The sequence below is a fragment of the Betaproteobacteria bacterium genome (assembly GCA_016720065.1).
Lineage (GTDB): Bacteria > Pseudomonadota > Gammaproteobacteria > Burkholderiales > Rhodocyclaceae > SSSZ01.
Genome location: JADJXY010000002.1, coordinates 642623 through 870118 on the forward strand (window position 1 = coordinate 642623; position 227496 = coordinate 870118).

The 227496-nt window shown below is 65.5% G+C and carries 207 protein-coding genes, 11 tRNA genes, 12 pseudogenes and 2 riboswitches (2 of these 232 only partly in view); of the genes and pseudogenes, 137 read left to right on the forward strand and 93 right to left on the reverse strand.

Annotation, left to right across the window (positions count from 1 at the left end; genetic code table 11):
- The 7 genes from IPM73_06185 to IPM73_06215 all read left to right on the forward strand — a co-directional run.
- Window positions 1–1067, forward strand: partial view of a hypothetical protein gene (locus tag IPM73_06185; protein MBK8917641.1) — the 3' portion only. It extends 28 nt beyond the left edge of the window; only the last 1067 of its 1095 coding nucleotides appear in the window; its start codon lies off the left edge, out of view; it ends in the stop codon at window positions 1065–1067.
- 94 nt (window positions 1068–1161) lie between these two features.
- A complete protein-coding gene (locus IPM73_06190) occupies window positions 1162–3099 on the forward strand; it encodes a CBS domain-containing protein (GenBank protein MBK8917642.1) in 1938 nt (645 codons plus the stop codon).
- Between the two features lie 113 nt (window positions 3100–3212).
- Window positions 3213–3872, forward strand: coding sequence for a hypothetical protein (locus IPM73_06195; protein ID MBK8917643.1), 660 nt, complete (start codon window positions 3213–3215; stop codon window positions 3870–3872).
- 5 nt (window positions 3873–3877) lie between these two features.
- The gene (locus IPM73_06200; GenBank protein ID MBK8917644.1) at window positions 3878–5941 is read left to right on the forward strand and encodes a cation acetate symporter; all 2064 of its coding nucleotides are present in this window, start codon (window positions 3878–3880) and stop codon (window positions 5939–5941) included.
- Window positions 5938–6201, forward strand: a complete 264-nt coding sequence (locus IPM73_06205) for a DUF4212 domain-containing protein (protein MBK8917645.1) — start codon at window positions 5938–5940, stop codon at window positions 6199–6201. The genes IPM73_06200 and IPM73_06205 overlap by 4 nt, the downstream gene beginning before the upstream one ends.
- A 329-nt stretch (window positions 6202–6530) precedes the next feature.
- Window positions 6531–6794: a DUF4212 domain-containing protein gene (locus IPM73_06210; protein MBK8917646.1), complete on the forward strand. Its 264-nt coding sequence runs from the start codon at window positions 6531–6533 to the stop codon at window positions 6792–6794.
- 11 nt (window positions 6795–6805) lie between these two features.
- Window positions 6806–8884, forward strand: a complete 2079-nt coding sequence (locus tag IPM73_06215) for a cation acetate symporter (GenBank protein MBK8917647.1) — start codon at window positions 6806–6808, stop codon at window positions 8882–8884.
- A gap of 47 nt (window positions 8885–8931) precedes the next feature.
- On the opposite strand, the gene IPM73_06220 is transcribed toward IPM73_06215, so the two are convergent.
- Window positions 8932–9519 carry a tetratricopeptide repeat protein gene (locus tag IPM73_06220; protein MBK8917648.1) on the reverse strand — a complete coding sequence of 196 codons (588 nt, stop codon included), beginning with the start codon at window positions 9517–9519 and terminating at the stop codon, window positions 8932–8934.
- Window positions 9520–9580: 61 nt separating this feature from the next.
- Between IPM73_06220 and IPM73_06225 the strand changes: the two genes are divergently transcribed.
- The 5 genes and pseudogenes from IPM73_06225 (at window position 9581) to IPM73_06245 (ending at window position 12113) form a co-directional block, all read left to right on the forward strand.
- Window positions 9581–9886, forward strand: a complete 306-nt coding sequence (locus IPM73_06225; GenBank protein MBK8917649.1) for a hypothetical protein — start codon at window positions 9581–9583, stop codon at window positions 9884–9886.
- 78 nt (window positions 9887–9964) lie between these two features.
- Window positions 9965–10055: transfer RNA gene (locus tag IPM73_06230), tRNA-Ser, on the forward strand.
- A 74-nt stretch (window positions 10056–10129) separates the two neighbouring features.
- Window positions 10130–11227, forward strand: a pseudogene (locus IPM73_06235) (IS110 family transposase).
- A gap of 186 nt (window positions 11228–11413) precedes the next feature.
- Window positions 11414–11704: a type II toxin-antitoxin system Phd/YefM family antitoxin gene (locus tag IPM73_06240; GenBank protein ID MBK8917650.1), complete on the forward strand. Its 291-nt coding sequence runs from the start codon at window positions 11414–11416 to the stop codon at window positions 11702–11704.
- 19 nt (window positions 11705–11723) lie between these two features.
- Window positions 11724–12113 (forward strand): type II toxin-antitoxin system RelE/ParE family toxin, encoded by a 390-nt coding sequence (locus IPM73_06245; GenBank protein MBK8917651.1) that lies wholly within the window; start codon window positions 11724–11726, stop codon window positions 12111–12113.
- A 149-nt stretch (window positions 12114–12262) separates the two neighbouring features.
- Here the strand turns inward: IPM73_06245 and IPM73_06250 are convergent, their stop codons facing one another.
- Genes IPM73_06250 through IPM73_06270 form a run of 5 tightly spaced genes read right to left on the reverse strand, consistent with a single transcriptional unit; the run spans window position 12263 to window position 15698 of the window.
- Window positions 12263–12832: a YceI family protein gene (locus IPM73_06250; protein ID MBK8917652.1), complete on the reverse strand. Its 570-nt coding sequence runs from the start codon at window positions 12830–12832 to the stop codon at window positions 12263–12265.
- Window positions 12833–12879: 47 nt separating this feature from the next.
- On the reverse strand, window positions 12880–13440 hold the full coding sequence (locus IPM73_06255) for a YceI family protein (GenBank protein ID MBK8917653.1): 561 nt from the start codon (window positions 13438–13440) through the stop codon (window positions 12880–12882).
- Window positions 13441–13453: 13 nt separating this feature from the next.
- The gene (locus IPM73_06260) at window positions 13454–13999 is read right to left on the reverse strand and encodes a cytochrome b (GenBank protein ID MBK8917654.1); all 546 of its coding nucleotides are present in this window, start codon (window positions 13997–13999) and stop codon (window positions 13454–13456) included.
- A gap of 7 nt (window positions 14000–14006) precedes the next feature.
- Window positions 14007–14819 carry a dioxygenase gene (locus IPM73_06265; protein MBK8917655.1) on the reverse strand — a complete coding sequence of 271 codons (813 nt, stop codon included), beginning with the start codon at window positions 14817–14819 and terminating at the stop codon, window positions 14007–14009.
- Window positions 14820–14831: 12 nt separating this feature from the next.
- Window positions 14832–15698, reverse strand: a complete 867-nt coding sequence (locus tag IPM73_06270) for an NAD(P)H-binding protein (protein MBK8917656.1) — start codon at window positions 15696–15698, stop codon at window positions 14832–14834.
- A 104-nt stretch (window positions 15699–15802) separates the two neighbouring features.
- Between IPM73_06270 and IPM73_06275 the strand changes: the two genes are divergently transcribed.
- A complete protein-coding gene (locus tag IPM73_06275; protein ID MBK8917657.1) occupies window positions 15803–16771 on the forward strand; it encodes a LysR family transcriptional regulator in 969 nt (322 codons plus the stop codon).
- Here IPM73_06275 and gstA read toward each other — a convergent pair.
- Window positions 16764–17372 (reverse strand): glutathione transferase GstA, encoded by a 609-nt coding sequence (gstA, locus tag IPM73_06280; GenBank protein MBK8917658.1) that lies wholly within the window; start codon window positions 17370–17372, stop codon window positions 16764–16766. The genes IPM73_06275 and gstA overlap by 8 nt on opposite strands.
- Before the next feature lie 213 nt (window positions 17373–17585).
- Here gstA and IPM73_06285 point away from each other — a divergent pair, with 213 nt between their 5' ends.
- Window positions 17586–18719: a sorbosone dehydrogenase family protein gene (locus IPM73_06285; GenBank protein ID MBK8917659.1), complete on the forward strand. Its 1134-nt coding sequence runs from the start codon at window positions 17586–17588 to the stop codon at window positions 18717–18719.
- Window positions 18716–19405, forward strand: coding sequence for a UPF0149 family protein (locus IPM73_06290; GenBank protein ID MBK8917660.1), 690 nt, complete (start codon window positions 18716–18718; stop codon window positions 19403–19405). The genes IPM73_06285 and IPM73_06290 overlap by 4 nt, the downstream gene beginning before the upstream one ends.
- A 156-nt stretch (window positions 19406–19561) precedes the next feature.
- Here the strand turns inward: IPM73_06290 and IPM73_06295 are convergent, their stop codons facing one another.
- The 4 genes from IPM73_06295 to IPM73_06310 form a co-directional block, all read right to left on the reverse strand.
- Entirely contained in the window at window positions 19562–20110 is a 549-nt protein-coding gene (locus tag IPM73_06295) for a phasin family protein (GenBank protein MBK8917661.1), read from the reverse strand.
- Between the two features lie 204 nt (window positions 20111–20314).
- Window positions 20315–20677, reverse strand: coding sequence for a cupin domain-containing protein (locus IPM73_06300; protein ID MBK8917662.1), 363 nt, complete (start codon window positions 20675–20677; stop codon window positions 20315–20317).
- Entirely contained in the window at window positions 20674–21162 is a 489-nt protein-coding gene (locus tag IPM73_06305) for a CreA family protein (protein ID MBK8917663.1), read from the reverse strand. The genes IPM73_06300 and IPM73_06305 overlap by 4 nt, the downstream gene beginning before the upstream one ends.
- On the reverse strand, window positions 21159–22541 hold the full coding sequence (locus IPM73_06310) for a 3'-5' exoribonuclease (protein MBK8917664.1): 1383 nt from the start codon (window positions 22539–22541) through the stop codon (window positions 21159–21161). Before IPM73_06310 ends, IPM73_06305 begins: the two co-directional genes overlap by 4 nt.
- A gap of 179 nt (window positions 22542–22720) precedes the next feature.
- Between IPM73_06310 and purL the strand changes: the two genes are divergently transcribed.
- Window positions 22721–26680 (forward strand): phosphoribosylformylglycinamidine synthase, encoded by a 3960-nt coding sequence (gene purL / locus IPM73_06315; protein MBK8917665.1) that lies wholly within the window; start codon window positions 22721–22723, stop codon window positions 26678–26680.
- A gap of 92 nt (window positions 26681–26772) precedes the next feature.
- Here the strand turns inward: purL and IPM73_06320 are convergent, their stop codons facing one another.
- The 7 genes and pseudogenes from IPM73_06320 to IPM73_06350 all read right to left on the reverse strand — a co-directional run bounded on the left by IPM73_06320 (window position 26773) and on the right by IPM73_06350 (window position 33536).
- A complete protein-coding gene (locus IPM73_06320; protein ID MBK8917666.1) occupies window positions 26773–27051 on the reverse strand; it encodes a type II toxin-antitoxin system HicA family toxin in 279 nt (92 codons plus the stop codon).
- Between the two features lie 110 nt (window positions 27052–27161).
- Window positions 27162–27374 carry a PEP-CTERM sorting domain-containing protein gene (locus IPM73_06325; protein ID MBK8917667.1) on the reverse strand — a complete coding sequence of 71 codons (213 nt, stop codon included), beginning with the start codon at window positions 27372–27374 and terminating at the stop codon, window positions 27162–27164.
- A gap of 598 nt (window positions 27375–27972) precedes the next feature.
- On the reverse strand, window positions 27973–28872 hold the full coding sequence (gene prmB / locus IPM73_06330; GenBank protein MBK8917668.1) for a 50S ribosomal protein L3 N(5)-glutamine methyltransferase: 900 nt from the start codon (window positions 28870–28872) through the stop codon (window positions 27973–27975).
- The gene (dapE, locus tag IPM73_06335; GenBank protein ID MBK8917669.1) at window positions 28869–30005 is read right to left on the reverse strand and encodes a succinyl-diaminopimelate desuccinylase; all 1137 of its coding nucleotides are present in this window, start codon (window positions 30003–30005) and stop codon (window positions 28869–28871) included. Before dapE ends, prmB begins: the two co-directional genes overlap by 4 nt.
- Complete coding sequence (locus tag IPM73_06340) at window positions 30002–31189, reverse strand: PilT/PilU family type 4a pilus ATPase (GenBank protein MBK8917670.1); 1188 nt, start codon at window positions 31187–31189, stop codon at window positions 30002–30004. The genes dapE and IPM73_06340 overlap by 4 nt, the downstream gene beginning before the upstream one ends.
- A gap of 184 nt (window positions 31190–31373) precedes the next feature.
- Window positions 31374–32192: a 2,3,4,5-tetrahydropyridine-2,6-dicarboxylate N-succinyltransferase gene (dapD, locus tag IPM73_06345; GenBank protein MBK8917671.1), complete on the reverse strand. Its 819-nt coding sequence runs from the start codon at window positions 32190–32192 to the stop codon at window positions 31374–31376.
- 13 nt (window positions 32193–32205) lie between these two features.
- Window positions 32206–33536: pseudogene (locus tag IPM73_06350) on the reverse strand (succinyldiaminopimelate transaminase).
- Between IPM73_06350 and IPM73_06355 the strand changes: the two are divergent.
- From IPM73_06355 to IPM73_06365, 3 genes and pseudogenes are all read left to right on the forward strand, one after another.
- Window positions 33528–35766: pseudogene (locus IPM73_06355) on the forward strand (ABC transporter substrate-binding protein). The pseudogenes IPM73_06350 and IPM73_06355 sit on opposite strands and share 9 nt — an antisense overlap.
- Window positions 35655–36428: pseudogene (locus IPM73_06360) on the forward strand (methyltransferase). The pseudogenes IPM73_06355 and IPM73_06360 overlap by 112 nt, the downstream one beginning before the upstream one ends.
- A 239-nt stretch (window positions 36429–36667) precedes the next feature.
- Window positions 36668–36931 (forward strand): hypothetical protein, encoded by a 264-nt coding sequence (locus tag IPM73_06365; GenBank protein MBK8917672.1) that lies wholly within the window; start codon window positions 36668–36670, stop codon window positions 36929–36931.
- A gap of 13 nt (window positions 36932–36944) precedes the next feature.
- On the opposite strand, the pseudogene IPM73_06370 reads toward IPM73_06365, so the two are convergent.
- Window positions 36945–37509, reverse strand: a pseudogene (locus tag IPM73_06370) (hypothetical protein).
- Between the two features lie 119 nt (window positions 37510–37628).
- Between IPM73_06370 and IPM73_06375 the strand changes: the two are divergent.
- Window positions 37629–38645 (forward strand): DUF4339 domain-containing protein, encoded by a 1017-nt coding sequence (locus IPM73_06375; protein ID MBK8917673.1) that lies wholly within the window; start codon window positions 37629–37631, stop codon window positions 38643–38645.
- A gap of 168 nt (window positions 38646–38813) precedes the next feature.
- Here the strand turns inward: IPM73_06375 and IPM73_06380 are convergent, their stop codons facing one another.
- Window positions 38814–39347, reverse strand: coding sequence for a hypothetical protein (locus IPM73_06380; protein ID MBK8917674.1), 534 nt, complete (start codon window positions 39345–39347; stop codon window positions 38814–38816).
- Window positions 39348–39402: 55 nt separating this feature from the next.
- Here IPM73_06380 and IPM73_06385 point away from each other — a divergent pair, with 55 nt between their 5' ends.
- On the forward strand, window positions 39403–39702 hold the full coding sequence (locus IPM73_06385; GenBank protein ID MBK8917675.1) for a hypothetical protein: 300 nt from the start codon (window positions 39403–39405) through the stop codon (window positions 39700–39702).
- A gap of 15 nt (window positions 39703–39717) precedes the next feature.
- Here IPM73_06385 and IPM73_06390 read toward each other — a convergent pair whose 3' ends face one another.
- The 6 genes and pseudogenes from IPM73_06390 to IPM73_06415 form a co-directional block, all read right to left on the reverse strand.
- Window positions 39718–40053 (reverse strand): hypothetical protein, encoded by a 336-nt coding sequence (locus IPM73_06390; protein ID MBK8917676.1) that lies wholly within the window; start codon window positions 40051–40053, stop codon window positions 39718–39720.
- Window positions 40054–40062: 9 nt separating this feature from the next.
- Window positions 40063–41959: pseudogene (locus IPM73_06395) on the reverse strand (DEAD/DEAH box helicase).
- A gap of 335 nt (window positions 41960–42294) precedes the next feature.
- A complete protein-coding gene (locus tag IPM73_06400; GenBank protein MBK8917677.1) occupies window positions 42295–42573 on the reverse strand; it encodes a hypothetical protein in 279 nt (92 codons plus the stop codon).
- 155 nt (window positions 42574–42728) lie between these two features.
- Window positions 42729–43573: pseudogene (locus IPM73_06405) on the reverse strand (transporter substrate-binding domain-containing protein).
- On the reverse strand, window positions 43563–44417 hold the full coding sequence (locus IPM73_06410; protein MBK8917678.1) for an ABC transporter substrate-binding protein: 855 nt from the start codon (window positions 44415–44417) through the stop codon (window positions 43563–43565). The pseudogene IPM73_06405 and the gene IPM73_06410 overlap by 11 nt, the downstream one beginning before the upstream one ends.
- Window positions 44395–44886 (reverse strand): ABC transporter substrate-binding protein, encoded by a 492-nt coding sequence (locus IPM73_06415; protein MBK8917679.1) that lies wholly within the window; start codon window positions 44884–44886, stop codon window positions 44395–44397. The genes IPM73_06410 and IPM73_06415 overlap by 23 nt, the downstream gene beginning before the upstream one ends.
- 282 nt (window positions 44887–45168) lie before the next feature.
- Between IPM73_06415 and IPM73_06420 the strand changes: the two are divergent.
- A pseudogene (locus IPM73_06420) lies at window positions 45169–45551 on the forward strand (c-type cytochrome).
- A gap of 30 nt (window positions 45552–45581) precedes the next feature.
- On the opposite strand, the gene IPM73_06425 reads toward IPM73_06420, so the two are convergent.
- From IPM73_06425 to IPM73_06445, 5 genes are all read right to left on the reverse strand, one after another.
- Window positions 45582–46043, reverse strand: coding sequence for a hypothetical protein (locus IPM73_06425; protein ID MBK8917680.1), 462 nt, complete (start codon window positions 46041–46043; stop codon window positions 45582–45584).
- Window positions 46044–46168: 125 nt separating this feature from the next.
- Entirely contained in the window at window positions 46169–46387 is a 219-nt protein-coding gene (locus IPM73_06430; GenBank protein ID MBK8917681.1) for a hypothetical protein, read from the reverse strand.
- Between the two features lie 356 nt (window positions 46388–46743).
- A complete protein-coding gene (locus tag IPM73_06435; GenBank protein ID MBK8917682.1) occupies window positions 46744–55665 on the reverse strand; it encodes a hypothetical protein in 8922 nt (2973 codons plus the stop codon).
- Between the two features lie 137 nt (window positions 55666–55802).
- On the reverse strand, window positions 55803–56804 hold the full coding sequence (locus IPM73_06440; protein MBK8917683.1) for a hypothetical protein: 1002 nt from the start codon (window positions 56802–56804) through the stop codon (window positions 55803–55805).
- 450 nt (window positions 56805–57254) lie between these two features.
- Window positions 57255–57626, reverse strand: a complete 372-nt coding sequence (locus tag IPM73_06445; protein MBK8917684.1) for a hypothetical protein — start codon at window positions 57624–57626, stop codon at window positions 57255–57257.
- A gap of 107 nt (window positions 57627–57733) precedes the next feature.
- Here IPM73_06445 and IPM73_06450 point away from each other — a divergent pair, with 107 nt between their 5' ends.
- Together IPM73_06450 and IPM73_06455 are read left to right on the forward strand one after the other, a co-directional pair.
- Window positions 57734–58177, forward strand: a complete 444-nt coding sequence (locus tag IPM73_06450) for a hypothetical protein (GenBank protein MBK8917685.1) — start codon at window positions 57734–57736, stop codon at window positions 58175–58177.
- Window positions 58178–58273: 96 nt separating this feature from the next.
- Window positions 58274–58537 (forward strand): annotated as a pseudogene (locus tag IPM73_06455) (integrase).
- Window positions 58538–58630: 93 nt separating this feature from the next.
- Here IPM73_06455 and IPM73_06460 read toward each other — a convergent pair.
- Both IPM73_06460 and IPM73_06465 read right to left on the reverse strand, forming a co-directional pair.
- Complete coding sequence (locus tag IPM73_06460) at window positions 58631–58966, reverse strand: XRE family transcriptional regulator (GenBank protein MBK8917686.1); 336 nt, start codon at window positions 58964–58966, stop codon at window positions 58631–58633.
- Window positions 58950–59326 (reverse strand): annotated as a pseudogene (locus IPM73_06465) (type II toxin-antitoxin system RelE/ParE family toxin). The gene IPM73_06460 and the pseudogene IPM73_06465 overlap by 17 nt, the downstream one beginning before the upstream one ends.
- Before the next feature lie 807 nt (window positions 59327–60133).
- Between IPM73_06465 and IPM73_06470 the strand changes: the two are divergent.
- From IPM73_06470 to IPM73_06485, 4 genes are all read left to right on the forward strand, one after another.
- Window positions 60134–61363 (forward strand): integrase arm-type DNA-binding domain-containing protein, encoded by a 1230-nt coding sequence (locus IPM73_06470; GenBank protein MBK8917687.1) that lies wholly within the window; start codon window positions 60134–60136, stop codon window positions 61361–61363.
- A 458-nt stretch (window positions 61364–61821) separates the two neighbouring features.
- Window positions 61822–62022 carry an AlpA family phage regulatory protein gene (locus IPM73_06475; GenBank protein MBK8917688.1) on the forward strand — a complete coding sequence of 67 codons (201 nt, stop codon included), beginning with the start codon at window positions 61822–61824 and terminating at the stop codon, window positions 62020–62022.
- A complete protein-coding gene (locus tag IPM73_06480) occupies window positions 62022–63122 on the forward strand; it encodes an AAA family ATPase (protein MBK8917689.1) in 1101 nt (366 codons plus the stop codon). The genes IPM73_06475 and IPM73_06480 overlap by 1 nt, the downstream gene beginning before the upstream one ends.
- Before the next feature lie 43 nt (window positions 63123–63165).
- Window positions 63166–63396, forward strand: a complete 231-nt coding sequence (locus IPM73_06485; GenBank protein ID MBK8917690.1) for a hypothetical protein — start codon at window positions 63166–63168, stop codon at window positions 63394–63396.
- Window positions 63397–63450: 54 nt separating this feature from the next.
- Here IPM73_06485 and IPM73_06490 read toward each other — a convergent pair whose 3' ends face one another.
- Window positions 63451–63939 (reverse strand): hypothetical protein, encoded by a 489-nt coding sequence (locus IPM73_06490; protein ID MBK8917691.1) that lies wholly within the window; start codon window positions 63937–63939, stop codon window positions 63451–63453.
- Window positions 63940–64143: 204 nt separating this feature from the next.
- Between IPM73_06490 and IPM73_06495 the strand changes: the two genes are divergently transcribed.
- Window positions 64144–64407: a helix-turn-helix transcriptional regulator gene (locus IPM73_06495; GenBank protein MBK8917692.1), complete on the forward strand. Its 264-nt coding sequence runs from the start codon at window positions 64144–64146 to the stop codon at window positions 64405–64407.
- Between the two features lie 91 nt (window positions 64408–64498).
- The gene (locus IPM73_06500) at window positions 64499–64783 is read left to right on the forward strand and encodes a hypothetical protein (protein ID MBK8917693.1); all 285 of its coding nucleotides are present in this window, start codon (window positions 64499–64501) and stop codon (window positions 64781–64783) included.
- Window positions 64784–65293: 510 nt separating this feature from the next.
- On the opposite strand, the gene IPM73_06505 is transcribed toward IPM73_06500, so the two are convergent.
- The 5 genes from IPM73_06505 to IPM73_06525 all read right to left on the reverse strand — a co-directional run bounded on the left by IPM73_06505 (window position 65294) and on the right by IPM73_06525 (window position 70221).
- Window positions 65294–66070 carry an ATP-binding protein gene (locus IPM73_06505; GenBank protein ID MBK8917694.1) on the reverse strand — a complete coding sequence of 259 codons (777 nt, stop codon included), beginning with the start codon at window positions 66068–66070 and terminating at the stop codon, window positions 65294–65296.
- Window positions 66060–67580 carry an IS21 family transposase gene (locus IPM73_06510; GenBank protein ID MBK8917695.1) on the reverse strand — a complete coding sequence of 507 codons (1521 nt, stop codon included), beginning with the start codon at window positions 67578–67580 and terminating at the stop codon, window positions 66060–66062. The genes IPM73_06505 and IPM73_06510 overlap by 11 nt, the downstream gene beginning before the upstream one ends.
- Window positions 67581–67828: 248 nt before the next feature.
- Window positions 67829–67921: transfer RNA gene (locus IPM73_06515), tRNA-Ser, on the reverse strand.
- Between the two features lie 64 nt (window positions 67922–67985).
- Window positions 67986–69206: an aspartate kinase gene (locus tag IPM73_06520; GenBank protein MBK8917696.1), complete on the reverse strand. Its 1221-nt coding sequence runs from the start codon at window positions 69204–69206 to the stop codon at window positions 67986–67988.
- 88 nt (window positions 69207–69294) lie between these two features.
- Window positions 69295–70221, reverse strand: coding sequence for a histone deacetylase family protein (locus IPM73_06525; GenBank protein MBK8917697.1), 927 nt, complete (start codon window positions 70219–70221; stop codon window positions 69295–69297).
- A gap of 214 nt (window positions 70222–70435) precedes the next feature.
- On the opposite strand from IPM73_06525, the gene IPM73_06530 reads away from it, so the two are divergent.
- The 8 genes and pseudogenes from IPM73_06530 (at window position 70436) to IPM73_06565 (ending at window position 76292) form a co-directional block, all read left to right on the forward strand.
- Window positions 70436–72067 carry a CTP synthase gene (locus tag IPM73_06530; protein ID MBK8917698.1) on the forward strand — a complete coding sequence of 544 codons (1632 nt, stop codon included), beginning with the start codon at window positions 70436–70438 and terminating at the stop codon, window positions 72065–72067.
- Window positions 72068–72094: 27 nt separating this feature from the next.
- Window positions 72095–72327, forward strand: a pseudogene (locus IPM73_06535) (DUF4160 domain-containing protein).
- Complete coding sequence (locus IPM73_06540; GenBank protein MBK8917699.1) at window positions 72324–72620, forward strand: DUF2442 domain-containing protein; 297 nt, start codon at window positions 72324–72326, stop codon at window positions 72618–72620. The pseudogene IPM73_06535 and the gene IPM73_06540 overlap by 4 nt, the downstream one beginning before the upstream one ends.
- Window positions 72617–73453, forward strand: coding sequence for a 3-deoxy-8-phosphooctulonate synthase (gene kdsA / locus IPM73_06545; protein ID MBK8917700.1), 837 nt, complete (start codon window positions 72617–72619; stop codon window positions 73451–73453). Before IPM73_06540 ends, kdsA begins: the two co-directional genes overlap by 4 nt.
- 64 nt (window positions 73454–73517) lie before the next feature.
- Entirely contained in the window at window positions 73518–74801 is a 1284-nt protein-coding gene (gene eno / locus IPM73_06550) for a phosphopyruvate hydratase (GenBank protein MBK8917701.1), read from the forward strand.
- Between the two features lie 117 nt (window positions 74802–74918).
- Window positions 74919–75203 carry a cell division protein FtsB gene (gene ftsB, locus IPM73_06555; protein MBK8917702.1) on the forward strand — a complete coding sequence of 95 codons (285 nt, stop codon included), beginning with the start codon at window positions 74919–74921 and terminating at the stop codon, window positions 75201–75203.
- A gap of 124 nt (window positions 75204–75327) precedes the next feature.
- Window positions 75328–75798 (forward strand): peroxiredoxin, encoded by a 471-nt coding sequence (locus IPM73_06560; protein ID MBK8917703.1) that lies wholly within the window; start codon window positions 75328–75330, stop codon window positions 75796–75798.
- Window positions 75795–76292 carry a peptidylprolyl isomerase gene (locus IPM73_06565; protein ID MBK8917704.1) on the forward strand — a complete coding sequence of 166 codons (498 nt, stop codon included), beginning with the start codon at window positions 75795–75797 and terminating at the stop codon, window positions 76290–76292. Before IPM73_06560 ends, IPM73_06565 begins: the two co-directional genes overlap by 4 nt.
- A 37-nt stretch (window positions 76293–76329) precedes the next feature.
- On the opposite strand, the gene IPM73_06570 is transcribed toward IPM73_06565, so the two are convergent.
- Both IPM73_06570 and mutS read right to left on the reverse strand, forming a co-directional pair.
- Window positions 76330–76785, reverse strand: coding sequence for a hypothetical protein (locus IPM73_06570; protein ID MBK8917705.1), 456 nt, complete (start codon window positions 76783–76785; stop codon window positions 76330–76332).
- Window positions 76786–77278: 493 nt separating this feature from the next.
- Window positions 77279–79825: a DNA mismatch repair protein MutS gene (gene mutS / locus IPM73_06575; GenBank protein MBK8917706.1), complete on the reverse strand. Its 2547-nt coding sequence runs from the start codon at window positions 79823–79825 to the stop codon at window positions 77279–77281.
- A gap of 221 nt (window positions 79826–80046) precedes the next feature.
- On the opposite strand from mutS, the pseudogene IPM73_06580 reads away from it, so the two are divergent.
- Window positions 80047–81509, forward strand: a pseudogene (locus IPM73_06580) (YdiU family protein).
- 173 nt (window positions 81510–81682) lie between these two features.
- On the opposite strand, the gene IPM73_06585 reads toward IPM73_06580, so the two are convergent.
- A tRNA-Asn gene (locus IPM73_06585) sits at window positions 81683–81758 on the reverse strand.
- A gap of 78 nt (window positions 81759–81836) precedes the next feature.
- On the opposite strand from IPM73_06585, the gene IPM73_06590 reads away from it, so the two are divergent.
- Complete coding sequence (locus IPM73_06590) at window positions 81837–82535, forward strand: hypothetical protein (GenBank protein MBK8917707.1); 699 nt, start codon at window positions 81837–81839, stop codon at window positions 82533–82535.
- A gap of 20 nt (window positions 82536–82555) precedes the next feature.
- Here IPM73_06590 and IPM73_06595 read toward each other — a convergent pair whose 3' ends face one another.
- The gene (locus IPM73_06595) at window positions 82556–82735 is read right to left on the reverse strand and encodes a hypothetical protein (protein ID MBK8917708.1); all 180 of its coding nucleotides are present in this window, start codon (window positions 82733–82735) and stop codon (window positions 82556–82558) included.
- Here IPM73_06595 and IPM73_06600 point away from each other — a divergent pair.
- Entirely contained in the window at window positions 82734–83537 is an 804-nt protein-coding gene (locus IPM73_06600; GenBank protein MBK8917709.1) for an AsmA family protein, read from the forward strand. The genes IPM73_06595 and IPM73_06600 overlap by 2 nt on opposite strands.
- 53 nt (window positions 83538–83590) lie before the next feature.
- Here the strand turns inward: IPM73_06600 and IPM73_06605 are convergent, their stop codons facing one another.
- On the reverse strand, window positions 83591–84799 hold the full coding sequence (locus IPM73_06605) for an aspartate/tyrosine/aromatic aminotransferase (GenBank protein ID MBK8917710.1): 1209 nt from the start codon (window positions 84797–84799) through the stop codon (window positions 83591–83593).
- Between the two features lie 79 nt (window positions 84800–84878).
- Here IPM73_06605 and uvrB point away from each other — a divergent pair, with 79 nt between their 5' ends.
- The gene (uvrB, locus tag IPM73_06610) at window positions 84879–86951 is read left to right on the forward strand and encodes an excinuclease ABC subunit UvrB (GenBank protein MBK8917711.1); all 2073 of its coding nucleotides are present in this window, start codon (window positions 84879–84881) and stop codon (window positions 86949–86951) included.
- A 17-nt stretch (window positions 86952–86968) separates the two neighbouring features.
- Entirely contained in the window at window positions 86969–87433 is a 465-nt protein-coding gene (locus tag IPM73_06615) for a low molecular weight phosphotyrosine protein phosphatase (GenBank protein ID MBK8917712.1), read from the forward strand.
- Window positions 87434–87546: 113 nt separating this feature from the next.
- Here the strand turns inward: IPM73_06615 and IPM73_06620 are convergent, their stop codons facing one another.
- Window positions 87547–90285, reverse strand: coding sequence for an Rne/Rng family ribonuclease (locus IPM73_06620; GenBank protein MBK8917713.1), 2739 nt, complete (start codon window positions 90283–90285; stop codon window positions 87547–87549).
- A 415-nt stretch (window positions 90286–90700) separates the two neighbouring features.
- Here IPM73_06620 and IPM73_06625 point away from each other — a divergent pair, with 415 nt between their 5' ends.
- The 4 genes from IPM73_06625 to IPM73_06640 are packed head-to-tail and all read left to right on the forward strand — an operon-like array spanning window position 90701 to window position 93661.
- The gene (locus IPM73_06625) at window positions 90701–91711 is read left to right on the forward strand and encodes an RluA family pseudouridine synthase (GenBank protein ID MBK8917714.1); all 1011 of its coding nucleotides are present in this window, start codon (window positions 90701–90703) and stop codon (window positions 91709–91711) included.
- Window positions 91712–91717: 6 nt separating this feature from the next.
- Window positions 91718–92371, forward strand: a complete 654-nt coding sequence (locus tag IPM73_06630) for an HAD-IA family hydrolase (protein ID MBK8917715.1) — start codon at window positions 91718–91720, stop codon at window positions 92369–92371.
- Window positions 92350–92709: a Rieske 2Fe-2S domain-containing protein gene (locus IPM73_06635; protein ID MBK8917716.1), complete on the forward strand. Its 360-nt coding sequence runs from the start codon at window positions 92350–92352 to the stop codon at window positions 92707–92709. The genes IPM73_06630 and IPM73_06635 overlap by 22 nt, the downstream gene beginning before the upstream one ends.
- On the forward strand, window positions 92702–93661 hold the full coding sequence (locus IPM73_06640) for a S49 family peptidase (GenBank protein MBK8917717.1): 960 nt from the start codon (window positions 92702–92704) through the stop codon (window positions 93659–93661). Before IPM73_06635 ends, IPM73_06640 begins: the two co-directional genes overlap by 8 nt.
- A 185-nt stretch (window positions 93662–93846) precedes the next feature.
- On the opposite strand, the gene IPM73_06645 is transcribed toward IPM73_06640, so the two are convergent.
- The gene (locus IPM73_06645; protein MBK8917718.1) at window positions 93847–94554 is read right to left on the reverse strand and encodes an SAM-dependent methyltransferase; all 708 of its coding nucleotides are present in this window, start codon (window positions 94552–94554) and stop codon (window positions 93847–93849) included.
- Window positions 94555–94674: 120 nt separating this feature from the next.
- The gene (gene maf / locus IPM73_06650; GenBank protein MBK8917719.1) at window positions 94675–95256 is read right to left on the reverse strand and encodes a septum formation inhibitor Maf; all 582 of its coding nucleotides are present in this window, start codon (window positions 95254–95256) and stop codon (window positions 94675–94677) included.
- Window positions 95257–95354: 98 nt separating this feature from the next.
- Between maf and IPM73_06655 the strand changes: the two genes are divergently transcribed.
- The 9 genes from IPM73_06655 to IPM73_06695 all read left to right on the forward strand — a co-directional run bounded on the left by IPM73_06655 (window position 95355) and on the right by IPM73_06695 (window position 101911).
- Window positions 95355–95849 carry a DUF177 domain-containing protein gene (locus IPM73_06655; protein MBK8917720.1) on the forward strand — a complete coding sequence of 165 codons (495 nt, stop codon included), beginning with the start codon at window positions 95355–95357 and terminating at the stop codon, window positions 95847–95849.
- 18 nt (window positions 95850–95867) lie between these two features.
- Entirely contained in the window at window positions 95868–96047 is a 180-nt protein-coding gene (gene rpmF / locus IPM73_06660; protein ID MBK8917721.1) for a 50S ribosomal protein L32, read from the forward strand.
- 54 nt (window positions 96048–96101) lie between these two features.
- On the forward strand, window positions 96102–97127 hold the full coding sequence (gene plsX / locus IPM73_06665) for a phosphate acyltransferase PlsX (protein ID MBK8917722.1): 1026 nt from the start codon (window positions 96102–96104) through the stop codon (window positions 97125–97127).
- A complete protein-coding gene (locus IPM73_06670; GenBank protein ID MBK8917723.1) occupies window positions 97124–98086 on the forward strand; it encodes a ketoacyl-ACP synthase III in 963 nt (320 codons plus the stop codon). Before plsX ends, IPM73_06670 begins: the two co-directional genes overlap by 4 nt.
- 71 nt (window positions 98087–98157) lie before the next feature.
- A complete protein-coding gene (gene fabD / locus IPM73_06675) occupies window positions 98158–99081 on the forward strand; it encodes an ACP S-malonyltransferase (GenBank protein ID MBK8917724.1) in 924 nt (307 codons plus the stop codon).
- Window positions 99081–99827 carry a 3-oxoacyl-ACP reductase FabG gene (gene fabG, locus IPM73_06680; GenBank protein ID MBK8917725.1) on the forward strand — a complete coding sequence of 249 codons (747 nt, stop codon included), beginning with the start codon at window positions 99081–99083 and terminating at the stop codon, window positions 99825–99827. The genes fabD and fabG overlap by 1 nt, the downstream gene beginning before the upstream one ends.
- Before the next feature lie 70 nt (window positions 99828–99897).
- Window positions 99898–100134, forward strand: coding sequence for an acyl carrier protein (gene acpP / locus IPM73_06685; GenBank protein MBK8917726.1), 237 nt, complete (start codon window positions 99898–99900; stop codon window positions 100132–100134).
- Window positions 100135–100206: 72 nt separating this feature from the next.
- Window positions 100207–101445: a beta-ketoacyl-ACP synthase II gene (fabF, locus tag IPM73_06690; GenBank protein MBK8917727.1), complete on the forward strand. Its 1239-nt coding sequence runs from the start codon at window positions 100207–100209 to the stop codon at window positions 101443–101445.
- Window positions 101446–101464: 19 nt separating this feature from the next.
- Window positions 101465–101911, forward strand: a complete 447-nt coding sequence (locus IPM73_06695; GenBank protein MBK8917728.1) for a hypothetical protein — start codon at window positions 101465–101467, stop codon at window positions 101909–101911.
- 64 nt (window positions 101912–101975) lie between these two features.
- Here the strand turns inward: IPM73_06695 and nadB are convergent, their stop codons facing one another.
- The gene (gene nadB, locus IPM73_06700) at window positions 101976–103550 is read right to left on the reverse strand and encodes an L-aspartate oxidase (protein ID MBK8917729.1); all 1575 of its coding nucleotides are present in this window, start codon (window positions 103548–103550) and stop codon (window positions 101976–101978) included.
- A gap of 159 nt (window positions 103551–103709) precedes the next feature.
- Between nadB and rpoE the strand changes: the two genes are divergently transcribed.
- The 13 genes from rpoE (at window position 103710) to nagZ (ending at window position 114319) form a co-directional block, all read left to right on the forward strand.
- A complete protein-coding gene (gene rpoE / locus IPM73_06705) occupies window positions 103710–104309 on the forward strand; it encodes an RNA polymerase sigma factor RpoE (GenBank protein MBK8917730.1) in 600 nt (199 codons plus the stop codon).
- Window positions 104309–104731, forward strand: a complete 423-nt coding sequence (locus tag IPM73_06710) for a SoxR reducing system RseC family protein (protein ID MBK8917731.1) — start codon at window positions 104309–104311, stop codon at window positions 104729–104731. Before rpoE ends, IPM73_06710 begins: the two co-directional genes overlap by 1 nt.
- A 113-nt stretch (window positions 104732–104844) precedes the next feature.
- On the forward strand, window positions 104845–106293 hold the full coding sequence (locus IPM73_06715; protein ID MBK8917732.1) for a DegQ family serine endoprotease: 1449 nt from the start codon (window positions 104845–104847) through the stop codon (window positions 106291–106293).
- A gap of 55 nt (window positions 106294–106348) precedes the next feature.
- A complete protein-coding gene (locus IPM73_06720; GenBank protein ID MBK8917733.1) occupies window positions 106349–106540 on the forward strand; it encodes a glutaredoxin family protein in 192 nt (63 codons plus the stop codon).
- A gap of 59 nt (window positions 106541–106599) precedes the next feature.
- Window positions 106600–108390, forward strand: coding sequence for an elongation factor 4 (gene lepA / locus IPM73_06725; GenBank protein MBK8917734.1), 1791 nt, complete (start codon window positions 106600–106602; stop codon window positions 108388–108390).
- A gap of 12 nt (window positions 108391–108402) precedes the next feature.
- Window positions 108403–109215 (forward strand): signal peptidase I, encoded by an 813-nt coding sequence (lepB, locus tag IPM73_06730; GenBank protein MBK8917735.1) that lies wholly within the window; start codon window positions 108403–108405, stop codon window positions 109213–109215.
- A 12-nt stretch (window positions 109216–109227) separates the two neighbouring features.
- The gene (locus tag IPM73_06735) at window positions 109228–109593 is read left to right on the forward strand and encodes a DUF4845 domain-containing protein (protein MBK8917736.1); all 366 of its coding nucleotides are present in this window, start codon (window positions 109228–109230) and stop codon (window positions 109591–109593) included.
- A gap of 65 nt (window positions 109594–109658) precedes the next feature.
- On the forward strand, window positions 109659–110327 hold the full coding sequence (gene rnc / locus IPM73_06740) for a ribonuclease III (protein MBK8917737.1): 669 nt from the start codon (window positions 109659–109661) through the stop codon (window positions 110325–110327).
- Window positions 110324–111208: a GTPase Era gene (gene era / locus IPM73_06745; protein MBK8917738.1), complete on the forward strand. Its 885-nt coding sequence runs from the start codon at window positions 110324–110326 to the stop codon at window positions 111206–111208. Before rnc ends, era begins: the two co-directional genes overlap by 4 nt.
- 4 nt (window positions 111209–111212) lie before the next feature.
- Window positions 111213–111938 carry a DNA repair protein RecO gene (gene recO, locus IPM73_06750; GenBank protein MBK8917739.1) on the forward strand — a complete coding sequence of 242 codons (726 nt, stop codon included), beginning with the start codon at window positions 111213–111215 and terminating at the stop codon, window positions 111936–111938.
- The gene (locus IPM73_06755) at window positions 111935–112690 is read left to right on the forward strand and encodes a pyridoxine 5'-phosphate synthase (protein MBK8917740.1); all 756 of its coding nucleotides are present in this window, start codon (window positions 111935–111937) and stop codon (window positions 112688–112690) included. Before recO ends, IPM73_06755 begins: the two co-directional genes overlap by 4 nt.
- Window positions 112691–112925: 235 nt before the next feature.
- Window positions 112926–113303: a holo-ACP synthase gene (locus tag IPM73_06760; protein MBK8917741.1), complete on the forward strand. Its 378-nt coding sequence runs from the start codon at window positions 112926–112928 to the stop codon at window positions 113301–113303.
- On the forward strand, window positions 113300–114319 hold the full coding sequence (gene nagZ, locus IPM73_06765) for a beta-N-acetylhexosaminidase (protein MBK8917742.1): 1020 nt from the start codon (window positions 113300–113302) through the stop codon (window positions 114317–114319). The genes IPM73_06760 and nagZ overlap by 4 nt, the downstream gene beginning before the upstream one ends.
- Window positions 114320–114478: 159 nt before the next feature.
- Here nagZ and efp read toward each other — a convergent pair whose 3' ends face one another.
- Window positions 114479–115036 carry an elongation factor P gene (gene efp, locus IPM73_06770; protein ID MBK8917743.1) on the reverse strand — a complete coding sequence of 186 codons (558 nt, stop codon included), beginning with the start codon at window positions 115034–115036 and terminating at the stop codon, window positions 114479–114481.
- Window positions 115037–115083: 47 nt separating this feature from the next.
- A complete protein-coding gene (gene earP / locus IPM73_06775; GenBank protein MBK8917744.1) occupies window positions 115084–116166 on the reverse strand; it encodes an elongation factor P maturation arginine rhamnosyltransferase EarP in 1083 nt (360 codons plus the stop codon).
- A 24-nt stretch (window positions 116167–116190) separates the two neighbouring features.
- On the opposite strand from earP, the gene IPM73_06780 reads away from it, so the two are divergent.
- The 9 genes from IPM73_06780 (at window position 116191) to IPM73_06820 (ending at window position 121311) form a co-directional block, all read left to right on the forward strand.
- The gene (locus IPM73_06780; protein MBK8917745.1) at window positions 116191–116841 is read left to right on the forward strand and encodes a uracil-DNA glycosylase; all 651 of its coding nucleotides are present in this window, start codon (window positions 116191–116193) and stop codon (window positions 116839–116841) included.
- Complete coding sequence (gene uvrC / locus IPM73_06785) at window positions 116838–118670, forward strand: excinuclease ABC subunit UvrC (GenBank protein MBK8917746.1); 1833 nt, start codon at window positions 116838–116840, stop codon at window positions 118668–118670. The genes IPM73_06780 and uvrC overlap by 4 nt, the downstream gene beginning before the upstream one ends.
- A 3-nt stretch (window positions 118671–118673) precedes the next feature.
- Window positions 118674–119255: a CDP-diacylglycerol--glycerol-3-phosphate 3-phosphatidyltransferase gene (gene pgsA / locus IPM73_06790; protein ID MBK8917747.1), complete on the forward strand. Its 582-nt coding sequence runs from the start codon at window positions 118674–118676 to the stop codon at window positions 119253–119255.
- Window positions 119256–119295: 40 nt separating this feature from the next.
- Window positions 119296–119371 (forward strand) — tRNA-Gly (locus IPM73_06795).
- Window positions 119372–119432: 61 nt separating this feature from the next.
- Window positions 119433–119506: transfer RNA gene (locus tag IPM73_06800), tRNA-Cys, on the forward strand.
- A 7-nt stretch (window positions 119507–119513) separates the two neighbouring features.
- Window positions 119514–119589: transfer RNA gene (locus IPM73_06805), tRNA-Gly, on the forward strand.
- Window positions 119590–119653: 64 nt separating this feature from the next.
- A tRNA-Leu gene (locus IPM73_06810) sits at window positions 119654–119738 on the forward strand.
- 12 nt (window positions 119739–119750) lie between these two features.
- Complete coding sequence (locus IPM73_06815) at window positions 119751–120188, forward strand: DUF1178 family protein (protein MBK8917748.1); 438 nt, start codon at window positions 119751–119753, stop codon at window positions 120186–120188.
- Window positions 120189–120270: 82 nt separating this feature from the next.
- Window positions 120271–121311, forward strand: a complete 1041-nt coding sequence (locus IPM73_06820; GenBank protein MBK8917749.1) for a DnaJ domain-containing protein — start codon at window positions 120271–120273, stop codon at window positions 121309–121311.
- On the opposite strand, the gene IPM73_06825 is transcribed toward IPM73_06820, so the two are convergent.
- The 8 genes from IPM73_06825 to gcvT all read right to left on the reverse strand — a co-directional run bounded on the left by IPM73_06825 (window position 121276) and on the right by gcvT (window position 128414).
- Complete coding sequence (locus IPM73_06825) at window positions 121276–121665, reverse strand: hypothetical protein (GenBank protein MBK8917750.1); 390 nt, start codon at window positions 121663–121665, stop codon at window positions 121276–121278. The two genes, IPM73_06820 and IPM73_06825, sit on opposite strands and share 36 nt — an antisense overlap.
- Before the next feature lie 23 nt (window positions 121666–121688).
- The gene (locus tag IPM73_06830; GenBank protein ID MBK8917751.1) at window positions 121689–121886 is read right to left on the reverse strand and encodes a hypothetical protein; all 198 of its coding nucleotides are present in this window, start codon (window positions 121884–121886) and stop codon (window positions 121689–121691) included.
- A 65-nt stretch (window positions 121887–121951) separates the two neighbouring features.
- Entirely contained in the window at window positions 121952–123034 is a 1083-nt protein-coding gene (locus IPM73_06835; GenBank protein MBK8917752.1) for a hypothetical protein, read from the reverse strand.
- Window positions 123035–123254: 220 nt separating this feature from the next.
- Window positions 123255–126134, reverse strand: a complete 2880-nt coding sequence (gcvP, locus tag IPM73_06840; GenBank protein ID MBK8917753.1) for an aminomethyl-transferring glycine dehydrogenase — start codon at window positions 126132–126134, stop codon at window positions 123255–123257.
- Between the two features lie 13 nt (window positions 126135–126147).
- Complete coding sequence (gcvH, locus tag IPM73_06845; GenBank protein MBK8917754.1) at window positions 126148–126534, reverse strand: glycine cleavage system protein GcvH; 387 nt, start codon at window positions 126532–126534, stop codon at window positions 126148–126150.
- Window positions 126535–126554: 20 nt separating this feature from the next.
- On the reverse strand, window positions 126555–126950 hold the full coding sequence (locus tag IPM73_06850; GenBank protein MBK8917755.1) for a type II toxin-antitoxin system VapC family toxin: 396 nt from the start codon (window positions 126948–126950) through the stop codon (window positions 126555–126557).
- Window positions 126950–127291, reverse strand: a complete 342-nt coding sequence (locus IPM73_06855) for a type II toxin-antitoxin system Phd/YefM family antitoxin (GenBank protein ID MBK8917756.1) — start codon at window positions 127289–127291, stop codon at window positions 126950–126952. Before IPM73_06855 ends, IPM73_06850 begins: the two co-directional genes overlap by 1 nt.
- A gap of 43 nt (window positions 127292–127334) precedes the next feature.
- Window positions 127335–128414, reverse strand: coding sequence for a glycine cleavage system aminomethyltransferase GcvT (gcvT, locus tag IPM73_06860; protein MBK8917757.1), 1080 nt, complete (start codon window positions 128412–128414; stop codon window positions 127335–127337).
- 67 nt (window positions 128415–128481) lie between these two features.
- A riboswitch (glycine riboswitch) is annotated at window positions 128482–128568 on the reverse strand.
- 19 nt (window positions 128569–128587) lie between these two features.
- Window positions 128588–128675, reverse strand: a riboswitch (glycine riboswitch).
- Between the two features lie 126 nt (window positions 128676–128801).
- Here gcvT and IPM73_06865 point away from each other — a divergent pair.
- Genes IPM73_06865 through IPM73_06895 form a run of 7 tightly spaced genes read left to right on the forward strand, consistent with a single transcriptional unit; the run spans window position 128802 to window position 134840 of the window.
- A complete protein-coding gene (locus IPM73_06865; protein MBK8917758.1) occupies window positions 128802–129641 on the forward strand; it encodes a PHP domain-containing protein in 840 nt (279 codons plus the stop codon).
- A gap of 10 nt (window positions 129642–129651) precedes the next feature.
- Window positions 129652–130281 carry a threonylcarbamoyl-AMP synthase gene (locus tag IPM73_06870; protein MBK8917759.1) on the forward strand — a complete coding sequence of 210 codons (630 nt, stop codon included), beginning with the start codon at window positions 129652–129654 and terminating at the stop codon, window positions 130279–130281.
- Window positions 130281–130931 (forward strand): site-2 protease family protein, encoded by a 651-nt coding sequence (locus IPM73_06875; protein MBK8917760.1) that lies wholly within the window; start codon window positions 130281–130283, stop codon window positions 130929–130931. The genes IPM73_06870 and IPM73_06875 overlap by 1 nt, the downstream gene beginning before the upstream one ends.
- Before the next feature lie 6 nt (window positions 130932–130937).
- Window positions 130938–132140, forward strand: a complete 1203-nt coding sequence (locus tag IPM73_06880; GenBank protein MBK8917761.1) for a tryptophan--tRNA ligase — start codon at window positions 130938–130940, stop codon at window positions 132138–132140.
- A 55-nt stretch (window positions 132141–132195) separates the two neighbouring features.
- On the forward strand, window positions 132196–133041 hold the full coding sequence (locus IPM73_06885; protein ID MBK8917762.1) for a segregation/condensation protein A: 846 nt from the start codon (window positions 132196–132198) through the stop codon (window positions 133039–133041).
- Window positions 133010–133552: an SMC-Scp complex subunit ScpB gene (gene scpB / locus IPM73_06890; GenBank protein MBK8917763.1), complete on the forward strand. Its 543-nt coding sequence runs from the start codon at window positions 133010–133012 to the stop codon at window positions 133550–133552. Before IPM73_06885 ends, scpB begins: the two co-directional genes overlap by 32 nt.
- A complete protein-coding gene (locus IPM73_06895) occupies window positions 133542–134840 on the forward strand; it encodes a pseudouridine synthase (protein MBK8917764.1) in 1299 nt (432 codons plus the stop codon). The genes scpB and IPM73_06895 overlap by 11 nt, the downstream gene beginning before the upstream one ends.
- Before the next feature lie 243 nt (window positions 134841–135083).
- Here the strand turns inward: IPM73_06895 and pbpC are convergent, their stop codons facing one another.
- Window positions 135084–137276 carry a penicillin-binding protein 1C gene (gene pbpC, locus IPM73_06900; protein ID MBK8917765.1) on the reverse strand — a complete coding sequence of 731 codons (2193 nt, stop codon included), beginning with the start codon at window positions 137274–137276 and terminating at the stop codon, window positions 135084–135086.
- A gap of 152 nt (window positions 137277–137428) precedes the next feature.
- Entirely contained in the window at window positions 137429–137842 is a 414-nt protein-coding gene (locus IPM73_06905; GenBank protein MBK8917766.1) for a DUF3592 domain-containing protein, read from the reverse strand.
- Between the two features lie 139 nt (window positions 137843–137981).
- Between IPM73_06905 and IPM73_06910 the strand changes: the two genes are divergently transcribed.
- From IPM73_06910 to IPM73_06920, 3 genes are all read left to right on the forward strand, one after another.
- Window positions 137982–138959 (forward strand): ABC transporter permease, encoded by a 978-nt coding sequence (locus IPM73_06910; GenBank protein MBK8917767.1) that lies wholly within the window; start codon window positions 137982–137984, stop codon window positions 138957–138959.
- Between the two features lie 190 nt (window positions 138960–139149).
- Complete coding sequence (locus IPM73_06915; protein ID MBK8917768.1) at window positions 139150–140553, forward strand: ABC transporter permease; 1404 nt, start codon at window positions 139150–139152, stop codon at window positions 140551–140553.
- Window positions 140550–142562, forward strand: coding sequence for an ABC transporter ATP-binding protein (locus tag IPM73_06920; GenBank protein ID MBK8917769.1), 2013 nt, complete (start codon window positions 140550–140552; stop codon window positions 142560–142562). The genes IPM73_06915 and IPM73_06920 overlap by 4 nt, the downstream gene beginning before the upstream one ends.
- A 74-nt stretch (window positions 142563–142636) precedes the next feature.
- Here IPM73_06920 and IPM73_06925 read toward each other — a convergent pair whose 3' ends face one another.
- Entirely contained in the window at window positions 142637–144172 is a 1536-nt protein-coding gene (locus tag IPM73_06925) for a transglycosylase SLT domain-containing protein (protein MBK8917770.1), read from the reverse strand.
- A 201-nt stretch (window positions 144173–144373) separates the two neighbouring features.
- Between IPM73_06925 and IPM73_06930 the strand changes: the two genes are divergently transcribed.
- Window positions 144374–146734, forward strand: coding sequence for a diguanylate cyclase (locus IPM73_06930; GenBank protein ID MBK8917771.1), 2361 nt, complete (start codon window positions 144374–144376; stop codon window positions 146732–146734).
- 73 nt (window positions 146735–146807) lie between these two features.
- Here the strand turns inward: IPM73_06930 and IPM73_06935 are convergent, their stop codons facing one another.
- Complete coding sequence (locus tag IPM73_06935) at window positions 146808–147425, reverse strand: hypothetical protein (GenBank protein MBK8917772.1); 618 nt, start codon at window positions 147423–147425, stop codon at window positions 146808–146810.
- A 122-nt stretch (window positions 147426–147547) separates the two neighbouring features.
- Between IPM73_06935 and IPM73_06940 the strand changes: the two genes are divergently transcribed.
- Window positions 147548–148405: a CHASE domain-containing protein gene (locus tag IPM73_06940; GenBank protein ID MBK8917773.1), complete on the forward strand. Its 858-nt coding sequence runs from the start codon at window positions 147548–147550 to the stop codon at window positions 148403–148405.
- A 28-nt stretch (window positions 148406–148433) separates the two neighbouring features.
- Here the strand turns inward: IPM73_06940 and IPM73_06945 are convergent, their stop codons facing one another.
- The 3 genes from IPM73_06945 to IPM73_06955 form a co-directional block, all read right to left on the reverse strand.
- Complete coding sequence (locus IPM73_06945; GenBank protein ID MBK8917774.1) at window positions 148434–152378, reverse strand: EAL domain-containing protein; 3945 nt, start codon at window positions 152376–152378, stop codon at window positions 148434–148436.
- A gap of 203 nt (window positions 152379–152581) precedes the next feature.
- A complete protein-coding gene (locus IPM73_06950) occupies window positions 152582–153532 on the reverse strand; it encodes a cytochrome c (protein ID MBK8917775.1) in 951 nt (316 codons plus the stop codon).
- Window positions 153533–153723: 191 nt separating this feature from the next.
- On the reverse strand, window positions 153724–154767 hold the full coding sequence (locus IPM73_06955) for a c-type cytochrome (protein ID MBK8917776.1): 1044 nt from the start codon (window positions 154765–154767) through the stop codon (window positions 153724–153726).
- A gap of 184 nt (window positions 154768–154951) precedes the next feature.
- Here IPM73_06955 and IPM73_06960 point away from each other — a divergent pair, with 184 nt between their 5' ends.
- From IPM73_06960 to IPM73_07070, 23 genes are all read left to right on the forward strand, one after another.
- Complete coding sequence (locus tag IPM73_06960) at window positions 154952–155299, forward strand: cytochrome c (GenBank protein MBK8917777.1); 348 nt, start codon at window positions 154952–154954, stop codon at window positions 155297–155299.
- Between the two features lie 140 nt (window positions 155300–155439).
- Window positions 155440–156174, forward strand: a complete 735-nt coding sequence (locus IPM73_06965) for a cytochrome c3 family protein (protein ID MBK8917778.1) — start codon at window positions 155440–155442, stop codon at window positions 156172–156174.
- A gap of 24 nt (window positions 156175–156198) precedes the next feature.
- Complete coding sequence (locus IPM73_06970; GenBank protein ID MBK8917779.1) at window positions 156199–157320, forward strand: 6-bladed beta-propeller; 1122 nt, start codon at window positions 156199–156201, stop codon at window positions 157318–157320.
- A gap of 204 nt (window positions 157321–157524) precedes the next feature.
- Window positions 157525–158403: a cytochrome c3 family protein gene (locus tag IPM73_06975; GenBank protein MBK8917780.1), complete on the forward strand. Its 879-nt coding sequence runs from the start codon at window positions 157525–157527 to the stop codon at window positions 158401–158403.
- 78 nt (window positions 158404–158481) lie between these two features.
- Window positions 158482–159507: a peptidylprolyl isomerase gene (locus tag IPM73_06980; GenBank protein MBK8917781.1), complete on the forward strand. Its 1026-nt coding sequence runs from the start codon at window positions 158482–158484 to the stop codon at window positions 159505–159507.
- A 540-nt stretch (window positions 159508–160047) separates the two neighbouring features.
- Complete coding sequence (locus IPM73_06985) at window positions 160048–161688, forward strand: hypothetical protein (GenBank protein MBK8917782.1); 1641 nt, start codon at window positions 160048–160050, stop codon at window positions 161686–161688.
- Window positions 161689–161737: 49 nt separating this feature from the next.
- Window positions 161738–162157 carry a hypothetical protein gene (locus IPM73_06990; protein ID MBK8917783.1) on the forward strand — a complete coding sequence of 140 codons (420 nt, stop codon included), beginning with the start codon at window positions 161738–161740 and terminating at the stop codon, window positions 162155–162157.
- Between the two features lie 9 nt (window positions 162158–162166).
- Window positions 162167–163201: a c-type cytochrome gene (locus tag IPM73_06995; GenBank protein ID MBK8917784.1), complete on the forward strand. Its 1035-nt coding sequence runs from the start codon at window positions 162167–162169 to the stop codon at window positions 163199–163201.
- 44 nt (window positions 163202–163245) lie between these two features.
- Window positions 163246–164163: a hypothetical protein gene (locus IPM73_07000; GenBank protein ID MBK8917785.1), complete on the forward strand. Its 918-nt coding sequence runs from the start codon at window positions 163246–163248 to the stop codon at window positions 164161–164163.
- On the forward strand, window positions 164138–164776 hold the full coding sequence (locus tag IPM73_07005) for a hypothetical protein (GenBank protein ID MBK8917786.1): 639 nt from the start codon (window positions 164138–164140) through the stop codon (window positions 164774–164776). The genes IPM73_07000 and IPM73_07005 overlap by 26 nt, the downstream gene beginning before the upstream one ends.
- Window positions 164773–165162 (forward strand): hypothetical protein, encoded by a 390-nt coding sequence (locus tag IPM73_07010; GenBank protein ID MBK8917787.1) that lies wholly within the window; start codon window positions 164773–164775, stop codon window positions 165160–165162. Before IPM73_07005 ends, IPM73_07010 begins: the two co-directional genes overlap by 4 nt.
- Window positions 165128–166081, forward strand: a complete 954-nt coding sequence (locus tag IPM73_07015; GenBank protein MBK8917788.1) for a hypothetical protein — start codon at window positions 165128–165130, stop codon at window positions 166079–166081. The genes IPM73_07010 and IPM73_07015 overlap by 35 nt, the downstream gene beginning before the upstream one ends.
- Window positions 166078–167166, forward strand: coding sequence for a 6-bladed beta-propeller (locus IPM73_07020; protein MBK8917789.1), 1089 nt, complete (start codon window positions 166078–166080; stop codon window positions 167164–167166). The genes IPM73_07015 and IPM73_07020 overlap by 4 nt, the downstream gene beginning before the upstream one ends.
- Window positions 167159–169822, forward strand: a complete 2664-nt coding sequence (locus IPM73_07025) for a hypothetical protein (protein MBK8917790.1) — start codon at window positions 167159–167161, stop codon at window positions 169820–169822. Before IPM73_07020 ends, IPM73_07025 begins: the two co-directional genes overlap by 8 nt.
- Entirely contained in the window at window positions 169797–170816 is a 1020-nt protein-coding gene (locus IPM73_07030) for a cytochrome c biogenesis protein ResB (GenBank protein ID MBK8917791.1), read from the forward strand. The genes IPM73_07025 and IPM73_07030 overlap by 26 nt, the downstream gene beginning before the upstream one ends.
- 12 nt (window positions 170817–170828) lie before the next feature.
- Window positions 170829–171638 (forward strand): cytochrome c biogenesis protein CcsA, encoded by an 810-nt coding sequence (ccsA, locus tag IPM73_07035; GenBank protein MBK8917792.1) that lies wholly within the window; start codon window positions 170829–170831, stop codon window positions 171636–171638.
- On the forward strand, window positions 171635–173455 hold the full coding sequence (locus IPM73_07040) for a hypothetical protein (GenBank protein MBK8917793.1): 1821 nt from the start codon (window positions 171635–171637) through the stop codon (window positions 173453–173455). The genes ccsA and IPM73_07040 overlap by 4 nt, the downstream gene beginning before the upstream one ends.
- Before the next feature lie 210 nt (window positions 173456–173665).
- Window positions 173666–175630 (forward strand): heme lyase CcmF/NrfE family subunit, encoded by a 1965-nt coding sequence (locus IPM73_07045; GenBank protein ID MBK8917794.1) that lies wholly within the window; start codon window positions 173666–173668, stop codon window positions 175628–175630.
- A 6-nt stretch (window positions 175631–175636) separates the two neighbouring features.
- The gene (locus IPM73_07050; GenBank protein ID MBK8917795.1) at window positions 175637–176164 is read left to right on the forward strand and encodes a DsbE family thiol:disulfide interchange protein; all 528 of its coding nucleotides are present in this window, start codon (window positions 175637–175639) and stop codon (window positions 176162–176164) included.
- Window positions 176157–176618, forward strand: a complete 462-nt coding sequence (locus tag IPM73_07055) for a cytochrome c-type biogenesis protein CcmH (GenBank protein ID MBK8917796.1) — start codon at window positions 176157–176159, stop codon at window positions 176616–176618. Before IPM73_07050 ends, IPM73_07055 begins: the two co-directional genes overlap by 8 nt.
- Entirely contained in the window at window positions 176615–177838 is a 1224-nt protein-coding gene (gene ccmI / locus IPM73_07060) for a c-type cytochrome biogenesis protein CcmI (GenBank protein ID MBK8917797.1), read from the forward strand. The genes IPM73_07055 and ccmI overlap by 4 nt, the downstream gene beginning before the upstream one ends.
- A gap of 166 nt (window positions 177839–178004) precedes the next feature.
- Complete coding sequence (locus tag IPM73_07065) at window positions 178005–178619, forward strand: DUF3365 domain-containing protein (protein ID MBK8917798.1); 615 nt, start codon at window positions 178005–178007, stop codon at window positions 178617–178619.
- A gap of 22 nt (window positions 178620–178641) precedes the next feature.
- Complete coding sequence (locus IPM73_07070) at window positions 178642–179142, forward strand: TlpA family protein disulfide reductase (protein MBK8917799.1); 501 nt, start codon at window positions 178642–178644, stop codon at window positions 179140–179142.
- Window positions 179143–179169: 27 nt separating this feature from the next.
- Here IPM73_07070 and IPM73_07075 read toward each other — a convergent pair whose 3' ends face one another.
- Entirely contained in the window at window positions 179170–179700 is a 531-nt protein-coding gene (locus tag IPM73_07075) for a sel1 repeat family protein (protein MBK8917800.1), read from the reverse strand.
- Window positions 179701–179866: 166 nt separating this feature from the next.
- Here IPM73_07075 and IPM73_07080 point away from each other — a divergent pair, with 166 nt between their 5' ends.
- The 6 genes from IPM73_07080 to IPM73_07105 all read left to right on the forward strand — a co-directional run bounded on the left by IPM73_07080 (window position 179867) and on the right by IPM73_07105 (window position 186276).
- The gene (locus IPM73_07080) at window positions 179867–181408 is read left to right on the forward strand and encodes a two-component sensor histidine kinase (protein MBK8917801.1); all 1542 of its coding nucleotides are present in this window, start codon (window positions 179867–179869) and stop codon (window positions 181406–181408) included.
- A gap of 3 nt (window positions 181409–181411) precedes the next feature.
- Entirely contained in the window at window positions 181412–182785 is a 1374-nt protein-coding gene (locus tag IPM73_07085) for a sigma-54-dependent Fis family transcriptional regulator (GenBank protein ID MBK8917802.1), read from the forward strand.
- 246 nt (window positions 182786–183031) lie between these two features.
- Complete coding sequence (locus IPM73_07090) at window positions 183032–183700, forward strand: sel1 repeat family protein (protein MBK8917803.1); 669 nt, start codon at window positions 183032–183034, stop codon at window positions 183698–183700.
- The gene (locus IPM73_07095; GenBank protein MBK8917804.1) at window positions 183697–183999 is read left to right on the forward strand and encodes a cytochrome c; all 303 of its coding nucleotides are present in this window, start codon (window positions 183697–183699) and stop codon (window positions 183997–183999) included. Before IPM73_07090 ends, IPM73_07095 begins: the two co-directional genes overlap by 4 nt.
- Window positions 183996–185057 carry a regulator gene (locus IPM73_07100; protein ID MBK8917805.1) on the forward strand — a complete coding sequence of 354 codons (1062 nt, stop codon included), beginning with the start codon at window positions 183996–183998 and terminating at the stop codon, window positions 185055–185057. The genes IPM73_07095 and IPM73_07100 overlap by 4 nt, the downstream gene beginning before the upstream one ends.
- A gap of 22 nt (window positions 185058–185079) precedes the next feature.
- On the forward strand, window positions 185080–186276 hold the full coding sequence (locus tag IPM73_07105; protein MBK8917806.1) for a regulator: 1197 nt from the start codon (window positions 185080–185082) through the stop codon (window positions 186274–186276).
- A gap of 273 nt (window positions 186277–186549) precedes the next feature.
- Here IPM73_07105 and IPM73_07110 read toward each other — a convergent pair whose 3' ends face one another.
- From IPM73_07110 to gltX, 5 genes are all read right to left on the reverse strand, one after another.
- A complete protein-coding gene (locus tag IPM73_07110; GenBank protein ID MBK8917807.1) occupies window positions 186550–187971 on the reverse strand; it encodes an SPASM domain-containing protein in 1422 nt (473 codons plus the stop codon).
- Between the two features lie 417 nt (window positions 187972–188388).
- Window positions 188389–188465 (reverse strand) — tRNA-Asp (locus IPM73_07115).
- An 11-nt stretch (window positions 188466–188476) separates the two neighbouring features.
- Window positions 188477–188552 (reverse strand) — tRNA-Glu (locus IPM73_07120).
- Window positions 188553–188584: 32 nt separating this feature from the next.
- Window positions 188585–188660, reverse strand: a tRNA-Ala gene (locus tag IPM73_07125).
- 70 nt (window positions 188661–188730) lie between these two features.
- Entirely contained in the window at window positions 188731–190125 is a 1395-nt protein-coding gene (gene gltX, locus IPM73_07130; GenBank protein ID MBK8917808.1) for a glutamate--tRNA ligase, read from the reverse strand.
- Window positions 190126–190223: 98 nt separating this feature from the next.
- Between gltX and IPM73_07135 the strand changes: the two genes are divergently transcribed.
- The 7 genes from IPM73_07135 (at window position 190224) to moaE (ending at window position 196215) form a co-directional block, all read left to right on the forward strand.
- Window positions 190224–190298, forward strand: a tRNA-Val gene (locus tag IPM73_07135).
- A gap of 246 nt (window positions 190299–190544) precedes the next feature.
- On the forward strand, window positions 190545–192383 hold the full coding sequence (locus tag IPM73_07140; GenBank protein MBK8917809.1) for an ATP-dependent DNA helicase: 1839 nt from the start codon (window positions 190545–190547) through the stop codon (window positions 192381–192383).
- The gene (locus tag IPM73_07145; GenBank protein ID MBK8917810.1) at window positions 192380–193687 is read left to right on the forward strand and encodes a hypothetical protein; all 1308 of its coding nucleotides are present in this window, start codon (window positions 192380–192382) and stop codon (window positions 193685–193687) included. The genes IPM73_07140 and IPM73_07145 overlap by 4 nt, the downstream gene beginning before the upstream one ends.
- The gene (gene mobB / locus IPM73_07150) at window positions 193684–194175 is read left to right on the forward strand and encodes a molybdopterin-guanine dinucleotide biosynthesis protein B (protein MBK8917811.1); all 492 of its coding nucleotides are present in this window, start codon (window positions 193684–193686) and stop codon (window positions 194173–194175) included. The genes IPM73_07145 and mobB overlap by 4 nt, the downstream gene beginning before the upstream one ends.
- A gap of 132 nt (window positions 194176–194307) precedes the next feature.
- Window positions 194308–195510 (forward strand): molybdopterin molybdotransferase MoeA, encoded by a 1203-nt coding sequence (locus IPM73_07155; GenBank protein ID MBK8917812.1) that lies wholly within the window; start codon window positions 194308–194310, stop codon window positions 195508–195510.
- Window positions 195510–195758 carry a molybdopterin converting factor subunit 1 gene (gene moaD, locus IPM73_07160; GenBank protein MBK8917813.1) on the forward strand — a complete coding sequence of 83 codons (249 nt, stop codon included), beginning with the start codon at window positions 195510–195512 and terminating at the stop codon, window positions 195756–195758. Before IPM73_07155 ends, moaD begins: the two co-directional genes overlap by 1 nt.
- Window position 195759: 1 nt before the next feature.
- Complete coding sequence (gene moaE / locus IPM73_07165; GenBank protein MBK8917814.1) at window positions 195760–196215, forward strand: molybdopterin synthase catalytic subunit MoaE; 456 nt, start codon at window positions 195760–195762, stop codon at window positions 196213–196215.
- Window positions 196216–196282: 67 nt separating this feature from the next.
- On the opposite strand, the gene IPM73_07170 is transcribed toward moaE, so the two are convergent.
- Window positions 196283–198364 carry an AsmA family protein gene (locus IPM73_07170; protein ID MBK8917815.1) on the reverse strand — a complete coding sequence of 694 codons (2082 nt, stop codon included), beginning with the start codon at window positions 198362–198364 and terminating at the stop codon, window positions 196283–196285.
- A 127-nt stretch (window positions 198365–198491) separates the two neighbouring features.
- Between IPM73_07170 and clpB the strand changes: the two genes are divergently transcribed.
- Together clpB and IPM73_07180 are read left to right on the forward strand one after the other, a co-directional pair.
- Window positions 198492–201074 carry an ATP-dependent chaperone ClpB gene (gene clpB, locus IPM73_07175; protein ID MBK8917816.1) on the forward strand — a complete coding sequence of 861 codons (2583 nt, stop codon included), beginning with the start codon at window positions 198492–198494 and terminating at the stop codon, window positions 201072–201074.
- Between the two features lie 569 nt (window positions 201075–201643).
- The gene (locus IPM73_07180) at window positions 201644–202573 is read left to right on the forward strand and encodes a hypothetical protein (GenBank protein MBK8917817.1); all 930 of its coding nucleotides are present in this window, start codon (window positions 201644–201646) and stop codon (window positions 202571–202573) included.
- Between the two features lie 13 nt (window positions 202574–202586).
- Here the strand turns inward: IPM73_07180 and IPM73_07185 are convergent, their stop codons facing one another.
- From IPM73_07185 to mltG, 7 genes are read right to left on the reverse strand one after another with little or no spacing between them, the layout of a single operon-like run.
- Complete coding sequence (locus IPM73_07185; protein ID MBK8917818.1) at window positions 202587–203060, reverse strand: hemerythrin family protein; 474 nt, start codon at window positions 203058–203060, stop codon at window positions 202587–202589.
- A gap of 11 nt (window positions 203061–203071) precedes the next feature.
- Entirely contained in the window at window positions 203072–203734 is a 663-nt protein-coding gene (locus tag IPM73_07190) for an ankyrin repeat domain-containing protein (protein MBK8917819.1), read from the reverse strand.
- Window positions 203735–203750: 16 nt separating this feature from the next.
- Entirely contained in the window at window positions 203751–204521 is a 771-nt protein-coding gene (locus IPM73_07195) for a TatD family hydrolase (protein MBK8917820.1), read from the reverse strand.
- An 8-nt stretch (window positions 204522–204529) separates the two neighbouring features.
- Window positions 204530–204892: a PilZ domain-containing protein gene (locus IPM73_07200; GenBank protein MBK8917821.1), complete on the reverse strand. Its 363-nt coding sequence runs from the start codon at window positions 204890–204892 to the stop codon at window positions 204530–204532.
- On the reverse strand, window positions 204889–205926 hold the full coding sequence (holB, locus tag IPM73_07205; protein MBK8917822.1) for a DNA polymerase III subunit delta': 1038 nt from the start codon (window positions 205924–205926) through the stop codon (window positions 204889–204891). Before holB ends, IPM73_07200 begins: the two co-directional genes overlap by 4 nt.
- Window positions 205923–206537, reverse strand: coding sequence for a dTMP kinase (locus IPM73_07210; GenBank protein MBK8917823.1), 615 nt, complete (start codon window positions 206535–206537; stop codon window positions 205923–205925). The genes holB and IPM73_07210 overlap by 4 nt, the downstream gene beginning before the upstream one ends.
- The gene (mltG, locus tag IPM73_07215) at window positions 206534–207529 is read right to left on the reverse strand and encodes an endolytic transglycosylase MltG (GenBank protein MBK8917824.1); all 996 of its coding nucleotides are present in this window, start codon (window positions 207527–207529) and stop codon (window positions 206534–206536) included. Before mltG ends, IPM73_07210 begins: the two co-directional genes overlap by 4 nt.
- Before the next feature lie 83 nt (window positions 207530–207612).
- Between mltG and IPM73_07220 the strand changes: the two genes are divergently transcribed.
- Together IPM73_07220 and IPM73_07225 are read left to right on the forward strand one after the other, a co-directional pair.
- On the forward strand, window positions 207613–208629 hold the full coding sequence (locus tag IPM73_07220; GenBank protein ID MBK8917825.1) for a folate-binding protein YgfZ: 1017 nt from the start codon (window positions 207613–207615) through the stop codon (window positions 208627–208629).
- Window positions 208630–208647: 18 nt separating this feature from the next.
- Complete coding sequence (locus IPM73_07225; GenBank protein MBK8917826.1) at window positions 208648–209397, forward strand: NRDE family protein; 750 nt, start codon at window positions 208648–208650, stop codon at window positions 209395–209397.
- Here IPM73_07225 and IPM73_07230 read toward each other — a convergent pair.
- The 5 genes from IPM73_07230 to IPM73_07250 form a co-directional block, all read right to left on the reverse strand.
- Window positions 209367–209849 carry a L,D-transpeptidase gene (locus IPM73_07230; GenBank protein MBK8917827.1) on the reverse strand — a complete coding sequence of 161 codons (483 nt, stop codon included), beginning with the start codon at window positions 209847–209849 and terminating at the stop codon, window positions 209367–209369. The two genes, IPM73_07225 and IPM73_07230, sit on opposite strands and share 31 nt — an antisense overlap.
- Window positions 209846–210352, reverse strand: a complete 507-nt coding sequence (tadA, locus tag IPM73_07235) for a tRNA adenosine(34) deaminase TadA (GenBank protein MBK8917828.1) — start codon at window positions 210350–210352, stop codon at window positions 209846–209848. Before tadA ends, IPM73_07230 begins: the two co-directional genes overlap by 4 nt.
- Window positions 210353–210749: 397 nt before the next feature.
- Window positions 210750–211841 carry an AI-2E family transporter gene (locus IPM73_07240; protein MBK8917829.1) on the reverse strand — a complete coding sequence of 364 codons (1092 nt, stop codon included), beginning with the start codon at window positions 211839–211841 and terminating at the stop codon, window positions 210750–210752.
- A gap of 32 nt (window positions 211842–211873) precedes the next feature.
- Window positions 211874–212341: a cyclic nucleotide-binding domain-containing protein gene (locus IPM73_07245; protein ID MBK8917830.1), complete on the reverse strand. Its 468-nt coding sequence runs from the start codon at window positions 212339–212341 to the stop codon at window positions 211874–211876.
- A 251-nt stretch (window positions 212342–212592) separates the two neighbouring features.
- Window positions 212593–213111, reverse strand: a complete 519-nt coding sequence (locus tag IPM73_07250; GenBank protein MBK8917831.1) for a superoxide dismutase family protein — start codon at window positions 213109–213111, stop codon at window positions 212593–212595.
- 121 nt (window positions 213112–213232) lie between these two features.
- Between IPM73_07250 and moaA the strand changes: the two genes are divergently transcribed.
- Complete coding sequence (gene moaA / locus IPM73_07255; GenBank protein MBK8917832.1) at window positions 213233–214309, forward strand: GTP 3',8-cyclase MoaA; 1077 nt, start codon at window positions 213233–213235, stop codon at window positions 214307–214309.
- Between the two features lie 55 nt (window positions 214310–214364).
- Here moaA and IPM73_07260 read toward each other — a convergent pair whose 3' ends face one another.
- Both IPM73_07260 and typA read right to left on the reverse strand, forming a co-directional pair.
- Complete coding sequence (locus IPM73_07260) at window positions 214365–215204, reverse strand: hypothetical protein (GenBank protein ID MBK8917833.1); 840 nt, start codon at window positions 215202–215204, stop codon at window positions 214365–214367.
- Window positions 215205–215349: 145 nt separating this feature from the next.
- Window positions 215350–217194, reverse strand: a complete 1845-nt coding sequence (gene typA / locus IPM73_07265; protein MBK8917834.1) for a translational GTPase TypA — start codon at window positions 217192–217194, stop codon at window positions 215350–215352.
- Window positions 217195–217383: 189 nt separating this feature from the next.
- On the opposite strand from typA, the gene IPM73_07270 reads away from it, so the two are divergent.
- Window positions 217384–218196 carry an NYN domain-containing protein gene (locus IPM73_07270; protein ID MBK8917835.1) on the forward strand — a complete coding sequence of 271 codons (813 nt, stop codon included), beginning with the start codon at window positions 217384–217386 and terminating at the stop codon, window positions 218194–218196.
- Between the two features lie 12 nt (window positions 218197–218208).
- Here IPM73_07270 and IPM73_07275 read toward each other — a convergent pair whose 3' ends face one another.
- The 3 genes from IPM73_07275 to IPM73_07285 all read right to left on the reverse strand — a co-directional run bounded on the left by IPM73_07275 (window position 218209) and on the right by IPM73_07285 (window position 219340).
- A complete protein-coding gene (locus IPM73_07275) occupies window positions 218209–218616 on the reverse strand; it encodes a type II toxin-antitoxin system VapC family toxin (GenBank protein ID MBK8917836.1) in 408 nt (135 codons plus the stop codon).
- Window positions 218613–218867, reverse strand: a complete 255-nt coding sequence (locus tag IPM73_07280; protein ID MBK8917837.1) for an AbrB/MazE/SpoVT family DNA-binding domain-containing protein — start codon at window positions 218865–218867, stop codon at window positions 218613–218615. The genes IPM73_07275 and IPM73_07280 overlap by 4 nt, the downstream gene beginning before the upstream one ends.
- Before the next feature lie 80 nt (window positions 218868–218947).
- Window positions 218948–219340, reverse strand: a complete 393-nt coding sequence (locus tag IPM73_07285) for a group II truncated hemoglobin (protein ID MBK8917838.1) — start codon at window positions 219338–219340, stop codon at window positions 218948–218950.
- A 91-nt stretch (window positions 219341–219431) separates the two neighbouring features.
- Here IPM73_07285 and IPM73_07290 point away from each other — a divergent pair, with 91 nt between their 5' ends.
- A complete protein-coding gene (locus IPM73_07290) occupies window positions 219432–219815 on the forward strand; it encodes a hypothetical protein (protein ID MBK8917839.1) in 384 nt (127 codons plus the stop codon).
- Here IPM73_07290 and IPM73_07295 read toward each other — a convergent pair.
- Window positions 219770–221902 carry a YgiQ family radical SAM protein gene (locus IPM73_07295; GenBank protein ID MBK8917840.1) on the reverse strand — a complete coding sequence of 711 codons (2133 nt, stop codon included), beginning with the start codon at window positions 221900–221902 and terminating at the stop codon, window positions 219770–219772. The two genes, IPM73_07290 and IPM73_07295, sit on opposite strands and share 46 nt — an antisense overlap.
- A 161-nt stretch (window positions 221903–222063) precedes the next feature.
- On the opposite strand from IPM73_07295, the gene IPM73_07300 reads away from it, so the two are divergent.
- From IPM73_07300 to IPM73_07310, 3 genes are read left to right on the forward strand one after another with little or no spacing between them, the layout of a single operon-like run.
- Window positions 222064–222429 (forward strand): STAS domain-containing protein, encoded by a 366-nt coding sequence (locus IPM73_07300; protein ID MBK8917841.1) that lies wholly within the window; start codon window positions 222064–222066, stop codon window positions 222427–222429.
- Window positions 222429–223388 carry an MBL fold metallo-hydrolase gene (locus IPM73_07305; protein MBK8917842.1) on the forward strand — a complete coding sequence of 320 codons (960 nt, stop codon included), beginning with the start codon at window positions 222429–222431 and terminating at the stop codon, window positions 223386–223388. Before IPM73_07300 ends, IPM73_07305 begins: the two co-directional genes overlap by 1 nt.
- Window positions 223385–225502, forward strand: a complete 2118-nt coding sequence (locus IPM73_07310; GenBank protein ID MBK8917843.1) for a CHASE2 domain-containing protein — start codon at window positions 223385–223387, stop codon at window positions 225500–225502. Before IPM73_07305 ends, IPM73_07310 begins: the two co-directional genes overlap by 4 nt.
- On the opposite strand, the gene IPM73_07315 is transcribed toward IPM73_07310, so the two are convergent.
- Together IPM73_07315 and IPM73_07320 are read right to left on the reverse strand one after the other, a co-directional pair.
- Window positions 225496–226080, reverse strand: a complete 585-nt coding sequence (locus IPM73_07315) for an OmpA family protein (GenBank protein MBK8917844.1) — start codon at window positions 226078–226080, stop codon at window positions 225496–225498. The genes IPM73_07310 and IPM73_07315 overlap by 7 nt on opposite strands.
- The gene (locus IPM73_07320) at window positions 226077–226535 is read right to left on the reverse strand and encodes a FecR domain-containing protein (GenBank protein ID MBK8917845.1); all 459 of its coding nucleotides are present in this window, start codon (window positions 226533–226535) and stop codon (window positions 226077–226079) included. Before IPM73_07320 ends, IPM73_07315 begins: the two co-directional genes overlap by 4 nt.
- 25 nt (window positions 226536–226560) lie before the next feature.
- On the opposite strand from IPM73_07320, the gene IPM73_07325 reads away from it, so the two are divergent.
- Window positions 226561–226965, forward strand: a complete 405-nt coding sequence (locus IPM73_07325) for an ATP-binding protein (GenBank protein MBK8917846.1) — start codon at window positions 226561–226563, stop codon at window positions 226963–226965.
- A gap of 183 nt (window positions 226966–227148) precedes the next feature.
- On the opposite strand, the gene IPM73_07330 is transcribed toward IPM73_07325, so the two are convergent.
- On the reverse strand, window positions 227149–227496 hold the 3' portion of the coding sequence (locus tag IPM73_07330; protein ID MBK8917847.1) for a ferredoxin--NADP reductase. Its footprint extends 429 nt past the window's final position; only the last 348 of its 777 coding nucleotides appear in the window; its start codon lies beyond the right edge, outside the window; the stop codon is at window positions 227149–227151.

The following is a 227496-nucleotide window of genomic DNA, read 5'->3' on the forward strand; positions in this document are numbered from 1 at the left end:
GGGACGAAGCCTGGCCCGGTCTGCCCTGCAAGGCGCTTGATGTCCTCGCGCAGCGGTGTGCTGCGGCGGCCAGCACGGAGGATGTCGCCGCGGTCGTCGGCGAGGCGGGGCGTCTGGTGGCCGGGTATGCCGCAAGCGGGTTGGGCGGTCACCTCCTGGCCGGGCTGATTTCCGCGCTCAACGACCGGGCCGTGCGGCGGGTGATCGAGATCACCGTGCCGGAGCACCGCCTGCCTGCGGTTGCCTGGTGCTGGCTCGCCCTGGGCTCCGAGGGGCGTCACGAGCAGACCTTCGTCACCGACCAGGACAACGGGCTCATCTTCAGTGCCGCGGACGACGCCGAGGCGGCCGCCCTGCGGGAACTCTTCCTGCCCTTCGCCCGGGATGTCAATGAACGGCTGGATCGCTGCGGATTCAGTTTCTGCAAGGGGGAGGTCATGGCGGGAAATCCCCGCTGGTGCCTGTCCTTCGACGAATGGCGGCGTTGCTTCATCGACTGGGTGCGGCGTCCCGACCCTCTGGCCCTGATGCACGCCACCATATTTTTCGATCTGCGCCCCCTGTACGGCGACCTTGCCCTGGGGGAAGCCCTGCAGCGCTCGGTCCTGCACCTGACGGCGGATACGCCCGCCTTTCTGCACCTCATGGCGGCCAACGCCCTGCAGGCCCAACCCCCCCTGGGTCTCCTGGGCGACGTGGTCACGGAGGCCGGCGAACATGGCGAGGTCGTCGATCTGAAGAAATACGGCGCCCGGATCTTCGTCGACGCCGCCCGAATCTTCGCCCTGGCCAAGGGGGACGGGGCCGTCGCCACGCGGGACCGTCTTGCCCTGGCCGGGGCTGCCGCCGGAATGACCGAAGAGGAAGTCGCCGCGGGGCGGGATGCCTTGTCGCACCTGCTGCGCCTGCGGCTGGCACGGCAGGCGCAGGCGCTCGCGCGCGGGGAGACACCCCACCACGGTGTCGTCCCGGAGCAGTTGCACGGCGTCGATCGCGCCATCCTGCGCGAATGCCTGCGGGAAGCCAGGCGCGTGCAGCAGCGCCTCAAGCTGAACTATGCCCTTTGAGTTTGCCATTTCCCGGTTTCCCTGCCCCTATACTTTGCCGGCGCAAGGCGAGCGCCGCGCGATCCCCTGACAACCCCGCACCATGACAAGCACCATGCTCGAACACACCCAAGCCCAACTCCAGGAGGCAGGCGCCCGGCGTTTTGCCGGGGCCGCCGCGCTCTTCCTCGCCAAGCACGCCCCCTTCAACCGTATGGCCCGCGCATCGCTGGAGTGGGTCGCCGCGCGGGTCCAGGTCGCCTTCTACCCGGCGGGATCCTGCATCCTCGCGCCGGAGAGCGGCGTCGTGGCCTACTTCCACATCGTCGAATCGGGCAAGGTCCAGGCCCGCCAGACTGGAGAAGTCGCGGTGACCGAGTATTCCGTGCTCACCCTGGGTCCCGGTGAGAGCTTTCCCATCGGCGCCGTGACGGCCCGGCGCCCGTCCACCAACACTTACGTCGCTCTGGAGGACACCTTCTGCTATCGCGTGCCGGCGCAGGATTTTCTGGAGTTGATGACGGCAAGCCCCGAATTCAATCTGTTTTGCACCCAATACATCGCCAGCCTCCTCAATCAATCGCGGCAGCAACTGCAAATCCAGTTTTCCCAGCGCGCCAGCGAGCAGCAGACCCTCAATTCGCCCCTGGCTGCCGTGGGCAGCCGTTCCCCCGTCACCGTCACCCCGGAGGTGTCCTTGCGGGCGGCCCTGGAGACCATGTCCCGCGCCAAGGTCGGGTCACTGGTGGTGGTCGATGGCGGCAAGAAGCCGGTCGGCATCTTTACGCGCACCGATCTGCTCGACCGGGTCGTCCTGGCCGACCTCGCCCAGGACCAGCCCATCGCCCGGGCCATGTCCCCCGATCCCTTCCAGCTCGAAGAGCACGCCACGGCCTACGACGCCATGCTGGCCATGGCCACCCACGGCATTCGGCACGTCCTGGTGGTGGATGGGGAGGGATGCCTGACCGGCGTGGTTTCCGAGCGCGACCTCTTCGCCCTGCAGCGGGTGGGCCTGCGCCAGATCCGCCAGTCCATCGAATCGGCCCGGGGGGTCGAATCCCTGTGCCAGTCGGCCGCCGACGTGCGCCAACTGGCGTTCAACATGCTGGCCCAGGGCATAGGCGCCGAACAGCTCACCCAGTTCATCTCCGCCCTGAACGACGCGCTGACCCGGCGCATCATCGAACTCAACCTGGAACGCCACGATTTTGCCGGGATAGCCTGGTGCTGGCTGGCCTTCGGGTCGGAGGGCCGGGACGAGCAGACCTTCAGCACCGATCAGGATAACGGCATCGTCTACAGCTGCGACGACTTCCACGACCGGGAGGAGCTCAAGCTGCGCTTCCTGGCCTTTGCGCGGGAGGTCAACGCGGACCTGGATCGCTGCGGTTTCCCCCTCTGCAAGGGCAACATCATGGCGAGCAATCCCCAGTGGTGCCTCTCCCTGGGGGAGTGGAAGGACCAGTTCTCGCGCTGGATTCGCGAGCCCCAGCCCGAGGCGCTGCTCAATGCCACGATCTTCTTCGATTTCCGGGGCCTGTACGGCGAGGCCGTTCTGGCCGAACAGCTTCGCCGCCACCTCCTTGCCCTGACCACGTCCAATGCGCTCTTCCTGCGCGCCATGGCTCACAACGCCCTCGACGTCGGTCCGCCGCTGGGCACCTTCCGGGATTTCGTCACCGATCAGGACGCCGATCACCCCGGATGCATCGATCTGAAAAAATACGGTATCCGACTCTTCGTCGATGCCGGGCGCATTTACGCCCTGGCCACCGGGGTGCGCAACACCAATACAGTGCAGCGCCTGCGGCTTGCCGCCCAGCGCCTCAACGTCAAGCCGGAGGAGGTGGAGGCGACGGTGGAGGCCCTGCACTTCATCCAGTTGCTGCGTCTGCGCCACCAGCACCTGGAAGGCGAGCCCGGGCGCCAGGGCGACAATCACGTCAACCCCGAGCAGTTGAACGAACTGGACCGGCGTATCCTGAAGGAGTCCTTCCGCCAGGCGCGCAAGCTGCAAAACCGTCTGAAACTCGATTACCAGGTGGGGTAGAGCCCATGCATCACCCTGACTTGCCTGGGCCTGGCGTCCAATCCCCCAGCCCCCCGCCCGCCGGGCGGCAGAAACGCGCCGCCCGGGATGCGGAGCATCCATTCGTTTGAAGCATGTTCGATCTCAAGAAAATTCTCTTTCGGGGCGATAGCGCTCCCCTTGACCTCGACGCGGAGCTGCGGGCGTTTGTCGAAACCTGGCGGGGGGCCCCGGTCCCCGACCTGGAAGAAGTCCACTACCACTGCCGCTACGTCGTCGTCGATACGGTGACGGCCGGTTCGCCGGACGCGCGCGATACCCTGCTGGGCCTTGCCGCCGTCGGCGTGGTGCGCGGGGGCCTCGTGCTTCCCGACGACGTGCTGGCCCTGGATTTCACCGCCGAGCGCCCCCCCGGCGAGGTCGAGCGGTGCCTGGCAGCCTTTCTGGGTTTCGTCGGTCATGGTCCCCTCGTCGTGTTCGGGGCATCCCCCACCCAGACCTTGGTGCAGGGCCTCCTGCGCGAGCGCCTGGGCGTCGAATTCTTGCCCCTGTGGATCGATCTTGCGCTGCTTCTGCCGCAATACTGCGGGGCGCCCCCCGGGGGCGCGGCGCGCCGGGAGGACTGGTTGCGCAGCCTGGGTATCGATGCTCCGCCAGGGCGTGACGCGGTGGCCAACGCCCTGGGGCTGGCCCGTTTGCTCCAGGTGCTGCTGCCCCGGGCGACGGAACAGGGGGCCGACACGCCCCGCCGCCTCGCGGCGACGGGACGACGCTTCTTCCGGCCGGGAGGTTGAACGCCATGGCCCGCGGTTTTTCCCGCCTGTACCGCTACTACGGCATCTATACCGTGGGCTTCGTGCTCTTCGTGGCCCTCCTGTCCTTCCTGGAAGCGCAGGGCATGCCCGCGCGCTGGATCGGCTACGCCTTCCTCCTCTTTACCATCGTCACCTACGCGGTGATCGGCGTCTTCAGCCGTACCGCCGACGTGGCCGAATACTACGTCGCCGGGCGGCGGGTTCCCGCCATGCTCAACGGCATGGCCACCGGGGCCGACTGGATGAGCGCCGCCTCCTTCATCGGCATGGCCGGCAGCCTGTATCTTTCCGGTTTTCAGGGGCTGGCTTTCGTCGTCGGCTGGACCGGGGGCTTCGTTCTGGTCGCCCTCTACCTGGCGCCCTATTTACGGCGTTTCGGCGAATACACCATTCCGGATTTTCTTGGGGCGCGCTACGGGGGGATCGCCGTTCGCCTCCTGGCGGTGGCGGCGGCCATCCTCGCCTCCTTCGTCTATGTCGTCGCCCAGATCTACGGCGTGGGCGTCATCACCAGCCGTTTCGTCAATCTGCAATTCGAGATCGGTGTCTTCGTCGGTCTGGCCGGCATTCTGGTCTGCTCCTTTCTGGGCGGGATGCGCGCCGTCACCTGGACCCAGGTGGCCCAGTACGTCGTGGTCATCGTGGCCTATATCACCCCGGTGGCTTTGCTGGCCTACAAGGTCACCGGTATTCCCTTGCCTCAGGTGGTCTATGGTCAGGTGCTGCAAAAGGTGGGAATCCTGGAAGGGCAGATCTTCCAATTGCCGGCCGAAGTCGAGGCGCGCCAGCTCTTTCGTGAGCGGGCCGAGGGCTACGCGCAGAAAATCGCCCGCCTGCCCGATTCGCTCAGCGAGGAACGCCTGGCCCTGACCGAACGCATTGCCGAGTTGAAGGCCAGCGATGCCTCCATGCGCGACATCGTCCAGGCCGAGAAGCAGCGCCGGGATCTTCCCCAGACCGAGGAACAGGCGCGTCTGCGCTGGGAGGCCGCCATGGCGGCGGCGGAAGAAAGGGCGCGGCCCCCCATCCACCATGCCGAAGCCTTTCCCGAGGTGGCCGGCGGCCCGTCGGCCGCCGTGCAGAAGATCAACTTCCTGGCCCTCGTGTTCTGTCTCACCATCGGCACCGCCGCCTTGCCCCACGTGCTGATGCGCTACTACACCACGCCGTCGGTACGCGACGCGCGGGTTTCCGTCTTCTGGTCCATCGTGTTCATTTCTCTCCTCTACATGACGGCGCCCGCCTACGCGGTCCTGGCCAAATACGAGGTGCTGTCGCAACTGGCGGAAATTCCCATCGCCCGCCTGCCGGGTTGGGTCGCCGCATGGACCAAGGTGGGCCTGGTGGCTTTCGAGGACATCAATCGCGACGGCATCCTGCAACTCGCTGAACTGTCCTTCAACCCCGACGTGATCGTTCTGGCCACCCCGGAAATTGCGGGCATGCCCTTCGTGGTTTCGGGTCTGGTCGCCGCCGGAGGCCTGGCGGCGGCCCTCTCCACCGCCGACGGCCTGCTGCTCACCATCACCAGCGCCCTCTCCCACGATCTGTACTACCGCATATTCCGCCCCCGGGCCTCGACCCAGTTCCGCCTGGTCATCTCCAAGTCCCTGCTCCTGGTCGTGGCCGTCCTGGCTGCTTCGGTGGCGGCCCAGAAGCCGGGCACCATTCTTTATATGGTGGCCTGGGCCTTTTCCATCGCCGGTTCGGCCTTTTTCCCGGCCCTCGTCCTGGGGGTCTTCTGGAAGCGGGCCAACCGGGAAGGCGCCATCGCGGGGATGGGTGTGGGATTGTTCGTGTCCCTCTACTACATCCTGCGCGTCGAGGCGGCTCGTTTCCCGGCGCTGCCCCTGGGCGAGCCGATGGCCCCGTGGTTCGACATCCAGTCCATTTCCGCGGGGGTCTTCGGCGTGCCCCTCGGCTTCCTCGCCATGGTGACGGTCAGTCTCCTGACCCGTCCGCCTTCCCAGGAAACCCAGGATTTCGTGACCAGCGTGCGCTACCCCCATGCGGAGGGTGAGGCGGGGGAGCGGGAGCCTCGGCCATGAAGAGAATCGGGAACCGGCAAGACGAATACTGGCGGCGCAACGTGGGCCTGACCCTCGCCTTGCTGTTGCTCTGGCTCCTGGTCACCTTCGTTGCCCCCTTTTACGCCCGGGAACTCAACACCATGAGTTTTCTGGGATTTCCGCTGGGTTTCTACATGGCGGCCCAGGGGGCTGTCCTGGTGGATATCGTCATCATCGGGGTCTACGCCTGGCGCATGAACCGCCTTGACGACCAGTACGGGCGGGAGCGCGATGACTAGCCGGCCCGTAAGCCGGCCGTAAGTTTGTCGGGAAATATTTTTGCATCCGGGCCGGGGGCTGCGCGTGTTTAGAGCCTATAAACCGCCGTCCCACGGGCGTTTTTGCCAGACTTGCGGCGGAACGACTGATCCATTCGACCCTTGCGACAAGACGCCCGCTGTAAGCCTGGTGTCAGCTTCCTTAAGCTAAGCTTAAGCCCGCTACCCTCAGTCAATTAAAAATGGGGGAGCTTCCATGGCCCCGGGCGCCGCTTGAGCGGCCGAGGGGATTGGCCTCGGGTCCGGCAGTCCACGGGGCCGTGACGATTGACACCGAAGGAGGGTGCACCATGCAGTTATCCGAGAAACATCGGGAGTACTGGCACCGCAATCTCAAGATCACCGGACTCTTGCTGGGGATCTGGTTTGTGGTGACCTACGTGGCCGCGTTTTTCGCGCGGGATCTCAACGCCATCACCATTCTTGGCTTTCCCCTCGGCTTCTATATGGGAGCCCAGGGTTCCTTGATCATTTATGTGGCGATCATCTGGTATTACGCGCGCTACATGAACGACCTCGACAAGGAGTACGGCGTGCACGAGGGGGATGACTGATGAACACGACCATGAGTTCGAATCAGGCCTTCTTCAAGCAGCTTTCCCGCTACTACACCTTCTACACCGGCGGCTTCATCGCCTTCGTGATCGTGGTCGGAATACTGGAATTTGCCGGGGTGCCCAACAAGATCCTCGGTTATCTCTTCCTCTTTGCCACCATCCTGCTCTACGCCGGCATCGGCTTCATGTCCAAGACGGCGGACGTGGGGGAGTACTACGTGGCGGGGCGGCGCGTTCCGGCGCTGTTCAACGGCATGGCCACCGGCGCAGACTGGATGAGCGCAGCCTCCTTCATCGGCATGGCGGGCACCCTGTACCACTCCGGCTATGACGGCCTGGCCTTCATCATGGGCTGGACGGGGGGCTACTGCCTGGTGGCGCTCTTCCTGGCGCCCTACCTGCGCAAGTTCGGGCAATTCACCATTCCCGACTTTCTGGGGGCCCGTTACGGCGGCAACATCCCGCGCTTCATCGGCGTGGTCGCGGCCGTCACCTGCTCCTTTACCTACGTCATCGCCCAGATCTACGGCGTCGGCATCATCACCGCACGCTTCACTGGCCTGGAATTCCAGATCGGCGTCTTCGTCGGTCTCGCCGGCATCCTGGTCTGCTCCTTCCTGGGGGGCATGAAGGCGGTGACCTGGACCCAGGTGGCCCAGTACATCATCCTCATCGTCGCCTACATGATCCCGGTGGTCTGGCTTTCGGTGAAGCACACCAACGTGCCGGTTCCGCAGGTGGCTTACGGCTACGTCCTGCAGAAGGTCACCGAGCGCGAGAAGGTGCTCAACGACAAGACCAGCGAGGTGGGGGCCAAGGAAGAGAGCGTGCGCCAGATCTTCCGCGACCGCGCTGCCGCAGCGGAAGCCAAGCTGAAGGAACTGGAGGCCTCCGGGCCGACTTTCCTGGCGGCGGAAAAGGACAAGGCCGCGGCCAAGGTCGCCGAGCTCAAGGCCGCCAACGCCGACGCCAAGGCCATCGAGGCGGCCGAGAAGGCGGTCAAGGACTTCCCGGCTGACGTGGCCGCCGCCAAGGCACAGTGGAAGAAGGATGCCGACGGCGCCAAGGCCAAGGCCGCTCCGGTCAAGCCCCACGCCGAGGCCTTCCCGGCCAAGGATGACGCCGCCCGGGACGTGGCCAAGAAGAACTTCCTCGCCCTGGTGTTCTGCCTCATGGTGGGGACGGCCGCACTGCCGCACATCCTGATGCGCTTCTACACCACGCCTTCGGTACAGGAGGCGCGACGCTCGGTGTTCTGGTCGCTGTTCTTCATCTTCCTCCTCTACTTCACCGCCCCGGCGCTCGCTGTGCTGGTCAAGTACGAGGTCTACAGCAACCTGGTGGGAACCGCCTTCGCGCAATTGCCGGCGTGGGTCTCCAACTGGGCGGCGGTGGACAAGACGCTGATGGCGATCACCGACATCAACAAGGACGGCATCGTGCAACTGGCCGAAATCACCATCGGCGGCGACCTGGTGGTGCTGGCGACCCCCGAGATCGCAGGGCTGCCCTACGTGATCTCCGGCCTGGTGGCGGCGGGCGGCCTGGCCGCGGCGCTGTCCACCGCCGACGGTCTGCTGCTGACCATCGCCAACGCCCTGTCCCACGACGTGTATTACAAGATGATCGATCCCAATGCGCCGACCACCCGCCGTCTGGTGGTGTCCAAGGCGCTGCTCCTGGTGGTGGCGCTGCTTGCGGCCTATGTCACTTCCTTGAAGCCGGGGGACATCCTCTTCCTCGTCGGGGCGGCGTTCTCGCTGGCGGCATCGGCCTTCTTCCCGGCCCTCGTGTGCGGGGTGTTCTGGAAGCGGGCCAACAAGCTGGGGGCCATCCTCGGCATGCTGGCGGGTCTGGGGATCTGTGCCTACTACATGTACATCACCTACCCGTTCTTCGGCGTCAATGCCCCCAAGTGGTGGGACATCAACCCCATCTCCGCCGGCATCTTCGGCATCCCCGCCGGCTTCATCGGCATCATCGTCGGGACGCTCATCAGCCCGGCGCCGTCCAGGGAAGTCCAGGAACTGGTGGACCATGTCCGCTACCCGAACCTGGAAGGTGACCTCAATACCCAGGGCAGCTGATGCCGCTTGCCCATCAAGGTAAAAAGCCCGCTTCGGCGGGCTTTTTTTCAGAAGGGAAGGTCCTGCACCAGGTGGCGCAGATCGCTGCGCTCCGTGTCGCGGATCAACTGATTGCTGCGTCGCGGGTCGAAGGCGCGCAGGTGCTCGACGACGCCCTTGACCCGATCCGGATTGAGGGCGTGGTGCTGGGCCATGCCCAACTGGTACCAGACCTCGCCGGCCATGGGTTGCAGCCGGGCGGCCTCTTCAAGAGCGGCGGCGGCCTCGCCGTGGCGGCCCTGGGCGGCCCGGGCCATGCCGAGGCCGTACCAGGCGCGGTCCAGATTCGGGCGGATACGCACAGCCTCGGCGAAGGCCTCGGCCGCTCCGGCCGGGTCGCCGCCCTGATCGAGGGAAAAGCCCAGGTTGAAGCGGGTCTCCGCGTCGTCTGGCTGCAAACGAACCGCTTCCTGGAACCAGTGTATGCTCTCGCGCCAGCGTTTCGCCCGGGCGGCGAGGTAGCCCAGATTGCGGGCTGCCGAAGCATCCGGAGCGTGATGAAACGCCGCAACGTAGGCTTCAAAGGCCAGATCGGTCTGGCCCAGGAAGTGAAACAGCCAGCCGCGGGTGGTGTAACGCCAATGCTCGAAATTCATGGGGCGGGAAGGCTCCGGTCGAACAGGGTCGGCGGACCGACCCGGGATTGAGGAAAGCGTCATGGTATCCAGCCAGTTGTTCATTGTCAGCGTGTTGCGCGCCCTGGTCGAAGTGGCCGGGCTCTTTCTCCTCGGCCAGGGCCTCCTCTGGGTTCTGGCCGGCGCAGGGCGCGAGCGCAATGCGGTCTACCGTCTCTTCCAACTCCTCACCAGGCCGGTGGTCCGCGCGGTGCGGGCCCTTGCGCCCAAGGTCATCCTGGACCGCCACATTCCCGTGGTCGCCTTCTTCCTTCTCTTCTGGCTGTGGATATTTCTCGCCTACCTGCGCCGCCTCATCTGCGACGCCAACGGAATCGCCTGCGGCTGAAGGGCCGTGTGCCGTTGCCCGCAAGCCCAGGCGGCTGTTGGTGTTGCCAGGTAGTTCTGATAGAATGCGCCGCTTCGCGGAGAGGTGGATGAGCGGTTTAAGTCGCACGCCTGGAAAGCGTGTGTGGGTTAATAGCCCACCGCGGGTTCGAATCCCGCCCTCTCCGCCAGGATTATAAGAAAACCGCCTATCCAGGCGGTTTTTTTTCGCCTACACCTGCGTGTCTGCGCGGGTTGCTGCGGGTTCAAGCGGGATCGCCGGGAACTGGCCGAATGGGTCGCCTCGCTGCGACCCGACGAGGTCGTCATGGACAGCACCGGCATCTACTGGAAGAGTCCGTATGCGGCGCTGGAGGCGGTCGGCATTCGCGCGAAGGTGGTCAATGCGCGGCACGTCAAGAACGTCCCGGGGCGCAAGACGGATGTCGGGGACGCCCACTGGCTGGCAACGCTGGCGCGCGCGGGTCTGCTGCGCGGCTCGTTCGTGCCGCCGGCCAAACTGCGCAAACTGCGCCTGATTGCCCGGCAGCGGCAGAAGCTGGTCGGCCAGCTGGCCTCCGAGAAGAACCGGCTGCACAAGGTGCTCACCGACAGCGGCGTTCGCCTCGGCGTCGTGGTCAGTGATCTGCACGGCCAGTCGGCCCGGGCCATGGTCAAGGCGATCATTGCCGGGCAATCGCCTCAAGAAGTCCTCCGGTTCGCCAGCCGTCGGCTCAAGGCCAGTCGTGAGGAACTGTTCGACGCCTTGCAGGGCGAGCTGACCGCCAGTCACCGGTTTGTGCTCGATGAACTGATGGGCCATGTCGAGGAGATCGAGGCCCGCATCGCCCGCTTCGACGCCCGCCTGCTGGGCGAACTGGAAGCCGAGCGCAATACCCTGGCGCTGCTTCAAACCATCCCCGGCGTCGATCTGATCGGCGCGGCCATGCTACTCGTGGAAATCGGCACCGACATGAACGCCTTCGGCAGCCCTGACCGTCTGGCCTCTTGGGTGGGCATCTGCCCCGGTAACAACGAGTCTGCCTGCAAGCGAAAGTCCGGCCATGTTCGCAAGGGCAACCTCTACGTCCGTCGCCTGCTCTGCGAGTTTGCCCATGCCGCCAGCCGCACCACCTCGGTGTTCAAGTCGAAGTTCCAGGCGCTCGTCGTCCGCCGCGGCTACAAACGAGCCATCATCGCCATTGGCCACAAGATTCTGCGCACCCTCTACTTCATGCTCAAGCGGCGCGAACATTACCGGGATTCCGCCACCGACTATGAAGCGCTCTCCGTCCAACGTAATGCCCCGCGCTGGATCAAGGCCCTCACCAAGTTCGGCTTCATCGCCCCAGCCACCGCCTGATCGCTTCGCCGATTGCTGCGCCTCGCCTTTCCATGACCCTCATCGGTCAGCATTGCGCTCGCCCTCGGAGGCATCTCTTTCACGCTAAACATCACAACACACCGCGCAGGTTTCACTTTCGCCCCTGACTGCCAAAGCGTATGATGTACAGAATACTGCACATCTTGTGTGGTTCAGGAGGCCATCATGGGTATTTCCGCAAGCGACGTTATTCCCCTCTCGCACGCCAGAGCGAACTTCTCGGAGCTGGCCGAAGAGGTTAAAGCAGGTGCCGAGAAGATCATCACCAAGAACGGCGAGAGCTATATCGCCCTGATCGACGCCAGCCGTCTGGACTACTACCACCAACTGGAACGCGAGCGCATTCACCTGCTGTTGATCGACGATGCCTCCAAGGGGCTCGACGATGTGGCCGCTGGCAAGGTGAAGGATGCCCGTAGCGTGATCCAGTCCATCAAGCGCCGCCGTAGCGCCTGATTTGCGGCAGGGTCAGCTTGTGGCGAAAAAACCTGTCGTCAAATTCACTGCTAATTTCGAGCGCAACCTCGAAGGCATCGAACTTTTCCTGACCGAAGTGGAAGCACCGCAGGCCTTCGGCGGCTTGCTGGATGAACTGCTCGACACGGTGATCCCCAACCTTGAGCGCTTCCCGGGAATGGGTAGGCCATTTTTGGCCCGCCAAGCGCGCTCCGTCGAGACCACCAATGCCTTGGCGACGCTACGCGCAAAGTTGTTGGCGCTGACACCGGACGCGGATGCCTTGCGCGAATACGTCCTCAAGGATTACCTGCTGCTCTACGCACCGATTGGCGGCGCGATTTACCTGCTCGCCATCAGGCATCAGCGGCAACTTTCGTTCGACTTTGAAGGCCACTGGGGACGATAAACCAACGCCATAGTACTTGCTCCTGCTCCTGCCACTGCCACTGCTCAGCTTCAGGCAAGCCAGGGCGACCCCTCCCAGCAGGGGCGCGACCCGGCCCGCAGCAGCTTCGACTCCGGTCGCACGCGGCAGCCGGGCCGGTCGACTTGGACTTACTGCTTGATCGCTTCCAGGGAGATGTTCAGGGTGACCTCGTCGCTGACGTAGGGCACGCTCTTGCTGACGTTGAAATCGCTGCGCTTGATCTTGGTGACGGCGTTGGCGCCGATGGCGTCGCGCTTGACCATGGGGTGGGGCTGGGCGGCGAAGTGGGTGACGGCCAGGGTCACCGGCTTGGTGACGCCCTTGATGGTGAGGTTGCCGTCGATGGAGACCGGCTTGTCGCCTTCGAACTTCACCTGGGTGGATTTGAAGGTGATGGTCGGGTGATTGGCCGTATCGAAGAGTTCCGGCCCCTGGATGTGTTCGGCGAACAGGGCTGAGCCGGCATCGACGGACCTGGCATCGATGCTGATGTCTACCGATCCGCTGCGGGCGGCCTTATCCCAAACGATGGTTCCCGTGGTCTTCAGGAAGCGGTGGGTCTGGGTGCTGAAGCCCAGGTGGTTGTAGCTGAAGCTGGGGTAGGTGTGGGTGCCTTCGACGGCATAGGTTTCCGGTGCGGCAAGGGCGGGGAAGGCCAGGGTGGCGGTCAGGGCGGCGAGGGCGAGGCTTTTCTTCATGGGTTTCTCCTTGTGAGGATTGATTGCGGGGGATTACTTGCGGGGGATTACTTGCGGGGCGCCGCGACGATGCGGAACTTGATGTGAACTTCGTTGGCGACGGTGGAAACGTCGGACCAGACGCCGTCGCCGACGGCAAAATCGAGGCGCTTCAGGGTGAAGGCACCGTCGAACACGCCGTTGCCCGCTTCCTGGCGGAAGCTCATGGGCGCGACGATGTCCTGGGTCTTGCCCTTGATGGTGAGCTTGCCGGCGAGTTCGTAGCGTTCACCCCCCAGGGGCTTCACTGCCGTGGAGACGAAGCTTGCGCCGGGAAAGGCCTTGAGGTTGAACCAGGCCTTGCCTACCACTTCGTCGTTGGCGTCCCTGGATCCCGCATCCACGCTGGCCAGGTCGAGTTCGAAGCGGGCGCTGGCGGCGGCGGGTCTGGCCGGGTCGAAGCTCAGGCTGGCCGAGAATTTGCGGAAGCGCCCCTCCACGGGAACGCCCATCTGGCGCGAGACGAAGCCGAGGCTGCTCTTGTCGGCGAGGAATTCGCCGTATTCGACCGCGTGGGCGGCGGGGGCCGCCAGGGCGAGGGCGGTGGCGAGGGAAAGCAGGCGGGTCATGGGCTTCTCCGGATCAGGGTTGCTTGGCGAGAAAGGGCAGCATGCGGGCGAGGATGTCGTCCTTGTCGATCAGATGGTGCTTAAGGGCGGCGCCGATGTGGGCGAGGACGAGGAGGAAAAGGGTGCCGTTGAGCCCCATGTGGACGCCCTTGAGCATGTCCCCCAGGGCTTCGTCCTTGCCCAGCAGATCCGGCAGGGGCAGGACGCCGAACCACACGGTCTGGAAGCCCTTGGCCGAACTCATGAGCCAGCCGGATAGCGGAATCGCCAGCATCAGCAGGTACAGGAGGTGGTGCAGGCCATGGGCGGCGGTCTGCTGCCAGCGCGGCATGGCGGCGGGCAGGGGCGGCGGCCGGTGGCCGATACGCCAGGCAAGCCGGGCGAGAACGAGCAGAAAGGCGGTGACTCCGGCCCATTTGTGCCAGGAATAGACCTTGAGCTTCCAGGGCGAGAGGGGCAGGTCGTGCATGTAGGTCCCTACGGCGAAGAGGCCGAGCAGCAGGAAGGCCATGATCCAGTGCAGGGCGATGGCGGTGGAGGTGTAGCGCAGGGGGGGCATGGTGTTCTCAGGAGAGTCGGGCAGGGCGGAAGGCGTAAGCGTCCATGGCCAGGATGCCGTGGTCGACGCCGGCGTGAAAACGCTCGCGCCGGCTGTGCGGCCCGCCGGCGCCCAGGGCGACGAAGAGGGGTAGCAGGTGCTCCTCGCTGGGGTGGGCGCGCCGGGCGGCGGGCGCTCGCTGGCGGTAGTCGACGAGAGCGGCATCGTCGCCGCGCTCGACGCATTCGTGTATCCAGGCGGCAAATTCGTCCACGTAGGCCAGGGGCTCACCGCCGGTGGCTGCGCCCAGGCGGAAATCGGCCAGGTTGTGGGTCAGGTTGCCCGAGGCCAGGATCAGCACGCCCTGGTCGAGGAGTCCCCGCAGGGCCCGGCCCAGGGCCAAGTGCTCCCGCGCGCCCCGGCCGCCGAGCAGGGAGAGCGGAACGACGGGAATGTCGGCCTCCGGATACATGAGCATGAGCGGCGTCCAGGCGCCGTGGTCCAGCCCTCGGTCGGGTTCGCTGGCTGCTTGGAGGCCGGCTTCTTGCAGGGCGCGGAGGACGGCGGAGGTCACGGCCTGGTCACCCCGGGCGGGATAGCGCAGGCGGTAGAGTTCGGGCGGGAAGCCGTGGAAATCATGCAGGGTCTCCGGCGCTTCGGCGTACCCGACCGTGGGACGTTCGGCCTGCCAGTGGGCGCTGACGACGACTATGGCCCGGGGCCGCGGCAGGGTCGCGGCGAAACGGGTCAGGGCAGCGCCGGCCGCCCCGGGTTCCAAGGCCAGGGTGGGCGCGCCGTGGGGAACGAAGAGGGCGGGAAGCGGCTGTGAAGACGTGGGCATGATGCTTGGTGGCTAGCGCGCGCCAAAGAGTTCCTGCACCAGGCAGGGGAGCGGGCGGGGCGGACGGCCGACCAGGGCGGCGAAATCGTCGCTGACCCGGTCGAAGCGGCCCTGGGCCACGGCGCTGTACATATTGGCCACCGCCCGGGCCAGCCAGGAGGGCAAGCCGTGGGCGGCCAGGGCTGCGGCGCAGGCGTCCTCGCTCACCGGCTGGTAACGTAGCGGGCGGCCCGTCACCCGGGCCACGGCGGCGGCCACTTCGTGGTAGTCGTGGGTCGTCTGGCCGGTGAGTTCGTAGACCGGCTTGGCCAGGGCGGGGGCCAGGGTGGCGGCGGCGATGGCCTCGGCCAGTTCTGCGCGGCTGATGAAACTGGCTTTGCCCTCGCCGGCGGGCAGGTCGAAAACGCCGCTCTCGGCGGCGCCGGCCACGGCCATGGGCAGTAGCTCCGCGTAGAGCGGATTGCGCAGGGCGGTCCAGGCCAGGCCGGAAGCGGCCAGATCGGCCTCGGTGCAGCGATGGACGGCGGCGAACTCGGCGGGCGAATCCGCCGCCACGTCCAGGAAGCTGGTATAGACGATGCGCCCGACGCCGGCCGCACGGGCGGCGGCAATGGCCGCCCGGTGCTGGGCGATGCGCTGCTCCCGGGGGCCGTCGGTGGATACCAGCACCAGGGTGGCGGCACCAGCAAACGCGGCGGGCAGGGTTTCGGGCCGGTCGAAATCGCCGCTGCGCACGCTGAGTCCCCGGCTGGCGAGGTCCGCTGCCTTGCCGGGATCGCGAACGCTCGCTGCGAGGCCGACGGGGGTGCCCTGGCGGGCGATCAGGTGTTCCACGATGGAGCGGCCGAGTTGGCCGTTGGCGCCGCTGACGACGATCATGACGATTTCCTTGAACGATGCGATGGACGAACTGTAGGCCTGAAATTGGCTTTCAAATAGGAGACAATGTAAACATCACTGTTGCAAAGAATGGGGTAAATCAAATGGATCGTCTGGCGGCCATGGAGGTCTTCGTGCGGGTTGCCCAGCAGGGGAGTTTTGCCGCAGTCGCCCGCCAGAAGGACGTGCCCCGCTCGGCGGTCACCCGCCAGGTTGCCGCCCTGGAGGCACAACTCGGGGTACGGCTCATCGCCCGCAGCACCCGCAGTCTCAGCCTCACATCGGCCGGCGTCGCCTATCTGGAGCGCTGCCGCGAAATCCTCAACCTGGTCGAAGCGGCCGAGGGCAGTCTGGCCGGGGAGGGGGCGGAGCCCCGGGGGACGCTGCGGCTCAGCGTTCCGCTCAGCTTCGGCCTGCGCCACCTGGTGCCCCTGCTGCTCGATTTCGCGGTCACCTACCCGGAGATCGCCGTGGAGACGGATTTCACCGACCGGCGGGTCAAACTGATCGAGGAGGGCCTCGATCTGGCCATTCGTATCACCGCCCGCCTCGACCCCCTCGACGTGGCTCGTCGCATCGGCAGCACCCGTCTGTTGACGGTGGCCTCGCCCGAGTACCTGCGCCGCCACGGCGAACCCTTGCATCCCTCCGAACTGCTCGATCGGGAGTGCCTGATCTACCTGCCTGTGCAGCAGGCGGGCTGGTCCTACCTGGTGGAGGGGGAGATGCGCACCTACCTCGTGGGGGGAAGATTCCGCGCCAACAACGGCGATGCGCTTCTGGAGGCCAATCGGCGCGGCCTGGGCATTTCGGTCCAGCCCAGCTTTCTGGCCGCCACCGCCATCGAGGCGGGTTGGGTACGGCCCATCCTCACCGCCTATCCCATGCCGGAACTCGGCATCTACGCCCTCCTGCCCGGCAATCGCTACGTGCCCCGCCCGGTGCGGGTGCTGATCGACTATCTGGCGGAACGCATCGGCAGCCGGCCTTATTGGGAAGCCGGGCTGCCGCCCGCGGGGGCGGTACATCCGCCGGAAGCGACCAGTGCCGGGCGGGAGGGAGCGCCTATTTGAGTCCTTCTGCCGCCAGGGCGGCCTGGACGGCGGGGCGGGCGGCCATGCGCGCCTGGAAGGCCAGCAGCGCGGCAAAGGCGGAGGTCTCCACCGCCAAGGGCTTGGCCCAACGGCTCACCGTGTAGAGGTAGGCATCGGCCACCGTGAACGGGGCTCCCAGGAGATAGTCGCGGCCGGCCAGGGCGGCGTCGACGAAAGCCAGCCGGCGCGCGAGGTTGGCCCGGGCCGCCGCCTTCCAGTCGGCCGAGGCGTCGGGTTTGAAGAGGGGGCTGAAATTTTTGTGGATCTCGGTGCCGATGAAGGTCAGCCATTCCTGCACCCGGGCCCGTTCCAGGGTACCGGCGGGGGGCAGCAGCCCCGCCGCCGGCTTCTGGTCCGCCAGGTGCTGCACGATGGCAGGGCCTTCAGTGAGTATCTGGCCGTCGTCCAGTTCCAGGGCAGGAACGTAACCCTTGGGGTTGACGGCGTAGTAGTCGTCCCCATTGGAGACAAGGGTGTGGGTCTTGAGGTCGACCCGTTCCAGGTCATGGGGCAGGCCCAGTTCGCAGAGGACGATATGGGGCGAAAGGGAGCAGGTTCCGGGGCTGTAGTAGAGCTTCACGAGTGTTTCTCCTGGTGGGGGGCGCATCCGTCGGAGGATGGGAAGCGGCGCTGCTGCGGCGTTTAAGGGCCGCGTTCCTTGGTCGCTTGCCGAGCCGGATCGCGGCGCATTCTGGGCGTGGAACTCGGCGGGGCGCGGGACCGGCGGGCCTGGGTTCGACCGCGCAAGCCGACAAAGTTCTCTCCTCGGCCGGGATTGTGCTTGAATGCCAGTATGGATCGTCATCCCCGCTTCTCCCGCGCCTGGGCCGTTGTTGCCGCTTTTCTGGCCGCTCTCGCCTTCGGCCCGCCGGTCGCCGCCGCCCCTCCTGTCGAGCGCCTGCGTCTGCCCCCGGGGTTTGCGGTTGAAACGGTGGCCCGCGTTCCTGACGCCCGGGCCATGGCCCTGGGTGCAGGGCGAACGGTCTACGTCGGTTCCCGCGATGCGGGGCGGGTCTACGCCGTGCAGTTCGACGCGGGCTGGCGCAACGGACGGGTCAAGGTCATCGCTTCCGGCCTGGAAATGCCGGTGGGGGTGGCGTGGCGCCAGGGCCAGCTCTATATCTCTGCCGTGGATCGCATTCTGCGTATGGACGACATCGACCGGCGTCTCGACCAGCCCCCCCGTCCCCAGGTGGTTTTCGATCGTCTGCCGCGGGAAAGGAGCCACGGCTGGAAATTCATCGCCTTCGGACCCGATGGCAGCCTTTACCTGCCGGTGGGCGCCCCGTGCAACATCTGCGAGCCAGGGGAGAACTACGCGGGAATCTTTCGCCTGGGAACCGACGGCTCCAATCTGGAACCGGTGGCCCGGGGCGTGCGCAACAGCGTGGGGTTCGACTGGCATCCGGCCACCGGGGAGCTCTGGTTCACCGACAACGGCCGCGATGGGCTGGGGGACGATGCGCCCGCCGACGAACTCAATCGCCTGGAGCGGCCCGGGCAGCATTTCGGCTACCCCTACTGCCATGCCGGCACCCTACCCGACCTGGAATTCGGAGCCCAGCGTGCCTGTAGCGCCTTCGCGCCGCCGGCACAAAAGCTGGGCGCCCACGTCGCCCCCCTGGGCCTGCGCTTTTACCGCGGCAATGCCTTCCCGCCGGAGTATCGCGGCCAGATATTCATCGCCGAGCATGGTTCCTGGAACCGCAGCCGCAAGGCGGGCTACCGTGTCACCCGGGTCCGCCTGGAGGGAAGTCGTGCGGTGGAATATGAACCTTTCATCACCGGCTGGCTGGAGGGCGAACGGCCCTGGGGCCGGCCTGTGGACCTGCTCGAACTTCCCGACGGCTCTCTCCTGGTTTCCGACGACCTGGCGGGAGCCCTGTACCGTGTTACCCACACCCCTGGAAAAGTCCCCGCGCCATGACCCGAAACGCCCTCTCCACGGAGGACTTCGATCGTCTCGAAGCCCTGCTCGACAGCCCCATATTCACCGAAGGTACCCTGCGGCTGGATGAAATCCAGGCCTTCCTCTGCGCCGTGGTCAGCGCGCCGACGGCGGTGGCCCGGGAAGACTGGCTGGCGGAAATCCTTGGCCCGGGGGGCGAAGCCAGCCCGGAACGGGTGGAGCTGGAAGGCCTCCTGGGCCGCCTGCACGACGAGATCGGCGCCAGCCTCGCCCAGCGCGACGGCCTGGTGCTCATCCTCTACCCCCTCGACGAGACGAGCGATGAGGACGACTACGGCTCCTGGGCCGACGCCTATATCCATGGCTGCGGCCTCGCCGGCGACTGGTTCGAGCACGCCGGACGCCACGCCGACGACCTGGCCGAACTCCTGGAGCCCCTCTTTCTCCTCAACGGCGGCCTGCGGGAAGATGTCGAAGCCGCCGGTGAGCGCTGGTTCTCGCCCCAGGAAGAAGCCCGGGTGATGGGCGAGGCAGCCGACGACTTGCCCGACATCGTCCAGGCCCTCTACGACTTCTGGCAGAGCAAGGCGGGCTTTACCGCCGTGCGGCATGAAGCGCCCAAGGTGGGCCGCAACGATCCCTGCCCCTGCGGCAGCGGCAAAAAGTTCAAGCAGTGCTGCGGACGGCCCAATCGGCTGAATTGAGGGCCCGCTGCCGATCGGGATGAATGCGTCGATGCAGCCATCCTGAAGGCCTCACACGGTGCAGCACGGTGGGGAAGGGGCGCGCTGCGGGGCCGCACAAAAAACAAAAGCCGGAGCGGGGCTCCGGCTTTTCGGCTCTGTTGGGGTGTCGGCGACTTAGGCGGCCTTCTTGCCCTTGGGAGCGGAGACCTTGGCGGCCTTCAGGGTCGCTTCGGTGGCGGCGGCAACGCTGGCTTCGGCGGCTTCGACGGCTTGCTTGGAGGCCTTGGAAAGGTTCTCGTAGGCATCGTTGGCGGCGGCGACGGCAGACTTGACGACGGCGACGGCAGCTTCGGAACCGGCGGGGGCGTTGGCCAGGGCCTTCTCGACCAGACCGTTCACCTTGGCGCTGGCTTCAGCGACCTGGGCTTCGACTTCCTTGGCGATCTTTTCCTTGGCTTCGGTGGCGATGGCGTAGACACCGCGGGAGTACTCCAGACCCTTTTCCAGGGCGGGAGCGGCCAGGCTCTGTTGCAGAGCGACCAGGGACTGGACGTCCTTGGCGCCGAGGAGGGCGTTCACGTTGGCGAAGGAGGTTTCGACCAGGGAACGGGCGGCGTTCAGGTTGAGGGCGGCGAGGCGCTCGACGCTGTCCAGGGTGGTGTTGGCCAGCAGGACGGCGGAATCGATACCGGATTGGGCGAGTTCTTGGGGCTTGACGGACATGGTGATCTCCAGTGACTAAGGTTGAAAAAGAGGTTTAAAGTCTGCGGCGATATTGTTGCGCCGCACCATGGAGACAATTTTATTCACGGGAGGGCGCTTGTCAAGCACTTTTTGTGCATCGCACCAAAGTCTTGATCCAGGTCAATGGCAATGGGGGTAAGCCACGATTCCACAGGCCATTTGGCCAATTGAAGGGTCTTGATATCAGAGCAATTCGGTGTCGCTGTGGGTATAGGCTGGCGCACAGCAGCAAAGTATGGTCAGGGGCTCTTCGCCCAGGTTTTCGATGCAATGCGGCATGCCCGGCGGAATGAGGATCGTGTCCCCTGTCGCGACCGGGAAGGATTCTTCCCCGAGGACCATGCGGCCACGGCCGCGGGTGAGGTGGTAAATCTCTTCTGTCGTCCGGTGGCGATGGAGGCGGGTCGCGCCTCCCACGGGAACTGTCGCCTCGGCCAGGCTTTGCTGGCGCACGGGGTGGGCGTCGGGATGGAGCAGTTCGCGAATAGCGGAGCCATCCAGGGTGGTGTAGGAGGCGATGGCGTCGCGTCGGGTGAGCACGCTCATTTCCCGCCCCAGGGCTGGACCGGCACAGTCGAGATGGCGTTGGCCGGAGCGCCCTCGATGATCTTGCGGCTGATGGCCAGATAGACGAGGACATTGCGCCGGGTATCGACGAAGCGGGTGATCTTGGTTTCCTTGAACAGGATCGAGGTGTCGTCGGAGAACACGACCTCGTCCTTGGGCAGCCTGGGCGGCAGGGTGATGGGCCCGATCTGGCGGCAGGCCAGGGAGAACTGGGAGGGGTCTTCGGCGAGGCCGAAGGTGCCGGAGACGCCCCCCGTGCGGGCCTGGCTCACATGGCAGGTGACCCCCGGCACCTTGGGGTCGTCGAAGGCGTAAATGCACACGCGGTGATTGGCGCCGATGAGTTTCCAGGTGGTGGTGACGCAGCCCACCTCCTCGGCGCCGGCCGGTCCCGCGCAGGCGAGGGCGAGCAGGGGGGCGGCCAGGTGGCGCAGGGGGGCGGGGTGGCGCGCAGGAAGCTTCATGGGGCTCTCCGGAAAGGGGCGGACAGGGGAAGCAACTGCCCGGCGTGTTTGGCGAGAATGCGGTAGATGTCCCGGTCGAAGGCCGGCGGCGGGGCGGCGAGGAGGGCGTGGATGTCGTCCTCTTCCCGCACGCTGCCCAGGTGGCGCCAGGCGTCGATGACGTGGGCCGTTTCCCCCTCGCGCAGGAGGGCAGGGCCGGGATGGGGCCAGGAAACCAGTTTCAGGCCGGCCAGGGCGCTCACCAGGCGCACCGTATGGCGGGCGAGGGACTCCTTGCCCACACAGGCCCCCTTGCAGTGGCGCACTTGGTGGGCGAAGCAGGGTTTGTCAGGGGCGGCGGGCTCCAGACCGGTGAGCTTGAGGCAGAGCTGATGGGCATCGGCCAGGGCGCGCAGGGCTGCCTGGGCCTCCCGCGCGTGTTTGAACAGTCCGTAACAGGCCAGGGGATGACGGAAATCCAGGTCCGCCGCCGCGAGCAGGCGGGGGCGCAGCCAGCCTTCGCCCTCATCGTTCAGGGTCCAGGTGCAGACCTCCTCGTTCTTGCGCAACTGGCGGTTGTGGGAGGGGCGCAGGCGCTTGACCAGGCTGGCCTCCAACAGGAGAGCACCGATCTCCCCGGCGGTCTCGATGATCTCGATGCGCGTCACCTGGCGGGCCAGGGCCATCTCCCGGGCCGCGCTGTGGTCGGCGGCAAAGTGCGAGAGCACCCGGCGGCGCAGGTCCTTGGCCTTGCCCACGTAGAGCGGCAGATCGTTTTCGCCGTGGAAGAGATAGACGCCGGGCGTATTGGGCAGGTCGTCCACTGCGGTGGGGTCGAGTCCCGGCGGCAGGCTGGGGCGGGCATCGAGCTTCGCCACCACCGCGGCCAGGGCCTCGGGCCCCGGGCTGGCCTGGAGCTTCTGCCAGAACTGGTGGATCAGCCGGGCGTCGGCCAGGGCCCGGTGACGGCCGTTCACGACCAGACCATGGCGTTCGGCCACGCTGTCCAGGTTGTGCCGCTTGTGCTCCGGAAAGAGGCTGCGGGAAAGCTTGACCGTGCACAGCACCGGCGCCCGGAAGGGCAGGCCCAGGCGACGGAATTCGTTCTTGAGGAAGCCGTAGTCGAAGCGGGCGTTGTGGGCGATGAACAGCCGCCCGGCCAGGCGGCGCAGCACTTCCTCGGCCACCGCCGAGAAGGGTGGGGCATCGGCCACGAGGGCGTTGGAAATGCCGGTGAGCTGCTCGATGAAGGGGGGGATGCGGGTGCCGGGATTGACCAGTTGCTGCCACTCCTCGACGCGTCCGTCGGCGTCGACGGCGACGATGCCGATTTCGGTGATGCGGTCCTGGGTGGCGGTGGCGCCGGTGGTTTCCAGGTCGACGAAGGCGAGGGGCTGCATGGGGCGATTGTCGCATGGGCGGGGCGGACTTCGCCCGGGAGGCAGGACTGGTTAGGAGCGGTTGGAGCGCGCGCTCCGGTAGTTCCGCCCCCGCCCGGGCGGGGGTGCCGGCGCCCGGGAGAGGGGGTGCCCTGGGGTATAATGCCGCCCTTCCCCCCGATCCCCCCAAGCCGCATACCATGGCCGCCATCCTTTGCCTCAAGGGCGATTCCGCCTTTTCCGCCTTTCGCCTGCAACGCCTGCATGATCGTCTCCGGGCGGCGCTGCCCGGAGTCTCCCGGGTGGAAGCGGATTATTGGCATGTGGCAGCCCTCAGGCGGCCCCTGGACGACGACGAGAGGCAGCGTCTGGCGACCCTTCTGGAGGAGCGTCCGGCGGGGGGCGAGGACGGCGAACTCTTCCTGGTGGTGCCGCGCATCGGCACCATTTCGCCCTGGTCGTCCAAGGCCACCGACATCGCCTGGAACTGTGGCCTGGAGGCGGTGGAGCGCATCGAGCGCGGCATCGCCTTCCGGCTGGTGCCGGAAGGCGGCCGCGCCCTGGGCGGCGACGAGCGCCGCGCCGTGGCCGCCCTGCTGCACGATCGCATGACCGAGACGGTGCTGGACGCCTTCGCGGCGGCGGGCGAACTGTTCCGCCACTTCGAGCCGCGGCCCCTGGCGAGGGTCGATGTCCTGGGCGGCGGCCGGCCGGCCCTGGTGGAGGCCAACGGCAGCCTGGGACTCGCCCTTTCCGAGGACGAGCTCGATTATCTGCTCGAACTCTTCGTCGCCGCGGGGCGCAATCCCACGGACGTGGAACTGATGATGTTCGCCCAGGCCAATTCCGAACATTGCCGGCACAAGATCTTCAATGCTTCCTGGATCGTCGATGGCCAGACCAGGGACAAAACGCTCTTCGGCATGATCCGCGAGACCCACGCCGCCCATCCCCAGGGCACCGTGATGGCCTATGCGGACAACGCCTCGATCATCGAGGGGGCCGAGATTCCGCGCTTCTACCCCGGTCCCGACGGCACCTACGGCTACCGCCAGGAACTGACCCACATCCTGACCAAGGTGGAAACCCATAATCACCCGACGGCCATTTCGCCCTTCCCCGGCGCTTCCACCGGCTCCGGCGGCGAAATCCGCGACGAGGGGGCCACCGGCCGGGGCTCCAAGCCCAAGGCCGGCCTGTGTGGCTTTTCCGTTTCCAATCTCGATCTGCCCGAGGCTCCACGGCCCTGGGAGCAGCCCTACGGCCGGCCGGCCCGCATCGCCTCGGCCCTGGACATCATGCTCGAGGGGCCCATCGGCGCCGCTGCCTTCAACAACGAATTCGGCCGCCCCAACCTGGCCGGCTATTTCCGCACCTACGCGCAGGCGGTGGGCGACACGGTGCGGGGCTACCACAAGCCCATCATGATCGCCGGCGGCATCGGCAACATCGAAGCCGGGCAGTCCTTCAAGGCCGAGACCTTCCCGCCGGGCACCCTGTTCGTGCAACTGGGCGGGCCGGGCATGCTCATCGGCCTGGGGGGCGGCGCCGCTTCGTCCATGAGCGCCGGGGTCAATAGCGAGGATCTGGACTTTGCCTCGGTGCAGCGGGGCAATCCGGAAATCCAGCGCCGCGCCCAGGAAGTCATCGACCGTTGCTGGCAGATGGGCCTTCCCAAGGGCGACGGCCAGGCGCCGGGGGACGGCAATCCCATCCTCTCGATCCACGACGTGGGCGCCGGAGGGGTGTCCAACGCCCTGCCGGAACTGGCCCATTCCGGCGGCGTCGGTGCCCGCTTCGAGCTGCGCCGGGTGCCCATCGAGGAGCCGGGCATGTCGCCGGCGGAAATCTGGTCCAACGAATCCCAGGAGCGCTACGTCCTCGCCATTCCGCCGGGGCGCATCGGCGAATTCCAGGCCCTGTGCGCCCGGGAGCGCTGCCCCTTCGCGGTGGTCGGCGAGGCCACCGCCGACGGCCACCTGACGGTCAGCGACGCCCATTTCGGCGTCAATCCCGTCGATATGGAAATGGAAGCCCTGCTGGGCAAGCCGCCTCGCATGACCCGGGACGTGGCCAGCCTGCCGCCGTCCTTCGTCCCCTTCGACGCCGCCGCCCTGGAACTGAAGGACGCCGCCTACCGTGTCCTGCGCCTGCCTGCGGTGGCCGACAAGACCTTCCTGATTTCCATCGGCGACCGCTCGGTGGGCGGCATGACCGCCCGGGACCAGATGGTCGGCCCCTGGCAGGTGCCAGTGGCCGACGTGGCTGTCACGACCATGGCCTACCAGGGCTATCTGGGCGAAGCCTTCGCCCTGGGCGAGCGACCCCCGGTGGCGGTGCTGGACGCCCCGGCTTCGGGCCGCATGGCGGTGGGCGAAGCCATCACCAACCTGGCGGCTGCGGCGGTGGGCGAGTTGGGCCGGGTCAAACTCTCGGCCAACTGGATGGCCCCCTGCGGCGTTCCCGGCGAGGACGCCCGGCTCTACGCCACCGTGGAGGCCGTCTCTGCCCTGTGCAAGCGTCTCGGAGTCTCGATTCCGGTGGGCAAGGATTCCCTGTCCATGCGCACCGCCTGGGAAGAGGGCGGTGAGAAGAAGCAGGTGGTGTCGCCCCTTTCCCTCATCGTCACGGCCTTCGCGCCGGTGGACGACGTGCGCCGCACCCTGACGCCCCAGTTGCGTACCGATCAGGGCGAAAGCGAACTCATCCTCCTCGACCTGGGGGCCAATCGCCTGGGGGGATCGGCCCTGGCCCAGGTCTATGGCGCCACCGGCAGCGACGCGCCGGATCTCGACGACCCGGCCCGCCTCAAGGGCCTCTTCGACGCCGTCCAGCGCCTCAATGGCGAGGGGCTGCTGCTGGCCTACCACGACCGCTCCGACGGCGGCCTTTTTGCCGCCGCCTGCGAAATGGCTTTCGCCGGCCACTGCGGCGTGACCCTGGATCTGGACGGCCTGTGCTACGACCCGCTGCTCCACGACGTGGACGGCAACGAAAAGAAGCCCGACCTGCTGGGCGGCCGCTCCTTCGAACTCCTGGTGCGAGCCCTGTTCAACGAGGAACTCGGCGCCCTCATCCAGACCCGGCGCGCCGACCGGGAGAAGATCACCCCGGTGCTGCGGGCCTGCGGCGTGCCCTACCATTTTGTCGGCCACCCCAACGAGGGCGACGAAATCCGTATCGTGCGCAATGCCCGCAAGGTGTTGCGGGAATCCCGCGTCGAGCTGCAGCGGGCCTGGTCCGAGACCAGCTTCCACCTGCAGGCGCGGCGCGACAATCCGGCCTGTGCCCAGGAGGAATACGACCGCATCCTCGATGCCGGCGACCCCGGTCTCACACCGCGCCTGAGCTTCAACCCGGCGGAGGACATTTCGGCCGCCTACATTGCCATCGGCCACCGGCCGCCCCTGGCCATCCTGCGGGAACAGGGCGTGAACAGCCATTACGAAATGGCCGCCGCCTTCGACCGGGCCGGCTTCAAGGCGGTGGACGTCCATATGAGCGACCTCCTGGCCGGCCGTGTCAGTTTGAAGGATTTCAAGGGCCTGGTGGCCTGCGGCGGCTTTTCCTACGGTGACGTCCTGGGGGCCGGCCAGGGCTGGGCCAGGACCATCCTCATGCACGCCGGCTGCCGCGACGAATTCGCCGCCTTCTTCGCCCGTCGCGATACCTTCGCCCTGGGGGTGTGCAACGGCTGCCAGATGATGAGCGCCCTGAAGTCCCTGGTGCCCGGGGCCGAAGCCTGGCCCGCCTTCCGGCGCAACACGGTGGAACAGTTCGAGGCCCGCTTCGTGATGAGCGAAGTGCTCGATTCGCCCTCGCTCTTCTTTGCCGGGATGGCTGGCTCGCGCCTGCCCATCGTCGTTTCCCACGGCGAGGGCCGGGCCGTCTTCGACGCGGCGGCGGACGCCGGCAAGGTGCTCGGCGCCCTGCGCTACATCGACAACCGGGGCCAACCCAGCGAGGTCTATCCCTACAACCCCAACGGCTCCCCCGGCGGCCTCACGGCGGTGACCACGGCGGACGGGCGCTTCACCATCATGATGCCCCACCCCGAGCGGGTCTTCCGCAGCGTGCAGATGTCCTGGCATCCCGACGGCTGGGGCGAGGATTCCCCCTGGATGCGCATGTTCCGGAACGCCCGCCGCTGGTTGGGCTGAAGCCGTCGTCCGGGCTCAGGGCCGGCCTGCAGAAGCTCGCGTTGCGAAGGGATGCGCCCTTCAGTCCGTGCAGGGCGAAGGGCGGCACTTCCTCAGCCGCCGCCCTGCTCGTAGGCCGACAGGGTGACCCCGGCCCGGGCCAGGCATTCCCGCAGATGCTTGATGTCCTGCTTGGAGCAGGTGGTGCTGTTGTGGGGATGGTGCAGGAAGAACTCCTGGCGGTTGAGCAGCACCCGGAAACGCGCCCCGTGGCCGGATTCCACCGTGGCGCCCAGGTGGGTGAGGAGCGACTCGACTTCGCGCCAGTGGATGTTGGCGCTCACCGGATCGTGATAGATGGCCTGCAGGAGGTGGAGATACTTGTGGCTCATGGTGCGGCTCCCGAGAGATGCGGACCAGTATAGCAAGGGCCGCCCCGGACCGAGCGCCCAAAGAAAAAGCCCCCGCAGGGCGGGGGCTCTCGGGGCAGGACGGACCGCGATCAGGCCGTCTTGCGGCGACGGGCAGCGGCCAGACCGGCGAAGCCCAGGCCCAGAAGCGCCAGGGAACCGGGTTCGGGCACGTTGCCGCCACGGGTGGTGACGGTCAGGGTGGCGGAGAAATACTCCAGGGGGTCGGCACCGACGGTGTCCTGGATGAACAGGGTCCAGTCGCCGAAAGCGTCTTGGCCGTCGAAAGAGGCCAGGCTGCCCACGGGGCGGAAGCTGCCGCCGGTAACAGCGCCACCGCCAACGGTGCTGGCAGCCTCGTCGTCGAAGCTGATGGTGACGACGCCGGCGCTGGAGTGGCCGGGGTAGGTATCCTGGTTCACCAGGTTGACCACGGTGCCGCCAGGGCTGGTCAGGCGGAAGACGATTTCACGGTCGAAGGATCCGCCGGGATTGACGCAGGCCGTTCCGCCGCTGACGCCCGGGTCGTCGCACTTGGAGAAGGTGATGGCGATATTGACGTCGGCGATGGCGCCGGCGCCCAGGGTCAGGGTGCGGGAACCCGAGCTGCTATCAAAAATGCCGTAGGTGCTGTTGGTGGTGGACAGCACGGCGGCGTTGGCGGCGAAGCCGGAGGCCAGGAGGGCGGCGGCGAGAGCGGATTTGACGAGTTTTTTCATGGTGGGCTCCGAAAAACGGGTTCAAGTAAGTGACGGAGCCTATTAAGCACGTCCCGTGCCATGGATTGAATATTGCAATAAATCAAGCGCTTGGGGTTCGGTGCTGCTATGACCTTCGTCAGGGGTGTAAAACCCTCCGACAGTTTTTCCGCGTTTTCCGGCCTTGCCGCCGGCCCGCGGCTGGTCAGTCCGGCAGTTCCTCTTGCCGCAGCAGGAAGACGTACTGGTCGCCTCCCCGGGTGTCGAGCCAGGTGAAGGGCAGGGCGGGGTAGGCCGCTTCCAGGGCGTCCCGGTTGTGGCCGATTTCCACCACCAGGAGCCCGCCGGGGTTCAGGTGTTGGCGGGCCTCGGCCAGCAGGACGTGGGTGAAGTCGAGGCCATCCTCACCGGAGCCCAGGGCGATGGCGGGCTCGTGGCGGTATTCCGGCGGCAGGGCGGCCACCGAGGGGGCGTCCACGTAGGGGGGATTGGACACGATGAGGTCGTAGCGCCGGCCGGCCAGGGCGGCGAAGGCGTCCGAGCGCAAGGGTTCGATCCGGTCGGCCAGACCGTAGTCGGCGACGTTGCGCCGGGCCACTGCCAGGGCGTCGGGGGAAATGTCGGCGGCGTCCACCCGGGCGGCGGGAAAGGCCAGGGCGGCGAGGATGGCGAGGCAGCCGGAGCCGGTGCACAGGTCGAGAATCGCGCCCACGGCGTCGGGGTCCTCGACCCAGGGGGTGAGTTGCTCCTGCAGCAGTTCGGCGATGAAGGAGCGGGGGACGATGACCCGCTCGTCCACCGTAAAACGGTGGCCCGCCAGCCAGGCTTCGCCAGTGAGGTAGGCGGCGGGCAGGCGTTCGTCGATGCGGCGCTGGAGAATCTTGAGCAATTTGTATTTTTCGTCGTCCAGCAGGCGGGCGTCGAGAAAGGGCTCCAGCCGGTCCAGGGGCAGGTGCAGGGTGTGCAGGCAGAGATAGGCCGCCTCGTCCCAGGCGTTGTCGCTGCCGTGGCCGAAAAAGAGGCCGGCGGCGTTGAAGCGGCTCACGGCCAGGCGCAGGAAGTCCCGCAGGGTGTGCAGTTCGTGGCGGGCGGGGTCGGCGCTCATCGCGGCAGGAGCAGGCTTTCCAGGATGCGCCGGTAAAGGGCCGAAAGGCGGTGCAAGGCGGCGACCTCGACGTGCTCGTCGATCTTGTGGCTGGTCGCATTCACCGGGCCGATTTCCAGAAGCTGCGGGCAGATGTCGGCGATGAAGCGGCCGTCGGAGGTGCCGCCGGTGGTGGACAGTTCGGTCGCGATACCGCATTCGGCGCGGATGGCGGCCATGGCGGCCTCCGCCAGGGGGCCGCGGCCGGTGAGGAAGGGGCGGGCGCCCAGGGTCCAGGCCAGGTCGTAGGCGAGGCCGTGGCGGTCGAGGATGGCCGTGAGGCGCTCCTGCAGCGATTCCGGCGTGCTGGCGGTGGAAAAGCGGAAATTGAACTTGATTTCGACGTGGCCCGGGACCACGTTGGTGGCGCCGGTGCCGCCGTGGATGTTGGAGACCTGCCAGGTGGTGGGGGGGAAATATTCGTTGCCCCGGTCCCACTCGGTGGCGGCCAGTTCGGCCAGGACCGGCGCCGCCTCGTGGATGGGGTTGCGGCCCAGATGGGGGTAGGCGATGTGGCATTGGACGCCCTTGACCGTGAGGGTGCCGGAGAGGGAGCCGCGGCGCCCGTTCTTGACCATGTCCCCCAGGGTATTGACCGAAGTGGGCTCGCCGATGATGCAGTAGTCCAGAGTCTCGCCCCGGGCCTTCAGGGCCTCGACCACGGCGACGGTGCCGTCGACGGCGTCGCCTTCCTCGTCCGAGGTGAGCAGGAAGGCGATGGAGCCGGAGTGCTGCGGATGGGCGGCGACGAAGGCTTCCACCGCGGTGACCGAGGCGGCGAGGGAGGATTTCATGTCGGCGGCGCCGCGACCGTACAGCAGGCCGTCACGGATTTCCGGTGCGAAGGGGGGCGAGGTCCAGGCCTCCAGGGGGCCGGTGGGCACCACGTCGGTATGGCCGGCGAAGCAGAAGAGGGGCTTGGCGGTGCCGCGCCGCGCCCACAGATTGGTGACGCCGCCGCGCGCGATGAATTCGGTGCTGAAACCCAGGGGCGCGAGGCGTTCGGCGATGAGATCCATGCAGCCCCCGTCGGCGGGCGTGACGGAAGGCCTGGCGAGCAAGGCGGTCGCCAGGGCCAGAGTCGGGTCGCTCACGCCTGGTCTTCCTCGGGTTCGTCGAGGCTGAGGGTAAATTCCTTGAAGGAGGTGCCGCCTTCGTTGGTGGAATCGAATTCCAGGGCCACGTCGGGGCGTTTTTCCTCCTTCGGTCCGGGGCCGCCCATTTCGGAGTTGTTGATGAGCCAGGACAGGTTGGTCGGGGAGTCCGCATTGAGCAGGGCCTCGTCCAGGGTGATGACCCCGTCCCGATAGAGGCGGAAGAGATCCTGTTCGAAGGTTTGCGATCCGGGGGCGAGGCTCTGCTCCATGGCGTCCTTGATGGCCTGCACTTCGCCCTTCTCGATCAGTTCCTGCACGTGGCGGGTGTTGAGCAGCACTTCGGCGGTCGGCGCGCGCTTGCCGTCGGGCTTCTTGACCAGGCGCTGGGAAACGATGGCGCGCAGGCTCACCGAGAGGTCGAGGTAGAGCGCCGGGCGGTTTTCCAGGGGGAAGAAGCTGATGATGCGGTTCAGGGCGTGATAGCTGTTGTTGGCGTGCAGGGTGGCCAGGCAGAGGTGGCCGGTCTGGGCGTAGGAAATGGCCGCCTGCATGGTCTCCCGGTCGCGGATTTCGCCGATCAGGATGCAGTCCGGCGCCTGGCGCATGGCGTTCTTCAGGGCGGCGTGCCAGTCGGCGGTGTCCATGCCGATTTCGCGTTGGTTGATGATCGATTTCTTGTGTTTGAACAGGAACTCGATGGGGTCCTCGACGGTGAGGATGTGGCCGGAACGATTGGCGTTGCGGTAATCCAGCATCGAGGCGATGGTGGTGGATTTGCCCGATCCGGTGGCGCCGACGATGAGGATGAGGCCGCGCTTCTCCATGATGAGCTCGGAGAGAATCTCCGGCAGGCCCAGGGAGTCCAGGGCCGGAATGTTGCCCATGATGAAGCGCACCACCATGCCGATGGAGCCCCGCTGGCGGAAGACATTGACGCGGAAATTGCCGACCTGGGGGATGCCGAAGGAGAGGTTCATCTCCATGGTGGCCTCGAAGGTCTTGATCTGATCCGGCGACATGAGCTCGAAGGCGATCTTCTCGATCATGTCGGGCAGCATGACCTGCTGGTTCACCGGCACGGTGTTGCCCTGGATCTTGATATGGATCGGCGCACCGGCGGTGATGAAGATGTCCGAAGCCTGCTTTTCGGACATCAGTTGGAAGAGCTTGTCGAGGATCATGGGCCTCCCCCAAAGATTTTTTAGTAGTCAGTCAGACAGGTTTGCGTCGATGCCGAGCAGCGCCCCCGCGCCCTGGCCGCGCGAAGCGAACCGCAGCCATAGCCCAAGCTATGGCGAGGACGAGTGACAGAGCGAGCGGGGATGTGGGGCGTGCCGAACATGGCTGAACGTATCTGCCTGACTACTAGTCGCGCAGCAGTTCGTTGATGCTGGTCTTGGAGCGGGTCTGGGCGTCCACTTTCTTGACGATGATCGCCGCGTAGAGGCTGTAGGCGCCGCCGGCCTTGGGCAGGGAGCCGCTGATGACCACCGAACCGGGCGGGATGCGGCCGTAGCTCACCTGCCCCGTCTCGCGGTCGTAGATGGGGGTGCTCTGGCCGATATAGACGCCCATGGAGACCACGGAATTCTCGCCCACGATGACGCCCTCGACCACTTCGGAGCGGGCGCCGATGAAGCAGTTGTCCTCGATGATGGTGGGGTTGGCCTGAAGCGGTTCCAGGACGCCGCCGATGCCGACGCCGCCGGAGAGATGCACGTTCTTGCCGATCTGGGCGCAGGAGCCCACGGTGACCCAGGTGTCGACCATGGTGGCTTCATCGACGTAGCCGCCGATATTGACGAAGGAGGGCATGAGCACGGCGTTGCGGGCGACGAAGGCGCCCTTGCGCACGATGGTGCCCGGCACCACGCGGAAGCCGCCCTGGCGGAAACGTTCCTCGCTCCAGCCTTCGAACTTGGTGTCCACCTTGTCGAAATAGCGGATGTCACCGGCCTGCTGCACGCGGTTGTCGCGCACCCGGAAGGAGAGCAGCACGGCTTTCTTGATCCACTGGTGGGTGACCCAGTCGCCGTCGATCTTCTCGGCCACGCGCAGGGCGCCGCTGTCGAGCTGCTCGATGACCTGATTGATGGCGGCCACCTGGGCGGCGTCGGAGGCGGGGGTCAGCTCGGTGCGGCGTTCCCAGAGTTCGTCGATGGTGGATTGCAGGGGGTGGCTCATGGAGGGTTCTCTCTCAGCGTTGTTGTGCGAACTGGCAAAGGCGGTCGGCGGCATCCAGGCATTCGTCCAGGGAAGCGACCAGGGCGATGCGGACGAAGCCGGCGCCGGGATTGACACCCCGGGCCTCCCGGGCGAGGAAGCTGCCGGGCAAAACGATGACATTATAGGCGGCGAAAAGCGCGCGGGCGAAGTCCGTATCGGCCCCCGGGGTGCGGGCCCACAGGTAGAAGCCGGCATCCGGGCGGGCCGTGCCCAGGACCTCGGACACCCGGGGCGTGACGGCGGCGAATTTCTCCCGATACAGGCGGCGGTTCTCCAGAACGTGGGCCTCGTCGTCCCAGGCGGCGGCGGAGGCGGCCTGGACGGGGGGGGAGAGGGCACAGCCGTGGTAGGTGCGGTACAGGAGGAAGGCCTTCAGGAGTTTGGCGTCGCCGGCGACGAAGCCGGAGCGCATGCCCGGCACGTTGGAGCGCTTGGAGAGGCTGGAGAACATCACCAGGCGCTCCGAACCGCGGCCCAGGAGACGGGCTGCCTGGAGGCCGCCCAGGGGCGGGTTGGCCTCGTCGAAAAAGATTTCCGAATAGCACTCGTCGGAAGCGATGATGAAGCCGTAGCGATCGGCCAGGGCGAAGAGGCGCTTCCAGTCTTCCAGCCCCAGCACCTTGCCGGTGGGATTAGCGGGGGAGCAGACGTAGAAAAGCTGCACCCGGGACCATTCCTCGGCGCTGAGGGCGTCCAGGTCGAAGGCGTAGTCGTCGTCGGGCAGGGTGTTGAGGAAGCGTGGCTCGGCCCCGGCGAGGTAGGCGGCGCCTTCGTAGATTTGGTAGAAGGGGTTGGGGCTCACCACCAGGGGTGTGCCGCCGCGAGCGGGGCCGATGACGGTCTGGGCGAAGGAAAAAGCGCCTCGCGGGAGCCATTCACCGGCAGGATTTCGCTTTCCGCGTCGAGGTCCAGGTCGTAGCGGCGCTTGCACCAGCGGGCGATGGCCTGGCGCAGGGCCGGAGTGCCCTGGGTGGTGGGGTAATTGGCCAGGCCGGCGAGGCCGGCGGTGAGCGCCTCGCGGATGAAGGCCGGCGTCGCGTGCTGGGGCTCGCCGATGGACAGCTTGATTTCCCGGTAGGCCGCATTGGGGCTCACGCCCGCGAAAAGCTGGCGCAGTTTCTCGAAAGGGTAGGGCTGCAGGCGGGCGAGATGGGGGTTCACGGCGGAGGGGCAAAAACGCGAAAGCCGGATTATCCCCGAAAACGCTTCGGGGCGGCATGCCCGGGGCCGGGGCGCCCGGAAGCCGACCCGGGCCTCGTCTCCGCCCCGGGCCGGGGCTGCTACACTTCGCCCATGCTGCATTTCCCGACTGCCGCCCGGGCCTGGCGCCCCGGATTCCCACTCCCTTTCAGCCTTCTGGTGGGCCGAATTGCCGGTCGCCTCGCCGGCGCGCGCCGTCCCATTGTCGCCATCGCGGCCTTTGCTGCTTTTCTGGCCGGCTGCGGGCCGGTGTGGAACGACCCCTATCCCGTCGACGAGTCGGGCCGCAACATCCTCTACACCGCCTTCACCGACCGGCCCAAGCACCTGGACCCGGCCCAGTCCTACACCGAGGACGAAATCACCTTCACCGCCCAGATTTACGAACCGGCGCTGCAATACCACTACCTCAAACGGCCCTATACCCTCATCCCCACCACGGTGGAGGCGGTGCCCGTGCCGCGCTTCTACGATGGGAAGGGCAAGGAACTGGCCGCGACCGCCCCGGCAGAGGCCGTGGCCGAGAGCGTCTATGAACTGAAGCTGAAGCCCGGCATCCGCTTCCAGCCCCATCCCGCCTTTGCGCTGGACGAGGCCGGGGCGCCGGTCTACCTGGGGGCGGGGAGTGCCGACGGGCGGCGCGCCGTCGCCGATTTTCCCCGCACCGGCACGCGGGAGCTCACGGCCGACGACTACATCTACCAGATCAAGCGCCTTGCCCATCCCCGCCTGCATTCGCCCATCTTCGGCATGATGGCCGAGCGCATCGTCGGCCTGAAGGAACTGGGGGAATCCCTGCAACAGGCGGCCAAAAAGCAGCCGCCCGACGCCTGGATCGACCTGGACGCCTACCCCCTGAGCGGCGTCGAGCGGGTCGATGCCCACACCTGGCGCATCCGCATCCGCGGGAAATATCCCCAGTTCCTCTACTGGCTGGCCATGCCCTTCTTCGCGCCGGTGCCGCGGGAGGCGGACCGCTTCTTCGCCCAGCCCGGCATGGCGGCCAAAAACCTCACCCTGGACTGGTGGCCGGTAGGCACCGGGCCCTACGTCCTGGCCGAGAACGACCCCAACCGGCGCATGGTCCTGGCCCGCAACCCCAACTACCACGGCCAGACCTACCCCTGCGATGGCGAGCCCGCCGACGGTCCGGCAGGACTCCTGGAGGATTGCGGCCAGCCGCTGCCCTTCATCGACGCCGCCGTCTTCACGCGGGAAAAGGAAGCCATACCCTACTGGAACAAGTTCCTGCAGGGCTATTACGACGCCTCGGGCATTTCCTCCGACAGCTTCGACCAGGCGGTGCGGGTGAATGTGGGCGGAGACGTGGCGCTGAGCGACGAAATGCGCGAAAAGGGCATCCGCCTCCTGACTTCGGTCAAGGCCTCGACCTTCTACATGGGCTTCAACCTGCTCGACCCGGTGGTCGGCGGCCTGGGGGAACGGGGAACCCGGTTGCGCCAGGCGCTTTCCATCGCCATCGACCAGGAGGAATACATTTCCATTTTCCAGAACGGTCGCGGCGTCGCGGCGCAAAGCCCCTTGCCGCCGGGCATTTTTGGCTACGAGGCGGGGGAGGAAGGGCTTGATACCGTGGTCTATGACTGAGACGGCAAACCCCGGCGCAAACCCGTCGAAGCTGCCAAGAAACTCCTGGCTGAAGCGGGTTATCCCAATGGCCGCGACGCCGCGACCGGCGAACCCCTGGTCCTCAACCTGGATACCACCGGCGGCGGCGTGGGCGAAAAATCGCGCCTCGACTGGCTGACCCGCCAGTTCGCCAAGATCGACGTGCAGCTCGTGGTGCGCGCCACCGACTTCAACCGCTTCCAGGACAAGCTGAAAAAGGGTGCTGTCCAGCTGTACTACCTGGGCTGGAACGCGGACTACCCCGACCCGGAGAATTTCTTCTTTCTCTTGAACGGTGCCGAAGGCAAGGTGGCGGTGGGGGGAGAGAACGCCTCCAATTACAGGAACCCCGGAGTTCGACGCCCTGTTCGGCCGCATGAAGGCCATGGACAACACGCCGGAGCGCCTGGAAATCATCCGCCGCATGAACCGCATCCTGCAGCGGGACGCGCCCTGGGTCTTCGGCCTGCACCCCAAGAGCTACACCCTGAGCCACTCCTGGTTGAAGAACCGCAAGCCCAACGACGTGGGCAACAACACCCTCAAGTACCAGCGTATCGACGCCGGGCTGCGCGCCCGCCTGCGGCAGGAATGGAACCGGCCGGTGGCCGCTCCCCTGCTGGTCGTCGTCGCCGTCCTGCTGGCTGCCGCGGTTCCCGCCCTCCTGGCCTACCGGCGGCGGGAGCGCCGCGCCGCCCGATGAACTGGGCCCTGCGGCAGGGCACCCTGGGCGAGGCCCTGGCGGCCTGCCGGCCCCTGTGGCATGCCCAGCCCTTCCGCGAGATCCGGCCGGCCTGGAGCGAGGCTCATCCTGCCCTGGCCGCGGAACTGCTGGCCCTGGACGATGGCGCCGCCGAGCATCTCAATGGGGACGGCGCCGCCGCCCGGAGCCTGGTCGCCCGCCATCTGCCGCAGGTCGCGGCCTTCGACGCGCTGCTGACGCTGGTCTCCGCACCGCCGGCCCCGGCCCCGGACCCGGGCCGCTTCTGGGACTGGGAAATCCCCGGGCGCAAACGCAGCCAGATCGTCGCCTTCGCCGCCGCTGCGCGGCACAGCGGCCGTCCGCTCCTCGACTGGTGCGGCGGCAAGGGCCACCTGGGGCGGCTCCTGGCCTTGCACTGGCAGGTACCCGCCACCAGCCTGGATCGGGACGCCACCCTGTGCGCCGAAGGGGAAGCCCTGGCCCGGCGCTCCGGCGCGACGCAGCGCTTCGTCACCGCCGATGCCCTGCAGGCCGAGGACCGCCTGGGCCCCGATCAGCATGTGGTGGCCCTGCACGCCTGCGGCGACCTGCACCGCCATGCCCTGCGGGTCGGGTCGGACAAGGGGGTGGCCGCTTTCGACCTTGCCCCCTGCTGCTACCACCGTGGCGTGCTCGCCCATTACCGGCCCCTGGCTGCCGCCTCCGCACTGGCCCTGACCCGGGACGATGTGCGCCTGGCGGTGACCGAGACCGTCACCGCGTCGCCCCGTCTCGCCCGGCAGCGAGACCGCGCCATGGCCTGGAAGCTGGGCTTCGACGCCTGGCGCCGCGGCGTGGAAGGCGATACCTACCGCCCCTTCCGCTCGCTGCCCGCCACCTGGCTGCGCCTATCCTTTGCCGAATGTTGCGCCCATCTGTCGCGGCGCGAGGGCCTCCCGCCCCTGGCGCCGGGGATGCCGCTGCCTGCGAGGCCGCCGGCTGGCGGCGGCAGCGGGAAGTGCTGCGGCTCTCCATCCTGCGCCACGCCTTGCGCAGGGCCCTGGAGATCTGGCTGGTGGGAGACCTTGCCGCTGCGCTGGAGGAAAAGGGCTACCGCGTGGCGGTGCACGAATTCTGCCTCCGGGCCGTCACCCCGCGTAACCTGCTGCTCTCGGCACGGGCCTGAAGCGCGGCGGCGCCTATTCGATGGTCAGCTTCGAGAACCAACGGGTTTCGGGAACGATGTCGGTACGCTCCCCGGGGCCGTAGGGCGGAATCGAGGGGTCGGCGGGAGGGGCGCCGATGGCGTTGAGGTCCACCGCCTGGGGCGTGCCGACGATGCCCTTGTCGGTGATCTGCATGCGGTAGTAGAGACCGTTCCACAGCTTGGCGCCGAAATCCTTGGGCGATTTGTAGAGGAAGAGCAGCGCATGCTCCAGCCAGCGCAGGTCGCCGGTGCTGACCTTGCCCGCGTGGGGGTAGGGGTAGGGCACATGGCACTGGAGTTCGTTGTTGCCCTCCAGGCACTTGAATTCCTTCATGGAGAGGAAGTAATCCTTGAAGCGGGCGTGGTCCAGGTGGAGTTCGAACGCGGTCTCCTGGCCGGCGGGCGTGGAACTTGACCGTCCCCAGGGGGATGGCCTGCCCCTCCCGGGTGTGCAGCACGATCTGGCGGGTGCCGCTCAGGTCCCAGGCCAGGGCAGGCAGAGGGGCGGCGAGGGTGGCAATGAGGCTGGCTAAGACGGCGAGGGGGCGGCGGATCATGGGGGTCTCCTGGAAACGAGGGGTATTTTAGCGTTCCCTAAAACAGAGGGTGGCGACGCAAAATGGTTCCCGGCCGCCACGCGCTAAAATGGCGGCCTCCTCCCTTGGCGTTTCCCATCATGACTGCACGATTCTTTGTGGCCCGCGACGGCCAACAGACCGGCCCCCATACCCAGGACGAAATTCGCGCCATGCTGTCAGCGGGCCGTGTCGGTCCCGGCGACCTGGCCTGGCAGGACGGCATGGCCGAATGGCGGCCCCTGGCGGAGGTGCTCCCCGCCGGTGCCGGGGTGGCGGCGATGGCCCTGCCGGGCGCCGCGGCGGCGGCCGGTGGTGGAGCCCTCAAATGGGGCCTGGGCGCCGGGGCGGCGGTTTTGGTGCTTGCCCTGGGCGGTGTGGGGGCCTGGCAGTATCAGGAACGGGAACGGCAGGTGGCGGAGCAGCAGCGCATCGCCCTGGAGCAGCAGCGTCGTGCCGACGACGAGGCGAGGGAGAACGAGCGCCGCCTGCGGGAAGAAAAGCAGCGGGCCGAGGAAGAGGCCCGCCGACTCGCGGAAGAGAAGGCCCAGGCCGAGGCCCGCGAACGGGAATTGCAGACCCGGCTGGAAGACGAGCGCCGCCAGGCCGAAGAGGAGCGGCGGCAGGAACGCCAGCGGGCCCGGGAACGGGAGCGCGAGCGGGCTCAGGAGCAGGAAAGGCAGCGCCAGGAATCCTACGAGCGCCAGCAGGCGCAGCGCTATCAGCAAAACCCCGCCTATGGTTACGGCACGCCGCAGCCCATTCCGGGGTCGCCGCCGGGGCTGTGCCGCGAGTGCGGCATCGTGCAGGCCGTGCGCCAGGTGAGCCAGCAGGGAGAAGGTTCCGGTGTGGGTGCCGTGGCCGGCGGCGTGGTGGGCGGTGTTCTTGGCAATCAGGTGGGCAAGGGCCGGGGCAAGACCGCTGCCACGGTCATCGGCGTCCTGGGCGGTGCCGTGGCGGGCCACCAGATCGAAAAATCACAAAGGAGCCGCGTGGTCTACGAGACCACGGTGCGCTTCGAGGACGGCAACGTGCGGGTCTTCGCCCAGGAAGGCCAGCCCTACTGGCGCCAGGGCGACCGGGTGCGCTATCTGAACGGCACCCTCAACGTCTATTGAGGCCCCGCGGCGCCGCGAACGCCTGGAAATCGGGCCGTTCGCAGGCCACCGCCGCGTTTTGGCGGCCGGACTGCTCAGCGCGAGCAGACCATACATCCACGAAAATCCGCTCGTCCTGAGCCTGTCGAAGGATGTGCGGATTTGCGCGGTCCAGCGGGACTTTCAGGCTCAATCGTGCAGGCGCACCGGGACGCCGCTCCAGGCGGGCAGGGCGTCGAGCAGGGCGGCGTAGCGATCTGGCGGGCGCAGGGGGGCGTCCACTTCCAGCAGCAGGCGGCCCTGGCGATCGGTGATGCGCAGGGTGCGACGCTCGACGTAGCTCACCGTGCGGGAGCCGGTGGCCAGGGATTCCTTGCCCTTGCGCCAGGTGGTCAGGAGCAGCAGGCCACCCACCTGCTTCCAGGCGATGGACGTCTCGCGGCCGCAGCGGTGCAGGACGACGCCCTGCCCGGAAACCACCAGGCGGGCGCGCCAGGCGCAGAAGGCGGCGCGCACGAAGAGCGGCGTGGCCAGCGCCATCATCAGGGCGGCGGGCCAGGACAACCAGGCTGTCCACAGGGTCTCCGGATCGGTCGCCAGCAGCCACGCGCCCACGCCGAGTCCGATGGCCCACGAGGTGGGGTGCCACCCGGCGCGGTGGCCGAGACGCAGTTGCAACGGAGTGTCGGGGGGAGGCTTGCCCGAGGCGGGCAGGGCGTCCATGGCCGGCCCGGGGGGTGAGCGGGACGGTGCCCCGCTCCCGCCGCAGCTTCAGGACATGGTGCATGCCGACGGCGACGCCCAGCAGCACGACGGCGGCGATGGCGACCAGGAGGACGATGGCCGGGAGGAGTTCGAGAGCGGTCTGCACGAAGGGCCGGATGGGGCGCGCGGTCGAGACTGTCCAGGTCTAGTAGTCAGTCAGATAGGTTCAGCACTGTTCGGCACGCCCCGCATCCCCGCTCGCTTCGTCGCTCATCCTCGCCATAGCTTCGGCTATGGCTGCGGTTCGCTTCGTGCGATCGGGGCGCGGATGCGCGCCTCGGCATCGACGCAAACCTATCTGACTGACAACTAGGGCCCAGCGGCGGGTTCAGTCGCCTTCCATGCGGGTGGCGGTGGCCGCTACCCGACCCTTCTGGATGTCGATATGGCAGACGGCGGCGTTGAAGACCCAGCCCTGGAAGTAGACGTCTCGTCCTTCCGGTTCCCGGGTGGGGACCTGACGCAAGCCGGCGGCGTCGGCCCGGGCGATGGCCTCCGCGGCGGCGGAACCCACGGGGCTGAGGGCGCAGAAGTCCCGGGCGGCGTCTGCGGCCCGCTGGTTGGCGTAGAGACCCCAGCCGACCAGGGCGGCGACGCCGCCCAGCGCCAGGGCCGCGATCAAGGCCGCCATGCGCAGGCAGCGGGCCAGGGGACCAGGCGTCATCCTAAGGGATCACTCCGACTTGGGCCGGCGCGGCTTGGCGGCGGAGGCGCCCCGTTCGGCAAAGGGTTTGGCGGCCTTGTAGGACGGCCGGTTCCAGCCGCCCTCGCCGCCGTCTTCCCGCCCGCTGTCGGGCCGCAGATTGATGGGAACGCCCTTGATGCGGGTGCGCTTCAGGAGATTGGCAACCTCCTTGGGCATGCCGGCCGGCAGTTCCACGGTGCTGCTTTCCTCGTACAAGGCGATGCGGCCGATGAAGCGGCTCTCGATGCCGGCTTCGTTGGCGATGGCGCCGACGATGTCTCGGACCTGGGCGCCGTGCTCACGGCCGACGTCGATGCGGTAGCGCACCAGGGCGCTTTCCCCCTCCCGGGCCACGGGGCGGGGGCGAGGGGGGCGTTCATCGCGGAACGGTGGAGCGCCTTCCGCCGCCGGCCCCTGTGGACGCTCCCCGCGGGGGAAGGCGGGGCGGCGCTCTTCCCGCGCCGCGGGGCGGGGAGAGAATTCCCGCTCCTGGCGCGGCGGCCGCTCGTCCCCCCAGCGGTCGCTGCGGGGGCGCTCCTGGGGCACGGGACGGGCGGGCGGGTCTTCCCCCGCCACCTGCAGGGGGCGGCCCTCCTGCGCCAGACGGGCCAGGGCGGCGGCGACTTCATGGGGGCCGACGTTCTGCTCCTCCTCGATCTGGGCGACGATGTCGGCGAAAAAGGCGAGATCCTCGGCGCCGAGCACTTCGGCCACCTTCTCCTTGAAGGCGGCGACCCGGCGATTGGTCACGTCCTGCCGCGAAGGCAGGGTCAGCGGGGCGATGGGCTGCCGCGTGGCGCGCTCGATGGTGCGCAGCATGCGGATTTCCCGCGGGGCGACGAAGAGGATGGCGTTGCCCGTGCGGCCGGCGCGACCCGTGCGGCCAATGCGGTGCACGTAGGCCTCGGTATCGTAGGGGATGTCGTAATTGACGACGTGGCTGATGCGCGGCACGTCGATGCCCCGGGCCGCCACGTCGGTGGCGATGACGATGTCCAGCGCACCGGACTTCAGTTGTTCGATGACCCTTTCCCGCATCTGCTGGTTGAGGTCGCCGTTCAGGGCGGCGGCGGCGTAGCCGCGGGCGGCCAGCTTGTCGGCCAGTTCCACGGTGGCGGTCTTGGTGCGCACGAAGATGATGGCCGCGTCGAACGCTTCCTCCACCTCCAGGATGCGGGTCAGGGCATCGAGTTTGTGCAGGCCGCTGACCTGCCAATAGACCTGGCGAATGGCGGCCACGGTGGCGGTGGCGGTCTTGATCTTGATTTCCCGCGGATCGACCAGATACTTTTGCGCCACGCGACGGATGGGCTCCGGCATGGTGGCGGAGAAGAGGGCCGTCTGGTGCGCCTCGGGGGGTGTGGTCGAGGATCCATTCCACGTCATCGATGAAACCCATGCGCAACATTTCGTCGGCCTCGTCCAGCACCAGGGTCTTGAGGGCGCCGAGGTTGAGGGTCTTGCGTTCCAGATGGTCCATGATGCGGCCCGGCGTGCCGACGATGACCTGGGCGCCGCGGGAAAGCTGCTTCAACTGGATGGTGTAGCTCTGGCCGCCGTAGATGGGCAGCACATGGAAGCCCGGGATGTTGTGAGCGTAGCTCTGGAAGGCTTCCGCCACCTGGATGGCCAGTTCCCGGGTGGGGCACAGCACCAGGGCCTGGGGTTCGGCCCGCTTGACGTCGATGGATTCCAGGATGGGGAGGGCGAAGGCGGCGGTTTTGCCCGTGCCGGTCTGGGCCTGGCCCAGAAGGTCGTGACCATCCAGCAGCACCGGAATGCACTGGGCCTGGATGGGGGAAGGGGTCTCGTAACCGATGGCCGCCAGGGTTTCGAGAACGGGGGTGGAAAGGCCGAGATCGGCGAAACTGTCGGCGGTGGCCATGGAAATTCCTTTGCGAGGGCGCCGCCAGGGGAGGGCGGCAGATGCTGCGGGGCCCGCCGGCCCGTCGATGGGGCCGCGCCTCTGAGGGCGCTGGCGGGGGTGATGCGCGGTGGGGTTTGCGGCGGGCGGGTCGATGCGGGGCATCGATCGCGAAACCGGGCTGAGGCGCTTGCGGGCCGCACTATACCGCAAAACCGCCGCAGGCGCCCGTTGAATGTTCCAAGTTATTGATAAAGCGAGTATTTTACCCGGGATTCCGGGCTTTCAGGCCAGACTCCCGCGGGGCACGGCCGGAAGCCGCTCGTCCTGGGCCGGATTGACCCGGCGCGGAGCGTTCATGCCTGCCGCGGCAGGTTCGGCAGGGGATACTTGCGGGCGAAGTAGACGTAGGCCGCCCGCAGGGATTCGGCCCGGGCGGGCAGAAAATCGTCGGCCGCAGCGGCGATCTGGTCGAGAAACATGTGGTGCAGGATGGCCAGACCCTGCTCCGAAGCGAGCAACTGACGCGCGAGGAGGGTGGATTCCTCGGGGCTCAGCCCGGTGGCGCCGGTGACGATGAAAACCGTCTCCCGGTCGAGGTCGATGAAATCCTTGATGTCGGTGATCGAAAGCATGGCCAGTCCTGGAGCAGACCCGGCGCTGGAAGGCGCCGGAAACCTGGGGAAAGGCCATTTTACCAGCCCTCGTTCAATGGCAATGGCATTTAATGCCCTGGAGTCCGGGGGGTGCTCGCAAGGAGGGTCGGGGTAATCCCCGATTCCCGTTTGCTTCAGGGGGCCAGGTGGGTGGCCCCGAAGCGTTTGAAGATGGCGGCGATGGTGCCGTCCCGGACCAGTTCCGCCATGGCGCCTTCCAGGGCGGTGGCGAGGTCCGGGGCTTCGGCCTTGACTGCCATGCCCAGAGGCCAGCGCGAAATGGTCATTTCCGGCAGCGCCGCCAGATCCAGGGCAAAGCGGGTGTCGCCGGCCAGGGCACCTTCGAGCTCGGCCCGGTTGGCCAGGACCGCCGCCACGGCGCCATCCCCCAGGGCCTTGACGCCTTCCTTCACCGTCTTGAAATGCACGACGTTGTCCCGCAGGCGGCCGCGCAGCACGGTCATGAGAAAAGAGTCGGCCATGCTCTCGGTTTCGACCGCGATCTTTTCCCGGGTGAAGACTTCCAGGGCCACGGCGGCGGAGCCGGTCGGCACCGGAACCCGGGAAGCGACTCGGGCCATGGCCACGGTTTCCATGTGGTAGGGGCCGAAAATCTTCACCTTGTCGTTGGCGTCGGAGAGGCGCTTGTCCACCGGGACGTGCAGCATCAGGTCGGCCGGGTCTCCGCGCAGGTAGTGGCCCTTCCACACCATGTTGCGCAGGTCGTCGTTCATGTCCTCATCGGCGTTGAAGCCGACGATGGCGGGGGTCAGACCGAGCTTGGCGGCCAGGGCCTTGCCGATTTCCACGTCGATACCTTTCTCGGCATCGGAATAGGGGGCGAAATTGTTGTAGACGGCAACGGACAGGCGGCCGCGCTTGCGGATCGCATCGTACTGTTCGTCTGCCAGGGTCGGCAGGGGGCTGCGAGGACGAGGGCGGCAAGGGCGGTGAGGAAATGGCGGCGTTCAAGAAGCATGGGTGTCTCCGATTCTGGTGCGGGTGAGCCGTTGGGCGGCTTCGGGATTTTCCCCATTCCCGCTCGGGCGGGCAGGGGACAGGGAGAATTTTAGGCAATTGGGCGGCAAGGGGAAGGTCATGAGGGAAATCGGGGCAAATTGCCTGCGGGGGGACCGCCGCGCAACCGGGGCGCCCCGTTCAGCGGAGAACCTTGCCGTCCCGCCCGATGAAGGTGATGTCCTGAAGCGGGAGCCCACGCGCTTGTCGGCGGCAAAGCGCAGCTTGAAGCCGCCCAGGTCCGTGTCCAGGGCGGCGAGGGCCTTGTGCAGGGCGGCCGGGCCCGGATTGGGGCCGGCGTTGCGCAGGGCCTCGATGAGGGCGCGCGTCCCCACGTATTCCTCGAAGCTGGTGTAAGTGGGTGCCGTCCCCGGTGCGAAGCGCGCCAGGGCCCCCTGGTACTCCTTCACCACGCGCAGGTGGTCGTTGAAGGGGGACGGCATGACCTGGGTGATCCCCACCCCCCGGGCGCTGTCTCCGGCGACCTGGCTCAACTCGGCGGCACTGACTACCGAGAGGCTGAACATCTGGGTGCCCGGATAGCCCGCCAGATAGGCCTTGATGAAGGCGCCCACAGGCCGCACGATGCCGACCAGAATCACCGCCTGGGGCGCCCCCCGGGCGATGTGCGCGACGGCATCCGCCACGGCTTCGGTGTTCTTTTCGTAGCTGCCCTTGCTCACGATCTTGAGCTTGTGCTGGGCCAGGGCCTTTTCCACCCCGGCCAGACCCGCTTCGCCGAAGGCGTCGTTCTGGTGGAAGACGGCGATGCGCTGGATACCGCTATTCACCAGTTGTTCCACCATGGCCTCCGTCTCGTCGCCGTAGCCGGCCCGGATGTGATAGATCTACGGATTGAAGGGGTGCGCAGGGCTCGCCGCCGGTATAGGGCGCCACCAGGGGAACATTGCTGCGGGCGAGAATGCCGTTCTTCAGGAGTTCCGCGATATTGCCGGTCCCCGCGTAGCCCACCAGGGCCACCGCCTTGTCGCGCTCGACCAGTTCCTCGGTGAGGCGCAGGGTCTCCGCCGTGCGGTAGCCGTCGTCCTTCACCACATGTTTCAGGGGTCTGCCATTCACCCCCCCGGCGGCGTTGGCGGATTCGATGGCCAGGCGTACGCCCAGCACCATCTCCTTGCCAGTCCCGGCGAGGCTGCCGCTGAGCGGGGCGCACTGCCCGATGACGAGGGGTTCGGCAGGGCTTGCGCCGGCAAGGCCCAGGAAGGCCAGGCCAAAGAGGACCGCGAGGATTCGGCAAGGGCGGGGGAGATTCATCGAGGCTCCATAGGGATTCGGGGGGACGGCATTATGCAATATGGAATCATCGTGGGCAATCGCCCCGCCGGCCTGGCGGGCGCCGCATCGAAGGGACTAGTCCAACCGGAAGGGACGGGGTCCGACCGATGGCGGCCGCGTTAGCCGCTTCTGCCGATATGGTGGCGGGATTGGCTTTGCTATAACTCGCGTTGATCGGCTGGGGAACGTGCGCCCTTCCCGGCCAGGCGATATCGACGCCCCACATTCAACGCAAACCAACCCGGAAACAGGAGACAGCCCGTGACACATTCCCCTCTTCATGCCGCCGCGCTGGCGGTGCTTCTTGCCAGTTTTTCCGCCCAGGCCGCCGACGAAGTCCGCAAAGACCCCGCCATGCTCAAGCTCGCCAGCACGGCCGGCTGCCTGACCTGCCATTCCATCGAATCCGGCAAGCCCGGTCCCGACGGGCAAAACCCATCGGCCCCGCCTGGAGCGACGTCGCCGCCCAGTACCGCGGCAAGCCGGCGGCCTCCCAGTTCCTCACCCGTGTGGTCCTGGAAGGCTCCAACCCCTACAGCAGCCACTGGCGCGGCAAGGTGAGCGGCATTGCCATGCCGCCCAACGCCGTCGCCATCACGGAAGGCGAAACCCGCCTCCTGGTGAGCTGGATTCTGGCGCTGTAGTCCGGCGGCTGGGTCGCAAGCACCCGGGGATCACAGAAGTTCCGTGACCCGTGCCAGGACGGCGCGAATGTTTGCCTCCACCGACCAGTCCGCGTGGCGCGCCGCGAACGCCTGGGCGGCCCGCCGCAATTCGGGCATGGCCACCGCCTGACGCAGGGCGGCCGCAAGGCCCCGTGAGCCGGGGTTGCCGCGCAGGCTCACGGTGACCCCCAGAGCCTCCTGGCGCTGGGCCGCCATGGCCGCCTCCTGGTGGAAGGGCAGGGTCAGGGCGGGAATCCCCGCCAGCAGAAAACGCAGCGTCGTCGCCTCCGCACCGTAGCTGAACAACAGGTCTGCTTCGCCCAGCAGCGGCGCCAGATCGATCAGTCTGTCCACCCGGCGGACGCGGCCGGCGTCGCCTGCACCCAGCCCCGGGGCGTAGGCCAGCACGTTCAAGCCGCTCGCTGCCAGACCCGCGAGAATGGCGTCGACGCCAGGCAGCTCAGGCTGCACAACCGCGAATATCCGCGGCCCGGGGCCCGGCAGCCAGTCTGCCCGCGGACGGGGCGAGGGATCGAAGAGGGGGCCGAAATAAGGCGCGGTGCCGCGCGGACCGTAATGGTCCAGCTCGGCGAAGGTCAGCAGGACGCGGGGCCGGTGGCGAGCAATCCGCCGAGGCTTTGCGGCAGACCTGCGAGCCGCTGCCCAGCGGCCCCCCGCAGGGCCGCCAGGGCGCTGGCTTCTTCCTGCCGGGCGGCGTCGGGCGTCGCCCCGGGAAACGGCGGCAACGGCCAGGGCGGCAGTTCGAAGCCGTTGCCCAGGGAAAGAGTGGGCAGCCCCAGCAGACGCGCCGCCACGCCCGCGGTCGGCGCGTGGTCCAGGATGACGAGGTCGCAGTCGCAGGATCTGAAAACCCCCTGCCAGGCAGCGACGAGTGAACCCAGACAGGCGGGCTCATGCCAGCCCTGGGCAAGGAGAATGCCCGCGTACCCGGCTGCAGCGCGTGGTGCCGGCGCAGGGTGGGGGGCCCGGCGCTGCGGCGCAGGGGAGCGCGGCGGGAAAAGCGATATTCTCGAAGGCAGAGGGATCCCGGGCGGCGATGCGGACCTCATGCCCCGCCTGCGCGAGGGCCGCCGCCAGCGGGGCGATGCGGGCCGCATGCCCCCGGTTGAGCCCGAGTTCCCAGGCGAACAGGATGCGGCCCAAGGGGGCCTCAACGCAGGTAGGCCGCTTCGTTGGAGAAGGGCACCAGACCGCCGACGCCCTGGCCGGTAGAGAGGAATTCCGACCAGGAGACCACCGATTGCGCCGAGGCCATGCTGATGCCCCCGAAGTTTCCGTGCCGGCCGAAATGGAAGGCCAGCCCGCCGCCCAAGGCGTTTTCCGCGCTCCCTTCCGCCCCAGCTTCCAGCAGGGAGCGGGGGAAGCTCCAGGCCTGGAGGCCGGGGGATTCGAGCTGGGCCGCGTCGAAATGGTCGACCAGATTCTGGAAGTCGAAGCGGGTGACGGGCGCGGATTCGGGCCAGTTCGCCGCCGCCATGAGGGCCGGGGCGATGATCTGCAAGGAGGTGATGCCCCGGCGGCTGCCGGCGGCGTACCAGTCCTCGAAGGTGAGGCTGTCCTCTTCGCCGACGCCCAGGACCAGATCGTTGCCGGAGCGCGAGAACCAGAGGTCCGAATCGAAGGACACGCCGCCCAGGCTGACGCTGTCGCCGCCATCGCTGCCCAGGACGATCCGGTCGTGGCCGTCCCCGGTGTTGAAGGCCACCAGATCGTGGCCCGCCCCCAGGGAGAGGCGATCGTCGCCCCGGCCCCCGGCCAGGAAGTCGTTGCCGGCCCCGCCGGTCAGCGTGTCGGCTGCCGCGCTGCCGGTTTGGAGGCTGTTTCCCCCGGTGCGCAGGGTGGCGCGGCCGTCGGCGCTCACCGTGCCGGCCGCGATCTGTCGCCCCTCGCGGTCGCGCACGTCGTAGCCGGCTGAACCGTCCGCAAGCCGCCATCCGCTGCGGTTCGTTCGGTCAGCGCTGTAAGCGTTGCTGTAGGCGGTGGAGGAACCATTGGTGTAAGTGGTGGTGATCAGGGACGCCCCCTCACCCGCTCCGGAATCCGACTTGTCGTAACTCATGCGGGAATCCGAGCGGACCACGAACCCGGTGGAGTGAGTGGCCCCGCTGCGGGCGTCGAAGTCTTCGATCTGCTGGCTTCCGTCGCTGCCCTGCCGCACGCTGTGGTAGGAACCATCCGCCGTACGCATCTCCACCGACTCGTAGCGCACCGTCCCGGCGGAGTAGCTCAGGGTACGCTCGCGGCTGCCGTCCTCGAAGTAACGCTCCTGGCCCGCAGTGCCGTTGCTCCGGGTCCAGGCGTCTGCAAGGGGGCGGCCCTCGGCATCGAAACTTCGCCAATGGGTTTCGCCCAGCGCGCTACGGGAAAAGGTGGCGTAATTCCCGTCGCAGGTGTCGAAACTCCCGATGAGACAGGCGCCGCCGGCGATGCCCCCCTGGAAGTTGTGGACGATGGCCTGGTCGCCCTGGGTGCCGAATTCGAGCACCAGATCGTTCCCGCTGACCCGGGCATGGATGGAATCGAGGCTTACCCCGGCGCCGAAGCGGATCATGTCCGGGTCGGCCCGGGCCGAGGTGTACAGGTGGCTGGTGCCGCTGCCCAGCCCCAGATAGAAGGTCTGCCGCCCGCTGCCGGAGGCCAGGGTATTGTTGGCGCGGGCGACCAGGATGCCTTCCTCGCTGCCGCCCTGGACCCTTTCCCCCGCGGTCATCGCCCGGCGCACCACGCCCTCGTCCTCGCCGGCGAGGGCCAGTGACGTCCAGGCCCCCCAGCCGGCCCCGTCGTCGGCGCGAATCATCACCGTATCGGCTTCCCCCGCCACCATGGCCAGGAAGCGCACCCGCTCGAGGTCTTCCGCCGCCACGACGAAGCGGCTCTCGTCCGGGATGAGGCCATCGAGCAGCACCCGCCCTTCGCCGTCGCGCCGATCGAGAAACTCGAAGCGCTGAATGGCTGCGCCCACCGGAGACTGGGCGCTGAAATACCGGGCCAGCAGGACCGGGATGAAATTCGCCGCCGTTTCCTGCGCGGGGGCCAGCACCGTGGCGCCCGTGCGGGCGGCCAGCCGGCTGCTCGTCCAGTCGCTCCAGCGCCCCCCGTCGAAGGCCCGCAGTGAAAACCGGTTCTCGCTGCCCGCGCCGCCGCCGCGGTAGCTCAGGACGTTCAGGTCGGCGGCGGCGATGTCGAGAAGCGCACCGGCTTCCTGCACCACCCCGTCGAGGAGCAGGACGCCATCGCCAGACCCCTCCAGCCGGACCTGGAAGCGGGCCAGGCCGTCGCCATCCGCGTCGGCCGCCGTGAGCAGGCCGGCCACGGCAATGGTCTCGCCCGCCTGCACGTCGCGCCCGGCCAGCGCCACCGCGGGGGTGAAAGCGTTGGTGCGCGCGGTCGCGCGGGCGATCAGGGCGTCCCGCGAGAGCACCGTTCCGTCCGCAAAACGGAAGCGCTCCACCCCGATCCCCGCCTCGCTGCTCAGACCCGTCCAGCCTGGCGGCGGCGGAGGCGCGAAGGCCACCAGGATGTTGCCCTGTTGGTAGCGGATCTGCAGCAGTTGCAGGCCGGGGTTTTCCGGATCGTCGAACACTGCGACGCTCAAATCCTCGGGACGCACCCCATCGGGAAGCACCAGGGTGTCGAGGGGAAAGCCGCCGTACATCATGAAATCCGCGTTGGGGGCCGGGTCGCCCGAATCGTGGATGACGGTGAGGGACTCGCCGTCCAGGGGCGCGTAATAGGTGTCTGCCCCCCGGCCGCCATCCAGAAAGTCATGACCGCTGCCGGCGGCCAGCACGTCGTTGCCGTCGGTTCCCACGATGTGGTCGTTGCCGCCCCCGGCGCTGACGAAGGCGCCCATGCCCTGGGCGCGCAGGGCGGCGAAGGAGGGCATCCACCCCCCGCCCGAGAGCCAGTCCCCCGCCTCGGCGGCGCTGGACCCCAGGTTGACGTCGTCGTCGCCGGCTCCCAGGCGCAGGGTGCCGAAGAAGGGGCTTTCGGCGAGGACCGTGTGGTCGGCGTCGTCCCCCGTCAGGCGATGCAGGGTGATGTTCCGTTCCACCAGGGCCTGTTGCACCTCGACCGTCCGGGTGCCGGAAGAAGACGCGACCGTGAGGGTCTCCTGGCTGCCGGGGTAGCGGACCAGATAGCGGGAAGAGACCCCGGCGCCCCCCTGGAAACGCGGGTCGAGTTCCGGGTGATCGCCGGGCTGGAAATAGAGGGTCTGCCCGCCCGCGACCCCCACGTGGCCCAGGAAGCTCACCGTCGCCCCGGAGGCCACGGGCGGCAGCGAGCCCAGGGGGAGGGAGACGATCCTGGATTCGCCGGGGAGGGTTCTGCTCAACGTGTAGCCCGGGATGGGATAAGTCACCGTCTGGCGCACCGTGGTCACTGCGACGTCATCCTCCAGCGAAGGCGAGAGGCGCGTCTCGCCGGCGGCGAGGGCAGCGCTGTCCTGGGTAAGCCCGCCAAAGCGGTAGCTGCCCACGGGGACGGAATACCCCAGACTGGGAACCTCCACCCCCTCGCCGGCGTCGAGGCCCGCCAGACCGCCTACAGCCGTACCCCGGCGCCCCCGGGTCTGGAGATCGGCTGCCAGACCCGCCGCGAAGGCCGCCTCCGCCGCCGCCACGTCGGCTGCGTAATCGCCCGCCGCGAGTTCCGACCCCACCCAGTCATCCAGCAGGCGGGCGCTGCCGTCGCCGCCCAGCACGACCCAGCCGCGTTCTTCGGCCGGGGCGGAGAAGTACCCCGCCAGGGTGGCCAGGGTGTCCCCCGAGCGCGCCGCCAGCAGCAGATCGTTCCCCGCCCGGGTGACGGAGAAATCCGCCAGCGCCAAGGTTTCCGGCAGCCAGAGCGTCGCCGAACCGCCTCCGGCCCCCTGCAGGGTGGCGGAAGTCCCCGGGGTCAACACATAGCGCGTGTCCTGCCCCGCGGACCTCATCTCGACCACGCCCGGGCCGCTCACCAGGACGCAATCGTCGCCCCAGGCGGACAGGGTGTCGTGCCCGCTGCCCCCCACCAAAGTACTCCCCGCCCCATGGGCTTCCAGGAGGGCATCGCCACTCCCTCCCAGGAGGACGGCGCCCACCCCCCAGGCGGACAGGGTATCGTCGCCGCCGCTGGCGGACAGGGTATCCGCGGCCGTGGCGCTGAACACGAAGTTCCCCCCGCTGCGCACGAGGGTGGTGCGCTGGGCCGTCCCGCGCTGCAGGAGCTCGGTGAGGGAAATGTTCTGCCCGTCGGCGAAGGCAAACGTCCCGGCGGGGGCGGCGAAACCTCCCTCCAGCAGCACGCTGCCTTCCCCCACCTCGAGGAAGAGCGCCGGGCGCCCGTCGCTGCCGGAGGTCGCCCGGGCGGTGATCCCCTCGGGCCAGAGGCCTTCCCCGAAGACCATCCGGTCCCCGGCCATGAAATCCTGCACCGTGTCATCGCCCAGGCCGTCGATCACGAAACTGTCCTGCCCCGCCCCCCCGGCCAGGACATCGTCCCCGGCGCCGCCGATCAGGGTGTCGTCCCCCTCGCCGGCCAGGATCGTATCCCTGCCGCCGCCCCCCTCCAGACGGTCGGAAGCCGGCGTGCCCCACAGCACCTCATCAGCCTCCGTCCCGGCGTAGCCGTCCCCCAGCAGTTCCGCCAGGCCGAGGACCGAACCATCGGCAAACATAAAACGCTCGATGGGCGCCGCCAAAGGATTCTCGGGCGAGACCCCCTCGATCCACACCTCACCCCCCGCCCCGTCGTCCCCCAGGGCGACCACCAGCGCATTGCCTTCCAGTCGCACCCGCAGGTCGGCGGCGGCGATGCCCGCGCCGAAGCGCAGGGTATTGGGCAGGGCCGAACCGGCGGCATCGGTGCGGGGACTCGTGTCCACCAGACGATCCCGCCCGTCGCCCCATTCGAAGGCATAGGTGTTGTTGCCCCCATTGCCGACCAGCACGTCGTCCCCCCGCCCGCCCCGCAGGGTGCTCCCCCCGCCGCTGGCCACCAGGGTATCGTCCATTGCTCCGCCCACCAGATCGGCCCCGGCCTGGGGAGAAGTCTGGCTGGCGTCGAACTGACCAAAACGGGCGATCATCTCCCGGTAGCCCAGGCTGGAGCCGTCAGCGAAGCCGTAGGACGCCACCGCCCCCGCGAATCCCCCCAGCACCAGGACGCGATCCTGCCCCTGGCTGAGAAGGAGGGCCTCGCCCTCCCGGGTGATGAGCAAATCCCCGCTTCCGGTTCCCGATCCCGACCCCACCCCCTCCAGAACGACGCGGTTCCTCCCCAGGGCATCGTCCACCGTATCGGTCACCCCCAGGGCGTTGGGCCGGCTGTCGCCGCGCAGGAAGACATACACATCGTCCCCCGCCTCGCCCCGCAGCACATCGGCGCCGCTGCCGCCGCTCAAGGTATCGTTGCCTTCGCCCCCGAACAGGCGATCCTCCCCCGACCCCCCGGCGAGGACATCCTGACCCTCCCCCCCAAAAAGCCCATCGTCCCCCGCCCCGCCGTCGAGGACATCGTCCCCGGACTGCCCCGCAGGCGTCAGGGCGCCATCGCCCTCGAGCCTGTCGTTGCCGCCCCCCCCGAAGAGGGTGTCCGCCCCGCCGCAGCCCAGGAGGAGGTCGTTGCCCGTCCCGCCAATGAGGGAATCGTCCCCGCCGCGCCCGGCAGCGGCCAGATCCCCGGTGCCGCCATAGACCGTATCCGCCCCCGTCCCCCCAAAAACCGTCGTGCGGCCGGCACCGCCGATGACCAGATTGCTGCCGTTGCCGAGCAGGATCGTGTCCTGGCCGGTTCCGGCATAGATGACGTTGTGGCCGGAGCCGGGCACATGGATGCGCACCTCCCCGGCCGATCCCACCGCCTGCTGATAAGCCACATTCCCGTCGTAATTCTCGGAGAGGAGGGGACCGCGGCCATCGAGCATCACCCGGCCCCAGTCGATGGTGATGTCCAGAGGATTGACAGAGGAAGCCGTCACCGACCACCCCAGGGCCGTGACGTCATTGGGGACGAAGGCCTCCACCCCGGAGACGAGAAGGTTGTTGCCCGGCCCCAGGACCGCCACATGGTCGCCGTTGCCCAGCAACAGGAGATCGTTGCCGGGACTCCCGACCAGGGTGCTGTTGCCATTGCCGGTCAGAAACACGGAACCGGGCCGGCCGGTGGCAGAGGCGCTGCGGGCCTGCTCCAGGGCGGTGGCGAGATCGGCTTCCTCCCCGGCGTAAAGACGGCTGTTGCCGTCGAGGACGAAGAAGAGATCCTGCCCCCCATGGCCGATCAGGACGCTGTTGCCATGCCCGCTGCCCAGGATGTCGTTGCCCGTACTGCCGGAGATGAAGTTGTTGCCCGAGACCCCCTGCGGATTGCGCCAGGGATCGGTAAAGATGGGATCGGCACCGGCGCGGACCTCCTGGTTGCCCTCGGCCAGGATGTAGCCGGTATAGACCACATCGGGAATGCCGGTCAGGGTGCGGTGCACGGTTTCCTGCGGCACGGTATCGGGCAGCGGATCGACCAGGACCGGGGCGCCGGGGAGGGTGATGCCGAGGGCGCCGGAGGTCCATTGGGTGAGATAAGCGCCGATGCCCGCCGAACTCTGGAGGGTCAGGAAATCCCGTGTCGCCCCATTGGAATCCACGGCGGTGGAGAGGACGTAGTTGACGACCACGTTGCCGACGGTCTGGCGCCAGACGCGGGGCCCGACGTAGGCGATGGCCCCGGCGGCATCGCCGATCACGACATCGCCCAGACGGATGCGGCCCCCGCCGTCGGCATCTTCGATCCAGTCCATGCCATCGCCGGCGATGAGGGTGTAGGTGTCGTCCCCCAGACCGCCCGCCAGGGTGTCGCTGCCCCCGCCCCCCCTCAGGGTGTCATCGCCGGCGCCGCCCCGGAGCAGGTCTGCTTCGGAACCGCCTTCAAGGAGATCGTCCCCGGCACCGCCCAGGAGGGTGTCACGGCCTTCGCCGCCGAGCAGGGTGTCGGCACCGGATTGGCCTTCCAGCCAGTCGTTGCCCTGGGCACCGGAGAGGGTGTCGTCGCCGGAGGCGCCGTAGAGGTGGTCGGAATCCCCGCTCCCCTCAAGTTGATCGGCGGATACGGCGCCAAAAACAATCTGATGATCGTGGAGGCTCAGGCCGTTGCCGTCGATTTGCAGGGTTAATGGCGATCCCCCCGCGAGTCGGTGCGAGAGATCGATAAAATCCCAATTGCCTTCAACCGTATCGCTATCCCATGGGTCGGTGTACGGTTTGTCGCCCGCAGAGATCGGCAGGTCGTTGTCGTCGCGCTGACCGCTCGCGTACTTGAGTTTCCAGGTCAAAAACGCCGCTCGATCCTGAAGGTAGAGATCGCTCAGTTCACCCGTATCGCTTGCGTCGTCGTAGCGGCTCAGGGCCTCAGCGTCGTACAGCCCGTCTGCGCCTGTGATCACGAAGGGATTGGCCTCGACCAGCGCGTATCGGTAGGCGATGTCGGTCCGGGCCCGTTCAACCAGGGTATCTACCCCGATATCAACCAGGGACTCGATCCGCACACTGCCCATCGCTCCGCGATAGGTCGTGCTGTCCTGAATGGCCTTGATCGCATCGTGCAACGCGTCTCTCGCGCTCAGATCTGCGTAGCCGGTAGCGGAGATCACCGGGGCAAGATCGGGAGAGCTTCCGAGAAACAGTTTGGCCAGCGTGTTCGCCATGTTCTCGAGGGCGTCGGCATCGTAAAGATGATTTCCTGTCGCAGCCTGGGCTGTGATCCCTGAGGCAATCAGCGGGCCAGAACCCGGAATGCGGCTGGCGACAATGGCAGTGGCCGTGGTGCCAACCCAGTCGGCTGAGGAATAGGGCAGGCTGTCGTCCCGGTCCGCGCTGGCCTTCATGATCGCGGTAAAAGCCTGCAGGCCAAGCTGTGGGTCGAGGGCCTGCAGCAGGTTGGCCAGCGTGAGCGAATCGATGAGCGGTGTGATGCTGTGCGTTTCCCCGAAGTCGCCAAAGAACGCTCGAGCCGACGTGGGCACAGCCATCTCCATGATGCCGAGCCCTCGCGAAGCGGGCAGGTCTTCGACCCAAATCCTCGTCGGGGTGACGTGGTAGCCGCCATTGGCGACCATTTCCGGATCCCAGAATTCGCCGTGCCCGTAGAGTTGAGTCGTGTTGGCCAGGGCAAACTCGAAAAGGCTGCTGCTGAAGGCATTCGGATCCCGCCCCAGAGAACCGTTGCCCGTACTGGAAAGCCAGTTTGTGGTGGCATCGATCAGGCGCTGGGTGCCGATGCCTCGATATCCATCCTGGGCATCACCAACGCCGGCACCGAGGGTCAGGGTGCCGATGGCGGCCATGGCAGCTTTATGCTTGGGACGCTCGTACAGATTGGCGCCCAGCAAGCCGGTGGGGTTGGCCGATGCTTCGTCCCGCAATGTGTTGCGCACGCTCTCCGGCAACCCAAACCACCAGTCTGGCGTGCCTGTTCCGTCCCAGGCCATCATGTCTTCATAGAGGGCGATGAGGAATGCAATGTCGCCACCGGTCGGCGGTCTTCCACCGTCTGCATTGATGCCGCCCAGCCCGGCTGCGTTGTAGTGGTAGGTGTGAGCGATTTCAGGGCCGTGGAGCAGCGTGAACGCCGCCGAAAGCTGCGCGCCCAGGCTATAGCCGGTGACATTCAGGGTATGGGGTGCCTGGGCGAAATCAAGTACCGCGGCGCTGGTGCTGGTTTCGAATTGCCCGCTGGCGTTGTTGTAGGTGCGTCCGGCCTTCAGTTCGTTGTAGAAGGTTTCCATGCTGGACAACTGGGCCAGGGCGAAGCCGGCGCTGTTGACATCACCATCCGCCGCTCCCGCCCCGTCGCGTTCCCAGTCCCCCCCTTTGCTCCGGTCCTGGTATTCCGTACTGCGGAAGGAGAGGGTGTATTCGTCGGGATTGTTGCAGTTGCGGAAGAGCGTGGCGGAAAAGCCGCTGGCGTCGTTGGCGTAGTGGGTCACCAATTCGTAATTGGTCGTGAACCACTCAAATTGAGCGCTCGTCAGGCGGGTGGCGCCTTGGCCGTTGGGGTTGTGCTCCGGGTGATTCACACCGCTGCTGAGTATCGTCTTCAACGAATACACTGTGGATCCGGGGGCAGCCTGACTGCCAGGATCTCCAGCAGAGGCCCAGGCATCCCAACGATCGAGATAGCTTTCGCACACGGATTGCAGAATGGCATTGTCGAGCCACGCCTTGACTGTCGTTTCCATTATTTCCCCCACTTGGACAAGTCTTTGAATTCAACCGGCGGATTTGCCTGAAAGAAGCGTTCGTTGAGGTCCGGGACTGGCTGAAGGACCTCGCGTACCAAATATCGGTATTCCCATTCCTTGCCCTTGCACCAGCGGGCGTTTCCCCACCAGATTCGGGATGGGGTGTTCTCGTCCCGGCCGCTCAGTTTGAAGGCCCGCTTGACGGCGAGCACCTCGTGTGTCTCCAGATCGACGATCAGGTACTCGCCGGCGCCGATGGAATAGCGCCGGTCATGAGGCCGCTTGATCCCGCGCCAGGTGAAGCCGTAACGGGCGCGGCGCTGCTCGTGGTGCTCCTTGGCAACGATAAAGGGGAGGATGGCCATTTTTCCATTGCGATCACCGGCGTCGACACCGTTCTTATAGCCGTCGGGTGGGTGGTCGTTGCGACCGCGGAAGTAGCGGATGACGGATCCCGGGGGATCCGCAGGCTGCTCGAGATAGGCGTATTTCCCGGAGGGGGGTTGGACCAGCTCGGCCGGTGCCCTCCAGCCGAGGGTTCCGGTATCTCCGGAGCCAACGCCAGTTGGCTCCTCCAATCGGTAACGGTCGTAGTCGATTGGCGTGCCGTAGATGCTCCGCCGCGGCCGCATCTGAAGCACCCCCTCGACATTCTCGACGTGCCGAAAGACGAAATCCCCGGCCTCGGTTTGGCACAGGTGCTGGAAATACTGCTCCGAGACGTTTGGCTGGCCGGGGATCAGGGCGCGAAGGCGGGCTGTCCAGAAGCGGAAGGGAACGGGTTTGGGGACGTCGTCGGGGAGTTTCAGGGCATGGGCGTAGTCGTAGGCGGCCTTTTCCACCGGATCGCTGGGGATGTCCCAGCCCTGCTCCTCATAGAAGAATCCCGGAAGATCGAAGAAGGCGTGGAAGAGGACGAGGCCTGCGACGGCAAGGCCCAGGCCAGCAAAGGGCCGCCAGCTGCTCCGGCGGGGAACGGGTGGTGTCGCTTCGGTCATGGGGGAGGTCTCGCGCAGATTCCGATATTCCGAATTCTGGCCGAATCTAGCGTTTTGTCATCACGCTGTATATAGGCAGAACGTGATATATCAATATCGCGTTCGCATTCATCTCGGCGTTTCGCTGAGAATGTTGCGGAGCCCCGACTGAAGCCGCTTCCTTCAAGGCTTTTCGGGCGTTACCACGCAATATTTGGCGCGGCTCAATAGGCTGGATTACCATCTGACCCATGCCAGCCACATTAGATAACCAGCTCGTCGTCGCCCTCTCCGCTCGTGCCCTGTTCGATTTCGTGGAGTAGAGACCGGCAACAAATGCACTGAAAATGGATGCCACGAGGTACAGGCGCGGAGAGCGGGGGCGCCTGTGTCTACCGGTGGGCGTGGCATGTTGAAGTCCTTCTGCCTTGTCCAGATCACCCTTGTTGCCATTGGAGTTATTGTCAAGATTCATGCGCGCATCGTCATCTGCGCGCTGTGATCGCTTCCCTGATTGGCGGCTCTGGCCACCAACCAGACAGCATCGAAGCGCAAGGTATTGGGCAGGGGCGTTCCGGTGGCATCGCTCCTGGGACTCGTGTCCACCAGACGATCCCGCCCGTCGCCCCATTCGAAGGCATAGGTGTTGTTGCCCCCATTGCCGATCAGCACGTCGTCCCCCCGCCCGCCCCGCAGGGTGCTCCCCCCGCCGCTGGCCACCAGGGTATCGTCCATTGCTCCGCCCACCAGATCGGCCCCGGCTTGCGTGGACGTCTGGCTGGCGCCGAACTGACCAAAACGGGCGATCATCTCCCGGTAGCCCAGGCATCCCGTTATACACAACTCACTCCGCGTAGTCTGACTGCCCGATGGCAGCCATCCGAGTAGTTGACAATATTCGTCGGGTATACCCCTTGCTTGCCCATTGCCATTTTCACGAGGAGTGCGCAATGGCAAACTGGGCTGGAGACGAATTTGGCGGGGCGAACTTGGGAGATGGGCGGTTGAACGCAAGGCTGATCAAACTGGCGACACGCTTTTCTGAGCGGCCGATGGCGAGCATCCCGGGGGCCTGCGGGGATTGGGCGGAGACCCAGGCGGCGTACCGTTTCTTCGATCAGGCCAGTGCGGGCAAACGCGGATTGAACTGGCAATCGATTCTTCAGCCGCACATGGACTGCTGTACCGGGCGCATGGCGCAACACCCGGCCCTGGCGGTCTATCTGGTCGTTTCCTGGCGCTTGGCAAGATTGATCCGAATGGGACGCATCCACCCGGAGTGGTCGGCCGATGTGTTTTTCTCTGAAACGGAATGGGCCGGTGCCTTTATCCTCAACAAGAGGAAGCCTCCGCTGACATTGCCGAAATGTCCGCCAACCGCATGGAATACTTGATTGATCTTGACCGTGAGGGGCTCAGCGTCGGTAGCAAGGGGGGGGCTTCCAGTGAGGAGTTTTTCCAGAAGTTGGATGCCGCGCGAGGGCGATCTGGTGTTCCCCCGCGCCAAGGAAAATTCGGCGCTGTCGGACATGAGCCTGACCGCCGTCCGGCGGCGGATGAAGCGCAGCGACATCACCGTGCATGGTTTTCGCTCCACCTTCCGCGACTGGTGCGCGGAATCGAGCAACTTCCCGCGCGAGGTCTGCGAACACGCGCTGGCGCACAGCCTGCCCGACAAAGTAGAAGCCGCCTACCGGCGCGGCGACCTGCTGGAAAAGCGCATCCAACTGATGAAGGCATGGGCCGACTACTGCGCCAAGCCGGCGGACACCGCCAGCGTCACGCCCATCGGGAGCAAGCGCAAGGCGGGCAAGCCGGCTACGGCATAAAGATTCGCGCGGAAAAGATCAGGCCGCCACCAGCACCGACACCAAGCCAGTCACATGATTCGCCGCCTTCTGGCGAATCACGATCTCCACGTCCCGGTCGAGTTGGGTAATGAAGTGCAGCAGGCGCTCGGACGAAAACCGGCTGAGTTTGTAATGCCGCAGCTCGGAGACGTGCGGCTGCGGAACGCCGAAAATTCCGGCAGCGGCCGTCTGGGTGAGCTTGCGTTCCTTGATCAGATCGTTGAGGCGCATCGCCAGTTGCGTGCGCAGCTTGCGTTCGTCGGCATCGGCAAAACCGAGGTCCTTGAACACATCGCCCGTGCCCACATCCACCGGTTCAGTCTTCTTTGCCATAGCGCACCTCGTAGTCATTGCGAGCCACTTTCAATCGCTCGTGAATCATGTCGACATTCGTCCTCGCGGTGCGGATGCCGGAAGGCGATTTTTTCTGAAAACAGTGCAGCACATACACCGCCTTCGCGAACCGCACCGTGTAGGCCACCGGTATGTATCGCCCCGGTAATCCTCGACCAACTCGAACACCCCCGGCCCCTCGCCCTTCCAGGGCTTTGCTGCGGGCGGCTGGCCACCCAACTGAACGACGCCAAGGCCGTAGCCGAATTCATCAACCACGTCGCCGGGAAAATCCAGCAGATCTCGCTTGGCGGAACCGACCCAATGCAGTGGGCGCTCTTTTCGGGGAGAAGAACTCATGGCTGAAGTATACCGTATTGGGTATTACCTGGAAACCTTCGTGGAGAAAGCGCCTCGTCAGCTAAAGTTACCCCGCTTCCGGCCCAAGCCGGCCGTCGAACGGAGGCAACTCTGGCGACACAACCTGCCGGGTCAGAACATCGGCCGAGCAGCCCAGCGGCCACCTTTGAGTGGCCGTTGTCATTTGTGACGCCGCCGCGCCAGCGCCGACTTTCAGCCAACCCCCAGAATCCAGCCCTCGACCTCCGAAACAGCGCATTGCGGGGGTGATAACTCCGGTTTGAGCGCGACCTGCAAGCGACCTCAGGGTGGCGTGGGTAAAATGTGGGTAGGCGGAAACTAAAAACCCGCAAAGCCTGTAGCAGTGCGGGTTTCAGTGCCATTACTGGCGGAGACGAAGACCACTCAGATAGCCGATCACACTGTCTCACCTGATTTCAATTCAGGCCGGAGCTTATCACCCCCCAAAAATCCAAGCTATCAGCCCGACCCAAGCCATCTCAGAACGTCTCACTCCCAATGATGGGGGTGGCGATGGGTAGCCCATCTTAGGTCGGGTACACGCCACCTGCGGAAAGAAAATTTTCACAGCGAGGGCGTTGTAGAGGCCTCCTCATCCGTATTACTAGTATACGGGTGACCGAAATCCAATGCTCTCCAAGCACACGCAAGAGAGTGTAGCGATGACAAGAGCCCGTCGAGATTCCGTGGCGTGACAAGAACTCTCGCGGCTAGGTTTGCAGAGCGAGGCCGCCTTCGCCTCACCACGGAAAAATTTCAATCTCGTATTTCGTGGTGGGTGATTCGATGGGTAGCAATAGCAGAAAAGAACTTGGCGCTCTCGCCGTCTCGCAGATCAAGCGCAGGGGTATCAATTTTGTCGGGGGCGTCGCCGGCCTCGGCCTCAACGTCACGCAGACCGGCTCCCGTAGCTGGGTTTTGCGTTATCAGGTCGCCGGCATCCGCAAGGACATGGGACTTGGAGGGTATCCCGACGTAACCCTTGCCCAAGCAAAGGAATTGGCCCGGGCTGCCCGGATCAAGCTGTCTCAGGGCATCGACCCGATTGAGGAGAATCGTGCCGCACGCAGGAAGATGATTGCCGACCTTGCCGCCGCGATCAGCTTCAAGGAAGCAGCGAAACGCTACATCGACAGCCAAGAGCCAATCTGGAAGAACAGCAAGCACGTCCAGCAATGGCGAAACACCATCGACACCTACGCCGTCCCGAAAATCGGTGCTCTGGCGGTGGGGGACGTTGCCCTAACTGACGTTCTGGCCGTACTCGAACCGATCTGGCGTAGCAAAACCGAAACGGCCTCTCGCTTGCGTGGCCGGATTGAGTCAATTCTGGATTGGGCGGCGGCGCGAGGGTATCGGACTGGATCGAACCCTGCACGCTGGAAGGGATTGCTGGACAAGATTCTTCCCGCCCCCGGGAAAATCGCCAAGGTCGATCATCATCGCGCTTTGCCATATTCGGATTTGCCAGCCTTCATGCTGAAACTTGCGGAGCAGCAAGGCATGGGGGCTCGGGCATTGGAATTTGCCGTCCTGACCGCCTGTCGTTCCGGCGAGGTACGCGGTGCGACTTGGGACGAATTCGATCTGCAGAGTGCCACTTGGACAATTCCTGCCAATCGCATGAAAGCCAAGAAGGAACACCGGGTTCCGCTTTCGCCGAGAGCATTGCAGATCGTTACGGACTTGGAGAAGGTAGCCTTTTGCGAGTTTGTCTTCCCCAGTTCGCACCAGCCGAAAATGGGGAGCACCAAAGGTGCCTCTCTCTCCGATATGACCTTGGCCGCCGTCCTGCGCCGCATGGACGTTCCGGCTGTCCCGCATGGTTTCCGCTCTACCTTCCGGGATTGGTGCGCCGAACAGACCGACTACCCGAACGAGGTCGCCGAAATGGCATTGGCCCACGCGATCAGCAACAAGGTGGAAGCGGCCTATCGCCGTGGCGACCTATTCGAGAAGCGCAAGCAACTAATGCACGACTGGGAGCAGTATGCCTCGTCGCATCGTGGCTCATAGCGATACCGCTATTGAGCCGATAAAGATTTTCAACCCGTAAGGAAAATTGCCATGAGCAAGAAACGCAATCCGATCCAGAAATCCAAGCGCCATACGAGCAGTGGCTCCTCCACGAATTATAGGAGGCAGCAGCCTAAACTGACTGAGGAGGAGCTTGATGGTATCAGGGGAAAACTGTCCCCTTATACCCATAACCCCCTCATTCGGCGGCTGTACGCAGCTTTGATGCCGAATTAACCCGCCAAATTGCTACACCCCCGAGGCGCGGCAACAAACCAGCATCGGGGGCCGATCTTCATTGTCAATGTCATGCGCCGTAAGCCCACAGGCCCTCGCCGGGTGTTGCAATATCAGGCGTCATCGCTATAATCCGCCTTACTTTGCATGCGGCTCCGGCCTCGTAGCAATTTACTAAATACTCTCGTCCTTACCTTGCTTTTGCATCGAGGTGACATTCCATGTCCGAGAGTATTTCAGGTCAGCCCTACGGCTACATTCGTCAGAAAGACCTGCTGACGATCCTTCCCTTCTCCCCCGCAACGCTTTGGCGCAAAGTCAAAGCGGGTACGTTTGTCCAACCGGTGAAGCTTTCAGCCCGCATTACTGCGTGGAACAAGGCCGAAGTCTATGAATGGCTGAAGCAGCAGGAGGGTAAATAATGACTACCCGTGACCCGCTTCGCCTCAGTGTCGTCGCGAAGGAGAAGGAATTCCAGTTGTACCGCGCCAGCGATTTTCCCGATCTGCCCGAAATGCTGTGGTTGGTGGAAGACATTTTCCCCGAGCAGGGGCTGCTGTGCATGTATGGCTCCAGCGGTGTCGGCAAATCGTTCTTGTGCCTGGACTTGGCAGCCGCTGTCGCCGAAGGTGTCGATTGGTTTGGTCACCCCACTCAACAGGGCGACGTCGTGTATGTTGCGCTGGAAGGGCAAGCCGGTTTGCGCCTGCGTGTCAAAGCTTGGGAGACCTATCACGGTCGGCCTTTTCCCTCGGGGGTGCGCTTCGTATTCGATGATTTCTTTATCAACGAACTTCAGGAACCCCGGCAGCTTGGCCTCAAAATTCTGCATGGCAATGGATCGGGCGATTATTGTGATCCCGTTTTGGTGATCATTGACACCTTGAATCGTGCCGCCCCGGGCTCCGATGAAAATTCGTGCGCCGACATGAACGGCATTATTGCCGGCGCGACGATGCTCAAAATGACTACCGAGGCCGCTGTTCTGCTGATTCATCACCCCGGAAAAGATGCAACCCGGGGCCTCCGTGGCCATTCCAGTTTGCATGCCGCATTGGACACTGTTGTCGAAGTTGATGAGGACGGCGAAGTGATTCGCTGGCGGCTCGCGAAATCCAAGGATGGCGAAAACGGTATCAGCCATGGGTTCAAGCTGAAGACGGTCGAATTCGGTGTCAGCAGCAGCGGCAAACCTCGCAAATCCTGTGTGGTGGAATCGGTTGAGGGCTACGTTTCGACCAAACCCGCGTCGCGCCCGGCGGGCGCCCATCAGCAGGTAATCTTGGATGCTGCCCGTGAATTCTTGATCCAGCATCGCGTTGAGCGCTTCAACGTCGATTTTCCGGATGCCTCTTTCGTGGGGATGCCGTTTAATGATCTGCTGAACTTGGTCTGGGACAGGCTGCATAACGTCCCGCAGTCGCATCGGAAGGACCGCGCTCGGCAGGCCCTAAGGCGGCTGTGCGAGATGGGTTTCCTCGCTGTTGACGGCGACTACATCACGCTGCCGATGCCCGAATAATTCCATGTAACCGCTACCTCTTACAACATCTCAAGGAATCACCATGAAAGCTCTGAATTCCGCTGCATTGCAATTCGTGCAATCCAAAATCAATCGACTTCCGACTGGTCGCTACGAACTCTCGGATATTCTTGCTGATGACTGGTTGAGTATCGATTGCCCCTATGAATACGGCAAGCAGTTTCGGCGGGCAATTTCCGCTGGACGCCTGAAGGCCATTAAACCTGATGGACGTAAGTCGAACAATCATTTGGTATATCAAGTTCTGCATTAAACCCGGGTAATGCCGACATCGCTGATGATTCGATGTCGGCATTATCGAGTGACCTCATTTCATCTGATCAAGGACACGTTGCACCAATACGTCAATACGCCTTGATGTATTAGCCCGGCCAATCATTTTGGCCGAACGCTTATCTCCGCCAATCTTTGAATCGGCAACCGAGAGAATAGGTGCACCATCTATGTCATGCGTAATTTGGTTTACGCCTTGCATGCCGAGATGGGTGATTCGCACCGATCTTGCCCCTGCATGCAGAGTTACGCGCTCGGCAACTACGCCGGCCCTCTCCCCGCAAAATATGACTAGATCGGATATATCGGCGAGTTCGACGTTCAATCGGCTGATATTGTCGTCTTGCCTAACCTCCGCGACGCTTGCTTCAGTGCGCCCTGTGCTAGCTTTGTACTCGACCCCGGTAAAGGCATTGGTGACCGTAACATCGCTCCGGGCCAAATCGGCAATTCCGATCAGAGGCCCCAGTTTTGCCAGTAGCAAGTCGAGATTTTTACCTGTCGTACCTGACGCGGGCCTCATGCTTTTCTCCTCCCTGCTACCCGGGCAAGACAGAACAATAGCAACCTCCCTTTTTCGCCCTCGCTCAAAATGGTAAGAGCGGACTGAATTGGCCTCGATCTCATCTGCAACACTTGGCATAGCAACCTCGCATATATTGGAGCAGGCGATTCTGTACCATATATGCAGGTGCGTAAATGCGGCTAACCGGTCAAATTGCCCCGCATGCGCGGCGGGGACAAGACACTGATGAAAGCTTTCGGATTGGAGCTGAGTTCGCTCCGGAAAGCTGCGCGCCTATCGCAAGAGGAGCTGGCCTATAGGGCCAAGGTCAATCGAACCTACGTCGCCAAACTCGAACTTGGCGAAAACCAGCCCACCCTGACAAGCATGCAGCTTTTGGCAGAGGCATTGGGGAAGCCGCTACCGGAAATGATCGCGAACGCCCTTGAGCGCTACGACGCTTTGACCGAGATTGAGCAGACGTAGCCCTCGGGTTTGGGGGCGGCTATTTACCGTTGCTCCCGTTACCACTAGGGATTGGGGAGGACGGGAGGAGCCTGACTACAGGAGAAAATTCATGAGCAATACGAAGGCAAAATGCGAGCGTACCGGCAGGCTTATCCCGTTATCGGAGGGCGCCTATGTGGCAGCCCCGGGAACAGGGGAATGGGCATTTATCGCAGCAGACGCGCCAGAACAGTCGAGCGACTACTCGGTAGCAGTCGCCAGCCTCAGCAAGTCGCCAGAGGCGTTGGTGGATTGGGTGGCACACCTGAATGAGAAATCGTGGTTCGATCCGAAGAAGCTGGCCGATTTCTTCACCCGCTTCCGCAAGCAGAACAATCTGTTCCACGTCCTCTGACCCAAGTTCCCGCCGCCCCCGCTCCCCCTAGGGAGGGGGAGGCAACGGGAAGGGAGAAGGTCACTTCGGCTTGGGGGAGTGCCGATCTATCAAGCTCTGTACCTCCCTCCATGCCAACTCCTCAGCTTGGGGGCGGGGGTAGTTGGCTTCGTACTCAAGGATTCCGGCTCTCTCCTCGAAATACTCCCTCGCCCATTGGGGGAGACTCTCCACCAATTTCGCCAACTCCGGATTGGAGGGAGTGACATACGGGCTCACCCCACCTCCAGTCCCCGTCGCGCTTCCCCTTTAGGGGTAGCGGGAACAACGGGAAATCCGGTTACCAGATACCCCGTTCGCTCATTCCCCTTCCCGTTGCCATCCCACCCTAAGGGTGACGGGAGCGCCGGGAAACTGTATCGGCTCATTCCGGGAATACTGCAAACACTGAGCAGATGTGTTGAGTTGCACGCAAAACTGACCCGGGATTTGCACTGAAATCTGACCCACCCGAATGAGCCGAAGTATGGCTCAGGTCATTGCTGGATTTCTAGTCTTCACCTCCTTGCTAGCCTTGGTTGAACTGTTCTTGAAGCGGTAACTTTCGTTGCCGGTTTCGACGATATGGCAGTGATGGGTCAGCCGATCGAGTAGCGCAGTGGTCATCTTCGGGTCGCCGAATATGTTGGCCCATTCTGAGAAACTCAGGTTTGTCGTGATGATCAGGCTGGTCTTCTCGTAGAGTTTGCTCATCAGATGGAATAGCAGGGCGCCGCCGTTCTGACTGAAAGGCAGGTAGCCCAACTCATCAAGAATCACCAGATCAGCATGCACCAGTCGATGGGCAATCTGTCCTTGTTTGCCGGCCAGTTTCTCCTGTTCCAGCGCATTGACCAGATCGACTGTCGAGAAGAAGCGGACCCGCTGATGGGCATGCATGATGGCCTGCACACTGATGGCGGTGGCCAGATGGGTCTTGCCGGTGCCAGGCCCGCCGATCAGTACGACATTGTGGGCAGAGTCCATGAACTCTCCTCGATGCAGATGACGAACCAAAGCTTCATTGACGACGCTTTGCGTAAAATCGAATCCCGACAGATCACGGTAAGCCGGGAAGCGGGCAATCTTCATCTGGTAATTGACCGATCGAACTTCCCGTTCCGCCAGTTCGGCTTTGAGCAGACTATCCAGGATTGATTGCGCATTCAGATAGGCTGGCGAACTCTGGGCCGCCAGTTCCTCAATGGCTTGTGCCATGCCGAAGAGCTTCAACGACTTCAGCGTGGTGATCATGGCCTCAGGCAACATGACGTACCTCCCTCAGACTGTCGTAACGCGTGACGTTGGCCTGTGGCTCGATCCTTAGCACCAGCGCCTGCGGCGCATCGATTGGCGCCGGTGGCGGCAACTCCACCAATCGTCCGAGCAGATTGAGTACATGCTGTTTCGAGGCAGCCCCCGCATCAAGGGCCATCTCGACCGCTGTCAGTACGGCTTGCTCATCGTGATGGAGCACCAGGGCAAGTATATCGACCATTTCCCGATCACCCCCTGGCCGTTTCAGGAGGGCTGACTGGAGGCGCTTGAAGCCGTCGGGGAATTCGGCAAAGGGTGCGCCATTTCTTAATGCACCGGGCTTGCGTTGCAAGACAGAGAGGTAGTGCCGCCAGTCGTAGATTGTGCGACTGAAGTCATGTCGCCGATCGATGATGCGCGGGTGCTCGGCGATCACGTTGCCTTCGGCCGCCACCACGAGATGATCGGCATAGACCCGCAGGCTGACCGGCCGGTTGGCAAATGAAGCAGGAACGCTATAACGGTTACGTTCGAAGTTGATCAGACAGGTCGGCGAGACGCGTTTGGTATGTTCGACGAAACCATCGAAGGGGGCTGGCACGGCCATCAATTGGGCCTGCTCATCGATCCAGGCTTCAGCGACAGTGCCGGGCAATTCAGGGTGACGCAGTTCTTGCCACAGCGTCAGGCAGCGCTGTTCCAGCCAGGCATTGAGGGCATCCAGATTCTCGAAGGCGGGTGCACCTTGCCAGATGCGATGCCGGGAGTCCTGGACGTTCTTCTCGATCTGCCCCTTCTCCCAGCCGGAGGCCGGATTGCAGAACTCGGCTTCAAACAGGAAGTGGCTGACCATGGCCTTGAAACGGGTGTTGATGTCTCGGGCTTTGCCTTTCCGGATTCGATCCACCGCTGTCTTCATATTGTCGTAGATGCCGCGCCGGGGAACGCCACCCACGACCCGGAAAGCATGGTTGTGGGCATCGAACAGCATCTCATGGGTCTGCAACGGATAGGCCCGCAGGAAGAAGGCCCGGCTGTACGAGAGTTTGAGTTGGGCCACCTGTAGTTTGGTCTTCACGCCGGCAATGACCGCCCAGTCTTCGCTCCAGTCGAACTGGAAGGCTTCGCCTGGAGCAAAGGTCAGCGGAATGAAAGTGCCACGACCGGTCGTTCCGGCCGCTTCCTGCTGCGCTTGTCGCCAATTCCTGGCGAAGGCAGCGACCCGGTCATAGGAGCCTTCATAACCCAGAGAGGTAAGGTCGGCATAGATCTGCCGCAGATTTCGCCGCTGCTTGCGATTCTTCTTCGCTTCCGTCTTGAGCCATGCGGCCAACTTCGGCGCAAACAGATCAAGCTTGCTCGGGCTATGTCGATCAGGATATTTCGGCTCGACGATGCCGGTGCTCAGATACTTCCGGATCGTGTTTCGGGACAAGCCCGTTCTCCTGGCAATTTCACGGATGGCCATGCCATCCCGCAGGTGCCAGCGCCTGATTACGCTTAATAACGCCACGTCGATCACTCCTGATTCCCCCGCTCGTTCCCGAGCAGGTCAGTGTCTATACGTGGGTCAAAATTCGATGCAAATCTATGGGGCTAGTGGGTCAGTTTTGCGTGCAACTCAACAGAATAGGCAGTCCCGGCGGGATAGCATCACTCCGTCTCACTACGTACCATCCGAAACGATGGGTGGAACGATGGGTAGAAAACAAAACGGCACTCCGAGGAGTGCCGATTTGCTTATCGCTGCGAGCAGGATACCAACATAGTTGGCGGAGACGAAGGGATTCGAACCCTTGATGCAGGTTTTGCCCGCATGCTCCCTTAGCAGGGGAGTGCCTTCGACCTCTCGGCCACGTCTCCGTCGTTCAGGCAAACGAGGCGCGGATCATAGCGGCTCCACGCCCCGGGGTCAAACCAGGCGGCCTTATTGATCCAGTCCGAAGGTGCGGTGCAGGACGCGGACGGCGAGTTCCAGGTACTTTTCATCCAGGACGACGGAAATCTTGATCTCGGAGGTGGAGATCATCTGGATGTTGATGCCGTCATCGGCCAGAGCCTTGAACATCTGGCTGGCGACGCCTGGGTGGGAGCGCATGCCGACGCCGACGGCGGAGACCTTGCAGATCTTGTTGTCGCCGGTGACTTCGCGGGCGCTCAGCTTTTGCTTGACGCCTTCCAGGATGCCCATGGCCTTCTGGTATTCGCTGCGATTCACCGTGAAGGAGAGGTCGGTGGAGCCGTCGTGACCGACGTTCTGGATGATCATGTCCACGTCGATGTTGGCGTCGGCGATGGCGCCCAGCACCTGGTAGGCGATGCCGGGCTTGTCCGGGACGCCCAGGATGGTGAGCTTGGCTTCGTCGCGGTTGAAGGCGATACCGGAGATGATCGGTTGTTCCATTTGCTTGTCTTCCTCAACAGTGATCAGCGTGCCTTCCCCTTCGTCCTGGAAGCTGGACAGCACGCGCAGTTTGACCTTGTACTTGCCGGCGAACTCGACGGAGCGGATCTGCAGCACCTTTGACCCGAGGCTGGCCATTTCCAGCATTTCCTCGAACGTGATGGTGTCGAGTTTCTTCGCTTCCGGCACGACGCGGGGGTCGGTGGTGTAGACGCCATCGACATCGGTGTAGATCTGGCATTCGTCGGCCGTCAGTGCCGCGGCGAGGGCCACGCCGGAGGTGTCTGAACCGCCGCGGCCGAGGGTGGTGATGTTGCCGTTCTCATCGACACCCTGGAAGCCGGCGACAACGACGACCTTGCCGGCGTCGAGGTCCGCGCGCATGTTGGCTTCGTCGATGGAAAGGATGCGGGCCTTGGTGAAGGTGCTGTCGGTCAGCACCTTGACCTGGCCGCCGGTGTAGCTTCGGGCCGGGACGCCGATGTCCTTCAGGGCCATGGCCAGGAGGCCTATGGTGACCTGCTCGCCGGTGGAGCAGACCTGGTCCAGCTCGCGGGGGTCGGGATGGGTCTGGATTTCCTTGGCCAGGGCAATGAGGCGGTTGGTCTCGCCGCTCATGGCGGAAACCACGACCACCACCTGGTGCCCCTGGGCCTGGAACTTGGCAACACGCTGGGCGACGTTCTTGATGCGCTCGGGGTTGCCCACCGAGGTGCCGCCGTACTTCTGAACAATCAACGCCATGGAAGTATCCGGTTAACGTGGAGGGGAAAAGCAAGAGGGGCGGATTTTACTCCACCCCCCGGGGGATGTGTCCAAAGGGAAAACCCGCTCAAATTTCCGCGAGAACGCGCAAATGGGCCCCCACGCTGCGGGCCAGCGAGGTCATGACGTAGCCGCCTTCCAGCATGGAAACGATGCGCTTTTCGGCGAAGCGCGCGGCGACTTTCATGAGTTCGCCGGTGCACCAGGCGTAGTCCCGTTCCAGGAGTTTCAGGCCGCCCATGTCGTCCTCGTAGTGGGCATCGAAACCGGCCGAGATGACGATGAGCTGGGGCTTGAATTCGTTCAGGCGGGGAATCCAGACCTGGGTGACGGCATCGCGGAATTCTTCGCCCCCGGCGCCGGCGGCGAGGGGCACGTTGCACATGTTGGCGGCCGGCTTGTCGGTGCCGCTGTAGGGGTAGAAGGGGTGCTGGAAGATGCTGCACATGAGGATGCGGTCGTCGCCGGAGACGCAGTCCTCGGTGCCATTGCCGTGGTGGACGTCGAAGTCGATGATGGCGACACGCTCCAGGCCGTGGGCCGCCAGCGCGTGGCGCGCCGCGATGCTGGTATTGGCGAAGAAACAGAAGCCCATGGCATTGGCCCGCTCGGCGTGGTGGCCCGGGGGACGCACGGCGCAGAAGGCGTTTTCGACTTCGCCCTTCATGACCAGATCCACCGCCATGACGCCGGACCCGGCGGCGCGCAGGGCGGCCTGCCAGGTGTGGGGGTTCATGGCCGTATCCGGGTCCAGGTGCACGATGCCCATTTCCGGCGCGGCGCGCTTCAGCCGTTCCAGGTGGGCGGCGGGGTGCACCCGCAGGAGTTGCTCGAAGGTGGCCAGCGGCGCGTCGTAATAACTGAAGTAGGCGTCGATGCCCTGGGCGATGAGATGGTCGCTGATGGCGGTGAGGCGCTGGGGACACTCGGGATGATGGACGCCCATGTCGTGCAACTGGCAGTCCCGGTGGCTGATGATCGCGGTGGTGGTCACTGAACTCTCTCTGACGGGCGGCGTCCCTTTCGGCGCGCCGGATTGGCGTCATTATCGATCGATTTTCGCCGCGGCCACAACCGAAACGACACCCCGAATGGCAGGGCAGCAGGCCCCATCCCGGGTGAGTGTCCGGAAAGTCGCTTCCGGTGGGCGATTTGGGAATGAGCGGGCATATCGGCTATCATTCGGCTTTCCCGCAGCCTGTCTTTCCATGACCAAATACGTCTTCGTCACGGGCGGTGTCGTGTCCTCTCTGGGCAAAGGCATCGCCGCCGCGTCGCTGGGGGCCATACTGGAATCCCGCGGCATCAAGGTTACCCACCTCAAGCTCGACCCCTACATCAACGTCGACCCCGGCACGATGAGCCCCTTCCAGCACGGAGAGGTCTTCGTCACCGAGGATGGCGCCGAGACCGATTTGGACCTCGGCCATTACGAGCGCTTCACCAGCGCCAAGATGTCCAAGCGCAACAACTTCACCACCGGCCAGGTGTACGACTCGGTGCTGCGGAAGGAGCGGCGGGGCGAGTACCTGGGCAAGACGGTGCAGGTCATCCCCCACATCACCGACGAGATCAAGGGCAAGATCAAGGCCGGCGCCGCCGGGGCGGACGTCGCCATCGTCGAAGTCGGTGGCACGGTGGGCGACATCGAGTCCCTGCCGTTCCTCGAAGCCATCCGCCAGATGGGCATCGAGGAGGGCCGCAACAACGTCTGCTACATGCACCTGACGCTCCTGCCGTACATTCCCACGGCCGGCGAGCTGAAGACCAAGCCCACCCAACACTCCGTCAAGGAACTGCGCGAGATCGGCATCCAGCCGGACATCCTGCTCTGCCGTGCCGACCGCTCCATGCCCGCCGAGGAACGGCGCAAGATCGCGCTTTTCTGCAACGTCATGCCGGAAGCCGTCATCGAGTGCCTGGACGCCGATTCCATCTACAAGATCCCCGGCATGCTGCACGAGCAGATGATTGACGAGATCGTCTGCCACAAGCTGGGCATCCTGGCCAAGGCGGCCGATCTGTCGGTGTGGGAGAAGCTGATCTACGCCCAGGAACACCCGGAGCACAAGGTCGACATCGCCTTCGTCGGCAAGTACGTCGATCTGACCGAGTCCTACAAGTCGCTGATCGAGGCCATCAAGCACGCCGGCATCCAGACCCGCAGCGCCATCGAAATCCATTACATCGATTCCGAGAACATCGAGAAGGACGGCATCGGCGCCCTGCAGGCCATGGACGCCATCCTCGTCCCCGGCGGCTTCGGGCGGCGCGGCACGGAAGGCAAGATCGCCGCCATTCGCTACGCCCGCGAGAACAAGGTGCCTTACCTGGGCATCTGCCTCGGCATGCAGCTGGCCACCATCGAGTTCGCCCGCCACGTGGCCGGCCTGGAGGGGGCCAACAGCACCGAGTTCGATTCAGACACGCCGCACCCGGTGGTGGCGCTCATCACCGAGTGGCTGGACCGCGAAGGCAAGGTCGAGAAGCGCGACGCCGGTTCCGACCTGGGCGGCACCATGCGCCTGGGTGCCCAGGCCTGCCCGATCAAGGCTGGCACTCTGGCCGAGCAGATCTACGGCAAGAAGGTCACCGAGCGCCACCGTCACCGCTACGAAGTGAACAACATCTACGTGCCCAGGCTGGAAGCCGCCGGCATGGTCATCTCCGCCCGCACGCCCACCGAGGACCTGCCGGAGATGATGGAACTGCCGCAAGCCCTGCACCCCTGGTTCGTGGGCGTCCAGTACCACCCGGAATTCACCTCCAACCCCCGGACCGGGCACCCGCTGTTCACGGCCTACGTGAAGGCTGCGCTGGCTAGGAAGCAGGCGAACTGAGGTGCCGACGATCAGCGCTATTACGGCATTCTCATCCAGAGTTCTGGAACGAGCCTGCGCCTCTCCATTTCCATGCGGTTTATGGGGGGTTTGAAGCATTGATCGATATTCGGGCTTGGGACGTGCTTGAGGATAAGCTTCCCCGCCGGGCCTTGATGCTGGTGCTCGACCGGGCCGAGATGCATCAGGCCGAATTGCTCGAAGACGTGGATCTCAGCGAGCAACTGCGGCAGCCTGGAAAAATCAAACCCTTGGAATGAATATGGCCCCCTGGAGACTCGTCGAACTGAAGGCTCTGCCCAATTTCCGGCTGGACGTGAAATTTGCGGACGGGACGGCCGGTGTCGTCGATATGGCGGATTTTCTCGCCGGGGACCTGATGGGTACCGTCTTTGCGCCATTGAAGGATGCCGGCTTTTTCGCCCGGGCCGAGCTGGAAATGGGCGTTCCAACCTGGCCGGGAGAAATCGACCTGGCTCCCGATACGCTCCACCGTGAAATCAAGGCCTGCGGCAGCTATCGCATGCCCGCATGGTCAAGGAAATTGGCATGAAACTCTGTGGCTTTGAAGCCGGACTCGACCAGCCCCTGTTCCTCATCGGCGGTCCGTGCACGGCCGAGTCCCTGCAACTGTGTCTGGATGTCGCCGGCTCCATGAAGGAAGTCTGTAGCCGCCTGGGGGTGCCCTATATTTTCAAGGCTTCCTACGACAAGGCCAATCGCAGTTCCGGTACCTCCGTGCGTGGCCTGGGGCTGGACGAGGGGCTGCGTATTTTTGCCGAGGTGCAGCGCCAGATCGGCGTGCCGGTGCTGACCGACGTGCACGAAATCGATCAGATCGCCGAGGTGGCGGCGGTGGTCGACGTTCTGCAAACCCCGGCCTTCCTCTGCCGCCAGACCGATTTCATCCACGCCGTGGCCTCCTGCGGCAAGCCGGTCAATATCAAGAAGGGGCAGTTCCTGGCGCCGGGGGACATGAAGAACGTGGTCGCCAAGGCCCGGGAGGTCAACGGCGGCGCCGACAATCTCATGGTTTGCGAGCGCGGCGCCTCCTTCGGCTACAACAACCTGGTTTCCGACATGCGCAGCCTGGCCATCATGCGCGAGACGGGGTGCCCGGTGGTTTTCGACGCCACCCACTCGGTGCAGTTGCCCGGTGGCCAAGGCACCACCTCCGGCGGACAGCGGGAATTCGTCCCCGTGCTGGCCCGGGCGGCGGTGGCGGTGGGGATTTCCGGCCTCTTCATGGAAACCCACCCCTGTCCGGAAAAGGCCTGGTCCGACGGCCCCAACAGTTGGCCCCTGGAGCGCATGGAAAGTCTGCTCACAACCCTGGTGGCTCTGGACCGCGCGGTCAAGGCGGCCGGGTTCGAGGAAAATCGCTGATGGCATCCATGATGTTCATCATTTACTTTAATTTATATCTCTAAGTTATTGAAAAGGAAGAGACATGAGTTCTATCGTTGATGTTGTGGCCCGCGAAATTCTGGATTCCCGCGGTAACCCTACGGTCGAAGCGGACGTGCTGCTGGAAAGCGGCGTCATGGGCCGTGCCGCCGTGCCGTCGGGCGCCTCCACCGGCTCTCGCGAGGCCATCGAGCTGCGTGACGGTGACGCCAGCCGCTACCTGGGCAAGGGCGTCCTGCAGGCCGTGGAAAATATCAACACCGAGATTTCCGAAGCCATCATCGGGCTGGACGCCCAGGAGCAGGCCTTCATCGACCAGACCATGATCGACCTGGACGGCACCGACAACAAGTCGCGCCTGGGTGCCAATGCCATCCTGGCCGTCTCCATGGCCGTGGCCAAGGCCGCCGCCGAGGAATCCGGCCTGCCGCTCTACCGCTACTTCGGCGGTTCCGGCCCCATGCAGATGCCGGTGCCCATGATGAACATCATCAACGGCGGCGCCCACGCCAACAACAGCCTGGACATCCAGGAATTCATGATCATGCCGGTCAGTCAGACCACCTTCCGCGACGCCCTGCGCTGCGGCGCCGAGATTTTCCACGCCCTCAAGAAGCTGCTGGACAAGAAGGGCCTGCCCACCTCGGTCGGCGATGAAGGCGGTTTCGCCCCCAACCTGGGCAGCCACGCCGAGGCCCTGCAGGTCATCACCCAGGCCATCGAGGTCGCCGGCTACGTGCCCGGCCAGGACGTGCTGCTGGCCCTCGACTGTGCCGCCTCCGAGTTCCACAAGGATGGCAAGTACCACCTGGAAGGCGAGGGCCTGCAACTGACTTCCGCCCAGTTCACCGACTACCTGGCCAACCTGGCCGACCAGTTCCCCATCGTCTCCATCGAAGACGGCATGGCCGAAGGCGACTGGGATGGCTGGAAGCTCCTCACCGAGCGCCTGGGCGACCGAGTGCAGATCGTCGGCGACGACCTCTTCGTCACCAACACCAAGATCCTGAAGGAAGGCATCCAGAAGGGCATCGCCAACTCCATCCTGATCAAGATCAACCAGATCGGCACCCTGTCCGAGACCTTCGCCGCCATCGAAATGGCCAAGCGCGCCGGCTACACCGCGGTGATCTCCCACCGTTCCGGCGAGACCGAGGATTCCACCATTGCCGACATCGCCGTCGGCTTGAACGCCGGCCAGATCAAGACCGGTTCCCTTTCCCGTTCCGACCGCATCGCCAAGTACAACCAGCTCATCCGCATCGAGGAAGATCTGGGCGACACCGCGTCCTACCCGGGCCGCGAGACCTTCTACAATCTGCGTTGAGGCGCGGATTGCGTTGAGGGATGAGGAGGGAGGGGTGAGGCGTTACGGCACCGTTCCGGGCACGAGTCCGAGGGGCGCTTTCCCCCTTACCCTTCACCGCTCGGCCTTCACCATCCCATGCGTTGGCTGAGTCTGGGCCTGCTGGCCCTCATCGTCCTGCTGCAGTACCCGCTCTGGCTGGGGAAGGGGGGGTGGCTCAAGGTCTGGGAGGCCGAGGAGGAGTTGCGTCAGCAGAAGGAGGGCACCCGCAAGCTCGAAATCCGCAATGCGGGCCTCGACGCCGAAGTGCGTGACCTGAAGCAAGGCTATGACGCCATTGAAGAAAGAGCCCGCTTCGAACTGGGCATGATCCGGCAGGACGAAAACTTCGTCGCCATTCCTGAAAATCCGGCGCAAAAATAGTTTTCCGCAAGTTCGTTTCCGGCCGTAGTCAGCGGTCGGGAGCTTGGTTAGAATCCCCCGCAGGTAGGCCAATGCACAGGGCTATCAAGACCCAACAGAAACGAGCGCGCAAAAGGAGAACACAATGCAGCTCAAGGCCGGAGAACAGGCGCCGGGGTTTACCCTGCCCGATGCCGACATGGAGTCCGTTTCCCTGACGGACTATAGAGGCAAGCGGATCGTGCTGTTTTTTTACCCCAAGGATGGCACCCCGGGTTGTACGCTTGAAGCCACGGATTTTTCCGATCACGAACCCGACTTCGGCGAGCGCAATTGCGTGCTCTTCGGCATCAGCCGGGACGATTGCCTGAAACACGCCGAATTCCGTGACAAGGAGGGCATAGGGGTATCGCTGCTGGCTGATACGGAAGGCGAAGTCTGCACGCTGTACGGTGTTCTACAGGCCAAGGAGGTGGATGGCCAGGTTCGCCACTGCATCGCCCGTTCGACCTTCATCATCGATGGCGACGGCACCATCCGCCACGCCCTCTACAACGTCAATTTCAAGGGGCACGCCCTGGAAGTGCTCCGTCTCGTCAAGGAACTCGATTCATGAATGCCCTGGTCGCCCGCAATACCGTCGTCACCCTCGACTACCACGTTACCGACCCGGATGGTGCGGTGGTGGATGAGGGCAGGGAGCCCATCGTTTATCTCCACGGCGGCTACGACGACATTTTCCCCAAGATCGAAGAAGCCCTCCAGGGCAAGGGAATCGGTGAGTCCGTCCAGGTCAAACTGCAACCGGACGAGGCCTTCGGCGATTATGATGCCGACCTCGTCCAGGTGGAGCCCCGCAGCGATTTTCCCAAGGAGCTGCAAGTGGGCATGCAATTCGAAGGGGCGCCCGCCGGGTCCGACGACGAGGATTTCATCATCTACCGCGTGACCGAGATCGCCGACGGCAAGGTGGTGCTCGACGGCAACCACCCCCTGGCCGGCATGGCCCTGGTGTTTACCTGCACCGTGACCGCGGTCCGCGCGGCGAGCGAGGAAGAGGTCGGTCACGGGCATGTTCACGACCACGGGGAAGATTGCGAGCACGAGTGACTGAGTCGGCCCGGGGAGCCGCCCTCGGCCAGCCGCCTCAGCGCAGGCCGAGAAATCCCCCCAATGCCCAGCGCTGTGGGCTGGGCGACTCTTTCCAGGGCCGCGATTCGAAGCGAAATCCTCCAGCGGCGCCCGGGTCCACGGTGACCCGGACCCAACCCAGTTCCGGGTAGCCGTAGGTTTCCAGCCGGGTCAGCAGAGGCTTGCCTGCCGCGTTTTTCAAGGGCCGGTCGATGCGGTGGCGGTGCCCGTCGCCGTGGATCAGGAGGACGCTGCCTGCAAAGCCCGCGGTTTCCTCGCCCAGGGTACGCAGCAAGCCCGCGAACCCGCGCCGCGGAACGCCTCGGCTGAAGCTTCCCAGACCGGGGTCTGCCTGCATGAGGACGACGACGGCAGTCAAGCCATTCCGGCGGGCGAGGGCAAAGGACTGCCGCAGCCAGCGCCGGATCGCCTCCTCGCGGACCGAGAAATTCGCGGGCGGGAGCGGATGCACCCCGCGCTGATTGTCCCCCCGGCACGTTGAGGCTGACGAAGAGAACGTCCCCCTCGCGAAAGCGGCTGTGCTCAGGAAAATCAGGCACTTGCCGTTCCAGGCGACGCTTCGTTCTGCCCAGGCTGGAGTCGTCCTTCCAGAACAGGGTGCGCAGCTGGGCCAGGCGCTCTTCCGGAGCGTAGGCTCCGGCGGAAATGCGGGCGCAATCGGTCCATTCGTTGTCGCCGGGGGCCAGTACGAGGGGGATGGGGGAAGCCTGGAAGAGCGCCAGGCGGTCCGCGTAGACTGCGTCGTCGCAAGGATCTCGGCCCCGCTTGATGTCGCCCGCGTGCAGGATGAAGCGGGCACCGGATGCGGCAGCGGCAGCCAGGAGGGCGGGGAGTTCGCGTACCTCGTACTCGGAATAGGGGGTGTCGCCGATGACGGCGAAGGACCAGGGGTTCAGCCCGGGCCGTGAGCGCCCCGGCGAGGAGCAGCACGGCCAGGCCGGCTTTCACGGCAGAAGGGCCTTGAGCGCGTAGAGGGCGTCCAGGGCTTCACGAGGGCTCATGCGGTCCGGATCGATGTTCCCCAGCCGCTCCAGCGCGGGATGCGGCGGCGGGGGCTCTGCCGCTTCGGGAACGACGCCGGCGAAGAGGTCGGGTTGCAGCGGATCGATGGCGGCGCGCTGCTCGAATTCGCGCAGCTGCCTTCGGGCAGTCCGCAAGACGGGGGCCGGGATGCCGGCCAGGGCCGCAACCTGGATGCCGTAGCTCTGGTTGGCCGGGCCTTCCTCGACCGCGTGCAAAAAGACGATGCGCTCGCTGTGCTCTACGGCGCCCAGGTGGACGTTGGCCAGCTCGGCGTATTCGTGGCAGAGCCGCGTCAGTTCGAAATAGTGGGTGGCAAAGAGGGTCAGGCTGCGATTCTTCTCGATCAGATGACGCAGGATGGCGAAGGCCAGGGCCATGCCGTCGAAGGTCGAGGTGCCGCGGCCGATTTCGTCCATGAGGACCAGGCTGTTGGGGGTCGCGTGGTGCAGGATGGCCGCCGCCTCGGTCATTTCGACCATGAAGGTCGAGCGACCGGAGGCCAGGTCGTCGGAAGCGCCGATGCGCGTGAAGACGCGGTCCAGGGGGCCCAGCACCGCGCTCCTGGCGGGGACGAAGCTACCCATGTGGGCCAGCAGGGCGATGATGGCCGCCTGGCGCATGTAGGTGCTCTTGCCCCCCATGTTGGGGCCGGTGATGAGAAGCAGGCGGCGTTCCGGCGCCAAGGCGAGGTCGTTGGCGATGAAGGGCTCGGTGCGGCCCGCCAGTTCTCCTTCGACCACCGGGTGACGCCCGGCTTCGATCCTGACGAGGCTTTCGGCGACGAAGCGGGGGCAGGACCAGTCGTACTTGAGGGCGACGTCGGCAAAGGTGGCCAGCAGGTCGAGATGGGCCACGGCGCGGGCGATGGTCAGAAAGCGGGGGACGATGGGTTGCAGCTGGCCGAGAATCCCGTCGTAGAGCAGCTTTTCCCGCGCCAGGGCGCGCTCCTGGGCCGACAGGGCCTTGTCTTCGAATGTTTTCAGCTCGGGGGTGATGTAGCGCTCGGCGTTCTTGAGGGTCTGGCGGCGGCGGTAGTCGTCCGGCACCTTGCCCGCGTTGGCGTGGGTGACCTCGATGTAGAAGCCGTGCACCTTGTTGTATTCGACCTTGAGGTTCGCGATCCCCGTCCTTTCTCGTTCCCGGGCCTCCAGATCGAGAAGGTAGCTGCCGCAGTTGTCGTTCAGGGAGCGCAGCTCGTCCAGTTCGGCGTCGAAACCCGTGGCGATGACCCCGCCGTCGCGGATCTGGGCTGCCGGATCGGGCAGCAGCGCGGCGAGCAGCAGGGACAGGGCCTCCTCGGGCGTGCCGAGGTCCATGGCTAGGGTGTCCAGCAGGGGGGCTGCCGCGTCGGCCACGGGCGCCGCCAGGGCCGGCAGGCGGGTCAGGGATTCGCGCAGGCCGGAAAGATCCCGGGGACGGGCGTTACCCAGGGCGATACGGCCCGCGATGCGCTCCACATCGGCAAAGCCGCGCAACTCCCGGCGCAGCTCGCCGGCCCGGCGGCCATAGTCCTCCAGAAGGACTGCCACCGCCTGATGGCGCGCCGTCGGGACGCTTCTGTCCCGCAGGGGATGGTGCAGGGTATGGCGCAGGAGGCGGGATCCCATGCCGCTGACGCAGCGGTCGAGAAGCGAGAAAAGCGTCGGCGCGGGCTGGCCGCGCAGGGTTTCGGTGAGTTCCAGATTGCGCCGGGTGGCGGAATCCAGGCCCAGGTAGTCGCCCTCGAGTTCCACGCTCAGGGCGCGCACATGGGGCAGGGCGCCGGCCTGGGTGGCCCGGGCGTAGTGCAGAAGGGCCCCCGCGGCGGCCACCGCCGGCCGCAGACCGTCGGCGCCGAAACCGGCCAGGGACGCCACCTGAAAATGGCTGCACAGCTCGCGGCGGGCCGAGTCGGCGTCAAAATGCCAATCCGCCTGCCGGGTCAGGGCAACGCCTTCCGGCAGCAGGCGAAGGTCCAGACTCTCGGGCAGCAGGATTTCCGCCGGACGGATGCGCTCCAGGCTGGCAGTGAGCTGGTCGGCAGGGACTTCGGTGAGCAGGAAGTCGCCACTGGCCAGGTTGAGGCGGGCAAGCCCCATGGTCTGGCGCTGCTGGGTGAGCGCCAGCAGCCAGTTGTCCCGCTTGTCGTCCAGCAGCGCTGCTTCGGTCAGGGTTCCCGGAGTGACGATGCGCGAGACGGCCCGCTCCACGGGGCCCTTGCTGGTCGCGGGATCGCCGATCTGCTCGCAGATCACCGCCGATTCACCCAGGCGGACCAGTTTGGCGAGATAGGGTTCCAGGGCGTGGAAGGGGACGCCCGCCATCTTGATCGGCTGCCCGGCGCTCTGGCCGCGGGTGGTGAGGGTGATGTCGAGGAGCCGCGCGGCCTTCTCCGCATCGTCAAAAAACAGTTCGTAGAAATCCCCCATGCGGTAGAACAACAAGGTTCCGGGATGCTGCGCCTTGAGCGCCAGGTATTGGCGCATCATCGGGGTGTGCTGGGCGAAGGCGCTGTCGGCGGCGTCGGGAGGCGAGGGGGGCATGGCGGCTGGGAAGGGTTCGGCGCGCCAGGGGGGCGGCGGCAGGGCGAGGGCGCTATTGTCTTCGATTGCCGCCTGCGGTGGAACCATCGGCAGGGCGATGAAGTCGAACCGGCGCGCCAAAATGCGGGAACGCCGTGAATTCACCTCTTGCCCCTTCCTTGTCCGGGCTGTTCGCCTTCGACAACACCTACGCCCGGGATCTGCAGGGGTTTTACGCACCCTGGCAGCCGACGGCGGTGCCTGCACCGCATCTGCTCATCCTCAACGAGGCCCTGGCGCAGGAACTGGGGCTGGATCCCGCCTGGTTCGGGACGCCGGAAGGCCTGGCCATTCTGGCGGGGAACACCGTTCCGGCCGGTGCGGCGCCCCTGGCTCAGGCCTATGCGGGGCATCAATTCGGCCATTTTTCGCCCCAGTTGGGGGACGGTCGCGCGCTGCTCCTGGGGAAGTCCTGGATCGCCATGGCCAGCGCCGGGACATCGCGCTGAAAGGCTCGGGCCGCACGCCCTTTTCGCGCCGTGGCGATGGCAAGTGCGCCCTTGGGCCGGCCCTGCGCGAATATCTGGTCGGGCAGGCCATGGCCGTCCTCGGTATTCCTACGACGCAGACGCTCGCCGTGGTGGCTACCGGCGAGACTGTCCGGCGGGACAGGCCCCCTGCCGGGGCGGTTCTGACCCGGGTGGCCGCCAGCCACCTGCGAATCGGCACCTTCGAATTCTTCGCGGCCCATCGCGGCCCCGAGGCGGTGCGGCAACTGGCGGACTACGCCATCGCCCGTCACTATCCCGCCATCCGGGGCGGGGAATCGCCTTACGTCGCCTTCCTCGAAGGCGTCGCCCGTCGGCAGGCCGATCTGGTGGCGCGCTGGCTGGGGGTCGGCTTCATCCATGGCGTGATGAATACGGACAATATGAGCATATCCGGTGAGACCATCGACTACGGTCCCTGCGCTTTTATGGAGGCCTACCATCCGGATACCGTCTTCAGTTCCATCGACAGCGAGGGGCGCTATGCCTATGGTCGGCAGGGTGGTATCGCCCGCTGGAACCTGACCCGGCTGGCGGAGGCCCTGCTCCCGCTTCTCGATGCCGACGAGGATCGCGCGGTGGAGGCCGCCAATCGCATCCTGGAGGCTTTTCCGGGGTGGCTGGAGGAGCGGTGGCTGGCCGTCTTCCGCGCCAAGCTCGGCCTCGACCCTGCCGGGGATGTCGACGACGACCGCCGGCTGGTGCGGGATTTCCTCGATCTTCTCAAGGGGGCACGCTGCGACTTCACCCTGGGTTTCCGGGCGCTCTGCGAGGAGGTTCGCGGCGGGTCGGGCGCCCTCGAGGCCCGGCTTGGCCCGGCCGTCGCAGTCCAGGCCTGGAAACTTGGCTGGCAACGGCGGCGGGGCGGGCAAGGGGGGGCGTCCCTGGCGGAGATGCAGCGGGCGAACCCCTGCTACATCCCGCGCAATCAGCAGGTCGAGGAAGTGCTGGAGGCTGCCGTGGAGCGCGGCGATCTGAAACCGTTCCGGCGCCTGGAGGGCGTTCTCGCGCAGCCCTGGGAGGAACGGTGTGGGGACACGATCTATGCACAGCCCGCGCCCCAGGCATTTAACTCCACCTACCAGACTTTTTGCGGAACCTGAAGGGGGCTGAAGCCGGCCCCCGTGCTCTGGCCGGGAAGGGCTATTGTGTCGCTGGCGACACAATAGCAGGGGCTTCCGCGGCCCCCCTTGCACGGCGGGACGGGTAAATGCAGTTATAATCGGCCGAAAGCAAAAAAGCCCGTGAAGTTCACGGGCTAAGTGCTTGAAAAACTTGGCTCCCCGACCTGGGCTCGAACCAGGGACCTACGGATTAACAGTCCGGCGCTCTACCGACTGAGCTATCGGGGAATCGAGGCGCGCATAGTAGTCGCTGGGACCACGCCAGTCAAGCAAACACGAGAAAAAAGCAGGGTTTATAGGGACACGATGGATCAGAACCTCATTTACGCCAAGACCCCCAGTGGCGACGAAGCCGTTCGCCAGAGTACGCGGGTGGTGCAGCGCAATTTGCGCATGGTGCTCGTCCAGGTCGACGGCAAACTGACCGTGGGCGAGTTGGCCACCAAGATCGGCAATCCGAAGATGGTAGAGCAGTCCCTGAGCGAGTTGGAGGAGGGGGGGTTCATCGCTCCGGTGCTGGAAGCGGCTTCGGTGTGGGAAGAAGCCAAGCGCAAGATCGCCGAGCGGGCGGCGCTTGCGCCTGCTTCGCAGTTTTCCACCTTCGGCCCGCGCGAAGGGGCTGGCCCGCAGTCGCAGCCCCAGGCCAGCGACAGTGGCTCGATTCCCAGTGTCTTTTCCACATTCGGGCGTTCGGCCGTGCCTTCCGAGACTTCGGACGAAGATGAAGAAGAGCGCAGCCTGATCGCCAAACTGTCCGGTGCCCTGACCATCAGCGAAAGCGCGGTCGAACCTGCTCGCCCCCTCTTCGCATCAAGCCGGGCATGGTGGTGGCAGGCATTGTGGGGCTGCTGGTGGCCGCTTTCCTGGCGCTGTTCCTGTTTCCCTACAACAGCTATCGGCAGGATGTCGAAGCGGCGCTGGCTCGGGCTTTCGTCGCGCCCGTCAAGGTCGACAACATCGGCTTCAGCCTGTCGCCGTCCCCCGGACTCGCCATCCAGGGGGTGAGCGTGGGATCCCAGGGGGAATCACGCATCGCGGAAATCCGCCTGTCCTCGCCCTTCGCCCTTTTCGGCAGCGGCCCCAAGACCTTGGCCGGGGTCGAGATGGTCGGGCTGCGTTTTTCCGCCGATCAACTCGCCGCCTTGGTCGCGGCTCCTTCGGGTGCCGCTTCCGGTCTGATCCTCACCCACGCGACCCTCAAGCATGCGGCGCTGGTGGTCGCCGGAGGCGGCCTGGAAGGTTTGGGCGGCGAGGTGCTGCAAGCAGGGGGGGCTCGAAAAACTGAGCCTGCGCAGCGAGGATCGCAGCCTGACCGTCGAGGGGCTTCCATCGGCGCTCGGGTTGGCCCTTTCCGTCGAGGCCCATGGATGGAAGCCTCTGCCGGAGAAGCCCTACGTCTTCGAGTCCCTGCAGGCCAAGGGTTTGCTCCGGAAGGGCAAGCTCGTTCTGCAGGATGTCGACACGGCCTTCCTCGGTGGCCTGATGCGGGGCAACGTACTGCTGGACTGGTCCAGCGGCCTGGCGGTGGCGGCGGACCTTGCCCTCCAGCGTCTCAATGCAGGCCGTGCGGCGGAGCTTTTCGGGCCTCCTCTCAAGATCGCCGGTGATCTGGGGGGCAATGCGAAACTGCGCGGGGTGGCTCAGGATTGGGCCGGCCTGGGAGGCGTTCTGGAAGGGACGATGGACATCGAACTGAGCCGGGGCGCCCTGCAGGGCCTCGATCTGGGCGAGGCCGCCCGGCGTGGCGCCGGGCGTTCGACGCGCAGCGGCCAGACCAAGTTCGATACGCTGAAGGGTTTCCTGCGTTTCGGTGGCGGTCAGGTCAGCGGCAGCGACTTCAAGCTGACGGCGGGACTGATGTCTGCCGAGGGGCAATTTACCGTGGGCGCTGGCGGCAAGGTCACGGGGGCTACGACCGTGGCGATCCAGAGTACCGTGTCGACGGTTCGCGTGCCGGTGCGGATATCGGGGGAACTGCCCGATCTGACGGCTGCTGCGGGGCGCTGAACGGCGCCCACCAGGGGGGAAGGCCGGGGGCGTACCCCCGGCCCGGGAGGGCATCAGCCCTCGATGACAGTGGCGATGGCCTTGGCGACGTAATCCACGTTCTTGCTGTTCAGTGCGGCCAGGCAGATGCGGCCGGTGGATACGGCGTAGATGCCGAACTCCTCCCGCATGCGGTCGACCTGGGGAGCCGTCAGCCCGGTATAGGAGAACATGCCGCGCTGCTTGACCACGAAGGAGAAGTCCTGTGCGACGCCCTGGGCCTTGATGGCGTCGACCAGGCCGGTACGCATGGCGCGGATGCGGTCACGCATGCCCGCCAGTTCGGCTTCCCACTGGGCGCGCAGCTCGGCGGACCCGAGCACGGCCGCCACCAGGGCGCCGCCATGGATGGGCGGGTTGGAGTAGTTGGTGCGAATGACGCGCTTCAACTGGGACATGACGCGGCCGGCTTCTTCCTTGCTGGCGGTGACGATGGACAGGGCACCCACCCGCTCGCCGTACAGGGAGAAATTCTTGGAAAAGGAGCTTGAAGCAAAGAACTGCAGGCCGGACGCGGAAAAGGCGCGGACGGCGACGGCGTCGGCGTCGATGCCGTCGGCGAAGCCCTGGTAGGCCATGTCGAGGAAAGGCACCAGGCCACGCTCTTTGCACAGGCCGACGACTTCCGCCCACTGGGTGTCGGACAGGTCGGCGCCGGTGGGGTTGTGGCAGCAGGCATGCAGCACGATGATGGAGCCGGCGGGCAGGCCATTCAGGCAGGCCTTCATGCCGGCGAAGTTAACGCCGCGGGTGGCGGCATCGTAGTAGGGGTAGTTTTCGACCGTGAAGCCGGCGGATTCGAACAGGGCGCGATGGTTTTCCCAGGAGGGGTCGCTGATATAGACCTTGGCGTCCGGGTTCAGGCGCTTCAGGTAGTCGGCGCCGATCTTGAGGGCGCCAGTGCCGCCCAGGGCCTGGGCGGTGACCACCTGGCCGTTGGCGACGAGGGGGGATTCCTTGCCCAGGAGCAGGTTCTGCACGGCCTGGTTGTAGGCCGGATTGCCTTCGATGCCCTGGTAGCCGCGGGGCAGGGCGGCCTTGACGCGGGCGTCTTCGGCAGCCTTGACGGCGGCGAGGAGGGGGATCTTGCCGTTGTCGTCGAAATAGACGCCGACGCCAAGGTTGACCTTGGTGCTGCGGGAATCGGCATTGAAGGCTTCGTTCAGGCCGAGGATGGGGTCACGCGGGGCCATCTCCACCGCGGCAAAGATCGACGAGGTCATAGAAACTCCATGGGATGTTATGCTGTAATTACCGATGGCCCGGGCGCTGCCGCTGGCCTTGAAACCGCGCGATTCTAGCATGAGCGACACCCCCCTCGACACGCCCGTCGTCACCTTTCCCGACAGTCCCTTCCGCCTGCACCAGCCCTTTCCGCCCGCCGGGGATCAGCCCCAGGCGATCGATCTTCTGGTCGATGGACTGGCGGATGGTCTGTCCTTCCAGACCCTGCTGGGGGTGACCGGCTCCGGCAAGACCTACACCATGGCCAACGTCATCGCCCGTACCGGGCGGCCGGCTTTGGTACTGGCGCCCAACAAGACCCTGGCGGCCCAGCTCTATTCCGAGTTTCGCGAGTTTTTTCCGGAAAACGCCGTCGAGTATTTCGTCTCCTACTACGACTACTACCAGCCCGAAGCCTACGTTCCCTCCCGCGACCTGTACATCGAGAAGGACAGCGCGGTAAACGACCACATCGAGCAGATGCGGCTTTCCGCCACCAAGAGCCTCATAGAGCGGCGGGACGTGGTGATCGTGGCCACGGTATCGTGCATCTACGGCATCGGCGACCGGGACGAGTACCACGACATGATTCTCACCATGCGGGTGGGGGACAAGCTGGACCAGCGGGCCATCGTCAAGCGTCTGACCGACATGCAGTACCAGCGCAACGACGTGGATTTCCACCGCGGCACTTTTCGTGTGCGGGGCGACATCATCGATGTCTTTCCCGCCGAGCACGCCGAGCATGCGCTGCGTATTTCGCTCTTCGACGACGAGATCGACGGCCTGCAATTTTTCGATCCCCTCACGGGCCAGTTGATGCAAAAGGCCCTGCGCTTTACCGTCTTTCCGGCTTCCCATTACGTGACGCCGCGGGCCACCGTGCTGCGTGCTATCGAGGCCATCAAGACGGAACTGCGCGAGCGCGTGGCTTTCTTCAATCAGCAGCAGAAGCTGGTCGAGGCCCAGCGCATCGAGCAGCGTACGCGCTTCGACCTGGAACTCCTCGATCAGATCGGCTTCTGCAAGGGTATCGAGAACTACTCCCGTCACCTGTCGGGCCGCCAGCCCGGTGAACCACCGCCGACGCTGATCGACTACCTGCCGGCCGACGCGCTGATGTTCATCGACGAATCCCACGTCTCCATCGGCCAGGTGGGGGGGATGTACAAGGGGGACAGGTCGCGCAAGGAGAACCTGGTGGATTATGGCTTTCGTCTGCCTTCAGCCCTGGACAATCGACCCTTGCGCTTCGAGGAGTTCGAGAGCCACCTGCGGCAGACGGTTTTCGTCTCCGCGACGCCGGCGGATTACGAAAAGGCGCATGCCGGGCAAGTCGTGGAGCAGGTGGTGCGACCTACGGGCCTCGTCGATCCGGATTTGATCGTGCGTCCTGCATCCACCCAGGTGGACGATCTGCTGGCCGAGATCCGCAAGCGGGTGGAGGTGGGTGAGCGGGTTCTGGTGACGACCCTGACCAAGCGCATGGCGGAAGATCTCACCGACTTCCTGGGCGACAACGGTGTGCGGGTGCGCTACCTGCATTCGGACATCGATACCGTCGAGCGGGTGGAAATCATTCGCGATCTGCGCCTGGGGGAATTCGACGTTCTGGTGGGCATCAATCTTTTGCGCGAGGGCCTGGATATCCCCGAAGTGTCGCTGGTCGCCATCCTGGATGCCGACAAGGAGGGCTTCCTGCGCTCCGAGCGCTCGCTGATCCAGACGGTGGGCCGGGCTGCGCGTCATATCCATGGCACAGCGATCCTCTACGCTGATAGGATTACGGAGTCGATGCGGCGGGCCATCGCCGAGACCCAGCGGCGCCGGGAAAGGCAGCTTGGCTTCAATGCGGCCCACGGTATCGTCCCCAGGGGCATTTCCAAGCGTATCAAGGACATCATCGACGGTGTCTATGACCCCGAGACAGCCCGCAGTGAACAGCGGGTCGCCGAGCAGCGGGCGGCCTACGAAACAATGGATGAGAAGGCTTTGGCCAAGGAAATCAAGCGCCTCGAGAAACAGATGCTCGAATACGCCAGAAATCTCGAATTCGAAGCGGCGGCTTCCGCCCGCGATGAGTTGTTCCGTATCAAGGAGCAGGTTTTCGGTGCCGCGCCCCACGACCGGGACGGAGAGGGTGTGGCGTGAAGCCCTTCCGTGTCCTGATGGTCTGCATGGGCAATATCTGTCGCTCACCCACGGCAGAAGGTGTTCTTAGAAAATTGGTAACAAACAATGGGTTGGGCGATGTTGTTGAAGTCGATTCTGCGGGTACGCACGGCTACCACGTCGGCGAAGCGCCGGATCAGAGAACCCAGCGCGCGGCAGCGGTGCGCGGCTACGACCTCTCCCAGCAGCGTGCCCGCAAGGTGGCGCCCCAGGATCTGGACTATTTCGATCTGATCCTGGCCATGGACAAGGCCAATCTCGACAACCTCAGGCGCATGGCTTCGGCCGGGCAGAAGGATCGTATCCGCTTGTTCATGGACTATTCGCGGGGCTTCGACGACGATGAGGTTCCCGATCCCTACTACGGCCTGGGCCATGGCTTCGACCTGGTCCTGGACATGGTGGAAGACGCTGCCCAGGGGCTGGTAGGTGATCTGAAGAAAAAGCTCGGCCGTAAATAACCGCCGGATCGGGCTGGTGGCAGTGGCAAAAGCCATGGGTGCCGCCTTTGTAGAATGGATGTGGCAACGAAAACGGGGCGCCGAAGCGCCCCGTCGTGCCGGTCCGGATGCGTTTATTTTTGTGTTTCCACCATGACCATGGGTTCGGCGTCGGTTGCCGCGTCGACGGACCGTTGCCGCCTTGGGCGACCGAGCTTCGCCGTTGGCACCTCCGGCACCCAGGTGCCCGCCGACACGGTCTGAACCATTTCAAGGCCGCTATCGGCCAGGATGGTGTCCAATTGGATCGGCTGCGTCGATGCCAGTGGGGCCGGGGCTACCGGCGCCAAGACTGCGGCGGGAGAAGCGGTATCCCCGTTGGCCGCTTCCGGCGCAACAAGCGGCTGCGTGACCGGCTGACCTTCTGCCATCACAGGTTCGGCTGATGCCACGGACTCCAGTGCCGGCGCCGAGGTGGCTTCAAGAACTGGTACGGCGGGAGTCAGATCCGGCTGAATCGCTGCTGCGATAAGCGGTTCGGCTTCCGTTGGCATCGCCGGCGGGATGGGCTCAGAGGAGTGGGCGACAGAGCTTTCGGCAGGGAAGGTGGGTTGGGCCATTGGCATTGCGTCGCTGCCGGTGCTTTCGGGCGAAGACAGGACGTCGCTCGCTGGTGAGGGATTGCTGTCGCCATTTCCTTCGCCCCGTCCGCGACCGCGGCCACCGCGGCGTCCGCGGCGACGGCCGCCAGCCTCTTCGCCCTGACTTCCCTCACCAACTTGGGGGGCTACGGCCGTCAAGGCGGCGTTCTCCTGTGCCGTTGGCGCCTGCTCGGTGCTCTCGGTGAGCGGGGTCGTCGTTGCAGGGCGCTCGCGGCGCTCCTTGCGCTCGTTGCGCGGGCGACGCTCCTGCCGCTCACCGGAGGCAGCGGCCACCTCGTCGCGGGGAGCGCGTTCGCCGCGTTCCCCACGCTCGGTTCGACCTTCCCGGGAAGGTCGCTCGCCGCGTTCTTCGTCGCGGCGTCCGCTGCCGCGCCCACCGCGCCGATTGTCACCGCGGCCCTCGCCGCGCTCGCGCCGCCCCTCACGGGGCTTGCGGGTTGCTTCGGGTTCGGAGGTGGCCGGAGCCGGCGAGGCAGCCACGGGCTCAGGACTGGCGCGGAACCAGGAGAACAAGCGGGACAAGATGCCCGCCGCAGGCTTGGCTTCCGGGGTCGGGGCCGCTACAGGTTCCGGTGATTTCTCCGGAACCACTGGGGCAGGCTGTTCGGGCGTAATGCCCTTGATTGCCGCTTCCTGGCGAGGTTTGCTCGCCTCGCGGTCGGCGGTACCCGGACGGCTGCCGTCCTCCGCGGGAACGTCGACCATGCGGTAGGAAGGTTCCTTGAGGTCTTCCTGGTTGAGGTCGTCGTGGCGCAAGCGGATCACGCTGTGGGCCGGCGTCTCCAGATGAACGTTGGGAATCAGGAGAATGGTGACCTTGTGGCGCAACTCGATGGCCTGAATGTCGGGGCGCTTTTCGTTGAGCAGGAAAGTTGCCACGTCCACGGGGACCTGGACGTGGACGGCAGCGGTGTTGTCCTTCATCGCCTCCTCTTCGAGGATGCGCAGAATGTGCAGGGCGGCAGACTCGGTGGAGCGGATATGACCGGTTCCGGTACAGCGTGGGCAGGGGATGTAGCTGGTTTCGGCCAGGGCCGGGCGCAGGCGCTGGCGGGACAGTTCCATTAGGCCGAAACGGCTGATCTTGCCCATCTGGACCCGCGCACGGTCGAAGCGCAGGGCATCCCGCAAGCGGTTTTCCACCTCGCGTTGATTGCGCTGGTTTTCCATGTCTATGAAATCGATGACGATCAGGCCGCCCAGGTCGCGCAGACGCAACTGACGGGCGAGTTCGTCGGCGGCTTCCTGATTGGTCTTCAGGGCCGTCTCTTCGATATCCGCCCCCTTGGTGGCGCGGCCGGAGTTGACGTCCACGGCCACCAGGGCCTCGGTATGGTCGATGACGATGGCGCCGCCGGAGGGCAAGTTGACCTGGCGGGCGAAGGCCGTCTCGATCTGGTGTTCGATCTGGAAGCGGGAGAAGAGGGGGACATCATCCCGATAGCGCTTCACCCGATTGACGTTGCCCGGCATGACCGTGCCCATGAAGGCTCGGGCTTGATCGAAAACTTCGTCGGTGTCGATGAGGATTTCACCGATGTCCGGCTGGAAGTAGTCGCGGATGGCGCGAATGACCAGACTGCCTTCGAGATAGATCAGGAACGCCCCGGACTGCTGCTGGGCGGCGCCCTCGATGGCCGTCCACAGTTGCAGGAGGTAATTCAGGTCCCACTGGAGTTCTTCGGCCTGGCGCCCGATGGCGGCGGTGCGGGCGATGAGGCTCATGCCCTGGGGAACCTGCAACTGGTCCATGACTTCCCGCAACTCGGTACGCTCGTCACCGTCGACCCGGCGGGAAACGCCGCCGCCCCGGGGGTTGTTCGGCATCAGGACCAGATAACGGCCGGCCAGGGAGACGTAGGTCGTGAGCGCAGCTCCCTTGTTGCCGCGTTCGTCCTTATCCACCTGGACGATGAGTTCCTGGCCTTCTTTAAGGGCCTCGTTGATCTTGGCGCGGCCCGGCTCGACGCCCGGCTGGAAGTACGCGCGGGAAATTTCCTTGAAGGGAAGGAATCCGTGCCGCTCGGCGCCGTAATCGACGAAACAAGCCTCGAGAGAAGGCTCGATGCGGGTGATGACACCCTTGTAAATGTTGCTTTTGCGTTGTTCCTTGGCGGCGGACTCAATGTCGAGGTCTATGAGTTTCTGACCATCGACAATGGCGACACGGAGTTCTTCCGCCTGTGTCGCATTGAAGAGCATGCGTTTCATCAGCTTGGGGCTCCAGCGCACGCAAACACGCGAGATGGAAGCGCCCGGGCAGGCAGCGATACGTTCAGTGGTCGGGTTGCGTCATGAGTCGATTCAGTGGCAACGAGGGTTGTACGGGTTTTCGCTGGTGTGTGGTTGCCGCGTATTTGTTATGACAAGGCGGCTCTTTTTGTCCTGCTACGGGGTGCTTCCGGGGTGCTTTACGTGGGCTAATCCATTAACATCGCTACTTTTGGTGAGCGAACTTAACCAGTCGATCCGCGTTGGCTTGGCCTGCGCAGGTCGCGCAGGTGAAAAACAGGTAACCTGCCGGGAGGCCCCAGAACGACGTGAAAGCGACGCTTGGAAGCCGAGGGTCTGACGGTGCTGTTCTTCTTGCAAACCGGGACACGAATCTTAATCAGTATATTGCAAAATGCCCGCAGCAGGGAACAATTCGGCCGTCAGCCATCTGCTCATCGGCGAAGAGGCGGAAGGCCAGCGCCTGGATAACTTCTTGATCGCCCGCTGCAAGGGTGTGCCCAAGAGTCATGTCTATCGCATCCTGCGCAGTGGCGAAGTGCGGGTGAACAGCCGCCGCACCGAGGCGGCCTACCGGCTGGTGTCCGGCGATGTCGTCCGGCTGCCGCCTCTTCGGCTCGCCCAGCGGAAAAGCTCGGAAATCGAGGATGCTGCCAAGGTTCGGGTCGAACTGCCGGTGATCTTTGAAGATGACGCCCTGCTTGCCGTCGACAAACCAGCCGGGGTTGCGGTCCATGGGGGCAGCGGCGTGAGCTTCGGGGTGATCGAGGCGTTGCGCCGCCAGCGTCCCGAGGCTCGTTTTCTCGAACTCGCCCATCGTTTGGACCGTGAAACCTCGGGAATTCTTCTGGTAGGGAAGAAACGCATCGCCCTCACGGCGCTGCACGATATGTTCCGCGAGCATGGCCAGGGGGCCGATAAGCGCTATTTGGCCCTGGTGCGTGGGCCTTGGATGAACCTTGCCCAGCATGCGCGTTTTCCGCTGCACAAGTACCTGACTGAACAAGGCGACCGGAGAGTGCGTGTGGAGCCAGAGGGTAAGTCGGCTCATACCGTATTTAGGCTGCTGGCGCGCTGGCGGGATTTCAGCCTTCTGGAGGCCCAGTTGAAGACGGGGCGCACCCACCAGATTCGCGTTCACCTCGCCCATCTTGGATTTCCCATCCTGGGCGACGAGAAATACGGCGATTTCGCGCTCAACAAGAGTTTGCCCAAGTCAGGGCTGCGCCGCATGGCCCTGCACGCCTGGCATATCGATTTTCGCCATCCTTTGACCGCCATACCCATGGCGTTGGTCGCGCCCCTGCCGGAATCGATAGCCACTTTTGTTGCGAGGCACTTGGCCCTCAAGGTCCCCGAGTTTGCCGTGCCGGAACTGGAACAAATTCTCGTCGGGGCGCTCTGAACGCCCATGAACCGGTACGACCTCATCGTATTTGACTGGGATGGCACGGTGCTGGATTCCGCTGGCGCCATCGTCATGGCCATCCAGGCGGCCTGCCGTGACCTCGATCTTCCGGTGCCAGACGAGGCTGCCGCCCGACATGTGATCGGTCTTGGCCTCGGTGAGGCTCTGCGTCAGGCCGTTCCCTCCCTGCCTCCCGAGCGTTATTCGGCGATGATGGAGCGCTATCGCTGCCACTACCTGTCGGCAGACCACGAACTTGATTTGTTCGAAGGTATTGCTGAATTGCTCGCCCGTCTTCGTTCGGCCGGGAAGGTCCTGGCGGTCGCGACGGGCAAGAGCCGTATCGGGCTGGATCGGGCGCTCCGGCATTCGGGCCTGGAAATTTACTTTGTCGCTTCGCGCTGTGCCGACGAGTGTTTCTCAAAACCTCATCCGCAGATGCTGGAGGAACTGATGGCCGAATTGGGGGTCCCCGCCGAGCGGACCCTGATGATCGGCGACACCAGCCATGATCTCCTGATGGCCCGTAACGCCGGTGTTGACGGACTGGCGGTGGCCTACGGAGCCCACACCGGCCAGTTCTTGCTGCAGCATGGGCCGGTGGCGTGTGTGGATACGGTGGCTGAGCTGAGTCTATGGTTGCAACAGAACGCCTGATCTGTTCCTCGGAGGCCGTGATCGATGGCGGGACAGGCCTGCGTTTCGCGGTCCGCATCGAGGGGCGCGAGGTGCCGGGCTTTGTGGTTCGTTTCCGCAAGCGGGTGTATGCCTATCGCAATGAGTGTGGCCATGTCCCCGCAGAACTGGACTGGCAACCTGGCGAGTTTTTCGACTTTTCCAAGCTATACTTGATCTGCTCCATCCATGGGGCTCTCTACGCCCCCGATACGGGGGAATGCCTGGGGGGCCGCTGCCAGGGAGCGGGCCTAAAGCCGCTCCAGGTCACAGAGCGGGACGGCGCCATCTATTTGCTCCAGGATAACCCCGATGGATAATTCCCCAGGAAACGATCACCCGCATTGGGAGCGGCAAACGCTCGAGAAATTGGCTTTCGCCGCCCTTGAAGAGCAGAAGACTCGTCGGCGTTGGGGTATTTTTTTCAAGACACTGGGGTTCATTTACCTTGTTGTCGCGCTGGTCGCCTTCGTTGACTGGGGCGAGGATGCTGCCCACCAGGAAAGGCATACGGCCCTCGTTCACCTCAACGGGGTCATCGAGCCCAAGGGAGAGGCCAGTGCCGAAAGGCTCATCGCGGCACTGCAGAGTGCCTTCGACGAAAAGAATGTCGCAGGCGTGGTCTTGCGCATCAACAGCCCAGGGGGAAGCCCGGTCCAGGCCGGCATGGTCAACGACGAGATTCGCCGCCTGAGGGCAAAGCATCCCGACAAGCCCTTGTACGCGGTTGTGGAGGATCTCTGCGCTTCCGGTGGCTATTACGTGGCTGCCGCGGCGGACAGCATCTATGTCGACAAGGCCAGCGTCGTCGGGTCGATCGGCGTCATCATGGAAGGCTTTGGCTTCACGAGCGTGATGGACAAGGTCGGTGTCGAGCGCCGCATGCTCACGGCAGGCGCCAACAAAGGATTCCTCGATCCTTTTTCGCCCCAGGATCCCGCGCACAAGGCCCATGCCCAGGGTCTTCTGGATGACATACACAAACAGTTCATCGAAGTGGTGCGTAGCGGGCGGGGCAAGCGCCTAAAGGAGACGCCCGACATGTTCTCCGGCTTGGTGTGGACGGGGGCTCAAAGCGTGGAGCTCGGGTTGGCGGACGATTTTGGCTCGGTCGAGTCGGTGGCCCGTGACGTCATCAAGGCCGAAAAACTTCTCGAATACACGGTCAAGGACAACATTGCCGAGCGCGTCGCAAAGCGTTTGGGGGCGGGAGCGGTTTCCGGGTTCTGGAACGGCCTGTTCACCGAGGCCGCGAGCCCGCGCTGGCGCTGAAGGGTGTAGATCGAGTTGTACGGCGTCGTTCGATGCGTGGCGTTTTCGTCATCGCCTGAGCGCTTTCTCGTAATGCGAATGAACTCCGGTCGCCGGGACCGCACGGCAGATGGGGTATCGCTTCAGGGCGCAATGCCCGGTCGGGCGGGGCGGGCGATTGCCGGTCGGGGTGGCCCAGTCGGCGCTCAGGCCAAGAGCAAAAAAACGGTCGGACGCCGCTCGAACTCCGGGGCGGGCAAGCGTTTCCATTCCGCGATGGGGCGGGAGCGGATCATTTCCCCGCTCAGTGTGAGGTCAGTGGCCACCGCCAGCCGGGTTGCAGGCTGGCAGGTTCTCAGAATCGCGTCGAACAGTGCGCGGTTGCGATAGGGTGTTTCGATGAATAGCTGGGTTTGGCGACGCCGTCGTGACTCCGCTTCCAATTCGCGCAATTCTCGGGTTCGTTCGACCTCCTTGGCGGCCAGATAGCCATGAAATGCAAAGCGTTGCCCTTCGAGGCCCGAGGCCATCAGAGCCAGGAGCAGCGAGGAAGGCCCGACCAGCGGGCGAACCACGAGCTCGCTGCGCTGTGCCGCGGCAACCAGTGCAGATCCGGGATCGGCGACGGCCGGGCAGCCCGCTTCCGAAACCAATCCAACGTCGTGTCCGGCAAGCAAGGGCGCGAGCAGGGCTTCCGCGTCCGCCTCGCGGGTGTGCTCGTTGAGTTCGGTGATGGAGATCTCCTGCAAGGGAACGGGAATGGCCGCCGCCTTCAGAAATGCCCGCGCCGATTTGGCGTTTTCTGCCACAAAGTGACGCAGGGAGCGAACGATGTCGAGGACGGGTGATGGAAGCACCGTCTCCGGTGCCGAGGTCCCCAGAGGGACGGGGATGAGATAGAGGATTCCGGGCATGATGGGCAGGTGCAGACAGTGATCGATTGTCCCCGCGAGCGCAAGACAGGGGGGTGGAGATGGGGCGAAAGGCAGAAGTCCCCGCTCGCTCGCACGCCGTGAAGGATTTTGGGGTGAGCGTCAGGGCAGTGCCAGGCCCTCCTGCCGCAGCATGTCGCAAAGGGCAATCAATGGCAGCCCTATTAGGGCCGTCGGGTCACTGCCTTCAAGCGTGGAGAGGAGGGATATCCCCAAACCTTCGGATTTGGCCGAACCTGCACAGTTGTACGCTTGTTCGCGCCCCAGGTAGCGCTCGATTTCAGGCAGTTCCAAGTGTCTGAAGCGAACCAGGGTAGGGATCCCTCGGACCTGACAGCGGCCCGAGTGGGCGTCGAGAAGGCTGACCCCGGTGAAGAAATTGACCATTCGGCCGGACAGCTCGGTCAGTTGCCGGACCGCGCCCTCGTGATTGCCAGGTTTGCCATAGACGCGCCCCTCGCACACGGCGATCTGATCGCTGCCAATGATCAGAGCATCCGGGTGGCGGGGTGCAACGGCCCGGGCCTTCGCTTGCGCGAGGCGCAGCGCTGTTTCCTCGGGGAATTCACCATGGACGGGGGTCTCGTCGGTGCCGGGGTCGTCGACAGAAAAGGGCAATTGCAGGCGACCGAGAAGTTCGCGCCGAAAGGGAGATGTCGACGCCAGCACGATGGGGCGGGTCATAGGGGTGAAATCCGAACGGGGACAAGTGCTTGCACGGGGAAATTGAAGTCTTGCCGAGTTTTGACTTAAGGGGGCAAAAATAATATCATCCACCGTTTATGTCGCAACAGCTCGCGATCGACGGTATGGCTTTTGCCAGGGACAGGCGGGTCCTCGAAGGGACTTTCGATGTTTCTGCGCTTACGAGACTGCACGACCTTCTGGCCGAGGTTTCCGGCGAAGTCCGGTATCGGCTTGAAGGGGTCAGGGGTGAGCGGGGGCAGTCTCAGTTGAGGCTGCTCTTGTCGGGAAGCCTGCCGCTCGCTTGTCAGCGCTGTCTTGGGGTCGTCGAATTTCGCCTGGAGGTTGACAGCCTCCTGGAGCTGGTCCCCGAGGGCGAAGACCTGTCGCAGGATGAGCTGGAGGACGATAGTCGAGATTTTCTGCCTGTGGCGGGTGAGCTTGAAGTGGCCGATCTGGTCGAGGACGAAGTCCTCCTTGCGCTTCCTGTGTCGCCGCGGCACGAAAAATGCAGTCTGCCCGGAGTTTCCGAGGCCGGTGAACGGATGATGCCGTTTGCGGGGCTCGCGGGAATGAAGGGGAGGCCGAACTGATTTTTTTGGAGTGATGAAATGGCCGTTCAACAGAACAAGAAGTCCCCGTCCAAGCGTGGCATGCACCGTGCCCACGACTTTCTGACCAATCCCCCTCTGGCACTCGAGCCCACCACGGGCGAGGTGCACCTGCGCCACCATATTTCCCCCACCGGGTTTTATCGCGGCAAGAAGGTCTTGAAGGGCAAGGGCGAGTAACCGCACCACGAGGGGCAGGCAGTTCGGTTCGGACTGCCTGCCTTTCTTTTTGCCATGACCAGTTGCATCGCCATCGATTGCATGGGGGGCGACCACGGGCCGTCAGTGACGGTTCCCGCGGCCCTGCGTTTCCTGGCTGACCATCCGGGCGCCAGCCTGATGCTGGTCGGACGGGAGGAGGCTATCCGTCCCCATCTCGGGAATGCCGCCGGAGATGCGCGACTGCGGCTCGTCAGTGCGTCTGAAGTCGTCGAGATGGATGAGTCCCCGGCGCTTGCACTACGCAACAAGAAAGACTCTTCCATGCGGGTGGCGATCAACCTGGTGAAGGATGGCCAGGCCCAGGCCTGTGTTTCGGCCGGCAATACCGGGGCGCTCATGGCTATTTCCCGCTTTGTCCTGAAGATGTTGCCGGGTATCGATCGCCCCGCCATATGTGCGCCGCTGCCCACCCTGCGAGGTCACACGCATGTTCTCGACCTGGGGGCGAACATCGATTGCACGCCGGAGCATCTGCTGCAGTTCGGCCTCATGGGAGCCTCACTGGTCTCGGCCCTGGAGCATGTCGATCGACCCACCGTGGGTCTGCTCAACATCGGCGAGGAGGACATCAAAGGCAACGAAGTGGTCAAGAGAGCGGGAGAGTTGCTCAGGCAGTCCGGGCTGAATTTTGTGGGCAACGTCGAAGGTGACGGCATCTACAAGGGTGACGCGGACATCGTGGTCTGTGACGGCTTTGTCGGCAACGTCGCCTTGAAGACTTCGGAGGGACTTGCCCAGATGCTTGCCTCCTTCCTGAGACAGGAATTCAAGCGCAATCTGCTCACGCGGCTTGCAGCCCTGGTTGCCCTGCCGGTGCTCAGTCGCTTCAAGAAACGTGTCGATCATCGGCGCTACAACGGCGCCATTCTCCTGGGGCTCAAGGGGATATCGGTAAAGAGTCACGGCTCGGCGGACTCCTTTGCCTTCGCCAACGCAATTGCCCGGGCATGGGATGCGGCCGAAAACGGAGTGCTCGAACGTATTGCAGAACGCTTTGCCGGTATTGCGGGGCAAGGGACTCGCGAGGAAGCGGCATGATTTATTCGCGGGTCATCGGAACTGGCAGCTCGCTCCCGGGCGCTCCCGTGACCAACGCCGATCTTGCAGCACGGGGCATCGATAGCGACGACGAGTGGATCGTCACCCGCACAGGCATCCGGCAACGTCATCTCGCCGCTCCCGGCGTCACGGCAAGCGACCTGGGGCTCGAGGCAGCACACAAAGCGCTGGAAATGGCCGGAGTTGTGGCGGCTGACCTCGATCTCATCATCGTTGCCACCTCCACGCCGGATTTCGTTTTTCCCAGTACAGCCTGTCTTATCCAGGGGCGGCTTGGCAATCGAGGGGCGACGGCCTTCGATGTCCAGGCGGTGTGCGCTGGCTTCGCCTATGCGCTGTCGGTGGCCGACAAATTCATCACCTCCGGTAGCCATCGCAGAGCCTTGGTGATTGGTGCCGAGGTGTTCTCGCGCATTCTGGATTGGCAGGACCGGGGAACCTGTGTGCTGTTTGGTGACGGTGCCGGCGCCGTGGTGCTCGAGGCCTCGGATGAGCCGGGTATTCTTGCCACCGCGCTGCACGCGGATGGCAGCCAAAGCGGCCTCTTGAGCGTTCCTGGCCAGATTTGCGGAGGGCAGGTCAGCGGTGACCCCTTCCTGCGCATGGATGGTCAGGCGGTGTTCAAATTTGCGGTGCGCGTCCTCGCCGAAGTTGCAGAGGAGGTCTGTTCCAACTCTGGCCTCGAGCCTGCCGCCCTGGACTGGCTTATCCCTCATCAGGCCAATATCCGCATCATTGAAGCGACGGGCAAGAAACTTGGTGTTGCCCGCGAGCGGGTGGTGGTGACGGTGGACCACCATGGCAATACCTCGGCGGCGTCCATCCCCCTGGCGCTCGACGAAGCGGTCCGGGATGGGCGTATCCGCCCCGGACAGAAGGTTCTGGTAGAAGGTGTCGGCGGCGGCTTCACCTGGGGCGCCGTCTTGATGCAACTTTGATGGGTAGCCGCTGTACGGCGGGATTTCCGGCGTCGGCGTATTTACGTTTCCTCACCCGATAGGAGCAGGCGATGTTTGCATTTGTCTTTCCGGGGCAGGGGTCCCAGAGCGTTGGCATGATGGCGGCCTACGGGGACGCCACTGTGGTGCGTTCCACCTTTGATGAAGCCTCGCAGGCGCTCGGGGATGACCTCTGGCAGATGGTGGCGGACGGCCCGGCCGAATTGCTGGCGCAGACCGTCAATACTCAGCCCGTCATGTTGACGGCCGCCATTGCTGCCTGGCGCTTGTGGCTGGACAAGGGGGGGCGCCAACCCGCCGTGCTGGCCGGCCATAGCCTGGGTGAATATTCAGCGCTGGTGGCGTCGGGGGTTATCGATCTGAAGGATGCGGTGCCCCTGGTTCGCCTGCGCGCGGCTGCGATGCAGGAGGCTGTTCCCCTCGGGACCGGCGCCATGGCGGCTGTTCTGGGGCTCGATGACGAGGGTATTCGTGCGGCCTGCGCCGAAGCGGCCCAGGGCGAGGTTGCCGAACCGGTCAATTTCAATGCCGCGGGGCAAACGGTGATTGCCGGACACAAAGCTGCCGTGGAGCGAGCCATGGAAGCCTGCAAGGCCCGCGGCGCGAAGCGTGCCGTCGCCCTGCCGGTCTCGGCCCCCTTTCATTCCTCGCTCATTCGTCCGGCGGCAGACAAGCTTGCTGCCCGCCTCGCCGAGTTGGATCTTCTGCCTCCCCGCATTCCGGTTGTCAATAACGTCGATGTGGCGGTCGAGAGCGATGTCGTGCGCATCAAGGATGCCCTCGTGCGACAGGCTTACAGCCCGGTGCGCTGGGTCGAGACCATTCAGAAGATGGCGGCTATGGGGGTGAGCACGGTGGCCGAGTGCGGCCCCGGAAAGGTGCTGGCTGGGCTCACCAAGCGCTGTGCAGACGGGGTCAATGGCATCGCCCTGGCCGATGCAGCGGCCATCGAAGCCAATCTCGGGCTGGAGTGATGAGCATGTTGACTGGACAGGTAGCCTTGGTGACCGGCGCAACCCGGGGGATCGGGCGGGCCATCGCCCTCGAACTCGGGCGTCGGGGGGCCACGGTAGTGGGTACCGCAACCAGCGAAGCTGGGGCAGGGGTCATCTCCGCCTACCTCACCGAAGCTGGCTTGGGCGGGAGGGGCGGTGTGCTCGAAGTGCGGGACGCAGCCCAGGTAGACGCTGCCATCGCGGCGATCGAAGCCGAGTTCGGGACCATCGCCATCCTGGTGAACAACGCCGGCATCACGAGAGATAACCTGGCCATGCGCATGAAGGAGGACGAATGGGATGCGGTGATCGACACCAACCTCAAGGCGGTGTTCCGCCTGTCCAAGGCGGTCATGCGAGGGATGATGAAATCCCGCAGGGGCCGCATCGTCAATATCACCTCGGTGGTGGGTCACTCGGGCAATCCGGGACAAGCCAATTACTGCGCAGCGAAGGCCGGTGTTGCCGGCATGACGCGTTCCCTGGCGCGGGAACTCGGTAGCCGCAATATCACGGTCAATTGCGTGGCGCCAGGATTTATCGCCACCGACATGACCCATGATCTCGACGAGAAGCACAAAGAGGCCATGCTGGCCGCGATTCCCTTGGGACGTGCGGGGACTCCCGAAGATGTCGCTGCGGCCGTCGCTTTTCTCGTGTCGCCGGCCGCCGGCTACGTCACCGGAACGACGATTCACGTCAACGGTGGCATGTTCATGGATTGATTTCCGGCAAGGCCGGCTTTTGGTAAACTCGCAGCGTTTATTACACCCCCAGGGGGAAGGAGTTCTTTCAATGGATAACATCGTAGAGCGCGTCAAGAAGATCGTCGCCGAGCAACTCGGCGTGAACGAAGCCGACATCAAAAACGAGTCTTCGTTCGTTGACGATCTCGGCGCGGATTCGCTGGATACCGTCGAATTGGTCATGGCCCTGGAAGAGGAATTCGAGTGCGAAATCCCCGACGAGGAAGCCGAAAAGATCACTACCGTTCAGCAGGCGGTCGACTACGTCCTCGCCAACAAGAAGTAATCCATCCTGGTTTCGGCGGCAGAGGCCGGCCCGCGGGCCGGCCTTTACGCATTCAAATACGGAGTGCACACCTTGGCACGTCGCAGAGTCGTCATCACAGGCCTGGGTTTGGTTAGCCCGGTCGGCAATACCGTGGACGAGGGTTGGTCGAACCTCATCGCCGGGCGGAGTGGGATCGCCACGATCACCAAATTCGATGCCTCAGCCTTTTCCGCGCATATCGCTGGAGAAGTGAAGGGTTTCGACATCGGGGCCTATCTGGCCCCGAAGGAATCCCGGCGCATGGATACCTTCATCCACTTCGGGATGGCGGCCGCCATTCAGGCCGTGCGCGATGCGGGGCTCGCCGAGAATGCGGCCGACCCTGAGCGGATCGGGGTTGCCATTGGTTCAGGGATCGGCGGTCTGCCTCTGATCGAGGCGACCAAGGATGACTATCTGGCTGGCGGTCCCCGCAAGATTTCGCCGTTTTTTGTCCCCGGTTCCATCATCAACATGATTTCCGGCAACCTCTCGATCATGTTCGGATTCAAGGGCCCCAATATCGCGTTGGTCACGGCCTGTACCACCGGAACTCACTCCGTGGGTGAGGCCGCGCGCATCATCGAGTATGGCGATGCCGACGTGATGGTCGCGGGTGGTGCCGAGGCGACGGTATCCCCTTTGGGCTTGGGCGGATTCTGTGCAGCCCGCGCACTGTCCACACGCAATGACGATCCGGCCACCGCCAGCCGCCCCTGGGACCGGGATCGCGACGGCTTCGTGCTTGGCGAAGGTGCCGGGGTGATGGTCCTTGAGGAGTACGAGCATGCCAAGGCCCGTGGCGCAAAGATCTACGCGGAGGTGGCAGGCTATGGCATGAGCGCCGATGCCTTCCACATGACGCAGCCTGCGGAAGACGGGGACGGAGCACGGCGCTGCATGTTGGCTGCGCTCCGCAATGCCGATCTGGCACCGGGTGACATCCAGTACATCAATGCTCACGGAACCTCGACTCCCCTGGGGGATGTTGCGGAAACCCAGGCAGTCAAGCGCGCTTTTGGCGAGGCTACCAAGAACCTGGTCATGAATTCAACCAAATCCATGACGGGGCATCTCTTGGGTGCCGCAGGGGGAATAGAAGCCGTATTCACCGCCCTGGCGATTCACCATCAGATTTCGCCTCCGACGATCAACATCTTCAACCAGGATGAGCGCTGTGACCTGGACTACTGTGCGAATCAGGCACGCAAGATGAAGATCGAAGCGGCCATTTCCAATTCCTTCGGGTTTGGCGGAACCAACGGGACGGTGGCTTTCCGGCGTATCTGATCCGCGAGAGGAGAATGGGGTGCGGTTTCCGGTCGTCATCGGGCTGCGCCCATCTTTTTTCCTGCGCGGTGCAGGGCTTCTTGCCCACGGGGTAGCGGCCTCGGCTCTTCTGGGGCTGGACCTGGGCCTGGGGGGCATCGCTGCGTTGGCTTTGGTCGTCTTGGGTGCCCTCTTGGCCTGGAGGGCAGGGCGGCCGAGCATCGTCGGCCTCAAGTTGCTTGCCGATGGGCGAATCGAGATCGCCGCCTCCCTGGACGAATGGCGCTCGGCCGAGGTGATTCCCCCGCTACGCATTCACCCCTGGCTGACGGTCCTGCGCGTTCGGAGCGAGGATTCGGCCCATGTACTTGCCATCGCGCCGGACAGTCTCGCGTGTGAAGATTTTCGTCGCTTGAGGCTGTGGCTTGCTTGGCGACGGCGGCCCGGCACGGACCTGAGGCTCGGTCCGGAAACTGTGTCCGGCTGAGCGCCGCTTCATCTCGGAATGTCCGCGGTACGTCGTGCCGGAAAGGTTCAGGAGTCGCCTGGTACTAGCGCTTTCCGCGTCGCTTGAGAACCGTACTGCGTGGGACTTTTCGGGTCTCCGGATAGTCCCGTGACGAGTGAAGCCCTCGGCTTTCCCGACGCTTCATGGCACAGCGCACGATCAGATCTGCCGTCTCGACAAGATTGCGCAGTTCTATCAGGTCGTGACTGACCCGGAAATTGGCATAGAACTCATCGATTTCCCGCTTGAGCAAACGAATGCGGTGCGAGGCCCGTTTCAGGCGCTTGGTAGTCCGCACGATGCCGACATAATCCCACATGAAGCGGCGCAACTCGTCCCAGTTGTGAGAAATGACCACTTCTTCGTCGGCATCAGTCACCCGGCTTTCGTCCCAGGCAGGCAGGGCTGGGACGGCCGCCGGAGACGAGGCGAGGATGTCGACCACCGCCGCTTCGGCGAAGACGAGGCATTCCAGGAGTGAGTTCGAGGCAAGGCGATTGGCGCCGTGCAAGCCGGTGCAAGAGGCCTCACCGGCCACGTAGAGACCCGCAAGATCGGTTCGCCCCTGCAGGTCGCAGACGATGCCTCCGCAGGTGTAGTGGGCCGCCGGTACGACCGGGATGGGATCGCGGGTGATGTCGATGCCCAGTTCCAGGCAGCGGGCGTGAATATTGGGAAAGTGCCCGCGGATGAAATCTTCACCTTTGTGGGCGATGTCCAGGAAGACGCAATCCAGGCCGCGCTTCTTCATCTCGAAGTCGATGGCGCGGGCGACCACGTCGCGGGGGGCGAGTTCGGCCCGCGGATCGTGTTCGGGCATGAAGCGGGTGCCATCCGGGAGCCGTAGCAGACCCCCTTCGCCGCGCACCGCTTCAGAGATGAGAAAGGACTTGGCCTGGGGGTGATACAGGCAGGTTGGATGGAACTGGATGAACTCCATGTTGGAGACGCGGCACCCTGCTCGCCAGGCCATGGCAATGCCGTCTCCGGTGGAGGTGTCTGGGTTGGTCGTGTAGAGATAGACCTTGCCCGCTCCCCCTGTCGCAATCAAGGTATGTGGTGCTCCCAGGGTGACGACACGGTCCATGCGGGTGTCGAGCACGTAGGCGCCATGACAACGGTCTTCGCTGCTGCCCAGCTTGGCTGCCGTGATCAGATCGACAGCAATGTGATCTTCCAGCACCGTGATGTTCGGGTGGGCCCGAACCCTGCGGGTCAGGGTCTCCTGCACTGCCTGGCCGGTGGCATCGGCGACATGGATCACGCGGCGGGCACTGTGACCGCCTTCCCGGGTCAGATGGTAGCCGGAGTCGTCCTGGGTGAAGGGGACTCCCTGGTCGATCAGCCATTCGATGGCGCGGCGGCCGTTCTCGACCACGAACCGTGTCGCACCCGGGTCGTTCAGCCACGCACCGGCAATGAAGGTATCCCGGATATGGGCGTCTATGGAATCCTGACTGTCGAGGACGGCTGCAATGCCGCCCTGGGCCCAGCCCGAGGCACTGTCTTCGAGCGCACGTTTGCTGACCAATGCCACGCGGCAGCGGTCGGCAAGGCGCAGGGCGGCAGATTGTCCGGCGAGGCCGCTACCAATGATAAGGACGTCGAAGGAATTCACGCGGTTTGCGAGGGGAGGGGTAGATTCGGCCGGGGACTATACCATGTCCAATGGTTACACACGGTCACAAACCGGGATGGTCCCTGGGGTTTGGCGCGAATACTTCGCGCTATACTCCCCCCACAACAAGCATTAGACCCTCAGGGAACGCGGCAAGCGATGAGTGAGCGCGAGATTGATCAGGCCTTGGTCGAGCGAGCCCAAGGTGGCGAGCGGCACGCCTTTGACCTCTTGGTGAGCAAATACCAGCGCAAGTTGGGCCGTTTGCTGTCGCGTTATATCCGGGATGCCGCCGAGGTCGAGGATGTGGCTCAGGAAGCGTTCATCAAGGCCTACCGTGCCTTGCCGGCCTTCCGTGGTGAGAGCGCTTTCTATACCTGGCTCTACCGCATTGGCATCAATACGGCCAAGAATTACCTGGTTTCCCAGGGGCGGCGTGCTCCCACCACGACCGAATTCGATAGCGAAGAGGCCGAAACCTTCGAGGATGGCGACCAGCTCAGGGATATCAACACGCCCGAGAGCGTCCTGCTTTCCAAACAGATTGGCGAAACCGTCAATAGTGCCGTCGAAGCCTTGCCGGACGAACTGCGCACGGCCATTGTGCTGCGGGAGATCGAAGGCATGTCCTACGAGGAAATCGCCCAGATCATGAATTGCCCCATCGGGACCGTCCGTTCGCGGATTTTTCGGGCTCGGGAGGCCGTGGCGGCCAAACTGCGCCCTCTGCTGGATACGGCTCCAGATCGGCGTTGGTGATGGACGACTCGACCACCGTCGTAGCAGCCGTCGTGCGCGAGCTGCAGGGGGGCGAGGCCCTGGTCGAAGTGACTCAGGCAGGGTGTGGGCGCTGCCACGAGAGTGGCGGTTGCGGCGGACGGAATCTCGCGCGCATGCTGTGTTCGACGCCCCGGGTTTATCGCGTTGCCAACCCCCGGGGGGCCGTAGTTGGCGAGCGTGTCGAAGTCGGAATAGCGGATGGCGCGGTGCGCCGGGGCGCGAATCTGGCTTATGGGCTTCCACTTTTGGGATTGGTCGGCGGGGCCCTGGTCGGATCCTGGATGGGCGGCGATACGGCGGCCATGCTCGGTTCCCTGATCGGTCTTGGCGGGGCCTGGATCGTGCTCCGCCGGTTTGTGCGCACCCAGGTGCAGCCGACCATCATCGAGCGTTTGCAGTGATCTCTCGCCCTGAGTTCCATGCTTTTCCCGCTTGAAGGCGGTGGCCACTAGCGGTCGCGATTCCGCTCACGGGAATCTGCCTGGTTTCTTCGTCTGTTTCGGAGTTTTTTGTCATGAAGCGTCTATTGGTCCATGCTTGCCTGTTCTTTTATTGCGCCTTCGCTCTTGCGGAAGTTGCACCAGGGCGGGTTCTGCCGGACTTTGCCGATCTGGCGGAAAAACAGGGGCCATCCGTGGTCAATATCAGCACCACCCAGGTCGTCCGGGGGCGCACCCCGTTCGGGGTACCGCTGGACGAGAACGATCCCATGTTCGAATTCTTCCGGCGTTTCATTCCCCGGCAGCCGGGAGGCGCGCCCCAGCGGGAATTCGAGAGCAAGTCCCTGGGCTCGGGTTTCATCATCAGCGCCGACGGATACATCCTGACCAATGCGCATGTCGTCGAGACCGCCGACGAAATTACGGTGCGCCTGACCGACAAGCGGGAATTCAAAGCCAAGGTCATCGGCGCCGACAAGCGGACCGACGTGGCGCTTATTCGCATCGAGGCGTCGGGCCTGCCCACGGTGCGGCTGGGCGACCCTGCTCAGACGCGGGTCGGCGAGTGGGTTGTCGCCATCGGTTCGCCCTTCGGGTTCGACAATTCGGTGACCGCCGGTATCGTTTCCGCCAAAGGGCGTTCATTGCCCCAGGAGAACTATGTGCCTTTCATTCAGACTGACGTCGCCATCAATCCGGGCAATTCCGGAGGGCCGCTGTTCAATCTGAAGGGAGAGGTTATCGGCATCAACTCCCAGATATACAGCCGCAGTGGGGGATATATGGGGCTTTCCTTTGCCATCCCCATCGATGTGGCGATGGAAATTCAGGGGCAACTGCGCAGCCAGGGTAAGGTCAGCCGCGGTCGATTGGGGGTCGTGATCCAGGAGGTCAGCAAGGAACTCGCCGAGTCCCTGGGGCTTGCCAAACCCATGGGGGCCATCGTGAATGCGGTGGAAAAAGGCGGTCCCGCAGAAAAGGCCGGCCTGGAGGCGGGGGACGTCATCCTGAAGTTCGACGGTCGCCCAATCAATATGTCGGCGGATTTGCCAAGGGTCGTCGCCGCAACCAAGCCTGGAACGAAGTCGGTTGTACAGGTATGGCGCAAGGGCGTGACGCGGGACATCGCCATCACGGTGGGCGAATTCGTCGAAGAGGGGGGCCGGCCCAGGGTTGGGAGCGGTCCAAAACCGGCCGAGCAGGCCGCCAATCGGCTGGGGCTGGTAGTCAGCGAACTCTCGGAGGAAAAGCGCAAGGAGCAGAAGATATCCGGCGGACTGCTCATCGAGGACATCAAGGGCAGCACCGCCCGTGCGGACCTGCGCCCGGGGGACATCATCCTCGCCCTCATCGCCAAGGGGGCGACAACCGAGGTGCGAACCGTCGATCAGTTCAACAAGCTGCTTGGCCAATTCGACCGCAACTCGAACATCACGCTGCTCATCAAGCGGGGCGAGAGCCAGACTTTCGTGACCATCAAGGCCACCAACGGCAGTGGTGGAGGTCCCGGTGGCAACGGGTGACACAGCGGAACCCCTCGTGCTGGTGAGCCGAAGCTACTGCCACCTGTGTCAGGACATGGAAGCGGCTGTGGCGCCTCTGGCGCTTGAATTCGGCATCGGGCTGCACGTATTGGATGTGGACGCCGACGCCGAACTCGAGGCCCGCTATGATGAACTCGTTCCTGTCCTGCTCCACCGGGGGAATGAGCTGTGCCACTACTTCCTGGACGGACTCAAAGTCCGTGAGTATTTGGCCGGAATCCGCTAAAATCGCGGGTTTCCGGAATTCGCCCAGGGCGCCTGCCAGCGCCCTTTTTTTCGAGCCGCATGGACCATATCCGCAACTTTTCCATCATTGCCCATATTGATCATGGCAAGTCGACCCTGGCCGACCGCATCATTCATCTGTGCGGGGGTCTGTCGGACCGGGAGATGGAGGAGCAGGTGCTCGATTCCATGGACATCGAGCGCGAGCGGGGCATCACCATCAAGGCCCAGACCGCGGCCCTGGAGTACAAGGCCAGGGACGGCAAGGTCTATAACCTCAACCTGATCGACACGCCGGGGCACGTGGATTTTTCCTACGAAGTCTCCCGCTCACTCTCCGCTTGCGAAGGGGCGTTGCTGGTGGTGGATGCCTCCCAGGGCGTCGAGGCCCAGACTGTGGCCAACTGCTATACCGCCATCGAGTTGGGTGTCGAGGTGGTGCCGGTGCTCAACAAGATCGACCTGCCTTCTGCCGATCCTGACAACGCCCGCAGCGAAATCGAGGACGTGATCGGCATCGACGCTTCCGAAGCCGTGTTGGCCTCGGCAAAGACCGGCCTGGGCGTGCAGGACATCCTGGAGGCCGTGATTGCCAAGGTGCCGCCCCCCAAGGGCGACACCGGCGCGCCGTTGAAGGCCCTGATCATCGACTCCTGGTTCGACAACTACGTGGGCGTGGTCATGTTGGTCCGCGTGGTCGATGGCGAGATTTTCCCCAAGGACAAGCTCCATTTCATGGCCACCGGGGCCAACCAGTTGTGCGAGCAAGTGGGCGTATTTACGCCCAAGTCTCTGCAGCGCGACGTGCTGCGGGCGGGCGAAGTGGGTTTCGTCATTGCCGGCATCAAGGAACTCAAGGCCGCCATGGTGGGCGACACCATCACCCACAGCGACCGCAAGGCCGCGGCGCCACTGCCCGGTTTCAAGGAAATCAAACCCCAGGTGTTCGCCGGTCTCTACCCGGTCGAAGCCAACCAGTACGACTCCCTGCGGGAGTCCCTGGAAAAGTTGAAGCTCAACGACGCCTCGCTCCAGTACGAGCCGGAAGTGTCCCAGGCCCTGGGCTTCGGCTTCCGCTGCGGTTTCCTCGGCTTGCTCCACATGGAGATCGTCCAGGAGCGCCTGGAGCGGGAATTCGACCAGGACCTCATCACCACGGCGCCCACCGTGGTCTATGAAGTGGTGCAGCGGGACGGTACCCAGATCCAGGTGGAGAACCCCTCCAAGCTGCCCGAGATCGGCAAGATCGAGGAGATCCGCGAGCCCATCATCACCGCGACGATCTTCGTGCCCCAGGATTACCTGGGCGCCGTCATCACCCTGTGCAACCAGAAGCGCGGCAACCAGGTTGACATGCACTACCATGGGCGCCAGGTGAAGCTGGTCTACGAAATGCCCATGGCCGAGGTGGTGATGGATTTTTTCGACAAGCTGAAATCCTGTTCCCGGGGTTATGCGTCCCTGGACTACGACTTCAAGGAGTATCGGGCGGCGGATGTGGTCAAGCTCGACGTGCTGATCAACGGCGACCGGGTGGATGCCCTGTCGCTGATCGTGCACCGGGCCAATTCCCAGTATCGCGGGCGCGAACTGGCCTCCAAGATGCGCGAGCTGATTCCCCGCCAAATGTACGACGTGGCCATCCAGGCCGCCATCGGCTCCCACATCATCGCGCGGGAAAACGTCAAGGCCCTGCGCAAGGACGTGCTGGCCAAGTGCTACGGCGGCGACATCACCCGCAAGAAGAAACTGCTCGAGAAGCAGAAGGCCGGCAAGAAGCGCATGAAGCAGGTGGGCAGCGTGGAGATCCCGCAGGAAGCCTTCCTCGCCGTGCTGCGCGTGGATAACTGACTTAGGAATACGATGAATTTTGCCCTGATCCTTTTTGTTCTGACCCTGGTCACCGGAGCGCTTTACGCCCTGGACGTCCTCAGGTTCCGCAAGTTGCGGGCCAAGGATGCAGGGGAGCCGCTGTGGGTGGAATGGGGGGCAAGTTTTTTCCCCGTCATCCTCATTGTTTTCGTGCTCCGCTCCTTCATTGTCGAACCGTTCAAGATTCCCTCGGGATCAATGATTCCGACTCTATTGGTCGGCGATTTCATTCTCGTGAATAAATTCACTTACGGGATACGCCTGCCGGTCATCAACAAGAAGATCGTCGACATCAACCTCCCGCAGCGCGGAGACGTCATGGTCTTTCGTTACCCCGAAGAACCTTCCCTGGACTACATCAAGCGTGTCGTGGGGGTTCCGGGGGACAAGGTCGAGTATCAGAACAAGCGCTTGACCATCAACGGAAAACCCGTGGAGGTGAAGAAGCTTGCCGATTATCTTCATCCGGAACGGGTTTACTACTCCGAACAGTATGTCGAAAACATGGATGGCGTCGAACATCGCATGCTGAACGACACCGACGCACCGGCCTACATTCCCGGCGTGGCCAGCTTCCCCAATCGCGAAAATTGCCTCTACAATGCCTCCGGCGTCGTGTGTACCGTCCCCCCCGGGCACTACTTCATGGTAGGTGACAACCGCGACAACAGCAGGGACAGTCGTTACTGGGGCTTCGTGCCTGAGGAAAACATCGTCGGCAAGGCCTTTTTCATCTGGATGCATGTGGAATCGTTCATTCCGCCCAAGGGAATCGATTTCAGCCGTATCGGATCGTTCAAGTAGGGGAGACGAAGGATGAAATATCAGCGTGGAGTGACCCTTTCCGGTGTGATGTTCTGGGGGATTCTCATCGCCCTGGTCGCCATGCTGGGTATCAAGGTGGCCCCGTCGGCGATCGAGTACTACAAGATTCTCAAGGACGCCAAGGCCACGGTGGCCAGCGTGGCTCCGGGGGCGACCGTCCCCGAGGTGCGGCAGGCCTTTGCCAAATATGCCGAAGTCGATCACATCACGGAATTCAGCGCCCAGGATCTGGATATTTCCAAGGAGGGAAACCAGATCGTGATTTCCTTCGACTACGAAAAGAAGATTCCCCTGGGGTTCAACGTCAGCCTGCTGATCAATTACCGCGGGACGACCAGCGGATCATCTGCCGACTAGTCGCTGGCCCGGTTCCTGGGCGATCCCCAGGGGCCGCGGGCAAAATCCGCGCAACAGACCCCCCGATGCCCCTTACCGCCCTTGAAGATGCCATTGGGCATCGCTTCCGCAACCGGGAACTATTGCAGACGGCATTGACGCACCGGAGTTTTTCGGCGTGCCATAACGAGCGCCTGGAATTTCTGGGTGATAGCGTACTGAATTTCCTGGTGGCTGCTGAACTGTTCCGGCGTTTTGAACACCTGCCGGAAGGGGATCTCTCGCGTCTGCGGGCCAATCTCGTGCGGCAGGAAACGCTGCACCTAGTGGCTCGGCGCCTTAGCCTGGGGTCGCAGCTTCGGCTTGGGGAAGGCGAATTGCGCAGCGGGGGGGGCGAGCGGCCGTCGATTCTAGCGGATGCCCTGGAAGCGGTGATCGGGGCTGTTTTTCTCGACGCGGGATTCGAGTCAGCGGAGAGCATGGTCAAGCGCTTGTTCGAACGCCTGCTGGATGAACTCAACCCGGGCGAGTCGTGCAAGGATGCCAAAACCCGATTGCAGGAGTGGCTCCAGGGGCGCAAGCAGCCCTTGCCGAAGTATGCCACCCTGGCGACAACGGGAGCGGCGCATAACCAGCGTTTCGAGGTCAGTTGTGTCCTGGAGCGCCTGGGGGTGGAGACGGTGGGGGCAGGCAGCAGTCGCAGGCTTGCCGAGCAGGCCGCCGCCGAAAATGCCCTGAAGGCCCTCAACGCATGAAACCCATACGTTCCGGCTACGTCGCCATCGTAGGCCGGCCCAATGTTGGCAAATCCACGCTCCTCAACCATTTGGTGGGGGAGAAGATCAGTATCGTCTCGCGCAAGGCCCAGACGACGCGGCACCGCATCACCGGCATCCGCACCGATGCGGACGCCCAGTACGTCTTCGTCGATACCCCCGGCTTCCAGACCAAGTTTTCCAATGCCCTCAACCGGGCCATGAACCGGGGCGTCACCCAAACCCTGGCCGACGTCGACGTCGTCGTCTTCGTTATCGAGGCCGGGCGCTTCGACGCCAAGGACAAGGCCGTGATGAAGCTCCTGCCTGCCGACCGGCCGGTGATTCTGGCCATCAACAAGACCGACCGCCTGAAGGACAAGGCGGCGCTCCTGCCTTTCCTGGCGCAGCTTGGTCAGGAGCGGGATTTCGCCGCCGTGGTGCCGATCAGCGCGGCCAAGGGAAGGCAGACCGAGCAGTTGCTGGGTGAAGTCAGGAAGCACCTCCCCAACGAAGGCCTGCTCTTCGCCGAGGACGAACTGACCGACAAGTCGGAACGCTTCCTGGCTGCCGAATACATTCGCGAAAAGCTCTTCCGACTCCTGGGTGACGAGCTTCCCTACGCCACCACGGTGGAAATCGAGAAATTCGAGGCGGAAGGGGCATTGCGCCGCATCTACGCGGCCATCGTCGTGGACCGCGACAGCCACAAGGCCATCGTCATCGGCAAGGGGGGCGAGTCCTTGAAGCGCATCGCCACCGAAGCGCGCCAGGACATGGAACGCCTGTTCGACGGCAAGGTTTATCTCGAGGTGTGGGTGAAAGTGAAGTCCGGCTGGACCGACGACGAGCGTCTCCTCAAGAGCCTAGGCTACGAATAGCCCCATGCAGCGGCAAAAGGTCGACGGGCAACCCGCTTTCGTCCTGCACAGTTACCCGTTTCGGGAAACCAGCCTCATCATCGAGGCCTTCACCCGGGATTTCGGCCGCATCGCTCTCCTGGCCCGGGGCGCTCGCCGCCCGCGCTCTGCCCTGCGCGGCCTGCTCATGGCCTTCCAGCCCCTGGAACTTGGCTGGGCTGGAAAGGGCGAGGTGCTCACCCTGATGAAGGCCGAGTGGCAGGGCGGATTGCCGCTCCTGCACGGCGAGGCGCTCTTCTGCGGCTACTACCTGAACGAATTGCTCATGCACCTTCTGCCCCGGGAGGATGCCCACGAGCGGCTTTTCGAACGCTATCGTGAAATCCTCGGCCATCTGGCGGCCGACCCCGCCGGCAAGGTGCGGGAGGCCGACCTGCGCAGCTTCGAGAAGGCGCTGCTGGGGGCACTTGGCTATGGCCTCACCCTGGACCACGACAGCGAAGGTCGCCCCATTGCCGCAGAGTCCCCTTACCATTACCGCATGGAGCAGGGGCCGGTACGCCTGGACCACGGTGAAGCGGCCGAGGACGCGGTATTGGGTCGGACGCTGCTGGACCTGGCGGCTGATCATTTCGCTGATCCCCGCAGCCGGGCGGAAGCCAAGCAATTGATGCGCACCCTGATGGCGTATTATCTCTCCGGCAAGGAGCTGGAAACGCGCAAAATATTCAAGGAGTTACAGGATTTATGATTGAGCTGGGCGTCAACATCGACCACGTCGCCACTCTGCGCCAGGCGCGCCGCACCTACGAGCCGGACCCGGTCTGGGCGGCGGTTGAGGCCCATCTGGGCGGGGCCGACGGCATCACCGTCCATCTGCGGGAGGACCGCCGCCACATCCAGGACGACGACGTGCGACGCCTGCGGGATCTCACCCAGATCAAGCTCAACCTGGAAATGGCTGCCACCGACGAGATGGTGGGCATCGCCTGTGCCCTCAAGCCGGAAATGGCCATGCTGGTGCCGGAAGGTCGCCACGAGGTCACCACCGAGGGCGGTCTCGACGTGGCCGGCCAGGAAGTCCGGCTGAAGGACGTGGTGAGCCGCCTGGCCGATGCCGGCATCGTCACCAGCGTCTTCATCGACGCCGAATTGCCTCAGGTCGAGGCGGCGGCCCGCATCGGCGCCCGCGTCTGCGAAATCCACACCGGTCCCTACGCCCATGCCTTTTACGACAAAGGCCGGGATGCCGAAGCGCCGGCGGTGCTGGCCGAACTGGACAAGGTCCGCAGTGCCGGCCAGGCCATTCGCGCCCTGGGCATGCGCTTCAACGCCGGCCACGCCCTCAACTATTACAACGTCCAGCCGGTGGCGCGCCTTGCCGGGGTACGGGAACTGCACATCGGCCACGCCATCGTCAGCCGCGCCACCTTCGTCGGCCTGCGCGAGGCGGTGCGGGAAATGAAGCAACTCATGCGCGAGGCGGCGGACCGGGGCGAATGATCCTAGAAACCTCAGTTGGACGAACCCGTTGGTGCGTTCGGGCGGGTGTCTGGTGCGAAGCGACGACGCGGCAGGCTGATGCCTGCAAGGAGGAGCGACAAAACCAGGCGCCCGTCCGGATGCGCCAGCGGGCTCGTAGCGTACTCACCGGCTGGATTTGTGGTTCCGAGAGAAGGGATGGTCAGAAGCGTTGGGCTTTCCGGATCAAGACAAGCGGTCAACTGAGGTTTCTAGGATGATCCACGGCATCGGCACCGACATCGTCGCCGTCGCCCGCTTGAAGGGCATGTGGGAACGCCACGGCGAGCGCATTGCCGACAAGTTCCTCGCTCCCTGCGAGCGGGAGGGGTTCGCCCGAGCCCCCGACAAGGGACGCTTCCTCGCCAAGCGCTTCGCCGCCAAGGAAGCCTTCGCCAAAGCCCTGGGGACGGGCGTACGGGCGCCGGCGACCCTCACCGCCATCGGCGTCACCCACGACGATCTGGGCAAACCGCTGTTCGCCCCTGGCGAAGCACTGGCGGCCTTGTTGGCCGACAAGGGACTGGTCGCCCATCTTTCCATCAGCGATGAAGCGGACTACGCTGTCGCCTACGTCATCCTCGAAAAGCCATGAACAACCTGTCCCTCGGCCCGCTGATGATTGACATCGCCGGCACGGAACTCACCGACCTGGATCGGGAGCGCCTCTGCCACCCCCTCGTCGGCGGCATCATCCTGTTCACCCGTAACTACGCCGACGTCGAACAGTTGCAGCGCCTGACCACGGAAATCCATGCCTTGAGGGAAGCGCGCCTGCTTATCGCGGTGGATCATGAAGGGGGCCGGGTGCAGCGCTTCCGCGAAGGCTTCACGCGCCTGCCACCCATGGCCGCCCTCGGCCGCCTGTGGGACGATAATCCCGCCGCAGCGTGGCAGGCCACCCAGGCCGTCGGCTACGTCCTGGCCGCCGAATTGCGGGCCTGTGGCGTCGATTATTCCTTCACCCCGGTCCTCGACCTGGATTACGGCCCCTCCCGGGTCATTGGCGACCGCGCCTTCCATCGCCGCCCGGAAGCCGTCATCGACCTGGCCGGCGCCCTCATCGCCGGGCTCCGCCAAGCGGGCATGGGCAGTTGCGGCAAGCACTACCCCGGGCACGGCTACGTCATCCCGGATTCCCACGTCGAACTGCCGGTGGACGATCGCCCCCTGGAAGCCATGGCCGAAGACCTCGAACCCTACCGCCTCCTCCCTCTGGACGGCGTCATGGCCGCCCACGTGATCTACCAGTGCACGGATTGCAATACGGCAGTATTTTCAAATAAATGGATAAGTTATTTGAGAAACGACGTTAAGTTTAACGGGGTGGTTTTTACGGACGATCTGTCCATGGCCGGCGCCGGCGTGGTGGGCAACATGGTCAAGCGCGTCGAAGCCGCTCACGCCGCTGGATGCGACATGTTGTTGGTGTGCAACGCGCCGGAGGCGGTAGGCGAGGTCCTTGCCCAATGGCAGCCCACGGTCGATCCAGCTGCCGGGCAAAGGATCGAAAAGCTGCTGCCTACGGTGCCGGCGCGTTCCTGCGATGCCTTGGCGACCGACCCGACCTATCTTGCGGCACAGGCCGCCATTGCCAGTTTGGCCAGCTGAAAAGCAATCGGGCAGCCGAAGCTGCCCGAAAAATTTCCTGAAACGGCAAAGCGAAGCGCCAGCTAGGCCTGCCCTGAGCCTGTCGAAGGGCGCACTCCGCGCAGACAGTAGCCCCGCTACGACAAGCCGTGTGCAACGACGCTGGCGCGAGCCCGCACCTTACTTGGTACGGCTGCGATATTCGTCGGTGCGAGTGTCGATTTCAATCTTGTCGCCGATTTCGACGAAGGCCGGTACCGGCAGTTCGAAGCCGGTGGCCAGGCGGGCGGGCTTCATGACCTTGCCGGAGGTATCACCCTTGACGGCGGGTTCGGTGTATACGACCTCGCGCACGACGCTGTTGGGCAGTTCGACGGAGATGGCCTTGCCGTCGTAGAAGACGACTTCGCAGGGCAGGCCGTCTTCCAGGTACTTGAGGGCGTCGACCATGTTCTCGGCTTCCACCTCGAACTGGTTGTATTCAGCGTCCATGAACACGTACATGGGGTCGGCGAAGTAGGAGTAGGTCACTTCCTTTTTGTCGAGGATGACTTGCTCGAACTTGTCGTCGGCCTTGTAGACCGATTCCGACGGGGCGCCGGTGAGCAGGTTCTTGAGCTTCATCTTGACGACGGCGGCGTTGCGGCCGGACTTGTTGTATTCGGCCTTCTGCACCACGAGCGGATCGTTGCCGACCATGATGACGTTGCCGGAGCGGAGTTCTTGAGCGGTCTTCATACTGGAAATTCCGAAAATCGGTGGGACGGGAAATGGGAAACGTTAAATTATAACTCTTTGGCACAAAAATTGACGAGATTTGCGGCTAAATCCGGCTGGGCAGCCAGGCTGCTGGCCCAGCGACGATTGTGGGCGGCGATGGCCGGCAGATGGGTGAGGAAGGCGGGCCAGCGGGGGCCTACGTTGGCGCCTTGGTTCCAGGCGTGAAAGAAGCCTTCGACCGCTTCACTGGCTGTTTTGGGAAGGCCATGGCGATAGCGGTCCAGAAAAGCGTCCAGCTTCGCCAGGTGGGCGGCATCGTCCTGAGGGTAGATTTGCCAGACGAAGGGCCGTGCGGCCCATTGGGCACGTACGAAAGAGTCTTCGCCGCGGACGAAATTGAGATCGCAGCTCCAGAGCAGGCGATCGTATTCCGGCTGGGGCAGGAAAGGAATCGGCCGTACCGTAAGTGGGCCGCAGCGCCAGGGGCCATTGCCCCCGAGATGGCGCGCAACGGCCGCGACGGGCTTGCCTGGCGGCACATGGCAGGTCACGGGGCGGTTCCCCGCGGCCCAGGCGTCGAGCAATTCCGCCACCGGGGCAGTGTCGTAGCAGAACAGGCTGACCTCCAGTGCCTGGCGGGCGGGCTGGGTAGCAAGGAAGACATCTCTTGCGGCCAAGAGATTCCGTTCGCGCAATAGCCCGCCCGTCCCGGCGGTAAATCCGGGAAGAAAGAAGTGCTTGACCAGGCGCAGGGCGGGGTGAGGCGAGGAAAGGCCGTGGCAGGATTCCACCCAGGGTTCCGCCGACAGGTACTCCAGGTTGAGCCAGCGCGGGGCAGGGTTGCAGGAGGCCATGGCGCGCTGGTAATTGGCGGGAAGTTCGCAGGCGAAGGCCTCGATGACGACGGACGCTGGCGCTACGCCGGGAAACCTGGCGGGCCATCGACGAATATCGACCCCGGCAACGCGCTGCTCGTCGTGGTTGACGACCACTCCGGGCTGTAGCGGCACCAGGGCGGCAAGATCGTCCACCCACAGTCGCACCGGCAGGGCGTGCTCCGCCGCCAGCTGCCGGGCCAGCCGCCAGCAAACTCCGATGTCGCCGTAGTTATCGATGACGCGGCAGAAGATGTCCCAAGGAGCCTGCATGGGCGCCATGTTAACATCCTGGCCATGCCCGAATTCATCTCTCCTGGCGACTGTACCGCCTGTCCGCGCCTTGCCGGGCATCTGCAAATCCTGCGACAGCGGGACCCTGCATGGCATTGCCTGCCCGTGCCGGCCTTCGGCGCGCTCTCCGCCCGTCTGCTGGTGGTGGGCCTGGCGCCGGGGGAGAAGGGAGCCAACCGCACAGGCCGGCCGTTTACCGGCGACGTGGCCGGGGAATTGCTGTACCCGGCCCTGCACCGCTTCGGCTTTGCCAGCGTCGGTGAGCCCCTGGGTGCCCATGGCTGGGCCAATCCGGCCATGGCGCTCGCCGACTGCCGCATCACCAATGCCGTGCGCTGCCTGCCGCCGGCCAACAAGCCGACGACGCCGGAGATCCGCCAGTGCAATGGCCACCTCAAGGCCGAACTGGCGGCCATGCCTCGGCTCAAGGCCATCGTTGCCCTGGGTGCCATCGCCCATCAGGCGGTGTTGTGGGCCTACGGACTCAAAGTCCGGGAGCGGGTCTTCGCCCACAACGTCCAGCACGATCTGTCGGGTGGGCCGCGGCTTTTCGACAGCTACCATTGCAGCGGCTACAACTGGCGCACCGGGCGTCTTTCCCGGGAAAGCTTCGAGGCGGTGTTCGACGGGGTGCGCCGCTACCTTGACACATGAGTTCGGACAAGCCGGCGAGCGCCTTCGACGCCAAGGCCTTCCTGTCCAGCCTGACCGAACTGCCGGGCGTCTACCGCATGCTCGACGCCGGCGGCCACGTCCTCTACGTGGGCAAGGCCAAGAACCTGAAAAAGCGGGTGTCGTCCTACTTCCGGGAAAACCTGCCGAGTCCGCGCATCGCCCACATGGTGAGCCAGATCGCCCAGGTCGAGACGACGGCCACCCGTTCCGAGGCCGAAGCGCTGCTGCTGGAAAACAACCTCATCAAGTCGCTGAACCCGCGCTACAACATCCTTTTTCGCGACGACAAGTCCTACCCCTACATCATCCTCACCCGGGACGAATTCCCTCGGCTGGGCTTCTTTCGCGGCAACCCGGATCGCAAGGCCGAGTATTTCGGGCCGTACCCGTCGGCCTGGGCGGTGCGCGACGGCATGCAGACCCTGCAGAAAATGTTTCGCCTGCGCACCTGCGAGGACAGCGTTTTCGCCAATCGCTCGCGGCCCTGTCTTCTCTTTCAGATCCGCCGCTGCAGCGGGCCCTGCGTCGGTCATGTCACGGCCGAGGACTACGCTCGGGACGTGCAACTGGCCGCCATGTTCCTCCATGGCCGCCAGCAGGAGGTCATCAAGCGACTGAGCAAGTCCATGGAGGAGGCGTCGGCCCGGTTGGCCTTCGAGATGGCTGCCCTCTACCGGGACCAGATTCAGTCCCTGCGGCAGGTGCAGGAAAAGCAGTTCGTCTCCAGCGCCAAGGGCGAGGACGTCGATATCGTCGTCGCCCTGCGGGAGGCCGGGCAGTTGTGCGTCAACCTGGCCATGGTGCGCGGGGGACGCCATCTGGGCGACCGGCCGCAATTCCCGACCAACGCCGGGGATTCGACCCCGGCGGACGCGGTAGCTGCCTTCCTGCAACAGCATTACGCCGTCCATCCGGCGCCGGCGCGGGTTTTCGTCTCGCCACCGCCGACGGAGGAGGAGGGAAGTGACGCCGCAGCCGTGCTGGCGGAACTGGCCGGGCGGGCCGTACCCGTGCTGGAACCCCGGTCGGTGGTCCATCGCACCTGGGTCGACATGGCCCTGCAGAACGCCCGGCTCGCCATCGTCGCCCGCAACCAGGCGGCGGCCCAGCAGGAGCAGCGCCTCGCTGCCCTGCAGGAGGCGCTGGGGCTCACCGAGGCCGTTGCCCGCATTGAATGCTTCGACATCAGTCACACCCAAGGTGAGGCCACCGTGGCCTCCTGCGTGGTTTATCAGGGCAACGGCATGAAGAAGGCCGACTACCGGCGCTTCAATATCCGCGACATCCAGCCGGGTGACGACTACGCGGCCATGCGCCAGGCGGTGAGCCGGCGCTACGACAGCGTGGCGGCCGGGGAAGGGACGGCACCGGACCTCATCCTCATCGACGGCGGCAAGGGCCAGGTGGGCGTCGCCTACGAAGCCCTGACCGACCTGGGGCTGGGCGACCTGCCCATGATAGGCGTGGCCAAGGGGGAGGGTAGGAAGCCAGGTCTGGAATCCCTGATTTTCCCGGACGGCCGCGAGCCGCTACAATTGCCGCCCGAACACCCGGCTCTGCATCTGATCCAGGAAATCCGCGACGAAGCTCACCGCTTTGCCATCACCGGCCATCGTGCCCGGAGGGGCAAGGCGCGCAATACCTCCAAGCTGGAAAGCCTGCCCGGCATTGGGCCGGCCCGGCGCAAGGCCCTGGTGGCGCAGTTCGGTGGGCTTCCAGGGGTGCTCGCCGCCAGCCCCGAGCAGTTGGCGGCAGTGCCGGGAATCAGCCGGGAACTGGCGGATAAAATCTACGCTGCATTACACTGACGCATGCCATTCAACCTACCCATCTTTCTAACCTGGCTGCGTATCGTCGCCATTCCCCTGCTGATCGGGATCTACTATCTGCCTGTCGACTGGGCGACCCTGCAGGAACGCAACCTGGCCGCCACCCTGATCTTCATTTCGGCGGCGCTGACCGACTGGGCGGACGGCTACCTCGCCCGCAAGCTCAACCAGACCTCGGCCTTTGGCGCTTTTCTGGATCCGGTGGCGGACAAGCTCATGGTGGCGGCGGCCCTCATCATCCTGGTGCAGCTTGACCGGACCGACGCCATCGTTGCCGGCATCATCATCGGCCGCGAGATCACCATTTCTGCCCTGCGGGAATGGATGGCCAGCATCGGGGCACGCAAGAGCGTCGCGGTCTCGATGATCGGCAAGATCAAGACCACGGCTCAAATGATTGCCATCCCCATGCTTCTGTATCACGCCCCGATCGACGGCATCGATATTCACCGCTTCGGCACCTGGTTGATCTGGGTCGCCGCCCTGTTGACGCTCTGGTCCATGGGTTACTACCTGCGGCGAGCCTGGCCGGAGATTGCGAGCAGGGCCGGCGACCTCCCTTGACATCGCACTGCCAGCGCCTATAATGCCGGCTCTGTTCAACGCGGCAGTAGCTCAGTTGGTAGAGCGCAACCTTGCCAAGGTTGAGGTCGAGAGTTCGAGACTCTTCTGCCGCTCCAAGAATTTCGGGGAAAGCATGGCTTTCCCCTTTTAGTTGCACCTGATACAGTTTTTCGACACGGCGCGATAGCAAAGCGGTTATGCACCGGATTGCAAATCCGTGTAGGTCGGTTCGACTCCGGCTCGCGCCTCCAGGAATACGCGGCAGTAGCTCAGTTGGTAGAGCGCAACCTTGCCAAGGTTGAGGTCGAGAGTTCGAGACTCTTCTGCCGCTCCAGTACGAAGGGAAAGCGCTGGCCGCTTTCCCTTTTTCATATCCCCGGACCTATAATCCGCCCGCCGCCCGGGTGGTGAAATTGGTAAACACAGCGGACTTAAAATCCGCCGGAGCAATCCTTGACGGTTCAAGTCCGTTCCCGGGCACCAGTCTGATGCACGATGATCATTTACGACTTGCTGTGTGAAAACGACCACCGAATGGAAGGGTGGTTCTCCGGACCCGAGGATTATGATTTCCAACTGGATCAGGGTCTGATCCGCTGCCCGCATTGCGATACGCCGGCCGTTCGGCGCGTTCCGTCCGCGGTTGCGTTGGCGTCCGGGACCCGGGCCGAGCCTGCCGCCATGACGAGCGTTGCAGCACTGCCGGCGGATTCCCAGGCGATGGGGCTCTACCGGCAATTGGTGGGTGCGTTGATGGCTTCCACAGAAGATGTCGGCACGGCCTTTGCCGAAGAAGCGCGCAAGATCCATTACCGCGAAGCCCCGGAGCGGGGTATCCGAGGCAGTGCCACGGATGAGGAATTCGATGCCTTGCGGGACGAGGGCATAGAACTTATCCGTCTGCCCATCGTCGGCAAGCGCAAGCTTTCCTGAAGCTGTTCGTGCGCGGCGTTCCGGGCGGCGAAGGCCCGTCGCCTCAGGGTAAAATAGGCCCCCTTCTGCCCTTTCCGCCCTGATGGATTCCCTTACCGTTCTCGGACTCAGCCCCGGTGCCTCGCCGCAGGAAATCAAGCGTGCCTATCGGCGCTTGGCCATGGCCTGGCATCCGGATCGCAATACGGCGCCCGAAGCCACGGAACGTTTCAAGGCCATTCGCGCCGCCTACGACGATCTCCAGGAACTTCAGGCAGAAGCCGAAACGACCGATGAGGAGAGTGCTGGCGACCCTGCCCCGGAGCAGGCAGAGCCCGCCCCGCCTGAAATGCCGCGGGCGCCGGATATCCGCATGGTGCTCGAAGTTGGCCTCGCCGAGGGTATGGCAGGCTGCAGAAAGGCAGTCCTGGTTCGCCGGGGGCACCCCTGTCCGACCTGTGACGGGAGCGGCGAAGCGGGAATCAGTCGCTCTCGCCTTTGTGAGGCCTGTCATGGCAGCGGCCGCGTCCGTAACCGCAAGGGCGGTCTGGAGCGCTGTGGCCAATGCCAGGGGCGGGGATTCTTCAGCGAGCGTATTTGCCCTGATTGCGAAGGAAGCGGTCGGGACACCGCCGATGTCCGTCTGGAGGTTCAGGTACCGCCAGGCCTGCTGCCCGACGATGAACTCAGGCTGGCCGGGCAGGGGGAGCCGGGAAGCGAAGGCCTTGCTCCGGGGGATCTCTTTCTTTGCCTTCGCATCACCCCTCACCCCTGGCTGGAACTGGTGGGGCGCAACCTTTCCCTGCGGCTGCCGGTGAGCATTCTCACCCTTTTGGCGGGTGGGGACATCGCACTCCCGTTGCCGCACGATCAAGTGACGCTGCGCGTCGATGCGGGCGGAATCGAAGAAAGGCAGATCATTCTCTCCGGCAAGGGCTACCCTGGGCGCCCTGGTATGGCAGCCGGCGACCTCGTCGTTACCCTCGAGCCGGTGGTGCCGCAAGAAATTCCCTCCGCCCAGCGCAGCCTGCTCGCCAGGGCCCAGGCTGGCCTGGATGTCCGGCTGTCCGAGTGTCTGCCCGAGATTGCAGCCTGGCAGCGGCGCCTGTCAGGCAGTGGTGTCGACCAGCGTACCGGGGGTTGAGGCAGAACCGGTCGTCACGACCACGGTACTTGCCCCGGCGGAATCCCGGGTGGCTTCGACCACGCGATCATAGACTCCCGCGAGATGGTCGGCGGTGCGGGAAAACACCTCCTGGCCCGCCAGGCCCCGCCGGGCGACTTCGGCGGCACCGTCTGCCTGATCGGATTGGACCTGGAGACTGCGGGCGTTTTCATTGGCCTGGTCGGCGACCCGCTGCGCGCCTGCGGCGCGACGCCGAAGTTCCTGAGCGGCTTGCTCAGCCTGATCCGCGGTGCGCCTTGCCTGTTGTGACTGCAACTGCTGGAAGGCGTCGCTCGTCGCGCTGGCCCGGCCAGAAAGAGGACTGACTGCCATGGGCGTCTCGTCCAGAAGAACGTTCAGGCCGTGACGTTGATGACCGTCCCGGTGGTCTGACCTTCGGCATTGACGACCGGGCGGGAAGTGTCCTCCTCCGGTTCCCGGGGTGCGGCGGCTTTTTCCTCCCGCTCGGCGGCGCGGAGCTGCTGGTTTTCCGAAACCCGCTGCGCGAAGGCTTGTTCCGCAGCGGAGGACGATGCGACTCGATCGACAGCCATGATGTTCTCCTGGGGAAAGCGACGCTTCTACTTTACACCCTGCTTGGAATTTGCACAGCCGGCCTCTACTGCTGAAACGCCCCCGGCGCCAGGCGCGCCGGGAGGGAAATCGCTTTCGAACCGACCGGAAGGTTGAATTCGGCGCTGGGGAGGAGCGACTGTCCGCGGACGTCACCCGGAGGACGCACGGTTCCGCGCAGGGGGGAGGAAACGGGCAAGCGGGCCGGGATGCCATCCAGAGGAATCAGGCTGGACCGAGGAACGCTGACATTTCCCTCGAAGCGTCCGCTGCCGAAAGGTTCCAGGGTGCCTGTCCCGGCGGTCAGGTTGTTGAGCACCCAGACCTCTGTCGACGCACCGATCTTGTCGGTCCAGACGTGGAGGAAGCGTGCGTTGGGATGGTCGTTCACCAGTGTATTGTGGGCAAGATAGAGGGCATTGTCCTGCCAGCGGGGGCCTTCGGCACCATAGGCGACGAGGGTCATGTTGTCAGTCCCGGCACTCTGTCCGATAAGGTTGCCGACGACGTAGGCGACCCCGCCATTGGGGAATTCGAGTTCGTAGGAGGCTTGCCCCTCGGGGCCGTCCACCAGAAGGTTGTAGCTCACATGGTTTTCCCGGGCCCGTGACTTGACGAGATGCCCGCGGTAGCCCCCGGATAACCGGCTGCCGGTCAGGGTAAAGCGGGCGATGCCTCCAACGTAGAGAAGGTGGTGCAGGACAGTTCCATGACGAGGCGCGGCACCAAATTCGCTATCGGAGATCTCCAGCACGGCCTCCGGATGGTTGGTCGTCAGTAGCCCCATTTCGTTGTCGAAGAACGCACAGGCCCGCAGACGCAGTCGTCCCCGCTCGAAGCGGATTCCGGCGCCGTTGCCGTCGGGAACCCGGTTTCCACGGAATTCGATATTCTCGATTTCGATGTCGCCGTTGCGGATGACCCAGGCAGCCTTGCCTTCGGCGTGAGTGCCATCGGCGAGCATCACCGGCCGGCCGCCCACGCCGCGGATGGTGAGCTTCTTCTGGGTCCAGACGACCGGTTGGCCGCGGTAGGTGCCCGCCTGGATTTCGATGATATCGCCATCCTGGGCGGCCTGAGCGGCCTGGGGAATGGTTGCCAGGGCGGTTCCGGGCGCGACCCGGAGCACGCGGGCAGGTGCCGACGCCGCCGGCGCAGGCCCGCCTTCTGCGGCGGGTTCGGCCGCGGGTTTGGGAACCGAAAGGAGTTTCCCATCCGGGCCGCGGCGTACCTCCCCCAGATACTGAGATCCGGAAGGTAGTTGCTCGGGAGCGGCGAGGGCTGCAACGGCGAGGGTCGTCGTCAGGATCAGGGCGGCGAGGGCGGTGCGCATCATGGGGCGTACTTGCTCAGGCGTAGTCGGCCGGCGGCGGGCAGGCGCAGTTGAGATTGCGGTCGCCGTAGACATCGTCGATGCGATTCACGCTGGGCCAGAATTTGTTGGCCTTCACCCAGGGTAGGGGAAAGACGGCCTCCTGGCGGCTGTAGGGGTGCGTCCAGTCGCTATCGACCACGTCGGCCTGCGTGTGCGGGGCGTTCTTGAGCGGGTTGTCGTCGGCCGGCCAGGTGCCTGCCTCGATATGCCGAATCTCATCGCGGATGGCAACCAGGGCGGCGATGAAGCGGTCCAGTTCCGCCTTGGACTCCGACTCGGTCGGTTCGACCATGATGGTTCCGGGTACGGGGAAGCTCACGGTGGGTGCGTGGAAACCGTAGTCCATCAGGCGCTTGGCGATGTCGATCTCGGCGATGCCCGTGGCAGCCTTGATCGGACGGATGTCCAGGATGCACTCGTGGGCCACACGGCCGTTCTTGCCGACGTAGAGCACGGGGTAGTGGGCCTTGAGTTTTTCCGCGACGTAATTGGCATTGAGGATGGCAACCTGGGTCGCCTTCTTGAGTCCTTCTCCCCCCAGCATGGCGATGTACATCCAGGAAATGGGCAGGATGGAGGCCGACCCGAAGGGGGCCGCGCTGACTGCGCCCTGGCCAACCTGGGGGCCCTCCACCGGTTGCACGACGTGATTGGCCATGAAGGGCGCCAGATGGGCCTTGAGTCCGATGGGCCCCATGCCGGGACCGCCGCCTCCGTGGGGAATGGCGAAGGTCTTGTGCAGGTTCATGTGGCTGACGTCGGCACCGATATAGCCCGGGGCGGTGAGCCCCACCTGGGCATTGAGGTTGGCGCCGTCCATGTACACCTGGCCGCCGTGGTAATGCACCAGGGCGCAGATGTCGCGGATGTCTTCCTCGAACACCCCGTGGGTGGACGGGTAGGTGATCATCAGGCAGGCCAGCTTGGCGGCATGCTGCTGGGCCTTGTTCTGCAGGTCGATGATGTCCACGTTGCCCTTGTCGTCGCACTCGACCACCACCACCTGCATATTGCACATCTGGGCCGTGGCCGGGTTGGTGCCGTGGGCCGATTTGGGGATGAGACAGATGTTGCGGTGTCCCTCGCCGCGGCTGGCGTGGTAGCGGGCAATGGCCACCAGGCCGGCATACTCGCCCTGGGCGCCGGAGTTGGGCTGCATGCAGATGGCGTCGAAGCCGGTGAGCGTGCGCAGCCAGTCCTCCAGGCCGCGGATCATTTGCAGGTAACCCTGGGCCTGGTCGAGCGGGGCAAAGGGGTGCAGGTTGGCGAATTCCCGCCAGGTCACCGGGATCATCTCGCTGGTGGCGTTGAGCTTCATGGTGCATGAGCCCAGGGAGATCATCGAGTGGTCCAGGGCCAAGTCCCGGTTCTGCAGGGACTTGAGATAGCGCAGCATCTCGTGCTCGGTATGGTGGGTGTTGAACACGGGGTGCCGCAGGATGGAGTCCTGGCGCAACAGCGTGGGTGGCAGGCTGGGGTCGCTCCCCGCCATTTGGGCGTCGAGGGCCTCGATATCCAGGGTTACCTGACAGATGACCTTGAACAGGGCAGCCACGTCCTCGCGCGTCGTCGTTTCGTCAAAGGAGACGCCGAGGACGCCGGTGGATACCCGGCGCAGGTTGTAGCCGGCCGCCTGGGCATTGCGGCAGATGGTTTCGGCCCGGGCGCCCAGTTCGAGGTGCAGGGTGTCGAAGAAATATCGCGTCAGGACCGGCAGTCCGGCGCGGCGTATGCCTTCGGCAAAGATGGCCGCCAGACGGTGGATGCGGCTGGCGATGGTCTTGAGTCCTTCCGGGCCGTGATACACGGCGTACAGGCCAGCCATGTTGGCCAGCAGGACTTGCGAGGTGCAGATGTTGGAATTGGCCTTTTCGCGGCGAATGTGTTGCTCGCGGGTTTGCAGGGTCATGCGCAGGGCGGTCTTGCCGCGGGCGTCCTTGGAAACGCCGATGATGCGGCCAGGCATGGCGCGCACATTGGCCGCCCGGGTGGCGAAAAAGGCGGCGTGGGGTCCGCCGAAGCCCATGGGCACGCCGAAGCGCTGACTGGAGCCGAAGGCAATGTCGGCACCCAGGGAACCGGGCGATTTGAGCAACACCAGGGCCATGAGGTCGCTGGCCACGGCCACGGTGGCTCCCCTGGCCTTGAGGGCGGCGACCAGGGGCGTCAGATCGCTGACTTCACCCTTTTCGTTGGGGTACTGGAGCAGGGCGCCGAAGCACTCTTCCTCGGCGGCGTCGGCGGCCGGCTTGATGACCAGCTCGAAGCCGAAGTAGGTGGCGCGGGTCTTGACCACGTCGATGGTCTGGGGGAAACAGTCGGCATCGACGAAGAAGCGGTTGGACTGGCTCCTGGAGACGCGCCGGGCCATGGTCATGGCTTCGGCGGCGGCGGTGGCTTCGTCGAGGAGAGACGCGTTGGCCAGTTCCAGGCCGGTGAGGTCCACGACCATCTGCTGGAAGTTGAGCAGCGCCTCCAGCCGGCCCTGGGCGATTTCGGCCTGATAGGGCGTGTAAGCGGTGTACCAGCCCGGGTTCTCGAGGACGTTGCGCAGGATGACCTTGGGCGTCAGGGTGTCGTAGTAGCCCATGCCGATCAGGGAACGGTTTACCCGGTTGCGGCGCGCAATGGCCTTGAGGGCGGCGAGAGCCTCGTGTTCCCGTTGCGGCGCCGGAAGGCGGAGGTCGGCGGGCAGGCGAATGACTGCGGGGACGGTCTGTTCGATCAAGGCATCCAGATGTTCGACGCCCAGGTCGCCCAGCATGGCGGCCATTTCAGCGGCGCAGGGGCCGATGTGGCGGCCGATGAATTCATCTCTCTGCTCCAGGGCGGAAAGGGGCTGGCTGTAGGGCATGGGCAGGGCTCGCTCAGGCGGCGTCGGCCACGGCCTGATAGGCGGCGGCGTCGAGGAGCTTTTCCAGGTCGGCGGCATTGTCCGGCGTCATCCGGAACAGCCAGGCGGCGTAGGCGTTCTGGTTGACGCTTTCCGGGGCGTCGACGGCGTCCTGGTTCACGGCGGTGATGGTGCCGGCGATGGGGGCATAGACGTCGGCGGCGGCCTTGACGGATTCGACCACGGCCAGTTCCTTTTCGGCGTCGTAATGGGTGCCAACTTCCGGCAACTCGACAAAGACCAGGTCACCGAGGGCTTCCTGGGCGTGGTCGGTGATGCCGACGGTGACGGTGCCATCGGCTTCCAGGCGCAGCCATTCATGGGAATTGGTGTACTTGAGGTTGGCGGGGACGTTGGACATGGGGGGTTCTCCGGGGACAGTCATTCGGTAAAGGGGTTGAGAAGGGCGATGCCGCAGCCCTCGAAATCGCGGGTGTTGCGGGTAACCAGGGTGAGTCCGTGGGCCTGGGCGGTGGCGGCGATGAACATGTCGGGCTGGGCGCGAACGATGCCGCGTCGGGCGAATTCGCCGCGCAGGGTGCCCGAACGATGGGCAATTTGCTCTGTGACCGGCAGTGTGGTGGCGGAGGCCAGATAGCTTTCCATGAAGCTGATGACGCGGAGGTGCGGCCCGCGGGTCAGTCCGTAGCGAATTTCTTCGACCGTAACGGCCGAGATCCCGCATTCGTCCTCCTCGACCAGCCAGGCGCTCAGCCCCGGATTGGGACGGGGGCGGGCCAGTTCGCTCACCACGTTGGTGTCGAGCAGAAAACGGATCATGGGTTCTCATCCGGGCGGGAGAGCAGCCCCTCCTCTTCGAGCATCTGCACGAAGGCGTTGGGGCGGGTGGTCCGGGGCGGAATTTCAAGGCCGTCGAGGCCTTCTTCCGCCATGATCTGGCGCAGTTCCGCGAAGGCGTCGAAGAGGGTCTGGCGGGGCTGGTTCTTGGCCTTCCACGCCCGATACGCCGCCAGCTCCCCGGCTGCGATCACCGCCGCCACCGGCTGGTTGTGCTTGTAGATGACCTGCGGCTCGTTGGCCGCGGCGCGGATGACCTCGGAGAGGTGCTGCTTGGCTTGGGCGACGTTCCAGTTCATGGTCGGCTCCGTGATGTCCATTTATTGTGTCCAGTATAGACGTAATAAATGGACATTTCTGATCTCAGAGCAGGCCCTTGCCGTTGCGGGCGAAGGGGGGTTTGACGACCTTGGCCTTGAGGCGCTTGTCGCGGATTTCGACCTCCACGATCTCGCCCACGGGCACGCCCAGGGGAAGGCGGGCCAGGGCAATGGACTGCTGCAGGGTGGGGGAGAAACTGCCGCTGGTGATCTCGCCGCTGCCGTAGTCGGTGAACACCTTCTGGTGGCTGCGCAGGACGCCCTTGTCGAGCAGGACGAGCCCCAGGAACTGGGCGCGGCTGCCGTTGATGGTCAGCGCCGCCTTGCCGACGAAGTCGCGGTCGTCGTCGAGGGCGACGGTCCAGGCCAGGCCGGCGTCGAGGGGGGAAACGTTCTCGTCCATGTCCTGGCCGTAGAGGTTCATGCCGGCTTCCAGGCGCAGGGTGTCGCGGGCACCGAGGCCGCAGGGGGCGACACCCGCGGAAGCCAGCGCGTTCCACGCGGTGGCGGCTTCGCCGGCCGGCAGCATGATCTCGAAGCCGTCCTCGCCGGTGTAGCCGGTGCGGGCGACGAAGTATTCGCCGGCCTCGGCGGCGAAGAAGGGCTTCAGGCCTTCGCTGGCGGCCTGGGTCGGTGGCAGCACCTGCCACACTTTGGCGCGGGCGTTGGGGCCCTGGACGGCGATCATGGCCAGATCCCGGCGGGGGGTGATGGTCAGCTTCATGCCCCAGTCGGCCAAGCGGGCCTGCATCCAGGCGATGTCCTTGTCGGCGGTGCCGGCGTTGACCACGAGGCGGAAGCGCTCGTCGGTCAGGAAGTAGATGATGAGGTCGTCCACTACGCCGCCTACGTCGTTGAGCATGCAGGAATAGAGCGCCTTGCCGGAAATCCCGAGCTTGGCCACGTCGTTGGCGACCAGTTTGGACAGGAAGGGGCGGACGTCGGGGCCGACCAGATCGACGGGGCACATGTGGCAGACGTCGAACATGCCGCAATCGCGGCGCACGGCGTGGTGCTCCTCGATCTGGGAGCCGTAATTGACGGGCATGTCCCAGCCGCCGAAATCCACCATGCGGGCGCCCATTGCGCGATGGGTTTCGTTGAGCACTGTTTTCTTCAGCATATCAATCCTTTGCTGGCTTTAGTTAAAGCCGCTTCGAGAAACGGAAAAGGGGTGAAACGAGTGAACGTTTCACCCCTCTGTCCTCGATACCTGAGAGATTTGCCCCATCGGTGGGCGCCTCGCCAGGCGGGCGCCACTCTCCAGAGTTCAAGCCCGACGAGACTTCTCATGGGCTTGATTCCGTGGTCCTTTGGCCTGAGCGTTTGCGGGTGGTTTGCGCCTTCGGCGGCAGATGGATCTGCGCTCTCCCACGGAACGGGCGAACTCTAGCCCATGCCTGCTGGGCTGGCAAGAAGGCGGCTAGGGCGGGCTTGCAGAGAAGCGACGCCTGGGGTCCGGGCGCGTCGCGCTGCCATGGTAGACTGTTCGATTCGCCGGAACTCGCCCATGTCGCCCGTCAATTTCGATCTGCATTGCCATTCCCTCGTCTCCGACGGCCTTCTGGCGCCGACGGAACTGGCGCGACGGGCGTCGGCCAACGGGGTCGACCTCTGGGCGCTCACGGATCACGACGACATCGGCGGTATGGCCGAAGCCGCCACGGTTGCGGCTGAACTGGGCATGGCCTTCGTTTCCGGGGTCGAAATTTCTATCGAATGGAGCGGCACCCCCATCCACGTCGTCGGTTTGGGATTCGACCCCCAGGCCCCCGCCCTGGTAGCGGGCCTGGAGGGCTTGCGCGAAGGGCGCATCGCCCGGGCGCGGCGCATGGGCGAGGCCCTTGCGGCCAGCGGCATCTCCGGCGCCTTCGAGGGGGCCTTGCGCTATGCGGCCAATCCGGGGCTCATTTCCCGGGCCCATTTTGCCCGCTTCCTGGTTGAAGCGGGGGCGGCCCGGGATGTGCAGGGCGTGTTTCAGCACTATCTGGTTCCCGGAAAACCGGGGTACGTGGATCACCGCTGGGCGACCCTGGACGAGGCGATCGGCTGGATTGGCGCCGCCGGCGGCATCGCCGTCGTCGCTCATCCCGGTCGCTACAAGGTTTCCGCGCCGGTCCTGCGCCGCTTCCTCGGTGAGTTCCGCGAGCACGGCGGCCAGGGGATCGAGGTGGTGTGCGGCAGCCATACTCCGGACCACGTCCTGCACTTTGCGCGGCTGGCGCGGCATTTTGGCTTCCATGCCTCGCGGGGTTCCGATTTCCACGGGCCTCAGGAAAGCTACGTCGATCTGGGGCGCCTCCCGGGGCTGCCGGAGGATCTGAAGCCGGTATGGCGCCTGCTCCGCTGAATCCGAGGCCATGACGCAATATCTGGCGATCCACCCGGAAAACCCTCAGCCGCGCCTTCTGGCCCGGGCGGCGGAGATCGTGCGTGACGGGGGGCTGGTGGTCATACCCACCGATTCCTGCTACGCCCTGGGCTGCCATCTGGGGGACAAGGCGGCGGTGGATCGCATCCGCGAAATCCGCGCGGTGGACGATCGCCATCATCTGACCCTGATGGTGCGTGACCTCTCGGAAATCGCCCAATACGCCCGGGTGGATAACGTCCAGTACCGCCTGCTCAAGGCCACGACGCCGGGGAGCTACACCTTCATCCTGGAAGGCACCAAGGAGTTGCCGCGGCGGGTATTGCACCCCAAGCGCAAGACCATCGGCCTGCGGGTGCCCGATCATCCCGTCGCCCTGGCGCTGCTGCAGGAACTCGACGAACCGCTGCTCACGTCCACGCTCCTGCTGCCGGGAGACGAGGAACCCATGACCGAAGGCTGGGAAATCCGCGACCGCCTCGACGGTACCGTCGATCTGATCCTCGACGGTGGCCACTGCGGCACGTCACCGACCACCGTCATCGACCTCACGGGGACGGCGCCGGTCCTGGTGCGCGCAGGCCGGGGTTCCATCGCCGCCTTTGGGTTCAGCGCATGATGGAAGGCCTGATACAGACCCTCGCCATCGCCGCTCTGCCGGTCATCTTTGCCATCACGCTGCACGAGGCGGCGCACGGTTACGCAGCGCGGCATTTTGGCGACCCCACGGCCTGGCTGGCGGGGCGCATCAGCCTCAACCCCTTGCGCCACATCGATCCTCTGGGCACCATCGTCATTCCGGCGGTCATCCTGTTGTTTTCCGGTGGCGGTATGCTTTTCGGCTACGCCAAGCCCGTGCCGGTGGATTTCGGCCGCCTGCGCAAACCCAAGCAGGACATGCTCTGGGTTGCCGCCGCCGGGCCCCTCGCCAACCTCGCCATGGCCTTCGCCTGGGGATTCCTGGTCAAGCTCGCCTGGCTGCTGCCTACCAACGTTTTTACCGTGCCCATGACCGAAATGGGCAAGATCGGCATCGTCGTCAATTGCGTCCTGATGGTGCTCAATCTGTTGCCGCTGCCGCCCCTGGACGGTGGGCGCATCGCCGTCAGCCTGCTGCCCGGCCGGCTGGCGTGGAAATTCTCCCGCATCGAACCCTGGGGCTTCCCCATCCTCCTGGTCCTGCTCTTCACCGGCATCCTGAGTGCCGTCATGTATCCTTTCGTGCGGGGGCTCGCCCTCCTTGTCGAAGCTTTTTTTGGACTGTACTGATTCGCCATGTACGCAGAACGTGTTCTTTCCGGCATGCGCCCCACCGGGTCGCTCCATCTAGGCCATTACCACGGCGTCCTCAAGAACTGGGTCACCCTCCAGCATGAATACCCCTGCCTTTTCTTCGTTGCCGACTGGCACGCGCTGACCACCCACTACGACAATCCCCAGGGTATCGAGCAGGCGGCCTGGGACATGGTGGTGGACTGGCTGGCCGCCGGGGTCGATCCCAACCAGGCCACCCTGTTCATCCAGTCCCGGGTGCCGGAGCACGCCGAACTCCACCTGCTGCTCTCCATGATGACCCCCCTGGGCTGGCTGGAGCGGGTTCCCACCTACAAGGACCAGCAGGAAAAGCTGGAAAACAAGGATCTCTCCACCTACGGCTTCCTGGGCTATCCGCTGCTGCAATCCGCCGACATCCTCATCTACCGCGCCGACAAGGTTCCGGTGGGCGAGGATCAGGTGCCCCATATCGAGTTTTCGCGGGAGATCGCCCGCCGCTTCAACCACCTCTACGGGCGCGAGCCGGGTTTCGAGGACAAGGCGCGGGAAGCGGTCAAGAAGCTGGGGGGCAAGAAGGCGCGGCTCTATGAAGAACTGCGCACCCGCTTTCAGCAGAAGGGCGAAAAGGACGCCATCGAGCAGGCCCACGCCCTGCTCGACGAGGTGCAGCACCTGTCGGTGATCGACCGGGAGCGCCTCTTCGGCTATCTGGAAGGGACGGGCAAGATGATCCTCGCCGAGCCCGGCGCCCTGCTCACCGAAGCGTCGCGCATGCCCGGCCTGGATGGACAGAAGATGTCCAAGTCCTATAACAACACCATCACCCTGCGCGAGTCCGCCGAGTCGGTGAGCAAGAAGGTGCGCGGCATGCCCACGGACCCCGCCCGGGTGCGGCGCACCGATCCCGGCGACCCGGCCAAGTGCCCGGTCTGGCAACTGCATCAGGTCTATTCCGACGCCGATTGCCGGGCCTGGGTGCAGGAAGGGTGCCGCAGCGCCGGCATCGGCTGCCTGGACTGCAAACAGCCGGTCATCGACGGCATTCTGCGGGAACAGGCGCCCATGCGCGAGCGGGCCGCCCTTTATCTGGAAGACCCCAGCCTGGTGCGCAACATCATCGCCGACGGCTGCGACAAGGCCCGCGAACTCGCCCGCGACACCATGCGCGACGTGCGCGAAGCCATGGGCCTCGGGTACAACTGATGACGCCCCGCGGGAGCGCCATCGCCGCCTCCATCACGTCCGGCGAGGCCCGCCGGTGAGCGAGGCAGTGCTCGAAGTCGGCCTCGACACGGCGCTGGACGAGCCCCTCGCCCGCATCTACGGCGAGCCCCTGACCGAGTTGCCGGCGGATCTCTACATCCCGCCGGACGCCCTGGCGGTGATGCTGGATGCCTTCGAAGGGCCCCTGGACCTCCTGCTCTACCTGATCCGCCGCGCCAACGTCGATATCCTCGACATCCCCATGGCGCCGCTCACCCGCCAGTACCTCGATTACATCGAATCCATGCGGGCTCACAACCTGGAGCTGGCGGCGGACTACCTGGTCATGGCGGCCATGCTCATCGAGATCAAGTCCCGCATGCTGCTGCCGCGGCCCAAGTCCGGCGGCGACGAAGAGGCCGAGGATCCCCGCGCCGAACTGGTCCGCCGGCTCATGGAATACGAGCAGATGAAGGTCGCCGGCCAGAACCTGAATGCGTTGCCTCAGGCGGAGCGGGAGTTCTTCTGGGTCGAGACCCTGGTGGAAAAATCCCTTCTGGTGCGTTACCCCGAAGTCGATCTGGACGACCTGAAAGCCGCCTGGCAGGCCATCCTGCGCCAGGCGACCCTGCACCGCCACCACCGCATCGGGCGGGAGGAGCTTTCCGTGCGGGAGCACATGGGCATCATCCTGCGCCACCTCCAGAGCGAGGGTGGCTATGTGCGCTTCGAGGCCCTTTTCGATCCCGCCATGGGCGTGCCCGGCCTGGTGGTTCACTTCCTCGCCCTGCTTGAACTCGCCCGGGAAAAGCTGATCCGTATCACCCAGACCGAGGCCTTCGCCCCCATCTACGTAAAGGTGCACGACGGTGGAACCGACGACAGCCAAGAAAGTGCTTGAAGCCGCCCTCCTGGCCGCCCGGGAGCCGCTCAGCGCAGGAGAACTGCGCAGTCTGTTCACCGACGAGGTGTCGACCGAGACCCTGCGCAAGCTGCTGGACGAACTGCGTGAGGACTGGCAGGACCGGGGGGCGGAGCTGGTGCAACTGGCTTCGGGCTGGCGTTTCCGTACCCGGGCCGAGTATCTCCCCTACCTGGACCGCCTCAATCCCGAGAAACCGCCACGCTACTCCCGTGCCGTCCTCGAAACCCTGGCCATCATCGCCTACCGTCAGCCGGTGACCCGGGGCGACATCGAGGAAATCCGCGGTGTCGCCGTCAACGCAAACGTCATCAAAGCCCTGGAAGAACGGGGCTGGATCGATGTGGTCGGTCATCGCGAAACCCCCGGCCGCCCCGCACTCTTCGCCACCACACGGCGCTTCCTCGACGACCTGGGCTTGCGCAGCCTGAGCGAGCTGCCGCCCCTCGAACAGATTGGCCAGACTTTGGAATTCGACCATGAAGCCTAAACGCACCCCCTTCCGCCAAGCCGGCAAAGCAGAGCCGGGCATGGGGGACGCCCCCCGTCGCCGTCGCACGGAGGGTGACGAAATCACCCCCGAGTCTGCGGGAGCCGAGTCCCCGGCCCGGCCCCCCCGGCGTGGGGCAGGCCGGGCCGGCGGGAAGCCGATGCGCAGCGCTGCCCGCCCTGCCGGGATGGGCGCCAAACCCGAGCGCCTGCACAAGGTGCTGGCCCAGGCCGGCGTCGGATCCCGCCGCGACATGGAGGAATGGATCGCCGCCGGGCGGGTGAGCGTCAACGGCGAGGTGGCCCAGATCGGCCAGCTCGTCCTGCCCACCGACCGGGTCAAGGTCAATGGGCGTCTCGTCAATCTGCGCGCCTCGGCCGGTCGGGCGGCCCGCGTGCTGCTCTATCACAAGCCGGAAGGCGAGATCGTCTCCCGTGACGATCCCGATGGCCGTCCCTCCGTCTTCAACGCCTTGCCGCGCCTGCGCGGCAGCCGCTGGATCACGGTCGGGCGGCTGGACTTCAACACCTCGGGCCTGCTGCTCTTCACCACCTCGGGCGAACTCGCCAACCGCCTCATGCATCCTGGCACCCAACTGATACGGGAATACGCCGTCCGGGTGCTGGGTGAACTGACTGACGACGCGCGTCGCCGTCTGCTCGAGGGTGTGCCCCTGGAAGATGGCCCCGCGTCTTTCGACAGTCTGGTGGACGCCGGCGGCGAGGGGGCCAATCGCTGGGTTCACGTCACCCTCTTCGAAGGGCGCAACCGAGAGGTGCGCCGTCTTTTCGAGGCCGTGGGCTGCACCGTGAGCCGCCTCATCCGCGTGCGCTACGGCCCCTTCGTCCTGCCCCCCCGTCTCAAGCGCGGACGCTGTCAGGAATTGAGCGAGACCGAAGTGCGGCGCCTGGAAAAACTTCTGGCCGGCGGAGAATCGCCTGCGGCCCCGGGGGAGCCCGACACGCTTGCCGACCCGCGGCCGACGCCGCGGGCGGCCAAGCCGCAGCCTCGCGGCGAGAAACCTTCGCCCCGCGGTGAGAAGTCGTTCTTGCGCGCCGAGAAACCGTCGCCCCGGGCCGAGAGATCGGCCCAGGCGGGTCCGAAGCCGGTACTGCGGGGCGAGAAAACCTCGTCTCGCGGCCCAAAGCCGGCCCCGGGGGGCGAAAAGCTCTCGCCCCGCGGCGACAAACCTGTCCCGCGCGCTGCGAGACCCGCAGGACGCGGCGCCCCGACTTCCCGCGAGGGCAAGCCTGCCCCGCGCCCTGCCGCAAGCCGCGGCCGCCGGTAAAGGGAAGGCGCGCCGCAGCTCCCCGGCGAGGCCTTCGACGGGGCAAGCGCGTCGCTGGAGATCAAGACAGGCCCTTCGACCGCGCTCAGGACAGGCCCTTCGACTGGGCTCAGGACAGGCCCTTCGACTGGGCTCAGGACAGGCCCTTCGACTGGGCTCAGGACAGGCCCTTTGAGGGGTTCAGGACGGTCCGTCCCAGGTAGGGCAGATGCCCAGCGGCCAGGGGCGGAGGGGCCAGGCCCCTCAGGGGCTGCGGGGCTCGCCGCGTCCGGCCCGCAGGGCCCGCACGGAAAAGCTCACCCGGTCGATCTCGCGGCCGGCCTCGTCCAGCAGCAGCACGCGGTGCGGGCCCGGGCTGGGGCGCCACAGGGCGGGGCGGTCGGCCCGCTGCGCTTTCTCGCCATCCACCTGCCAGCGCCAGCCGGCGGCCGCCGGGCCGCTGAGCTGGAGGGCGATGCGCTGGCGGGGTGGGGGAATGTCCGGGTCCAGGGCGAGGATGCTGCCCTCACCGGGATAGGCGATACGGGCCAGGCGCGTGGCGCCTGCCTCGCGCACGACGCGCATTTCCGTGCCCTGCAGAAACCATTCCTGGCGGGGCGGCTCCCGCGGGGGGTCGAAGCGCACCGGACGCCGTAGCACGCCGGGGGGCGGCGCGGGCGGCAGACTGGCTGCGGCGCGGCGGGAGTGCTCCGGGTCGCCGCGATGCAGCCAGTCCATGACTTCCCGCCAGACCGGTGCGGCGCCGCTGGTACCGGAAACATCGTGCATGGGGCCGCCCCCCGCATTACCCACCCAGACCGCCACGGTGTAGCGGCGGGAGAAGCCCAGGCACCAATTGTCACGCATGTCCTTGCTGGTGCCTGTCTTGGCGGCGGACCAATAGGACGTCGCCAGCCAGGAGTCCAGCCCGAAGGTGCCGGCCCTGGCCGCGCGGTCGGCCAGGATGTCGGCCACGATGAAACTCGCTGCGGCATCGCCCGCCGGCCGCGTCACGCCGGAAAAAACGCCGGCGCAGCCCCCCTCGGCACAGGGAGGGCGGCGGCCGTCCCGGGTGGCCCGCAGGGGGGACCAGGTGCCGCCGTTGGCCAGGCTGCGGTAGGCATTGGCCAGCATGAGCAGCGAAACGTCGGCGGAGCCCAGGGCGAGGCTGTAACCGTAATAGTCTCCGTCCTCCTTGAGGCTGAGTAAGCCCAGTCGCCGCAGACGGGCGTGGAAGGCGTCCGGCCCCAGGCGGACCAGGGTGCGCACCGCCGGGACGTTGAGGGACTCGGCCAGGGCCCGGCGGACGCTGACCCAGCCCCGGTACTCGGGGACGTAATTCTGGGGCACGTAGAGTCCCGCGGCGGTGCTGAGGGCGGCGGGAGAATCCTCGACCAGGGCCGCCGCGCTAAGCTGGCGGCGCTCCAGGGCCAGTGCATAGAGGAAGGGTTTCAGGGTGGATCCCGCCTGACGCAGGGCGGCGGTCCCATCCACGTGGGGTGCTCCGGAAAGGGAGGCGGAAGAGCCGATCCAGGCCAGAACTTCACCGCTCCGATTGTCCAGGACCAGCACGGCACCGTCCTCGACGTTGCGCCGGGCCAGTTCCCGCAGATGGCGCTCCAGGGCGGCGGCGGCAAAGCGCTGCAGGTCGGCATCCAGGGTGCTGCCCAGGCGCTCGCCTGGACGTTGCAGGAGCTTTCTGGCCAGGTGGGGGGCAAGATTTTCGCCAGCGTCGGACGGAGGCATCGCGGGGCGCAGGGCGCCGGAAAAAGCCAGGCGGGCCAGGGTGTCCAGCCCCGCGCAGTCGCCGGGCTGGCGCTGGGCTCGCAAGAGGCCGCAGGCCCGTTCCGCCACGGTCTCGGGCGCTGCGCCGGGGGCGCGCAGGAGCGCAGCGGCCAGCGCGGCCTCGCGACTGTCCAGGCCGTCGGGGTCCTTGCCGAAGAGCCGACGGCTCATGGCCGCCACGCCGACCACTTCGCCGCGGAAGCCGGCCAGGTTCAGATAGGCCTCGAGGATTTCGTCCTTTTTCCAGTGCCGTTCCAGCGCCAGGGCGGCAGCGGCCTGGCCCAGCTTCTGGAAGGCGTTGCGCCTGCCCGTCGGGCGTTGCTCCGCCAGCAGGCCGGCGAGTTGCATGGTGAGGGTGCTGGCGCCCCGGGTGCGGGTGTTCCACAGATTGCGCCAGGCGCTGGCCGCCACCGCGTTCCAGTCTATGCCCGAGTGTTCGTGGAAGCGGCGATCCTCGGAATGGAGCACCGCCCGCAGCAGGGTGGGGGAAACGCCCTCCAGGGGCGTCCAGGGCAGGCGCTGCACGGTCGGATCGAGGCGCAGCCGCTGCAGGGGGCGACCGTCCCGGGCCAGGAGCCAGGCGTCGGACTCGGCGTGGGCGGCGCGAACTTCGGCGAAGGAGGGCAGGGCGCTGGCGCCGCCGGGCAGCAGGCACAGGGCAGCGCAGAGCACTCCGGCAAGGCCGGAGCGGGCCGGCGCCGCCCCGAGGCGCGCGGGCCAAAGGCCTGCCGATCGGTGCCGGTCGGCGTCCTGTCCGTCTTCCCCGGCCCCTCTCCCGCGGTGGGGGCGAGGGCAAGCACGCGCGACGCCGGCCTGCTGCCCCACTAAAGCCCGAAGGCGGCGTAGGCGACGAGGGCCATGCCGGCCAGGACGGCCTCCAGCCAATTCCCCCGGGGCGTGTGGTCGACGGTGGCCGAAGCGGGATCCTTGGGGTCGTAATAAACCTTGACCCGACTGCCCGTGGCGAGGCGTTGCAGGATGCGGTAAACCACGGCCGGACGGACATCCTCGATGGTCAGGATGATCATGCGGCTGTCGATGACGCGGTCGTCGATCTGGTAGCGGAAGGACGCCGCCAGGCGGGTCTTGCCGTCGGCGGTGGTTTGCAGGTCGGAGCGGATGATGGTACCGCTGACCGAGGGCCAGTTCTGCAGGCCGCGGTTGCGCAACCGGGTAAACAGACCGAAGGCGATGGCCAGAAAGCCCAGGACGATCATGGCGGGTTTGATGTATTCCATGTCGTGCAGGGCCGATGGCGCTCGTGATGTGGGATGAGGTCCGCACCTTACCGACTTCCGGCGCCGCCGGTCAAGAGCCGGCGGGCCTTCTAGCCGCCGGGTCTTCGCTTCGCCGCAGGCAGTGGCATAATCCCCCGCGATGCTCGCCTACATCGTCCGCCGGCTTCTCTACGCCATCCCCATTCTCATCGGGGTGAATCTCGTTACTTTCGCCCTGTTCTTCGTCGTCAACACTCCGGATGACATGGCCCGCATGCAGTTGGGCGTCAAGCGGGTGACGCCGGAGGCCATCGTGCGCTGGAAAGCGGAGCGGGGTTACGACAAACCGCTCTTCTACAACGCCGATGCCCCCGGCCTGGCGGCCCTTTCCGACACCATTTTCTTTACCCGCTCGGCGGCCATGTTCGTGGGCGACTTCGGCCGCGCCGAGGACGGCCGCGACATTGCGCGCGAGATCGGCAACCGTATGGGGCCCTCCCTGGCCATCGCGCTGCCGACTTTCGTCCTGGGGCTGTTCGTCACGGTGAGTTTCGCCCTGATCCTGGCCTTCTTCCGGGCCAGCGCCTTCGACCTGTGGGGCGTGGTGCTGTGCGTGGCAATGATGTCCATCTCGGGTCTGTTCTACATCATCGGGGGGCAGTATCTGGTGAGCAAGATCTGGCGCCTGGTGCCCATTTCCGGCTTCGGCGAGGGCCTGGATGCCTGGCGCTTCCTGATTCTGCCGGTGGTGATCGGGGTGGTGTCGGGGATTGGTTCATCCACGCGCTGGTACCGCACCATCTTCCTGGAGGAGGTCGGCAAGGACTATGTGCGTACCGCAAGGGCCAAAGGCCTGTCGGAGACCCTGGTCTTTTTCCGCCACATCCTGCGCAACGCCCTCATTCCCATTCTGACCGGGGTGGTGGTGGTCATTCCGCTGCTCTTCATGGGCTCGCTCCTGACGGAATCCTTTTTTGGCATTCCCGGGCTGGGCAGCTACACCATAGACGCCATCAACGCCCAGGACTTCGCCATCGTGCGATCCATGGTCTTCATCGGTTCGGTGCTCTATATCGCGGGGCTCATCCTGACCGACATTTCCTACACCCTGGTCGATCCGCGGATACGCTTCGAATGATCCTCGTTTCCTCGCCTGGAAGGCGTGGGGCCCTTCGACACGGGCGCTGCGCGGACTGTTCAGGGACGGGCGCCTCGCCCAGTGCGCGCGCACACGAAGATTCGCTCGCCCTGAGCCCTTCGACTGGGCTCAGGGCAGGCCTGTCGAAGGATGAGCCGTTTGTCGGTGGTCAAGGGAGGGTTCCCGGGTGATCGATTTCCAGCCGGTGCTCCTGTGGTCGGATGGGCTGGTATGGCTTCTGGTCGCCGGTCTGGCCGGTTTTGCCCGCTACGCGGCCGGCAGTCCCCCACTCGTTGCGGCCTGGGTGCGGGTTGGCGCCAGCCGGGCCGGAATGGCGGCGGCGACGGTGCTGGCGGCTTTCGTCGCGGTGGGACTTCTGGACTCGGTGCATTTTCGCCCCAAGTTGGAGGCTGCGCCGGGCCAGAAGGCGAGCTATGGCGTGGAAGTCCTCTCGCTCCTCGACGCCCTGGGCGCGCCGCTACGCACGCGCAACGAAAAGACCTATTCCGAGCCTTTCGCCACCCGCCTCTACGCCAAGGAAACCGTCGAGCTGCCCGGTGGCGGCCAGGGGCGCGAGTATCCGCGCCTCAAGTTCGGTGGCGTCCACCTGGGGGATGCCGAGGATTCCCTGGCCGCCGACGTGGCCCTGACCGCCTTTCGGGGCGCGGTGCTGGGGTTTCTCGGCTGGCTGGTGCTGGCTGCCGGCGTCAGCGGCGGGATCGCCCGCCGGGCCGGCATCCCCCACGCCGCCGCGGCCGGTCGCATCCTGCGGGGCAGGACGGCCTTCGCCTGGGACGCCGTCCTGGGCACGGCCCTGCTCCTGGCCCTGATCGGCGTGCCGCTCCTCCAGCTCGCGGGCAGTTACCACGTCTTCGGCACCGACAAGGTGGGTCAGGATGTGTTGTACCAAGTTTTGAAGAGCGTGCGCACAGGGCTCATCATCGGCCTCGTCACCACCCTGGTGACGCTGCCCCTGGCCGTGGTCCTGGGCATCGTCGCCGGGTATTTCCGGGGCTGGGTCGATGACCTGATCCAGTACGTCTATACCGTGCTCAACTCGATTCCCGGCGTGCTGCTCATCGCCGCCGCGGTGCTCATGATGCAGGTGGTGATCGATACCCACCCGCAGTGGTTTTCCACCGCCGCCGAGCGGGCCGACCTGCGGCTCCTGGCGCTGTGCTTCATCCTGGGCATGACCAGCTGGACCGGCCTGTGCCGCCTGCTGCGGGGCGAAACCCTCAAGCTGCGCGAACTGGAATACATCCAGGCGGCGCAGGCCTTCGGCGTTTCCAGTGCCCGCATCATCGGCCGCCACATCCTGCCCAATCTCATGCACATCGTCATCATCGCCCTGGTGATGGATTTTTCCGGGCTGGTGCTGGCCGAGGCGGTGCTGTCCTACGTGGGTATCGGCGTCGATCCCTCCATGGTCAGCTTCGGCACCATGATCAACAACGCCCGCCTGGAACTGGGGCGTGAGCCGGTGGTGTGGTGGTCCCTGATGGCGGCCTTCGCCGCCATGTTTGTTCTGGTCCTGGCCGCCAACCTGTTTGCCGACGCGGTACGGGACGCTTTCGATCCGAGGGCCGCATGAGTGCAGCGCTGCTGGAAGTCACCGATCTGCGCCTGGGCTTTGCGGCCGCGGGGAGCACCGTTCTGGCCGTGGAGGGTGTTTCCTTCCGCATCGGCGCGGGGGAGACCTTTGCCCTCCTGGGGGAATCCGGCTGCGGCAAGTCGGCTACCGCCCAGGGGGTGATGCGGCTGCTGCCGGCGGCCGGGCGCATCGTCGGCGGCACCGTGCGCCTGGGCGGCGAAGAACTTCTGGCCCTGCCGGAAGCTGCCATGCGCGGCCTGCGCGGCGGCCGCATGGCGATGATTTTCCAGGAGCCGGCCACCAGCCTCAATCCGGTGCTCACCGTGGGGCGGCAGATCGGCGAGGTGCTGCAACTGCACCGGGGGCAGCGGGGCACCGCGGCCCGCGCGACCATGGCCGAATTGCTGCGTCAGGTGGGCATCGCCGATCCGGAACGGCGCCTGGACGAATACCCCTTCCAGTTGTCCGGCGGCATGAAGCAGCGGGTGATGATCGCCATCGCCCTGGCGGGGGCGCCGGACCTTCTCATCGCCGACGAGCCGACCACGGCCCTTGATGTCACCGTCCAGGCGCAGATCCTCGACCTCCTGGCAGGGCTCCAGGCGGAGCGGGGCATGGGCATGCTGCTCATCACCCACGACCTGGGGGTGGTGGCTCGCATGGCCCACCGCGTCGGCGTGATGTACGCCGGCGAGTTGGTCGAGGAAGCCGACCGGGCCAGCTTCTTCGCCAGCCCCGGCCACCCCTATACCCAGGCCCTGTTTGCGGCCCTGCCCGAGGTTTCCCGTCGCGGCCGGCCGCTCACCACCATCCCGGGCCAGGTGCCGGCCCTGGGCGCCATGCCGCCGGGCTGCCGCTTTGCCGAGCGCTGTCCCCACGCCATGGCGGTCTGCCGCGCGGTGTCGCCCCCCTGGCGCGAGCTGGCCCCCGGCCATCGCCTGCGCTGCCATTGGGATGGCGGTGGGGGGAGCGGCGGCGACTTGGGCGAGATCGTCCGCCGCGGCGAACTCCAGTCCCCCGACCGCGCGGTACTGGAAGTCAGCGACCTCAAGGTGCATTTCCCCATCCGGCGGGGCTTCCTGCAGCGCACCGTAGGCCACGTGCGCGCCGTGGACGGCGTTTCCCTCGCCCTCACCCCGGGCCGTACCCTGGCCCTGGTGGGGGAATCGGGCTGCGGCAAGACCACCGTCGGCAAGGCCATCCTGCAACTGGTGGCGCCCAGCGGGGGCAGCGTGCGTCTGGGTGCCTCGCAACTGGTGGGCATGCCGCGGCGCCGCCTGCGGGCCGTGCGCCGACACATGCAGATGGTTTTCCAGGATCCCTTCGCCTCCCTGAACCCCCGTCTGCGGGTGGGCGAGATCATCGCGGAAGGCATGGCGGCGCTGCGCGTTGGGGGAGGTGGCGACCCGGCCGCCGCCGTCGCGGCCCTGCTCGCCCAGGTGGGTCTGCCGCCCGAGGCCGCGCTGCGCTATCCCCATGAGTTCTCCGGCGGTCAGCGTCAGCGCATCGCCATCGCGCGGGCCCTCGCCGTACAGCCGGAAATCCTCATCTGCGACGAGCCGACCTCGGCCCTGGACGTCTCGGTCCAGGCGCAAATCCTGAATCTGCTCAAGAATCTGCAGGAATCGCTGGGGGTGGCCTATCTGTTCATCACCCACAATTTCGCCGTGGTCGAGTATCTGGCCCACGAAGTGGCGGTAATGTACCTGGGGCGCATCGTCGAATGGGGGAGCGCCGCCCAGGTGCTGGGCCATCCCCGCCACCCTTACACCCGGGCGCTGCTCTCGGCCGTTCCGGCCGTGCATCCCGGCGGGGGGGAAGAGCGCATCCGGCTCCCCGGTGAGGCGCCTTCGCCCGCCAGTCCACCCCGGGGCTGTCACTTCCACCCGCGCTGCACCCAGGCCAGCGAAGCCTGCCGCCAGGCCTATCCGGGGGCGGTCGAGGTGGGCCCGGAGCACGCCGTCGCCTGCCACCTGTACGGCCCCGCGTCGGAGGAAAGACCGGCGTAGATCGGCGGGGGTGGGTGGGCTGCCGGCTTGGCGGCGGCTTGCGGGTGAAACCCAGAGCCTGTGAATCGAGGCGCTCAGCCGCGGCGGCCGTTGCCCGCCCGGGCGACCTGGGAACTCCTGGGCGGAGCCTTGGCCGCGGCGCGGGCAGTCGCCTTGGGCTTGGCTGCTGCGACCCGGGCAGTGCTCGTTTTGTTCCGGGAAGGAGCCTTGGCCAGGGTCCGTACCGCCGGCGCCTTGCCGGAACGGGCAAGCTGGGCGCGCGCCTCGCGCCGGTCCTCGCCCTTCTTGCCCTTGCTGACCCGGCTCGGCGCTTCGTCCGCCTCGATGCGGGGCAGGCGTGCCTGGGGCGACAGTGCGTCGATGTCCACCCCGTCCCGCCCGGCGGGAACCAGCAGCATCGACCCCGCTGCGGGCCTGGTCCGGCCGCCCAAGCCATTCGCTTCGCGCAATTCGGCCGCCGAGATACCGAAGCGGGGGGCAAGTTTTTCCAGCCGCTCGCCGGGCTTGACCGTGTAGGCCTGCCAACGGCTGAGGGGGGCGGCGTGGCTTTCCAGGTTGGCTTGGAAGGTTTCGAGCTTGTCGGCGGGGATCACGACCTGGCTGTCGGGGGTGATGACCGGCCGATTGTGGGCCGGATTGAGGGCGAGGAATTCATTGACCGGCATCCCCGCCAGGCGGGCGGCGGTCTTGATGTCGATGGGCTTTCCCGGGTCCACCGTAGCGAAATAGGGCTGGTTTTCCAGGGCGGGCAGGCCCAGTTCCGCCATCAGGCGCGGGTTGCCGAAAATGTTCTTGAGCGCCTGCAGCTTGGGGACGTAGTTGCGGGTCTCGGCGGGCATGCTGAGGCTGGAGAAGTCGGTGGGCAGCCCCCGGGCAAGATTCTTGTCCACCGCCCGCTTGACCGCGTTTTCGCCCCAGTTGTAGGAGGCCAGGGCCAGATGCCAGTCGCCGTTCATCTCGTAGATGGTCTGCAGATAATCGAGGGCTGCGGCGGTGGAGGCGAGGATGTCGCGGCGCTGGTCCTGCCACCAATCCTGGGCCAGGTTGTAACGTTTGCCGGTGGCGGGAATGAACTGCCACAGGCCCGAGGCCCGGGCGCGGGAATAGGCCATGGGATTGAAGGAGCTTTCCACCATGGGCAGGAGCGCGAGTTCGGTGGGCATGCCACGCCGCTCCAGCTCCTCGACGATATGGTGCATGTAGCGGCGGCTGCGTTCGACCATGCGGCGCAGCATGTCGGGCCGGTTCATGTACCACTGTTGATGATGGAGCACCACCTCGTCGTTGAGGTTGGGCATGGCAAAGCCGTTGCGCACGCGGACCCAGAGATCGTCCGTGGGGGCTGTGAGGTCGATGGGCGCGCTGACGCCGAGGGGCGCGGCGACTTCGTGCGTCACCAGGGCCTCCGGGGGCAGGGCCGGCGAGATTTCCCGGGGAGCGAAGAAGGCCAGGAGCGAGAAGCCGGCACCGGATGTCGTTTCCGGGGAAGGCTCGGCGAAGGTTCCGGGCAACTGGGCGTGAAGCGGCCCGGAAAAGGCGGTCAGAACGAGAAGGGCCGCGGGGCCCAGGACTTGCGCAAAGGACCGCGACAGAACGTTACGCAGCGGCATGAGGGATCCTCCTGGCTCGGAACGGGGTCGACTAAAACGTGAAATTATACCGGAAGGTAGCCCCGGGGCTGCCTTCCGGTGCCTGCTGCGCGGCTGGGTCGCGGCTCAGGGTGGGTTGGGTACGATTGTTGCTTTCTTGAATTTGAGAACAGGCCCGCGATCCTCGCCGCCTTCCCAAGCCGCCCCCGGGGGACAACAACGATGAAAATCTGGCAACGCCTGGTCCTGTCGATCCTGCTGGCCGTGATCGCCTCCGGGTCGGGGCTGATCTACTGGGCTTCCCTCGAGCAGCAGCGCATCGCCGCCGACCAGGCGCGGGAATTCGCCGACAGCATCCACCAGATGACCCTCGCCGGGCTGACGGGAATGATGATTACCGGGACTGTCCCCCTGCGTGCGCTCTTTCTCGACCAGATCAAGGCCATGCATCAGATCGAGAGTCTCAAGGTGATCCGGGGGGATGCCGTGGTGGGGCAATTTGGCCCCGGGTTGGAGGGCGAGACCGACGCGGACCCCGTCGAGCGCGCCGTCCTGGACGGCCGGGAGGCCTACTATGCCGTCGAATCCGGCAGTGACGGTGTGGAGCGCCTGCGGGCGGTGATTCCGGCCCGGGCGCTGGAAAACTACCTGGGCAAGACCTGCACCAACTGCCACAACGTTCCCGTGGGGACCGTGCTGGGCGCGGTCAGCATGGAAATATCCCTGGCTTCCGCCAGCGAAAGCACGCGGCGTTTTACCCGCCATGCCGTCCTTGCGGCGGCGGCCCTCTGTTTTCCCCTGGGGGGATTCATCTGGTATTTCATCTCCCGCCTGGTGTCGCGGCCCCTGGCCCGCATGGCGGACGGTCTGGAGGACATCGCGGCGGGAGACATCGACGCGGCGGTCGAACTGCCCGTGCGGCGGGAGGATGAGGTGGGACGGGCGGTAGCCGCCTTCAACCGGGTTCTGGGCAAGGCCGCGGAACTCCTGCGGGAGCAGCGCCTGGCACGCATCGTCTTCGAAAATTCCCTGGAGGGCATTACCGTCACCGATGCCCACTCCCGCATCGTGATGGTGAACAAGGCCTTCACCGACACCACGGGCTATAGCGCCGAAGAGGCTCTGGGCAAGACTCCGGCCATGCTCAAGTCCGGCAAGCAGGGCGAAGCCTTCTATCGCGACTTCTGGAACATCCTGCGGGAACGGGGCGAATGGCGGGGCGAAATCTGGAATCGGCGCAAGAACGGGACCGTGTATCCCGAGTGGCTCAATGTCAGCGCGGTGCGCGACCACCACGGACGCATCGAGCACTACATCGCCATTTTCAGCGACATCACCGAGCGCAAGGAGCACGAGGAACGCATCACCTACCAGGCTTTCCACGACGCCCTCACCGGCCTGCCCAACCGCCTGCTGTTCCGTGACCGGCTCGACCTCGCCCTCGCCCAGGCGCGGCGCAACAAGGCCCGCAGGCCCGCCCTCATGTTCCTCGATCTCGACCGCTTCAAGCAGATCAACGATACCCTGGGACACGAGGCGGGGGATACCCTGCTGAAGGAAGTGGCCAATCGGCTGCGTCACTGTGTGCGTGCCTCGGACACCGTGGCGCGCATTGCCGGGGACGAATTCACCGTCCTGCTTCCCGAGGCGGAGGAGGAGGGCGAGGCCCGGGCGGTGGCCGAGAAAATCCTGCAGGCCATGGGCGAACCCATCGTTCTCGGAAGCGCGAGCCGGGTGGTCACCACCAGCATCGGCATCAGCCTATTCCCGCAGGACGGACGGGACGCCGAAACGCTGATGAAGCACGCCGACGCCGCCATGTATGCCGTCAAGGGCAGCGGGCGGGCGTCCTTCTGCTTTTTCAACAGCGATCTGCTGGGTCGGCCCACGCGGCGCAGCGCCATGGAGGAGCGCCTGGTCAATGCCTTCGAGGGCAACGAGTTCCGGGTCGCCTTCCAGGCAGCCACCCTCCTGGACCAGGGCCAGCCCTGTGGATTGGAAGCCCGCCTCACCTGGGCGCAGCCCGACGGCACCCTGCTCGACTGCGAGGAGTTTCTCGGGGCGGCGGAAGACCTGGGCCTCGCCCCGGCGCTTGGGGAATGGTTGCTGGAAAACGCCTGTCGCGAAGCCTTGGTGCTTGGCGCGGGGACGGCCACGCATCTGGCCGTGGGTCTCGGCGCCGCCGCCTTCGGCCGCGCGGACCTGGCCGAGCGGGTCGCCCTCATCCTGGAGCGCACCGGATGGCCTGCCCGGCAACTGGAAATCGGGTTTCCGGAAAGTGTCGTGATGCGCAACCCGGAAGAAAGCCGCGCCGTCCTGACCAACCTTGCCGAACTCGGCGTGGATCTGGCGCTCACCGACTACGGGATGTGCGGCTCCAGCCTCGTGCTGTTGCGGGATCTTCCCCTGGCTGCCCTGCGCCTGGATGCAGCCCTGGTGGGCGAAGAGCGCCGTCGTCCCGGAGGATCGTCGGTGCTGGCGGCCTTCCTGGGGCTCGCCCGGGCGCTGCGGCTACGGGTCGTCGTCTCCCCGGGCAAGGCCATCGCTCCCGCCGAAGTGCAAGCGCCCTTCCCGAGTCCCTGAATCCCCCTGGAGTTTTCGTGCTTCGGGCAAGGATGCGGCCCGGGTGAGGGCGGGTCTTGCGCGCTTTTGCCTTTCAGCGGCTCGCGCCCCCCTGGGGGACGCTGTGGCAGCGCTGGCACGAGAAAAACGTGATGAACGCCACGCGATCGTGGCACTGGCCGCAGTATTGCCCGCGGAAGATGTCGGCCATGCGGATCTGCGTGCTGCCGGCGCGGGCTTCGAAGGGCGCCGGGTGGCAGTTGGAGCAGGCCAGCCAGAGCGTGTGGGAGCGGTGCGGGAATCTGACGTGGGGCATCTCCCGCGTGTTTTTCATCACGATGTCGAGGTCGAGGACTTCCATGCCGGCCTTGCCGCTCAGGTCGCTGCGGGGAGAAATTTTGCCTTCCTGGAGCGCCCGCATCCAGTCGGGGAACCCGTTGGCGTCGTAGGGCAGGTGCCGGGTCGCCTCTTCGATGGTCTGAAGCCGCCGGGCCTCCGGGTTGGCAGGGTCGTGGATGGCCTTGCCGTCGATGGCGCGTCGGGCCTGGTTCTGCTCGGCAGGCTGGGGGTCGGCGGGGGCGGGGGCTTCGGCCCCGGCGGCCGCGGGGACCGCCCGGAGGAAAGCCGACGCGTCCAGGCAGGCGAAGCCCAGGGCCAGGGTCGCTGCCGTGGCGAGTAGAAAGGAGCGGGCACGTGGCTTGCTGAAGAGCATGGATCGCAATCGTTGCCAAACCGGCGCAAGCGCATTGGAAAAGGCCGGCATGAACCCGGCCGCCGAAGCGCAAACCATGCACGGCCTGTGCCAGGAGGCACGGACCAGGAGAACTGATGACCATGTCGCCCGATAGGACCCGAAACTTCGTCATGCTGGCCGGCCTCGTCGGCACCGCCCTGGGGGCGGGCGCCGGATTTGCCTACCTCGATTCCCAGCGGACCCTCAAACGGGCCGAGGTCCGCGCCCTGGCCTACGCGCAAGCCCAGCGCCTGTCGCAGCGCTTGCAGGAAAGCCTGGGGCCGGCCTACATGCTGGCTTCGCTGGTACAGCAGGGGAACGGCAAAGTGGACAACTTCGAGGCCGTCGCCGTCGAGATCATGACCCAGTTTCCCATGGCCAGGGCGGTTCAGCTTGCCCCCATGGGCGTGATCTCCCAGGTCTATCCGCTGCCCGGCAACGAGAAAGTCCTGGGGCACGACCTGATCAAGGACAAGGCCCGCAATCGGGAGGCTCATCTGGCCATTTCCCGCAAGCAGCTCACCCTGGCCGGACCGTTCGAACTCATGCAGGGCGGTCTGGGAGCGGTGGGGCGCTATCCCGTATTCCGCCGTCAGGCGGACGGGCGGACGGAATTCTGGGGGTTCTCCATCGTGCTCATCCGCGTTCCAGAACTGCTTTCCGCCGCCGGCTTCCTGCACCTCAGGACGGCGGGCATGAGCTACAGCCTCTGCCGTCACCCTTTGGGCGACGAGAAGGAGGCCTGCGTGCCCTTCGCGCGGGAGGGCACCGCGGTTCTCGACGATCCGGTGACGGTGGATGTGGATGTGCCCAATGGGAAATGGGTACTGTCCCTGGCGCCGCTGCAAGGGTGGCTGCGCCTCCAGGACTGGCTGGTCTTCGGGGCGGGCGCCCTGGGGCTGGGGGGGCTGCTGTCCGGTCTCCAGGCGCTGTTGCTGCGGCGCTATGCCAGCCCCTGACGCGCGGGTCAGGAGTGCCGGCCGGCGCTCAACCCGGGCCGCGGGCCTTGAGGGGATGGAGGGGCGTGATCACCGCCGGGGGCCGCGGGGCGCTGGGTAAGGGGAAACTGCCCAGATCGCTCACCAGGCGGCGAAACTGTTCGGCGGGCAAGGGGCGGGAGAAGTAGTAACCCTGCAGCACCTCGATGCGCGCGTCACGCAGGAACTCCAGTTGCTCGCTGTCCTCGACGCCCTCGGCGATGATCTCCAGTTGCAGGGCGTGGCCCAGGGCAGCGATGGCGCGCACGATGGACGCCGCTTCCGGCAGATAAGGCGCATCGGTGACGAAAGAGCGGTCGATCTTGAGAATGTCCAGGGGAAACTGCTTGAGGTAGGCCAGGCTGGAATAGCCGGTGCCGAAGTCGTCCACAGAAAGGCGCACACCCAGGCGCTTGAGGCTGCGCAGTGCGGCCAGTCCGGCCGTCGCGTCGCGCATGACGGCGCTTTCGGTCAGTTCGATTTCCAGTCGTTCGGGCGGAACGCCCAGGCGGGCCAGCAGGTTGGCGATCTTGTGCGGCAGTTGCTCGTCGGTCAATTGAATGACCGACAGATTGACGGCCACCGACAGATCGCGGTCCAGGCCGGTGCGCCAGCGGGCATTTTCTTCACAGGCGGTATGCAGCACCCACTCCCCGACCGGAACGATCAAGCCGGTCTCTTCCAGCACCGGCACGAAGACCGCCGGGCTCACCTCGCCGCCGAAATCCTCGTTGAACCAGCGCAACAGCGCTTCGGCGCCGATGATGCGCCCGCTTTCGGCGTCCACCAGCGGCTGGTAGTGCAGGCGGAACTCGTGCCGTTCCAGGGCCGTGTGCAGGCGGCTTTCCATCCTCATGCGCTCGGAGGCGTGGCGGTTCATGTCCTGGCCGAAGAAGCGGTAGCCGTTGCCGCCCGAACCGCTGGCCGCATAGAGGGCGGTGTCGGCTGCGGCAATGAGGCTTTCTGCCGTGGTGCCGTCTTCCGGGGAAACGCTGATGCCGATGCTGACTGCCAGATGGATTTCCGTGTCCCCGGCGGCGAGGGGTTTGCGCAGCCGGCGCTGGACCGATCGCGCCAGGGCGGCGGCGCCGTCGGGCCCGTCGACCCCTTCCAGCAGAATGGCGAAATTGTCCCCGCCCAGGCGGGCCAGGCAGGAACCCTCGGGGACACAGGCTTGCAGGCGTTCGGCGATGGCCAGAAGCACCCGGTCGCCGGCGCTTTGTCCGACGGAATCGTTGATGACCTTGAAACGGTCGATGTCCAGGAGGAGCACCGCCTTGTGGGCGGGCCCGCTGGCGGCGCGGGCCAGGGCCTGCTGCACGCGATCGGCAAAGAGGCTGCGGTTCGGCAGTCCGGTCAGGCTGTCGTAAAAGGCCAGGAAGTCGAGGCGCGCCTCGATTTCCTTGTGGCGGGTGAGGTCGGAAAAGACGGCGACGAAATTGGTGACGGCGCCGCCAGCGTCCCGCACCACGCTGATGGTCAGCCACTCCGGGAAGATTTCTCCACTGCGTCGGCGATTCTCGATTTCGCCGCGCCATTCCCCATGTTCGAGAAGAGATTCCCACATGCGGGAGTAGAACTCCTGTGTCTGGCGCCCCGAGTTGAGCAGCCGGGGATTGCGCCCGATCACTTCCTCCGGGGCGTAGCCCGTCATGGCGGAAAAGGCCTTGTTGACCAGGAGGATGTGATTGCTGGCATCGGTGACCACGATCCCTTCGGCGCTGGTGTCGAAGACCCGCGCCGACAGGTGCAGCCGGGTTTCCACTGCCCGTCGCGCCTCGGCTTCCTCCAGCGCCTCCAGGGCGAAGGCCACGTTGTCGGCGAGCCCGGCGAGCATGCGCCTTTCTTCTGGCGGCAGCTCGTCCAGGCCCTGGCCGAGAATGCCGATACCGCCAACGGGACGGCCCCTCAGGCGCAGGGGAAGGTCGATATAGGAATCGAGCCCGCCGGGAACCTGGCGGGGGAGGCTCGCCGCGTACCAGGTGCCGGCATCGCGTTCTTCTGCGGCCTTTTCCCCGCAGTGGCAGATGCCATGATTGCGCGTGACTTCCCGCGCCAGATCGCTCAGTTCGGGCTGGCCGGTGACGACACGGCATTCGCGGCCTCCTCCACACAGATAGACCCAGGCCGCGGGGAATTCGCCCTTCTCGCGGATCAGATCGCTGACCGTGGTCAGCAGCACCTCCCGGTCCGTGATGCGCACGATGGCCTGGCTCGTTTCGCTCAGCACGGTGAGGATGCGATTGAGACGGCGGATGCGGCCTTCCGCTTCCTTGCGTTCGCTGATGTCGAGGACAACGCCGACGATGCCGCCGGCACTACCCGTCGTGGAGCGGAAGACCGCCTTGTGGAACATGACCGCACGGGTGCCTGCATCGGCGGTTTCGACGGCGGTTTCGTACATTTGCGTTCCGCCGGCCTGCAGGAGTTCGATGTCGGCCCGGTGATAGGTGAAGGCGAGGGAGGGGGGCGCGATGTCGAAGACCGTCTTGCCCGCCAACTCGGCCCGGCTGCGCCCCATCAAACGCTCGAAGGCGGAATTGACGCTGATGTAACGCCCGCGCGAGTCCTTGAAGAAGAGCGGGGCCGGTATCGCTTCCAGCAGTTGCTCGAGGAAGTTGAGGTGTTCGCGCAGGCGCAGGTCGAGATTCTGGCGTTCGGTTTCATCCTCGCCGAATTCCAGAACGTACTCGGGCAAGCCGGCACGGTCGCACAGGGCGATCTTGCGAATGCGCACCCAGCGATCGGGCTGGCCGGGGAGGGAAAGCTTGGTGAGCGGCAGTTCGACCACGGTGCGCTCGTTCATCACCTGGTGATCGCTGGCCGTCAGCCGGGCGGCCAGAGTGGGTTCGTACAGTTCCTCGTTGGCGCGGCCGATGATGAGATCCCGCTGGCGCTGCAGGAGCGCCTCGCCGCCGCGGTTGACGCGGGACACCCGGAGGTCGTCGGCCCGCTTGACCATCACCATGCCCGGCAGGTGCTCGAAAATGGCGTCCAGCATCTGGTGCGAGCGCTCCAGGAGGCGCTCGGCAAGGATGCGCTGTGCAATCTCGCGCTCCAGGGACTGCTGGCGCTCGACGGGGTCGGGGCCGCCGCTCGCCTGCTCCCGCCGCCGGCAGATGAGAACGAGGAGCGCCCCGTGCAGAGGGAAGAGAATGAGCCCTGCCGCCAGCCACCCCAGGGCCGCCAGGATGGGCGCGGGGCCGGGGCGTGGGTGAATTTCCAGTTGCAGCGTTCCGCTACGGGGCAGGGCCACGCTGCGCACGGCACTCGCGGTCGTCTCGCCGTTGGGGGCGGAGTAAAGCGTGACCGGGGCTTCCTGCCCGGCGGAGTGATGGCGCAGGGAGACGCCCAGGCCTTCGGCGGCAAGGGGCTCGAGCTGGATCGCCCGGACGAGATCGGCGAAGGGAAGGGTGGCGCTGGCATAGCCCCAGAAGCGGGGGTTGCCTTCCGGAACGGGCTGGAAGAGCGCCTGGCTGACCATGATGTCTCCGGCTCTCAGGCTCCACGCCAGGTCGCCCAGGGGGTTCAGCTCGGCGCTGGGCAGGGGCAGGGGATTGCGGCCCGATGCGGGTTCCGGATTGCCGGAATGGAGAACGGTTTTCTCGCCCCCGGGAAGCATCAGTTCGTAACGGCTGCCCGGATTGCCCAGTCTGGAGAGCCGTCCCAGCAGGCGCCGCACTTCTTCCGCGTCCCGGCCACCCAGGGCAAGCGGCAGAAGCTGGACCGAGGCGACGACGCGATCCACCGCAGCCGCCATCAGGCGCCCGTGCAGGTCAGCCCTCGAGACGGCCTCGGCGGCCAGGCTCTCGCCCAACTGGCGGTGGCTGACGGTCAGGACGACGGCGAGGGGAAGCCAGAGCACCAAGGCGGCTGCCGCGGCCAGAAAGTGCTCGCATACCCCAGCCCCTTGCAGGGCGTTTCTCCAGTGCTTGGCCAAGTCGAGCGCGCGCATTTTCCCCCAGGGCGGCCCGTCGAATCGGGCCGATCCGCAGCAAAACGCAAGTTCGGTGCCAGTGTGCGCCCGGTTACGAGGAAAGGCGGGCGGCCCCGCCTTCCTGCGCGTCGCTCATGCCCCGGTGGCTCGCCAGGCCGCACTTCGCTGCGCGATCGGGGCGCGGAGGCGCGCCTCCGGCTTGGCACCGGCCCGTTTGCCTGCTATCGCCTTTCAGCGGGCAAGGGGTGGAAGACCCGGGAGATGTAGGCCACCAGATCGGCGATCTGGGCCTCGCCGAGGACGGACTTCCAGGCCGGCATCGAGGTGCCGGGGAGTCCCTCGCGGATGGCGTGGGCGATGGTGCGGCGGCTGGCGCCGGCCATGAAGCTGGGGTCCGTCAGGTTGCGCGGGTGAGGTTCGAGAAACTGGCCGATCCAGTTCCTGCCCGTGCCGTCTGCGCCATGGCAGAAGGCGCAGTTGGCCTGGAAGAGTCGCTCGCCGCGCCTTTCCGCCCCGCTGAGCCGGCCGGGCTTGGGAACCCTGTCGTGCAGCGCGTAGGGGCTGGCGCTGGCCATGGCGTCGACCGGTGGTGCCGCGAGGGAGAAGTGGTTGCGGGGGTAGGAAAGCGGACGGGCATCCCAGACGACGTCGTCGGCCTGGGGGGCGCCCCGGTCGTGGCAGGTGACGCAACTGGCCAGATAGAGGCGCTTGCCCCCCTGTTCCTCCGGCGAGAGGGCTTCCCAGGGGCGGGAAAGGGGGATTTCGCCCCGGGCAAAGGGAAAGGCGGGGCGGTAGCGCTCGTGGTCCGGCCAGCCGTTCTCCGCCGTGTGGTAGCGGGTGTTGGCTGCCTTGCGCCGCACGAATTCGTCCACGACGAAGGCGGCCACGGCGGTCATCTCCTGGTCGTCCAGAATGCCGGAGAAGGATTTCATCGCCGTCCCCGAGCGGCCCTGGCGCAAGGTCTCCAGGACGAGGCCTTCGTTCAGGCGGCCCGGGTCGACGGCCACGAAGGCGGTGGGGCGGGGGTCGAGAAAGCTCGCCGCCAGGGTCTTGGCGTCGCCGGAATAGCCATGGCAGAAGTAACAGCGGTAGTTATAGACCGCGCGCCCCGCTTCCAGGCGATCACCAGCCGCCTCCGCCAGGGAGGAGGCCACCACCAGCAGGGCCACCAGCCAGCATTTCACGGTGGAACTCTCGCTTCAGCGCCGGCCCAAAACGGGGCGAAGGCTTTCCGCGTCCCGGGAAGGCCGTCCCGCAGGCGCGCAGCGCTGCCGGCGCAGGGGTGAGCGTTCAGGAGCGGAGCGGCGGTCCAGGGCGCAAGGGTTTCCGGGCGTTGGCAGGCGGTGCGCTGAGGATTCCAGGTTCAAAGCGGTCGCCCCCCCAGGAAGTGCAGGAAGACGTATTCGCTCACGTCGGCGATTTCCTGCTCGTTGAGCACCTTGCTCCAGGCCGGCATTTCGGCGCCCAGGCGTCCGTCGGCCACGGCGGTGTAGAGGGCCGGACGGTTGAAGGTGCCGCGGAAGGCGGGATCCAGAAAATTGCGGGGCTTGGGATTGATGAAGTAGGCCCGGGGCCCCTTGCCGTCCCCCTTGGCGCCATGGCACGTGACGCAGTTGGCGGCGTAGGTCTTCTCGCCCCGGCCGGCCACGCCGCGCAGGCCATTGGGGAAGGGCAGGGCCATGGGATTTTCCGGACCCGACCGGGCGCGCCCCGCGTGGGCGTTGGTCCCGGAGATGGCTTCGGATGAAGAGGGCAGCATCAGGCCGGCACGAACGTAATCCACCACCGCCTCGATGTCGGCGGCGGGCAGCCGGCCGGCAAACGCCGCCATGGCCGTGTTGGCCCGTCCGTGGGTGACCGACGCCAGCATGCGCTCCCGGGTGAGTTCGGCGCGAGCCTGCGGCGTGGTGAAATCCCGCGGAGGGTTCAGCCCTGCCTGGCCGCTGGCTCCCTGTCCGCGATCACCGTGGCACACCATGCAGTTCTGGGCGTAGAGACTGCGTCCCCGCTGCAGGCGGGCATCGAGGGCGACCTGCATGAAGGTCTTGCGGATGTAGTCCACCACGGCCGCGATCTCGGCCTCGTTGAGCTGGGTTTTCCAACTCGTCATGGCCGTGCCGGGTTTGCCGTGGGTGACGATGGTGAGCATGGTGTCCCGGGTGAGTTCGGAAGCCCGGGTGAAGTCCCGCGGCGGGGGGACAAGGCTGTTGCGGGCGCGGCTGTTGCCATCGCCGCGGTCGCCGTGGCAGACAGAGCAGTAGTTGTGGTACAGCACTTCGGGCCGGCCGGCGCCGCCCCCGGGGAAACGCTCGGCACCGAAGGTGCCGGCCGAGAAGCCGAGCAGGAGCAGGGCCGCGAGATGCGCTGTGCGGCGAAATGGCCGAAGCGCAAAAGGGGTGAAGGGCATGAGCCGATCCTCGAACAAGGGAGTTCGCTGCCGCGAACGGGATGGGGCGACGCCTGCAAGAAGCGGACCAGTTTCCCGGATTCGGGAAGTGGCATGCCGATTGCTAGAAGCCTCGGACCAAGAGCGGGCCTGCAGCCAAAGACCCCGACAGCAACGTTCGGCGCCAGGAGACAGGCCGTCCACAATGATCAACAGAGTACTCAGAGTGTTTTTTCTCGTCCTCGCTCCCCCCGCGGCCTGGCCTTTCGCCGTAGCAGGAGCCAATCCCCTGACCGGAGCCGAGGTCTATGCCCAGAGTTGCGCCATGTGCCATTCGACGGGCAACGGGGGGGCGCCGCGGCTGGAGGAGTTGCGCCATTCCCGTGGCGGCAGTGCCAATGGGCGGGCCGAGTTGCTCCTTGCGGTGTTGCGGGGCAAGGGAGCCATGCCTCCGAAAGGGGGAAATGCCTCCCTGAGCACCGCCGAGGCGAGTGCTGCCCTGAATTACATGCTGGACGCCCCCCCGGGCCGGCTTGGCGTCCGGGATCGCTGATTTCCGACGGACTTCCGGACAGGTGAATCTCACCACCTCTCCCCTCGTATTGACCGGAAGTCTTTTTCCCCGCGGTCCGGGTTTCCGGACCGCGGGATTTTTCTTCTTTCGCCGCCAGGGTGTCCTTGGCCTGGGTAGCCATGATGAGCTTGCGAAGAATCTCGGCGGTCGTCGCCCTCCTGGGATGTGTGCTCATGGCAGCACCCTGGGGGTTTGCCGCCGACATCAGGGGAACCCCCCACAATCTGACCCGTGCCCGCGAGGCGGTCAATGCCGAAGAGGTCTGCGTCTTCTGCCATACGCCTCAAATCCCCGTGGGGCCTTCGGTGGAGCGTAGCGCGGGGGTGGCCCAGCCGGCCTGGCAGCCTTCCCTGCCCGGCAATCACGCTTTTGTCATGTATGACGACATCGGACGGCTCCAGTTCGGCGACAAGGTCGCAGTGGGTTCCCAATCCATCGCCTGCCTGTCCTGCCACGACGCCAATCAGGCCTTTTCCGTGATGGCGGCAGACTCCGACCACCCTTTCGGTATTCCCTACCGGGGATTTTCCCGCGGGCGGGAACGGCGAGGGGAAGAAGAAGGCAAGGAAGACGAGGCCCCTTCCCGGGCGGCGCGTCACCTCAAGTCCCTGGATGAGTTCCGCCTGCCTAGCCGGGGAATGGTGGATAACCGCAGCGTGTGGTGGGTCTCCTCCGCGGGGCCAAGCGCGCTGCGTACTCGGGGTGACCTGCCGCTCTATGCCCGCGCCGCCCCCGGCGGGGAAATCCCCTACGTGGAGTGCAGCAGTTGCCACGATCCCCACTCGGCAAACCGACTTTTCCTGCGCGTCAGCAACGAGGGGAGCCGTCTCTGCCTCACCTGTCATGACAAATGATGTTTCCCCATGAGGATTCCTGCCATGCCTCGCTCCAAGCCTTCCTCCCCCGTGTATCGCTCGCTGGCCGCCCTGGCCGTGATCGTCCTGGCGGCCTGCGCTCCTATCCAGGAGCAGAAGGGCGATGCGCGGCGGGAAACGCTCGTCTATCCCGAGCCGCCGGACGAACCCCGCTTCGTCTACGAGCGGACGCTCTACGGCAGCGCCGACGTGATTCCCCAGGCGGACGGCAGCGCCTTCAAGCGCCTGGTCACGGGGCTGGACGGTGACCGCTCCGAGGGATTGGCAAAGCCCTACGCCGTGGCGGTGCATCGGGGCCGCATCTTCGTCAGCGACTCGGCGGAGCGCTTCGTCAAGGTCTTCGACGTCCCCGAGGGGCGCTATTTCAAGATCGGCGAAGACGAGCAGGGCACCCTGGTCAAACCGCTGGGCATCGACGTGGACGGCGCGGGCAATCTCTACGTGGCCGACGCCACCCTCAAGGCGATCATGGTCTACAGCCGCGACGGCAAGTTCCTGCGCAAGATCGGCAGCGCCAAGCAGTTCGAGCGCCTGTCGAGCGTGACCGTCGATCCTGCCGGGCAGCGCCTCCTGGTGGTCGATATCGGTGGCGTCAATTCAGATCAGCACAAGGTTCGGGTCTTCGATGCCCTGAGCGGCACGCACCTGTTCGACATCGGCCGGCGCGGCGTGGGCGCCGGAGAATTCAACCTGCCGCGGGACGCCGCCATCGGCCGCAACGGCCAGATCTACGTGGTCGACGGGGGCAATTTCCGCGTACAGATCTTCGACCGCGACGGCAAATACGTGCAGAGCTTCGGTTCGGTGGGCAAGCAACTGGGCAATTTCGCCCGCCCCAAGGAAATCGCCGCCGACCGCGAAGGCAATGTCTACGTGGTCGACGCGGCCTTCGGCAACTTCCAGATCTTCAACGCCGACGGCGATCTGCTCATGTATATCGGCGAGCGTTCCGAAAAGGACGGTGCCGCACGCTACATGCTGCCCTCAGGCATCTATGTGGACGAGGACGGACGCATCTATATGGTCGACCAGTGGTTCCGCAAGGTCGACGTTTTTCGTCCCTATGGCTTGGCGTCCGACGGTGGATTCCTGGGCCAGCGACCCAAGCCTGTGGCCGCCCGCTGAAGCCTTCCCGAAGCCGGGAAGCCCGCCTTCCTGATGCTGGGAAATCCTGCTGCATAAGTAGGGGTATTCCTTGATTGGAACGAAAAAAATTGTGTAAAAACAGATTATTAGCGTGATCTATTGGCCTTGGCACGAATGATGCTGTCAGGGTGGGCAGGGCGTCACGCCTGAACATTTTCAACCTTGAGGGATCGGGAGTAATTCATGGAACGACAATCCAGCAATAAGGGGTTCGCCAGCACCCTGGCGAAGCTGCTGGGGCTGGCCGCCCTGGTGGCCGGTACCCTGGCGGTTCCGGCGGCCCACGCCGGCATTTCGGCGACCAAGCACAACCTGGGCACCACCGGCGCCGCCGGCAACAACCACCTGACCGCGGGTACGGGCGAAATCTGCGTGTTCTGCCACACGCCCCACGCCTCCAATACCGCGGTGAGGGCGCCCCTGTGGAACAAGCCGACCAACGGGGGTTCCTATACCACCTATACCACGGCGACTTCCTCGACCATCAATGGTTCGGTGGACATGACCGGTATTTCGCTGGCCTGTCTGTCCTGCCACGACGGCACCCAGGCCATGGACACCATGATCAATGCCCCCGGATCCGGCGGCTACAACGCCTCCGGCGCCCGCCTCACCGGCGCCACCTGGACGGGCTCCAGCGTCGGCGCCGCCACCGGCATTCTGGCTGCCGGCGTCACCAACCTGGGAACCGACCTGACCAACGATCACCCGGTCGGCATCCAGTACTGCGGTGGCGGTATCAGTACGGGCAGCGCCTCGACTTCGGCGGCCAGCACCGGAGCCTGCCGCGACGGCGACTTCTTCGCTGCCGCCAACGGCCTGGTCGCCAATACGCGGGTCTGGTGGGTGGACTCCGCGGGCGGTACGACCAACACGCGGGAAAAGACCGACATGATCCTCTACGCCCGGGCGCCGACCCTGGCCGGTGATGCCACTTCCGGCTTCTTCCAGCCCTTCGTCGAGTGCGCGAGCTGCCACGATCCTCACACCAGCACCAACCCGACTTTCCTGCGCGTGAGCAACACCGGTAGCGCGGTCTGCCTGACCTGCCACAACAAGTAAGCCCAGGCCGGTAGCGTGCAACCCAGAGCGGGCCGGGCCGAAAGGTCCGGCCCGTTTTTTCCATCCAAGGTGAACCCCATGTCTAGATCGAAGCTCTCTCCCCGGATTCTCAACGCACTCCTGGCCATGGCCCTGGCCGGCTTGCCCAGCCTGGGGCTGGGCGCCGCAGAACCGAGCGCTGCCCACGCCGAGGGCCACTCGCGCATTTTCGCGGTGGTCAATGGGCGTGAGGTTCCCTCCCAGGAGTACGAAAATGCCTTCGCCAGCCTGGTGCGGCAGAAGTTCTACCACGGGCAGGTTCCCGAAAAGGAGATTGCCGCCGCCCGGGAAGAGGTCAGAACCCGGCTGGTGCAACGCATCGTCCTCCTGGAGGAAGCGGCGCGGAGGGGGATCGTTCCCGACCAGCGCCAGGTGGGCGAGACCCTGGCCGCCTACGACACCCGTTACGCCTCCTCCGCCGCCTGGCGCGAGAGCCGGGAAAAGCTTTTGCCGGGATTGAAGCAGCAACTCGAGGAGCAAAGCCTCGTCACCCAGCTCGAATCCCTGGTGAAGAAGGTCGATGAGCCTGGCGACGCCGACGTGAAGGCCTTCTTCGAGGCCCGGCCGGAACTGTTCACCGAGCCGGAAAAGGTTCGCCTGTCGATCATCATGCTCATGGTGGATCCGTCATCCCCGGCCACCGCCTGGGATGCCACGCGGGAGGAGGCGAAGGCCATCCACAAACGTCTGCTGGGCGGCGCCGATTTTTCCGAAACGGCCCGCATGCACTCTGGCGCCTACGCCGAGAGCGGCGGCGACATGGGCTACCTGCACCGCGGCATGCTGCCGGAAGCTCTGCAGGACCGGGTCGACCAATACGTCCTGGGCCAGATCAACGACCCGGTGGATACCCTCGAAGGCGTCGCCATCCTGCGCGTCGACGACCGCATCACTCCGCAGAAGCGCGAATTCGCCGACGTCGCCCAACGCGCACGGGAATTGCTACTGCGAGATCGACAGGATCAGGCCTGGAAGGCGCTGGTACAGGGCCTGGTGGCCGCTGCCGACGTCAAGTTCTTCCAGGGACCGGCCATCGATCAAAACAAGGAAGGCGCCAAGCCCTGATCCGCGCCTTCAGTGGCGCAGACGTTGGGAAAACAAGCTCAGATCCTCCCCCGCAGCACACTCCGGCGTTCCGCCGCTGGAATAACCGGGCTCACCTGGTTCTGCCTTTCGGCAGGAGCCTGGGCGGTCGAGCAGGCCTATACGCCGATGGAAGCGGCGGGCGAATCCGCGCCGGCGCCTGAACTGCGACTGAGCCAGGTGCTGATTGCCCCTCCGGCAGGGGCGTCCCGGCGTGCACCGGCCGCCGGGACCGATGCCGGTCTTCTCCTGCGGCCGTCACGGCAGTTTCTTCCCTCCGCTCCCCCGGGGTCGGAGCCCCGACTCGATGAAGCGGGGCTTCCCGTAAATGGAAACGGCTTCCCGAAATCGGGAAGCGCGGCGGCCAGCGCGGGGCCGGGCCCGGCGAGTTCCGCCCCGGAAGCCGCGAAGGAGGAAGGCGCAGTCCGCTGGACGATTCCTCCCATCCGCTGGGGCGGATCGAGCGGCTACTCCCTGCAGCGCAGCTCGTCCAGCGGGGGCGCAACATCCGTTTCCCAGGCCATGTTCTCCAACCTCAGCGCGGCCAGCTACATCTACGCCCCCTGGGCTGCGACGGTCACCGGACGCATCGGCATGACCACCGGCTGGAGCGACAGTGGCGCTGCCTCCGGCGGTCAGTCTTCCAGCAATCGCAGCAATACCGTCGTCGGGGGAGGCGACCTCAATGTCTTTCCCGCCAGCCGCTTTCCCTTCCAGGCGTACTTCGACCGTTCGGACAGCCGGGCCAGCGGGAATCTGGTTTCCAGCGACTACGTCAACGACCGCTACGGCATACGGCAGAGCTATCGTGCCGCCGAGGGCACCACCAGCGCCGGATTCCAGCTCGACCGCAGCGTGGTTGACTCCGTACGCAGCGGCCGCGACCTGGTGACGGCCCTTTCGGGCAGTTTCGCCACCGACATCGGCATCGTGCGCAACAGCGTGAGCGGGCGCTACTCCCTGGGAGAGCGTCAGCAGACGGGGGAGAAGGCGCGCCTGATGGGGTTCAACACTTCCCACAGCGCGACGCTGGAGGACAACCTCAACGTTTCTGGCAATTTCGACTTTGTCGACAACACCTTGCAAGGCGGGGCAACCGGTCTCCAGAGCGATGCGCGCACCCGCTTCATGCAGGGCGGTGCCTTCGCCACCTGGATGCCGGAATTCGACGAGCGGGAAGACCTGCCCCTGACCCTGAGCGGCAGCGTGCGCTACAGCGTTCTCCAGGCCGAGTTTGGCGGGCAGACGGTGGATTCCCGCAGTTTCGGGGCCAACGTCAACGGCCTGTACCGCTTTTCCCCCAACCTCACTGGCGGCGCCAACGCCGGGGTCAATCAGGTGGCCAGCGGTGCCGGTGCCGCGCTCCTGCTCACCACCCTGGGGGCCAACGTGAATTACGTGGGCGACCCTCTCACTTTCGGGAAATATTCCTACAACTGGAACACCGGGGCCAGCGCCAACTGGCAGAGCGGGGCGGGGGACATTCCGGCCAACGCCTTTTTCGGCGCCCAGGCCGGACACTCGGTGAGCCGCTTCTTCGCCCTGTCCGACGCCGACACCGTATCGCTCTCGCTCTCCCAGACGGCCAGCCTGGCCCAGAACCAGGTGACGGGCAATTCCCTGTCCCTGTCCCATAGCGCGGCGGCCAGCTACGGCCTGCGTTGGGGAGAGCGCTTCACCGGCAACGCCACGGGCACCCTCTCCGACACCCTCACGACCGGCGACAACGCCCAGCACTTTCGCATGCTGTCCCTGGGTTTCTACGGACTGGGCCAGCTTTCGCCCCTGTCTTCGGCCAACGTGAATCTTCAGTTCAACTGGACCGACCAGGACAGCATCCTGCAATTCGATGGCTTCCGCAGCAGCGCCAACGACCAGCACATGAGCCTCCTGGGTTCGGCGTCCTATAGCCACTCGCGCTTCGTCGGCGTGCGGGGTCTGCGCTACACCCTTCTATTCACGGCCGATACGCGGCTACGGGACGACCGCCTGTTCGGCGACACCAACGGAGTCATCGACCGCACGCGGTGGACCCTCAGCAATCGCCTCGATTTTCGTTTCGGCATGCTCGACTTCAGAGCCAATCTGGCGATCAACGACGTGGGTGGCAAGAAAAATGCTCTGCTCTTTTTCCAGGCGACCCGGCAGTTCGGCGCCTACTGACCGCCGGAAGAGGGTCACCGGTCAACCCCAACGATTTCGAGGACAAGCAATGAAAAAAATCCTGCGCTTGCGTGGCGCCGTGGCGCTGACATTGATGCTCGCGCTCTTTGCCGGGCTGTTCGTGGACATCCCCGACGCCCAGGCCGAGTACGGCGACGTGGTCATCAACAACTATTCCGACAAGGCCGGCATGCGGCCCGCAGTCTTTCCCCACTGGTTCCATCGCATGCGCTTCCGCTGCAAGGTCTGCCACGCGGATCTCGGCTTCAAGTTCAAGGCCGGGGGCAACGACATCAACATGGTGAAGATCATCGACGGCCAGTTTTGCGGCGCCTGCCACAACGGCGATATCGCCTGGTCGGTGGAGAACTGCAATCTCTGCCACTCCGGAAAGCCTGGAACCCCGACCCAGGTTCACGAAAGCACCATCCAGAAGCTGGCGCAGCCCGCGGCAGCTCCCAAGAAATAAGGTGTCCCCATGAACAAGCTCTACGCACTCGCATTGATGACTGCTCTGACCTCCCCCACGGTACACGCCCAGCAGAGCGGCAAGGATGTCTATACCAAGGTCTGCGCCACCTGCCATTCCACTGGCCTGGCAGGCGCGCCGCGCTACGGCAACGGTGGCGACTGGGCGCCTCGCGCCCAGGCGGGTACCGCCAAGCTCTACCAGAGCGCCCTGGCGGGAACGCCGAAGGGCATGCCGGCCAAGGGCGGCAATACTTCGCTTGCGGACGCCGAGGTGAAAGGCGCGGTGGATTACATGCTGGCCGCGGTGAAGGATGCCCTCAAGGCCGCCAAGCCCGAGCCGGAGGCCAAGAAGGCCGAAAGCAAGAAGGAAGAGCCGAAGAAGGAAGAGCCGAAGAAGGCCGAGGCAAAGAAGGATGAGCCCAAGGCGGCAAGCGCGGCGGCGCCGGTGGCGGCTCCCGCGGCCCTGCCGGTGACGGAAGCCGCTGCAGCCGGTGCCGCGGCGGCAGCCAGTGCGCCGGGGGACGTGAATTCCTTCAATCGCCTGTTGAAGCCTGTCGGTAAACGCAACCTGCCTCCGCCGGAAGACGGCATCCACGACCCGGCCAACGACGGTACCCATGCGCTACAGCCGCCGCTCGCGGCCTACGGCGGCCTGCCCAAGAGCAATGCTGGCAATCGCATCAATTGGGTCGAGGCCCTCAACCAGAAGAAGATCAATCCCCGCTACGACCGTACCGACCCCCGGGCCGAGCCGGTGGTGATGGATCTGAACATCGTGCGGGAAGTGAAGGGCTCCATGCCGGACGTGGTCTATCCCCACAAGCAGCACACCGAATGGCTGGACTGCTCCAACTGTCACCCGGCCATTTTCGTGCCGCAGAAGGGTGCCAACGCCATCAGCATGGCCGCCATCCTGCTGGGCGAGAAATGCGGCGTCTGCCACGGCAAGGTGGCCTTCCCGGTATCCGAGTGCCGCAACTGCCACTCCAAGAAGAAGGATCTTCCGGTCAAGGCCGCAACCGCCGAGACCGCCGCCAAGTAAGCAACCGGGCCGGGGCAGCCCGGCCCCTATCGGAGACCCTGGCCATGAACGCCAAGCTGTATCGAGCCGCCACCCTGCTGGCCCTCCTGACCCTGCCGGCCCTGCTTGGGGCGGCGGAGCCGGGAGCGCCGGATAGCGCGGCGACCCGCCTTGCCTCGACCAAGCCGGACAAGGACCAATTGACCTACCAGCTCGAATCGGTGGCTACCCTGCTGGAATCTTCGTCCGCCGCGCGGCAGATCGAGGCCAGCAAGGCGCCGGAGGCAATGGCCCGACGCGACAAGGCGAGGGAGTTACACAAGGCCGCGCGGGCCGCCTTGCAGGCCGGCGACCTGTCCCGGGCGGCGGCGCTCCTGTCCGAGGTGCGGGCAAGCTTTTTCGACGCCGTGCGCATGGCAGCGCCGGAGGAAGTGCTGGCGAAGAAGCTGGAAGCGGACTACCGGGCGCGGCTGGATAGCGTCAATGCCCTGCTGGGCGCCTACCGGCGCGTGGCCAACGAAAAGGGCAGCTCGGGCAAGATGATTGCCGATACGGTGGCCCAGATCGACCGCCTGGTGGCCGGCGCCGCCGTTTTGGCCCAGGCCGGCAAGTACAAGGAGGGGAGGGCGGAGCTGGATCGGGCCTACCTGGTGGCCAAGGCCAGCGTCAGTTCCCTGCGCAGCGGCGACACCCTGGTACGCACCCTCAATTTCGCCAACAAGGAAGAGGAGTACCACTACGAGATCGACCGCAACGACACCCACCAGATGCTCATCAAGGTGCTGGTGGAGGAAAAGCGGGCCTCGAATCCGGCACTGGACCAGCAGGTACAGACCTTCACCGCCAAGGCGAAGGAGTTGCGGGGCGCCGCCGAAGCCTCGGCGGCGAAGAAGGATCATGCCCAGGCCGTGCGCCTGCTGGAAGAATCGACGGCCGAACTGGTCAAGGCCATCCGCAATGCGGGAATCTACATTCCGGGCTGATTTCCGATCCACACTTGCCGGGGCCCGGACGAGAACCCTCGCCCGGGCCTTGGCGCTCGTCTTGGCGGCGTTTCTCGCCGCCTTTTTCCATGCTGCCGCGGCGGGCGAGTGGCAGCCCCTGGCCCGGGACGGCGTGCACGATCCCAAGGGGCCGGGCATCAAGCTCCTGCAACAGCCGGCCGACGCGCTGGGGAAACTGGCCCCCGACCACGCGGGCAATCAGGTCCGCTGGGTTCAGGCCCTGGAAAAAGGCCAGATCGCCCCGCGGGAGAAACTCAATCCGGCCCGGGAAATCCGCAAGCTCGACCAGGACATCATTCTCGACCTCAAGGGCGGCATGCCGGCGGTGCGCTTTCCCCATCGCCAGCACACCGAATGGCTCGACTGCAGCAATTGCCACGATGGCCTGTTTCGCATGCAGACCGGCGGCACCAAGATTTCCATGTTCCAGATCCTGCAAGGGGAGCAGTGCGGCGTGTGCCATGGGGCCGTCGCCTTTCCCCTGACCGAGTGCATGCGTTGCCACAGCATCCCCAAGGAAGCGGGCAAGGCGCCGCAGTTGCCCCCGGGAGCCGATCCCGCCACCCATCAGCCGGGACGCCCGGGGTCATGACCAGGATTGCCTCCATGGGCGGCGTCCTTGCCCTCGCATTCCTGTGCCTGGCGGGCTATACGCCCCTCGCGGCCGCCGAGTACGCCGATGTGGTCATCAATCGGCAGTCGGAGCGCAATGGCATGCGGCCGGTGATCTTCCCCCACTGGTTCCACCGCATCCGCTTCCGCTGCAAGGTTTGCCACGCCGAACTGGGATTCAAGATGAAGGCCGGCGGCAATCCCATTACCATGACCGACATCATCGACGGGCGCTACTGCGGCGCCTGCCACAACAACGACATCGCCTGGGCGCCTGAGCGCTGTGAGCTGTGCCATTCGGGCAAGCCCGGGCTTCCCACGGGAATCTACGGTGGACACGAAACTTCCGGCCCCGGCCGCTGGTAGGCCCCTCGATGCCCGGCGCCGACGCCTGCTTCTGGCGGGGGCGCTGGCGGGCCTGAGCCCCGCGCTCCGGGCGGGATCTCCTGCCGTATTGATTCCCGGGCCGGTGCATGTCGGTGCGCGCCTCCTGCAAAGGGTGTCGCCCACCGGCATGCCGGAAGCGCGTCCCGACACCTTCGGGCCGATGACCCTGTTCGTCTTCCCCACCGCGGTGGCGGCGACTCCCTTCGACCTCTACATCGTCGACCCCGGCCTGGGGGCGCTCCTGCGCTATGACCCGGCCCTGGACGCCATGGCGCCGGTGCGGGGGGCCCGGGTGAGTCCCCAGTCCCGCATCGCCGCGCTGCCGGATGGCTCGGTTGCCCTGGCCAACGGCGGTGCGCTTCCGGTGCAGCGCTTTGCCCGGGGCGGGCGCCAGATTCAGACCGTAGACCCGCAACTGGGGTCGGCCCCTTACGACGACATCGTCGCCGATCCGTCCAGCGGGCGGTTCTACGGTCTGGACCGGGTGCAGGGTCGCCTGGAGGAGACCATGCCCCAGGGACGCGGCGGCGTGGTCCTGCCGCCGGGACTCCTGCCCGATCTGCCGGTTGCCCTGGCCATGGACGACAGGCGGCTCTACGCCGCCGGACGCGTCTGCGCCTGTGTCGAGGCCATCGACCTGTTCGGGAGCCGCAGCAAGGAAGTCGTCGCCGAGGCGCTGCCCCAGGTGATCGCCCTGGCCGCCGGTGGGGGCTGGCTGGCCATCAACGAGGGCAGCGAGAGGCTGCTGCGCCTCTACCGCGATGGCCTTTTGCGGGTGGAGCGGCACCACAGCGATCTGCAGCTGGTCAATCCGCAGGGGATGGCCCTGGCCAACGGGACGCTCTACGTGGCCGATGCGGGCGCGCGTCGCATCGCCACCTTCAGGTTGCGCCCATGAGCTTCGTCTGGCGCCCGCTACCGCTCCTTGCCGGTCTGATGCTGCTCTTGGCCGGTTGCGCCTCGGAACCCCTGGTCCTGCGCCTCAACCTGGCGCCCGAAGCGACAAGGCGCATCCACTTTCCGCCCGAGGCCGACAGCGAAGTGCCGCGCTACGTCTATGCCGGTGAGCTGCTGGGCGAGCAGAATTTCGTCCCCGCCGAAGGGCACCGGGACGGCTTCCTGACGGTGCTGGGCAAGGCCATCGCAGGCTTCTTCGAAAACCCGGAGCGCACCGTGCTGCAAAGGCCTCAGTCCGGCGTGGTCGACGAGGACGGACGCATCCTGGTCACCGATGTGAGCCGCGGTGCCGTGTTTGTCTTCGATGAAAAGGCAGGACAACTCGACCTGTGGGAATTTGCCCAGGGATTCCGCCGCTTCGTGTCTCCCTCCGGCATCGCCCTGGGCCCCGAAGGCCGCGTCTTCGTGGCCGATGCCGACCTGAGGCGGGTGGTGCTCCTGGACCGGGAAGGAAAGGGAAGCGGGATCGTCGGCCCCGACCAGTTGCAGCGGCCCACGGGACTGGCCTGGGACGCGGCCGCCAGCCTGCTCTACGTCGCCGATACCGAGGCTCACCAGATCAAGGTCTTCGACCTCACCGGACGGCTGGTGCGCACCCTGGGGAGACGGGGGGAAGGGCCGGGCGAATTCAACTACCCCACCTCCCTCGCGCTGGCACGGGACGGCCTGGTGGTGTCGGACACCATGAACGCCCGTATTCAGGTGCTGCCCCTGGAGGAAGGCGGGCCTCCCCTGGTGTTCGGCCGGCGCGGCACCCGGGTGGGGGATTTCGTGCGGCCCAAGGGGGTTGCCGTCGACGGCGAGGACAATCTCTACGCCGTGGAGTCCTACCACGATCACTTGCTCATCTTCGACCGGCGTGGCCGCTTCCTGCTGCCCATCGGCGGCACCGGCAAGGAGGTCGGACGGTTTTACCTGCCGGGGGGCGTGTGGGTGGACGCCCGCAACCGCGTCTTCGTCGCCGATACCTTCAACGGCCGCGTCGTCATTTTTCAATTCCTGGGCGGAGGTGCCGAAAGTGAATGAAACCCGTCCATGGCGCCGTCTCGGGGCCTGTGCCGCGACGCTCCTGTGTCTCGCCGTCGTCTGGCTGGCGGCCGACCCGGCCCGCGCGGCACGCATTTCCGATATCCGCGGGACCAAGCACAATCTTTCCGCCGCCGCGGACGGGAGCGCCTATACCCGGGGCGATGGCAGCAGTGGAAGCGTCACCACCCGCACCCTGAAGGCGGCCAGCGAAACCCAGGTCTGCGTCTTCTGCCATACCCCCCACGGGGCGACCGCCTCGACGCCCCCGCTGTGGAATCGCAAGGTGGCCGGGCAGGGCTATACCCAGAACTATGTCATGTACGACTCGTCCAGCCTGGACGCGAAGCAGATCCAGGGCGCCCTGAATCAGCCCGGGGGCAGTTCCAAGCTCTGCCTGTCCTGCCACGACGGCACCATGGCCATCGGCAGCGTCAATGTCCTCAACGGTCAGGGCAGCGCCTCGACGCCGGGCACCCAGGTCGTCACCATGACCTCCGGCGGGGTCGCCGACACGCCGGGCGCCCAGCACCCCATGCCGGGCGGCGCCGGAGCCGCCACCGGTTTTACCCGCAATCTGGGGACCGACCTCGCCAACGACCATCCCATATCGGTCACCTTCGACGCCACTCTGGCCAGCCGCGACGGCGAACTGCGCACGCCGGACAACATTCTGGTTGGCCAGCGGACCCCCAGCGTGCGCCCGAAACTGCCCCTGGAAAGCATCGCCGAGGCGGGCAACCAGCCGCAAATCCAGTGCGCCAGTTGCCATGACCCCCACATCCGCGAGCAGAACGAAGCCACGGTGGGCAACCAGAAATTCCTGCGCCTCAACCGTTTCCAGGAAAAGAATCCTCCCAGCCCCACCGGCTTCGACAGCACCGACAACTCCGGCGACATCATCTGCCTGGCCTGTCACGACAAGAACGGCAGCAACGGCGCCTGGGCCTATTCAGCCCACGCCAATCCCCTGGTGGCCACCCAGACCTACCTCTCCGCGGCTGCGACGCAGCGGGAGTTTCCCGCCGCCATGCCGGTCTGGAAGGCGGCCTGCCTCAACTGCCACGACACCCATACCGTGGCAGGATCGCGGCGCCTGCTGCGGGAAGGCACCGACAGCGCCACGACGCCCAAGTCGGGGGGCAATCCGGCCATCGAGGAGACCTGCTACCAGTGCCATGCCTCCGCGGGTCAGGCTGTCATCACCCCGACCACGACGGTGCCCAATATCAAGGATGACTTCACCACCCTGGCGCGTCGCATGCCCATCCGCTCGTCGGATCAGGCCGGGGGAAGCGAGCGGCACGACATCAACGCCAATTTCAACGACGGAATCTTCATCGACTGCACCCTGGCCACCAGCCGCTGCGGCAAGGATTTCCTGGAAAGCCGGGCTACCCTGGGGGTTAGCAACCTGAGCAACCGCCATGCCGAGTGTACCGACTGCCACAACCCCCACCGGGTGGTGAAGTTCCGCGATTTCCGCGGCGCCGCCGGCTCCGGCAGTCTGACGGGAACGCCCGACGCGGCGGGTACGCATCGTCATACCGACGACGTCAATACCGTCCACAGCAATATCGCCTCCGGCGTCCTGCGCGGCGCCTGGGGGGTGGAGCCGGTGTATGGCTCGGCAAGTTTCAACAGCCTGCCCACCAGCTATCTGGTCAAGCGCGGCGATCCAGGCAACAGCACGGATTCCAGCGCCAGCGCCAACCATGTGACGCGGGAGTACCAGATCTGCCTCAAGTGCCATTCGGACTACGGCTATTCGGACAACAACAGTCATCCGGCCGGCAACCGGCCCACCCTGGGCAGTTTTACCGGCGGCACGCCGAGCGGGACCAACAACCTGACCCAATACACCAACCAGGCCCGGGAGTTCCAGGCCCCCCTGACCCACAAGGGCGAAGTGACGACGACCGACAGCGGCGCTTCCAGCACCTACAGCACCGCCAATCACCGCTCCTGGCATCCGGTCATGGACAACACCGGCCGCACCCCGGCCATCCGGGCGGCCAACGCCAACAACTGGAACTTCCCCTGGCGCAACGCCGTGGGCACCCAGACCATGTACTGCACGGACTGCCACGGCTCAGGCGTCGCTTCCGGGTCGGCGTCGGTCATTCCTACCGGGGGCGAGAACGGCAGCCCCTGGGGGCCCCATGGTTCGAACAACAACTTCCTTCTCAAGGGCCAGTGGAACAGCAGCACCGGCACCGGGCAGCAGAACGACGGCCTGTGCTTCAAGTGTCACAGCTACACGCTCTATGCCACCCGAGGCAACGGCACCAGCGGCTTCGGGGGCAGCAAGGACACCAATCTGCACTCCTACCACGCCGACAAGATCGGCCGCATGCGCTGCAGCTGGTGCCACGTGGCCGTTCCCCACGGATGGAAGAACAAGGCCCTCCTGGTCAATCTCAACGACGTGGGGCCGGAAGCCGGTCTGGCCGCCAATACCCAGGTGCGCAACAACACCACGGCGGGCTACAACCAGGAGCCCTATTACATGAATGCCCTGCTCAAGGTGCGCAACTTCAAGACCAGCGGCAACTGGTCCGATACCGATTGTGGCTCGCGGGGGGCACCGGGCAACGGTCAGAGCGGGCGCAACTGGATGAAGGACTCCAATGAAAATTGCGCCAACCCTCCCTGAGGTGCTGGCCAGAAAGCGGCTGTCGCCGGGGGGCTGGGTCTCCGCGCTGGGATCCCTCAAGCTTACGCTGGCCATTCTTGCGCTCCTCGGGATTACCGTGGTCGTCACCTACCTGAGCGAAGCCAGGCCCGCCTGGGTGGTGATCCTGCCGCTGGCGGCGGCGGCGCTCAACCTGGCGGCCGCCATCACCAGCAATGGGGTCTTCCGCCGCCGCCTGCCCCTGCTGGTCTTTCATCTCTGCCTGCTCGCGCTCATCCTCCTGGTCCTGGCCGGACGCCTGACCTATCTCAAGGGCAGCACCGAAGTCACGGAGGGAACCTGGTTCGAGGGCAACTTGACCGCCTTCGAGGCCGGCCCCTGGCACGGGGACGGCTACCGCCGCTTGCGCTTCGCCAATAGGGGATTTTCCATCGCCTACGAAGCGGGCTTGCGGCGGGGGCCGACGCGCAACGCCGTGAGCTATGTGGACGGGGAGGGCAGGCCCCGCGAGGCCGTCATCGGCGACCAGACCCCCCTGGTCATGGCCGGCTACCGTTTCTACACCAGCCACAACAAGGGCTTTGCTCCCACCTTCGCCTGGCTTCCGGCGGGCGGCGCCGAGGCCATCGTCGGATCGGTCCATTTGCCGGCATATCCCTTGCATGAGTATCGCCAGGCCCAGAGTTGGACCTTGCCCGGATCGGGGCAGGAAGTGTGGGTTCAGCTCGTTTTCGAGGAGAACCCCCTCGATCCCGACCGGGCCGGCGAATTCCGCATGCCAGCCCGGCATGGGGTCGTGGTGCGCGCAGGCGAAGGACGCTGGGAAGTCGGCCCGGGGGCGGAACTTGCCCTGCCGGGCGGAAAACTGCGCTACCTGGGGCTGCGGGCGTGGATGGGCTACACGGTGCATTACGACCCGACCCTGCCCTGGCTGTTGGCGGCTGCCGTGGCGGCAGTGCTGGCGCTGGCCGCGCACTATCGGGAGAAGTTCGCCGAGCGGCCCTGGAACGTTTGAGCAAGGAGCCTCATGCTGGAAGTCCAACTGCTGTGGTTTGCCCTGCTGGCCTACGTCGGCGCAGGGTCGGCCGCCATTTTCGCCCTGCTTCTGCACAAGCGCTGGGAGCGTTCCATTCTGGCCGGGATGGTCCTGGGACTGCTGGCCCATACCGCCTCCCTCGCCGTGCGCTGGGCCACCCTGGGTCACGGTCCCTTCGTGACCCTGTTCGAAATCCTGTCCAGCAACGTGTGGAGCCTGATGCTGGCCTTCACCCTTGCGTACTGGCGCATCCCCGCCCTGCGTGCGAGCGCCGCCGTGGTCATGCCCATTCTCTTCCTCATGATGGGCTGGCTCATGATGACCAGCCCCAAGGCCGGGCACTTCCCGCCCACCTACCATACCCTCTGGCTGTACATCCACATCGGCTTCGGCAAGGTCTTTCTCGGTGCGGTCCTGGTGGCGGTGGGCCTCGCCGGGGTCATCCTCCTGCGTCGCACGGCCTGGGGAGACGGGCGCTTTGCCCGCCTGGCGGCCAGCGATCACCTCGATGAACTGGGCTACCGCTGCCTGGCCATCGGTTTCATTTTCGAAACCCTGATGCTCATCGCCGGAGCCATCTGGGCCCAGGACGCCTGGGGTCGCTACTGGGCCTGGGATCCGCTGGAGACCTGGGCCTTCGTCACCTGGCTCACCCTGGGCTTTGCCCTGCACGCCCGCCACACCTACCGCCTCGGGCCGGAACGCAGTTCGCTGCTGGTCATGGCCGTCTTTGCCATCGCTTTCCTGACCTTCTTCGGCGTGCCCTTCGTGTCTACCGCACCGCACAAGGGGGCCGTGTGAAACCGGAACCCAGCCTCCTCGCGCGAGCCTGGTTCGGCCTGGCCCTCGCGGCCCTGGGGGTTTCCGCCCTGCTGGCCGTCGTCCTGGTGGCGGCGCGTACCCCCTTCCTCGGTCTGGGCGGCGGTTTTTTTCGTACCGCCCTGGTGCTGCACGTCAACCTGGCGGTGGTGGTCTGGTTTCTCGCCGCCGCCGCCGGGGCCTGGACGCTGGTCCGCGGCCGGCAGGACGCTGCCGGCTGGGCGGCCTTTGCCCTGGCCGTGCTGGGAGTCGCGCTGATCGGCCTGGCTCCCTTTCTGGGCGGTCCGCCCCCGGTCCTGGCCAATTACCTGCCGGTCCTCGACAGCCCGGTGTTTCTCTGGGGGCTGGGACTCTTCCTCGCTGCCGCCGTGCTGGCCGGGGTGTTGTCGGCCACCGGCGGCTGGGGGGCGGTGTCACCCCTGCCGGTCCAGGCCGTGCGCTGGGCTGCCGTTGCCATGACGGCCGCCCTGGCGGTTTTCCTCATCGACCGCGGGCGGGCGCCGGCCTCGCGCCTCGTATTGCCGGTCACCCTGGACGATCAGCTGTGGGGGGCAGGGCACCTCCTTCAGTTTGTGCACACCCTGCTCATGATGGCAGCCTGGGCGTTGCTGGGCCGCCGCTTCCTGGACGCCGTTCCGCGCTTCGCGGCCCCGGCGGGATGGGCGCCCGCCGCGACGGCGCTCTTTTCCCTCGGGGGCGTCTACCTCTCCCTGCATTGGGATGTGGGCAGCGGCGAACAGCGCGGCGGCTACACCGACCTCATGCGCTGGGGGCTATGGCCGGGACCGACCCTGCTGGCGGCGGGCCTGCTGCTGGGCGCCTGGCGGCACAGGGGGCAGGGCTTCGACGGCGGTGAGCGCTGCCTCCTGGCCTCTGTGGCCCTGTACGCCTTCGGCTGCCTGATCGGCGCCACCATCACGGGCAACGCCACCACGGCCGTGCCTGCCCACTACCACGGTACCGTCGGCGCCGTCACCCTGGCCTACCTGGCTCTCGCCCTGCGTCAGACCTCGCCAGCGGCAGCGTCGGCTTTCCGCTTGCCTCTGGTGTACGGAGGCGGCATCGCGATCCTGGCGGCAGGACTCGGCTGGTCCGGCCTGCTCGGAATTCCGCGCAAGGCGACCCACGCCGAACTTCTGGATCAGGGCAGCGCCTATCTCACGGCCATGGGCCTGGCCGGCCTGGGGGGCTTCGTGGCCCTGGCGGCGGTATTGGTGCTCAGCGCGCGATTGCTGCGCGCCGGCCTGCGCGGCGCGCGGAATGCGCAGGCGCCGAGGCGGGACGTGCGCCTGCGGGCGGCCGGCGTCACGCTGGCCGCCGTCGTGGCCGGCGGTGCGGGACTGAGCTTCCTGCCGGGCCTTTCCCCCACGGTTCCCCTGAGAGCCGACGGCCACGTGGCGGAAAAGCGCCGACTCGAGATCGACCAGCGTTTTGCCCAGGGGGTCGTGATGCTGCACACGCGGGAATACGAGCACGCCCTGGCTGCATTCCATCGCGTCCTGGAATTGGCGCCGGAGATGCCGGAAGCCCACGTGAACGCGGGGTTTGCCCTGCTGGGCCTGGGGAAGTCCGCCGCGGCCAGGGATTTTTTTGACGCGGCGACGTCCCTGCGACGGGACCAGATCAACGCCTACTATGGTTTGGCCCTGGCCCTGGAGGGAACGGGCGACGTCTTCGGCGCGATGCAGGCCATGGAGAGCTACCTGCACCGGGCGCCGGCCGGCGACCCCTACCGCCGCAAAGCCGAGGCGGCGGTGTGGGAATGGCGCGCCCGCCTGGAGTCGGAGCGCAAGGGCTGAGTGCCTGCGAAAGTCCCCTTCGCCCCGGAACGTCATGCGAGCAGCACAAGGATTGGGAAATCTCCCGGTTTATTCCCAGTTACGGGAAGTGCTTCCCGGGACTGAGAAGAAGCGGGCAAGCCCAGGCGTCGGCGGGCCTAGCGCAATCGGGTCGCGGCGCTTGGAACCGATCTTGCTACCGCTTGCCGCATTACCCTGCGGAGTTTCTCGATGATTGCGGAATTCGGACACCTCAGCCTGATCCTGGCCTTTGCCGTGGCCGTCATTCAGGGCGTCGTCCCCCTGGCGGGGGGGCTCCGGGGCGATCGCCGCCTGATGAGCCTGGCGCGCCCGTCGGCCCGGGCTCAGTTCGTCGCCGTTGCGCTGGCCTTCGCCTGCCTGGCGCAGGCCTTCCTGGCCGACGATTTTTCGCTGCGCTACGTGGCCGAGCATTCCAACAGCCAGTTGCCGGCCTTCTACAAGTTTGCCGCGCTGTGGGGCGGCCACGAGGGCTCCATGCTCCTGTGGGTCTTCATCCTCAACCTGTGGACCCTGGCCGTGTCGCTCTTCAGTCGCCGCCTGCCGGAAGAGACGGTGACCACGGTCCTCGCCGTCATGGGCCTGGTATCCATCGGCTTCCTGGCCTTCCTGCTCTTCGCCTCGAATCCCTTCGAGCGCCTTCTTCCCGGCCCGCCCGACGGGCGCGACCTCAACCCGCTGTTGCAGGATCCAGGCATGGTCTTCCATCCTCCCCTGCTCTACATGGGCTATGTCGGCTTTTCGGTGGCCTTTGCCTTCGCCATCGCGGCCCTGATCGCCGGGCGTCTGGACGCCGCCTGGGCCCGCTGGTCGCGTCCCTGGACCACGGTGGCCTGGGTCTTCCTGACCCTGGGCATCGCCCTGGGCTCGTACTGGGCGTATTACGAGTTGGGCTGGGGCGGCTGGTGGTTCTGGGATCCGGTGGAAAACGCTTCCTTCATGCCCTGGCTGGTGGGGACGGCCCTCATCCACAGCCTGGCAGTGACGGAAAAGCGGGGCGCCTTCAAGAACTGGACGGTGATTCTCGCCATCCTGGCCTTTTCGCTGTCGCTGCTGGGAACCTTCCTGGTGCGCTCCGGCGTGCTGACCTCCGTGCATGCCTTCGCCACCGATCCCCGGCGCGGCATCTTCGTCCTGGCCTTCCTCACCATCGTCGTCGGGGCTTCGCTGACCCTCTTCGCCTGGCGTGCGCCCAAGGTCGGCCTGGGGGGAAGTTTCGCCGCCCTGTCGCGGGAGTCCCTGCTTCTGCTCAATAACGTCCTGCTCACCACGGCGGCCGGAGCAGTGCTGCTCGGCACCCTGTATCCGCTGTTTCTCGACGCCCTCGACCTGGGCAAGATTTCAGTCGGTCCGCCGTACTTCGAGGCGGTCTTCACGCCCCTGATGATCCCTTTGGTCATCCTGGCGGGCATCGGACCCTTTGCCCGCTGGAAGGCGGCCAGCGTCTCGGATTTTGGCCGCCTTCCCCGTCTGGCGGGCCTTTTCGCCCTGGCGATCGCCTTGGTTCTCCCCCTTCTTCTGGGCCGCTGGAGCCTGCTGGTCGTGGTCGGGATCGCCCTGGGGGTGTGGTGTGTCGTCTCCAGCCTGGTGCAGGTCTGGCAGCGCGTGGCGGGAACCTCGGCGGGGTTCGCGACCCGCCTGGGGGGCGTGCCACGGGCCCATTGGGGCATGCTCCTGGCCCATGCGGGGGTCGGTGTCTTCATCCTCGGCGTCACCCTGGTCAAGGCCTACGAAACCACGGCGGACGTGCGCATGGCCCCCGGCGACACCACCACGGTGGGGGGCTATACCTTCAGCTTCAAGTCCATCGGCGAAGTCAAGGGGCCCAATTACATGGCCGCCCGGGCGATCGTCGAGGTGAGCCGGGACGGCCGTGCCCTGGGTATTCTCGAACCCGAGAAACGCATCTATGCCGTGCAGCGCATGCCCATGACCGAAGCGGCCATCGATTCCGCCATCCTGCGCGACCTTTACGTCTCCCTGGGCGAGCCCGTCGATCGCGACACCTGGATCGTCCGCGTGCAGCACAAACCCCTGGTGAACTGGATCTGGTGGGGTTGCGTTCTCATGGCCCTGGGTGGTGCCCTGGCGGCCAGCGACCGGCGCTATCGTCTGGCTGCCCGCCAGGCCCGGGCGACGACGCTGCAGGAGGCTTGAGCATTCATGCGTCGCTTCCTGCTCCCCCTGGGCGTATTCCTCGTTCTGGTCGTCTTCCTGGGTGTCGGCCTGCGGCTCAATCCGCGGGAAGTGCCGTCGCCCTTCATCGGCAAGCCTGCCCCCCCTTTCAAACTCAGCCAGCTCCATGCGCCGGAGCGCAGCATCGCCCCGGAGGACTTGCGGGGCGAAGTGTGGCTCCTCAACGTCTGGGCTTCCTGGTGCGTGTCCTGCCGGGCCGAGCACCCGGTGCTGCTCGAACTGGCGCGGCGCAAGGCAGTGCCGCTCATCGGGCTCGACTACAAGGACGACCGGGAAGCCGGCCGCGACTGGCTGGCCCGCAACGGTGATCCCTATCTCCTCTCGGCCTGGGATGGCGACGGCCGGGTAGGGATCGACTATGGCGTCTATGGCGTGCCGGAAACCTTCCTCATCGACCGGGCCGGCGTCGTGCGCTTCAAGCACGTCGGCCCCCTGACCGAGGCCATCGTCAATGAAAAGATCATTCCCCTGGTGAAGGAGCTCAACGGTGTGTAAATGGCTCACTCTGGTCGTCCTCGGTTTCTGGCTGGGAGGGGGCCTCGCCCGCGAGGCTGTGCCGGTGGCGGCCGACCCGGTGGCGGAGGCGCGGGTCCAGAAGCTGGCGGAACAGTTGCGTTGCCTGGTCTGCCAGAATCAGAATCTGGCCGACTCCCACGCCGACCTCGCCGAGGATTTGAAAAGCCAAGTGCGGGAAATGGTGCAAAAAGGGCTGTCCGACCGGGAAATCATCGATTACCTGGTGCAGCGCTACGGAGACTTCGTCCTCTACCGGCCGCCGGTCAAGGCGACGACCTGGCTGCTCTGGGCGGGGCCGTTTGCGCTCCTGGCTGTAGCGCTTTCGGTCCTGGCAGCCAGGCTTCGCCGCCGCCGGGATGTCGCCGCCCTGAGCGAGAAGGAGCGCGCCGCTGCGCGCAGGCTCCTGGGCGACGACGAAGGAGAGCGCGCATGATGGTGTTTGCCGCTCTGGCCGCGCTCCTGATCGGTGTTCTTGCCTCGTTCCTGATCCTGCCGTTGGTGCGGCGCCAGGTGGCTGCGGGTGAGGGCAATTCGGCCCCCGAGGTCAATCTCGCCATTTTCCGCGAGGAGGGGGCGCTGCTCGAGCGTGAACGGGCGGCCGGTACGCTGGACGAAGCCAGCTATCACTCGGCCCGGGAAGAGCTCGAGCGGCGGGCCCTGGAGGATGGGGTTCCCACGGCGCGGCACGGCGCTGCTTCCGCCCCGCGTCCGCGGCTGGCGCTCGTGCTGGGCCTCTCGCTGCCGGCGGCGGTGGCCGGCCTGTACCTGCTCGTGGGCACGCCGGAAGCCTTCCATGGTGCGGCAGGCAAGCCGGGCAGCGGCGACGGGGGCCACGCCCTGGGACCGGAGCAGATCGTCGCCATGGTCGAGAGGTTGTCGGAGAAGCTGCAATCCAATCCCAACGACGGCGAGGGCTGGCTCATGCTGGCCCGCTCCTATTCCGTCCTTGGGCGCTTCCCTGAATCCGCCGCGGCCTACGGTCGGGCGGTCGGATTGCTGCCACCCAATGCCCAGACGCTGGCCGATTTTGCCGACACCGTCGCCATGGCCCAGGGCCGCAAGCTGCAAGGTGAGCCCGAGCGCCTGGTGCGGCAGGCGCTGGAGGTGGATGGCCGCAATCTGAAGGCCCTGGCGCTCCTGGGCACGATTCGCTTCGAGAAGGGAGACTACCCGGGGGCGATCAGCGAGTGGCAGAAGATCCTTGCCCTGGTTCCCGGCGACTCCAATGTCGCCCAGGGTATCCAGGGCAGCATCCGCGACGCCGAAAACCGCCTCGCTGCGGGTGGCGGCACCCCAGCCCCGGCGCCCGCAGTCTCGCTGAGGGGGCGGGTGACGCTGGATCCGGCGCTGCGGGACAAGGTGGCGCCCGGCGACACGGTATTCATCTTCGCCCGGGCCGAGCAGGGGCCCAAGATGCCTCTTGCCATCGTGCGCAAGACCGTGGCGGACCTGCCGCTGGACTTTGTCCTCGACGACAGCCAGGCCTTGTCGCCCAACCTGCGCCTGTCCCAGCAGGCCCGGGTGCTGGTCGGCGCCCGCATTTCCCGTTCCGGTGACGCGCAGCCCCGGCCCGGGGACTGGCAGGCGGCCCCCGCGGCGGCGGTTCCCGGCGGCGGCGATGTTAGACTGGTGATCGATGCGGCAGTAAATTGAAGTTCCAGGAAACGACTGACTCATGGATGACCGTTGTGGCTGAGCCCTTCGCAGGGGCGCAGAAACGACCTGGCGAAACCCCAGTTTGCCCAGGGGGTGCGCTTCGTCGGAGCCCAGGGTGAACGGGATGGGTCGGTGTTTCCCCAACCTCCTTGTGGGAGCGGCTATGGTGCCACTGTCGAACGCTTGTTTTGCGGTGCCCTTGCGGGGCCTTGCGACGCTTGTGCTGGGGGCGGCGCTGCTCGCGGCCGGCCCCGCCCGGGCCGAGGAGGAATTGCGCCGCCTGACCGAGGACGCCCGCCGGGCTTCGGGACAACTGCTCTCCCAGATCCGTGGGGAAGTCACCAAGGAGATGGAGCGCACGGGGCCCATCCGGGCCGTCGTGGTATGCAAGTACAGCGCGCCGGAAATCACCTCCAACCTGTCGAGGCAGACCGGCATGCGGGTCACCCGCGTGGCGCTGCGGGTTCGCAACCGGGCGCTGGGTGAGGCGGATCCCTGGGAGCAGCAGGCCCTTCTCGATTTCGAGAAGCGTGTTGCCAAGGGTGAGAAAGCGGAATCCCTCGAAGTGGCGGAGATCGTCAGCGAACCCGCGGGACGCATGTTCCGTTATGCCAAAGCCATTCCCATGGGGCAGCCCTGCATGGCCTGCCACGGACCCACGGCAGGCATGTCGGACGCGGTGCGGGCACAGATTACCAGCGAATACCCCCACGACCGGGCGGTGGATTTCGAAGTGGGGCAGATTCGGGGTGCCGTTTCCATCAAGAAGGCTCTCTGAACCCGGGACGGGCCGCCGTCGCCTGCTGGGCGGGGCGCTGGCCTGCGGCCTTTTGGCCGCCTGCGGCCGTTCGGACCATCCAGCTCACCCTCTGGAGGGAAGCGCGCTACCGAGGGTGGCGCTGCGCGACCTGAACGGCGCCGGTCGGACCCTGGGCCTGGCGACCGGCCAGCCTCTGCTGCTCAACCTCTGGGCCACCTGGTGCCCGCCCTGCCGGGCGGAAATGCCCGATCTGGACCTTCTGGCACGGAGTCCGGCGGGCATAAGGGTGCTCGGCGTCGCGGTGGACGATGACCTCAACCTGGTGCGTGAATTCGTCCTGCAGTACCGCATCGGCTTCGACATCTGGAGCGATCCCGGCCTGCGGGCCTGTCGGGAGGCGCTTGCCGTCGCCGGCATTCCGGCGACCTACCTGGTCGCCGGCGACGGGCGCATCCGCCGGGTGGTGAGCGGTGAGCAGCGCTGGAACGATTCGCCGGCCCGGGATTGGGTCGAGGCGCTGCGGGGTCCGGATCGCTCTTGAAGGCGGCGGAACGCTGCTTTTCCAGGATCAGCGGGACTCCACCGAGGCCAGTGCCTTCTTGGCCTCCGGATGGCCCTGGGTGGCCGCCTTGCGCAGCCAGCGCGCCGCTTCTTCCCGATTGTCGATGACGCCCTTGCCGGCCAGGAAGAGGAGTCCCAGGTGGTACTGGGCTTCTGCGTGGCCGGCGCTGGCGGCCTGGAAGTACCAGGTGGCGGCTTCCCTATCCGGATCGGGTACGAATCTTGCGGTCTGGGAACCGAAGAGAAAGGCCGAGCCAAGCTGAAACATGGCTTCGGCGTAACCCTGGGCCGCAGCTTTCTTCCACCAGAAAATCGCCTGCTTCTCGTCTTCGGGAACACCGTTGCCGTGGTAGTACATCATTCCCAGGCGGTACTGGGCCAAAGAGTTTCCAGCGGTGGCGAGGGGCGTGAGCAGTTGGACGGCCTGGCCGTGACGCCCGGCTTCGAGGGCGCGCAAGGCGTCGCCCAGCGGGTCTGGAGCCGCGAGCGCCGATGCCGCTGACAGGAGGAAGACTGCGATGATCGAGCGAGGAGCCATGGCGATAACCTGTTGGTGTAATGGGCTTCCGGTCAGACAAGGCAGGGGCCGACAAGCCGGGGCGTGGTCCTGTCTTGCGGCTCCGGGAGCGTTATGATGGAGTCCGTGGATTCCTCGATAGCAAATTTCAGGCCTTGTCCGCCGCACGCCCGGGCCGGGGTGCGCCGTGACTGAGCCGCGCATTCCCGTCGATCTGGCCGAGGGGGCGCCCGCGAGGCCCTATCGTGCCCGCGCCAGTCTGCGGCGCAAGGGATTCTGGACGGTGGTGGTGCTCAGCCTCTATTTCGTCCTGGTGACGACGATCATCACCCTGGAACGCAACATCATGATCGAGTCCGTCGCCCAGTTGCAGGAGGTGAACGAGCGGGAGGAGCGGCTCATCGCCATCAACGTCGCGGTGTCGCGCACGATCCTGGCCATCAACGAGAATTATTTTTCGCCGGAAATCGCCGACGCGGCCAAGGTTCTCATCCTGGAAGTGGAAGCCATCCTGCCCGGCCTGCGGCGGCTTCAGACCCACTACACCATCCTGGAGCCGGAGATCGCCTCTCTGGATCACTCCATCGCCGAACTGGCCGCGGCCCCGACCCGGGCAACGATTGCCGATCTGCGCAGCACGGTGCATCGCATGGTGGTCGAACTCGACGTCATCACGGCCGACGTCCATGCCCTCAAGCAGCGCACCCTGGAGCGTTATCGCGCCACCTTCAACCGGGTCACGCTGGAGTGGGCCTTGTTCGGGGTGGTGGGCATCGCGGTCATGGGGGGGCTGATCCTGACCTTTTTCCGTCGCCTGGCCCGCGACATCGATCGGGTGCGGGAGCGGGGCGGCGCCATCGTGCGCGGCTATCGCGGCAGTCCCCTTTCCCATTCGCGGGAAGACGAGCTGGGCGCCCTCATGGATGCGGTGAATGAGATGCAGCAGGAACTGCGGCAGCGGGAGGCCCACATCGAACTGGGGCGGCAGCAGCAGTTCCACAAGGAAAAAATGGCGGCTGTCGGTTCCCTCGCTGCTGCCGTGGCCCATGAAATCAACAATCCCATGGCTGCCATCGTCGGCATCGCCCAATCCATGGATATGGAGTGTCAGGGGGAAAGCTGCGAACGCTACGGCACCGCCTGCCATCCCAACATGATCCTGGAGCAGGCGACCCGGGTGCAGCAGATCACCCGGCGCATCAGCGAGTTTTCGGTTCCCCAGTCCCAGCGCCCCGAATTGCTCGACATCAACGGCCTGCTGCGCAGCACCTGCAATTTCCTCAAATTCGACAGCCGCTTCCGCTTGCTGGAGGTGGGACTCAACCTGGACGTCAATCTCCCGGCCGTGGTCGGCACGGCGGATCATCTGGTGCAGGTGGCAATGAACTTGCTTATCAATGCTGCCGACGCGGTACAGGATCAGACCGATCCGGCGCCGCGCCTGGAGGTCATGACCCGGGAGGAGGGTAGGGCCGTGCGCATCGAATTCCGCGACAACGGCTGCGGTATCCCGCCGGAGCATCTGGAGCGCGTCTTCGAGGAGCACTTCACCACCAAAGGGGCGGGCCACGGTAGCGGGCTGGGTCTGGCACTATGCCGGTCGCTCATCCGGGAGGCCGGCGGCGAGATCAGCATTGCGTCGGCCCCCGGGGCGGGCACGATCGTGACTGTCAGGCTTCCGGTTACGACAATGGGGAGCGAAGACGCATCCGCCAGGGAAAGGGGTTGAGACATGCATGTGCTGGTAATCGACGACGAAGCGGCCATCCGGCAGATTCTTGCGGCGACGGTCAGTCGGGCCGGGCACTCGGTGGATACGGCGGACAGCGTCCGCGCGGCATCTTCCAAGCTCGTCCGCGGCGACGTGGACGTGGCGCTTTGCGACATCAAGATGCCGGACGGCAACGGTGTCGAACTGGTGCGCAGTTTCAAGGGCTCGGGCATCGATACCCATTTCGTCATGGTCACGGCCTTCGCGTCCATGGAAACTGCGGTGGAGGCTCTGCGGGCCGGCGCGACCGACTACATCGTCAAGCCCGTGCGCAGCGAGGAACTGCTGCATCGCCTGGAGCAGATCGCTGCCATGCGGGGGCTGAAGGCGGAAAATCAGGCCCTGCGGCAGATCGTGGCGGGCGAGAAAGGGGTGTTCCACTTCAGTTCGTCCTCCATGATCGAGATGGAGCGCCTGGTATCGAAGGTGGCGGTTACCGACTCCACGGTCCTGGTGACCGGTGAGAGCGGGACCGGCAAGGGGGTGACGGCGCGCGCCATCCACGAGATGAGCCCCCGGGGCGACTTCCCTTTCATCCCGGTCAATTGCGGGGCCATCCCGGAAAATCTGCTGGAGAGCGAGTTTTTCGGCCATGCCAAAGGGGCGTTCACGGGAGCGGATCGGGCGCGCAAGGGTCTCTTCTCCCAGGCGGACCGGGGAACGCTGTTCCTGGACGAGATTGGCGAACTGCCCCTCCACATGCAGACCAAGCTGCTGCACGTCATCGAGGACAAGGAGGTCCGCCCCCTGGGCGGCGAGCAGGCTCGCCGGGTCGACGTGCGCATCGTCGCAGCCACCAACCGGAACCTGGCCGACATGGTCAAGGAAGGCCGCTTTCGCGAAGACCTCTTTTTCCGCCTGTCGGTGTTCCACATCCACATCCCGCCGCTGCGCGCCCGGCGGGACGACATTTCCCGCCTCATTCGCTTCGTCCTCGCCAGCCTCGCCGGCAATGGCAAGAAGCCGATGGAACTCGACCCCATGGCGGAGGAAATCCTGGTCGATTATGCCTGGCCGGGCAATGTGCGCGAACTGGAGAACGTGATCAACCGGGCCAATATCCTGGCCGACGGCGGGCGCATTTCCCTGGCCGACCTGCCCCCCGACATCGCCCGCCAGACCCCTCTGCGAGACCGGAGTGGCATGGATGTTGCTGGTTGCGGTGGCCTGCGCGAGCAACTGCGCCGGGTCGAAGCGGACATCATCGTCCGCACCCTGCGGGAATGTGGGGGAGACCGGCGCAGTGCGGCGCAGAAACTGGAAATCGGTCTCTCCAGCCTCTACCGCAAGCTTGAAGAATTCGAAGCCCTGGGTATGGCGCGGAGCGAACCCTGAATGGGAGCCCGGATTGAAGCTGGAAACCTCAGAGCCTGTGATTTTTTCTGGCGCGCCCGAGCGGCCTGCACGGGTGTGCACGATCAAGGCGCAGAGCACGGCCCGAGCCTGGGCTAGGGCGAGCATGGGTGTCGCCGAGCGGGCGCCTGGCGCCGCCACCCTGGGGGTGAGCGATTCATTGGGGTGCGGAGGTCCAGGGCACAAGGCATTGCGGGCATCCAGAGGCAACCAACTGAGGTTCCCGGGGTGAAGCACCTGCGCCTGATCTTTCTCCTGGCCCTGGTCGTGGGGTTTTCACCCGCTGCCCTTGCGGGGGCCGACGACGACTACGCTGCCGCGCTGAAGAGCTTTCAGGACGGTGACGTCGTGGGTGCCATGCCCGGCTTGCGCAGAGCGGCGGCGACGGGGCACACGAAGGCCCAGGTTCTCCTGGCGGAAATCCTCGATCGTTCCGAGTTCGACGAGGAAGCTGTCGTGCTCTACCGCGAAGCGGCGGGCAAGGGGGATGCGGATGGGATGTTCGGCTACGCGACCATGCTCGCCGCCGGCGAGGGCCTGAAGCAGAAGGATCCCGTCCAGGCCCGGGGCTGGTTCGAAAAGGCCGCCGAGCTGGGCCACCGTCAGGCCATCGGAGTCATGGCCCAGGCGCATTTGCGCGGCGAACTCGGGGTCACTGCCGGTGAACAGCAGTCGCCGGCCGCGCTGCGCTGGATCGAGATGGCCGCCAAACTCGACTACCTGCCTGCCGTGGACGCCCTTGCCCTGGCCTATCGCGGCGGTGGGAGCCTGGGTCTTGAGGCCAACCCCCGTCTGGCGGGGCAGTACCAGGCGCAGTCCGACCGCCTGCGCGGCATCGATCCCGCCCGGGCGAAGAAAAAGGGGCGCCGGGTCGTCCCCTTGATCGAGGAGAAATGATGAACACCCGCCATTCCGTGCTGGCAGCCGTTCTGGCACTTCAGGCCTTTGCTGTCCATGCTGCCCCGGGCCGGGGGCAGCAGCTCTACCACATGCACTGTGCGGCCTGCCACGGCATGCGTGGCGAGGGCGTAGCCCCCGAGGCGCCAAAATTCCGCCTGGGTGAGCGCCTGGATCAGCCGGATGGCATGCTCATGCAGTCGGTTCGCACGGGCAAGAAGACCATGCCTCCCTTCTTCGGCATCCTCAAGGATCCGGAGATCCTCGAAATCCTGGCCTACGTGAGAACTTTGCGATGATTTTCCTCAAGCGTATTGCGCCCTTGCTCTTGGGGTTGTGGGCCGTTGCGACCGCCTGGGGCGCAGACAAGACCGGGCCGAGGGTGATCGATTCCTTCGAGGTGGGCAGCAACGTCTACGTTCGCGCCCTCACGGTCGAGAAGGCGACGGGAACCCTGTGGGTCGGAACCTCCGTAGGGGCGATCGAAGTGGACCTCGCCAGCTCAAAACCCCGCAACACCTTTACCCGGCAGGAGGGACTGGCCAACGAATATGTCTTTGCCATTGGCATCGACAGCCAGGGGTATAAGTGGTTCGGCACCAATGCGGGCGGTGCCTCCCGCTACAAGGACGGCAAGTGGAAAACCTATTTTCCGATGCATGGCCTGGCGGACTACTGGATCTATTCCTTTCAGAACGATCGTGACGGCAATCTGTGGATCGGCACCTGGGCGGGGGTGAATCACTTCAACGTCAAGACCGGAAAATTCAAGACCTACGTGAAGGAGCTCATCAACGAGTGGGTCTATGGGCTCGCCCTGGATGGCGATGGGCGTGTCTGGTTCGGAACCGAAGGCGGCGTCAGCATGTACGACGGGCGGCGCTGGAAGTCCTGGACCCACAAGGACGGTCTGGGCGGCGATAACCCCGAGAAGCTCGAAGCCAGCGCCAATACCGGTCTCGGTACCCGTTCGCGGCATGACCTCACGGTCCAGGCGGCCGGCATGCCCACCTACAACCCGAATTATGTGTTTTCCATCCTCGCCGCCCCTGATGGCGTGATCTGGGCCGGCACCTGGGGCGGGGGCGTGAGCCGTTTCGACGGCAAGCGCTGGAACAGCCTGAGCACCCGGGATGGCCTGGCCGGGAATATCGTCTATTCCATGGTGCGCGACGATCGCGGTGTGTTCTGGTTTGGAACCGACAAGGGCGTTTCGCGCTACGACGGCAAGACCTGGAAGACCCTGGGCCCGGCGGATGGTCTCTTTGACCAGCACGTCTATGCCCTGGCCATCGCCCCCAGCGGCGATATCTGGGCGGGTACCAAGCGTGGTGTGGTGCGCATCGCCCCTCAATGACTCCCGGAAGGTACGAATGCCCATGAAACTCATCAAGCCGGCCCTGGCGGCAGTTCTTCTTGCTTGCGGCGGCGCCCTGCCGCCGGGGGCCCTCGCCCAGACGGCCCCGGTCCATCCTCCCGTCGCCGGCATGCCTCAGCATCCTCCTGTCGCGCCACAAGCGCAGGAGCGGGAGGGCAAGGTGGCGGTGGACGCCAGCGCGAAATTCACCCACTTCCGGGTGGGCAACAAGAACGTCAAGTCGATCTACGCCGACGGCAAGGTGGTGTGGGTGGGCACCTCCGGCGGTGTTGTGCGCTACGACACGCGCGACGACAGCTTCAAGCTCTTCGACGCCCGCAACGGGCTCCTGTCGAATGGCATGTTCTTCGTCGGGCGGGTCAAGGGGCAGATCGCTGTGGGAACCTACGGCGGCGGGCTCTCCCTGCTCGACGAAAAGAGCGGCAAGTGGAAGACCTACAACATCCCGGATGGGCTTGGCGACGCCTTCGTTTACGACGTCATCACCGCTCGCAACGGCGATATCTGGATTGCGACCTGGTCCGGCGTCAATCGCGTGCGGGGTGGCGATCTGGACGACCGCAGCAAGTGGGATCTCTACACCGTCGAAAATACCAAGGGTGGCGTCCCCAACGACTGGATCTACGGCCTGGCCGAGGGCAAGAACGGCGACATCTGGCTCGCCACCGAGGGGGGCATGGCGCGCTTTGCCCAGGGGCGCTGGGAAAACTGGAATCATGCCCGAGGTCTGGGAGCCCCCTACGAAAAGGTCAAGAAGGACATCGCCTTCAAGAACGATCCCGGAAAACAGTCCCTGCACCACGCCAAACAGAAGCAGGAAATGGGTTTGGGCGCGGTCGATGTGGCCTACAACCCGAACTACGTCGTGTCCCTGGAGGTGGATCGCAATGGCAGCGTTTGGGCCGGCACCTGGGGTGGAGGGCTTTCCCGCTTCGATGGCAAGCGTTGGACCACCTACACCACGGCGGAGGGCCTGCCCGGCAACCACGTATTCATGCTGCACCTGGATGAGCGCGGCGCACTGTGGATCGGGACCAACAATGGATTGGCCCAATGGCAGGAGGGCAGGTTCACCAAGGCCCTGACCACCGCCGACGGCCTGTTTGCCAATAACGTCTTCGCCATGGCGACCACGCCGGACGGCGACCGCTGGATCGGCAGCTACGGAGGCGTCGCCCACCTGCGCCCCTTGAAGTAGCGGGCGATAGGGGTGGCGGTCCAGGACTTGCGGCCTGGGCGCCCCTCGCATCCCCAGCCAGCGACGTGACGGGCACTCAGGGCCGCGGGCGCTTTCTGGCGGCGTGCGCGCCCCCCGCCATGGCGAGGGCCGTCAGGTGGGCATCCAGAAGGTCAAGGGGGCGTGGAGATTCGCGGCCTGCCGTCTCGCGGCACGCCGAGTCGGGCTGGGATGCCAAGTCCGAACCGGCGCCGCGAGAGAGATCGGTTCCTTCCGAGGCTCCGCGGCAGCGGGTCATGCGGCCCCCTTTTCGTGCCTTCCGTTTCTATGGGCGCGGTGGCTGCAGATGTCGCACTGGCGCCCGGGGCGCTCACCGCACAGAACCCGCTTCCTCGTCTGGCGAAAAGCCTGCCCGGACCAGGCCTCGGCGAGCTTCTCCTGCTTGAGGTCGGCCATGAAAGAGTAGCCGGAGTGATCCTGGGCGCACGCGACCAGATGGCCGTTGGTCCGAATGTGCGCCATGCTGAAGGGCGCCCAGCAGTGCAGGCTGGAGGGGACTCCGGCATGGCCGGCGCTCGCGGTACCGGGGTGAGACGGGCTGTAGCGCACGACGCCGGCCAGGGCCTCACAGTCGCGGTACGCCTTTTGCAGCAGGACGCTGTGGTGCCGTCCCGAGCGGGCAAGGGCGATGGTACAGGGCCGGCCGCCCAGGCTTGCCTGGTCACGATATTCGACGAGGCGGGCCAGGGCATCCCGGAAAAAATCCGGGGCCAGGGCCAGCACGTCGAGCGCGCGGCTGCGCCAACGTCCACTGGCCATGTTGAACTCGACCACGATGCGGTCGGCCCCCTCATCCATGGCCTTGGCGAGGACACCGATGTCCGCCGTCAGCGGGTCCGTATACACGGAGATTTTCGCCAGGCGACATTGCTGGCGGCAGAAGCGCAGCGCGGCGCCGAGGTGAGGCCAGGGCTGATCGGCGCCGAAATCGGCGATTTCCAGATTGCGGATGCCCAGGGTGGCGACTTCGCGCGCCAAGCAGCGGAATAACCCCCAATCCATGTGCCAGCAGGCATCCCCGGGGCCGTCGCTGCGCAAGGGGCGCAAGGTGCCGACATCGATCCGCACGGACTCCGGCAGCGGGGGCGCTTCCAGGAGACGGAAAGTCGGATGCGACGCGCGTTCGACACGAGGGCGGGCAGGGAGCGTGGCATCGGCTGGCGGGACGGAGGCTTGGCTGCCCCGCCGGCGCTGGTGCTTGGCGCCGCCCCAGGGATCCTCCGTGCGGGTGGCATGCTGCGCGGCAGCGCGGTCGCCCCGATCGATGAGTTCGAGGGCGTCGGCCAGGCCGACCTCCAGGAGGGGCGCCGCGTCCTGGGCACGAACCAGGCGATTGATCTCGGCGATGAAAAGGAGTTCGTCGGCCACCTCGACCGGCAGGCCGCGTCGTTCGCCGTCCCGGGAATCAAGGATGAGGCGATGGATGAATGTGTTGAGTTCCCGGGTGCGCCAGAGCGCCGTGAGCTTTTCCGTCAGGTGGGGCAGATGTTCCAGGTGCGCGATGCGAACGCCTGCGGGAGCCACGGACGGCTCGGCTTGACGCGGCGGCCACAGGGTTGCGGCGTCGGGCAGGATTTCCGGAAAAGGTGGCGTCAACGGCGTGCTACCGGCGTCGGCAGCAAAGTGGTGGGAAACGTCGGACGGACTGAAAGTCATGACTTTCCTCCCGGAAAGGGGGTGGGTAAAAGGAAAACGGGCCAGACGGCGCTGAGCGCGCAGCAATGGCCCGGGTGTGTCCTCACAGCCGCCGCTCCCGCACGGGCCGAATTCCCTGAGGGGCATGCCGCTGCGACGGTGTCGCGGGGGAGGGATCGGGATGAAGCCTGGAACTTGGTGGGCATGGCGCGGGTCTGGCGGCAGCGGAAGTCTGGGATGCCTTCACTACCGCAAACCCCGTGCCCGCAGCGGAAATCCGCGGGAGGGTTACGCGAATGGGGAATATTTCACGCTGGCGGCGCCCTGCTTTTCCACTTCCGGGAAAATCCGTCCCATGGCTGGGAAGGGCACGGTAAACAGCTGGGGGAGCAAAAGCAGAAGGGCCGATGGATCGCTCCATCGGCCCTCGACTTCAATTGGCGGAGTGGACGGGACTCGAACCCGCGACCCCCGGCGTGACAGGCCGGTATTCTAACCAACTGAACTACCACTCCGCATTAAACCTTGGCGTCCCCACGGGGATTCGAACCCCGGTTACCGCCGTGAAAGGGCGGTGTCCTAGGCCTCTAGACGATGGGGACCCGGACAAAACTGCCATTTCTTTCACGTTGCTTGGTGGAGGTAAGCGGGATCGAACCGCTGACCTCTTGCATGCCATGCAAGCGCTCTCCCAGCTGAGCTATACCCCCGTTGCCGTGAAAGAGCGCGCATTATAGGGACTCGAAACGGGCTTGTAAACACCTTTTCCGCCGCTGCGGCTCAGGAATTCCGGTGCAGTGCGGCGAGCACTTTTTCCCGTCCGACGAGGTGCAAGACAGCATCCACGGACGGCGTTTGAGCCTGGCCGGTGAGGAGGATGCGGAGCGGCATGGCCAGCTTGGGCATCTTGAGCCCGTGCTTGGCGACGGTCTCCTTGATGAGCGCCGCAATGGCTGGTACCTCCCAGGCCACGGCGGCAATGCCCGTGGCGAAATCCGCCAGGGCCGGCCGCGCCTCGTCGCCCAGGTGTTGTGCAAGCAGTTCCGGCGCGGGGCTGATCGGGGTGTAGAACACTTCGACCGCGTCAGCGAGGGCGTTCAGGGTATTGCAACGATCCTGGTAGAGAGCCACCGCCCGGACGAGGTCCGGGCCGCCTGCCGTGGCAATGCCTCGGGCGGTCAGGCGGGTTTCTACCTGAAGCGCCAGCTCGGCCGCAGGGGCTTGCTTGAGGTAGTGCTGGTTCAGCCACAGGAGCTTTTCGGTATTGAACTGGGCGGCGGAGGCGGTGATATGGTCCAGGTCGAACCACTGCACCAATTGCTCGCGGGAAAAAATTTCGTCGTCACCATGGGACCAGCCCAGGCGCGCCAGGTAGTTGATGACGGCCTCCGGCAGGTAGCCGTCATCGGCGTACTGCATGACCGACACAGCGCCATGGCGCTTGGAAAGCTTGGTCCCGTCGTCACCCAGGATCATGGACAGGTGGGCGTACTGGGGCACGGTGGCGCCCAGGGCGGCGAGGATGTTGATCTGGCGGGGGGTGTTGTTGACATGGTCGTCACCGCGGATGACGTGGGTAATGCCCATGTCCCAGTCGTCCACGCAGACGCAGAAGTTGTAGGTGGGGGTGCCGTCGGCGCGGGCGATGATGAGGTCGTCGAGTTCCGCATTGGCGAACTCGATGCGTCCCTTCACCTGGTCCTCCCAGGCGACGAGGCCTTCCTTGGGGTTCCTGAAGCGCACGACCGGGGGTACGCCAGGGGGCGGGGTGGGAAGGGTCTTGCCGGGCTCCGGTCGCCAGCGGCCGTCGTAGCGGGGTTTTTCCTTCCTGGCCTCCTGCTCGGCGCGCAAAACGTCCAGTTCCTCGCGGGTTGTATGGCAGTAATAGGCGGTGCCAGCATCGAGCATCTGCTGGATTACTTCCTTGTACCGGTCCATGCGCTGCATCTGGTAGAAGGGGCCTTCGTCATGGGCCAAGCCAAGCCACTGCATGCCATCGAGGATGGCCTGAACGGCCTCGGGGGTGGAGCGGGCGACATCGGTATCCTCGATACGCAGGATGAATTGTCCGCCATGGCGGCGGGCGTAGGCCCAGGAGAAGAGTGCGGTGCGGGCACCGCCGATGTGCAGAAAACCGGTGGGGCTGGGGGCGAAGCGGGTGCGGACTTGCGACATGGGAAAAGGCCGTGGAGAGCGGGGAAAAGGCGCCTATTCTAGCCGAGCCCCGGTTTGACCGCCCCCGGCTCTTGTGGTTAAATGCGCGCCTCTCGTGCGGGCGGCTAGCTCAGCGGTAGAGCACTGCCTTCACACGGCAGGGGTCACAGGTTCGAACCCTGTGCCGCCCACCAGTTCGAGAACGACATCAACCCGCGGGGCCCAGGGCACTGCGGGTTTTTTGTTGCCTTGCGGGCGCTCAAAGCCGGTCGGGATCCCGGGGCGCAACGGGCGCGGCCCGGAGCGACGGTGCGATCTGCTACCATTCTGCCCCTCAGTTCTCGCGCCGCCCCTTGTCCTCCCTCGCTCCCTTCTTCGCTCCCGATGGCCCGCTGGCAGCGGCCATTCCCGGCTATCGCGTGCGCGGGCAGCAGGTGGAAATGGCCGAGCGCATCGCTGCCGCCATCGAGCAGCATGCGGTCTTCGTCGCCGAGGCGGGGACCGGCACGGGAAAGACCTTTGCCTATCTGGTGCCGGCTTTGCAGTCGGGAGGCAAGGTCATCGTATCCACCGGGACCAAGACCCTGCAGGACCAACTGTTCACCAAGGACATCCCGACGGTGCGCGAGGCCCTGGGCGCCCCGCTGCGGGTGGCCCTGCTCAAGGGGCGGGCCAATTATGTGTGTCCCTATCATTTGCAGCACGCCCTGGCCGAAGGCCGCTTTCTCAGCCGCCAGGATGCCGCCGATGCCCGCCGCATATCCGCCTTCGCCAAGTTCACCCGTAGCGGCGACAAGGCGGAATGCCACGATGTGTCGGAAAATTCGCCGGTTTGGAACGCAGCGACCTCGACCCGGGAAAACTGTCTCGGGCAGGAATGTCCCGAGGTCAAGGGCTGCTTCGTCCTCCAGGCGCGGCGGGAGGCCCTGGCCGCCGATCTGGTGGTGGTCAATCACCACCTTTTCTTCGCCGATGTGATGCTTCGCGACGAGGGCACGGCCGAACTGCTGCCGGCCTGCAACACGGTCATTTTCGACGAGGCCCACCAGTTGCCCGAGGTGGCGACCCTGTTCTTCGGCACCACGGTTTCCTCGGCGCAGGTTCTCGATCTGGCCCGGGACACGCGTTCGGAGGGGTTGCTCCATGCCCGCGACTGCCTCGACCTGCCTGAGGCCAGCCGTCGCCTGGAAAAGGCGGCCAAGGACTTGCGCCTTGCGGTGGGTGTCGAGACGGGTCGCTTTGCCGCACCGCAACTGGAGGAGAGGGCGGAATTCGCTCCTGCCCTGGCTGCACTTCTGACCGAACTGGAACAATTTTCCGCCCTGTTGCAGAGCCAGGCGGAACGCGCGGAAGGCCTGGAAAACTGCTGGCTGCGGTCCCTGGAACTCACCGCCCGGCTGGAGGCCTGGCGCAAGCCGGGGGAGGGGGGCACGGTGCGCTGGGCCGAGGCCTTCAGCCAGTCCCTGCAACTGAACCTGACCCCCCTGGACGTGGCGGATATTTTCAAGAAGCAGATGGGGGGCCACCCGCGGGCCTGGATATTCACTTCCGCCACCCTTGCCGTGCAGGGCAATTTCGCCCATTACTGCGGCGAACTGGGGCTGGGCGAACCGGATACCGGCTGCTGGCACAGCCCCTTCGATTTCGGCCGGCAGGCGGTTCTCTACGCGCCCCTCGGCCTGCCGGACCCCAACGCGCCCCGGTTTACGGAAGGGGTGGTGGACGCGGCCTTTCCCGTGCTGCGGGCCGCCGGTGGACGAGCCTTCTTTCTCTGCACCAGCCTGCGGGCCATGCGCCGCGTGCACGAGTTGCTCAAGGGGCGGCTGGAGGACGAGGGCCTGGATTTTCCGCTGCTGCTGCAGGGGGAGGGGAGCAAGAACGATCTCCTGGAGCGCTTCCGCCGCGCCGGCAACGCTGTCCTGGTGGGCAGCCAGAGCTTCTGGGAGGGCGTGGACGTGCGGGGCGAGGCGCTTTCCCTGGTGGTCATCGACAAGCTGCCCTTCGCGCCCCCCGACGATCCGGTGCTGGCCGCCCGCATCGACCAGCTGAAGCGTCAGGGGCGCAACGCCTTCATGGAATATCAACTGCCCAAAGCGGTCATCAACGTAAAGCAGGGGGCCGGCCGCCTGATCCGGGACGAAAGCGACCGGGGCGTGCTGATGATCTGCGACCCACGGCTCATCGCCAAGCCCTACGGGCGGCGGGTGTGGCAGAGCCTTCCCCCCATGAAGCGCAGCCGGGAACTGTCCGAAGTGCTGGCCTTTTTCGCCGCGCCATGAGCGAAATTCCAACGCTGCGGGCCGATCTTCCCGCCGACTGCCACGCGGCGGCGGCAGCGCTCAACCGCGACTGCGCCTGCCTTTCCGTGGATCGGCAAGCCCTGGCGGCGGCGCTGGCGGCGGGCGGCATCGACGCTGCCGCCCTGGCGGAAAGTCGTCCCCATCTCTTTTCCGACACCGTGGTCTTCGTGGGCGAGAAAAGTCTGCGCCGCATGGCCGATCTGGTGGCGGCGGTGGAGCGCGTGGTGGCGCTGCCCGCGTGGCAGGCGCGGGTGCTTTCCCGCTCGCCGGCCATCGCCAGCCACGGGGTGGCGCACCCCGGAGTTTTCCTCGGGTACGACTTCCACCTGGACGACGACGGCCCGCGCCTCATCGAAATCAACACCAACGCCGGCGGCGGCCTGCTCAACGCCCATCTGGCCGGCGCCCAGCGCACCTGCTGCGGCCCCATCGCCCCCCGCTTGCCCGACCCCGCAGCCGTCGAAGCCGCCTTCCTCGCCATGTTCCGTGCCGAATGGCAGGTCCAGCGGGGAGCAGCCCCCTTGCAACGCATCGCCATCGTGGACGAATCCCCGGCGGAGCAATACCTGGCCCCGGAATTCGAGCTTTTCCGCCGCCTCTTCCAGGAAGCCGGAATCGCTGCCGTGGTGGCCGATCCTGGGGATCTGAGCTGGGACGGCCAGCGGCTGCGCTGCCAGGGCGAGGGGATCGATCTGGTCTATAACCGGCTCACCGACTTCGACCTCGACGAACCGGCCCAGGCCGCCCTGCGGCAAGCCTACCTGGCCGACGCCGTGGTGCTCACCCCCCATCCGCGGGCCCATGCGCTCTACGCCGACAAGCGCAATCTCGTCCTCCTGTCGGATGCCGGCGCCCTGGAAGCAATGGGCGTTGCGGCGGCGACGCGGGACATCCTTCTGGCCACGGTTCCCCTCACCGTGGCCGTGACGGCCGAGGGTGCGGAGCGCTTCTGGAGCGAGCGGCGCCGCTGGTTCTTCAAGCCCGCCGCGGGATTCGGCAGCCGCGCCGCCTACCGCGGCGACAAACTCACCCGCCGGGTCTTCGAGCAAATCCTGGCCGGCGACTACATCGCCCAGGCCATCGTCCCGCCCTCGGAGCGCCGGGTGCATGTCGATGCCGCCCCGCAGGACCTCAAACTCGACCTGCGCTGCTACGCCTACGCCGGCCAGGTGCAGCTGGTGGCGGCCCGTCTTTATCAAGGACAGACCACGAATTTCCGCACGCCGGGCGGGGGTTTTGCGGCGGTGGTTCCGGTTCCCGGCCACAGTACAATCGCGCCATGAAAGTATTCGCCATCGCCGGCTACTCGGGTTCCGGCAAGACCACCCTCCTGGAAAAAGTCATTCCCTGCCTGACCGGCCGCGGGTTGAAGGTTTCCGTCATCAAGCACACCCACCACGGCTTCGACATCGACCGCCCGGGCAAGGATTCCTACCGCCACCGGGAAGCGGGGGCCCATGAGGTGATGATCGCCTGCGGCGTGCGCTGGGCCCTGATGAAGGAACTGCGGGATGGCCCAGAACCCTGCCTGGACGATCTGCTGGCCCGCCTGGAGCCCTGCGACCTGGTGCTGGTGGAGGGCTTCAAGCGCGAGCCCATCCCCAAGCTGGAGGTGTACCGCCCCGCCAACGGCAAGCCGCCCCTCTACCCGGAATGGCCCGACGTCGTTGCCGTCGCCACCGAAGTCCCGCTGGATACCCCCTTGCCCCAGCTTCCCATCAATGACCCGGAGGCGGTGGCCGCCTTCATCGTCGCTTACCTCAAGCTCTGACGGGCATGCGCAGAGACTGTCCCGAGTGATGCAAGACGCTGCCCTGCCCGTTTCCCTCACCCCCGGCCCCTCTCCCGCGATGCGGGCGAGGGGAGGTCACCGAGACGCTTCGCGTCTTCCACGATAAAGCCCATGCTCACCTTCGAAGATGCCCTCGGCAAGCTGCTTGCCGCCGCTCAGCCGGTCACCGAGACCCGTAGCCTGCCCCTTACCGCCGCCGCCGGGCGGGTGCTGGCGGCACCCCAGTTTTCCACCGTCGCCGCGCCGCCCCTGGACAATTCCGGCATGGATGGCTACGCGGTGAAGAGTGCCGACATTCCCGTTGCCGGCACCCGCCTGCCGGTGAGCCAGCGCATTCCCGCCGGCTCCGTCGGGATGCCCTTGCAGCCGGGCACCGCCGCCCGCATCTTCACCGGCGCACCGATCCCCGCCGGGGCAGACGCGGTGATCATGCAGGAGCTGTGCGAGGCCGGTGACGACGGCGTGGTCATCAACCAGGTGCCGACGCCGGGCCAGAACATCCGTTGCGCCGGCGAGGACATCGCCGTCGGCGCCGAAATCCTCGCCGCCAGCATCAAGTTGCGGCCCCAGGACATCGCCCTGGCCGCTTCCGCCGGCCTGCCCGAGTTGCCCGTCTATCGGCGCCTGCGGGTCGGCGTTTTCTTTACCGGCGACGAGCTGGTGCAGCCCGGCGAGCCGCTGCCCCCCGGGGCCATCTACAACTCCAACCGCTACGCCCTGCGTGCCTTGCTGGAAGGTCTGGGCTGCGAGGTGCGCGACCTCGGCCAGGTGCCGGACACGCTGGACGCCACCAAGGACGCCCTGCGCCGGGCGGCCGCCGACAACGATCTCATCGTCACCAGCGGCGGCGTCTCGGTAGGCGAGGAAGACCACGTCAAACCGGCGGTGGAGGCGGAAGGCCGCCTCGACATGTGGAAGATCGCCATCAAGCCGGGCAAGCCCCTGGCCTTCGGCGAAGTTCGCAAGGACGATGGCAAGGCCTGGTTCATCGGCCTGCCGGGCAACCCGGTGTCGGCCATCGTCACCTTCATGATCATGGTGCGGCCCTTCGTCCTGCGCCTGCAAGGCATCCGCGACGTGACGCCCCGGGCCTTCACCCTGCGTGCCGACTTCGACTGGAAGAAGCCCGACGCCCGGGCCGAATTCCTGCGCGGGCGCAGGAACGAAGGCGGCGGCGTCGAACTCTATCCCAATCAGGGGGCCGGCGTCGTCACCTCGCTCTGCTGGGGCGACGGCCTGGTCCTCAACCCGCCGGGACAGCCGGTCGCCAAGGGTGATCCGGTGCGTTTCGTGCCTTTTACGGAATTGCTGTGATGAGCGTGCAAGTGCTGTATTTCGCCGGCCTCAGGGAAGCCCTCGGCTGCGCCGGGGAGAAGATCGACCTGCCGGCCGGTGTCGCCACCGTGGGCGGCCTCAAGGACTGGCTGGCGGGGCAGGGCCGGGGAGCGCTGGCCAGCGCCCGGAACCTGCGCTGCGCCGTGAATCAGGAAATGGTGGGGCCCGAGGCGGCCGTCAAGGCCGGCGACGAAGTGGCCTTCTTCCCGCCGGTGACGGGGGGCTGAGATGAGCATCCGCGTCCAGGAAGCCGATTTCGACGTCGGCGCCGAACTTGCCGCCCTGCGTGCTGGTGACGCCCGGGTCGGCGCCCTGGCCAGCTTCATCGGCCTGGTGCGGGATGTGAATGACGGCAGCAGCGTCTCGCAGATGACCCTTGAACACTATCCCGGCATGACCGACAAGGCGCTGGAGGCCATCGTCACCGAAGCCAAGGGCCGCTGGGACATCTACGACGCCCTGGTGATCCACCGGGTGGGGCCCTTGAAACCCTGCGATCAGATCGTCCTCGTGGCGGTGACCAGCGCCCATCGGGGCGAGGCCTTCGCCGCCTGCGAATTCATCATGGACTACCTGAAGACCCGCGCGCCCTTCTGGAAGCGGGAAGCTACCCCCGAAGGCGCCCGTTGGGTGGATGCGCGGGATAAGGACGATTCGGCGGCGGCACGCTGGACGAAGGGCTGATCCGCGGCGCAGCGGGCGGGTCGACACTCGACGCTTTCCCACCGGGGAAGCAGGGGCCAACGGAGTCCTACTTGCCAAAGAAGCCCTTGAGTCCGCCTTTGAGTTTGTCCGTAGCCTTGCTCTTGACCTCTTCTTTGGCCGCCTCCACCTTGGCCTTGGCGGCCGCGCCGATCAGGTCGCCGAATTCGAGTTTGTAGGCGAGCTTGTCGAAAGGGCCGTGGAGTCGCACGGGCACGGTCAGGCCCTTGAGATGGTCCAGATCCTTGCCTTCCTGACCCTTGCTCGAAGCCACCACGCTCACCTTGGCCAGGTAATCCAGGCGGTCGTTGCCGATATCGATGTCGCCCTTGCCGCCCAGGCGCAGGAAAGGCGACTTCATGTCGAGATCCTCGTTGTGGGCGACGCCGTTGGCGATGCGGAAACTGGCGGTCAGCTCGGAGAAATCGGTCTTTTCCCGGCCGTCGGCGTCGGCCGTGGCGCTTTCTTTGGCCCCCAGCTTGCCCTTGAGGTCGCGCAGGGTCTTGGCCAGGTTGATGCCCTTGACGGCGCCGTCCTTGAGGACCAGGTTGGCCGAACCGGCCAGGGCCTTCTTGAGGGCCGGTACCGTGTCGCCCCGGGTGGTGACGTCGACATTGACGGTGCCCCGGCCCTCCAGCGGATCCTTTTGCAAGGCGTCCTTGAGCAGGGGCTCGATGGCCACGTTGTTCAGGGCCTGCTTGATGGCGAACTCGTTATTGTTGGCATTGACCCCGATGCTGCCGGCCAGGGTGCCGCCGTAGAGGGCCGCGTTGAACGGGGCCACGTCGAGACGCCCACCGCGGGCGGCGATACGGGCATCGAGCTGGGAAACCTTGATGCGGTGGGCCTGAAGCTGGCCGATCTTTACCGTGCCGTCGAGATTGAGGGGTTTCAGAGCGGAAAGATCGATCTTGTCCTGGCCGGCAGGGGCCCCGCCGCTGCCGCCGGAAGAACCCGCCGGCACGGCCGTGCCGGCCGGCGCGGGGGGCAGGTAGCGGTCCACGTCGAGCTTGTCGATATCCAGGGAGAAGCCGAGGGCGAGGGGGTCGAACTGCCGTACGCCGAGGCGCAGGGCGATCTTCGACTCGTCGAGGGCGGTATGGAGAGCAAGGTCGGCGGTCTTCTTCTCCAGATTGGCCTGGACCTTGCCGTCGAGGGGCAGGTGCAGCTTCTTCATGGGCAGCGCCGGGCTGGCCACGTCGAGGGTGCCGGCGAGCTTGGCGAGGGCGACGGTCTGGGTGGCGCCGTCGTAGGCCACCGGTGAGGCGAGCTGGCCCTTGACGGTGGCATCGCCGGACTTGGCATCCAGATCCAGGCTGAAATTGCCGATGCGCAGGGCCTTGGCCGAGCCCTCGATGCCGGCCACCGCCGCCTTGGCGGCCAGGGACTTGCCCGGGCTGGCGAGATTGGCCGCCAGGGTGAGGGTTTCGCCCTTGGCAGAAGCGCCGTCGAGGTCCAGGAACGGTGCCGCAAGGATCAGCTCGAAGCGGTCGGCACCGCTGGCGCCCTTGGCGGACAGGGCCAGCTTTTCCACGTGGAAGCGGCCAGCGCCCGTGTCGCCCTGCAGGCGGCCGGTGGCGAGATTGAGGTCGGTGAGACGGGTGGTCTTGCCGGCTGCCTCGTCCCGATATTCCAGTTTGGCGTTGCGCAGGTCTACGCCGGCGATGTCGAAGTGCAGGGGCGTTGCCGGAGTGTTTTCCGCAGCCGGCTTTTTGTCATCCTTGGCCGCCTTTTCGCCGCCGCCAAGGTCATCGATATTCAGGCTGCCGTCCTTGTGCTTGGCCAGGGTGAGGGCCAGGCCATCGGCCTCGACCCGGCGCACTTCCACGCGCTTGGACAGGAGCGGCATCACGGCCACCGCTAGCCGCGCAGAGTCGAGGGCGACGAACTGGCCATGGCCGCCTTTCTCGGAAAGCGTCAGGTGGCCGATCTGCACCCCCACATCTGGCCAGACGGAGAGCTTGAGGGGGCCATCGATGACCAGTTTGCGTTGCGTCTTGGCCAGCACCTGCTGGCTGAGTTCTTCCTTGATGCGGGCCTCGTCGAAGAGGGCGTATAACAGCCCGACAGCACCGACGAGGAGGGCAAGCACGGCGATGGTGGCATAGGCGGCGATGCGAAGGGCTTTCATGGGACGGCCTCGTTTTGGGAAGGAGACTCATTCTATGCCAGCCGGGAAAGCCCGGGAGGGCCATTGAAATTTTCGCAAGCCCCCCAATCTGGGGAGCATCGGCAATACACCATTCAGGGAGCCCACCATGCGCCTCGACAAGTTCACCACAAAGTTCCAGCAAGCCCTGGGCGACGCCCAGAGCCTGGCCCTGGGCAACGATCAGCAATTCATCGAACCGCAGCACCTGCTGCTCGCCCTGCTCGGTCAGGAAGATGGCGGCACCGCTTCCCTGCTGGCCCGGGCCGGCGTTAATGTACCGGCCCTCAAGCGGGAGCTGGAAGGCGCCATGGTGCGCCTGCCCAAGGTGGAAGGCCACGGCGGTGACGTTTCTGTCGGCCGCGACCTGGGTAATCTCCTGAATCTCACCGACAAGGAAGCCCAGAAGCGGGGCGACCAGTTCATCGCCAGCGAGATGTTCCTTCTCGCCCTGTGTGACGACAAGAACGAGACCGGCCGCATGGCCAAACAACACGGCCTCAACCGCAAGGCCCTGGAGGCTGCCATCGACGCCGTGCGTGGTGGCCAGGGGGTCGATTCCCAGGAGGCGGAAGGCCAGCGCGAGGCTCTCGCCAAATATTGCATCGACCTTACCGAACGCGCTGCCCAGGGCAAGCTCGATCCGGTGATCGGCCGCGACGACGAGATCCGCCGCGCCATCCAGATCCTGCAGCGGCGCACCAAGAACAACCCGGTGCTGATCGGCGAACCCGGCGTCGGCAAGACGGCCATCGTCGAGGGCCTGGCCCAGCGCATCGTCAACGGCGAGGTGCCGGAGACCCTGAAGGGCAAGAAGGTCTTGGTGCTGGACATGGCGGGCCTGCTGGCTGGCGCCAAGTACCGGGGCGAGTTCGAGGAGCGGCTGAAGGCCGTGCTCAAGGACATCGCCAAGGACGAGGGCCGCATCATCCTCTTCATCGACGAGATCCACACCATGGTTGGCGCTGGCAAGGCCGAGGGCGCCATCGACGCCGGCAACATGCTGAAGCCCGCGCTCGCCCGGGGCGAGTTGCACTGCATCGGCGCCACCACCCTGGACGAGTACCGCAAGTACATCGAGAAGGACGCGGCCCTGGAGCGGCGTTTCCAGAAAGTGCTGGTGGAGGAGCCTTCCGTCGAATCCACCATCGCCATCCTGCGCGGCCTGCAGGAGCGCTACGAGCTACACCATGGCGTCGACATCACCGACCCGGCCATCGTCGCCGCGGCGGAGCTCTCTCATCGTTACATCACCGACCGCTTCCTGCCCGACAAGGCCATCGATCTCATCGACGAGGCGGCGGCGCGGATCAAGATGGAAATCGACTCCAAGCCGGAAGCCATGGACAAGCTGGACCGCCGCCTCATTCAGCTCAAGATCGAGCGCGAAGCGGTGAGGAAGGAGAAGGACGAGGCCTCCATCAAGCGTTTCGGCCTCATCGAGAGCGAAATCGCCAAGCTGGAGAAGGAATACTCCGATCTGGAGGAAATCTGGAAAGCCGAGAAGGCCCAGGTCCACGGTTCCGCCCACATCAAGGAAGAGATCGACAAGATCAAGGCCCAGATGGCGGAGTTGCAGCGCAAAGGCCAGTACGACAAGCTGGCCGAGTTGCAGTACGGCAAGCTGCCGCAACTTGAGGCGCAGCTGAAGGCGGCCGAGGTGACCGGCGACGGGGCAGGGCAGAAGAACAGGCTCTTGCGCACCCAGGTCGGTGCCGAGGAAATCGCCGAGGTGGTCAGCCGCGCCACCGGCATCCCGGTGAGCAAGATGATGCAGGGCGAGCGCGACAAACTGCTGAAGATGGAAGAGCGCCTGCACAAGCGGGTGGTCGGCCAGGACGAGGCCGTGCGCCTGGTGGCCGACGCCATCCGCCGCTCCCGGGCCGGTCTCTCGGACCCCAACCGGCCTTACGGCTCCTTTCTCTTCCTCGGCCCCACCGGCGTCGGCAAGACGGAGCTGTGCAAGGCCCTGGCAGAATTCCTGTTCGATTCGGAGGAACACCTCATCCGCATCGACATGAGCGAATTCATGGAAAAACACTCAGTGGCCCGCCTGATCGGCGCCCCGCCGGGCTATGTCGGCTACGAAGAGGGCGGCTACCTGACCGAGGCGGTACGCCGCAAGCCCTACAGCGTCATCCTGCTGGACGAGGTCGAGAAGGCCCATCCGGATGTCTTCAACGTCCTCCTGCAGGTGCTCGACGACGGTCGCATGACCGACGGCCAGGGCCGCACTGTCGATTTCAAGAATACCGTGGTGGTCATGACCTCCAACCTGGGCAGCCAGATGATTCAGCAGATGGCCGGCGACGACTACGGCGTGATCAAGATGGCGGTGATGGCCGAGGTGAAGACCTATTTCCGGCCGGAATTCGTCAATCGCATCGACGAAGTGGTGGTATTCCACGCCCTCGACGAAAAGCACATCGCCGGCATCGCCAAGATCCAGCTCGCCTACCTGGAAAAGCGCCTGGCCCAGCTCGAAATGGGCCTGGCGGTCGAAGACAGCGCCCTGAACGAACTGGCCGCGGCAGGCTTCGACCCGGTCTTCGGCGCCCGGCCCTTGAAGCGTGCCATCCAGCAGCACATCGAGAACCCGCTGTCCCGGGCCATTCTGGAAGGGCAGTTCGCGGCCAAGGATACGGTGCGGGTGCGCTGCGAGCACGGGGTGTTTCGCTTTCAGAAGACCTGATTGGGGCGTGGAGTTGGCCTTGTTAGCTCCAGGAACATGCGCCCCACGGCGGGCGATGACCTGCGGTGCCTGCAAGCGGGTGGCGAGGGGGCACACTCCAGACCCAGGGGCGTCACTCAGATAGCGCTGGCGGCTAGCTTCAAGTTTACATAATACAAATTATGCGGGTTTTTCTATTCGGGAAGACCAGGCCTTAGGCCAGAAAAAAGCCCACGCTTGTCGGGCATGGGCTTCTTTTGCTGCGACCCCGATCACTGGGTTCGGGGTATTTCGGCTATACGCCGTTCAGGTCGTAACACGGATTTTTCAAAGGATTTCCTTCTCCAATGCCGTCGGGACTCCCCCATGAAGTGCGGCTTACGTCAGGGGCGTCCGCCTTGCCGCGGGGCGAACACGATCTAAGGCTAGCAGGAGCCGTGAAAAAATCCAGGGAGTCCGGAAGGAATTTTGGGTATAACCAAAGGCGCAAGTTGAACCCCTAGACGGGCTACCTTTGCGCGATAATACAATTCCCGCCCCCCGCTCTGTCCGTAGCATGGACAGACTCAGTTCAGTATTCGGTAGGTTCCATGGAATCCAGCATCGATCCCGGCACCCGCAAGCTCGTCAACGGGCAAACTCGCGTCTACTACGAGGGATACTGGATGAAAACCTATCCGGTGCCCGAGAATACCCTGGCTCACAAGAAAAGGCTGATCGAGGCCCTGACCCGACGCCTGTTCAACCATACGGAGCATGGGCTCAACATTCCCGGGAGCCGCCTCAACGAGGCGCGACTGGCTTACGAATGCGAGGCGGATTCGGCCAAGCGAAGGGTCAAGGGGGCGATGTACGCGGGGGCTATGTTCAACCGGGCGACCGATATTTTCCGCAACCTGGTCGAATTGCAGGAAGCGGGGGTCGAAATCCTTCCGAGTTACGAGTTGATGCGGGAGTGCGGGCGTTGTCTGCAGGAGGCCTATACCCTCTGCCGTCTGGTCCTGCATCGAAGCGGCGAGGAAAGTATCGATGAACTCTGGGGTGAGCCCTTCCGGGCTTTCAGCATCCCCCTCGAGGAGTTTTACGAGAGCCGCTATATCAAGATCGGCCAGGCCAAGCGCGACATTGACCGCATTGCTGACGTGATGGTGAACACCTTTGCGCGGCTGCGGATGTTTCCCGACATTGGCCCGATCATCCGGGAGTTTGCGCTGGCGGCCAAGATCAAGTGTGAGACCCTGCGCACGGATCCTGACATTTTCGATGCCTGGGCCAATTTTGCCGCCGCGGCCGAGCGTCTCGTCGGGTCCAAGCCGGAGATGACTGCAACCCCCGGCGATCCCGAGCTCCGCATGGCGGATTGTGCCCACAAGCTGATCTGGAATGGTCGCGACCTCATTTTCCACATCACCCGAGCCCGTGTCCCCATGCCCAAGTCGACCCGGGACTTCATGACCCGCTGCAATCAGTTTGCGGCCACGGGGTCCACCCTGGACGAGTGGATTCCCCTCCCCGCCTGATCAAAGCCGCGCTTCAGTAGTCATCGCGTCCCCAGGGCTCCGGGGCCGGTTTGGCTTCGTGCTGTGCCGCGGCGCTCTGGGCTTGGTAGGCGCGGACATAGGGGACGTAATCCTGGTCGACCACCCGGATGTGACGGAAGAACCAGCCATTGATGAGAAACCGGACTTCTTCGGCAATGGCGTCCAGGGAAAGAGTCCTGGCGTTTTCCAGAAGATTCAGAAGCATACGCCGGAATTCGGCGTGGGTTTGCCGGTGCTCCGCGAGCTTGGGGTAGCCACAGGCGGCCATCAATTCCTCTTCTTCCCGCAGGTGCGTCTTGATGTAGTCCATCAAGGTGGCGAGGGTCTTCATGACCCGAATCTGATCGCCGTCCCCTTCGAAGCTCGCTGCAAGCTCAAAAAGGCGGCGATGCTGATCGTCGATCAGGGGCAAACCAACTTCGAGGCTGGGAGACCACTCGGCGTATTCGATGTAACGTTTGTCCATGGTCGGCCCCGCTATTTCACTTCAAGCGTGACCGATTTGCCCGATCTACCCCCCGCCTTGCGCAGCGCGCCGGCGATATCGGTGTGGTTGTAGCGCAGGGCGATGTCGATGGCGGAATCCCCGTTCTCGTTGGTCCGGTTGGGATTGGCGCCGGCACGCAGGAGGGCGTCGACCACCTCTGCAAAACCCCCTCGTGCCGCCGCCATCAGGGCCGTCGTGCCGTTGTCGCTGGCCGCATTGACGTCGGCCCTGGCCTTGAGGAGGGTGTGAGTGACCGCCAGATGCCCGTTGAAAGCCGCATAGATCAGGGGTGTCCAGTCCGGGGTATTGACGTGGGCTCCCGCGGCGATCAGTTTCTCTGCGATGGCGACATCGCCCCGAAGCGCGGCGAGTCGCAGGGGAGAATCCCCGGCGCTGTTGCGCATATTTACCTTGGGGCGCTGGGCCAGCAGGGTATCGACGAGGCGTCCGTGGCCGTCGCGAACCGCGAGCATGAGCAGGCTATTGCCTTCCGGGTCGGTCGTATCCACGTCGGCCCCTCGCTTGATCAGCGCTGCAACCGCATCCGCGTCGCCGCTCCTCGCGGCAGCGATGAGGTCATCGTAGGTGCCGGCCGAGGCGGCGCCAGTCAGACCGAGCAGGAACAGGGTGGCAACAAGGGTCTTGATACGCATCTTGATACGCATGGCTTCAGGGTTTGGCGGCGATAAAGAGTCGGTAGAAATTGGCGCTGGTAGCTTCGGCGATGCGGGAAAAGGACTCTCCCCTCAATTGCGCGATCTCCTCCGCCACATGGCGCACATAAGCAGGCTGATTGGGTTTCCCACGGTACGGCACCGGGGCGAGGTAGGGCGAATCGGTTTCGACCAGAATGCGGTCCAAAGGTGCCCGGCGCGCCACCTCCTTGACTGCAGCCGCGTTCTTGAACGTGACGATGCCGGAGAACGAGAGGTACATGCCCAGCCCCAATGCCTCTTCGGCGACCGACCAATCTTCCGAGAAGCAGTGCATGACGCCCCCGACCTCGGCGGCGCCCTCCTCCCGCAGGATGGAGAGCGTGTCCTGCGCCGATTCCCGCATGTGGATGACCAGGGGCTTGCCGCAATCCCGTGCGGCGCGGATATGGCAGCGGAAGCGTTCCCGTTGCCACTCCGGCCTATCCTTCTGCCAGTAATAGTCCAGGCCGGTTTCGCCGATGGCGATGACTTTGGGGTGTGCGGCCAGACGAACCAGTTCGGCGATGGAAGGCTCGTGCACATCGGTGTATTCCGGGTGGACGCCCACCGTGGCCCATAGTGCGGGGCTGGACTCGGCGACTTCCAGGACGCCGGGCAAATCCTCGAGATTGACCCCGATGCATACCGCGCACCGCACTTCGGCGGCCGCCATGGCCGTGAGCACCTCGGGCAGACGCTCGCGCAAGCCGGGAAAATCGAGATGGCAGTGGGAATCGACCAGCACCGGGCGGATCAGAGGGTGTGGGTCGGGCGGGAGGACTGCATGACCCCACCCAGAAGACCTTCGATTTTGCGCCGCGCTTCGACGCCACTTTCGTCGCTATTGAAATGAACGCCAATTCCCTGGGCACGGCCGTTCTGCGCCCCGGCAGGAGTCACCCAGACGACGGTACCGGCGATCGGTAGTTTGGCCGGGTCGTCCATGAGGGAGAGGAGCATGAATACCTCGTCGCCCAGGTTGTAGTTGCGGGTCGTGGGAATGAAGATGCCGCCATTGCGCAAATGGGGCATGAAGGCGGCGTAGAGGGCCGACTTGGAGTTGATGTTGAGCGACAGGACGCTCGGGCGCTGCGGAATCGGCTTGGCTTCGCTCATCGTCTTGGAGGGTTGGCGAAAAGACCGTGGTATTCGAGGAACAGGTTTTCGAGAAAGAGGCGACTGTTCAGGGGCTGCTCCACCTGGCGTCGGGACTCGACCAGGCGCCGATGGAAGCCGACCAGCCCGTGCAGGGAGAGCCGCTCGACCATGGACGCCATTGTAGCCTGATGCAGGACGAAATATCTCGCCGGCAAGCCACTGGCGGCCAGTGTGAGATCCACGATCCACTTCTGGGCAAATTCGACCACGTCGCGCAGGCCTGGGCTGCCCTTGCCATCCTTCAATAGGCGATCCAGGTCGGCGGCGGCCCCCAGGGGTTCACCATCGGGTGCCGCCAGGCGGTCTGCCAGCACGCCGATCCAGTCCCCCTGCCCCTTTGCCGCGAGTTCCCGGGCGAGAAAAGGTGCCCCCCCTGCCAGGGCAAGCCAGCGCCCGGGATCGGAAACTCCGGATTTTCCCAGGGCGTTCAGGGCGGCGCCGGGATCAGGGCGCGGCACGTTTTCAAGCTGGCAACGGCTGCGGATGGTGGGCAGGAGGCGGGTGGGTTCGTGGCTGACCAGCAGGAAGAGCGTTCCTGCACCCGGTTCCTCCAGGGATTTCAAGAGGGCGTTGGCGGTATTGCGGTTCATGGCCTCGGCGGGATGGACGAGGACGATGCGAGCCCCTGCCCGGTGGGCCCCGACGGCGAGGAATTCCTCCAAGCCCCGGACCTGGTCGATGGTGATTTGCTGGCTGGGTTTCTTTTTTTCGGCCTTCCCTTCGCTCTCGTCGTCGCCAAGAGCCAGGGCTTCGGGTTGCAAGAGGCGGAAATCCGGGTGGTTGCCCTGGGCCATCCAGCCGCAAGCCAGACATTGACCGCAGGCCAGGCCGTCCTGCCGGGGGCTCTCGCACAGCAGGCTGGCGGCGAAGGACTGGGCGAGCGCCAGTTTTCCCAGGCCCCGGGGACCGGCCAGAAGCAGGGCGTGGGGCAAGCGATCGCGCCGGGCGAGGAGGCGACACCAGACAGGAAATAGAATATCAATTGCGTTCATAAACATATTGATGCAACGATATCCTCAAGTACGTTCACAATTTCGTCTCGGGGGCGGTTGGCGTCGATGACGCGTATCCGCCCCGGGTGTGCAGCGGCCCGATCGAGGTAGGCTTGACGCACCCGACGGTGGAAATCCGCCTTCTCCTGCTCGAAGCGGTCGAGGCTGCGACTGGTCAGGGCGATGCGCTCCCGCGCCACCTCCAGCGGGAGATCGAAAAGCAGGGTGAGATCGGGCTGCAATGTTCCGTGCACCCAGTTTTCCAGGATCTGGATGCGGGCCCGGTCGAGGCCGCGGCCGCCCCCCTGATAGGCGTGGGTTGCGTCGGTGAAGCGGTCGCAGACCACCCACTCCCCCGCTGCCAGCGCCGGTTCGATGACCTGCGCCAGGTGCTCCCGGCGGGCGGCAAACATGAGCAGGGTTTCCGTCTCCAGGTGCATGGCCTGCCCCAGCAACAGTTCCCGCAGGCGCTCGCCGAGAGGGGTTCCCCCCGGCTCCCGGGTCACGCGAACGGATTTGCCCCGGTGGCGCAGCTGCTCGGCCAGCCATTCCACGTGGCTGCTCTTTCCGGCGCCGTCGATGCCCTCGAAGGTGATGAATTTGCCTTTCACTTGCCTCCCCGCTGGTAGCGATTGACGGCCCGGTTATGCTCCTCCAGGGTTCTGGAAAACTGACTGCTGCCGTCGCCGCGGGCCACGAAGTAGAGCGCGTCGCTGGCCGCAGGATGCAGAGTGGCCTGGAGCGAGGCCAGGCTGGGCATGGCGATGGGCGTGGGCGGCAGCCCGGGCCGGACATAGGTGTTATAGGGGCTGTCGGCAAGAAGGTCTTTCTTGCGCAAATTGCCGTCGAAGCGATCGCCCAGGCCGTAGATAACCGTGGGATCAGTCTGCAGCAGCATGCCGGAACGCAGGCGATTGATGAAAACCGCAGCGATGAGCGGTCTATCGGCGAGGCGTCCGGTCTCCTTTTCCACGATGGAAGCGAGGATGAGGGCCTCGTAGGGCGATTTGAGGGGCAGGCCGGGGGCCCGTTGCTCCCATTCGGCGGCCAGGCGGCGATGCATGGCGCGGTACGCTCGGGCCAAAAGGTCGAGGTCCGAGGACTGCTTGTCGAAGAGGTAGGTATCCGCAAGAAACAGACCCTCTCCACGGCGCGCGTCTATGCCCAGACGGGACAGCAGTTCGGCTTCGCTCAGTCCCTGGGATTCCTGGGCGAGGTCCGGATGGGCGGCGAGTTTCTCCCTCCACTGGCGCAGGGTGAGGCCCTCGACCAGGGTGAGTTCGCCCTGGGTGAACTGGCCCCGGGTCAGTTTGGCGAGGATTTCCCAGGGGGTAGCGCCGCGCTGGATGGAATAGCTCCCGGCCTTGATCGTCGTTTCAGCCCGCATGACCTTGGCCAGAAGCACCATCAGGTTCGGGTTGATCCTGACGCCGGCGTCGTTGATGAGGCCGAGCGCACTGCGCAGCCCCGTCCCGGCGGGAATACGGAAGTCCGCGGCCGTCTCGGCCGTGGCGACGGGGTGAGTCGCCCAGCGATAGAGGCTTCCGGCGATCACCGCCAATGCGATGAGGGCAAGAACGAGGAGGAATTGAAGGTGGCGCAAAGAGGGGCTCTGGGGCCGAGTCGGCGGCGACGGGCGATATAATAGCCCATCCCCTCCACCCCACCGCGAGACCCCGAACCACCATGAATTCCCCCTGGCGCCCCATTCTGGAAACCGCCGGTGCCGTCTGCGGCCCGGACTCGAACGAGATCGACCACTTTGGCGACGCTGCCGCGGAAAGCGCCGCCGCCCGGGATGCAACGGTCGTCGTTCCCCTCCTGCATCTTGGCGTCATCGGCATCGAGGGCGACGACGCCAAGTCCTTCCTCCACAACCAGTTGACCAGCGACATCAACCATCTGGGCGAGGCCGGCGCCCAGCATTCCGCCTGGTGCACCGCCAAGGGGCGCATGCTGGCGAGCTTTCTCGTCTGGCGCCAGGGCGAGGGCTACTGTCTGGCCATGGCCGCCGAACTGGTGAGCGACCTGGCCAAGCGCTTCCGCATGTACATCCTGCGGGCCAAGGCCGGCGTGACCGACCTGTCCGGGACGACGCTGCTCATCGGCCTGAGCGGTCCCAAAGCAGCAGAAGCCTTGAGGGCTGCCGGATTGCCTCAGCCTGAGGGCGTTCTGGGGGTGGCCGCAGGCGGCGAAGCACGGGTGCTGCATCTGGACGCGGATCGTTTCGTGGTGGCGGTTCCCGAACCGCAGGCAGCGGCAGTGTGGGCCGCCCTCGCCGCCATCGCCCGGGCGGCCGGAACCAGCGCGTGGCGCTGGCTGGATGTCCGCGCAGGACTTCCCCTGGTCACCGGGGCCACGCGGGAGGAATTCGTGCCCCAGATGGCCGATTTCGAGAAGATCGGCGGGGTAAGCTTCCACAAGGGCTGCTATCCGGGGCAGGAAGTCGTCGCGCGGACCCAGTATCTGGGCAAAGTCAAACGCCATCTCTACAGGGTGTCCTGCGCTGCACCGCTGGTGGCCGGGGGCGACCTGCATTCACCGGACAATCCCGATCAGGCCAGCGGCAAGATCGTGCTGGCGGCGCCCTCCCCTGACGGTGGCTACGAAGCCCTGGCCGTGGTGCAATCCAATTTCAGCAGCAATCTCCGCCTGGGTTCCCTGGAAGGTATTCCCGTCGAGGCCGTCGCCGTCAATTCCTGAGGGATTGGCGCGCTCTGCATGTGCCTCATCCTTGTCGCCTGGCAGCAGCACCCGGATTTTCCCCTGGTGGTTGCGGCCAACCGGGATGAGTTCCACGCCCGGCCGACCGCTGCCGCGGCGGCCTGGCCCGAGGGGCAGAGCGTCATCGGCGGCCGGGATCTTGAAGCCGGAGGCAGTTGGCTTGGGTTTTCGAGCGGAGGACGCTTTGCGGCCGTCACCAATGTGCGCGAACCTGGACGCCCACGCGGCCCCTATTCCCGTGGCTGGCTGCCCCGGGACTTCCTGCTGGGCGCTGAAGGGGCCTGGACTTACGGCCAGACCGCGGCGGGGCGCGAAACTTCCGGATTCAATCTGCTGGTCTGCGATTTCCGCGATCTCGTGTATTGCTCCAACCGCGACGGTCCGGCACGAAAACTGGCGCCGGGCATTTACGGCGTATCCAATCACCTCCTCGACACGCCCTGGCCCAAGCTCACAGCGGCCAAGGCCGCTTTTGCGGCAGCCCTGGCGAATTTGCCCGATCGCGAGCGGTTCTTTGCACTTCTGGCGGATCGGGAAATCGTTTCTGACCGGTACTTGCCCGCCACCGGGGTATCCCTCGAATGGGAGCGCCTGCTGTCGGCCATCTTCGTCCTGTCGCCCACCTACGGCACGCGGGCCTCGACGGTGGGCATGGTGACCCGCTCGGGAAGCGCCCTCCTGGAAGAGCGCAGTTTCGATTGCAGCGGCCAGCTGCTTCAGTCTTCGCTGATCTCGACCGGCGTATAGACGGGCACCCGGTCGAACAGATCGACCACGTCGGCATTGCGCATGCGGATACAGCCGTGGGAGCCTGGCCGGCCCATCTCGGCGCTGTCCGGGCTGCCGTGGATATAGATGTAGCGGCGCATGGTGTCGCAGGAGCCCAGCCGATTGCGGCCGGGTTCGCAGCCGGAAAGCCACAGAATACGGGTGAGAATCCAGTCGCGGTCCGGGTAGGCGGCGGCCAGATCGGCGCTCCACAACTCCCCCGTCGGCCGGCGGCGCACGAATACCGTGTTTTCCGGGCAGCCATCGCCAATCTTGGCCCGGATCAGGTGCCGACCCCGCGGAGTGCGGTAGCTGCCGGGCGTCTCCCCTACCCCGGCTTTGGCCGTGGACACCTCATAGCGGCGGATGAGCTTGCCCTGGGCATCGATCAGGCAGAGGCTTTGTTGCGCGACGGAAATGAAGATTCTCATGGCGCCTTGTTGCGACGTGCGGCAAAGAAGCCCGAAAGCAGGGCCGCGCATTCCTCGGCCAGCACGCCTCCTTCGACTTCGGTGTGGTGATTGAGGCGTTCGACGGCAAAGAGGTCGATCACGCTGCCATGGACGCCCGTCTTTGGATCCCGGGCACCATAGACCACGCGGGCGATGCGGGCGTGCATGATGGCTCCGGCGCACATGGCACAGGGCTCCAGCGTGACGTACAAGGTGCACCCCGGCAGCCGGTAGTTGCCGAGTTGCTGCGCGGCATCGCGCAGGGCCGCGATCTCTGCATGGGCGGTGGGGTCTTTGCCGCCGATGGGGGCGTTGTACCCCCGTCCGACGATCAGGCCGTCCCGAACCACCAGGGCACCGACCGGCACCTCTCCCTGTTCCTCCGCGGTTTGCGCGAGAACGAGGGCCTGGCGCATGAAGGCCAGGTCGTCGGGCACGCCGCTTCGGGCCGTCGAAGGCGTGGCGGAAACGGTCTCTTGCATTGCAACAGCTCCCTCTCTGTCATTTTCTGCCAGCGATAAAGGAACTGCTTGGGAGCTGCACGACGGAAATGCCCTTCCTGCCATGATCTTCTCCATCAAATCCGTTTCAATCCAGATGGTTGCAGGGATTTCCGTCTTCGTTGGCGTAAATTCGGGCCTGTCCGGCCTGTGGATAATTTTGTGGATTTCTACTTGACGGCGGGTATCAATACGCTCTGTCAATTCCGGCAAATTCCGCAATGCGTCGCAGCAAATTCATTTAAATATATTTATAATCAAAATATTGCGCAACTTATGTGATGTTCTACTTTAGATAAAGAAACGGCCTGGGCTGATTTGCCGGGCAGGTCGCGAATTTGTGTATAAGTCAAGTCTTGACAGTCGCGGGCAGTATCGGTCAAGCCCGCAGGTCCGTGGTGACCGAAGCCTGGCGAAGCTGCTTTGCGTGGCGATGGCGCGCCCGCAGACGGGGATCGGTCAGCACCAGACCCAGGGTTTCGCCGAACACCATGGCCACCCCCAGGACGGGCAGCACCAGCATCAGCCCTGGAACGCCGGCGACGGCGCCCCCCACGAAGATCATCAGGACGGTCAGAAGCGGATGCATGTTGAGGCTCTTGCCCACGGTCATGGGCATGAAGACGAAGTCGTCCAGCAGGCGCACGACAATGAAGAGCCCGACCGCCGCGTAGGCCACCTCGGGCCGCCCGGGGAAATCGGTGGCTGCGACCAGGACGACCAGGACACAACCCAGGATAGAACCAATGTAGGGGATCCAGGCGAGCACAGCGGTCGCCAGGCCGAGCAAGAGCGCCCCCGAGATGCCGATCACCCACAGGCCGATAGCGAGGCAGGCGGCATCGAGCAGGGTGAGCTGCATGAGTCCGACGAAATACAGTCTTGCGGTGCGGTCCACCTGATCGAGAAGGTAGAGCGTACGCTCGAAAAAGGCGTTGGGGACGGCGCGGCCGAGGAAGCGCTTGAAGCGCCAGCCGTCGCGTAACATGAAGAAGGCCAGGAAAGGCGCCAGGAGCAGTGACGGTGCCCAAGCCGCCAGACCGAGGGCGAATTCCCCGAGATACTTCTGGGCGAACTTGTCCGAATGTTCGGAAACCTGACGCGCCAGTTCCTCGCTGACCCGCGCCTGGGCCAGGATGGCGATACGTCCTTCGAGTTGTTGCAAGGTCGCGGTCACCAGGCTGAGGCCACCTTCGAGATAGCGCAGGGACGATTCCTGCCAGGTTACGGCGTGGGCGGCAACGCCGGGAAGCAGAAGGACGAAGCCCAGTGCCAGGGCAAGAAAGGCCGATCCCGCCACCAGGCCCGCCGCGCCATCATGAGAAACACCGGCCATGAGCAGACGGTGTTTCAGGGGCAACAGCAGGTAGTAGATGATCAGGGCGAGGATGAAGGGGACGACCAGCCAGAGGATTTTCTGGAAGAAGAAGAGCACCGCGCAGGTGGACGCGATGACGCCGACCCAGACGATGGGGCCGGAGCGATATTCGTCCGCCTCGGGAATCACCCGGTCGCCCCGTTGCCCGCCACCATCAGGCGCAGGCGCTGGCCGAGGTGGCGCGCCAGGGCTATGGCGATATGGCTCGCGATGTGGGCGTGGGATTGCAGCAGACGCTCGAAATCGCCCCGGAAGAGCACGGCGATTTCGGTTGTGTCCGCCGCCCGGGCCTGGGCCGAGCGGGGAGAATCGTCCAGCAAAGCCAGTTCGCCAAAGAAATCGCCGCTGCCCAGGCGGGCGATCGGCCGGTCGGCCTGCCCCTGGCGGCAGATGAGAACGCTGCCGCTGGCGATGACATAAAGCGCCTGCCCCTCCTCGCGCTCATCGAAAACGACTTCCCCGGCCAGGTAGCGCCGATCGTGCATGAAGCCTTCCACGATTTTCAATTCGCCCAGACTCAGGCCGGCGAAGAGGGCTGAACGGCCCAGGCGGTTGGACATAGCGGATTCAGCGGGGCGAAGGAAGCCGAACATGGGGGTCAAGGCCCGCAGGCGTGGTGGGGACGGCGAATTCTACCGCCCCGCCCTGGGGGCGTCATGCTTTCCTGAGCTTCCAGTCGGGATCAGCGCCTGTGCGTTTTTCGAGCGCACCCCGTCGCCGCGCACAGGCGAGCACGATCAAGGCGCAAAGCACAGCCACAGCCGGCGCCAGGGCGAACTTGGGCTACCCCGAGCGGGAGCGGTTGAGCGCGGTGGGCGGAGGGAAACCGAATTTTCACCGGCTCTCAGCGCGCGGCGATGACCCCGCAAGCCACCCGCGGTCCGGAGTTGCCCGCCGGCTGGCTCTTGAAATCGTCGGGACCGGCATGGACGATGACCGATCTGCCGACGACGCTGGCGTCACCGGAGGAGACGCTGAGGGCCGTGGTGGTGGCGCTCAGGCGAGCCACGCCGGAGGCGTCCGCCATCAATTGGGGAAGGTCCCCCGCATGGTGCTCGCCGTGACCCGGATGACCATGGGCCTTGCCGCCCGGGTTGAAGTGACCGCCGGCACTGGTGCCATCAGGAGCGCTGCAATCGCCTTTTTCGTGCACGTGGAAGCCGTGGGGCCCAGGTGATAGACCGGATACTTCCGCCGTCACCCGGACCTCCCCATTGCTTTCGACAAAACTGACCGTTCCGGCCACCGTGTTGCCCCGCGTCGCGGCCAGGGACGCGCCCGCCGTCGGCGAGGAGCCGCCGCTCGTGGCACAGGCGGTGAGCAGGGTTGCCGCAAGGAGCGGCACGACGTTGAGTGGTCGCATCATTTCTTGATTTCTCCTATTGTGGGATCGTTGGCCGGGAACCGATAATCGCCAGCCGCGTCAACCATCGACAGCGGCGAATCTCAACCGTTCAGCGCCTTTTCCACGGCTTCCGCACCCCATGCACAACGAAACCCTAAATCCGGAATCTGTCCCCGTCGATCTGGCGCGCTTCGCGCCGACTTCAACCCGGGCGACGTCGATCCATCCCCAGGGCACCCTGGTGGATAAGTATGGGCGGCGGATCACCTACGTGCGCCTCTCCATCACCGACCGCTGCGATTTCCGCTGCACCTACTGCATGGCTGAGGAAATGACTTTCCTGCCGCGGGCGGAGGTCATGAGCCTGGAGGAATGCCTGCGCCTGGCCGGTATTTTTGCCGGCCTGGGGGTCAGCAAGCTGCGCATCACCGGGGGAGAGCCCCTGGTGCGCAAGGATGTCCTGTGGCTGATCGAGCGCCTGGGCGCCCTGCCCGGCCTGGACAATCTGGTCATCACCACCAATGGCTCCCAACTCGACCGCTTTGCTGGGCCACTCAAGGCTGCCGGCGTGCGGCGCATCAATATCAGTCTGGACACCCTGAAGCCGGAGCGCTTTCGTGCCATCACCCGCATCGGCGAACTGCACAAGGTGTTGCGGGGCATCGAAGCGGCGCGGACGGCAGGTTTTAGCCGCACCAAGCTCAATGCGGTCATGATGCGGGGCGTGAACGACGACGAGTTTCCCGATCTGGTGGAATTCGCCCTGGAGCGGGGCCTCGATATTTCCTTCATCGAGGAAATGCCCCTGGGCGATATCGAGGGCCGCAGCAAGGTCTACATCAGTTCGGACGAAGCCCTGGAACGTCTGGGGCGGCGTTTCCAGTTGGTGCCTTCGACCGAAAGCAGTGGCGGTCCGGCGCGCTATTGGCGCATCCCCGGCAGCGAAACGCGGCTGGGCTTCATCTCGCCCCACAGCCACAACTTCTGTGATACCTGCAATCGGGTCCGTATCACGGCCAAGGCCGAGTTGTACCCCTGCCTGGGCCAGAACGATGCCATCAACCTGATGCCGCTGCTGCGCGACCCCGCCGTGGGGGACGAAGGGGTGCGTCAGGCCATCGTCGATTGCATGGGAATCAAGCCTCTGGGGCACGATTTCACGGCCCAGATGGATGCCCCCAAGGTCGTCCGTTTCATGTCCATGACCGGCGGTTGAAGTCGGTTTCCCTTGCGGCGGTGCAGGCACCGTCGGCAGTCCAGCCAATTCCCGGTCAGAACACCGGGACTCCCATCGTTTGCAGGGCCCGATTCAGTTGGGCGGAAGCCTTCTCCATCAGGGAAACGGCGTCCCGGTGACGCCCCGCCTGAGCGTGAGCTTCGGCTTCGGAGCGTAAGCGTCGCGCTTCGGCGGAAAAGCCGTCCACCAGGGCGCGACGGTCGCCTTCCGCCCTGCCCTCGCCGGCCAGCATACCCACCATCATCTGGCTGCTCTCGAAGCGTTTCTGTTCGTAGGCGTATTCCTCGACCGGACTGGCAAAGCGCAGGGCCATCACCACTTCCTGGCCGGCGCGTAAGCGGGCGAGTTCGCCGACGGCCAGCTTGTACGCTTCGCCAAGGATACGGTTGGCCTCGGAAAGGCGGGCGGCCCCGGCTTCGCGGCGCGCTTCCGCCGCGTGGGCGTCGATCCGTGCGAGGAGGCCCCGGGCCGCCGCCGCCAGCTTGGGATCGGCCAGCAGGTCCTCGATGGAAGCCCGATACGTGGCCACCTGCTCCACCAGATTTTGGTGGGCGAGGGCCAGAGCGCTGTCGGGAAGCGAGGTCTCCGCAACTGGCCGGCGAGCCGCGGCAGATGAACGTAAGACTTCATCCAGGGTGCGGGCGGCGTCGTCAGGGCGATTGGCCGCCAGCGCCTCGCGGGCGCTCGTCAGAGCCTTGCCCCCGCGCTCTGCCATGCCGCCGGTGTCCGCTTTGGCCGAGGGCGACGCAAGCAGCATTTCCAGCAGGCGCATCTTCTGTTCCACCAGTTTGCGGGATTCGTCACCTGCCTGGCTTTGGGCGGCGGTTGCCAAGGCCGAGCAGGCCAGCACCAAGCCGTACCGGATGATCCACATTCCGCGCTTCATCGCTTGCCCCTTCGCCGAGATGGTGGCGAAAAAGCAAGAATCAGGCCTTTGGGAGGCCTGAATGAACCGTTTCAGCTGCTAAAGCGCCCTGCACGGCTTTCACGGCAGACTGGCAGAACGTGCCCCGCGAAGGTCAGACCCCTTCGCGGGAAGCGCGCTTGCGCTCGATCTCGGTCAGATAGCGCTTGCGGATGCGGATGGACTTGGGGGTCAGTTCCACCAGTTCGTCGTCGGCAATGAATTCCACCGCCGCTTCCAGGCTCAACTGGATGGGGGGAACCAGACGCACTGCTTCGTCGGTGCCGGAGGCGCGCACATTGGTCAATTGCTTGCCCTTGATGGGATTGACCACCAGGTCGTTCTCCCGGCTGTGGATGCCGATGATCATGCCCTCGTAAAGCTTTTCGCCCGGGCTCACGAACATGCGGCCCCGATCCTGCAACTTCCACAGAGCGTAGGCGACAGCGTCGCCATTGTCCTGGGAGATGAGCACGCCGTTGCGCCGCTCGGCGACGCCGCCATCCTTGACCGGGGCGTACTCGTCGAAGACGTGGCTGATGAGGCCCGTACCCCGGGTCAGGTTCATGAATTCGCCCTGGAAGCCGATGAGTCCCCGGGCCGGAATGCGGTACTCGATGCGTACGCGGCCTCGGCCATCGGGCACCATGTCCTGCATGTCGCCCCTTCTCAGGCCCAGGCTTTCCATCACCCCGCCCTGGTGCTCCTCTTCCACGTCTACGGTGAGGAACTCGTAGGGCTCGCACTCGACGCCGTCGATGACCTTCTTCACCACCCGGGGACGGCCCACGGCCAGTTCGTAGCCTTCGCGGCGCATGTTTTCCAGCAGGATGCCCAGATGCAGTTCGCCACGGCCTGCCACGTCGAAGACATCGCCGTTGGCGGTGTCATGGACCCGCAGGGCCATGTTGGTCAGGAGTTCCTTGTGCAGCCGGTCGCGGACCTGGCGGCTGGTGACGAATTTGCCCTCGGTTCCAGCCAGCGGGCTGGTATTGACCATGAACTGCATGGACAGCGTCGGCTCGTCGATCTTCAGAAGCGGCAAGGTTTCCGGCTGCTCAGGGTCGGTGACGGTGCAGCCCAGGACCAGGTCCTCGATGCCGGTGATCTGCACGATGTCACCGGCCAGGCCTTCATCGAGCTCCACCTTGTTGAGGCCCTTGAAGCCGAACACCTGACCGATCTTGGCCTTGACCGGGGTGCGCTCGTGCTCGAGCGCCTCTTCCTCGGTGCCGTACATGACCAGGACCTGCTGGCCGGTCTTGACCCGGCCGCGCTTGATGCGGCCGACACCGATGCGGCCGACGTAGGAGGAATAATCCAGAGCGGAAATCTGCACCTGGAGGGGCGCGTCGACGTCGGCGTCGGGGGCAGGCACATGGGACAGCACGGTTTCGAACAGGGGCTTCATGTCGACCCGGGGCTGGTCCAGTTCCATGGCCGCCCAGCCGTTGAGACCGGAGGCGTAGACGATGGGGAAGTCGAGTTGCTCGTCGGTGGCGCCCAGCTTGTCGAAGAGGTCGAAGGTCAGATTGACGGCGTTGTCCGGATCGGCACCGTCGCGGTCCACCTTGTTCACCAGGACGATGGGCCGCAGCCCCAGGGCCAGCGCCTTCTTGGTGACGAAGCGGGTTTGCGGCATGGGGCCTTCCACCGCATCCACCAGCAGCACCACGCCGTCGACCATGCCCAGCACGCGCTCCACCTCACCGCCGAAGTCGGCGTGACCCGGGGTGTCGACGATGTTGATGTGGATGCCTTCGTAATCCACCGCCGTATTCTTGGCCAGGATGGTGATGCCCCGCTCCTTTTCCAGGTCATTGGAGTCCATGACCCGCTCATCCACCTGCTGGTGGGCGGCAAAAGTGCCGGATTGGCGGAGAAGCTGGTCGACCAGGGTGGTCTTGCCGTGGTCGACGTGGGCGATGATGGCGATATTGCGGATAGGGCGGGCGGGCATGGGCGGGGCCTGAAAATTCAAAACCTGCGATTCTACCATGTGGTGTTGCAGCGCAGCAGGGTGAATCCGAATGGAGGACAGATCGGTGGCGTTTTTCCAGGAAGACACCGCCCCGAGGAACGGCCATGATGCGAGACTGTCAATTGGGGCACAATTCGCCTGGCCATCCTGGAGGCATACCACTTCAAAATGAAAACCGACCTGCCTAACTTTGCCTTGCTGATCGATGCCGACAACGACACACCGAACATCGTCGCCCCGATCATTGAGGAAATCACGCGCGACGCGCGCCTATCGGTACGCCGCGTCTACGGTGACTTCACCACGCCACAGCTCGCGAAGTGGCGCGAAAGTCTCTCCCGTCACGGCATCCACCCGATCCAGCAATTCCGCAATACCGTCGGCAAGAACGCGAGCGACAGCGCATTGATCATCGATGCGATGGATCTGCTGCATGGCCGGCGACTGGACGGATTCTGCCTGGTCAGTAGCGACGGCGATTTCACCCGCCTCGCCACCCGTATTCGCGAAGATGGCCTCACCGTCATAGGCTGCGGCCGCACGCATGCACCGAAATCATTCGTCAGCGCCTGCGAGCGCTATATCTACGTCGAGAATTTGAGCTTCATCCCAGAAGTGAAATCCGCTGCAGAGGAAGCTGCCATTCCGCCATCTGACGCACTCCAGAACCCCAAAAAGGGCTCATCGCCTGGTGCAAAAACCCATCCTCCCGCAACCGAGGCCCCAGCCCCTGAGTTGCCTGTGCTAAGAAAACTGCTACAGCGCGCCTACACCAATGTTGCCGACGAAGATGGCTGGGCGCTTGTTTCCCGCATCGCCGTCTACTTGCGCGCCAATCACAGCGATTTCGACCCGCGCAGCCATGGGGCCGCCAATTTCATCAAGCTGCTGCAAGCCTGTGGCGGCTTTGAGCTCAAGCAGCGCCAGCAAGGCAATGGCACCGCCCATTTCTGCCGTCCGGCCCCCGTTTCTGCACTCTAGACCGCCATCCCCTCACCCCACCCAGTCCACCAAGCGCAGGCCGGCGACCCGCTCGAATTCGCGCGTGTTGTGCGTCACCAGTGTGGCGTCCTCTGCCAGGGCATGGCAGGCGATCCACAGATCGTTGGCGCCGATTGGCGTGCCGGCGTCCTTGAGGCGGGTGAATTGCTCGGCGTAATGACGGCAGATGGCCGGCCCCGCCGGGTAGAGCACTGGAACTTGTCGAGCCAGGACATCCAGGCGGCGGTGCACTTCGGGCTTGCGGCTGCTGCGTTCGGCCCCCTTGAGCAATTCGGCCCAGGTCACGAAGGACATGTGCAGCGTGTCGTCGTCAGCCAGCGTATCCACGCGCTGGGCAATTTCCGGTGGCCTGTGCTTGATCAGGTAGATCAGGATATTGGTGTCAAGCAGGTAATTCACAGGGATTCCCTGTCCTGCATGGCCTGAGGAGTCTGCTGCTCGGCCTCCAGAGCCGCGACGAAGTCAGCGTCGAAGCCCCGCAGCGCTTGCAGTAACGCCGTGCCCCGTTCGGCCCGCAGGGGGTGGAGCACCAGGTCGCCTTGCTCGTTGCGAAAGATATGCACCCGGTCCGTGTCGAGGCGCAACTCAGCAGGGATACGAACGGCTTGACTGTTGCCGTTCATGAAAACGCGCGTCGTAAGGGGATCCATTGGGGCTCCGTGTATGTACGATTGTGTACCTATTCTAAGCGGAGCCGGGCGGCTCTGGCAAGCCAGCGACTCCCGTCCGTTCAATCCGGCTTATTGCGCATGAAATCAGCGGTCTGGAAGAAATTCTGCAGGAGTTTCTGGCGCAAGCCTTCCTCGATGCCGACCTCCTCCATGGCCAGGACCATGCATGCCACCCACTGGTCGCGTTCCTTGCTGCCGATGGCGAAAGGTGTATGGCGTGCCCGCAGGCGGGGATGGCCGAATTTTTCCACGAAGAGGTTCGGTCCGCCCATCCAGCCGGAAAGGAACATGAACAGCTTGTCCCGGGACGACGTCAGGTCGTCAGGATGCAGGGCGCGCAATTCCCGGAACTGGGGAACGGATTCCATCAATTGGTAAAAACGCTCGGTGAGGCGCGCGACGCCGGCTTCGCCGCCGATCAGGTCGTAGGTGGTGGTACGGGGAGTGGTCATCAGGAAAAATCCAGGGCTGGGGGTCGGGGGAGTTTACCGCGTCCCGCGCTGGGTGCTAGATTGCCCTGCACCGCCACCCCCGGAGATTGCCATGACCGCCGCCCGACTCATCGGTTTGCTCGTCTTCCTGATCGGCGTCCTGTCCGGCGCACTGCTGGTCGCCCTGCCCTTCGTCGCCGCCGTCGAAGCCGATCCGCTCGTGATGGGCCTCCTCTTTACGGTCTGCCTGGCCTTCGGGCTGCCGCTCTACGCCTCCGGCAGCGGCCGGGTCGAAGCGCTGCGTATCGCGGCGGCGGCGCTTCTCGGGCTGGGCGTGTTTTCCTTGCTCGGAATTTTCGTGGACGGGACGGGACTCCTGGCCGCCCTGCGGCCCCTCTACGTGCTGTGGCTGATGGTTCCCGCCGGGCTGCTGGGCGGCCTGCTCCTCAACTATTTCGCGGGTGCCCTGGAGCGCGTCGATCCTGCGCCCCGCTGAGGCCTGACGGGCGTCGTGCGGCCTGCGGGCAGGCCCGTCCCTGCCGGCTGCCAGGCCGGGATCAAGTGCTTCTTGCCGTTGCCGATGAGGTCGGCCCGCCCCATGGCCTTGAGGGCGTCACGCAGGAGGGGCCAGTTTTCCGCATCGTGGTAGCGCAGGAAGGCCTTGTGCAGCTTCCTTTGGCGGGCGTTGCGCACGGCGCCGACGCTTTCCCCGCCCTGGCGCTGCAGCTTTTTCAGCGGGTTGCGCTCGGTGTGGTACATGGTGGTGGCCAGCGCCATGGGCGTGGGCAGGAAGGTCTGCACCTGGTCCAGGCGGAAGTTGTTGCGCTTCAACCATAGCGCCAGGTTGAGCATGTCCTCGTCGGTGGTTCCCGGGTGGGCGGCGATGAAATAGGGGATCAGGTACTGTTCCTTGCCCGCCTCCCGCGAGAAACGCTCGAAAAGCTGCTTGAAGCGGTCGTAGGCGCCGATGCCCGGCTTCATCATCTTGGACAGGGGCCCGGCCTCGGTGTGCTCCGGCGCGATCTTGAGATAGCCGCCCACGTGGTGGGTGACCAGCTCCCGGATGTACTCCGGCGAGCGCACGGCCAGGTCGTAACGCAGGCCGGAGCCGATCAGTACCTTCTTCACCCCCGGCAGGCTGCGGGCCTTGCGGTAGAGCGATATCAAGGGATCGTGGTCGGTCCCCATGTTCTCGCAGATGTCGGGGTAGACGCAGGAGAGCCGGCGGCAGGCGGCCTCGATCTTCTCGTCCTTGCACTTCAGGTGGTACATGTTGGCCGTAGGGCCGCCCAGGTCGGAGACGATGCCGGTGAAACCCGGCGTCTTGTCCCGCATTTCCTCGATTTCGCGCAGCACGGACGCTTCCGAACGGCTCTGGATGATGCGCCCCTCGTGTTCGGTGATGGAGCAGAAGGTGCAGCCTCCGAAGCAGCCGCGCATGATATTGACCGAAAAGCGGATCATCTCCCAGGCTGGAATCTTGGCCTCGCCGTAGGCCGGATGGGGGCGGCGGGCGTAGGGCAGCTCGTACACCCGGTCCAGTTCCTCGGTGGTCAGCGGGATTGGGGGTGGATTGAGCCAGACATCCCGCTCCCCGTGGGCCTGCACCAGGGCCCGGGCGTTGCCGGGGTTGGATTCCAGATGGAAGGTGCGGGAGGCGTGGGCGTAGAGGACGGGGTCGTCTTTCACCGCCTCGTAGGACGGCAGGCGCACGACCGTATGGGCACGGCGGTCGCGGCGGGCGGCCAGGCGCTGGTCGCGGCTCATGAGCCGCACCACCTGGGCTTGTCCGGCATCCGCCGGAGCTGACGTGGCGGGCGTCATGGCGTAGGGGTCGGGGTGATGGCCCACCGGTCCCGGCGCGTCGACCGCCGTGGAGTCCAGTTCCTCCCATTCGTCGCAAGGCCGCCAGCCCGGCCGCACCATGAAGGCCGTGCCGCGGATGTCGCGTAACTGTTCGATGGCCTCGCCCTTGGCCAGACGATGGGCCACCTCCACCAGCGCCCGCTCGGCATTGCCGAACAGCAGCAGGTCGGCCTTGGCGTCCGGCAGCACGGAACGGCGCACCTTGTCCGACCAGTAGTCGTAGTGGGCGATGCGGCGCAGGCTGGCCTCGATGGAGCCGATCACCACCGGCGTGCCGTAAAAGGCCTCGCGGCAGCGCTGGGCATAGACCGTCACCGCCCGGTCGGGGCGCTTGTTGGCCTCGGCGTTGGGGGTGTAGGCGTCGTCGGTGCGGATCTTGCGGTCGGAGGTGTAGCGATTGACCATGGAATCCATATTGCCGGCGGTCACCCCGAAGAACAGATTGGGCTTGCCCAGGCGCTTGAAATCCGCCGCCGAGTGCCAGTCCGGCTGGCTGATGATGCCCACCCGGAAGCCTTGAGCCTCCAGCAGCCGCCCCACCAGGGCCATGCCGAAGCTGGGATGGTCGATATAGGCATCGCCGGTCACCAGGATGACGTCGCAGGAATCCCAGCCCAAAGCCTCCATTTCCGCCCGGCTCATGGGCAGGAAGGGCGCCGGACCGAAGCGGTGCGCCCAGAATTTGCGGTAGGAGAAAAGCGGTGCGGGGAATGGCATGGACCGACGACTCGGCGTTGCGGGGCGCCATTTTCGCACGTCCGCCCCCTTTCCGCCCGGCGGGCCCCTTGGCATAATCGGCCAACCTTCTTTTGGCCAGCCCCCATGCTCCTGCACCCGTATTCCCGCCTGTCGTGGCGAACTTTCCCGAGCGATCGGCCATGAGCGAGGCCAGGATTGCCCTGCTGCCCGTCCGCGTCGTGGCCGGCGTCACGGTCGCCTCGCCCCAGGGGCGTATCGACCACGCCAGCGCGCCGCGCCTCGACGCCAGCCTGGAACCGCTCCTCAAGGGCTGCCGGGCGGGGGGGCCGCCCCTGCTGCTCGATCTTTCCGGAGTCGAGTACATCAGCAGTATGGGGCTGCGGGTCCTGGTGGTCGCTTCCCGCACGGCCAATGCCCAGGGGGGAAAGTTTGCCGTGGCCGCCTTGCAGCCCCTGGTGCAGGAAGTCTTCTCCATCGCCCGCCTCAACCTGATGATGCCCTGCTACCTGGACGTCGACACGGGCTGCGCCCAATTGAGCGCATGATGCGGGTCGTCTTCTGGGGGACACGGGGCTCCATGCCCGTCGCACTCACCGCCGCCGACCTGCGGGCCAAGATCATCGCCGCACTCATCGCCGCCCGGGGTCGCGATCTGCCGGATACGGCCGCGGTTTCAGCCTTCGTCGATAGCCTGCCCTTCGCCACCGCCGGCACCTTTGGCGGCCACTCGTCCTGCGTCGAAATCGTGGGCGGGGGCGCCGAGCACATCGTCTGCGACCTGGGCAGCGGCGTCCGGCCCCTGGGTCAGTCCAAAATGGCCACCTATGGTGCAGCGCGGCCTCAGCTCTACCACATCTTCCTGTCCCACCTGCACTGGGATCACCTGATGGGCTTTCCCTTCTTCGCCCCGGCCTACATTCCGGGCAACCGCATCGTCATCCACGGCTGCCATGCGGAAATGGAGGAAGCGGTGCGCCTGCAGTTCGCCCAGCCCTGTTTCCCGGTCGGATTCGAGACCCTGGGCGCCACCATCGAATTCGACACCCTGCTTCCCGACCAGGCGCACCAGATCGCCGGCTTCAACGTGACCCCCAAGCGCCAGCTCCACGGCGGCGATTCCTATGGCTACCGCTTCGAGCGTTTCGGCCAGGCCGTGGTGTATTCGACCGATTCCGAGCACAAACTGGAAGACGCCGCGGAACGCCAGGGGTTCGTCGATTTCTTCCGCGGGGCCGATCTGGTGGTCTTTGACGCCATGTATTCCCTGGCCGAGGCCGCCTCGGTCAAGGCCGACTGGGGGCATTCGAGCAACGTGGTCGGGGTGGAGCTCTGTCTCGCGGCCGGCGTCCGCCGCCTCGCCCTCTTCCACCACGAGCCGATCCACGACGACACCCGTCTGCAGAAACTCCTGGCCGAGACCCGGCGTTTCGAGGAAATCACCCGGGAAGACCGCCGGCCCCTGGAAGTGCTGTCCGCCTACGATGGGCTGACGGTGGAGCTGTGACGGCGGGCGCCCTCGCACGCTTTTTCCTTGCTCAACGGGGCCGCAGCCTCGCCGCCGCCTTCCTCGGGGTAGCCGTCCTGCTGGTGGTGCAGGCCGACCAGGCCCCGCTCCTGCCCCTGCGCCACCTTCTATTCGACAGCTATCAGCGGGTCTTTCCCCGCGAACGCCCCGATCCGGTGGCGATCCTGGTGGATATCGACGAGGCAAGCCTCGCCCGCCATGGCCAGTGGCCCTGGCCGCGGGATCTCATGGCGACACTCCTGGATCGCATTCTGGAGGCCCAGCCCAAGGCGGTGGGCTTCGACATCCTCTTCGCCGAGCCCGACCGTCTCGGGCCGGAGGCCCTGGCCCGCCGCTACCCCCAGTTGCCGGCCCGGGTTCTGGGCTCCCTGCCCGATCCCGACCTTGCCCTGGCCGAAGCCCTGGGCCGTGGCAGAACGGTTCTGGCCCTCAGCGGCGAGTCGGATGCGGGGCCCGGAACCCACGTCCCGGCGAGGAGTCTCGTGCTGCGGGGCTTCGACGCGGGCGTCGCCCTGCCGGCCTTCCCCGCCGCCATAGGCAGCATCGACCTGCTGGAGCAGGCGGCAGGTGGTCTGGCCCTCATCAACGCGCCGCCGGATCAGTCCGGGCGGGAGGTGGAGCGCGGCGTCCTGCGTCGGGTGCCCCTGGTGGCCGAAGTAGGGCCATCGCGCCTCGCCACCCTGGGCGTGGAGCTGGTGCGTCTCGGCACCGGCTCGCCCATTCTGGACGTCAGAACGGATAGCCACGGAATCACGGCAATCCGCGTCAAGGGGCATAGCCTCGAAACCCTCCCCAATGGCGATCTGGCGCTGCATTTCGGGCGGCCGGCGCACGACCGCCACGTCTCGGCAGCCGCGCTGCTCGCGGGCGACGCCGACCTGGAAATGCTGCACGACAAGTACGTGATCGTCGGCTTCACCGGCCTCGGCCTGCTCGACAACGTCGTCAATCCCCTGGGAGAGAAGACCCCCGGCGTCGACGTGCATATCCAGGTCATCGAAAGCCTGCTCACCGGAGATTCCCTGCGCCGCCCCTGGTGGATGGCGCGCCTGGAACTCGCCGCCCTGGTGGCCTTTGGCATCGGCCTCATCCTGGCTGTCCCCGTCCTGCGCCCCGCCTACGCCGCGGGACTCGGCGCCCTCGCCGCCACCCTGCTCACCCTGGCGGGCTTCGTGGCCTTCCGCTGGGGCAACTGGTTGTTCGATTCCGCCACCATCGTCACCCTGCTCAACCCCATCTTCATCACCCTGATCGGCAACAGCCTGGTCGAAGCCGACCAGAGACGTCGCCAGGCCGAGGCGGAACTCAACGCCAGTCGCGAATCCGCCGCCCGGGTGGCCGGCGAACTCGACGCCGCCCGGCGCATCCAGATGGGGCTCCTGCCCGATCCGGCGACGGTCTTTGCGGGGGATTCCCGCCTCACCGTCGCGGCCCTGCTCGAACCGGCCCGGGCCGTGGGCGGCGACTACTACGAATGTTTCGCCATGGATTCCCGCCACGCCTGTATCGCCATCGGCGACGTGACCGGCAAGGGGGTGCCTGCCAGCCTGTTCATGACCATCGCCAAGACCCTCACGGGAGCCATGGTGCGCCGGGTGCCGGATCTCGGCGACGCCCTGCGCCAGGCGGAGGTCGAGCTCTCCCGCCACAATCCGGAAATGCTTTTCGTCACCGCCTTCGTCGCCGTCCTCGATCTGCAAACCGGAGAACTCGCCTGCGTCTGCGCCGGCCACGATGCGCCCATCCTCAAGCGTGGTCATGAACTCCTGCGCCTCGACCTGGGCGAGGATTGCGGCCCGCCCGTGGGCGCCTGCGGCAACTACCCCTTCGTCGCCGCACGCCGCAGCCTGGAGCCGGGCGATCTGGTCTGCCTATTCACCGACGGGGTGACCGAAGCCCAGGACGGGCAACGTTTCTACGGGAGCTTCCGGCTGCTGGCTGCCGTCTCCCGCCTTGCGGCGGATGCCGATCCGGCCACCGCCGTCGCCGCCATCCGCGACGACGTGCGCCGCTTCGAGGCGGGGCGCCCCGCCGCCGATGACCTCACCCTCCTGGCCCTGCGCTGGAACGGCCCCGGAAGCGGTTTTCAGTAAACGCTGATTTCGACCCGCCGATTGCGCGGTTCGGGCACTTCGTCGGCGGTGGGCACCAGGGGATCGCGCTCGCCGCGGCCGGCCACTGCGATGAGTTCTTCCTTCACCCCGGCGGCCACCAGGGCTTCACGCACCGCTTCTGCCCGCTTGCGCGAGAGGGCGTCGTTATCGGCCAGGTTGCCGACCCGGTCGGCGTGGCCGATGATCTGCACGTCCGGTGCGGCGCGGCCGGCGATCTGCGCCTTGACGCGCTCGAAACTGGCCAGGGATTCCGGCGTGAGGGTGTCCGACCCCTCCAGGAAATACACCAGGAAGCTCACCGGCCGTTCCGGCAGGGCCGCCAGGGTGGCGCCATAGGATTCGCCCACCTCGCCAGCGGAAGACTCGGCGCGGGAGAGCACGAAGGGACGGCGCACCGTGGCGGCGTAGGGACGGTCGAGACGCTGTTCCACCCCGTTCCAGGTCACCACCACTTCGCTGGGGCGCCCGTCGGAGGAAGGCAGGAGCACCACGCGCTCGCTGGCGCAGCCGGCCAGGGCCAGGGCCGCTGCGGTCAAAGCCATCCGGCCGTGCATCATGGCGACTCCTCCGCGGACCCGCTCACGTCGATGATGAATTCGGTTCCCCGCACGCCAAGGATCGAGGTCGGCGTGCGGAAACGCACGGACTGGGGCGATTCCTTGGCCAGCTTGCCGGAGACCACGGCGACCTTGCCCTTCTGGACGGTCGCTTCCAGCTCGCCGGCGTGGGTCGTGCTGTCGAAGACGTAGCGGTCGAGAACCAAGAAGGCGTTGGGGCCCGCCGACAACTGGGTGTTGTCGCGCAGGGTCAGGCCCATCACGCCGTCCCGGCCGGTGCGCAGGCGGTCATTGACTTCTACCGCCGTCCCCGCCGGAGCCGGCATGCGCACGCCGCCCCGTTCGACGGTGACGTCGCCCCGGCTGGTCTTGATGCGGCCGGCGTATTCGCCGGCCTGGAGCGAAAAGGCCGGCAGGGCAAAAAGCACGGCTACCAGGCAATGTGTTTTAATCATGGCTCTCTCCCGGAATACACGAGGCATGGGCAGCCATTCTACGGAAATTTCGGTTCCTGCGCGCTGGACAGAGTTCCCGCGCCTGGTCGCTGCGACGGACGCCTGGGCCGCCGCGGCGGGCTTCGCGGGGCTTCCCGTGCAACGCCTGCAACTCGCTCTGGAAGAGTTGTTCACCAATACCCTGGAGCACGGCTTCGGCGCCGAGAACGATAGCCGAGTCAGCCTCGCCCTTTCGATGGAAGGCAGCAGGCTGACCCTGCGTTACCGTGACGCGGCCCCCCCCTTCGACACCAGCCTTACCCGGCCCCAGGTGCCGGACGAACTGCGGGTCGGCGGCTACGGCCTCAACGTCCTGCGCACCATGGCCCATGCCTTCCGCTACCGGCGGGTGGCGGGCGCCAATGAGACCGAGATCGAGTTCCTTCTCTGAGAGGCTGTGAAAATTTCGTTCACCCCCGCTCGTCATGCGCAACTGCGCCCGCTCGGCGTTGCAAATGCTCGCCATAGCCCGAGCTATGGCGGTGCTTTGCGCCTTGATCGCGCACACTTGCGCACACCGCTCGGGCGCGCCCGAAAATTTCACAGCCTATGAGCGGCCGACTGGCGCCCCGCCCTATTTCTCGACGAAGGCCCGCTCGATGACGTAGTCGCCCGCATCGCCGATGTGGCGGGACATGCGGAATCCGCGCCCGTCGAGCAAGGCGCGGCAATCGGCCAGCATGGCGGGGCTGCCGCAGAGCATGGCGCGGTCCTCCACCGGGTTCAGGGCAGGCTGGCCGATGTCCGAGAAGAGCTTGCCGCTTTCCAGCAGCTCGGTGATGCGCCCCTGGTTGGGGAAGGACTCCCGCGTCACCGTGGGGTAGTAGATCAGCTTCTCCCGCACCGCCTCGCCGATGAAGTCCTGCTGCGGCAGGCTCTCGTTGAGAAAATGCCGGTAGGCGAGTTCAGCCACCGTGCGAGC

Coding starts and splice junctions, on each gene's coding strand:
- IPM73_06190 (MBK8917642.1), top strand. CDS start 1,162: ATGCTCGAACACACCCAAGCCCAACTCCAGGAGGCAGGCGCCCGGCGT.
- IPM73_06195 (MBK8917643.1), top strand. CDS start 3,213: ATGTTCGATCTCAAGAAAATTCTCTTTCGGGGCGATAGCGCTCCCCTT.
- IPM73_06200 (MBK8917644.1), top strand. CDS start 3,878: ATGGCCCGCGGTTTTTCCCGCCTGTACCGCTACTACGGCATCTATACC.
- IPM73_06205 (MBK8917645.1), top strand. CDS start 5,938: ATGAAGAGAATCGGGAACCGGCAAGACGAATACTGGCGGCGCAACGTG.
- IPM73_06210 (MBK8917646.1), top strand. CDS start 6,531: ATGCAGTTATCCGAGAAACATCGGGAGTACTGGCACCGCAATCTCAAG.
- IPM73_06215 (MBK8917647.1), top strand. CDS start 6,806: ATGAGTTCGAATCAGGCCTTCTTCAAGCAGCTTTCCCGCTACTACACC.
- IPM73_06220 (MBK8917648.1), bottom strand. CDS start 9,519: ATGAATTTCGAGCATTGGCGTTACACCACCCGCGGCTGGCTGTTTCAC.
- IPM73_06225 (MBK8917649.1), top strand. CDS start 9,581: ATGGTATCCAGCCAGTTGTTCATTGTCAGCGTGTTGCGCGCCCTGGTC.
- IPM73_06240 (MBK8917650.1), top strand. CDS start 11,414: ATGGGTATTTCCGCAAGCGACGTTATTCCCCTCTCGCACGCCAGAGCG.
- IPM73_06250 (MBK8917652.1), bottom strand. CDS start 12,832: ATGAAGAAAAGCCTCGCCCTCGCCGCCCTGACCGCCACCCTGGCCTTC.
- IPM73_06255 (MBK8917653.1), bottom strand. CDS start 13,440: ATGACCCGCCTGCTTTCCCTCGCCACCGCCCTCGCCCTGGCGGCCCCC.
- IPM73_06260 (MBK8917654.1), bottom strand. CDS start 13,999: ATGCCCCCCCTGCGCTACACCTCCACCGCCATCGCCCTGCACTGGATC.
- IPM73_06265 (MBK8917655.1), bottom strand. CDS start 14,819: ATGCCCACGTCTTCACAGCCGCTTCCCGCCCTCTTCGTTCCCCACGGC.
- IPM73_06270 (MBK8917656.1), bottom strand. CDS start 15,698: ATGATCGTCGTCAGCGGCGCCAACGGCCAACTCGGCCGCTCCATCGTG.
- IPM73_06275 (MBK8917657.1), top strand. CDS start 15,803: ATGGATCGTCTGGCGGCCATGGAGGTCTTCGTGCGGGTTGCCCAGCAG.
- IPM73_06285 (MBK8917659.1), top strand. CDS start 17,586: ATGGATCGTCATCCCCGCTTCTCCCGCGCCTGGGCCGTTGTTGCCGCT.
- IPM73_06290 (MBK8917660.1), top strand. CDS start 18,716: ATGACCCGAAACGCCCTCTCCACGGAGGACTTCGATCGTCTCGAAGCC.
- IPM73_06295 (MBK8917661.1), bottom strand. CDS start 20,110: ATGTCCGTCAAGCCCCAAGAACTCGCCCAATCCGGTATCGATTCCGCC.
- IPM73_06300 (MBK8917662.1), bottom strand. CDS start 20,677: ATGAGCGTGCTCACCCGACGCGACGCCATCGCCTCCTACACCACCCTG.
- IPM73_06305 (MBK8917663.1), bottom strand. CDS start 21,162: ATGAAGCTTCCTGCGCGCCACCCCGCCCCCCTGCGCCACCTGGCCGCC.
- IPM73_06310 (MBK8917664.1), bottom strand. CDS start 22,541: ATGCAGCCCCTCGCCTTCGTCGACCTGGAAACCACCGGCGCCACCGCC.
- purL (MBK8917665.1), top strand. CDS start 22,721: ATGGCCGCCATCCTTTGCCTCAAGGGCGATTCCGCCTTTTCCGCCTTT.
- IPM73_06320 (MBK8917666.1), bottom strand. CDS start 27,051: ATGAGCCACAAGTATCTCCACCTCCTGCAGGCCATCTATCACGATCCG.
- prmB (MBK8917668.1), bottom strand. CDS start 28,872: ATGAGCGCCGACCCCGCCCGCCACGAACTGCACACCCTGCGGGACTTC.
- IPM73_06340 (MBK8917670.1), bottom strand. CDS start 31,189: ATGATCCTCGACAAGCTCTTCCAACTGATGTCCGAAAAGCAGGCTTCG.
- dapD (MBK8917671.1), bottom strand. CDS start 32,192: ATGAGCCACCCCCTGCAATCCACCATCGACGAACTCTGGGAACGCCGC.
- IPM73_06365 (MBK8917672.1), top strand. CDS start 36,668: ATGTTGCGCCCATCTGTCGCGGCGCGAGGGCCTCCCGCCCCTGGCGCC.
- IPM73_06375 (MBK8917673.1), top strand. CDS start 37,629: ATGACTGCACGATTCTTTGTGGCCCGCGACGGCCAACAGACCGGCCCC.
- IPM73_06380 (MBK8917674.1), bottom strand. CDS start 39,347: ATGGACGCCCTGCCCGCCTCGGGCAAGCCTCCCCCCGACACTCCGTTG.
- IPM73_06385 (MBK8917675.1), top strand. CDS start 39,403: ATGGTGCATGCCGACGGCGACGCCCAGCAGCACGACGGCGGCGATGGC.
- IPM73_06390 (MBK8917676.1), bottom strand. CDS start 40,053: ATGACGCCTGGTCCCCTGGCCCGCTGCCTGCGCATGGCGGCCTTGATC.
- IPM73_06400 (MBK8917677.1), bottom strand. CDS start 42,573: ATGCTTTCGATCACCGACATCAAGGATTTCATCGACCTCGACCGGGAG.
- IPM73_06410 (MBK8917678.1), bottom strand. CDS start 44,417: ATGGTGGAACAACTGGTGAATAGCGGTATCCAGCGCATCGCCGTCTTC.
- IPM73_06415 (MBK8917679.1), bottom strand. CDS start 44,886: ATGAATCTCCCCCGCCCTTGCCGAATCCTCGCGGTCCTCTTTGGCCTG.
- IPM73_06440 (MBK8917683.1), bottom strand. CDS start 56,804: ATGACCGAAGCGACACCACCCGTTCCCCGCCGGAGCAGCTGGCGGCCC.
- IPM73_06450 (MBK8917685.1), top strand. CDS start 57,734: ATGGCAAACTGGGCTGGAGACGAATTTGGCGGGGCGAACTTGGGAGAT.
- IPM73_06460 (MBK8917686.1), bottom strand. CDS start 58,966: ATGGCAAAGAAGACTGAACCGGTGGATGTGGGCACGGGCGATGTGTTC.
- IPM73_06470 (MBK8917687.1), top strand. CDS start 60,134: ATGGGTAGCAATAGCAGAAAAGAACTTGGCGCTCTCGCCGTCTCGCAG.
- IPM73_06475 (MBK8917688.1), top strand. CDS start 61,822: ATGTCCGAGAGTATTTCAGGTCAGCCCTACGGCTACATTCGTCAGAAA.
- IPM73_06480 (MBK8917689.1), top strand. CDS start 62,022: ATGACTACCCGTGACCCGCTTCGCCTCAGTGTCGTCGCGAAGGAGAAG.
- IPM73_06485 (MBK8917690.1), top strand. CDS start 63,166: ATGAAAGCTCTGAATTCCGCTGCATTGCAATTCGTGCAATCCAAAATC.
- IPM73_06490 (MBK8917691.1), bottom strand. CDS start 63,939: ATGAGGCCCGCGTCAGGTACGACAGGTAAAAATCTCGACTTGCTACTG.
- IPM73_06495 (MBK8917692.1), top strand. CDS start 64,144: ATGCGCGGCGGGGACAAGACACTGATGAAAGCTTTCGGATTGGAGCTG.
- IPM73_06500 (MBK8917693.1), top strand. CDS start 64,499: ATGAGCAATACGAAGGCAAAATGCGAGCGTACCGGCAGGCTTATCCCG.
- IPM73_06505 (MBK8917694.1), bottom strand. CDS start 66,070: ATGTTGCCTGAGGCCATGATCACCACGCTGAAGTCGTTGAAGCTCTTC.
- IPM73_06520 (MBK8917696.1), bottom strand. CDS start 69,206: ATGGCGTTGATTGTTCAGAAGTACGGCGGCACCTCGGTGGGCAACCCC.
- IPM73_06530 (MBK8917698.1), top strand. CDS start 70,436: ATGACCAAATACGTCTTCGTCACGGGCGGTGTCGTGTCCTCTCTGGGC.
- IPM73_06540 (MBK8917699.1), top strand. CDS start 72,324: ATGAATATGGCCCCCTGGAGACTCGTCGAACTGAAGGCTCTGCCCAAT.
- kdsA (MBK8917700.1), top strand. CDS start 72,617: ATGAAACTCTGTGGCTTTGAAGCCGGACTCGACCAGCCCCTGTTCCTC.
- eno (MBK8917701.1), top strand. CDS start 73,518: ATGAGTTCTATCGTTGATGTTGTGGCCCGCGAAATTCTGGATTCCCGC.
- ftsB (MBK8917702.1), top strand. CDS start 74,919: ATGCGTTGGCTGAGTCTGGGCCTGCTGGCCCTCATCGTCCTGCTGCAG.
- IPM73_06560 (MBK8917703.1), top strand. CDS start 75,328: ATGCAGCTCAAGGCCGGAGAACAGGCGCCGGGGTTTACCCTGCCCGAT.
- IPM73_06565 (MBK8917704.1), top strand. CDS start 75,795: ATGAATGCCCTGGTCGCCCGCAATACCGTCGTCACCCTCGACTACCAC.
- mutS (MBK8917706.1), bottom strand. CDS start 79,825: ATGATGCGCCAATACCTGGCGCTCAAGGCGCAGCATCCCGGAACCTTG.
- IPM73_06590 (MBK8917707.1), top strand. CDS start 81,837: ATGGATCAGAACCTCATTTACGCCAAGACCCCCAGTGGCGACGAAGCC.
- IPM73_06600 (MBK8917709.1), top strand. CDS start 82,734: ATGCGGCGCTGGTGGTCGCCGGAGGCGGCCTGGAAGGTTTGGGCGGCG.
- IPM73_06595 (MBK8917708.1), bottom strand. CDS start 82,735: ATGCTTGAGGGTCGCGTGGGTGAGGATCAGACCGGAAGCGGCACCCGA.
- IPM73_06605 (MBK8917710.1), bottom strand. CDS start 84,799: ATGACCTCGTCGATCTTTGCCGCGGTGGAGATGGCCCCGCGTGACCCC.
- uvrB (MBK8917711.1), top strand. CDS start 84,879: ATGAGCGACACCCCCCTCGACACGCCCGTCGTCACCTTTCCCGACAGT.
- IPM73_06615 (MBK8917712.1), top strand. CDS start 86,969: ATGGTCTGCATGGGCAATATCTGTCGCTCACCCACGGCAGAAGGTGTT.
- IPM73_06620 (MBK8917713.1), bottom strand. CDS start 90,285: ATGAAACGCATGCTCTTCAATGCGACACAGGCGGAAGAACTCCGTGTC.
- IPM73_06625 (MBK8917714.1), top strand. CDS start 90,701: ATGCCCGCAGCAGGGAACAATTCGGCCGTCAGCCATCTGCTCATCGGC.
- IPM73_06630 (MBK8917715.1), top strand. CDS start 91,718: ATGAACCGGTACGACCTCATCGTATTTGACTGGGATGGCACGGTGCTG.
- IPM73_06635 (MBK8917716.1), top strand. CDS start 92,350: ATGGTTGCAACAGAACGCCTGATCTGTTCCTCGGAGGCCGTGATCGAT.
- IPM73_06640 (MBK8917717.1), top strand. CDS start 92,702: ATGGATAATTCCCCAGGAAACGATCACCCGCATTGGGAGCGGCAAACG.
- IPM73_06645 (MBK8917718.1), bottom strand. CDS start 94,554: ATGCCCGGAATCCTCTATCTCATCCCCGTCCCTCTGGGGACCTCGGCA.
- maf (MBK8917719.1), bottom strand. CDS start 95,256: ATGACCCGCCCCATCGTGCTGGCGTCGACATCTCCCTTTCGGCGCGAA.
- IPM73_06655 (MBK8917720.1), top strand. CDS start 95,355: ATGTCGCAACAGCTCGCGATCGACGGTATGGCTTTTGCCAGGGACAGG.
- rpmF (MBK8917721.1), top strand. CDS start 95,868: ATGGCCGTTCAACAGAACAAGAAGTCCCCGTCCAAGCGTGGCATGCAC.
- plsX (MBK8917722.1), top strand. CDS start 96,102: ATGACCAGTTGCATCGCCATCGATTGCATGGGGGGCGACCACGGGCCG.
- IPM73_06670 (MBK8917723.1), top strand. CDS start 97,124: ATGATTTATTCGCGGGTCATCGGAACTGGCAGCTCGCTCCCGGGCGCT.
- fabD (MBK8917724.1), top strand. CDS start 98,158: ATGTTTGCATTTGTCTTTCCGGGGCAGGGGTCCCAGAGCGTTGGCATG.
- fabG (MBK8917725.1), top strand. CDS start 99,081: ATGAGCATGTTGACTGGACAGGTAGCCTTGGTGACCGGCGCAACCCGG.
- acpP (MBK8917726.1), top strand. CDS start 99,898: ATGGATAACATCGTAGAGCGCGTCAAGAAGATCGTCGCCGAGCAACTC.
- rpoE (MBK8917730.1), top strand. CDS start 103,710: ATGAGTGAGCGCGAGATTGATCAGGCCTTGGTCGAGCGAGCCCAAGGT.
- IPM73_06710 (MBK8917731.1), top strand. CDS start 104,309: ATGGACGACTCGACCACCGTCGTAGCAGCCGTCGTGCGCGAGCTGCAG.
- IPM73_06715 (MBK8917732.1), top strand. CDS start 104,845: ATGAAGCGTCTATTGGTCCATGCTTGCCTGTTCTTTTATTGCGCCTTC.
- IPM73_06720 (MBK8917733.1), top strand. CDS start 106,349: ATGGAAGCGGCTGTGGCGCCTCTGGCGCTTGAATTCGGCATCGGGCTG.
- lepA (MBK8917734.1), top strand. CDS start 106,600: ATGGACCATATCCGCAACTTTTCCATCATTGCCCATATTGATCATGGC.
- lepB (MBK8917735.1), top strand. CDS start 108,403: ATGAATTTTGCCCTGATCCTTTTTGTTCTGACCCTGGTCACCGGAGCG.
- IPM73_06735 (MBK8917736.1), top strand. CDS start 109,228: ATGAAATATCAGCGTGGAGTGACCCTTTCCGGTGTGATGTTCTGGGGG.
- rnc (MBK8917737.1), top strand. CDS start 109,659: ATGCCCCTTACCGCCCTTGAAGATGCCATTGGGCATCGCTTCCGCAAC.
- era (MBK8917738.1), top strand. CDS start 110,324: ATGAAACCCATACGTTCCGGCTACGTCGCCATCGTAGGCCGGCCCAAT.
- recO (MBK8917739.1), top strand. CDS start 111,213: ATGCAGCGGCAAAAGGTCGACGGGCAACCCGCTTTCGTCCTGCACAGT.
- IPM73_06755 (MBK8917740.1), top strand. CDS start 111,935: ATGATTGAGCTGGGCGTCAACATCGACCACGTCGCCACTCTGCGCCAG.
- IPM73_06760 (MBK8917741.1), top strand. CDS start 112,926: ATGATCCACGGCATCGGCACCGACATCGTCGCCGTCGCCCGCTTGAAG.
- nagZ (MBK8917742.1), top strand. CDS start 113,300: ATGAACAACCTGTCCCTCGGCCCGCTGATGATTGACATCGCCGGCACG.
- efp (MBK8917743.1), bottom strand. CDS start 115,036: ATGAAGACCGCTCAAGAACTCCGCTCCGGCAACGTCATCATGGTCGGC.
- earP (MBK8917744.1), bottom strand. CDS start 116,166: ATGCAGGCTCCTTGGGACATCTTCTGCCGCGTCATCGATAACTACGGC.
- IPM73_06780 (MBK8917745.1), top strand. CDS start 116,191: ATGCCCGAATTCATCTCTCCTGGCGACTGTACCGCCTGTCCGCGCCTT.
- uvrC (MBK8917746.1), top strand. CDS start 116,838: ATGAGTTCGGACAAGCCGGCGAGCGCCTTCGACGCCAAGGCCTTCCTG.
- pgsA (MBK8917747.1), top strand. CDS start 118,674: ATGCCATTCAACCTACCCATCTTTCTAACCTGGCTGCGTATCGTCGCC.
- IPM73_06815 (MBK8917748.1), top strand. CDS start 119,751: ATGATCATTTACGACTTGCTGTGTGAAAACGACCACCGAATGGAAGGG.
- IPM73_06820 (MBK8917749.1), top strand. CDS start 120,271: ATGGATTCCCTTACCGTTCTCGGACTCAGCCCCGGTGCCTCGCCGCAG.
- IPM73_06825 (MBK8917750.1), bottom strand. CDS start 121,665: ATGGCAGTCAGTCCTCTTTCTGGCCGGGCCAGCGCGACGAGCGACGCC.
- IPM73_06830 (MBK8917751.1), bottom strand. CDS start 121,886: ATGGCTGTCGATCGAGTCGCATCGTCCTCCGCTGCGGAACAAGCCTTC.
- gcvP (MBK8917753.1), bottom strand. CDS start 126,134: ATGCCCTACAGCCAGCCCCTTTCCGCCCTGGAGCAGAGAGATGAATTC.
- gcvH (MBK8917754.1), bottom strand. CDS start 126,534: ATGTCCAACGTCCCCGCCAACCTCAAGTACACCAATTCCCATGAATGG.
- IPM73_06855 (MBK8917756.1), bottom strand. CDS start 127,291: ATGGACATCACGGAGCCGACCATGAACTGGAACGTCGCCCAAGCCAAG.
- gcvT (MBK8917757.1), bottom strand. CDS start 128,414: ATGCTGAAGAAAACAGTGCTCAACGAAACCCATCGCGCAATGGGCGCC.
- IPM73_06865 (MBK8917758.1), top strand. CDS start 128,802: ATGTCGCCCGTCAATTTCGATCTGCATTGCCATTCCCTCGTCTCCGAC.
- IPM73_06870 (MBK8917759.1), top strand. CDS start 129,652: ATGACGCAATATCTGGCGATCCACCCGGAAAACCCTCAGCCGCGCCTT.
- IPM73_06875 (MBK8917760.1), top strand. CDS start 130,281: ATGGAAGGCCTGATACAGACCCTCGCCATCGCCGCTCTGCCGGTCATC.
- IPM73_06880 (MBK8917761.1), top strand. CDS start 130,938: ATGTACGCAGAACGTGTTCTTTCCGGCATGCGCCCCACCGGGTCGCTC.
- IPM73_06895 (MBK8917764.1), top strand. CDS start 133,542: ATGAAGCCTAAACGCACCCCCTTCCGCCAAGCCGGCAAAGCAGAGCCG.
- IPM73_06905 (MBK8917766.1), bottom strand. CDS start 137,842: ATGGAATACATCAAACCCGCCATGATCGTCCTGGGCTTTCTGGCCATC.
- IPM73_06910 (MBK8917767.1), top strand. CDS start 137,982: ATGCTCGCCTACATCGTCCGCCGGCTTCTCTACGCCATCCCCATTCTC.
- IPM73_06920 (MBK8917769.1), top strand. CDS start 140,550: ATGAGTGCAGCGCTGCTGGAAGTCACCGATCTGCGCCTGGGCTTTGCG.
- IPM73_06925 (MBK8917770.1), bottom strand. CDS start 144,172: ATGCCGCTGCGTAACGTTCTGTCGCGGTCCTTTGCGCAAGTCCTGGGC.
- IPM73_06930 (MBK8917771.1), top strand. CDS start 144,374: ATGAAAATCTGGCAACGCCTGGTCCTGTCGATCCTGCTGGCCGTGATC.
- IPM73_06935 (MBK8917772.1), bottom strand. CDS start 147,425: ATGCTCTTCAGCAAGCCACGTGCCCGCTCCTTTCTACTCGCCACGGCA.
- IPM73_06940 (MBK8917773.1), top strand. CDS start 147,548: ATGTCGCCCGATAGGACCCGAAACTTCGTCATGCTGGCCGGCCTCGTC.
- IPM73_06945 (MBK8917774.1), bottom strand. CDS start 152,378: ATGCGCGCGCTCGACTTGGCCAAGCACTGGAGAAACGCCCTGCAAGGG.
- IPM73_06955 (MBK8917776.1), bottom strand. CDS start 154,767: ATGCCCTTCACCCCTTTTGCGCTTCGGCCATTTCGCCGCACAGCGCAT.
- IPM73_06960 (MBK8917777.1), top strand. CDS start 154,952: ATGATCAACAGAGTACTCAGAGTGTTTTTTCTCGTCCTCGCTCCCCCC.
- IPM73_06965 (MBK8917778.1), top strand. CDS start 155,440: ATGATGAGCTTGCGAAGAATCTCGGCGGTCGTCGCCCTCCTGGGATGT.
- IPM73_06970 (MBK8917779.1), top strand. CDS start 156,199: ATGCCTCGCTCCAAGCCTTCCTCCCCCGTGTATCGCTCGCTGGCCGCC.
- IPM73_06975 (MBK8917780.1), top strand. CDS start 157,525: ATGGAACGACAATCCAGCAATAAGGGGTTCGCCAGCACCCTGGCGAAG.
- IPM73_06980 (MBK8917781.1), top strand. CDS start 158,482: ATGTCTAGATCGAAGCTCTCTCCCCGGATTCTCAACGCACTCCTGGCC.
- IPM73_06985 (MBK8917782.1), top strand. CDS start 160,048: ATGTTCTCCAACCTCAGCGCGGCCAGCTACATCTACGCCCCCTGGGCT.
- IPM73_06990 (MBK8917783.1), top strand. CDS start 161,738: ATGAAAAAAATCCTGCGCTTGCGTGGCGCCGTGGCGCTGACATTGATG.
- IPM73_06995 (MBK8917784.1), top strand. CDS start 162,167: ATGAACAAGCTCTACGCACTCGCATTGATGACTGCTCTGACCTCCCCC.
- IPM73_07000 (MBK8917785.1), top strand. CDS start 163,246: ATGAACGCCAAGCTGTATCGAGCCGCCACCCTGCTGGCCCTCCTGACC.
- IPM73_07005 (MBK8917786.1), top strand. CDS start 164,138: ATGCGGGAATCTACATTCCGGGCTGATTTCCGATCCACACTTGCCGGG.
- IPM73_07010 (MBK8917787.1), top strand. CDS start 164,773: ATGACCAGGATTGCCTCCATGGGCGGCGTCCTTGCCCTCGCATTCCTG.
- IPM73_07020 (MBK8917789.1), top strand. CDS start 166,078: ATGAGCTTCGTCTGGCGCCCGCTACCGCTCCTTGCCGGTCTGATGCTG.
- IPM73_07030 (MBK8917791.1), top strand. CDS start 169,797: ATGAAAATTGCGCCAACCCTCCCTGAGGTGCTGGCCAGAAAGCGGCTG.
- ccsA (MBK8917792.1), top strand. CDS start 170,829: ATGCTGGAAGTCCAACTGCTGTGGTTTGCCCTGCTGGCCTACGTCGGC.
- IPM73_07045 (MBK8917794.1), top strand. CDS start 173,666: ATGATTGCGGAATTCGGACACCTCAGCCTGATCCTGGCCTTTGCCGTG.
- IPM73_07050 (MBK8917795.1), top strand. CDS start 175,637: ATGCGTCGCTTCCTGCTCCCCCTGGGCGTATTCCTCGTTCTGGTCGTC.
- ccmI (MBK8917797.1), top strand. CDS start 176,615: ATGATGGTGTTTGCCGCTCTGGCCGCGCTCCTGATCGGTGTTCTTGCC.
- IPM73_07065 (MBK8917798.1), top strand. CDS start 178,005: ATGGTGCCACTGTCGAACGCTTGTTTTGCGGTGCCCTTGCGGGGCCTT.
- IPM73_07075 (MBK8917800.1), bottom strand. CDS start 179,700: ATGGCTCCTCGCTCGATCATCGCAGTCTTCCTCCTGTCAGCGGCATCG.
- IPM73_07085 (MBK8917802.1), top strand. CDS start 181,412: ATGCATGTGCTGGTAATCGACGACGAAGCGGCCATCCGGCAGATTCTT.
- IPM73_07095 (MBK8917804.1), top strand. CDS start 183,697: ATGATGAACACCCGCCATTCCGTGCTGGCAGCCGTTCTGGCACTTCAG.
- IPM73_07100 (MBK8917805.1), top strand. CDS start 183,996: ATGATTTTCCTCAAGCGTATTGCGCCCTTGCTCTTGGGGTTGTGGGCC.
- IPM73_07105 (MBK8917806.1), top strand. CDS start 185,080: ATGAAACTCATCAAGCCGGCCCTGGCGGCAGTTCTTCTTGCTTGCGGC.
- IPM73_07110 (MBK8917807.1), bottom strand. CDS start 187,971: ATGACTTTCAGTCCGTCCGACGTTTCCCACCACTTTGCTGCCGACGCC.
- gltX (MBK8917808.1), bottom strand. CDS start 190,125: ATGTCGCAAGTCCGCACCCGCTTCGCCCCCAGCCCCACCGGTTTTCTG.
- IPM73_07140 (MBK8917809.1), top strand. CDS start 190,545: ATGGCCGAGCGCATCGCTGCCGCCATCGAGCAGCATGCGGTCTTCGTC.
- IPM73_07145 (MBK8917810.1), top strand. CDS start 192,380: ATGAGCGAAATTCCAACGCTGCGGGCCGATCTTCCCGCCGACTGCCAC.
- mobB (MBK8917811.1), top strand. CDS start 193,684: ATGAAAGTATTCGCCATCGCCGGCTACTCGGGTTCCGGCAAGACCACC.
- IPM73_07155 (MBK8917812.1), top strand. CDS start 194,308: ATGCTCACCTTCGAAGATGCCCTCGGCAAGCTGCTTGCCGCCGCTCAG.
- moaD (MBK8917813.1), top strand. CDS start 195,510: ATGAGCGTGCAAGTGCTGTATTTCGCCGGCCTCAGGGAAGCCCTCGGC.
- moaE (MBK8917814.1), top strand. CDS start 195,760: ATGAGCATCCGCGTCCAGGAAGCCGATTTCGACGTCGGCGCCGAACTT.
- IPM73_07170 (MBK8917815.1), bottom strand. CDS start 198,364: ATGAAAGCCCTTCGCATCGCCGCCTATGCCACCATCGCCGTGCTTGCC.
- clpB (MBK8917816.1), top strand. CDS start 198,492: ATGCGCCTCGACAAGTTCACCACAAAGTTCCAGCAAGCCCTGGGCGAC.
- IPM73_07180 (MBK8917817.1), top strand. CDS start 201,644: ATGGAATCCAGCATCGATCCCGGCACCCGCAAGCTCGTCAACGGGCAA.
- IPM73_07185 (MBK8917818.1), bottom strand. CDS start 203,060: ATGGACAAACGTTACATCGAATACGCCGAGTGGTCTCCCAGCCTCGAA.
- IPM73_07190 (MBK8917819.1), bottom strand. CDS start 203,734: ATGCGTATCAAGACCCTTGTTGCCACCCTGTTCCTGCTCGGTCTGACT.
- IPM73_07200 (MBK8917821.1), bottom strand. CDS start 204,892: ATGAGCGAAGCCAAGCCGATTCCGCAGCGCCCGAGCGTCCTGTCGCTC.
- holB (MBK8917822.1), bottom strand. CDS start 205,926: ATGAACGCAATTGATATTCTATTTCCTGTCTGGTGTCGCCTCCTCGCC.
- IPM73_07220 (MBK8917825.1), top strand. CDS start 207,613: ATGAATTCCCCCTGGCGCCCCATTCTGGAAACCGCCGGTGCCGTCTGC.
- IPM73_07225 (MBK8917826.1), top strand. CDS start 208,648: ATGTGCCTCATCCTTGTCGCCTGGCAGCAGCACCCGGATTTTCCCCTG.
- IPM73_07230 (MBK8917827.1), bottom strand. CDS start 209,849: ATGAGAATCTTCATTTCCGTCGCGCAACAAAGCCTCTGCCTGATCGAT.
- tadA (MBK8917828.1), bottom strand. CDS start 210,352: ATGCAAGAGACCGTTTCCGCCACGCCTTCGACGGCCCGAAGCGGCGTG.
- IPM73_07245 (MBK8917830.1), bottom strand. CDS start 212,341: ATGTTCGGCTTCCTTCGCCCCGCTGAATCCGCTATGTCCAACCGCCTG.
- IPM73_07250 (MBK8917831.1), bottom strand. CDS start 213,111: ATGCGACCACTCAACGTCGTGCCGCTCCTTGCGGCAACCCTGCTCACC.
- moaA (MBK8917832.1), top strand. CDS start 213,233: ATGCACAACGAAACCCTAAATCCGGAATCTGTCCCCGTCGATCTGGCG.
- IPM73_07260 (MBK8917833.1), bottom strand. CDS start 215,204: ATGTGGATCATCCGGTACGGCTTGGTGCTGGCCTGCTCGGCCTTGGCA.
- typA (MBK8917834.1), bottom strand. CDS start 217,194: ATGCCCGCCCGCCCTATCCGCAATATCGCCATCATCGCCCACGTCGAC.
- IPM73_07270 (MBK8917835.1), top strand. CDS start 217,384: ATGAAAACCGACCTGCCTAACTTTGCCTTGCTGATCGATGCCGACAAC.
- IPM73_07280 (MBK8917837.1), bottom strand. CDS start 218,867: ATGGATCCCCTTACGACGCGCGTTTTCATGAACGGCAACAGTCAAGCC.
- IPM73_07285 (MBK8917838.1), bottom strand. CDS start 219,340: ATGACCACTCCCCGTACCACCACCTACGACCTGATCGGCGGCGAAGCC.
- IPM73_07290 (MBK8917839.1), top strand. CDS start 219,432: ATGACCGCCGCCCGACTCATCGGTTTGCTCGTCTTCCTGATCGGCGTC.
- IPM73_07295 (MBK8917840.1), bottom strand. CDS start 221,902: ATGCCATTCCCCGCACCGCTTTTCTCCTACCGCAAATTCTGGGCGCAC.
- IPM73_07300 (MBK8917841.1), top strand. CDS start 222,064: ATGAGCGAGGCCAGGATTGCCCTGCTGCCCGTCCGCGTCGTGGCCGGC.
- IPM73_07305 (MBK8917842.1), top strand. CDS start 222,429: ATGCGGGTCGTCTTCTGGGGGACACGGGGCTCCATGCCCGTCGCACTC.
- IPM73_07315 (MBK8917844.1), bottom strand. CDS start 226,080: ATGATGCACGGCCGGATGGCTTTGACCGCAGCGGCCCTGGCCCTGGCC.
- IPM73_07320 (MBK8917845.1), bottom strand. CDS start 226,535: ATGATTAAAACACATTGCCTGGTAGCCGTGCTTTTTGCCCTGCCGGCC.
- IPM73_07325 (MBK8917846.1), top strand. CDS start 226,561: ATGGGCAGCCATTCTACGGAAATTTCGGTTCCTGCGCGCTGGACAGAG.